General features: G+C 69.9%; 156 protein-coding genes, 2 tRNA genes, 1 pseudogene and 1 riboswitch. Of the genes and pseudogenes, 84 read left to right on the top strand and 75 right to left on the bottom strand.

Annotated elements, in window-relative coordinates:
* Positions 1–304: pseudogene (locus ACFHNC_RS14955) on the top strand (hypothetical protein); the annotation flags it as partial.
* Positions 305–568: 264 nt separating this feature from the next.
* On the opposite strand, the gene ACFHNC_RS14950 reads toward ACFHNC_RS14955, so the two are convergent.
* Positions 569–643, bottom strand: a tRNA-Gln gene (locus ACFHNC_RS14950).
* Between the two features lie 334 nt (positions 644–977).
* Here ACFHNC_RS14950 and ACFHNC_RS14945 point away from each other — a divergent pair.
* Positions 978–2,639 (top strand): M10 family metallopeptidase, encoded by a 1,662-nt coding sequence (locus ACFHNC_RS14945; protein WP_437170023.1) that lies wholly within the window; start codon positions 978–980, stop codon positions 2,637–2,639.
* A gap of 1 nt (position 2,640) precedes the next feature.
* On the opposite strand, the gene ACFHNC_RS14940 is transcribed toward ACFHNC_RS14945, so the two are convergent.
* The gene (locus tag ACFHNC_RS14940) at positions 2,641–3,411 is read right to left on the bottom strand and encodes a creatininase family protein (RefSeq protein WP_437170022.1); all 771 of its coding nucleotides are present in this window, start codon (positions 3,409–3,411) and stop codon (positions 2,641–2,643) included.
* Between the two features lie 69 nt (positions 3,412–3,480).
* Here ACFHNC_RS14940 and ACFHNC_RS14935 point away from each other — a divergent pair, with 69 nt between their 5' ends.
* Positions 3,481–4,737 carry a hypothetical protein gene (locus tag ACFHNC_RS14935; RefSeq protein WP_437170021.1) on the top strand — a complete coding sequence of 419 codons (1,257 nt, stop codon included), beginning with the start codon at positions 3,481–3,483 and terminating at the stop codon, positions 4,735–4,737.
* Here the strand turns inward: ACFHNC_RS14935 and ACFHNC_RS14930 are convergent, their stop codons facing one another.
* The 3 genes from ACFHNC_RS14930 to ubiA are packed head-to-tail and all read right to left on the bottom strand — an operon-like array spanning position 4,738 to position 6,736.
* On the bottom strand, positions 4,738–5,148 hold the full coding sequence (locus tag ACFHNC_RS14930; RefSeq protein ID WP_437170020.1) for a type IV secretion protein Rhs: 411 nt from the start codon (positions 5,146–5,148) through the stop codon (positions 4,738–4,740).
* A gap of 23 nt (positions 5,149–5,171) precedes the next feature.
* Positions 5,172–5,840 (bottom strand): class I SAM-dependent methyltransferase, encoded by a 669-nt coding sequence (locus tag ACFHNC_RS14925; protein WP_437170019.1) that lies wholly within the window; start codon positions 5,838–5,840, stop codon positions 5,172–5,174.
* A complete protein-coding gene (ubiA, locus tag ACFHNC_RS14920; protein ID WP_437170018.1) occupies positions 5,837–6,736 on the bottom strand; it encodes a 4-hydroxybenzoate octaprenyltransferase in 900 nt (299 codons plus the stop codon). Before ubiA ends, ACFHNC_RS14925 begins: the two co-directional genes overlap by 4 nt.
* A 29-nt stretch (positions 6,737–6,765) precedes the next feature.
* Here ubiA and ACFHNC_RS14915 point away from each other — a divergent pair, with 29 nt between their 5' ends.
* The 3 genes from ACFHNC_RS14915 to ACFHNC_RS14905 are packed head-to-tail and all read left to right on the top strand — an operon-like array spanning position 6,766 to position 10,140.
* Positions 6,766–7,485: a 16S rRNA (uracil(1498)-N(3))-methyltransferase gene (locus ACFHNC_RS14915; RefSeq protein WP_437170017.1), complete on the top strand. Its 720-nt coding sequence runs from the start codon at positions 6,766–6,768 to the stop codon at positions 7,483–7,485.
* Positions 7,486–7,534: 49 nt separating this feature from the next.
* Positions 7,535–8,878 (top strand): glutamate--cysteine ligase, encoded by a 1,344-nt coding sequence (locus tag ACFHNC_RS14910; RefSeq protein ID WP_437170016.1) that lies wholly within the window; start codon positions 7,535–7,537, stop codon positions 8,876–8,878.
* A 2-nt stretch (positions 8,879–8,880) separates the two neighbouring features.
* Positions 8,881–10,140: a 3-phosphoshikimate 1-carboxyvinyltransferase gene (locus ACFHNC_RS14905; protein WP_437170015.1), complete on the top strand. Its 1,260-nt coding sequence runs from the start codon at positions 8,881–8,883 to the stop codon at positions 10,138–10,140.
* Here ACFHNC_RS14905 and ACFHNC_RS14900 read toward each other — a convergent pair.
* The 4 genes from ACFHNC_RS14900 to ACFHNC_RS14885 form a co-directional block, all read right to left on the bottom strand.
* Positions 10,113–10,511, bottom strand: a complete 399-nt coding sequence (locus ACFHNC_RS14900) for a GNAT family N-acetyltransferase (RefSeq protein ID WP_437170014.1) — start codon at positions 10,509–10,511, stop codon at positions 10,113–10,115. The genes ACFHNC_RS14905 and ACFHNC_RS14900 overlap by 28 nt on opposite strands.
* A gap of 44 nt (positions 10,512–10,555) precedes the next feature.
* Entirely contained in the window at positions 10,556–11,734 is a 1,179-nt protein-coding gene (locus ACFHNC_RS14895) for a pyridoxal-phosphate-dependent aminotransferase family protein (protein ID WP_437170013.1), read from the bottom strand.
* Positions 11,735–11,803: 69 nt separating this feature from the next.
* Positions 11,804–12,469, bottom strand: a complete 666-nt coding sequence (locus tag ACFHNC_RS14890; protein ID WP_437170012.1) for a potassium channel family protein — start codon at positions 12,467–12,469, stop codon at positions 11,804–11,806.
* A complete protein-coding gene (locus ACFHNC_RS14885) occupies positions 12,462–13,760 on the bottom strand; it encodes a TrkH family potassium uptake protein (protein ID WP_437170011.1) in 1,299 nt (432 codons plus the stop codon). Before ACFHNC_RS14885 ends, ACFHNC_RS14890 begins: the two co-directional genes overlap by 8 nt.
* A gap of 169 nt (positions 13,761–13,929) precedes the next feature.
* Between ACFHNC_RS14885 and ACFHNC_RS14880 the strand changes: the two genes are divergently transcribed.
* Positions 13,930–14,103, top strand: coding sequence for a DUF1127 domain-containing protein (locus tag ACFHNC_RS14880; RefSeq protein ID WP_437170010.1), 174 nt, complete (start codon positions 13,930–13,932; stop codon positions 14,101–14,103).
* Between the two features lie 77 nt (positions 14,104–14,180).
* Positions 14,181–14,876 (top strand): ArsR/SmtB family transcription factor, encoded by a 696-nt coding sequence (locus tag ACFHNC_RS14875; RefSeq protein WP_437170009.1) that lies wholly within the window; start codon positions 14,181–14,183, stop codon positions 14,874–14,876.
* On the opposite strand, the gene tldD is transcribed toward ACFHNC_RS14875, so the two are convergent.
* The 3 genes from tldD to ACFHNC_RS14860 are packed head-to-tail and all read right to left on the bottom strand — an operon-like array spanning position 14,873 to position 19,710.
* The gene (gene tldD, locus ACFHNC_RS14870; RefSeq protein WP_437170008.1) at positions 14,873–16,330 is read right to left on the bottom strand and encodes a metalloprotease TldD; all 1,458 of its coding nucleotides are present in this window, start codon (positions 16,328–16,330) and stop codon (positions 14,873–14,875) included. The genes ACFHNC_RS14875 and tldD overlap by 4 nt on opposite strands.
* 36 nt (positions 16,331–16,366) lie before the next feature.
* The gene (locus tag ACFHNC_RS14865; RefSeq protein ID WP_437170007.1) at positions 16,367–18,616 is read right to left on the bottom strand and encodes a PAS-domain containing protein; all 2,250 of its coding nucleotides are present in this window, start codon (positions 18,614–18,616) and stop codon (positions 16,367–16,369) included.
* Positions 18,613–19,710 carry a COX15/CtaA family protein gene (locus tag ACFHNC_RS14860; protein WP_437170006.1) on the bottom strand — a complete coding sequence of 366 codons (1,098 nt, stop codon included), beginning with the start codon at positions 19,708–19,710 and terminating at the stop codon, positions 18,613–18,615. Before ACFHNC_RS14860 ends, ACFHNC_RS14865 begins: the two co-directional genes overlap by 4 nt.
* A 105-nt stretch (positions 19,711–19,815) precedes the next feature.
* Here ACFHNC_RS14860 and ACFHNC_RS14855 point away from each other — a divergent pair, with 105 nt between their 5' ends.
* From ACFHNC_RS14855 to ACFHNC_RS14840, 4 genes are all read left to right on the top strand, one after another.
* Positions 19,816–20,619 carry a glycosyltransferase family 2 protein gene (locus ACFHNC_RS14855; RefSeq protein WP_437170005.1) on the top strand — a complete coding sequence of 268 codons (804 nt, stop codon included), beginning with the start codon at positions 19,816–19,818 and terminating at the stop codon, positions 20,617–20,619.
* A 3-nt stretch (positions 20,620–20,622) separates the two neighbouring features.
* On the top strand, positions 20,623–21,300 hold the full coding sequence (locus ACFHNC_RS14850) for a TVP38/TMEM64 family protein (protein ID WP_437170004.1): 678 nt from the start codon (positions 20,623–20,625) through the stop codon (positions 21,298–21,300).
* Positions 21,301–21,357: 57 nt separating this feature from the next.
* Positions 21,358–22,545 (top strand): 5-demethoxyubiquinol-8 5-hydroxylase UbiM, encoded by a 1,188-nt coding sequence (gene ubiM, locus ACFHNC_RS14845; protein ID WP_437170003.1) that lies wholly within the window; start codon positions 21,358–21,360, stop codon positions 22,543–22,545.
* 64 nt (positions 22,546–22,609) lie between these two features.
* Complete coding sequence (locus ACFHNC_RS14840; RefSeq protein WP_437170002.1) at positions 22,610–23,146, top strand: hypothetical protein; 537 nt, start codon at positions 22,610–22,612, stop codon at positions 23,144–23,146.
* Here ACFHNC_RS14840 and ACFHNC_RS14835 read toward each other — a convergent pair.
* Positions 23,133–23,417 (bottom strand): usg protein, encoded by a 285-nt coding sequence (locus tag ACFHNC_RS14835; RefSeq protein ID WP_437170001.1) that lies wholly within the window; start codon positions 23,415–23,417, stop codon positions 23,133–23,135. The genes ACFHNC_RS14840 and ACFHNC_RS14835 overlap by 14 nt on opposite strands.
* 291 nt (positions 23,418–23,708) lie before the next feature.
* Between ACFHNC_RS14835 and groES the strand changes: the two genes are divergently transcribed.
* The 3 genes from groES to ACFHNC_RS14820 all read left to right on the top strand — a co-directional run bounded on the left by groES (position 23,709) and on the right by ACFHNC_RS14820 (position 26,280).
* The gene (groES, locus tag ACFHNC_RS14830) at positions 23,709–24,020 is read left to right on the top strand and encodes a co-chaperone GroES (RefSeq protein WP_304814245.1); all 312 of its coding nucleotides are present in this window, start codon (positions 23,709–23,711) and stop codon (positions 24,018–24,020) included.
* Positions 24,021–24,118: 98 nt separating this feature from the next.
* The gene (gene groL / locus ACFHNC_RS14825; protein ID WP_437170000.1) at positions 24,119–25,765 is read left to right on the top strand and encodes a chaperonin GroEL; all 1,647 of its coding nucleotides are present in this window, start codon (positions 24,119–24,121) and stop codon (positions 25,763–25,765) included.
* 311 nt (positions 25,766–26,076) lie between these two features.
* On the top strand, positions 26,077–26,280 hold the full coding sequence (locus ACFHNC_RS14820; protein WP_168050971.1) for a cold-shock protein: 204 nt from the start codon (positions 26,077–26,079) through the stop codon (positions 26,278–26,280).
* A 152-nt stretch (positions 26,281–26,432) separates the two neighbouring features.
* Here the strand turns inward: ACFHNC_RS14820 and ACFHNC_RS14815 are convergent, their stop codons facing one another.
* The gene (locus ACFHNC_RS14815) at positions 26,433–26,957 is read right to left on the bottom strand and encodes a hypothetical protein (protein ID WP_437169999.1); all 525 of its coding nucleotides are present in this window, start codon (positions 26,955–26,957) and stop codon (positions 26,433–26,435) included.
* Between the two features lie 77 nt (positions 26,958–27,034).
* Between ACFHNC_RS14815 and ACFHNC_RS14810 the strand changes: the two genes are divergently transcribed.
* Both ACFHNC_RS14810 and ACFHNC_RS14805 read left to right on the top strand, forming a co-directional pair.
* Positions 27,035–27,991: a threonine dehydratase gene (locus tag ACFHNC_RS14810; RefSeq protein ID WP_437169998.1), complete on the top strand. Its 957-nt coding sequence runs from the start codon at positions 27,035–27,037 to the stop codon at positions 27,989–27,991.
* On the top strand, positions 27,988–29,163 hold the full coding sequence (locus tag ACFHNC_RS14805; protein WP_437169997.1) for an amidohydrolase family protein: 1,176 nt from the start codon (positions 27,988–27,990) through the stop codon (positions 29,161–29,163). The genes ACFHNC_RS14810 and ACFHNC_RS14805 overlap by 4 nt, the downstream gene beginning before the upstream one ends.
* Positions 29,164–29,167: 4 nt before the next feature.
* Here ACFHNC_RS14805 and ACFHNC_RS14800 read toward each other — a convergent pair whose 3' ends face one another.
* The 5 genes from ACFHNC_RS14800 to ACFHNC_RS14780 all read right to left on the bottom strand — a co-directional run bounded on the left by ACFHNC_RS14800 (position 29,168) and on the right by ACFHNC_RS14780 (position 36,429).
* Complete coding sequence (locus ACFHNC_RS14800) at positions 29,168–29,611, bottom strand: tellurite resistance TerB family protein (protein ID WP_437169996.1); 444 nt, start codon at positions 29,609–29,611, stop codon at positions 29,168–29,170.
* 62 nt (positions 29,612–29,673) lie between these two features.
* Positions 29,674–31,725 (bottom strand): prolyl oligopeptidase family serine peptidase, encoded by a 2,052-nt coding sequence (locus ACFHNC_RS14795; RefSeq protein WP_437169995.1) that lies wholly within the window; start codon positions 31,723–31,725, stop codon positions 29,674–29,676.
* Between the two features lie 5 nt (positions 31,726–31,730).
* Positions 31,731–34,526: an ATP-dependent DNA helicase gene (locus tag ACFHNC_RS14790; RefSeq protein ID WP_437169994.1), complete on the bottom strand. Its 2,796-nt coding sequence runs from the start codon at positions 34,524–34,526 to the stop codon at positions 31,731–31,733.
* A gap of 78 nt (positions 34,527–34,604) precedes the next feature.
* Positions 34,605–35,615: an aspartate-semialdehyde dehydrogenase gene (locus ACFHNC_RS14785; protein ID WP_437169993.1), complete on the bottom strand. Its 1,011-nt coding sequence runs from the start codon at positions 35,613–35,615 to the stop codon at positions 34,605–34,607.
* A gap of 61 nt (positions 35,616–35,676) precedes the next feature.
* Positions 35,677–36,429, bottom strand: a complete 753-nt coding sequence (locus ACFHNC_RS14780) for a carbonic anhydrase (RefSeq protein WP_437169992.1) — start codon at positions 36,427–36,429, stop codon at positions 35,677–35,679.
* A 193-nt stretch (positions 36,430–36,622) separates the two neighbouring features.
* On the opposite strand from ACFHNC_RS14780, the gene ACFHNC_RS14775 reads away from it, so the two are divergent.
* Positions 36,623–38,257, top strand: coding sequence for a lysine--tRNA ligase (locus ACFHNC_RS14775; protein WP_437169991.1), 1,635 nt, complete (start codon positions 36,623–36,625; stop codon positions 38,255–38,257).
* Positions 38,254–40,191, top strand: coding sequence for a lysylphosphatidylglycerol synthase domain-containing protein (locus ACFHNC_RS14770; RefSeq protein WP_437169990.1), 1,938 nt, complete (start codon positions 38,254–38,256; stop codon positions 40,189–40,191). The genes ACFHNC_RS14775 and ACFHNC_RS14770 overlap by 4 nt, the downstream gene beginning before the upstream one ends.
* A 16-nt stretch (positions 40,192–40,207) precedes the next feature.
* Here ACFHNC_RS14770 and ACFHNC_RS14765 read toward each other — a convergent pair whose 3' ends face one another.
* Positions 40,208–40,855, bottom strand: a complete 648-nt coding sequence (locus tag ACFHNC_RS14765) for a S24 family peptidase (protein WP_437169989.1) — start codon at positions 40,853–40,855, stop codon at positions 40,208–40,210.
* A 180-nt stretch (positions 40,856–41,035) separates the two neighbouring features.
* Between ACFHNC_RS14765 and ACFHNC_RS14760 the strand changes: the two genes are divergently transcribed.
* The 12 genes from ACFHNC_RS14760 (at position 41,036) to terL (ending at position 52,493) form a co-directional block, all read left to right on the top strand.
* Positions 41,036–41,461: a hypothetical protein gene (locus ACFHNC_RS14760; protein ID WP_437169988.1), complete on the top strand. Its 426-nt coding sequence runs from the start codon at positions 41,036–41,038 to the stop codon at positions 41,459–41,461.
* The gene (locus ACFHNC_RS14755; RefSeq protein ID WP_437169987.1) at positions 41,458–41,910 is read left to right on the top strand and encodes a hypothetical protein; all 453 of its coding nucleotides are present in this window, start codon (positions 41,458–41,460) and stop codon (positions 41,908–41,910) included. The genes ACFHNC_RS14760 and ACFHNC_RS14755 overlap by 4 nt, the downstream gene beginning before the upstream one ends.
* Before the next feature lie 177 nt (positions 41,911–42,087).
* Entirely contained in the window at positions 42,088–42,333 is a 246-nt protein-coding gene (locus ACFHNC_RS14750; RefSeq protein ID WP_437169986.1) for a hypothetical protein, read from the top strand.
* Between the two features lie 5 nt (positions 42,334–42,338).
* Entirely contained in the window at positions 42,339–43,763 is a 1,425-nt protein-coding gene (locus ACFHNC_RS14745) for a portal protein (RefSeq protein ID WP_437169985.1), read from the top strand.
* Between the two features lie 8 nt (positions 43,764–43,771).
* On the top strand, positions 43,772–44,515 hold the full coding sequence (locus tag ACFHNC_RS14740; protein ID WP_437169984.1) for a capsid assembly protein: 744 nt from the start codon (positions 43,772–43,774) through the stop codon (positions 44,513–44,515).
* Positions 44,516–44,641: 126 nt separating this feature from the next.
* On the top strand, positions 44,642–45,481 hold the full coding sequence (locus ACFHNC_RS14735; protein WP_437169983.1) for a phage capsid protein: 840 nt from the start codon (positions 44,642–44,644) through the stop codon (positions 45,479–45,481).
* Between the two features lie 72 nt (positions 45,482–45,553).
* Positions 45,554–46,123: a hypothetical protein gene (locus ACFHNC_RS14730; protein WP_305668947.1), complete on the top strand. Its 570-nt coding sequence runs from the start codon at positions 45,554–45,556 to the stop codon at positions 46,121–46,123.
* A gap of 4 nt (positions 46,124–46,127) precedes the next feature.
* Positions 46,128–48,008, top strand: coding sequence for a hypothetical protein (locus tag ACFHNC_RS14725; RefSeq protein WP_437169982.1), 1,881 nt, complete (start codon positions 46,128–46,130; stop codon positions 48,006–48,008).
* Positions 48,008–48,448 carry a hypothetical protein gene (locus ACFHNC_RS14720; RefSeq protein ID WP_437169981.1) on the top strand — a complete coding sequence of 147 codons (441 nt, stop codon included), beginning with the start codon at positions 48,008–48,010 and terminating at the stop codon, positions 48,446–48,448. The genes ACFHNC_RS14725 and ACFHNC_RS14720 overlap by 1 nt, the downstream gene beginning before the upstream one ends.
* A 27-nt stretch (positions 48,449–48,475) precedes the next feature.
* Positions 48,476–50,758, top strand: coding sequence for a phage tail fiber protein (locus ACFHNC_RS14715; protein WP_437169980.1), 2,283 nt, complete (start codon positions 48,476–48,478; stop codon positions 50,756–50,758).
* Positions 50,755–51,060, top strand: coding sequence for a hypothetical protein (locus ACFHNC_RS14710; protein ID WP_437169979.1), 306 nt, complete (start codon positions 50,755–50,757; stop codon positions 51,058–51,060). The genes ACFHNC_RS14715 and ACFHNC_RS14710 overlap by 4 nt, the downstream gene beginning before the upstream one ends.
* Positions 51,057–52,493, top strand: a complete 1,437-nt coding sequence (gene terL, locus ACFHNC_RS14705) for a phage terminase large subunit (protein ID WP_437169978.1) — start codon at positions 51,057–51,059, stop codon at positions 52,491–52,493. Before ACFHNC_RS14710 ends, terL begins: the two co-directional genes overlap by 4 nt.
* Here the strand turns inward: terL and ACFHNC_RS14700 are convergent.
* Positions 52,459–52,704: a hypothetical protein gene (locus tag ACFHNC_RS14700; protein ID WP_437169977.1), complete on the bottom strand. Its 246-nt coding sequence runs from the start codon at positions 52,702–52,704 to the stop codon at positions 52,459–52,461. The genes terL and ACFHNC_RS14700 overlap by 35 nt on opposite strands.
* Positions 52,705–52,823: 119 nt before the next feature.
* Between ACFHNC_RS14700 and ACFHNC_RS14695 the strand changes: the two genes are divergently transcribed.
* From ACFHNC_RS14695 to ACFHNC_RS14685, 3 genes are read left to right on the top strand one after another with little or no spacing between them, the layout of a single operon-like run.
* The gene (locus tag ACFHNC_RS14695; protein WP_437169976.1) at positions 52,824–53,207 is read left to right on the top strand and encodes a hypothetical protein; all 384 of its coding nucleotides are present in this window, start codon (positions 52,824–52,826) and stop codon (positions 53,205–53,207) included.
* A complete protein-coding gene (locus tag ACFHNC_RS14690) occupies positions 53,204–53,650 on the top strand; it encodes a cell wall hydrolase (protein ID WP_437169975.1) in 447 nt (148 codons plus the stop codon). The genes ACFHNC_RS14695 and ACFHNC_RS14690 overlap by 4 nt, the downstream gene beginning before the upstream one ends.
* A gap of 28 nt (positions 53,651–53,678) precedes the next feature.
* Positions 53,679–54,035: a DUF952 domain-containing protein gene (locus tag ACFHNC_RS14685; protein WP_437169974.1), complete on the top strand. Its 357-nt coding sequence runs from the start codon at positions 53,679–53,681 to the stop codon at positions 54,033–54,035.
* Positions 54,036–54,042: 7 nt separating this feature from the next.
* On the opposite strand, the gene ACFHNC_RS14680 is transcribed toward ACFHNC_RS14685, so the two are convergent.
* Entirely contained in the window at positions 54,043–54,678 is a 636-nt protein-coding gene (locus ACFHNC_RS14680) for a DUF4189 domain-containing protein (protein ID WP_437169973.1), read from the bottom strand.
* Between the two features lie 72 nt (positions 54,679–54,750).
* Here ACFHNC_RS14680 and ACFHNC_RS14675 point away from each other — a divergent pair, with 72 nt between their 5' ends.
* Positions 54,751–55,788: a phosphotriesterase family protein gene (locus ACFHNC_RS14675; RefSeq protein WP_437169972.1), complete on the top strand. Its 1,038-nt coding sequence runs from the start codon at positions 54,751–54,753 to the stop codon at positions 55,786–55,788.
* Here the strand turns inward: ACFHNC_RS14675 and ACFHNC_RS14670 are convergent, their stop codons facing one another.
* The 3 genes from ACFHNC_RS14670 to ACFHNC_RS14660 are packed head-to-tail and all read right to left on the bottom strand — an operon-like array spanning position 55,789 to position 58,548.
* Positions 55,789–56,136 (bottom strand): TM2 domain-containing protein, encoded by a 348-nt coding sequence (locus ACFHNC_RS14670; RefSeq protein ID WP_437169971.1) that lies wholly within the window; start codon positions 56,134–56,136, stop codon positions 55,789–55,791.
* Between the two features lie 60 nt (positions 56,137–56,196).
* Positions 56,197–57,744, bottom strand: coding sequence for a UxaA family hydrolase (locus ACFHNC_RS14665; RefSeq protein ID WP_437169970.1), 1,548 nt, complete (start codon positions 57,742–57,744; stop codon positions 56,197–56,199).
* A gap of 57 nt (positions 57,745–57,801) precedes the next feature.
* On the bottom strand, positions 57,802–58,548 hold the full coding sequence (locus ACFHNC_RS14660) for an SDR family NAD(P)-dependent oxidoreductase (RefSeq protein WP_437169969.1): 747 nt from the start codon (positions 58,546–58,548) through the stop codon (positions 57,802–57,804).
* Between the two features lie 109 nt (positions 58,549–58,657).
* Between ACFHNC_RS14660 and ACFHNC_RS14655 the strand changes: the two genes are divergently transcribed.
* Genes ACFHNC_RS14655 through ACFHNC_RS14645 form a run of 3 tightly spaced genes read left to right on the top strand, consistent with a single transcriptional unit; the run spans position 58,658 to position 63,908 of the window.
* Positions 58,658–60,271, top strand: a complete 1,614-nt coding sequence (locus ACFHNC_RS14655) for a thiamine pyrophosphate-binding protein (protein ID WP_437169968.1) — start codon at positions 58,658–58,660, stop codon at positions 60,269–60,271.
* The gene (locus ACFHNC_RS14650) at positions 60,271–61,860 is read left to right on the top strand and encodes a hydantoinase B/oxoprolinase family protein (protein WP_437169967.1); all 1,590 of its coding nucleotides are present in this window, start codon (positions 60,271–60,273) and stop codon (positions 61,858–61,860) included. The genes ACFHNC_RS14655 and ACFHNC_RS14650 overlap by 1 nt, the downstream gene beginning before the upstream one ends.
* Positions 61,860–63,908, top strand: coding sequence for a hydantoinase/oxoprolinase family protein (locus ACFHNC_RS14645; RefSeq protein WP_437169966.1), 2,049 nt, complete (start codon positions 61,860–61,862; stop codon positions 63,906–63,908). Before ACFHNC_RS14650 ends, ACFHNC_RS14645 begins: the two co-directional genes overlap by 1 nt.
* Here the strand turns inward: ACFHNC_RS14645 and ilvE are convergent.
* The gene (gene ilvE / locus ACFHNC_RS14640) at positions 63,901–64,812 is read right to left on the bottom strand and encodes a branched-chain-amino-acid transaminase (protein ID WP_437169965.1); all 912 of its coding nucleotides are present in this window, start codon (positions 64,810–64,812) and stop codon (positions 63,901–63,903) included. The genes ACFHNC_RS14645 and ilvE overlap by 8 nt on opposite strands.
* 73 nt (positions 64,813–64,885) lie before the next feature.
* On the opposite strand from ilvE, the gene ACFHNC_RS14635 reads away from it, so the two are divergent.
* Positions 64,886–65,974 carry an alpha/beta fold hydrolase gene (locus tag ACFHNC_RS14635; RefSeq protein WP_437169964.1) on the top strand — a complete coding sequence of 363 codons (1,089 nt, stop codon included), beginning with the start codon at positions 64,886–64,888 and terminating at the stop codon, positions 65,972–65,974.
* Here ACFHNC_RS14635 and ACFHNC_RS14630 read toward each other — a convergent pair whose 3' ends face one another.
* The 3 genes from ACFHNC_RS14630 to ACFHNC_RS14620 form a co-directional block, all read right to left on the bottom strand.
* The gene (locus tag ACFHNC_RS14630) at positions 65,975–66,997 is read right to left on the bottom strand and encodes a hypothetical protein (RefSeq protein ID WP_437169963.1); all 1,023 of its coding nucleotides are present in this window, start codon (positions 66,995–66,997) and stop codon (positions 65,975–65,977) included.
* A gap of 176 nt (positions 66,998–67,173) precedes the next feature.
* Positions 67,174–68,049 (bottom strand): TauD/TfdA dioxygenase family protein, encoded by an 876-nt coding sequence (locus ACFHNC_RS14625; protein WP_437169962.1) that lies wholly within the window; start codon positions 68,047–68,049, stop codon positions 67,174–67,176.
* 60 nt (positions 68,050–68,109) lie between these two features.
* Positions 68,110–68,823: a GntR family transcriptional regulator gene (locus ACFHNC_RS14620; protein WP_437169961.1), complete on the bottom strand. Its 714-nt coding sequence runs from the start codon at positions 68,821–68,823 to the stop codon at positions 68,110–68,112.
* A 207-nt stretch (positions 68,824–69,030) separates the two neighbouring features.
* On the opposite strand from ACFHNC_RS14620, the gene ACFHNC_RS14615 reads away from it, so the two are divergent.
* The 4 genes from ACFHNC_RS14615 (at position 69,031) to ACFHNC_RS14600 (ending at position 84,598) form a co-directional block, all read left to right on the top strand.
* Positions 69,031–70,131 carry an OmpA family protein gene (locus tag ACFHNC_RS14615; RefSeq protein ID WP_437169960.1) on the top strand — a complete coding sequence of 367 codons (1,101 nt, stop codon included), beginning with the start codon at positions 69,031–69,033 and terminating at the stop codon, positions 70,129–70,131.
* A gap of 382 nt (positions 70,132–70,513) precedes the next feature.
* Positions 70,514–81,181: an SdrD B-like domain-containing protein gene (locus ACFHNC_RS14610; protein ID WP_437169959.1), complete on the top strand. Its 10,668-nt coding sequence runs from the start codon at positions 70,514–70,516 to the stop codon at positions 81,179–81,181.
* Between the two features lie 190 nt (positions 81,182–81,371).
* Positions 81,372–82,349 carry a Bug family tripartite tricarboxylate transporter substrate binding protein gene (locus ACFHNC_RS14605; protein ID WP_437169958.1) on the top strand — a complete coding sequence of 326 codons (978 nt, stop codon included), beginning with the start codon at positions 81,372–81,374 and terminating at the stop codon, positions 82,347–82,349.
* A 263-nt stretch (positions 82,350–82,612) separates the two neighbouring features.
* Positions 82,613–84,598: a hybrid sensor histidine kinase/response regulator gene (locus ACFHNC_RS14600; RefSeq protein ID WP_437169957.1), complete on the top strand. Its 1,986-nt coding sequence runs from the start codon at positions 82,613–82,615 to the stop codon at positions 84,596–84,598.
* 144 nt (positions 84,599–84,742) lie between these two features.
* Here the strand turns inward: ACFHNC_RS14600 and ACFHNC_RS14595 are convergent, their stop codons facing one another.
* The 3 genes from ACFHNC_RS14595 to ACFHNC_RS14585 all read right to left on the bottom strand — a co-directional run bounded on the left by ACFHNC_RS14595 (position 84,743) and on the right by ACFHNC_RS14585 (position 88,150).
* The gene (locus ACFHNC_RS14595) at positions 84,743–85,921 is read right to left on the bottom strand and encodes a M20 aminoacylase family protein (RefSeq protein ID WP_437169956.1); all 1,179 of its coding nucleotides are present in this window, start codon (positions 85,919–85,921) and stop codon (positions 84,743–84,745) included.
* 72 nt (positions 85,922–85,993) lie between these two features.
* Positions 85,994–87,709 carry a dihydroxy-acid dehydratase gene (locus tag ACFHNC_RS14590; RefSeq protein WP_437169955.1) on the bottom strand — a complete coding sequence of 572 codons (1,716 nt, stop codon included), beginning with the start codon at positions 87,707–87,709 and terminating at the stop codon, positions 85,994–85,996.
* 36 nt (positions 87,710–87,745) lie between these two features.
* Positions 87,746–88,150: a VOC family protein gene (locus ACFHNC_RS14585; RefSeq protein ID WP_437169954.1), complete on the bottom strand. Its 405-nt coding sequence runs from the start codon at positions 88,148–88,150 to the stop codon at positions 87,746–87,748.
* A gap of 177 nt (positions 88,151–88,327) precedes the next feature.
* Here ACFHNC_RS14585 and rplM point away from each other — a divergent pair, with 177 nt between their 5' ends.
* The 6 genes from rplM to ACFHNC_RS14555 all read left to right on the top strand — a co-directional run bounded on the left by rplM (position 88,328) and on the right by ACFHNC_RS14555 (position 92,301).
* The gene (gene rplM / locus ACFHNC_RS14580) at positions 88,328–88,831 is read left to right on the top strand and encodes a 50S ribosomal protein L13 (RefSeq protein ID WP_437169953.1); all 504 of its coding nucleotides are present in this window, start codon (positions 88,328–88,330) and stop codon (positions 88,829–88,831) included.
* Between the two features lie 2 nt (positions 88,832–88,833).
* Complete coding sequence (rpsI, locus tag ACFHNC_RS14575) at positions 88,834–89,340, top strand: 30S ribosomal protein S9 (RefSeq protein WP_437169952.1); 507 nt, start codon at positions 88,834–88,836, stop codon at positions 89,338–89,340.
* Positions 89,341–89,470: 130 nt separating this feature from the next.
* A complete protein-coding gene (gene argC / locus ACFHNC_RS14570; RefSeq protein ID WP_437169951.1) occupies positions 89,471–90,430 on the top strand; it encodes an N-acetyl-gamma-glutamyl-phosphate reductase in 960 nt (319 codons plus the stop codon).
* A gap of 70 nt (positions 90,431–90,500) precedes the next feature.
* On the top strand, positions 90,501–91,031 hold the full coding sequence (locus ACFHNC_RS14565) for a gamma carbonic anhydrase family protein (RefSeq protein WP_437169950.1): 531 nt from the start codon (positions 90,501–90,503) through the stop codon (positions 91,029–91,031).
* A 153-nt stretch (positions 91,032–91,184) separates the two neighbouring features.
* A complete protein-coding gene (locus ACFHNC_RS14560; RefSeq protein ID WP_437169949.1) occupies positions 91,185–91,763 on the top strand; it encodes a hypothetical protein in 579 nt (192 codons plus the stop codon).
* Positions 91,747–92,301: a hypothetical protein gene (locus ACFHNC_RS14555; protein WP_437169948.1), complete on the top strand. Its 555-nt coding sequence runs from the start codon at positions 91,747–91,749 to the stop codon at positions 92,299–92,301. Before ACFHNC_RS14560 ends, ACFHNC_RS14555 begins: the two co-directional genes overlap by 17 nt.
* Before the next feature lie 87 nt (positions 92,302–92,388).
* Here ACFHNC_RS14555 and ACFHNC_RS14550 read toward each other — a convergent pair whose 3' ends face one another.
* A complete protein-coding gene (locus ACFHNC_RS14550) occupies positions 92,389–92,595 on the bottom strand; it encodes a cold-shock protein (RefSeq protein ID WP_168051108.1) in 207 nt (68 codons plus the stop codon).
* Positions 92,596–92,920: 325 nt separating this feature from the next.
* Here ACFHNC_RS14550 and ACFHNC_RS14545 point away from each other — a divergent pair, with 325 nt between their 5' ends.
* From ACFHNC_RS14545 to ACFHNC_RS14520, 6 genes are read left to right on the top strand one after another with little or no spacing between them, the layout of a single operon-like run.
* Positions 92,921–93,844 carry a metal ABC transporter substrate-binding protein gene (locus ACFHNC_RS14545; RefSeq protein ID WP_437169947.1) on the top strand — a complete coding sequence of 308 codons (924 nt, stop codon included), beginning with the start codon at positions 92,921–92,923 and terminating at the stop codon, positions 93,842–93,844.
* Entirely contained in the window at positions 93,844–94,734 is an 891-nt protein-coding gene (locus ACFHNC_RS14540; protein ID WP_437169946.1) for a metal ABC transporter ATP-binding protein, read from the top strand. Before ACFHNC_RS14545 ends, ACFHNC_RS14540 begins: the two co-directional genes overlap by 1 nt.
* 13 nt (positions 94,735–94,747) lie before the next feature.
* Positions 94,748–95,608 carry a metal ABC transporter permease gene (locus tag ACFHNC_RS14535; RefSeq protein WP_437169945.1) on the top strand — a complete coding sequence of 287 codons (861 nt, stop codon included), beginning with the start codon at positions 94,748–94,750 and terminating at the stop codon, positions 95,606–95,608.
* Positions 95,605–96,447, top strand: coding sequence for a metal ABC transporter permease (locus ACFHNC_RS14530; protein WP_437169944.1), 843 nt, complete (start codon positions 95,605–95,607; stop codon positions 96,445–96,447). The genes ACFHNC_RS14535 and ACFHNC_RS14530 overlap by 4 nt, the downstream gene beginning before the upstream one ends.
* 55 nt (positions 96,448–96,502) lie before the next feature.
* A complete protein-coding gene (gene mntR, locus ACFHNC_RS14525) occupies positions 96,503–96,985 on the top strand; it encodes a manganese-binding transcriptional regulator MntR (protein ID WP_437169943.1) in 483 nt (160 codons plus the stop codon).
* Complete coding sequence (locus tag ACFHNC_RS14520) at positions 96,982–97,926, top strand: sterol desaturase family protein (protein WP_437169942.1); 945 nt, start codon at positions 96,982–96,984, stop codon at positions 97,924–97,926. The genes mntR and ACFHNC_RS14520 overlap by 4 nt, the downstream gene beginning before the upstream one ends.
* A gap of 7 nt (positions 97,927–97,933) precedes the next feature.
* Here the strand turns inward: ACFHNC_RS14520 and ACFHNC_RS14515 are convergent, their stop codons facing one another.
* From ACFHNC_RS14515 to ACFHNC_RS14485, 7 genes are all read right to left on the bottom strand, one after another.
* Positions 97,934–98,143, bottom strand: a complete 210-nt coding sequence (locus ACFHNC_RS14515) for a DUF4170 domain-containing protein (RefSeq protein WP_437169941.1) — start codon at positions 98,141–98,143, stop codon at positions 97,934–97,936.
* A gap of 133 nt (positions 98,144–98,276) precedes the next feature.
* Complete coding sequence (locus ACFHNC_RS14510) at positions 98,277–98,630, bottom strand: hypothetical protein (protein ID WP_437169940.1); 354 nt, start codon at positions 98,628–98,630, stop codon at positions 98,277–98,279.
* Positions 98,631–98,724: 94 nt separating this feature from the next.
* On the bottom strand, positions 98,725–99,672 hold the full coding sequence (locus tag ACFHNC_RS14505) for a LysR family transcriptional regulator (protein WP_437169939.1): 948 nt from the start codon (positions 99,670–99,672) through the stop codon (positions 98,725–98,727).
* A 39-nt stretch (positions 99,673–99,711) separates the two neighbouring features.
* Positions 99,712–100,185, bottom strand: a complete 474-nt coding sequence (locus tag ACFHNC_RS14500) for a M23 family metallopeptidase (RefSeq protein WP_437169938.1) — start codon at positions 100,183–100,185, stop codon at positions 99,712–99,714.
* A gap of 56 nt (positions 100,186–100,241) precedes the next feature.
* On the bottom strand, positions 100,242–100,529 hold the full coding sequence (locus ACFHNC_RS14495) for a hypothetical protein (protein WP_437169937.1): 288 nt from the start codon (positions 100,527–100,529) through the stop codon (positions 100,242–100,244).
* 17 nt (positions 100,530–100,546) lie between these two features.
* Complete coding sequence (locus ACFHNC_RS14490; RefSeq protein ID WP_437169936.1) at positions 100,547–100,993, bottom strand: Rap1a/Tai family immunity protein; 447 nt, start codon at positions 100,991–100,993, stop codon at positions 100,547–100,549.
* A 139-nt stretch (positions 100,994–101,132) separates the two neighbouring features.
* A complete protein-coding gene (locus tag ACFHNC_RS14485; protein ID WP_437169935.1) occupies positions 101,133–101,903 on the bottom strand; it encodes a DUF3750 domain-containing protein in 771 nt (256 codons plus the stop codon).
* A 107-nt stretch (positions 101,904–102,010) separates the two neighbouring features.
* Here ACFHNC_RS14485 and ACFHNC_RS14480 point away from each other — a divergent pair, with 107 nt between their 5' ends.
* Both ACFHNC_RS14480 and ACFHNC_RS14475 read left to right on the top strand, forming a co-directional pair.
* The gene (locus ACFHNC_RS14480) at positions 102,011–102,811 is read left to right on the top strand and encodes an SDR family NAD(P)-dependent oxidoreductase (protein ID WP_437169934.1); all 801 of its coding nucleotides are present in this window, start codon (positions 102,011–102,013) and stop codon (positions 102,809–102,811) included.
* An 11-nt stretch (positions 102,812–102,822) separates the two neighbouring features.
* On the top strand, positions 102,823–103,620 hold the full coding sequence (locus ACFHNC_RS14475) for an alpha/beta fold hydrolase (protein ID WP_437169933.1): 798 nt from the start codon (positions 102,823–102,825) through the stop codon (positions 103,618–103,620).
* Positions 103,621–103,624: 4 nt separating this feature from the next.
* On the opposite strand, the gene ACFHNC_RS14470 is transcribed toward ACFHNC_RS14475, so the two are convergent.
* The gene (locus tag ACFHNC_RS14470; RefSeq protein ID WP_437169932.1) at positions 103,625–104,296 is read right to left on the bottom strand and encodes a hypothetical protein; all 672 of its coding nucleotides are present in this window, start codon (positions 104,294–104,296) and stop codon (positions 103,625–103,627) included.
* Positions 104,297–104,405: 109 nt separating this feature from the next.
* Here ACFHNC_RS14470 and ACFHNC_RS14465 point away from each other — a divergent pair, with 109 nt between their 5' ends.
* Positions 104,406–105,122, top strand: a complete 717-nt coding sequence (locus ACFHNC_RS14465; protein WP_437169931.1) for a cytochrome b/b6 domain-containing protein — start codon at positions 104,406–104,408, stop codon at positions 105,120–105,122.
* Positions 105,123–105,196: 74 nt separating this feature from the next.
* On the opposite strand, the gene ACFHNC_RS14460 is transcribed toward ACFHNC_RS14465, so the two are convergent.
* The gene (locus tag ACFHNC_RS14460) at positions 105,197–105,649 is read right to left on the bottom strand and encodes a cytochrome c (protein WP_437169930.1); all 453 of its coding nucleotides are present in this window, start codon (positions 105,647–105,649) and stop codon (positions 105,197–105,199) included.
* Between the two features lie 166 nt (positions 105,650–105,815).
* Here ACFHNC_RS14460 and ACFHNC_RS14455 point away from each other — a divergent pair, with 166 nt between their 5' ends.
* The 3 genes from ACFHNC_RS14455 (at position 105,816) to ACFHNC_RS14445 (ending at position 109,218) form a co-directional block, all read left to right on the top strand.
* Positions 105,816–106,814: a Bug family tripartite tricarboxylate transporter substrate binding protein gene (locus ACFHNC_RS14455; protein WP_437169929.1), complete on the top strand. Its 999-nt coding sequence runs from the start codon at positions 105,816–105,818 to the stop codon at positions 106,812–106,814.
* Between the two features lie 64 nt (positions 106,815–106,878).
* Positions 106,879–108,471 (top strand): GMC family oxidoreductase, encoded by a 1,593-nt coding sequence (locus ACFHNC_RS14450; protein ID WP_437169928.1) that lies wholly within the window; start codon positions 106,879–106,881, stop codon positions 108,469–108,471.
* A 15-nt stretch (positions 108,472–108,486) separates the two neighbouring features.
* A complete protein-coding gene (locus ACFHNC_RS14445; RefSeq protein ID WP_437169927.1) occupies positions 108,487–109,218 on the top strand; it encodes an SDR family NAD(P)-dependent oxidoreductase in 732 nt (243 codons plus the stop codon).
* 42 nt (positions 109,219–109,260) lie between these two features.
* On the opposite strand, the gene ACFHNC_RS14440 is transcribed toward ACFHNC_RS14445, so the two are convergent.
* The 3 genes from ACFHNC_RS14440 to ACFHNC_RS14430 form a co-directional block, all read right to left on the bottom strand.
* Positions 109,261–110,238, bottom strand: coding sequence for a cyclase family protein (locus ACFHNC_RS14440; RefSeq protein WP_437169926.1), 978 nt, complete (start codon positions 110,236–110,238; stop codon positions 109,261–109,263).
* 108 nt (positions 110,239–110,346) lie between these two features.
* Positions 110,347–111,582: an aminopeptidase gene (locus ACFHNC_RS14435; protein WP_437169925.1), complete on the bottom strand. Its 1,236-nt coding sequence runs from the start codon at positions 111,580–111,582 to the stop codon at positions 110,347–110,349.
* 17 nt (positions 111,583–111,599) lie between these two features.
* Positions 111,600–112,187 (bottom strand): TlpA family protein disulfide reductase, encoded by a 588-nt coding sequence (locus ACFHNC_RS14430; RefSeq protein ID WP_437169924.1) that lies wholly within the window; start codon positions 112,185–112,187, stop codon positions 111,600–111,602.
* A gap of 17 nt (positions 112,188–112,204) precedes the next feature.
* On the opposite strand from ACFHNC_RS14430, the gene argH reads away from it, so the two are divergent.
* The 10 genes from argH to ACFHNC_RS14380 all read left to right on the top strand — a co-directional run bounded on the left by argH (position 112,205) and on the right by ACFHNC_RS14380 (position 123,469).
* The gene (argH, locus tag ACFHNC_RS14425; RefSeq protein ID WP_437169923.1) at positions 112,205–113,599 is read left to right on the top strand and encodes an argininosuccinate lyase; all 1,395 of its coding nucleotides are present in this window, start codon (positions 112,205–112,207) and stop codon (positions 113,597–113,599) included.
* Positions 113,596–113,721: an LPS translocon maturation chaperone LptM gene (locus ACFHNC_RS14420; protein WP_437169922.1), complete on the top strand. Its 126-nt coding sequence runs from the start codon at positions 113,596–113,598 to the stop codon at positions 113,719–113,721. Before argH ends, ACFHNC_RS14420 begins: the two co-directional genes overlap by 4 nt.
* Before the next feature lie 38 nt (positions 113,722–113,759).
* Positions 113,760–115,103 carry a diaminopimelate decarboxylase gene (gene lysA, locus ACFHNC_RS14415; protein WP_437169921.1) on the top strand — a complete coding sequence of 448 codons (1,344 nt, stop codon included), beginning with the start codon at positions 113,760–113,762 and terminating at the stop codon, positions 115,101–115,103.
* Positions 115,100–117,781 carry a DUF4175 domain-containing protein gene (locus ACFHNC_RS14410; RefSeq protein WP_437169920.1) on the top strand — a complete coding sequence of 894 codons (2,682 nt, stop codon included), beginning with the start codon at positions 115,100–115,102 and terminating at the stop codon, positions 117,779–117,781. Before lysA ends, ACFHNC_RS14410 begins: the two co-directional genes overlap by 4 nt.
* Before the next feature lie 71 nt (positions 117,782–117,852).
* Positions 117,853–118,701: an alpha/beta fold hydrolase gene (locus ACFHNC_RS14405; protein ID WP_437169919.1), complete on the top strand. Its 849-nt coding sequence runs from the start codon at positions 117,853–117,855 to the stop codon at positions 118,699–118,701.
* Between the two features lie 44 nt (positions 118,702–118,745).
* On the top strand, positions 118,746–120,149 hold the full coding sequence (thrC, locus tag ACFHNC_RS14400; protein WP_437169918.1) for a threonine synthase: 1,404 nt from the start codon (positions 118,746–118,748) through the stop codon (positions 120,147–120,149).
* A gap of 18 nt (positions 120,150–120,167) precedes the next feature.
* Positions 120,168–121,433, top strand: a complete 1,266-nt coding sequence (locus ACFHNC_RS14395) for a M16 family metallopeptidase (protein ID WP_437169917.1) — start codon at positions 120,168–120,170, stop codon at positions 121,431–121,433.
* Positions 121,430–122,761 (top strand): TldD/PmbA family protein, encoded by a 1,332-nt coding sequence (locus tag ACFHNC_RS14390; RefSeq protein ID WP_437169916.1) that lies wholly within the window; start codon positions 121,430–121,432, stop codon positions 122,759–122,761. Before ACFHNC_RS14395 ends, ACFHNC_RS14390 begins: the two co-directional genes overlap by 4 nt.
* A gap of 43 nt (positions 122,762–122,804) precedes the next feature.
* Positions 122,805–123,050, top strand: coding sequence for a type II toxin-antitoxin system Phd/YefM family antitoxin (locus ACFHNC_RS14385; protein ID WP_437169915.1), 246 nt, complete (start codon positions 122,805–122,807; stop codon positions 123,048–123,050).
* 29 nt (positions 123,051–123,079) lie between these two features.
* Positions 123,080–123,469, top strand: a complete 390-nt coding sequence (locus ACFHNC_RS14380) for a type II toxin-antitoxin system VapC family toxin (protein WP_437169914.1) — start codon at positions 123,080–123,082, stop codon at positions 123,467–123,469.
* Here ACFHNC_RS14380 and ACFHNC_RS14375 read toward each other — a convergent pair.
* The gene (locus ACFHNC_RS14375; RefSeq protein WP_437169913.1) at positions 123,466–125,067 is read right to left on the bottom strand and encodes an ABC transporter substrate-binding protein; all 1,602 of its coding nucleotides are present in this window, start codon (positions 125,065–125,067) and stop codon (positions 123,466–123,468) included. The two genes, ACFHNC_RS14380 and ACFHNC_RS14375, sit on opposite strands and share 4 nt — an antisense overlap.
* Before the next feature lie 153 nt (positions 125,068–125,220).
* Here ACFHNC_RS14375 and ACFHNC_RS14370 point away from each other — a divergent pair, with 153 nt between their 5' ends.
* The 6 genes from ACFHNC_RS14370 (at position 125,221) to ACFHNC_RS14345 (ending at position 130,474) form a co-directional block, all read left to right on the top strand.
* The gene (locus ACFHNC_RS14370; protein ID WP_437169912.1) at positions 125,221–126,198 is read left to right on the top strand and encodes a Tim44 domain-containing protein; all 978 of its coding nucleotides are present in this window, start codon (positions 125,221–125,223) and stop codon (positions 126,196–126,198) included.
* A gap of 177 nt (positions 126,199–126,375) precedes the next feature.
* Positions 126,376–127,074, top strand: coding sequence for a 50S ribosomal protein L25/general stress protein Ctc (locus ACFHNC_RS14365; protein WP_437169911.1), 699 nt, complete (start codon positions 126,376–126,378; stop codon positions 127,072–127,074).
* Positions 127,075–127,101: 27 nt separating this feature from the next.
* A complete protein-coding gene (pth, locus tag ACFHNC_RS14360; protein ID WP_437170025.1) occupies positions 127,102–127,671 on the top strand; it encodes an aminoacyl-tRNA hydrolase in 570 nt (189 codons plus the stop codon).
* Between the two features lie 2 nt (positions 127,672–127,673).
* Entirely contained in the window at positions 127,674–128,150 is a 477-nt protein-coding gene (locus tag ACFHNC_RS14355) for a hypothetical protein (RefSeq protein ID WP_437169910.1), read from the top strand.
* A 13-nt stretch (positions 128,151–128,163) separates the two neighbouring features.
* On the top strand, positions 128,164–129,258 hold the full coding sequence (gene ychF / locus ACFHNC_RS14350) for a redox-regulated ATPase YchF (protein WP_437169909.1): 1,095 nt from the start codon (positions 128,164–128,166) through the stop codon (positions 129,256–129,258).
* A 109-nt stretch (positions 129,259–129,367) separates the two neighbouring features.
* Positions 129,368–130,474 carry a THUMP domain-containing class I SAM-dependent RNA methyltransferase gene (locus ACFHNC_RS14345; protein WP_437169908.1) on the top strand — a complete coding sequence of 369 codons (1,107 nt, stop codon included), beginning with the start codon at positions 129,368–129,370 and terminating at the stop codon, positions 130,472–130,474.
* 50 nt (positions 130,475–130,524) lie between these two features.
* Here ACFHNC_RS14345 and ACFHNC_RS14340 read toward each other — a convergent pair whose 3' ends face one another.
* The 12 genes from ACFHNC_RS14340 to ACFHNC_RS14285 all read right to left on the bottom strand — a co-directional run bounded on the left by ACFHNC_RS14340 (position 130,525) and on the right by ACFHNC_RS14285 (position 138,150).
* Entirely contained in the window at positions 130,525–131,442 is a 918-nt protein-coding gene (locus ACFHNC_RS14340) for a lipid A biosynthesis lauroyl acyltransferase (RefSeq protein ID WP_437169907.1), read from the bottom strand.
* A gap of 1 nt (position 131,443) precedes the next feature.
* Positions 131,444–132,466 carry a zinc-binding dehydrogenase gene (locus tag ACFHNC_RS14335; RefSeq protein ID WP_437169906.1) on the bottom strand — a complete coding sequence of 341 codons (1,023 nt, stop codon included), beginning with the start codon at positions 132,464–132,466 and terminating at the stop codon, positions 131,444–131,446.
* Positions 132,466–133,749 carry a beta-ketoacyl-ACP synthase gene (locus tag ACFHNC_RS14330; RefSeq protein ID WP_437170024.1) on the bottom strand — a complete coding sequence of 428 codons (1,284 nt, stop codon included), beginning with the start codon at positions 133,747–133,749 and terminating at the stop codon, positions 132,466–132,468. Before ACFHNC_RS14330 ends, ACFHNC_RS14335 begins: the two co-directional genes overlap by 1 nt.
* A 38-nt stretch (positions 133,750–133,787) precedes the next feature.
* Positions 133,788–134,984, bottom strand: a complete 1,197-nt coding sequence (locus ACFHNC_RS14325) for a beta-ketoacyl-ACP synthase (protein ID WP_437169905.1) — start codon at positions 134,982–134,984, stop codon at positions 133,788–133,790.
* Positions 134,977–135,447, bottom strand: coding sequence for a 3-hydroxyacyl-ACP dehydratase FabZ family protein (locus tag ACFHNC_RS14320; protein WP_437169904.1), 471 nt, complete (start codon positions 135,445–135,447; stop codon positions 134,977–134,979). The genes ACFHNC_RS14325 and ACFHNC_RS14320 overlap by 8 nt, the downstream gene beginning before the upstream one ends.
* A gap of 24 nt (positions 135,448–135,471) precedes the next feature.
* Positions 135,472–135,762 carry an acyl carrier protein gene (locus ACFHNC_RS14315; RefSeq protein ID WP_437169903.1) on the bottom strand — a complete coding sequence of 97 codons (291 nt, stop codon included), beginning with the start codon at positions 135,760–135,762 and terminating at the stop codon, positions 135,472–135,474.
* Between the two features lie 116 nt (positions 135,763–135,878).
* Positions 135,879–136,556 (bottom strand): monofunctional biosynthetic peptidoglycan transglycosylase, encoded by a 678-nt coding sequence (gene mtgA / locus ACFHNC_RS14310; protein ID WP_437169902.1) that lies wholly within the window; start codon positions 136,554–136,556, stop codon positions 135,879–135,881.
* A gap of 60 nt (positions 136,557–136,616) precedes the next feature.
* Positions 136,617–137,030 carry a CBS domain-containing protein gene (locus ACFHNC_RS14305; protein WP_437169901.1) on the bottom strand — a complete coding sequence of 138 codons (414 nt, stop codon included), beginning with the start codon at positions 137,028–137,030 and terminating at the stop codon, positions 136,617–136,619.
* Between the two features lie 106 nt (positions 137,031–137,136).
* Positions 137,137–137,556 carry a CBS domain-containing protein gene (locus ACFHNC_RS14300; protein WP_437169900.1) on the bottom strand — a complete coding sequence of 140 codons (420 nt, stop codon included), beginning with the start codon at positions 137,554–137,556 and terminating at the stop codon, positions 137,137–137,139.
* 86 nt (positions 137,557–137,642) lie between these two features.
* Positions 137,643–137,727 (bottom strand) — tRNA-Leu (locus tag ACFHNC_RS14295).
* A gap of 28 nt (positions 137,728–137,755) precedes the next feature.
* Entirely contained in the window at positions 137,756–138,022 is a 267-nt protein-coding gene (locus ACFHNC_RS14290; RefSeq protein WP_437169899.1) for a cupin domain-containing protein, read from the bottom strand.
* On the bottom strand, positions 138,019–138,150 hold the full coding sequence (locus ACFHNC_RS14285) for a hypothetical protein (protein WP_437169898.1): 132 nt from the start codon (positions 138,148–138,150) through the stop codon (positions 138,019–138,021). The genes ACFHNC_RS14290 and ACFHNC_RS14285 overlap by 4 nt, the downstream gene beginning before the upstream one ends.
* 133 nt (positions 138,151–138,283) lie before the next feature.
* Here ACFHNC_RS14285 and otsB point away from each other — a divergent pair, with 133 nt between their 5' ends.
* Positions 138,284–139,012, top strand: a complete 729-nt coding sequence (otsB, locus tag ACFHNC_RS14280; protein WP_437169897.1) for a trehalose-phosphatase — start codon at positions 138,284–138,286, stop codon at positions 139,010–139,012.
* Entirely contained in the window at positions 139,009–140,421 is a 1,413-nt protein-coding gene (locus ACFHNC_RS14275; protein WP_437169896.1) for an alpha,alpha-trehalose-phosphate synthase (UDP-forming), read from the top strand. Before otsB ends, ACFHNC_RS14275 begins: the two co-directional genes overlap by 4 nt.
* Positions 140,422–140,692: 271 nt before the next feature.
* On the opposite strand, the gene ACFHNC_RS14270 is transcribed toward ACFHNC_RS14275, so the two are convergent.
* From ACFHNC_RS14270 to ACFHNC_RS14255, 4 genes are all read right to left on the bottom strand, one after another.
* Positions 140,693–142,660, bottom strand: a complete 1,968-nt coding sequence (locus ACFHNC_RS14270; protein WP_437169895.1) for a TonB-dependent receptor plug domain-containing protein — start codon at positions 142,658–142,660, stop codon at positions 140,693–140,695.
* A 159-nt stretch (positions 142,661–142,819) separates the two neighbouring features.
* Positions 142,820–143,049, bottom strand: a riboswitch (cobalamin riboswitch).
* Between the two features lie 33 nt (positions 143,050–143,082).
* The gene (locus ACFHNC_RS14265; RefSeq protein ID WP_437169894.1) at positions 143,083–143,688 is read right to left on the bottom strand and encodes an exopolysaccharide biosynthesis protein; all 606 of its coding nucleotides are present in this window, start codon (positions 143,686–143,688) and stop codon (positions 143,083–143,085) included.
* Positions 143,689–143,725: 37 nt separating this feature from the next.
* A complete protein-coding gene (locus ACFHNC_RS14260) occupies positions 143,726–144,367 on the bottom strand; it encodes an exopolysaccharide biosynthesis protein (protein ID WP_437169893.1) in 642 nt (213 codons plus the stop codon).
* A 368-nt stretch (positions 144,368–144,735) separates the two neighbouring features.
* Entirely contained in the window at positions 144,736–145,713 is a 978-nt protein-coding gene (locus tag ACFHNC_RS14255; RefSeq protein WP_437169892.1) for a Bug family tripartite tricarboxylate transporter substrate binding protein, read from the bottom strand.
* A gap of 88 nt (positions 145,714–145,801) precedes the next feature.
* Here ACFHNC_RS14255 and ACFHNC_RS14250 point away from each other — a divergent pair, with 88 nt between their 5' ends.
* Both ACFHNC_RS14250 and ACFHNC_RS14245 read left to right on the top strand, forming a co-directional pair.
* The gene (locus ACFHNC_RS14250; RefSeq protein WP_437169891.1) at positions 145,802–146,425 is read left to right on the top strand and encodes a DUF1194 domain-containing protein; all 624 of its coding nucleotides are present in this window, start codon (positions 145,802–145,804) and stop codon (positions 146,423–146,425) included.
* 29 nt (positions 146,426–146,454) lie between these two features.
* Positions 146,455–147,570: a 2-aminoethylphosphonate--pyruvate transaminase gene (locus ACFHNC_RS14245; RefSeq protein WP_437169890.1), complete on the top strand. Its 1,116-nt coding sequence runs from the start codon at positions 146,455–146,457 to the stop codon at positions 147,568–147,570.
* On the opposite strand, the gene ACFHNC_RS14240 is transcribed toward ACFHNC_RS14245, so the two are convergent.
* Together ACFHNC_RS14240 and ACFHNC_RS14235 are read right to left on the bottom strand one after the other, a co-directional pair.
* A complete protein-coding gene (locus ACFHNC_RS14240) occupies positions 147,567–147,779 on the bottom strand; it encodes a DUF1289 domain-containing protein (RefSeq protein ID WP_437169889.1) in 213 nt (70 codons plus the stop codon). The two genes, ACFHNC_RS14245 and ACFHNC_RS14240, sit on opposite strands and share 4 nt — an antisense overlap.
* A gap of 64 nt (positions 147,780–147,843) precedes the next feature.
* Entirely contained in the window at positions 147,844–148,482 is a 639-nt protein-coding gene (locus ACFHNC_RS14235; protein ID WP_437169888.1) for an OmpW/AlkL family protein, read from the bottom strand.
* Positions 148,483–148,715: 233 nt separating this feature from the next.
* Between ACFHNC_RS14235 and ACFHNC_RS14230 the strand changes: the two genes are divergently transcribed.
* Together ACFHNC_RS14230 and ACFHNC_RS14225 are read left to right on the top strand one after the other, a co-directional pair.
* A complete protein-coding gene (locus tag ACFHNC_RS14230; protein WP_437169887.1) occupies positions 148,716–150,038 on the top strand; it encodes a ferredoxin reductase family protein in 1,323 nt (440 codons plus the stop codon).
* A gap of 172 nt (positions 150,039–150,210) precedes the next feature.
* Positions 150,211–151,881, top strand: a complete 1,671-nt coding sequence (locus ACFHNC_RS14225) for a formate--tetrahydrofolate ligase (protein ID WP_437169886.1) — start codon at positions 150,211–150,213, stop codon at positions 151,879–151,881.
* 82 nt (positions 151,882–151,963) lie between these two features.
* On the opposite strand, the gene ACFHNC_RS14220 is transcribed toward ACFHNC_RS14225, so the two are convergent.
* From ACFHNC_RS14220 to ACFHNC_RS14210, 3 genes are read right to left on the bottom strand one after another with little or no spacing between them, the layout of a single operon-like run.
* A complete protein-coding gene (locus ACFHNC_RS14220; RefSeq protein ID WP_437169885.1) occupies positions 151,964–152,125 on the bottom strand; it encodes a hypothetical protein in 162 nt (53 codons plus the stop codon).
* Between the two features lie 43 nt (positions 152,126–152,168).
* Positions 152,169–152,945 (bottom strand): SGNH/GDSL hydrolase family protein, encoded by a 777-nt coding sequence (locus ACFHNC_RS14215; protein WP_437169884.1) that lies wholly within the window; start codon positions 152,943–152,945, stop codon positions 152,169–152,171.
* On the bottom strand, positions 152,942–154,111 hold the full coding sequence (locus tag ACFHNC_RS14210; protein WP_437169883.1) for an OpgC family protein: 1,170 nt from the start codon (positions 154,109–154,111) through the stop codon (positions 152,942–152,944). The genes ACFHNC_RS14215 and ACFHNC_RS14210 overlap by 4 nt, the downstream gene beginning before the upstream one ends.
* A gap of 29 nt (positions 154,112–154,140) precedes the next feature.
* On the opposite strand from ACFHNC_RS14210, the gene ACFHNC_RS14205 reads away from it, so the two are divergent.
* Complete coding sequence (locus ACFHNC_RS14205) at positions 154,141–155,346, top strand: tetratricopeptide repeat protein (protein WP_437169882.1); 1,206 nt, start codon at positions 154,141–154,143, stop codon at positions 155,344–155,346.
* Here ACFHNC_RS14205 and ACFHNC_RS14200 read toward each other — a convergent pair.
* From ACFHNC_RS14200 to fliF, 8 genes are read right to left on the bottom strand one after another with little or no spacing between them, the layout of a single operon-like run.
* Positions 155,332–156,069 carry a cellulose synthase operon protein YhjQ/BcsQ gene (locus ACFHNC_RS14200; RefSeq protein WP_437169881.1) on the bottom strand — a complete coding sequence of 246 codons (738 nt, stop codon included), beginning with the start codon at positions 156,067–156,069 and terminating at the stop codon, positions 155,332–155,334. The two genes, ACFHNC_RS14205 and ACFHNC_RS14200, sit on opposite strands and share 15 nt — an antisense overlap.
* Positions 156,066–156,962 (bottom strand): GTP-binding protein, encoded by an 897-nt coding sequence (locus tag ACFHNC_RS14195; protein WP_437169880.1) that lies wholly within the window; start codon positions 156,960–156,962, stop codon positions 156,066–156,068. The genes ACFHNC_RS14200 and ACFHNC_RS14195 overlap by 4 nt, the downstream gene beginning before the upstream one ends.
* Positions 156,959–159,022: a flagellar biosynthesis protein FlhA gene (flhA, locus tag ACFHNC_RS14190; protein ID WP_437169879.1), complete on the bottom strand. Its 2,064-nt coding sequence runs from the start codon at positions 159,020–159,022 to the stop codon at positions 156,959–156,961. The genes ACFHNC_RS14195 and flhA overlap by 4 nt, the downstream gene beginning before the upstream one ends.
* Before the next feature lie 4 nt (positions 159,023–159,026).
* The gene (locus ACFHNC_RS14185; RefSeq protein ID WP_437169878.1) at positions 159,027–160,412 is read right to left on the bottom strand and encodes a sigma-54-dependent transcriptional regulator; all 1,386 of its coding nucleotides are present in this window, start codon (positions 160,410–160,412) and stop codon (positions 159,027–159,029) included.
* A 4-nt stretch (positions 160,413–160,416) separates the two neighbouring features.
* Positions 160,417–160,737 (bottom strand): flagellar motor switch protein FliN, encoded by a 321-nt coding sequence (gene fliN, locus ACFHNC_RS14180; protein WP_437169877.1) that lies wholly within the window; start codon positions 160,735–160,737, stop codon positions 160,417–160,419.
* The gene (locus ACFHNC_RS14175; RefSeq protein ID WP_437169876.1) at positions 160,734–161,348 is read right to left on the bottom strand and encodes a hypothetical protein; all 615 of its coding nucleotides are present in this window, start codon (positions 161,346–161,348) and stop codon (positions 160,734–160,736) included. The genes fliN and ACFHNC_RS14175 overlap by 4 nt, the downstream gene beginning before the upstream one ends.
* A complete protein-coding gene (fliG, locus tag ACFHNC_RS14170) occupies positions 161,345–162,343 on the bottom strand; it encodes a flagellar motor switch protein FliG (protein WP_437169875.1) in 999 nt (332 codons plus the stop codon). Before fliG ends, ACFHNC_RS14175 begins: the two co-directional genes overlap by 4 nt.
* Positions 162,340–164,043: a flagellar basal-body MS-ring/collar protein FliF gene (gene fliF, locus ACFHNC_RS14165; RefSeq protein WP_437169874.1), complete on the bottom strand. Its 1,704-nt coding sequence runs from the start codon at positions 164,041–164,043 to the stop codon at positions 162,340–162,342. Before fliF ends, fliG begins: the two co-directional genes overlap by 4 nt.
* Positions 164,044–164,307: the final 264 nt, after the last annotated feature.

Genomic DNA, 164,307 nt, shown 5'->3' with positions numbered 1-164,307 from the left:
CCCGCCCAGCCAGCAGCTTGAATCAGAAAACTCGCCGCGCCGGAATCACCAACGCGATTCACTCAGACAGAATCACGCTCTAGTGTCGAGCACCGCCCAGAGCTTGACGGCCTTCGCGGCCGCACAAGGAATTTCCCAATCCTACGCAACGCGGTTGGTCCGTCTCGCCTCGCTGGCGCCGGACATAGTCGAGGCGATCCTCGATGGGCGCCAGCCGATCAATCTTAGAGCGTCCCGGCTGATGCGGGACACCCGCATCCCGACTGACTGGCAGGAACAGCGCCGGGCGCTCGGCTTCGTCTGAGCCGGGCTGCCGGCCGACCATCGCCCGCGCTGGTAGGTCAGCGGCTGGCTGCCTCACGGCAAGCACGAGCGCCGCTCCCGGACCCCCATCCGTACTGCCAAAATGCCCTTGGGAGACGTGGGCGCCCTTTGGCCGCAGGACACCGCCTGATCGGCGTCTCTCATGTACGACCGAGGGAAGTCCGCCGCGAATGAGGCCGGAAGCCCGGGGCTTTCGCGGCCATCGTCTCGAAAACCAAGAAATGGCTGTGACAGGCTAACTGGCTGGTTGGGGCGCCAGGATTCGAACCTGGGAATGGCGGTACCAAAAACCGCTGCCTTACCGCTTGGCGACGCCCCAATGCAGCGTGCCGCGCCGCGGCGCATCGGGTAGCGCAGCCGGCGCCCGGCTGCAACCGCCCCCCCGAATGACGACAATCATCGCGACAATGATCGCCGGATTCACCGCGGGTTCATCGCCCGCTGGCACCATGCCGGCAGGGGGTCTGCCGGCGCGGGCCCCCTTTACCAGCCCCGCAACAGGCGGAGGGCGGGCACCGGGCAACCCCTCGGCCGCAAAAGCGGCCCCGGGCGATGCCGCGGACCCAGGCGCCGGACGATCCGGATTCTTGGCCATGTGCTGGCTCTGCCGGTCTGCTGATGCGGCGCCCGTCTTCGGGGCCGCAAGCGCACCCTTGCGGGCCGACCAACCGCAGGACGCCTCGGCGCGTTTCCAGTTCACCAGCTCCGGCCATGCCGGGGTGGATGGGCTGCTCAGCGGCTATGCCTGGGACATGCGCGACCCGCTGACCTTCTCCTTCCCGGACAGCGGCAGCGACTACGAGGCCTGGTACGGCACCAGCGAGCCGACCCGCGGCTTTGCCCAGGTCAGCAGCATGATGCAGGACGCGATCCGCAAGATCCTGCTGGGTGAGGCCGCGGGCGGGCCGGGCAGCCCTGGCGTCTCGGTCACCGGCTTCACCAATCTGGTGATGCATGAGGCGCTGGAGGATTGGACCGCGGATATCCGCATCGCCCGGTCCTCCGTGCCCAGCACCGCCTGGGCGTATTACCCGAATGGGCGGGAGGGCGGCGATGTCTGGTTCGGCAGCCGCACCGCCTTCCTGACCCCGACGCTCGGCAGCTACGGCTTCATGGTGGCGGTGCATGAGCTGGGCCATGCGCTGGGCCTCAAGCACCCGCATGAAATGTCGAACGGCTTCGGCGCCATGCCGCGGGAATGGGATTCACTGGAATTCAGCGTGATGTCCTACCGTTCCCATACCGGCTCCACCACCACCACCGGCTACACCAACGGCGCAAATGACTATGCGCAGAGCTGGATGATGCTGGACATCGCGGCCTTGCAGCACTTGTACGGCGCCGATAACGGCGCCCATGCCGGCAACACCCGCTACAGCTGGAATCCCCTGACGGGGGAGACGCTGATCAACGGCATCGGCCAGGGCGCGCCCGGCGCCAACCGGGTGTTCCTGACCATCTGGGATGGTGGCGGCATCGATACCTATGATCTGTCGAACTATGCCACCGGCGCTTCGGTGGACCTCGCCCCCGGCGGATGGTCCGTCACCGCCAGCAACCAGCTCGCCCGGCTGGATACGCGGGTGGGGCAGGAGGTGCTGGCCCGCGGCAATGTCTTCAACGCCCTGCTGTTCGACGACAACCCTGCCTCCCTCATCGAGAACGCGATCGGCGGGGCGGGGAATGACACGCTCTCCGGCAACGGCACGATCAACCACCTGCAGGGCGGCGGCGGGGCGGATCTGCTGCTGGGGCTCGGCGGCGACGATATTCTCAACGGCGGTGCCGGGGCCGATACGATGATCGGCGGCACCGGGCATGACCTGTTCTACGTGGACCATCCGGGCGACGTGGTGGTGGAACGGCCGGGTGAGGGCACGGATACCATCCATGGCGCCAGCGCCACCGTGGCCCTGCCCGATGCGGTGGAGGCGCTGGTGCTCGGCGCCGGCGCCGTGACGGGAATCGGCAATGCGCTGGGCAACCTGATCTTCGGCAATGCGGCGGCCAACCGGCTGGAGGGCCGTGGCGGCGGCAACATCCTGGAGGGGCGGGGCGGCAACGACACGCTGGTGGGCGGCACCGGCGCCGATATCTTCGTGCTGCGTCCGGGCGACGGCATGGACCGGATCGAGCAATTCACCAGCGGCAAGGACCAGCTCGCCTTGCTCGGCTTCGGCCACAGCGCCGCCGCCACGCTGGCGCTGGCGGCGCAGGAGGCGGAGGGGCTGCGGATCGACCTCGGCGGTGGCGACGGGGTGCTGCTCGCTGGGCTGACCCGCATGCAGCTCTCCGCCGCCGATATCATCGTGTGAGTCAGCCCCACATTTCGGGCCGGGCGAGTTCCTCCGAAAGGCGCTTCGCCGCCGCCGCCAGCAGGCGTTCGCCCTTCTCCGCGCTGGCGCGGCGCGGGTCGCCGATCACGCCCGTATCGGTCATTTCGGCAAAGGGCCGGCTGCGCTTGAAGCCGGGCGGGGCGGGGAGCGCAAAGCGCTTCGGCACGGCGGCCTCGATACGGTCCATCCGCACGCAATCGGGGGCGAGCGCCATCATCATGGAGGTCTCGGCCTCACAGGCATGCATGACGTTGGGCTGGTCTTCCAGGATGGCCCCGAAGGTGTCCACATTGGCCAGCCAATAGGTCAGCCCCACCACCGGCACGCCTAGGCTGCGGGTGAGCTCGATGGCGGCGCTGCCGATCGCCTCCGTATTGCCGCCATGGCCGTTCACCAGCGCGATGCGCCGGAAGCCGTGCCGCGTCACGCTGCGGGCGATGCCGCCGACCAGGGCGGAGAAGGTGGCCAGATCCAGCGTCATGGTGCCGCCGAAGGCCATGTGGTGCTCGGCCAGGCCCGACCAGATGGTGGGCGTCACCAGCGCCGGCGTGCCGCCCGCCAGCAGCAGCCGCGCCGTGCGTTCCGCCACCGCGCCGGCCAGCACCGTATCGACACCGACGGCCAGATGCGGGCCGTGCTGCTCGGTGGAGGCGACGGGGATCAGCACCACCGTCTCCGGCGTCGCGCGCGCCTGAATCTCGGCGGCGGTCAGCCGCGCCCAGAACACGTCTTCGGCAATATCGCTCGTCATGCCCGCATTGTCCCGTCTGGTTGCGGGCACAGGCTAGACCAGTGGCGCGGAGGCGCCATCCTGTAGGGCATGCGCATTCTGCCAATCCTCCTCGCCTTGCTGCTTTCCGCCCCCGCCACCGGGCAGGAGGCGGTGCACGGCGGCCCGGTGCGGGCGCTTGCGGTGGCGCCGGATGGCGGGGTGGCCTCGGCCGGGTTCGACCAGGCGATCATCCTGTGGGCGCCTGGCGGGCAGCAGGCGCGGGCCGTGCTGCGCTGGCATCAGGGCGCGGTGAATGCGCTGGCCGCGCTGCCCGGCGGGATGCTGGCCAGCAGCGGAGAGGATGGCAAGGTGGCGCTGTGGCCACCGAATCCTGGGCCGGCGCCGCTGCGGGTGCTGACCGGGCATGGTGGGCCGGTGGCGGGGCTGGCGGCGGCGGGCGGGTTGCTGGCCTCGGCATCCTGGGACGGTACGGCGCGGGTCTGGGACCTTTCCGGCGGCGCGCCGGTGCGGGTGCTGGAGGGGCATCAGGGCCAGGTGAACGCCGTGGCCTTCCGCAGCGATGGGCTGGTGGCAACTGCCGGCTTCGACGGCACACTGCGGGCCTGGCCGGAGGGGGAGGCGCCGCTGACGCTCGCCGAATTCGGCCTGCCCCTGAACGCCCTGGTGGCGCTGCCCGGCGGCGTGCTGGCGGTGGGCGGGGCGGAGGGGGAGCTGCGCCTGGTCGGGCCGGATGGCGGAATGCGGGCGGTGCAGGCGGGCGCGCGGCCGATCGTGGCACTCGCCGCATCGCCGGACGGCGCGCAGATCGCGGCGGCTGGCCTCGGCGGCAGCGTGACGGTGTGGGAGGTGGCGTCGCTGCGGCTGCGCCATACCCTGGAAGGGCCGGGGCTGCCGGTGTGGTCCGTGGCTTGGTCCGCGGATGGGGCCAGCCTGTGGACCGGCGGCACGGATCGCCGGGTGCGGCGCTGGAATGCCGCGACGGGTCGGCCGATGGGGCCGGTGGAAGGTCCGGCGACCGACGACATTCCCGCCGGCCTGCACCCGCAGGGCGCCCGCGTCTTTCGTGCCTGCGCCGCCTGTCATGCGCTGGATGCGGCGGCGCCACCGATGGCCGGACCGCATCTGCACGGCATCTTCGGCCGCCGTATGGGCGCGCTGCCGGGCTACAGCTATTCCGAGCGCCTCGCGCGCGGCGACATCACCTGGACGCGGGAGACGGTGGGCGATCTGTTCACCCGCGGGCCGGATGTGGTGACGCCAGGCACCCGCATGCCGATCCAGACCGTGGGCAATGCGGAGGAGCTGGGCGCGCTGCTGGATTTCCTGGAAGCCGCGACGCGGTAGCTACTTCTGCACCCGTCCGGTGCTGCGGCCCTGGCTGTCGTAGAAGCGTGTGGTATCGCCGCGCTGTTCCGCGCGGCCCTGGCTGCGGCCGCTGGCGTCATAGTCCCGCCGCGTGGTGTCGCGGTATTCGCTGCGGCCGGTGGAGCGACCCTGGGAGTCATAATGCCGCTGCGTGCCGCCGCGATCCTCGCTGCGGCCGCTGGATCGGCCCTGGGCATCGTAGTGTCGCGTCACGCCGCCGCGCGTCTCGCTGCGGCCGAGGCTGCGGCCCTGGCTGTCGTAGAAGCGGGTGGTATCGCCGCGCATTTCCGCCCGGCCGGTGGAGCGGCCCTGGCTGTCATATTGGCGCTGCGTCTGCGCCGCCGCCGGCAGCGCGAGCAGAAGGGTCAGCAGGATCAGGATGGTGCGCATGAGGGCAGTATGACAGCGCAGACTTAAGGCGAGGTGAGGGCGACGACATCGGGCAGCAGGCGGTGGATAGTGACCTGGCGGGTGTCCCGGTCCTCCAGCTCCCGCGTCGTCGGCACCAGATGGGTGGAAAGCAGCGCCATGCCGGCCACCGGCAGATAGGCGCGGCCGGGATCGGCGATCCAGACCTCGGCGCCGGCGCCCGCCATGGCGCGCAGCCAGGGCAGGATGTGGGCGGTCATCGGCGCCTCGTAGCAGACATCGCCGGCCAGGATCAGGTCCCAGCGACAAGGGCTGCCGACCACATCACCCTCCGGCGTTTCCACCACCACGCCGTTCAGCACGGCGTTGAGACGGGTGGCAGCCAGCGCGAGCGGGTCGATCTCGGCGGCTTCTACCAGCGCGGCGCCGGCCAGCGCGGCGGCGATGGCGCCGATGCCGCAGCCGGCGGCGAAATCCAGCACGCGCTTGCCCGCCACCAGCGCCGGCTGGTCCAGCACGGTGCGCGCCAGAGCCTGGCCGCCGGGCCAGGCGAAGGCCCAGAAGGGCGGCTCGATGCCTTCCTGCGCCAGCCAGGTCTCGGTGGCCTGCCAGATCGGGGTGATCTCGGTCGCCAGGTACAGGCGTAGCTCCGGCACCAGGGAAGGGCGCTCGATCGCGGTGTGGGCGAGGATGAAATCCTCCGCCGCGCTCACAGCCGGCCGGCCAGGAAGGCCAGGGCGATGGCGAAGCCGACCTCGCGGTTCGACTTGAACAGCATCAGGCAGCGGGCCGGGTCGTCGATATCCAGGGTGCGGACCTGCCAGGCCAGCAGCGCCGCGGGCAGCAGCAGCGCGGGTAGGAAGGGCCAGGACAGGCCGGCCAGCAGCCCCGCCGCCACCAGCAGCACCAGCACCGCCGCGTAGCAGAAGGCCAGGAACCGCGCCGTACCGGCGCCCAGCCGCAACGCGGAGCTGCGGACACCAATCGCGGCATCATCCTCGCGGTCCTGATGCGCGTAGATCGTGTCGTAACCCAGAATCCAGAAAAATCCGGCAGCCCACAGCGCCAGCGCGGGCCAGCCCAGCCCGCCGGTCGCCGCCGCATAGCCGGTGGGCGCTGCCCAGGAGAACACCAGGCCGAGCACCGCCTGCGGCCAATCCGTCACCCTTTTGGCCAGCGGATACAGCGCGATCAGCACCAGCGAGCCGAGGCCGACATAAATCGCCGCCAGCGGCAACTGCACCAGCACCAGCAGCCCGACCAGGCACAGCGCCGCCAGGAAGACCAGCGCCTGCAACGGCGTGACGGTGCCAGCGGCCAGCGGCCGGTCCCGCGTGCGTTCCACCTGCCGGTCCAGGTCCCGGTCCCACAGATCATTCACCACGCAGCCCGCCGCCCGCATGGCGAAGGCGCCCAGCGTGAACAGCAGCGCCAGCCGCAGCCCTTCCGCCCAACCCGGCGCCGCGATCGCAAAAGCCCAGAAGCCCGGCAGCAGCAGCAGCCATGCGCCGATCGGCCGGTCGAACCGGCCGAGCAGCGCATAGGGCCGCCAGCCGGGCGGCAGGCGGGCCACCCAGCCGGTGGCACGGATATCGGTCCAGCCGGTCATGGCTCTATACCTGTCCGCGGAGGTTCCGGATGTCCATCCCCCGCCTGTATCTCGACGACACCCTGGCCGAAGGGCTGGTGGTGGAGGCCGCGCCCGGCCAGGCGCATCACATCGGCACGGTGCTGCGCCGCGGCCCGGGCGACCCCGTGCGCCTGTTCAACCCGCGCGACGGGGAATGGGAGGCGCGCATCGAGGTGATCCGCAAGGACCGCGCCCGATTCGTGGTGGCCGCCCAGGCCCGCCCCCCGGCGCTGGAGCCGGAATGCCGCCTGCTGGTCGCCGCCCTGAAGCGGGATGCGATGGATTGGGTGGTGGAGAAGGCGACGGAGCTGGGCGCCACGCTGGTCCAGCCCGTTCTGACCCGCCGCACCGTGGCGGAGCGCGCCAATGCCACCCGCCTGTCCGCCATCGCCCGCGGCGCCGCCGAGCAATGCGAGCGGCTTTCAGTGCCCGAGGTCGCGGAGGCCGCGCCGCTGCACCGCGTGCTGGACGCGTGGGATGGGGCACCGCTGGTGGTGGCGATGGAGCGCAGCGTGGCGGCCCCGGCCCGCGCCCTGGCGCTGCCGCCGGGTGCGCCCCTGGCCTTGCTGGTGGGCCCCGAGGGAGGCTTCATGGGGCCGGAGCTTGACGACCTGCGCCGGCGGCCCTTTGTAGTGCCCGCCGCGCTCGGGCCCCGGATCCTCCGGGCCGAGACCGCGGCCGTGGCCGGCCTCGCGGCGCTTCAGGCGCTGCTGGGCGATTGGGCCTGATCGGACGGGGCACCCGCCCCGGCTGGACGCCAGGAAGAGAACGCACCGCATGTCCAATCCCGGCGAGGCCGACCTGACGCCGATCACCTCCACGCGCCAGTTGGCCGAGTGGTTCGCGCAAGGCAGCAAGCCGAAGGCGGCCTGGCGGATCGGCACGGAGCACGAGAAGTTCGGCTTTGCCCGGGCTGGCTTCGCAGCACCGCCGTATGAGCCGGGCGGCATCAAGGCGATGCTGGAGGGGCTTCAGGGCAAAGGCTGGGAGCCAATCCTTGATGCGGGCAACGTCATCGGCCTGAAGCGGGATGGCGGCTCCGTCAGCCTGGAGCCGGGCGGGCAGTTCGAGCTCTCCGGCGCGCCGATGGAAGACCTGCACGCGACCCGGGTGGAACTCGGCGACCATTTGCGGGAGGTGCATGAGGTGGCCGGGCCGCTGGGCCTTGGCTTCGCCCCGCTCGGCTTCCACCCGCTGGCGACGCGGGAGGAGATGCCCTGGATGCCGAAGGGGCGCTACGCGATCATGCGGCGCTACATGCCGATGGTGGGCGGCATGGGCCTCGACATGATGCTGCGCACCTGCACGGTGCAGGTGAACCTAGATTTCGGCGACGAGGCCGACATGGTGGAGAAGCTGCGCGTCAGCCTGGCGCTGCAGCCGCTGGCCACCGCGCTGTTCGCCAATTCGCCCTTCATCGAGGGCCGGCCTTCCGGCCTGCTGACGCTGCGCGGGCGGGTCTGGACGGATACCGACCCGGACCGCACCGGCATCCCGGCCGTGGTGTTCGAGCAGGGCTTCGGCTTCGAGCGATTCGTCCAGTTCGTGCTGGACGTGCCGATGTATTTCATCATGCGCGATGGCCAGTACATCGACGCCGCCGGCGTGTCCTTCCGCGCCTTCCTGGAGGGACGGGCGGAGAAGCTGGCCGGGCATGAGCCGACGATGGGCGACTGGGCCGATCATGTGACCACCGTCTTCACCGATGTACGCCTCAAGCGGTTCCTGGAAATGCGCGGCGCCGATGCCGGCAGCCCGGCGATGCTGATGGCCAAGCCGGCCTTCTGGACCGGGCTGCTGTATGACGATGCGGCCCAGAAGGCAGCGGCCGGCCTGATCCGCGGCTGGACGGTGGAGGAGATGAAGCTGCTGCGGAACGCCGTGCCGAAGCAGGCGCTGGCGGCGACCATCCGCGGCCGCTCCTTGCAGGCCATCGCGCGGGACGCGGTGGCCATCTCCCGCGAAGGGCTGCGGGCGCGCGGGCTGGGGGAGGAGGTATATCTGGCGCCGCTCTCCGAGATCGCGGACTCCGGCCTGACGCAGGCGCAGCGCTGGTTGCAGCGCTACGACACCGCCTGGGGCGGCGACGTCTCCCGCATCTTCGCCGAGGCCGAGGCCTGAGCATGGCGGCGCTGACCATCACCCCGCCGGGCCATCCCTTGCGGGGGCGCGTCGCGCCGCCGGGATCGAAATCCATCACCAACCGGGCGCTGCTGCTGGCGGCGCTGGCGCGCGGCACCAGCCGGATCACGGGCGCGCTGAAAAGCGACGATACGCGGCACATGGCGAACGCCCTGCAGGCGATGGGGGTGGGGGTGGAGGAGCCGGACGCCACGAGCTTTGTGGTGACGGGCAGCGGGCGTCTGCGAGCACCGGAGGCGCCGCTGTTTCTCGGCAATGCCGGAACTGCCACCCGCTTCCTGACCGCGGCCGCGGCGCTGGCGGATGGGCCGGTGGTGCTGACCGGCGATGCCCATATGCAGAAGCGGCCGATCGCGCCGCTGGTGGCCGCGCTGGCTTCGCTGGGCGTGACGGCGGAAGCGCCCACGGGCTGCCCGCCGGTGACGGTGCAGGGCAGGGGGGGCTTCGACGGGGATTCGGTGACGGTGGATGCCGGGCTGTCCAGCCAATACGTCTCGGCCCTGCTGATGCTGGCGCCCTGCGGCGCGCGGGCGGTGCGGGTTTCGCTGGCGGGCGATGCGATCGGTGCGCGCGGCTATATCGACCTGACGGTCGCCGCCACGCGCCGCTTCGGCGCGGTGGTGGCGCAGGAGGGCGCGGCGGCCTGGGTGGTGCAGCCTGGCGGCTATCAGGCGGCCGATCTGCATGTGGAGCCGGATGCCTCCGCCGCGACCTATCTTTGGGCGGCGGAGGTGCTGACGGGGGGCGCCATCGACCTCGGCATCGCGGCGGCGGATTTCACCCAGCCGGATGCCAAGGCGCACGCGCTGATCCGCGCCTTTCCGCAGATGCCGGCGGAGATCGAAGGCTCCCAGATGCAGGATGCGGTGCCAACCCTGGCGGCGCTGGCCGCCTTCAACGCGACGCCCGTGCGTTTCACCGGCATTGCCAATCTGCGGGTGAAGGAATGCGACCGCGTGGCGGCGATGGCGGCCGAATTGTCGCGCCTCGCCCCCGGCCTGGCGGTGGAGGAGGGCGACGATCTGGTGGTGACACCGCAGCCGCGCGACGCATTCCGCCCGGCGCGAATCGAGACCTATGCCGACCACCGCATCGCCATGAGCCTGGCGCTGGTGGGGTTGCGGGTGCCGGGCGTCACCATCCTGGACCCGGGCTGCGTCGCCAAGACCTATCCGGATTACTGGCGTGACCTGGCGAGCCTGGGCGTGGCGCTTCAGCCGGAAAGCGGCTTCGCCATATAGACCCGGGCGCGGCCCTTCTCCTCCCGCCGCTCCGTCTCGGTGAAGCCGAGGCGGGTGTAGAGGGCGATGTTCGCCGCCATCCGCGCATTGGTCAGCAGCCGCAGTTCCGGCAGGGCGCGGCGCCGGGCTTCGGCCTCGGCGAAGTCCATCAGCATCCGGCCGAGGCCCTGGCCCTTCAGGGCCGGCTCCACCGCGACATTGTCGATCCAGAGATGGTCCGGGAAATCCATCAGCACGATCAGCCCGGCGATGGATTCGTCCTGGACCAGCACGAAGGCCTGGCCGGCCTCGCAGCGGGCGGCGTAGTCGTCATCCATCGGCAGCGGCCGGGCGCCGGTCACCGGCACCCAGGGCGCATAGGCGCGCTCCACCAGCGCGGCGAGGGCTTGCGCTTCCGCCGGGGTGGCCCGACGGATCAGGGCGCCGTCTCCGCCAGATAGGCGATCGCCGCCTCCACCCCGCCGCCCGCATGCGGCACGCCTTGCAGGCGCAGGCCGATTTCGGTGGAGGCCAGCGTGCCGAGCAGCATCGGCTCGTTCAGATCGCCCAGATGACCAACTCGGAAAACCTTGCCGTTCAGCCGCGACAGGCCGGTGCCCAGCGCCACGTTCAGCGTGCCGACGCGGCGCCGCAGCGCCTCCGCATCATGGCCGTCCGGCATCAGCACGGAGGTGACGGAATCCGAGACGCGTTCCGGCGACAGGCAGAAAAGCTGCGGCCCATTGTTGCCAGCCCAGTGCCGCACGCAGCGGCGCGTCGCTTCCGCCAGGCGCGCATGGCGGGCCAGGACGTTGTCGAGGCCTTCCTCCTGCTCGATCAGGCGCAGCGCCTCCCGCAGCCCGTAGATCAGCGCGATCGGCACGGTGCCGATGAAGCTGCGGTGGCGGCGCGTCAGCATCGTCGTCCAGTTGAAATAGTGCTTCGGGAAGGTGCTGGCCTTGTGGGCTGCCATCGCCTTGTCCGACACGCCGCTGAAGGAAAACCCCACCGGCAGCATCAGCCCCTTCTGGCTGCCGCCCACCGCGGCATCGATGCCCCAATCGTCGAAGCGGAACTCGATGGAGCCGAGGGAGGAAATGATGTCCGCCAGCAGCAGCGCCGGGTGCTTCGCCTCATCCAGCGTGGCGCGGATGCGCGGCAGGTCGAGCGTCATGCCGGTGGAGGTCTCGTTGTGCACGGCGCAGACGGCCTTGATGGCGTGGCCGGTATCGGCCGCGAGCGCGTCGGCGAGGTCCGCATAATCCACGCCGCGGCGCCAATCGGCGGCCAGCACCTGGACCTCGATGCCGAGATCGGACGCCATGCGGCCCCAGGCTTCGGAGAAATGCCCGGTCTCGATCACCAGGATGCGGTCGCCGGGCGAGAGCAGGTTGACTAGCGTGGCTTCCCACGCCGCATGGCCGGTGCCGGTGTACATGAACAGGTGCTGTTCCGTCCGCAGCACGCGCTTCAGCCCGGCGAGGCAGGCATCATAGACCTCGAGGAAATCCGGGCCGTTGAAATCCACCGTATGGTGGCTGACCGCCTGCAGGATGCTGTCCGGGATGTTGGTCGGGCCTGGATTGGCGAAGAAGTGGCGGCCGCGCGGTGTCATCTTGCCTGTCTCCCCGGGGGTGACCCCCGCATCCTTTGTTCCCGCAATCGGGCGAAAAGGGAAGCCGTGTCAGGTCATGCCGGCAAAGGCCTCGACCAGCCTGGTGGGGCCGGAGACAATCAGGATGTCGCCCTGCGCGATCGCGGTTTCCGGCCTTGCATAGGTGAAGTCGGTGCGCGGCCGCTTCACGCCGACGACGGTGACGCCGTATTTGCTCCGCAGCGCGCTTTCGGCCAGCGTCCGGCCCAACGCCTCCCGCGGTGCGCGGGTTTTCGCGATGGCGAAGCCGTCGTCGAACTCGATGAAGTCGATCATCCGGCCGGTCACCAGATGCGCCACGCGTTCCCCCATCGCCGCTTCGGGATAGACCACGTGATGCGCGCCGGTGCGTTCCAGGATGCGGCCATGCTTGGGGCCGAGCGCCTTGGCCCAGATATCGGGCAGGCCCAGCTCGCTCAGCGCCAGCACGGTCAGCACGCTGGCTTCCAGATCCGTGCCGATGCCGACCACCGCGCGGCCGAATTCGGCGACGCCGAGCCGGCGCAGCGTGTCGCTGTTGGTGGTGTCCGCCTGCACCACATGGGTCAGCCGGTCCGACCAGGACTGCACCAGCTCCGCATTCTCGTCGATCGCGAGCACGTCGTGCCCGAGCCGCACCAGCGATTCGGCGACAGCGCCGCCGAAACGGCCGAGGCCGATCACCACCACCCCGTTCTCATGTGCCTGGCTAGCCAACGATCGGGCGCTCCTCTGGATAGCGGTAGGGGTTCTGGCGGTGGCTCAAGGCCAGGGCGGTGGCAACCGTGATGGTGCCGACCCGGCCGACGAACATCAGGAACACCACCAGCGACTGCGCCGCCGGCGGCAGGTCCCGCGTCACGCCAGTGGATAGCCCCACCGTGGCGAAGGCGGATATGGTCTCGAACACCGCGTCGCGCAGCGGCATCTTGGTCAGCGTGACCATGGCCAACGTCGCGGTGCCGACCATGCCGACGGCGAGCAGCGCGATGGTCACGGCCTGGCGTTGCGCCGTGGGGCAGATGCGGCGGTTGAAGGCGATGGAATCGCGCTCGCCCCGCACCTCGGCCCAGACGATCAGGCCGAGGATCATGAAGGTGCCGACCTTGATGCCGCCGGCGGTGCCGGCGCTGCCGCCGCCGATCAGCATCAGCCCATAGGTGATGGCCAGCGTCTCCGTCTCCATCTGCCCGATATCGACGGCGTTGAAGCCGCCGGACCGCGCCATCACGGAATGGAAGGCCCCCCCTAGAAGCCGCCCGGCTGGCGGCAGCGCGCCGAGCGTGTCCGGATTGGACCATTCATAGGCCAGCGTCGCCAGCATCCCGGCCGGCAGCAGCAGCGCCGTGCCGAGCAGCGTCAATTTCGTGTGCAGCGACCACCGGCCAGGCACCCACGGCTCGCGCCGCAGATCATGCAGCACCGGCATGCCGATGCCACCCAGCACCACGCCGAGCATGATCGGCAGCAGGATCACCGGGTCCAGCGCGAAGCCCGTCAGGCTGTCGGAATAGGTGACGAAGCCGGCATTGTTGAAGGCGGAAACCGCCTGGAACACGCCGTGCCAGATGGCGTCAGGCCAGGGCTCGCCGTAGGTCACGTGCAGGCGCAGCGCCAGGATCGTGGCGATCGCCACTTCTACCACCACGGTCACCAGCAGCACCAGCCGCAGGATGGCGGTGATGTCGCCCAGCGCCAGCCCGCGGGTCTCGGCCTGCGCCACCAGCCGGGTGGCCAGCCGCAGCCGGCGGCTGACCAGCAGGCCGAGCAGGGTCGCGCCGCTCATGATGCCGAAGCCGCCGATCTGGAAAAGCACCAGGATCACCGCCTGGCCGAAGCCGGACCAGTAGGTGGCGGTGTCCACCACGATCAGCCCGGTGACGCAGACGGCGGAGGTGGCGGTGAACAGGGCGGTGAGGAAGGGCGCGCCACCCGGCCCGGCGCGCGAGATCGGCAGGGCCAGCAGCGCCGTGCCCAGCAGGATCGCCAGGAAGAACGCAATGGGCACCAGGCGGGCGGGATGCTTGAGCGGCTGCAGCAAAGCGGGCCTCGGTGCCGTACCGCTCCGCGATAGCCGGTGCCGCGCCGCAGCGGAAGGGCCGCGGGCTTCGGCCGGCACCGAAGCCGCGGTGCCGGCGGAGCGTCCAGGGTGGCGGCAGACGCAGGAGCCTCGCCGGATGCCCGCCATCTTCCGAACCGCGACCAGGTTTCGCGCGTGGCTGGCCGGCTGCGCCCATCGCCACCACACCCGCGCCGCCCTGCGCGATCTTTGCCCGCATCTGCTGCGCGACCTCGGCCTGACCGAGGGCCAGGCGCTGCGGGAGGCCCGGCAGCCTTTCTGGCAGTGGTGACGCCGACAGTTCGGCCGCCGCCGTAGCCGGCCCGCCCCCGCTGCGGCATGCTGGTCTGGCAAGGCCGGGAGGCATCGATGTCCAGCAACGCCGCCATGGCGGAAGCCGCGTCCCTGGTGGGCGACCCGGCCCGCGCCAGCATGTTGAACGCGCTGATGGATGGCCGCGCGCTGACCGCGACGGAACTGGCCGGCGTCGCCGGCATCACCGCGCAGACCGCCAGCGGGCATCTGGCGAAGCTGTCTGCGGCCGGGTTGCTGGCGGTGGAGCGCCAGGGGCGGCACCGCTACCACCGTTTGGCGACGCCAGCGGTGGCGCGGATGCTGGAGGCGATCATGCTGGTGGCCGGCAGCCTGCCACCCCCCGCGCAGCCACGCCGCATCGGTCCGGCCGATGCGGCGATGCGCAACGCGCGCACCTGCTACGACCACCTGGCCGGCCGGCTCGGTGTCGCGATCGCGGAGGCCATGGCGGCGCGTGGGCAGGTGGAACTGGCGCCGGATGGCGGCGCGGTGACGGCGGCGGGCGTGGCCTTCCTCGAAGGGTTCGGCATCGCGTCTCAGGCGGAAGGCTCCCGCCGCGCCTTCTGCCGGCCCTGCCTGGATTGGAGCGAGCGGCGCCATCACCTGGCCGGTGGGCTGGGTGCTGCCCTTTGCACCCGCTGCTTCGAGCTGGGCTGGGTGAAGCGCGTGCCGCAATCCCGCACCGTGCTTGTCACACGGGCAGGGGAGGCGGGGCTGCGGCAGGCCTTCGGGATTGAGTTCGGCGGTTAGACCGCCGTGCCGCCGATGGTCAGCCCGGTCATCTTCAGGGTGGGCTGGCCGACGCCGACCGGCACGCCCTGTCCCTGCTTGCCGCAGGTGCCGATGCCGGCATCAAGCGCCATGTCGTTGCCGACCATCGCCACCTTGGTCAGCGCATCCGGCCCGTTGCCGATCAGCGTCGCGCCCTTCACCGGCGCGCCGATCTTGCCGTCCTCGATAAGATAGGCCTCGGAGGCGGAGAAGACGAACTTGCCGTTGGTGATGTCCACCTGGCCGCCGCCGAAATTCACGGCGTAGATGCCGCGCTTGACGCTGGCCAGGATCTCGCCCGGGTCGCGGTCGCCGTTCAGCATCACGGTGTTGGTCATGCGCGGCATCGGGATGTGGGCATGGGATTGGCGGCGGCCATTGCCGGTCGGCTTCACGCCCATCAGCCGGGCGTTCTGCCGGTCCTGCAGGAAGCCCACCAGGATGCCGTCCTCGATCAGCGTGGTGCGGCCCGAAGGCGTACCCTCATCATCCACGGTCAGGCTGCCGCGGCGGTCCGGCATGGTGCCGTCATCCACCACGGTGACGCCGGGGGAGGCGATGCGCTGGCCGAGCAGGCCGGCGAAGGCGCTGGTCTTCTTGCGGTTGAAGTCGCCCTCCAGCCCATGGCCGATGGCCTCGTGCAGCAGGATGCCGGGCCAGCCCGGGCCGAGCACCACCTCCATCTCCCCGGCCGGGGCCGGGACGCTGTCGAGGTTCAGCAGCGCCTGGCGCAGCGCTTCCTCCACCGCCGCCTTCCAGGTGGCGGCGTTCAGCACACGTTCATAGGCGAAGCGACCGCCGGTGCCGGTGCTGCCCGTCTCCCGCCGCCCGTCGGATTCCACCACCACCGAGACATTCAGCCGCACCAGCGGGCGCAGGTCAGCGACGCGCGAGCCATCGGGACGCAGGATCTGCACCGCCTGCCATTCGCCGAAGATGGAGGCCATCACCTGCTTCACCCGCGGGTCGCGGGCGCGGGCATAGGCATCGATCTCCGCCAGCATCTCCGTCTTGGCGGCGAATTCCATGGCCGAGAGCGGGTTCAGCTCGGAATAGAGCTGGGTGTTGGTGGCCCGCGGGGCGACATCCAGCGTGCCGGAATGGCCGGCGGCCACCGCCTTCACCGTCTCCGCCGCGCGGCCCAAAGCGGCCTCGGTGATCTCGGCGGCATGGGCGTAGCCGGCGGCCTCGCCGGCCACGGAGCGCAGGCCAAAGCCGCTGGTCACGTCGAAGCTGGCAGAGCGGATGCGGCTGTCTTCCAGCGTGATCGCCTCGGATTCGCGGTGCTCCAGGAACAGCTCGCCATCCTCGGCGCCTGCGGTGGCGGCACGGGTCAGGCGTTCCGCGGCGGCGCGGTCCAGCTTGGCGAAGAACAGCGCATCGGTGGCGGCCAGGGCGTCGGTCACGGGTAATCCTTCATCGGCGGGCGGCATCTCTCGCCGCGACATATGGGTCTGTGCGGCCGGGCTTCACGGCGCATCGGGCTGATCGATCAAGGCGGAGGCCGGAAAGCGCAGCACGGCGACGGTCCCCGGGCCCTGCGGCGCCTCCAGCCCCACCGTGCCGCCCAGCGCCTCGGCCAGGGTTCGGGCCATGTACAGGCCGAGGCCGGAGCCGTGGAAGCGGCGGGACAGGGAATTATCCACCTGGGTGAAGGGCTCGAACACCCGTTCCCGGTCCTCCGCAGCGATGCCGATGCCGGTATCCGCGACGCGGATCGCCAGCCCCGCTTCCGTCACCTTGGCAGACAGGGTGATGCGGCCGCCGGCGGGGGTGAACTTGGCGGCGTTGGACAGCAGGTTCACCAGCAACTGGTGCAGCCGGCCGGCATCGCCCATCAGGCTCGGCAGGCCGTCCGGCACCTCCAGGGTCAGGGTCAGGCCGGCGCGCTCCGCCTCCTCCGCCACCGCCGCACCGGCCGTCTCCAGCAGCGGGCCGAGCGCGACCGGCGCCTGGGCAATCTCCAGCGCGCCGGTCTGGCTGCGCGCCACGTCCAGGATGTCGTCGATCAGCAACAGCAGATGGCGTCCGGCCTCGTTGATCGACCGGGCATAATCCGCCAGCCGCTGCTGGTCGCGTTCCCCGGCCAGGGCGTCGGAATAGCCGATCACGGCATTCAGCGGGGTCCGCAATTCATGGCTCATCGTCGCCAGGAAGCGGGATTTGGCCTCGGAGGCCGCCTCCGCCGCGACGCGGGCGGCCTCCAGCTCGGCGCGGATCTGGTATTCCTCCGTCACGTCGCTGAAGGTCATGACGAAGCCGCCATCGATCATCGGGTCGGAGGCGATTTCCAGCATCCGGCCATCGCGGGTGCTGCGATGGTAGCGGTAGGATTTGCGACGGTCGTTCAGGCGGGCGCGGGCCGCGGCCTCTGCCGAAATCTCGCCGTTACGCACCTGTTCGTCCAGCACCGCATCCACGTGCCGGCCCGGCTTCAGGAAACCGGGGGGCAGGCCGATCATCGCCTCGGTGCGGCTGTTGGTGATCAGCAGCCGTTGGTCCGGGCCATACATGCTGATGCCGTGGCGGATCGAGCCCTGCATCGCCTCCAGCATCTCGGCGCGGTGCACCGCCTCGCCCTCTGCCCGATGCAGCGCGGTGACATCGGTCACCACGGCGATATGGCCGCCATCGGGCAGGGGTGCGACGCGGCTTTCGACGGCGGTGCCGTTGGGGCGGATGTGCCGCAGCAGGCCGTCCCTGCCGCCCTCGCCCGGGTGGCGATCGTTGGGGCGGCGGCGGACCAGCGCGGCCTCGGCCTCGGTGAATTCGCCCTCCGCCACGCGGCGGGCCACCATATCCTCCAGCCGATCACCGATGGCGATGGGCGAGCCTGTCATGATGGCGGTGTAGGCCCGGTTGAACAGGCTCACCCGGCGGTCCGGCCCGAAGACGCAGACCCCGTGCGGCAGCGCGTCCAGCACGCCATCGAGCAGCGCGGCGCGGCGGCTGGCCTCATGTTCCGCGCGCTTCAGGGCGGTGACGTCATCCACCTCGATCATGAAGCCGCCGGTCGGCAGCGGTTGGCTGCCGACGCGCAGCACGTCCCCGTTCGGGCGAAGCCGCTGCCGGCTGCCCGGCCGGAAGCGGCCAAGGGCCATGCGTTCCGCCGTATCGGCCGCTTCCTCCCGGTCCATCTCGCCGCGGTCGGTCAGTAGCTGGAGGATGTCGCGATGCGTCATGCCGGGGCGGATGCCGCCGGTGGACAGGCCGATCAGCCCCTCATAGGCCGGATTGGAGAAGGCCAGCTGCATGCCGCCGTCGAACGCCGCGACGCCGGCCTGAAGCCGGGTCAGCACCATCTCCAGCAGCCGGGCGCGGGCGGCGGATTCGGCCTCCGCGCGGCTCAGCGCCGTGACGTCGGAGGTGCAGGTCAGGAAGCCGCCATCGGGCAGGGGGCGGTTCTCCACCAGTCCGACGCGACCGGACTTGCTGCGGACCAACCGGCTGTGCGGCCGCGTGCGGTCCATCGCCAGGATGGTGCGGGTGATCTGCTCCGGGTCCCCGGGGCCGTAGCAGCCATTCCAGGCCAGGATGCGGACCATCTCCGGCAGGTGGATGCCGGGCGGGGCAATGGAGGGCTCCAGCCCGTGCCAGTGGAAGCTGGCATCGCTCGCCAGCACAAGCCGATGGTCTCCATCATAGACCGCAATCGCGACAGGTAGCGCCGCGAACAGGGCGGGCAGCAGGTCCGACGTCTTGGCGGGAGAGTCGGTCACGCCGGTCCGGCCACGGGTTTGGGCGGCGGCCGCAGCGCGTGCAGCGCCACCAGCGCGGTGGCCAGCACCAGCACGGCCACCGCCTGGTGCAGCGTGCCGAGGGAGACCGGCACCACATAGACCAGCGTCGCCACGCCCAGCGCGTATTGCAGCGCCACCGCGGCGCCGAAGCCGAGCACGGCGCGGCGGGCGCCGCCATCCGGCAGGCGGCGCAGCGCGGCCCAGACCGCGCCGATGGCCATCAGCGCGGTCAAGGTGGCCAGCAGGCGATGATTGAACTGCACGGCGGCGACATTGGCGGTCAGGTTGGTCCAGGCGGGGGACAAAAGCCAATAGCCATCCGGCACCAACTGTCCATCCATCAGCGGGAAGGTGTTGAAGCTGAGCCCGGCACGGATGCCGGCGACGAAGCCGCCGGCCAGCATGGCGCCCACCAGGGACCAGGTCGCCACCTTCAGCATCCGCCGCACCGGCCGCGCCTCCGCCGGTGCCGAGCCCTGCGGCCGCAGCAAGCCCAGCGCGGTCCAGACCAGGGCGGCGAAGATCAGCAGCGCCAGGCCGAGATGGATGACCAGCCGGTAAGGGGAGACCTCCGTCCGGTCCGCCTGGAAGCCCGAGGCCACCATGTACCAGCCGATCGCGCCCTGCAGCCCGCCCAATGCAAGCAGGCCGAGCAGGCGCGGCTTGCTGCCGGCCGGGATCTGCCCGCGCAGCCAGAACCAGGCCAGGCCCGCGGCATAGGCCAGGCCGATCAGCCGGCCCCAGAAGCGGTGCAGCCATTCCAGCCAGAAGATCTGCTTGAAGCCCTCCATCCCGAAGCCCTGGTTCACCAGCGCATATTGCGGGATGGTCCGGTACAGATCGTAGAGGCGCTGCCATTCGGCTTCGCTCAGTGGCGGCAGCGTGCCGGATAGCGGCGCCCATTCCATGATCGACAGGCCGGAGCCGGTCAACCGCGTGGCGCCGCCGATCGCCACCATGATCCAGACCAGCCCGGCGACGCCGAGCAGCCAGAAGGCCACGGCGCGGGCATGGCTGTGACGAGTTCCGGCCTGGGCGGCAGGGTGCGGGGGCGGGGGAGGATCGAAGGGCATATCGCGTTATATAAGCCGATACGGCCGGCTGCAGCATCCGCGGTGCAGATTAGCCATCGCCGTCCGGCTTGCCGCTCACAGCGCCCCCTGCTACCCCGCCCGCCCATGGCCCCCGACCCGTCCCCGAGGCCGGACCGGCCCAGCTCAGCCGACCCGGCGCCCCGCACCCCGGCGATTTCCGTCGTCATCCCGATGCGGAATGAGGGCCCCAATGTGCTGCCGCTGATCGCGGAGATCGCGCAGGCGCTGGCCGGGCACCCGTATGAAATCGTCTGTGTCGATGACGGCTCCACCGACGACACGCGGGAAAGACTGCTGGAGGCGGCGTCCCGCTACCCGGTGGTGGTGCTGCGCCACGCATCTTCCTGCGGCCAGTCGGCCGGGGTGGTCAGCGGCGTGCTGGCGGCCCGCGCGGCCTGGATCGCCACGCTGGATGGCGACGGCCAGAACGACCCGGCCGACATCCCCGCTTTGTGGGCGCGCGCCCAGGCGGAGGGCGGCGGCGGTGACCTGCTGGTTGCCGGGCATCGCACGAAGCGCAAGGACAGTGGCGTCAAGCGGGTGACCAGCCGGATGGCCAATACCATCCGCGCCCGGCTGCTGGGCGATGCGACGCCGGATACCGGCTGCGGGCTGAAGGTGTTCCCGCGCGCCCTGTTCCTGGAACTGCCGCGCTTTGACCACATGCACCGCTATTTGCCCGCCCTGGTGCTGCGGGCCGGCGGGCGGGTGGTGAGCGAGGCGGTGAACCACCGGCCGCGGCTGCGTGGGCAATCGAATTACGGCACGCTGGACCGGCTGGTGGTCAGCATCTCGGACATGCTGGGCGTGATCTGGCTGCAGCGTCGCTGGAAGCGGCCGCTGGCCGAACGGGTCAGCCTGCCCCCCTGGGCCCCGCCGGAGGGCTGAGCCATGTCCGAACGCTGGAAGTCGCTGGCCAAGCTGCTGCTGCTGGCTGCCGGGCTTCTGGCCGCCGGCGCGCTGCTGCGGCAGATGGGCGGCGTGCCTGGCATGGGCTGGGTGGACCGCGACCTGCGCGGCGAGGGGCATTGGGGTGAGCTGGTCTTCGTGCTGGTCGGCGCCGCGCTGACCGCGGCCGGCGTGCCGCGGCAGAGCATCGCCTTCCTCGGCGGCTACGGCTTCGGCGCGCTGCTCGGCACGGGCCTCGCGCTGGCGGCGCAATTGCTCGGTTGCGCGGCATCTTATGCCTGGGCGCGGCTGCTCGGGCGGGGCTGGGCGGAACGCCGCATGGCGGGGCGCTTCGGCCACCGGCTGCGACCGCTGCGCGACGCGCTGCGCCAAAGCCCGTTCGAGGCGACGCTGGCGCTGCGGCTGCTGCCGGTCGGGAACAATCTGGCACTCAACCTGCTGGGGGGCATGGCCGGGCTGGCGGCCGGGCCGTTCCTGGCGGCCTCGGCGCTCGGCTACCTGCCGCAGACGGTGGTCTTCGCCCTGCTCGGCAAGGGCATACGGGTGGAGGGCGTCTGGCAATTGGCGCTGGGGGTCGGGCTGTTCGTCGTCTCGGCGGGCATCGGCCTGGTGCTGCTGCGGCGGCATCGGGCGGCACGCGCGCTGGACGGCGAAAACTGACGCGCGGCTTGCGCAGGGTCATGGACGCCCCGACATGGTCCGGGGGAAGGAGTGGCCATGGATACGGATGTCGCCATCATCGGAGCCGGGCCCGCGGGCCTCGCTTTGGCCTGTGCGCTCGCCGGCAGCGGGCTGCGGATCACCTTGCTGGAACGCGCGCCGGAAGCAGCCATCGCCGATCCGGCCTTCGATGGGCGGGAGATCGCGCTGACCCATCGCTCCCAGGCCATTCTGCGGGAACTGGGCGCATGGGCGCATATTCCCATGGCCGAGACGGCACCCTTGCGGGAGGCGAAGGTGCTGAACGGCGCCAACCCGCTGGCGCTGCGCTTCGCGCCGGGGCGGGCGGGGGAGCCGCTGGGGCGGCTGGTGCCGAATCAGCTGATCCGCCGCGCCCTGTTCCAGACCGCCGCCACCACCGAGGCACGGCTGGTCGCCGGCCGCGCCGTCACCGGCCTTTCACTGGCGCCTCAGCAGGCTGTGGTGACGCTGGAGGGGGGCGATACGGTTTCCGCGCGGGTCGTCGTCGCCGCCGATTCGCGCTTCTCCGAGGCTCGGCGCCTGGCCGGGATCGGCGCCGCGATGCTGGATTTCGGGCGCAGCATGATCGTGGCCCGCGTGGCGCATGAGGCGCCGCATGATGGCATCGCCACCGAATGGTTCGGCCATGGCCAGACCATCGCCATGCTGCCGCTGAACGGCGCCATGTCCTCTGCGGTGCTGACCCTTGCGCCGGCGGAGGCAGAGGCGGCGATGGCGATGACGCCGGAGGCCTTCGGGGCAGAGGTGACGCGGCGCTACCAGGGGCGGCTCGGCGCGATGAGGCTGGCGGGCACGCGGCATCTGTATCCGCTGGTCGCCGCCTATGCGCATCGCTTCGTCGGGCGGCGTTTCGCGCTGCTGGGGGATGCGGCGGTGGGGATGCATCCGGTGACGGCGCATGGCTTCAATTTCGGACTGTCGGGCGCCGAGATCCTGGCCGGCGCGATCCGCGGCGCCAGCGATCCGGGGGCGGTGGCGGGGCTGTTCCGCTATGCCGGCGCCCATCGGCGGGCGACGCTGCCGCTGTTCGTGGCGACCAATGCGGTGGCGCGGCTGTATTCGGATGACCGCGCCCCGGCCCGCCTGGCCCGCGCCGCACTCATCGGGGCAGGGGCCGTGCTGGCGCCGGTGCGGCGGGCGATCGTCGCCGGGCTGATGGATGCGGCACCGCGTCTGGGCCCCGCGGCGCGGCTGCGGAGCTGAAATGAAGTCTTGAATATTTTCCTATGATCGGCTATGTCGCCATCCCGTTGCAGGGAGGCGCGCCATGGCCGAGACCGTCTGGACACCCGGGCCTTTCACCGCACAGGTGATCGACCCGGCGCTGGTGGCGCTGGCGCTGGATCCGCCGGAGCGGCTGGCGGGGGTGCGGCAATTGCTGCTCGGCACCGCATTGCAGGAAAGCGGCCTGCGGCATCTGCGCCAATTGGCCAACCGGGACGGCACGCGCGGGCCGGCGCTGGGCTATTTCCAGATGGAGCCGGCAACGCATGACGATATCTGGGCGACCTTCCTGACCTTCCGCCCGGCGCTTGCGGCGCGCGTGCGGGCGGTTCCGGGCGCCGCGGTGGGCCGGCCGAAGGCGGAGCTTCTGGTGCACAACCACGTCTATGCCGCGGTGATGGCGCGGCTGCGGTTCCGTCGCGCGCCGGGCGCGCCGCCGGCGGCGGGCGATGTGCGGGCGATGGGCGCCTATTGGAAGGCGTATTACAACACCGTGCTCGGCAAGGGCCGGGCCAGCGAATTCGAGGCGAAGCTGGCCGCGGCCCTGCCGGCGTTGTCTCCGGAACTCAGTGCAGGATGAACTGCCCGCCGGCATAGCGCAGCTCCGCCGGCCTGATCAGGGCGGTGGAGGCGACGCGGACGGAATGCAGCGGCCCCTCGATCTCGCGCTGCCAGAAGGCCAGGAACTGGCCGAGCGCCGGGAAGCTCGGCGCCAAGTCGTGCTTCTGCCAGATGAAGGTCTGCAGCAGCCCGGGATGGTCCGGCATGTGGTACAGGATTTCCGCCGTGGTCAGGCGCCAATCGGGCGCCGCAGCGGGGTTTGCGAAGCGTTCGAGGCCAGCGAGTTCCATCGTGCTCCTTCCCGGCCCTGCCTGGGCCATTGCGCGTGTCCCGGGGGCAAAGGCACCTCCGAGGCAGGTCAGCATGGCATGGAGGGAGGCTGGCTTTGCAAGAAAAACCTTCGCAAACAATGTGTTAGCACTCGCACTCGGAGAGTGCTGCCGAGACTTGACGTTTCGCGGGTGCTGGCCTACATCGCTGGCACTCCTCTGGGGGGAGTGCTAGCGGCGCCGGATCGGGTTCGCTGGCCGCTGTTATCTCCGGAAGAGCTTGCCAATCACTGGAAGCGACAGGAGAAGTCCATGGGCTTTCGTCCACTGCATGACCGCGTTCTCGTCCGCCGCGTTACGGCCGAAGAGAAGAGCAAGGGCGGCATCATCATCCCCGACACCGCCAAGGAAAAGCCGCAGGAGGGAGAAGTCATCTCCGTCGGTTCCGGCACGCTGAACGACAAGGGCGAGCTCCGCGCGCTCGACGTGAAGGCCGGCGACCGCATCCTGTTCGGCAAGTGGTCGGGCACCGAAGTGAAGCTCGATGGCGAGGAGCTCCTCATCATGAAGGAGTCCGACATCATGGGCATCCTCGACACCCCTTCCGTGGCGAAGGCGGCCTGACGACGGCGGAAAGGGGCGCAGGACACCGCGCCCCGTCTCCTGCCGCTCGGCCAATACTTCGCTTGGTTTCCTCAACGGATTGATTGGGATTTATCACCATGGCAGCTAAAGACGTTAAGTTCGGCGCCTCCGCGCGCGAGAAGATGATTCGCGGCGTGGACATTCTGGCCGACGCCGTGAAGGTGACGCTGGGCCCCAAGGGCCGCAACGTCGTCATCGACAAGAGCTTCGGCGCGCCGCGCATCACCAAGGACGGCGTCACCGTCGCCAAGGAGATCGAGCTGGCCGACAAGTTCGAGAACATGGGCGCGCAGATGGTGCGCGAAGTGGCCTCGAAGACCAACGACACGGCCGGCGACGGCACGACCACCGCGACCGTCCTGGCGCAGGCGATCGTCCGTGAGGGTGCCAAGGCGGTTGCCGCCGGCATGAACCCGATGGACCTGAAGCGCGGCATCGACAAGGCGGTCATCCAGATCGTCGCCGAGCTGGAAGCCAAGACGAAGAAGATCACCACCTCCGCCGAAGTGGCGCAGGTCGGCACCCTCTCCGCCAACGGCGAGTCCGAGATTGGCGAGATGATCGCCAAGGCGATGGAGAAGGTTGGCAACGAGGGTGTCATCACCGTCGAGGAAGCCAAGTCCATCCAGACCGAGCTCGATGTCGTCGAGGGCATGCAGTTCGACCGCGGCTACGTCTCCCCGTACTTCATCACGAATGCGGAGAAGATGATCGCGGAGATGGAGAACCCCTACCTCCTCATCTTCGAGAAGAAGCTCTCCCAGCTCCAGCCGATGCTGCCGCTGCTCGAAGCCGTCGTGCAGTCCGGTCGCCCGCTGGTGATCGTGGCCGAGGACGTCGAGGGCGAGGCGCTCGCGACCCTGGTCGTGAACAAGCTGCGTGGTGGCCTGAAGATCGCCGCCGTCAAGGCGCCGGGCTTCGGTGATCGCCGCAAGGCGATGCTGGAAGACATCGCGATCCTGACCGGTGGCCAGGTGATTTCCGAGGATCTCGGCATCAAGCTCGAGAACGTGACCCTCGCCATGCTCGGCCGCGCCAAGCTGGTGAAGATCGAGAAGGAAAACACCACGATCGTCGACGGCGCCGGCGAGAAGACCGAGATCCAGGGCCGTTGCGAGCAGATCAAGGCGCAGATCGAGGAGACCACCTCGGACTACGACCGTGAGAAGCTGCAGGAGCGCCTGGCGAAGCTGGCTGGTGGCGTCGCCGTCATCCGCGTCGGCGGCTCGACCGAGGTCGAGGTGAAGGAGCGCAAGGATCGCGTTGACGACGCGCTGCATGCGACCCGCGCCGCGGTTCAGGAAGGCATCGTGCCGGGCGGTGGCACCGCGCTGCTGCGCGCCAGCACCAACCTGCACACCCTGAAGGGTGCGAACAGCGACGAGCAGGTCGGCATCGAGATCGTTCGCCGCGCCATCCAGGCGCCGCTGAAGCAGATCGCCGAGAACGCCGGCAAGGATGGCGCCGTGGTTGCGGGTGAAGTGCTGCGCAGCGACGAGTACACCTTCGGCTACGACGCCCAGAAGGACGAGTACAAGAACCTGGTGGACGCCGGCATCATCGACCCGACCAAGGTCGTGCGCACGGCGCTGCAGGATGCGGCCTCCGTCGCGTCCCTGCTGATCACCACCGAAGCCATGGTGGCCGAGCGTCCGGCGAAGTCGGCTCCGGCCGGCGGTGGCGGCGGCGGCATGGGCGGCATGGGCGGCGACATGGACTTCTGATCGCGACCGGCAGCCGGGCAACCGGCTGCCATTGCGAGCAGGATTTTGCCGAAGAAGGGAGGCGGGCCGCAGGGTCCGCCTCTTTTTTTTCGTCATGCAGACACAATTCTGACAACGCCGTGACCGCCAGCGGGTCACCTTTGACTCGCTGTTACACGAGCCAGCATGCTGTCGTTGTCATCGCGTACGGCTCGCCTCACCGTGCCTTCCGGACCATACCCCGGGGCCGCTCCACAGGTTCCGCCGCCGCATGGCGCCCCGCCCGGGCGATCGGCGTCTGGGTGAGCTTGTCTGGAAGGAGCCCGGTTCGCATGGCGACTGGCACTGTGAAGTGGTTCAACGCGACGAAGGGCTTCGGCTTCATTGTCCCGCAGGATGGCGGCAAGGATGTGTTTGTGCACATCACGGCCGTGCAGAAGGCCGGGCTGCAAGGCCTGAATGAGGGCCAGAAGGTCTCCTACGAAGTGGCAATGGAACGCGGCAAGGCCGCGGCCATCAACCTCCGCCCCCTGTAGGATCTGGCCTGCGGCGCAAGCGCGCCGCGCCGCCTCGGGCGGGGACACGCCCAGGATCGACCTGGCAGGGCGGGGGTTCCCGCCCTTCTTTTTTGCCCGGCGCGATCCGTATTCACACCCGGTTCGATGCGCGGCTTTTTCGACGCGGCGGTTCAGTCAGAATCCACCACCACCCGGATCGCGCCCAAATCACGCAGCGTCGATTCCGCGGCGTGCTGGGTGGCCTCGTCCGGCGCGCGTAGCCCGATCGCCGGCGCATCGCTCGGTGGCAGCCGCTGGGTCGGCTCCTCCGGCGTCTCGCTGACGGCGGATGCAACGGCTTCGCCGGCCACACCGGCCCCGGTTCCGGCCGCCGCGGCGGCGACAACCGCCGGCAGCAGGGCGCCGCCGCTGGCCACCACGAGCCCGGCAGCCCCCATCGCGCTTGCCGCCATGGCGACGCCGACGCCGAGCTGGCGGCGGTTGCGGAGGTCCGCGCCCTCCGGATCTTCATCCGGCTGATCCACGGGCGGGTTGGGGTCGGTCGTCGTGGCGCTGTGCCGCACGCCCTCGCCGCGCAACTGCGCGACCGCGGCATCACGGGATGCCTCATCGGCAAATTCGCCCCAGACCACCGGCATGGCCTTCACGCCGCCGGATTCGCCTGTCCACTGACTGCTGTCCACCTTGATGGCCATGGCGTCCTGCTTCCTTATGCTGCGTCAGCACGAGGAACGCAGGCCGCCGGCCAATGTTTCCAAAAGGAGGATATTGCGTGTTCGACCTGCCCGCGCTTGAGGCCGCCGCGAGACTGGTCCACGGGGTTTTCCCGCCAACGCCGCAATATGCCTGGCCGCTGCTGGCGCAGCGGGCGGGGGCGGAGGTCTGGGTGAAGCACGAAAACCATACGCCGACCGGCGCCTTCAAGGTGCGCGGCGGCCTGGTGTTCATGGAACGGCTGAAGCGGGAACGGCCGCTTGTGCCGGGCATCATCTCCGCAACCCGGGGCAATCACGGGCAGTCCCTGGCCTTTGCCGGGCAGCGGCTCGGGGTGCCGGTGACGATCGTGGTGCCGGAGGGCAATAGCCGCGAGAAGAACGCCGCGATGCGCGCCCAGGGCGCCCGGCTGGTGGAACATGGCGCGGATTTCGACGTGGCGCGGGAACACGCCATGGCCCTGGCGGCGGAACAGGGGCTGGAATTCGCACCCTCCTTCGCGCCGGACCTGGTGTGTGGGGTGGCCACCTATGCGCTGGAGCTGTTCCGCGCGGCACCGAAGCTGGATGCGCTGTATGTGCCGATCGGCCTTGGTTCCGGCATCTGCGGCTGCATCATGGCGCGCGACCTGCTGGGCCTGACCACCGAGATCATCGGCGTGCAGAGCACCGGCGCCGATTCCTACGCCCGCAGCTTTGCCGCCGGCCGGGTGGTGACGACGGCGCGGGCGGAGACGCTGGCGGATGGCATGGCAACGCGGGTGCCGGACCCGGCGGCGCTGGCCATCATCGCCAAGGGCGCCGCGCGCATCCTGACGGTGACCGATGCCGAGATTGCGGACGCGATCCGCGCCTATTGGCAGGACACGCACAATCTGGCGGAGGGCGCCGGCGCCGCGCCACTTGCCGCGCTGATGCAGGAGCGGGACCGGATGGCCGGCAAGCGCGTCGCCACCATCCTGTGCGGCGGCAATATCGATTTGGACCTGTTTCGTGATTGGGTGCTCGCCGCATGACCACGCTGCTTCGCAACTGCCGCCCAATGGGGCGCGAGGCCACCGACGTGCTGATCGAGGGCACAGCGATCACCGCGATGGGACTCGGGCTGGATGCGCCGCCGGGCGCCACGCTGCTGGACGGGCAGGGGATGCTGGCGCTGCCGGCCTTCGTCGAAGGCCACACCCATCTCGACAAATCGCGCTGGGGCATGGGCTGGTGGGTGAATGAGGTCGGACCCCGGCTGATTGACCGGATCGATACCGAACGCGCCACACGGCGGTCCGGCTTCGATCCGGCCACCCAATCCACCCGGCTGGCGCGCGAATTCCTGGCCCGCGGCACCACCCGCATACGCAGCTTCGCCGATGTGGATACGGAAATCGGCACGGCGCATAGCGATGCGCTGGTGGCGCTGCGCGAAAACCTGCGCGGGACGATGGACATTCAGGTGGTAGCCTTCCCGCAATCCGGCCTGCTGGTGCGGCCGGGCACGCTGGAATTGCTGGACCAGGCGATGCGGAATGGCGCGGATATCGTGGGCGGGCTTGATCCCTCCGGCATCGATCGCGATCCGAAGGGGCATCTGGATGCGGTGTTCGGCCTGGCCCAGAAGCATGGCAAGCCGCTGGATATCCATCTGCATGAGCCGGGGGAGCTGGGCGCCTTCGCACTGGAACTGACGGTGGAGCGCACGCTGGCTTTGGGCATGCAGGGGCAGGTGGTGTTGAGCCATGCCTTCTGCCTCGGCGATGTCCCGCGCGCGCCGGCGCTGTATGCGGCGCTCGCCGAAGCCGGCATCGCCATCGCCACCACCGCGCCACCCTCCCGCGCCGTGCCGTCCGTGCGCGCCATGCGGGCGGCCGGCGGGCAGATTTTCGCGGGCAATGACGGCATCCGCGACACCTGGACCCCCTACAACATGCCGGACATGTTGCAGCGAGCCATGCTGGTCGGGCTGAAGAATGAGTTCCGGCGCGACGACGAGATTGCCTGGGCGCTGTCCACCGTCACCGACTGGGCCGCCGAGGGCTGCGGTTTTGGCGACTACGGGCTCGCGGTCGGTGCGCGGGCCGATCTGGTGCTGGTGGAGGCCGAGACGGTGGCGGAGGCGGTGGTGGGCACCCCGCCGCGCCGCCTGGTCCTCAGCCATGGCCGAGTGGTGGCGCGGGACGGGGTGCTGGTTCCGTAGCGGTTCAGATGACCTGGAAGCGCGCCTTCGCCGCACGCTCGATGGCGCCGGCGATCAGCCGGTCCAGGTCCAGGCCGATGCGGAGGTCCTGGAGGAAGCGCAGTTCCTCCTGCGTCGCATCGCCGTCCGCCGCGCAGACTTCGCAGGCCAGCAGATAGGCCGTCTCCCGCAGCCGCATCGGCAGGGTGTCGCACAGCATGGCCATGGCGCGGTCCAGGCCATCGGTGCGGCCGAGCAGCTTGGCCACGGTGTCCGTCACCGTCTCGATATCGGTGGAGTGGAAATCGGCGAAGACGGGCAGGTCCTGCACCATGCGTGACATCATGGCGAGTTCCGGGTCCGACATCGGCCCATCGGCCACCGACATCAGCACCATGGCGCAGACCAAGGCCTCCTGCGCGGTGAAGCTCGAAACCTGGAGGTCAGAGGCGGCGGCGCGGCTGGGCATGATGGGTCTCCGGTCGTTGGCCGTTGGTCGCCCCGGAATCGCGGCGGGTCAAGGGCCGTTCGCTACGCATCCCAGCCGATGGCCCGCCGCAGGAAGGCAGCGCCGAGGGAGGCGAAGGCCGCAACCTCCGCATTGTCCTTGCCATAGCCATGGCCGCCGGCCTCGGGCTCCAGAAGCGAGGCATCGTAGCCGAGTGCCTGGAGCTTCGCCGCCATCTTGCGCGCGTGGCCGGGATGGACGCGGTCGTCGCGCCGGGTGGTGGCCAGCAGGATGGGCGGGTAGGGGCGGCCGGGCACCGCGGCGTGGTAGGCGGAGAAGTGGCGGATGAAGGCCCAGTCCTCGGGTTTGTTTGGGTCGCCGTATTCCGCCATCCAGGAGGCACCGGCCAGCAGCCTGGTGTAGCGGCGCATGTCGATCAGCGGGATGGTGCAGAACAGCGCGCCGAAACGCTCCGGGTAGCGGGTCAGCATATTGGCGATCAGAAGCCCGCCATTGGAGCCGCCTTCCGCCGCAATGCGGCCGGGGACCGTCACGCCGCGGGTCACCAGGTCGGCGGCGATGGCGGCAAAGTCGTCGTGGCTTTTCACCTTGTTGGCCAGCCGCCCGGCCTCGTGCCAGGCGGTGCCGAATTCGCCGCCGCCGCGGATCTGGCCGAGCACGGTGGTGCCGCCCTTCTGCAGCCAGAGCAGGCCGGAGGTGGCGGCGTAATAGGGCAGGCGGGAGATCTGGAAGCCGCCATAGGCCGAAAGGTGCACCGGCGCGCGGCCGGATTCGTCCCTTGGGCCGACCTGGACATAGGGAATGCGCTCGCCGTCGGAGGACACCGCCTCATGCCGCGTCACCACCAGCCCGGTGGCGTCGAAGCTGGGAGAGGAGGATTTCAGCAGCGCGGGCGTGGCCGGGGTGGTGGCGGTCAGTTTGAGCTGCGGCGGCGTCACCGGGTCCTGCGCCATGAGCAGCAGGGTGCCGTCCGATTCCTCGGCCTCGGTATCCAGTGCCCAGAGGTCCACCACGCCGATGCGCGGCAAACCGGGCACCTCGTGCCGCTGCCAGCCGGAGGTGCCGGGGGTCAGCAGGGCGAAGTGCGGTTCGAGATTGTCCAGTATGTGCAGCACCAGCGTGCCGTCGCACCAGAAGAAACCCTGCAGGGCGCGGCGCGGCTCCGGCGTGAACAGCACCTCCGGCACCGGCGCGCCGCCAAGCGCCGAGTCGAAGGACAGGCCGAGCAGCGTATCGGGCGGGTAGGTGGTGCCCGCCACGGTCCAGGGCGTGCGCGGCTTGGCGGCGAGGAAGCCGCGCTGCCAGCTATAGTGGGCATCGGTCGGCAGCGGGATTTCGCGCTGCGGGCCGCTGCGGTCGCCAAGATGGATGCGGGCGTCGTAGAAGCCGAGCTGTTCGTGGAAGACCACGACCTCCCGCCCGCCTTCGCGGTCCACCCCGGCGCCGGCGGCCATGCTGGTTTCCGGCACCTCGAAGATGGTGGGGGCGGAAAGCGGGTCCGTGCCGCGGCGCCACAGCCGCACGGTGCTGGCGTAGCCGGAGGTGGTGGCGCCGAGCAAAGCGGAGGACAGCAGCAGCGTGTCCCGGTCCAGCCAGGCGGCGCTGGATTTCGCCTCCGGCAGATGAAAGCCATCGGCCGGGAAGGCGCGGGTGGGCAGGTCGAATTCGCGCAGCACCACCGCATCGCCGCCGCCGCGCGACAGGCGCAGGATGGCGCGGTCATGGCTGCCGAACAGAGTGGTGGCGCCCTTCCAGATCCAGTCGGCACCCTCCGCCGCGGCCAGCGCGTCGAGATCGAGCAGCACGTCCCATTCCGGCGTCTCCAGCCGGAAGCTTTCCATGCGGGTGCGGCGCCACAGCCCGCGCGGGTTCGCGGCATCGGTCCAGTAATTGTACAGAAAGGCGCCACGGCGGGTGACGTGCGGCAGGCGGCCGGGGCGGTCGAGGGCCGCCTTCAGTGCCTCCCGGTCCGCCGTCACGCGGTCATCGGCGAAGCGGGCGCGGGTGCGGGCGTTCTGCTCGGCGACCCAGGCGAGGGCGCGTTCTCCCTCCACCTCCTCCAGCCACAGATACGGGTCGTCATCCGGCGCATCGAGGGTCGGTCGCAGATCCATTGGTCTCAGCTCTCCGCCAGGAATTCGCGGGTTTCCGCCACCGCGTCGCGCAGCCCGAGGCGGCGCACCACCACCCCGGGCGGCAGGCCGGCCAACAGGCGGGAGGGGCAGGATTTGTCCAGCAGGACGAAAACGCCCTTGTCGTCGCCGCGCCGGATCAGCCGCCCAAAGGCCTGGCGCAGCCGGTGGCGGGCGATGGCGTCGTCATAGGATTTCGGCTGGCCTTCCGAGAGATGGGTGCGGCGTTCCCGGTGCAGGATGGAAGGCCGCGGCCAGGGCACCCGGTCGAAGACCAGCAGGCGCAGGGAACGGCCGGGCACGTCCACGCCATCCCGCATCGCATCGGTGCCGAGCAGGCAGGCATGTTCCTCGGCGCGGAAGACATCGACCAGGGTCGCATTGTCCATCGCATCGACATGCTGGGCGTAAAGTGGAATGCCACGCTCGGCGAGCGGCTGGGCGATGCGGGACTGCACATCCCGCAGCCGGCGCACCGCCGTGAACAGGCCAAGTGCGCCGCCGCCCGATGCCGTGAACAACGCGCGATAGGCGGCCGCGACCTGGGCGGGGTCGCCCTTGCTGACATCCTCCACCACCAAGGCGCGGGTCCGGGTGGCGTAGTCGAAGGGGGATGCGACGGCGGCGCGGATGGCGGGGGTTGGCAGGTGGGCGGCGCCGGTGCGGGCCTCCGCGGCGCGCCAGGCGGATTCGCGATCCTCCTCGCCCTCTGTGGCGCCGGCATGGTCGCGGAGCGTGGCGGAGGTGATGAGCACGCCATGCGCCGGGGCGGCGACGGCCATCGCGAAGGGCTGTGTGGGGTCCAGGTGGTGGCGGTGCATGCCGCAATCGACCTCGCGGCCCTCGCGACGATCCAGCGCGAACCAGTCGACGTATTCGGGGCGGGTGCCGGGCGGCTTCGGCGGGCTGGCGAGGGTGCCGAGCATGGCGCACCAGGCGGTCAGCGGCATCAAAGCGCGGCGTTCCAGGCCGCGGCAGGCGGCCTCGATGCGGATGCGGTCGCCGACTTCCAGCTCCTCCGCCTCGTCCTCCAGCCGTGCGGCCAGGCGGTCATGCAAGGCCTGGAGGGGGTTTTTCAGGCGGGTCAGGCTCTCGGCCAAAGCGGCGCCGGCCTCGGCCACCGGCTCAGGCAGCGGATGCAGGTCGCATTCCACGCCGTAGCCGGCTTCCTCATCGCGGGCACGGGCCAGCACCTGGCGGCGGACGGATTGCAGGAAGGCTTCAGCCGTGCCGCGCGGTTCGTCGAGATCGGCCAGGCGGTTCGGCCAGCCGGGGGCGGGCAGGGCGCGGGCGGCCTGGAGGGCTTCCTCCAGCGGCAGCAGCAGCTCCGGGCGGTCGCCGATCAGATCCTCCAGCCGGCGGGACAGGCCGCGGGCGCGGGAGCGGCCGCCCTCGGCGCCCAGCAGCCAGCGGCGGAGCTCCGCGGCTTCGCCACCCGTCAGGTCGGCGGAGAAGGCGGCGTCGGCCGCGTCGAACAGGTGGTGGCCCTCATCGAAGATCAGGCGCTGCGGCTTGCCATCCTCGCCGCCGCCCAGAGCCGCCTGCACCATCACCAGCGCATGGTTGGCGATCACCAGCGTGGCGCCGCGGGCGCGGCGGATGGAGTGTTCGACAAAGCATTGCTTGTAGTGGCCGCAGGCGGAGTGGATGCACTCGCCGCGCCGGTCGGCCAGCGGCCAGATGTGATGCGGGCCGAACAGCTCCGCCAACCAGCCGGGAAAGTCGCCGCCTTGCAGATCGCCATCGCGCGTCGCCAGCGCCCAGCGGGAGACCAGGGATAGCGGCAGCAGGATGCCGGCCATGGAGGCGGCGGCGACCGTCTCCTCCATGTTCAGTAGGCACAGGTAGTTCTCCCGCCCCTTGCGGACGACGATGCGGCGGCGGCGCTCGGCAGGCTCGGGGTAGAGGCGGGCGGCTTCCTGGTCGATCTGGCGTTGCAGGTTGCGGGTGAAGGTGGAGATCCAGACCGGCGCGCCGTTGCGTTCCGCCCAGAGGCTGGCGGGCGCCACATAGCCGAGCGTCTTGCCGGTGCCGGTGCCGGCTTCCGCTAGCACCAGGTTCGGCGCGCCGCGCACCTCCCGCGCCTGGAAGGCGCCGGCGGCGGCGGAGGCGTAGTCGGCCTGCTGCGGGCGCTGCTCGGCGTCGTCGCCCAGGATCTCGGCCAGGCGGCGACGGGCATCGGTGGGGGTGACGGGGTGGTGCGCGGGGGGCGGGGGCGGGGCCACCTCCTCCCATTCCGGCAGGCGGCGCCAGACCTTCAGCGGATCGAGCGAGGGGCGGGCCTGCTGGCCCAGCGCGGCCAGCACCGAATCGGCCCAGGGCCAGCCGGTATCGGCGCCCAGCTTGGCGGCGAGTGCGGCGGCATCGCGATTCAGCGATGCGTTGCGGCCGGCGGCGAGGTGGCGGAGCATCGCGGTGGCGAGTTCCGGCAGCAGCGCGGCGAGGCCTTCCTCATCCTCCGGTGGGTCGCGGTCCAGCGCCAGCGCCAGGCCGCGCGGTGTCGGCGCGGCGGGGCGGGCGGGCAGGCAGAACGCAAAAAGCTCCAGCAAATCGCAGGCGGGAAAGCTGCCGAGGCCGAGGCGGCGTGCGGTGGCGGGCGCGTGCACCACCATGGGCGGCGGCATGTCGCGCAGGCGGCGGCCGATCTCGATGGCGGGGCCGGAGAACAGCTCGCCATCGGGGGTGAGGAGAGTGCCGCGCCCGAAACCGGCGATCAGCGCCGGGCTGTCCGGCAGCAGCAGGCGCGGCTGCCGGAGCTCGGCTGTGGGGCGAGGCGTGGTCATGCCGCCAATGTGGCGGCAGGACCCGACAGAACAAAGAGCGAAACCATCATATTCGTGCCGAAGGGCACGCGTTTTCGTTCAGGCTGGCACCCGCAGCGCCGGCAGACGCTCCGCGATCTGCACCGCGTTCAACGCCGCGCCCTTCAGCAACTGGTCGCCGCACAGGAAGAAATCGAGGCCGCAATCCCCGAACACCGGGTTGGCGCGGATGCGGCCGGCCTCGACATCGTCCTGGCCCGTCGCAGTCAGCGGCATCGGGTAGAGCAGCGCGGCCGGGTCATCCAGCACCTTCACGCCGGCGGCCTGGCGCAGCACGGCGCGGGCGGCCTCGGCGGTGACGGGGCGCTCGGTCTCGATCGTCACGCTCTCGCCATGCACGCGCATGGTCGGGATGCGGACGGCGGTGCAGGAGATCAGAAGATCGGGCAGGCCCATGATCTTCCGGGATTCCCAGGCCACCTTCATCTCCTCCCGCGTGTAGGCATTGGGCTGGAAGCTGTCGATATGCGGAATGACGTTGAAGGGCAGGGGGTGGGCGAAGACCTCGTTCTGGGCCTTGGCGCCGTCCACCAGCACGCGCCGCATCTCCCGCTCCAGCTCCACCATGCCCTCCGCCCCCGCGCCGGAGGCGGCCTGGTAGGTGGAGACGATGACGCGCTTGATGCCGAAGGCGGCGTGCAGCGGGGCGAGGGCCACCACCAGGATGGCGGTGGTGCAGTTCGGGTTGGCGATCAGCTTGGCATCGCCGATGGCCGCCGCATTCACCTCCGGCACCACCAGCGGCACGTCATCCTCCAGCCGGAAGGCGGAGGAATTATCCACCACGGTGACGCCGGCGGCGACCAGGCCGGGGGCGTGCTTCTTGGCGAAGTCGCCGGAGACGGCGAGCAGGGCGAGGTCCAGGTCGCGCGCGGCCTCCTGGCTGAATTCCTCGATCACCGTATCGCCGAAGGGCGTGGGTATAATCGTGCCGGCACTGCGACCCGAGGCGAAGAGGCGGAGTTTCGTCACCGGGAAGCGACGCCGCCCGAGGACCTCCACCAGCTCCCGCCCCACCGCTCCGGTGGCGCCGATCACACCCACACGCATCACACTCTGCTCCTGTTCCCAAAGGGGCAGATCGCATAGCGCAAAGCGCGCCGGTGGCCAATCACGCGATTGGCGTGACCTGCTGCGTGTCCAGGTCATAGTAGGCGCCGACCACCTTCAGCCGACCGGCCGCCGCGGCGGCAGAGAGCACGGGGCTTTCGGTCAGCAGGCGGGTGACGTTCAGCGTGACATTGGCGCGCACCGTGCCCTCCACCGCATCGCCGCCTGCGCGCAGCGCGGCCAGGGCGGCGGGCAGCATGGGCAGCAGCATGTCGCGCAGATGCGCGGGCAAGGCCAGGGGTTGCTGCGCCAGGGCCACCGCCGCGCCGGCGGCGCCGCAATGTTCGTGGCCGAGCACCATGATCAGCGGCACGCTGAGATTGGCCACGGCATACTCCAGGCTGCCGATGGCCCCGGTATCCGCCAAGTTGCCGGCGTTGCGGGCCACGAAGATGTCACCGAGCCCAGCCTGGAACAGCACCTCCGGCGCCGCGCGGCTGTCGGCGCAGCCGAGCACGGCGGCGAAGGGGGCCTGGCCGGTGGCAAGGATGGCGCGGCGTTCAACATTGCCGGGGCCGGGCTGCGCCGTCTTTGCGAGGAAGCGCTGGTTGCCCTGCATCAGCCGCTCCAGCGCCTGGTCCGGGCTGAGGGTGGTGGGGGGCAGGCCGCTGGCGGCACGGGCGGGCCGCGCCAGGGAGACACCGGCTGCGCCACCGGCCGCCAGCCCGGCAAGGGCCGCGACGAAGCCGCGGCGGCCCCCCGCGGGCGCTGCGCGGTGCGGAAAGGCGGCGGTGCAGCAGGGGCAGGGCGGCATGGCGCGGTTCCTTGGCGGCCGGACGCGGCGCGTCCGGATATTGAATAAAGGGGCTGCAAGCTGGACCCTGTTCAACCTAAGTGCAAATTGATGCCGGCAGATGAACGCCGTTCGGGTTGCGGACGGCCTCGCCTGCACTGCCCGCGCCACCTATAAGGCGGGCACCGAGACCTGCATGAGGTGCCGATCCGCCATGTCCGCCGAATACGCCGCCGCCAAGGCCTGGCCCTTCGAGGAAGCGCGCAAGGTCGAGGCGCGGGTGAAAGCCGCGGGCAAGGGCCAGGCGCTGTTCGAGACCGGCTACGGCCCCTCCGGCCTGCCGCATATCGGCACCTTCGGGGAAGTGGCCCGCACCACCTGGGTGCGCCGCGCCTTTGAGAAGCTGACCGGGCTGGACACCAAGCTCATCGCCTTCAGCGACGACATGGATGGGCTGCGGAAGGCGCCGGACAATGTGCCAAACCGGGAGATGCTGTTGCAGCACCTCGGCCGGCCGGTCACCGCCATCCCGGACCCCTTCGGCACGCATGAGAGCTTCGGGCACCACAACAACGCCCGGCTGCGCGCCTTCCTCGACCGTTTTGGATTCGAGTACGAATTCGCCTCATCCTCCGACTATTATCGCTCCGGGCGATTCGATGCGGCGCTGCTGCGGATGGCGGAACGGCATGAGGAGGTGCGGGCGGTGATCCTGCCGACCCTCGGCCCGGAACGCCGCGCCACCTATTCGCCCTTCCTGCCGCTGCACCCGAAGACCGGCGTGGTGATGCAGGTTCCGATGGAGGAAGTGCGACCCGACCAGGACCTGCTGGTCTGGGTCGATCCGGAAACCGGCGAACGCCACGGCACGCGCATCACCGGCGGCCATTGCAAGGCGCAGTGGAAGGCGGATTGGGCGCTGCGCTGGTACGCGCTGGGCGTGGATTACGAGATGTCGGGCAAGGATCTGATCGACAGCGTCAAGCTCTCCGGCGCCATCTGCAAGGTGCTGGGCGGCCAGCCGCCGATCGGCTTCACCTATGAGCTGTTCCTGGACGAGGCCGGCGGCAAGATCAGCAAATCGAAGGGCAATGGGCTGACCATCGATGAATGGCTGCACTACGCCCCGCCCGAAAGCCTGGCGCAGTTCATGTACAACCAGCCCGGCCGCGCCAAGCGGCTCCATTTCGACGTGATCCCGCGCGCCGTCGATGAATACGTCCAGAACCTGGATCGGCTGCGCACCGCGCCGGGGCCGGACAACCCCGCCTGGCACATCCTTGGCGGGCCGACCAATGACCCGGGCACGCCGGTGTCCTTTACCATGCTGATGAACCTGGCCAGCGTCATCAACGCCGATGCGCCGGAAATGCTGTGGGGCTTCCTGCGTCGCTACGCCCCGGATGCGAGCGGGGAGACCCACCCGCTGCTGGCCCGCCTGGTGGAACACGCCGTGTCCTACTACCGGGACCGCGTGGCGCCCAACAAGCAGCACCGCGCCGCGACCGAGGCCGAGCGCCCGGCCTTCGAGGCGCTGGCCGCCGCATTGCGCGCCGGGCAGCCGGAATTGGACCTGCTGCCGCCCGATGAACAGGCCCGCGCGATCCAGGATCTGGTCTATGATGCCGGGCGACGGGAGCCCTTCATCGAGATGACCAAGGATGGCCGCCCGGGCGTGTCCCGCGCCTGGTTCAACGCCCTGTACCAGGTGCTGCTCGGCCAGCCGGAGGGGCCGCGCTTTGGTGGCTTCGTCGCGCTGTATGGCATTGCCGGCACGATCGGGCTGATCGAGACGGCGCTGGCACGGCCCGCCGCCCCCCCTGCCACCAGCGGCGACGCGGCCGCGTGAAGAAGCTCGGCGGGCTGCTTCGCCGCCACGGTGTGGCGGCCTTCGGCGTGCTGCTGCTGATTGCCGCCATCTGGGTGGTGCAGAAGGAGTTCCGTAGCCTGTCGGTGGCGGATATCCGCGCCTCGCTGGCCGCGATCTCCCCCGTCACGCTGTGGATCGCCGCCGGATGGACCGTACTGGCCTATGCGATCCTGACCATCTACGACCGGTTGGGCAGCGTCTATGCCGGCTATCCGGTGAGCTATGCGCGCACCTCGCTGGCCTCCTTCTGCGCCTACACGCTGGCGCACAACCTGGGCTTCGCCGCGGTTTCCGGCGCGGCGGTGCGCTACCGCTTCTACGCCGCCTGGGGGCTGCCGCCGCTGGCGATTGCCAAGGTGGTGGCCTTCACCAGCCTGACCTTCGGCCTCGGCGGCTTTGCCCTTGGCGGGCTGGTGCTGCTGGTGGAGCCGGAGGTGGTGCCGGGCCTGGGTGACCACGTGCCGCATTGGGCCATGCGGATCGTGGGCTTGGCGATGTGGGCCGCGGTGATCGCCTATGTGACGCTGTCGCGCATTCGCAGCCATGTGACGATCTTCAAGCACAAGATCGACCTGCCCGGCTTCCGCATGGCGGTGGCGCAGACCGCGCTGGCCAGCGTCGATGTCGCGGTCACGGCGATGATCTTCTACAGCCTGCTGCCGCCGGCGGAGGGGCTGACCTTCCTGCGATTCCTCGGCATCTATGTGGCGGCCTATACCGCGGGCATCGCCGCCAGCCTGCCGGGCGGCATCGGCGTGTTCGACGGCGCCATCTTGATCGGGCTCGCGCCCTGGCTGCCGCCGGCGCAGGTGGTCGGCGCGCTGCTGCTGTTCCGGCTGTATTACTACATCGTGCCGCTGTTCCTGGCCGGCATCCTGTTCGCGGGCTTCGAGATCGCGCAGCGCCGCCACGCGCTGAAGCGCTTCGCCGTGGAACAGGGCGTAACTGACTCGCTGGAGGTGCCGGCGATTGCGGGCCTGGTCGGCCTCGGCGGCGCGCTGCTGATCTTCGTCGGCGCGCTGCCGGCGCGGGATACGGCGGTGGCGGCCTGGGCGGGGTATGAGGCGGCGGTGGCCTCGCATTTCGCGGCCTCGCTGATTGGGTCGCTGCTGCTGGTGATGGCCTACGGGCTGCTGCGGCGGCTGACACTGGCCTGGGGCACCGGCATTTTCCTGCTGCTGACCGGCGCGCTGATCTGCTGGCTGCGAGAGGATGGCTGGTGGCTATGGGGCGCCTTCCTGCTGGTGGCGGGATTGCTGGCAGCGCTGCGCAGCGCCTTTTACCGCACCGCGCGGCTGATGAAGGAACCGCTGGCCGGTGCCACGCTGCTGCCGCTGGTGGTGGTGGGGCTGTGTGCGCTGATGCTGGCGCTGGTCAGTTATGGCGGCAAGGTGGCGGGGGATAGCTGGTGGGGCGTGGTCGCATCCCCGCTGTCGCCGGACAGCCTGCGCTTTTCCGTGGGCCTGGCGGCCGTGCTGCTGCTGGTGGCCGCGGTGCGCCTGCTGCGGCCGGCCCGGATCAAGCCGGAACCCTGGGGGCCGGAGGTGCGGGCGCGGCTGAAGGCGCTGGGGGCGGAGGCACCGGAGATCGCCGATGGCGCGGTGTTCGGCGAGTCGGGCCGCGCCGGCTTTGCCTTCGTGCGGCGCGACGGCATCCTGATGGCGCTGGGCGATCCGGCGGGGGAGGAGCGGGACCGCATTTCCGCCATCTGGCGCTTCCGCGACATGTGCGAGCGTGCCGGTCTGGCTGCGGCCTTCTGGCGCGTGGGGCCGGGGCTGCTGCGTGTGTATGGCGATATCGGGCTGACCGCCTTCCCGATCGGCGCCCCGAAGCCGGGCGACGGCCCGCGCTATTTGGCCTGCCGGGCGGAGACGGATCTGGAGACGCTGGCGCCGCTGCTGCCTTCGCGCTGAACGCTACTGTGTTCCCCTATTGGGTCGCCCAAATGATGCGGTGCATCCAGGCCAGCTCCGCCAGGTCGAAGCTGTAGTTCGGATGTGCCGGGTTCAGGCTGGCGAGCTCCACCCGGCGGGCGGATTGGCGCAGCAGCTCCTTCGCCATCACCTCTCCTTGTCGGGTGCGGACCACCACGCGGTCGCCGCGGCGGACCGGCGCACCGGGGGAGACGATGACCACGTCGCCATCGCGGAACACCGGCTCCATGCTCTCGCCGCTGATCTCCAGCGCATAGGCGTTGGGGTCGGGCACGTCGGGCACCGAGATCTCGTCCCAGCCGCCGCCCACCGGGTAGCCGCCATCATCGAAGAAGCCGTCACCACCCGCCTGCGCCAGGCCGATCAGCGGGATCCGCCGGGCAATGGCGGCGCGGCCACCGCGGGACAGGGCCGGGGCGCCGGTGACGAGCGAGGCGAAGGCCTCGAACCCCGTGCCGGTGGCGCTGAGCACCTTGGCCACGCTCTCGGTGGAGGGCCAGCGCGCCCGGCCATCCACCCCGGTGCGCTTGGAGGGGTTGAAGGCGGTGGCATCCAGCCCGGCCCGGCGCGCAAGGCCGGAGGCGGAGAGGCCGTGTTCGGCGGCCAGGGCGTCGATCGCCCGCCAGATATCCTCATGCCGCATGACCAGGGCAATCCTCGACTCGGAAGATGGCGCGCAGGGCGCCGCATCCTGGGTTGGACATCCTAGGTTTCGAGTCGCGATGCAATAGGAACGATATCCTTGCAACCCGGGGTAGAACTTGTTAAGCCGTCGTTGTTCCTGTTTTGTTCAGGAATCGACATGCAGAGGACCCCCCGTTCCATGTCCATCGCCCCCTGCCGCGCCCCTGTCCTGGCCAGCCTGGACCGCGCGCAACCCTTCGCTTCCGCCGAGGATGCCTGGTTCTGGACCATGGCCGCGCTGACCGCCCGGCGCGACGGCGCGCGCCTCGGCGCCGGCCGTGGCCTGGTGGTGCGGCCCTGTGAGCCGGATGATGTGGTGAAGTGCCTGGACCGGCTGTACCGCCAGCGCCGCATCGATCTCGCCCATGCCCGCATCATGCGTATCTGGGGGGAGAGGCATGAATCCCCAAGCCCGCGCATCCCGCAGGAGGCGGGCGATCTGCGGCTATGGCGGGAGGCGATGGAAAGGCTGGATTTCCCATTGCGCGCCAAAGGCATCGTCAGCGGCCCGCCGCGCGGGTTGCAGGAAGCGGAAGTGGTGCCCTTCCGGGGTCGCGCGGCATGACCGGGGCCGTGGAATCGCTCTCCACCCGCCGCCTGGCGCATCGCCGGGCGGCCGAGGATGCCGGCCAGGCCATCTGGATCGCCTTCGGTGGCGTGGCCGATCAGCCCTGGCTGCACCTGCTGCGCCCTGGCTTCCGGCACTGCTTCGCCGCGATCGGCGATGAGTCCGGCTGGACGGTGCTGGAGCCGCTTTCGGGCCGGCTGCTGGTGGCGCGCCTGCCGGTGGAGGGCAGCTTCGACCTGCCGGGCTTCTACCGCCGTGCCGGTCTGCGCGTGCTCGGTCCCTTCACGCCCGGGGAGCCGCGGCCGCAGCGCCTGCCGAGCCTCGCGCCCTTCACCTGCGTGGCGCTCTGCCGTGCCCTGCTGGGCCAAGGTGCGCCGGTGGCGTGGACGCCGTTCCAACTGTTCCGGGCGCTTGGTGGGCTGCAAGAGGAAAATATTCAGGAATAATAGGAATAAATATTGACAGGCCGCATCGCCCGGTCTATCAACCCCCTGCCACGGGACGAATTGCGTCCCACGGCACCCTCCTCTCCCGGTCCCCCAAACTCAGACCCGTCCGGCCTCGCCGGGCGGGTCTTTTTTTGCCCGGGCCGCGGGAGCCAACCCGATCCGAAGGAAGCGCGCATGGGTGGCCTGTTCCAGGCGCCGAAGCCGGTCGTGACCGCGACGGACACCAACAACGCGGTCGAGGCCGCGACCGAGAAAGCCGCCGTCACCGAGGCCTCGGCCGAGGATGCCGCGCGCCAGGCCCGCCAGCGGGCGCTGGACCGCGCCCGCCGCGGCCTGGCCGGCACCATCGCCACCTCCGCCCGCGGCGTGCTGGCACCGGCGCCGGGCAATGCGGTGCGCAAAAGCCTGCTGGGCGAGTGAGGGACATGATGACACCCGAACAGATCCTCGCCCGCCACGCCCGCGCCGCCGCCCGGCGCCGGCCGCTGGAGGGGCGGTGGCAGGATTGCTACGACCACGCTTTGCCGGCCGCCAATGCCGCGCCGCTGTTCGATGCGACGGCGGCGGATGCGGCGGAACAGCTTGCGGCGTCCCTGCTGGCCGAACTGGCGCCGCCCTGGTCGCGCTGGTTCGGCCTGGCGCCGACGCGGAAGGTGGCGGAAGGCCCGGCGGCGCAGGCTGTGGCGCGGGTGCTGGAGGATGCGGCGGAGACGCTGCAAGGGCATCTCGACCGTTCCAACTTCGCGTTGGAACTGCATCAGGCTTTTCTCGAACTGGTGGTCACCGGCACCGCCGTGCTGCTGGTGGAGGAAGCGCCACCTGGCGAGACCTCCGCACTTCGCTTCACCGCGGTGCCGCTGCGGGAGACGGTGCTGGAGGAAGGTCCCTCCGGCCGGCTGGACACGGTGTTTCGCGCGGCGCGGCTGACGCCGGCCGAAATCCGGGCGCGCTGGCCGGCGGCGCAGGTCGCGCTGCCGCGGCAGGATGTCCACGCCGAGCCGCCGCTGCTGCGCGTGGTGGAAGCGGTGTGGCCGGATGCGCGTGCCGGCCACCGCTTCGCCGTGGTGCTGGATGGCGGGGAGGGGGCGCCGGAATTGCTGGCGGAGGGGCGCTTTGCGGAAAACCCCTTCATCGCCTTTCGCTGGCTGAAGGTGCCTGGCGAAACCTATGGCCGCGGCCCCGTCGCCAAGGCGCTGCCGGATATCCGCACCGCCAACAAGGTGGTGGAGCTGATCCTGAAGAACGCCTCCATCGCCGCCACGGGCATCTGGCAGGCGGAGGATGACGGCGTGCTGAACCCGGCCACGGTGCGGCTGGTGCCGGGCGCCATCATCCCGAAGGCGCAGGGCTCCGCTGGCCTGACGCCGCTGGCGGCGCCGGGCAATTTCGATGTCTCGCAGTTGATTCTGCAGGACCTGCGAACGCGTATTCGTGGCGCGCTGCTGGCCGACCGGATCGCTGCTTCCGACAAGGCCGGCATGACGGCGACGGAGGTGACGGAACGCAGCGCCATCTCCATCCGCCTGCTCGGCGCGATCTATGGCCGGTTGCAGGCGGAGCTGCTGTCGCCGCTGGTGGCGCGCTGCCTTGCCGTGCTGCGGCGGCGTGGCGAGGTGCCGGCGCTGCTGGCCGATGGGCAGGAGGCGCGGCTGGTCTACAGCTCGCCACTCGCCCGTGTGCAGGCGCGTGCCGATGCCTCCGACACGCTGCTGTTCCTGCAAGCCGCCGCGGGGTTGGGCAAGGACGCGGCGGCGGTGCTGGACGCGCCGGCTGCCGCCCGCTGGCTGGCCCGCACCCTCGGCGCGCCGCCGGAGATCATCCGGCCCGTAACCCCTCAGAACCAGGAGTGAGCATCGGCATGTCCGAAAACCTTCTCGACGCCGCGACCCAAATCGCCAGCACGGGGACCGCCAGCACCAGCGCCCGCCCTGCCGAGATCCCCGAGAAATTCTGGGACGAGGCGAAGGGCGCGCTGCGCGTGGATGCGCTGCTGAAATCCTACATCGAGCTGGAGCGCCGCCTGTCCCAGCGCTTCGCCCCGCCGGCGGATGACGCGCCGGAGGAGGACCGGATGCGCTGGCGCCGCGCACTCGGCATTCCGGACAGCGCGGATGAATACCAGGTGACGCCGCCGAATGAGCTGCTGACGCCGGATTCCGCGGTGAACCAGCGCCTGCATGAGGCCGGCTTCAACCCGCGCCAGGTGCAGCTTGTGTATGACCTGGCCGCCGAACGCCTGCTGCCGCTGATCGCCGAAGCCGCCGCCGAATTCGAGGCCGGGCGGCAGGTGGAGAAGCTGCGCGCGCATTTCGGTGGCGAGGATCGCTTCCGCCGCATCGCCGGCCAGCTTTCCGCCTGGGGCCGCGCGAACCTGCCGGAGGCGGTGTTCACCGCGCTGTCCTCCACTGCCGATGGCGTGGTCGCGCTGCACCGGATGATGGAGGGCAAGGAGCCGTCCCTGTCCCGCGACGCGCAGGCCGAGGCCGGGCCGGATGAGGCCGAGCTGCGCAAGATGATGCGCGACCCGCGCTACTGGCGCACGCGGGAGCCGGATTTCGTCAAGCGCGTGACGGAAGGCTTTCGCCGCCTCGTCGGCGAGTAGCGCCCCCCTTTCCCGCAGGCAACCCGCCTTTGGCGGGCTGCGGGCTTCAGCTGCGCCACCGGCCCATCCGGGGAACCGGCGCGCGCGGCCGCTTCGCAAAACCCCTTTTCCTGACAGGGAAATCGCATGTCCGCTTCCACCCAGATCGACGCCGTCTTCACCCGCCAGTTCCAGGCGGAGGTGCATGAGGCCTATCAGCGCCAGGGCAGCAAGCTGCGCTCCACCGTGCGGTCCAAGACCGGCGTGACCGGCACCAGCACCTTCTTCCCGAAGGTCGGCAAGGGCATTGCCGCGGCGAAGACGCGCCATGGCTCCGTACCCGTGATGAACCTGGAACACGCGCAGGTCGAATGCGTGCTGCAGGACTACTACGCCGGCGACTGGATCGACCGGCTGGATGAGCTGAAGACCAATGTGGATGAGCGCAACGTCGTGGCGAATGCTGGCGCCTACGCGCTGGGCCGCAAGACGGATGAGCTGATCATCGCCGCGCTCGATGCCTCGACCCGCGAGGCGATCGGCACCGCCGCCGGCACGACCGATGCCGATGGGCTGACCAAGGCGAAGGTGCTGCTCGCCTTCGAGATGATGGGCGCGGCGGAAGTGCCGGATGATGGCGGACGCTACGCCGTGGTCGGCTGGAAGCAGTGGTCGCAGCTTCTGGAGATCGATGAGTTCTCCTCCTCCGAATACATCGGCGAGGATGCGCTGCCGTGGAAGGGCAGCCAGGCGAAGCGCTGGCTCGGCGCGATGTGGATGCCGCATTCCGGCCTGACGCTCTCGGGCGGGCTGCGGCATTGCTACTTCTACCACCGCACCGCGATCGGCCATGCCTCGGCGTCGGAGGTCGAGACCGACATCACCTGGCATGGCGATCGCGCCGCGCATTTCGTCTCCAACATGATGAGCCAGGGCGCAGCGCTGGTGGACGACTTCGGTGTCGTGCGGATGCGCGCGGCCGAATAGTTCGACAAGCCCTCTCCCCCATCCGGGGGAGAGGGTGCCGCGACACCCAACATCCCGGATCGGAAGACCCACATGGCCTTGACCGCTGTCGCGCTCTGCTCGCGCGCTTTGCTGCGCCTTGGCGCGCAGCCCGTCGCCTCGCTCGATGAGGGCACCGCGGAAGCGGAGGTGGCGGCGAACCTGTATGCGCCGACGCGCGATGCGCTGCTGTCCGCGCATCCCTGGTCCTTCGCCACCGGCCAGACCAGCCTGCCGCGGCTTTCCGCGGCGCCGCCGGCGGATATGGCGCATGCCTTCCAGCTTCCCACCGGCTTCCTGCGGGCGCTGTCCGCCGGCAGCGGCGCGCGCGGCGGCGGCATGCCGTACCGGCTGCATGAGGACAAGCTGCAGGCCGATTCCATCAGCGTGACGCTGACCTACATCTTCCGCCCCGACGAAAGCGCCTTCCCGCCCTTCTTCGCCCAGGCGCTGGTCGCGCGCCTTGCGGCCGAATTCTGCCTGCCGCTGACCGAAAGCGCATCCCGCGCCGAGATGCTGTTCCGCCTGGCGGAGAACGAGATGCGCAGCGCAAGGCTGATCGACAGCCAGCAGGACACGCCTCGCGCGATCGAGCATTTCCCGCTGATCGATGTGAGGGGCTGAGCGCATGACCATCGCCACGCGCCGCATCAAGTCCTCCTTCACCGCGGGCGAGCTTGCGCCCGAGCTGTACGGTCGCGCCGATCTGCGCGCCTTCGAGAATGGCGCGCGGCAATTGCGGAATGTCGTGATCCAGCCGACCGGCGGCGTCGCCCGCCGGCCCGGCCTCGTGCATATCGCGACGCTGCCCGGCCAAGCCCGGCTGGTGCCTTTCGAGTTTAACACGGAACAGACCTACCTGCTGGTGCTGACCGATGGGCGGTTGCAGGTGTTCCTCGGCGATGCGGAGGTGGCGAGCCTGCCGGCGCCCTGGTCCACCGCCATGCTGCCGCAGCTTTCCTTTACGCAGAGCGCCGACACGCTGCTGCTGTTCCACCCGGAGATGCCGCCGCAACGCCTGACGCGCAGCAGCCACACCGCCTGGAGCATCACGCCCTTCGTCTTTGTGCGGGAGCCGTTTCACAATTTTGCGCGCAACGTGACCATGGCGGCCTCCGCCACCACGGGTACGGTGACGCTGACCGCCTCCGCGCCGGTGTTCAGCAGCCTCCACATCTCCCGCCGCTTTCGCCTGAAGGGCCAGCGCGTGGTGATCGCCTCCGTCGCGGGGCCACAGAGCGCGACCGCGGTGGTGGAGGACCCGCTGGAGGATACGCTGGCTACCGAGGATTGGCAGGAGGCCACGTTCAGCCCCGTCCGCGGCTGGCCAGTCTGTGCCTGCTTCCACCAGAACCGCCTGGTGCTCGGCGGATCGCGCGATGCGCCGAACCGGCTATGGTTGTCGCGCACCGGCGATCTTGGTGACTTCGATGGCGGCACCGGGCTGGATGACGAGGCGATCGAATTCGCGCTGGTCTCCGACCAGGTGAATGCGATTCGTGCCGTGTTTTCGGGGCGGCATCTGCAGGTCTTCACCTCCGGTACCGAATGGATGGTCACGGGCGATCCGCTGACGCCGTCCTCCATTCAGTTGAACCGCCAGACGCGCATCGGCACCGCGGTGGATCGCCAGGTGCCGCCGGTGGATGTGGATGGGGCGACGCTGTTCGTCGCGCGATCCGGCCGCGGAGTGCATGAATTCGCCTATACCGATGTGGCGGATGCCTATCAGGCGAATGACCTCGCGCTGGTCGCACGGCATCTGGTGCGTGATCCGGTTTCTATGGCCTATGACCAGACGGCGCGGCTGCTGCATGTGGTGATGGCGGATGGCAGCATTGCCACGCTGACGCTGTATCGCGCCGAGCAGGTCACCGCCTGGACGCGGCTGGAGACCGAAGGGGCGTTCCGCGCGGTGGCGGAGACCGAGGGTCGCGTCTTCGCGCTGGTTGAACGCTTCGGCAGTTTCCGGCTGGAGCGTTTCGACGCCACCATGGGCCTCGATGCCGCGCTGGCCGGTAGCAGCTTCGCCGCGCAGGATCGCTGGACCGGCCTGACGCATCTGGAAACGCGCGATGTTGGCGTGCTGGCCGATGGCGCGCCGCGCGCGGCGGAACGCGTGCAGGACGGCGCCATCACACTGGACCCGCCGGCGGCTACCGTGCAGGCGGGCCTGCCCTTCCAGCATGTGATCGAGCCGCTGCCACCCGCGCTCGGCAACGCGACCGCGTCTGCCGCCGCACCGCTGCGCCTGGTCTCCGCCACCTTCCGGGTTCTGGCGACGCCGGCGCTGGAGGTGGATCTCGGCCGCGGCGTGCAGCCGGTGCCGTTCCGCCGGCTGGATACGGCGCTGCTGGATGCGCCGCCTGCGCCCTTCACCGGGGACATCGCCCTGCGCGCACTCGGCTGGCGGCGCGATGCGATGGCGCCGCTGTGGCGGATCGAGGGCGCGACGCCGCTGCCGCTGACACTGCTTTCCGTCACCACCGATATGAGGATCTCGAACTGATGGCGCAACTCGCACCCATCGCGACCGCCATCGGCGCGGGCGTTTCCATATTCAACAGCGTGCAGCAGGGCCAGGCGCAATCCGCCAATGCGAAGGCGCAGGCCAATGCGGCGCGGGAACAGGAACGCGTGCGCGCCGAGCAGGTCACGCTACAGCAATCCTCCGATGCGCGGGCGCGGGAGGCGCGGTTGGCAGGCACGCTGGCCTCCACCCGTGCCAGGTTGGCCGCTGGCGGCATCTCCCCGGATGAAGGCTCTGCCGCCGCGCTGACCGCGGGGCTGGAACGTGATGCCGCCGCCGCGCAGGCGGATAGCGACCAGATCTTCGCGGCCCGGCTTTCCGCCGGGCGGCGCAGCCTTCTGAACACGGACGGGTCGCTCACCAGCTTCCTGCGCGCCGGCACCACCTTCGGCAGCACGCTTCGCAACCTGCTCGATTGACGCACGCATCCCACAGCATCGGAGCCCATGATGGCCGAGCATATCCGCATCGGCGACGTCGCGCCGCGCGTCCAGTATCTGGGCGACGGCAGCCGCGTTGCGTTCACCTATCCCTTCCCGATCTTCCATCCCTCCGACATGGAGCTGCGCGTCAATGGCGTGCCGTTGGCCGGTGGCTTTACCGTCACCGGCGCTGGCAACAGCGGTGGCGGCAGCGTCATCCTCGCCACGCCGCCGGCCAATGGCAGCACGGTCACGCTGCGCCGGCGCATCCGTGTGGAGCGCAGCACGGATTTCCAGGACAATGGCGTGCTGCGCGCGCGCACGCTGAACGATGAGCTGGACCGCATCGTTGCCATCCTGCAGGAACAGCAGGAGGAGCTGTCGGCGGCGCTGCGCCAGGACCCCGCCGAGGTCGGCGGCAGTTTCACCCTGCCGCTGCGCGCCGCTCGCGCGAACCGCATGCTGGGCTTCGACGGCACCGGCAACGTGGCGGTGCTGCCGCGCGATTCCGGCCTGATCAGCGCGCCCTTCCCCGGTGCGGTGCCCTATACGGTTGAAGACAAGTTGGCCGAGCAGCTCAGCGCGCGCGATTTTGGTGCCACCGGCGATGGTGCGACGGAAGATGGCCCGGCCCTGCAGGCGGCAATGAATGCGGCCGGTGCCTCCGGCAAGCGGCTGCTGATCGGGGAGGGCAACTACCGCACCACCCAGCCGCTGACGCTGCCGGGTGCAGCGGCCGGGCTGACCATGCGCGGCACCATTGTCTATGCCGGCCCGGCGGGGCCTGCGCTGACCCTCGGCGATGGCGGCACGGCGCGCAACGCCAGCAAGTGGCACACCGGCCTTTCTGTGCTGCGTGCGACGATCGGCGCCTGGGAGGATGAATCCGAGATCGGCATCCTGCTCCGCAACCATGATGCCTCCATCATCGAGGTGCGGCGCGTCGAGGGTTTCACCATCGGCGTGCGGACGCTTGGCGATGGCCGGGGCTTCGAAGATTCCACGCTGGAGCTCGGCCGCATCGTCAACAACAAGATCGGGTTGGATATCCACACCGCCACGGCCGCTGGGTGGAACACCTCCATCCGCTACCATGGCGGCCACTTCGCCGTGGGATCGACCGTGCATGTGGACAAGGACCGCTTCGGCATTCGCCTGTCGGCCGCACCAGGCGCCTATGTCGCGCACAACCGGCATCTGTTCAACGGCCAGAATTTCGAGCTGAACGCGGAAGGCCGGCTGATTTCCGGCATTCCGTTCCTGTGCGAGGTGAACAGCCGTTCCATCATCGCGCGCGGCCTGCGGATGGAAGGCTGCACCGGCTTCGTTGCCCGCCACACTGCTGCGGCGCAGGACCATGTGTATGAGGTGACCTGGGCCAGCCAGGGTTACATGGTGGAGATCGACCACGCGGATTCCTCCACCCGCCTTGGCGGCGTGGTGGAGGCGCTGCACCAGGCCGCGCCACATCGCGCGGCAACGCGGGAACTGGCGAGCGTGCCCTCGCTCCGTGCTGCCGCGATCCGCTGGAACGCCACGCAGACGGGCTTCGAGAAACTGGGCTGCCTGTCCTCCAACGTCTCCGGCAGTCCAGCCTTGCTGCAGGACTTCGTGTTTCCGGCGCTGGAGTCCTTGGTGCTGACCAATCGCGGCGTGATCCTGACCGGTGGGCGTGCGGTGGGGTTCGTGGTGGATGCGCGGAGCTGCCGCGACTTCGCGCTGAGCGTCGATGCCGATGCGCCACGGCTTTTCGTCATGGCGTTCGATGCCGCCAACAACCTGCTGACCGACAGCGCCGGCGCACTGGTGCGCGCCTCCGGCCAGTCCATGGTGTGGAACCCGACAGCACGCTGGTGGCAGGGTGCGGCGGACATGACGGATGCGGGGCTGTCGCGGCTTCAGGCTGTGCGGCTTTCGCCACTGGTGGCCACGGCGGTGATCGGCGTGGCGCGCATCGGCACGGATTATGAGCTGCGCGCGCTGCGGCTGAACTGCGACCCGCGCCACGCGCCGGCGGTGCTGTACGGGCTGCCGGATCTGCCGATCGGCGTGCGGGAACTGGCGGCGGAACTGGCATGGGACCCGCCCTCCATCGCCGCCGGGGCCAGCGCGCAGGTCAACGTGCCGGTCAGCGGCGCGAGGCCGGGGGATTTCGCGCAGGCGGCCTTCTCGCTCTCCACCTCCGGCGCGGTGTTCCTGGCGCAGATCGGCGCGCAGGATGTGGTGACCGTCACCGTCTGGAACCGCACGGGCGCGGCGTTGGACCTCAATGCCGGCACGGTGCGCGTGCGCGTGGTGAAGGCATGAAACGTCCCACACGGGGCAAGCCTACCACCTCGCCGTTGCCGCGGGAGACGTTGGCGGCGGCGATGCAACGTGTCGCCGGCGATTACGCCGAATTCGTCGCCTCCTGGCCGCGCGGCGACGTGCCACCGGACCCGAAGGCCTTCGCCGCGCACCAGGCTGCCGCCCGCGCGGCGCTGGCGCATATGGCGGAACTGGCGGCGATGACCTCCGGCGATGCCGCGAAGCGCGCCGATGCGGCACCGGATGAGGACCATCTGCTGGCGGCGATGCGGGCGCAGATGGCGAAGGAAGGGGATGCATGACCGAACGGCCTGCCGACCTGCTGGAATTCGCCTGGATCTGGAACCGCATTGCCGGGTTGGGTACGCCAGCCGTGCATCGCCACATGCTGCGCTGGCTCTCGGATCGCGGCGAGCAGGATGATCTTCGCCTGCTGCTGATGGCCTTCCGCGGCTGCGGCAAATCCACGCTGGTCGGACTGTATTGTGCCTGGCAGCTGTATCGTGCGCCGGATACGCGTATCCTGGTGGTCGCCGCCGATCATGCGCTGGCCACGCGCATGGTGGCCACCGTGCGCCGCATCCTGGGCCGGCATCCGCTGTGCGGTGCGCTGCTGCCGGACCATGGCGAGGGGTCCTGGGCGTCGGATCGCTTCACCGTGGCACGGGAGGCGGTGCTGCGCGATGCCTCGATGCTGGCGGCTGGCATCGGCGGCAACATCACCGGCGCGCGCGCCGACCTGATCGTCTGCGACGATGTGGAGGTCGCTGGCAATTGCGGCTCCGCCGGGCAACGCGCCGAACTGCGCGAACGCCTGACGGAGACGGAATTCGTGCTGGTGCCCGGCGGCCGCGTGTTGTTCGTCGGCACGCCGCATTGCGCGGAAAGCCTGTATGCGGAGGGGCCAGACGCCTTCCTGTCCGGCTACCGCCGCCTGGTGCTGCCGCTGCTGGACGAACACGGCGCCAGCGCCTGGCCGGAACGCTTCACGCCGGCCGGCATCGCCGCCTTGCGCCAGCGCGTCGGCCCGCTCGCCTTCCGCCGCCAGATGCTGCTGGAGGCGGTGGCGGAGGAGGCGGCGCGGCTCGATCCCGCGCTGATCCTGCGCTACGCGGAGGATACCGACTACCGCGAGGCACAGGGCCGCGGCGTGCTGACGCTGCTGGGCCGGCAGATGGTCTCCGGCGGCGGCTGGTGGGACCCGGCTTTTGGCCGGCCCGGCGTGGGCGATGCCAGCGTGCTGGCCTGCACCTATGCCGATGCCGAGGGCCGGCACTACCTGCACCGCCTGGCCTATCTGCTGCATGACCCCGACGGCGAGGATGACGCGGCAACACAGCAATGCCGCGCGGTGGCGGAGATCGCGCGCGACCTGCTGCTGCCGGTGCTGCGGGTGGAGACCAATGGCATCGGCAAGTTCCTGCCCGGCCTGCTGAAGCGGGAGATGACCCGCATCGGCATCCATTGCAGCGTGTTGGAAGCTACCAGCCGCCGCGCCAAGGCGGAGCGCATCCTGGCGGCGCTGGACCCGGTGCTCGCCGGCCGGCGCCTGCTGGCGCATGAGGATGTGTTCCGCACCCGCTTCGCGCGGGAGATGGCGGATTGGCGGCCGGACCGGCCAGGCCAGCATGATGATGCGCTGGATGCGGTGGCCGGCTGCCTGCTGGCCGAACCTGTGCGGCTGCCCGGCGCGCCGGCGCTCAGGCCGCAGACGCTGCCCTGGCGGGGCGTTTAGCGCGCGGCGCGATTTCCGTCGCGTGGCGATCGAGGCCCACTTCGGTGGCCTCGTACCGCCCATCTGGTCGCTGCCGCGCCAGGCCCATGCCGGCCAGGCGGTTCAGGCAGGGGCCGTCCTTCAGCCCATCCGGGCGGCCCGGGCTGCCCACCAGGGTCAGCCGGTGCAGCGCGGACCGGCAGCAGGTCTCGAGATAAGGCTGGTTCCACATCGTTCGCTGAGCGGTCGCTTCTTCCTGTCGGCCATGGCCGGGGTTGGGCGCCGCATTCCTGTAATCGCGGCGCCCCCAGGGTGGCCCCCCCGCCGCCCCCCTTCAAGGAGTTTCCCCCGATGATCCCTGAGATCCCGCCCCAACTGGCGGCCGCGCTGGCCGATGCGCCGCTGGCCGGGCTGATGCTTTGGATGATTTTCCTGCTGCGGCGGGAGCTGCAGGCGCGGCCGGAGGCACCGCCCAGCGCTGCGCCGCCGATGGCCCAGCCCGGCCCTTCGCGCGACGAACTGGTGGATTTCAAGCTGGAGGTGGCGCGCACCTATGTGCCGCTGTCACTGATCCGCGACCTCGATTCGCGCCTATCCCTGCAACTGCTGCGGATCGAGGAAAAGCTGGATGAGGTGAGCCGCGCCGCGACCACGGCCACGGCCATCGCCGGCCAGTCCATGCCGAACCGGAAGATGGGCTTCGGCGCCCGCGCCGAGACGGAGGTGGGCCAATGAGCGCCGCGCTGAACCGCCCGCCCCGGCCGAGCGCCGCCGGCGTGCTGGAGCTGACCCTGTGGGGGGAGGCCGGGCACCGCCCGGTGCGCGGGATGGAGGGTGTGGCGGCCGTGGTGATGAACCGCCTGCGCCTGGCCCGCGCCCCGGGCGGGCCGCAGCATCTGGGCGGCGACGTCGCCGCCATCTGCCGCGCGCCCTTCCAATTCGCCTGCTGGCACCCCCAGCACCCGCGCCGCGCCGCCATGCAGGCGCCCGGCGTGGTGGAGGACCCCGCCTTCGCCGTCTGCCGCCGCATCGCCGCCCGCGCCCTGGCCGGCGCGCTGCCGGATGCGACGCGGGGTGCGACGCACTACCACGCCGCGGATGCACTGCCGCGCTGGGCGATCGGCCAGGTGCCGACGGCGGAGGTCGGCGGCCTTGTATTCTACCGGCTGCTCGGCTGAAACGGCTGCGCAAGGGCAGGGGCGCCGCATGGAAGACCGCATCTACACCATGGTCCGGGAGGCCGATTGGCGCGCCGCGGAGCTGGCCGGCGCCTATGCCGGCAGCGCCGATGATGCGCGCGACGGCTACCTGCACTTCTCCACCGCAGGCCAGTTGCGCGCCAGCGCGGCCAAGCACCGCGCGGGCATTGCGGATCTGTGGCTGGTCGAGGCCGACGCCGCGCGGCTGGGCGAGGCGCTGCGCTGGGAGGCAGCCGCGGGTGGCAGCCGGCCCGGCCTTTTCCCGCATCTTTATGGGAAACTGCTGCTTTCCAACGTTCTCTCGGCCACCAGGCTGCCGCTGGGCCCCGATGGGCGGCATGGATTTCCGGCGGGGATCCCCTGAGCCGGCCTCAGCCGCAGCGGCTCATGGCCATCCGGCAGATGGTGCCTGGTTGCTGGCGCGCCGCGCAATCCCGCATCGCGACGCCTTGCGCCGTGGCCGTGTCCGGTCCGTCACCCACGCCGTAGCTCAGCACCTGATAGGTGTTCGGGTCATTGGTGATGACCAGGCCCAGCCCCCGGACGCTGCGCGCCACGGCGATGCAGCGCTGCTCCGTTTCCATCAGCAGGCGGCAGGCGCGCTGGCCGCTGCGGCGGTAGCAGTCCCACTGTGCGGTACGATGCGCGGTGGGCCGGTCCACCCGGCGCGATATGGCGAGGCCGGTGGCGGGCAACGGTCCCGCATAAGCCACCAGGCTGAGCGCGCCGCGCGCTGCCGTGTCGCGGCCTCCTGGTGCCGCACCCCGGCCGCTGGCCTCGGGCGTGCCGGCCCGTCTCTGGCGCGCCAGGAAATCCTCCGCCGCGCTGCAGCGGATCAGGCAGACCTGCATGTCCCGCGGCGCACTGCCTTGGATCTGCGCTTCGCATTGGCGGCGGCAGGCCTGGCTGGGCGGCTGGCCACCCTGCGCCAGCACGGTGCCGGGCATGGCCAGCAGGGGCAGGGCGAGCAGCGCAAGGCGCACCGCGCGGCGCCAGGGCGAGGTCACGGCCCCCTCGGCTTGCGCGGTCGCATTTGGCGCCGCAGGCTGGCAGCCGGCGGGATTTCGGGGGCAGGGCGGATGGCGGGTTTCGTGCAGACGGTGCTGGGCGCGGTGGCGCCCGAGAGCCTGGGTCCGACCCTGATGCATGAGCATGTGCTGTGCGACATCACCCCGCCCAGCCTGCGCCAGGCCATCGCCAGCCGGCCCGAGCTGGTGCAGCCCATCACCCTGCAAAGCCGCTACGACATCGACTACGGGCGCCACCCGCATGCCGGCAAGACGGTGATGCTGGACCGCGCCCTGGCGGTGGCGGAGCTGGAGATGTTCCGCGCCGAGGGCGGCGCCAGCATGGTGGAGATGACCATCGGTGGCCTGGCGCCGGACCCGGAGGGGCTGGTGGAGGTCTCCCGCCGCACCGGCGTGCAGATGGTCATGGGCTGCGGCCATTACGTCGAGGATTTCCAGGACCCCGCCAACCACGCCCGCAGCGTGGAGGATTTCGCCGCCGAGATGGTGGCCGCCCTCCGCCACGGCGCCTGGGGGACGGATGTGCGCGCCGGCATCATCGGCGAGATCGGCTGTTCCGCGCCCTGGACCGAGCTGGAGCGCCGGGTGATGGCCGGCGCCGTGCTGGCGCAGCAGGAAACCGGCGCGGCGCTGACCATCCATCCCGGCGTGCATCCGGACCAGCCGGCGGAGATCATCGCCTTCCTGCGCGCCCACGGCGGCGACATTCCCCGTACCATCATCGACCATGTGGACCGCACGATCTTCGACGACGACCGGCTGTTCGCGCTGGCCGATACCGGCTGCGTGCTGGAATTCGACCTGTTCGGCTACGAGCATGCCTACTGGTCCTTCGCACCGATCAACATGCCGAATGACGGCACGCGCATCGACATGATGCGCCGACTGGTGGACCGTGGCCATGGGGCGCAGCTGGTGATCAGCCAGGATATCTGCCGCCTGACCCGGCTACGCAGCTTCGGCGGGCATGGCTACGGCCACATCTTCCGCAACATCGTGCCCTTCATGCGCGAACGCGGCTTTTCGCAGGCGGAGCTGGACGCGATCCTGGTGGAGACGCCGCGGCGTCTGCTGACCCTGCAGGGGTGATCAGCGCTGCAATCGTGCGATCAGCGCCGCGTTGTGCTGCGCGACGATGCCCGGGATCAGCAAGGCATCGACCAGCCACCATATGAAGATCACCAGGAAGCCCAGCATCCCGATCAGCACATAGGCCAGCGGGAAGGACACCAAAAAGATCAACAGCATGGCGATGCCGGAGCCGATGCGGCCGAGATAGAAGCGGTGCGCGCCGAAATAGCCGAGGAAGAACCACAGCAGATAGGCCAGCAGCGCGGTCTTCTTGGCGGAGTCGTACTGCATCATCGCGACGGCGTCGCGTGAGGGGCCATTGACGGCGTCGCGGGACGGGCCGGAAGGTGGCAGGCTGCTGGACATCACGGGGCACTCCGGGGCGGGTGGACCTGCATCGGCCCGCCCGCCCGCCGGGTCAAGCGATCAGCCGGTGATGCCGATCTGCCACGGCGCGAATTCATGCTTGCCGAGGCCGAGCTGCTCGCTTTTCGTCGGCTCGCCGGAGGCCGTGCGCAGCAGCAGGTCCAGGATGCGCTCGCCCATCTCGGACAGGCTGGCGGTGCCGTCCAGGATCTCACCGCAATTGATGTCCATGTCCTCCTCCAGCCGGCGGAACATGGGCGTGTTGGTGGCGAGTTTCACGGAGGGCACGGGCTTCGCGCCATACATCGAGCCGCGGCCGGTGGTGAAGGCGATCATGTTCGCGCCGCCGGCGACCTGGCCGGTGGCAGAGACCGGGTCGAAGCCTGGCGTGTCCATGAAGACGAAGCCCTTGGTGGTGATGGGCTCGGCATAGCGGAACACGTCCATCAGCGGCCCGGTGCCGCCCTTCATCGAAGACCCCAGCGACTTCTCGAGAATGTTGGCAAGGCCGCCGGCCTGGTTGCCGGGGCTGACCACGCCATTGATCTGCGTGTCGCGGCCCGGGGTGTAGACATCCTTCCACCAGCGGATGCGCTCGATCAGCTTCTCACCGACCTCCTGGCTGACGGCGCGGCGCGTCAGCGTGTGCTCGACGCCGTAGATCTCGGGCGTTTCGGACAGGATGGCGGTGCCGCCGTGGCGCACCAGCAAATCCATTGCCGCCCCCAGCGCCGGATTTGCCGTGATGGAGGAAAAGCCATCCGAGCCACCGCATTGCAGGCCAACGGAAAGATGCGCAGCGGAGACGGTTTCGCGGGTCGCCTTGTTGGCCTCCGCCATCATCTCTTTCACCACGGCGACGCCGGCTTCGATGCTTTTGCGCGTGCCGCCGACTTCCTGCATCACCAGCGACCGCAGCAGCGGCCCCGGCGTCAGCCCCTGCTCGGCCAGCAGCCCGGCGATCTGGTTGCGCTCACACCCCAGGCCGATCACCACCACGCCGGCCACATTCGGGTGGCGCATGTAGCCGCCGAGGGTGCGGCGCAGCAGCTGCATCGGCTCTCCCGATAATTCCATGCCGCAGCCGGTGGAATGGGTGAAAGCAGCGACGCCATCCACATTCGGCCATTCCGCCATCCGCTCCGGCGTGAACCAATCCGCCACGGCGTGGGACACGGTGGCGGAACAATTCACGGATGAGACGACGGCGATGAAGTTGCGCGTGCCGACGCGGCCATCGGCGCGGACGTAGCCCTCAAACGTCTTGCGCTGATCCTCCGGGATCATCTCCACAGGGCGGTAGTCACGGCCGATCGCGTAGTCGCGGTCGAATTCGCGGAAATCGATGTTGTGGGCATGCACCATGGTGCCGGCGGGAATATCCTCCGCCGCGAAGCCGATGGTGACCTGGTACTTCAGCACCGGGTCACCCTTGCGAAGCTGCGTGGTGGCGATCTTGTAGCCTGCTGGCACCGCGTTGCGCGCCAGCATGTTCTCGCCGGGGATCGATGTGCCCGGCTCGATATCGATCCGCGCCACCACCACATTGTCGTCCGGGTGCAGGCGGATGACGGGGCCGTTCAGGCGCTTGGCTTTCAGGTCGATCATTGGGGGCGTCTCCGTTTTCCCCAATTCACCATGTTCCACCGCGCCTGTCAGCCCGCGCTACCCGAGCATCTGGCCGCCATCGACGATGATGGTCTGCCCCGTCACCCAGCGCGCCGCCGGGCTTGCCAGGAACAGCACCACCTCCGCCACTTCCTCCGGCGTGCCGAGGCGGCCGAAGGGGATCAGGCTCAGGATGCGGTTGTACAGCGCCGGATCGCTGCTGCGTCGCTGTTCCCAGGACCCGCCCGGAAATTCGATGGAACCAGGCGCCACCGCATTCACCCGCACCCCATCCGGCCCGAACGCGGCCGCCTGGCTGGACGTGTAGTTCACCAGCAACGCCTTCACCGCCGCATAGGCGGGCGTCCTCAGCGAGGGCCGGAAGCCGGAGATGGAGGAGACGTTGACGATGGACCCGCGACTGGCCTTCAGATGCGCCGTGGCGGCGCGACTGGCGCGCACCGTGGCCATCACGTCCACATTCAGCCCGCGCGCCCAATCCTCCTCGGTATCCTTCGCGCCGAAGCCGCTGGCGTTGTTCACCAGCACATCGACGCCCCCCAGCGCCTGCGCCGCCTGGTCCACCCAGCCCGTCACCTGATCCGCCACGCCGAGATCGGCGGAGGTGGCGTGCGCTGTGACGCCGAGCGCCGCAATCTCCGCCCGCGTCGCCTCCAGCGCCTTGGCGTCGCGGGCGCAGATGGAAACCGCGGCACCCGCCTGGGCGAAGCCCAGCGCGACGGAGCGCCCGATACCTCGCGACCCGCCTGCCACCAGCACGCGTTTGCCCGTGAAATCCGCCATGACCCCGTCTCCTTGATACGTTCGGCCCCCAGCAGAGGCCATCCGCGCATGGCTTGGCAAGCCGCCCCGGCCGGTGCAGATGATGGGCCAAGGTGGGAGTATCCAGATCATGCCCGAAGCCCAGGCGGAGACCCGGACGGTGGCGGAGGCGCTGCTGGCCGCGCTGGCCCAGCGCGGCACGAAGCGCATCTGGGGCGTGCCCGGCGGCGGGTCCTCGCTCGATGTGATCGCGGCGGCGCCGCGCTTTGGCATCGACTTCATCCTGGCGCGGCAGGAAGCCAATGCGGCGATGATGGCGCTGGCGGATGCGGAACTGACCGGCGCGCCGGGCGTGGTGATGACCACGAAGGGCCCGGGCGTTTCCAACGCCGCCAATGGCCTGGCCTGCGCCATGCTGGAACGCGCGCCGCTGCTGCTGCTGTCGGATGGCTTCACGCCCGCGCAACTCGCCTATGTCACGCATCAGGTCTTCGACCAGCAGGCTTCGACGGTGGCCATTGCCAAGGGCTATGCGCGTGCTGAGGGTGAGGCACCGGCCGAAGAAATCGGCGCGCTGCTGGACCTGACGCTCGCCGCCCCGCGCGGCGCCGTGCATCTGGACCTGACCGGCCAGGCCGCGCGCCGCACCGCGCTGCCCGCCCCGCCGCGCGCCGCGGAGCCTGCGCCCGCGCCGCCGATAGGTGATGCCGCGGCACTGCTGGCGCAGGCGCGGCGCCCGGTGATCCTGGTCGGGCTGGAAGCGGCGGAAGCCCAAGCCACCGCGGCACTGCGCCAACTGGCGGAGGCACTGGGCTGCCCCGTGCTGGTCACCTACAAGGCGAAGGGCGTGATGCCGGATGCGCATCCGCTCTATGCCGGGCTGTTCACCGGCGGATCGCTGGAAGCACCCTGCGTCGGCGCCGCGGACCTGATCATCCAGGTCGGGCTGGACCCGGTGGAGCTGATCCTGCAGCCCTGGCGCTATACCGCACCGATTCTCGACGTGGCGCTGCGACCGCATCCCGTGCGCTACGCCCAGCCGAAGGCGGCGCTGCATGGTGCGATTGCGGACAGCCTGGCCACGCTGCGGCCGAAGCCGTCGGACTGGACCGTGGCGGAGATCGCAAAGCTGCGCACCGATGCGCTGGCGGCGCTGGAATGGCGCGGGCAGGGCGGTGTCTCCCCGCCCGACATCGTGCGCCTGGCGCAGCAGGAAGCGCGTGCGGCGGGGCATGCGCCGCGCGTGGCGGTGGATGCGGGGGCGCATATGTTCTCCGCCACCGCCTTCTGGCAATGCGAGGCGCCGCGCGACCTGCTGATCTCGAACGGCCTGGCTTCCATGGGATTCGCGCTGCCGGCGGCGCTGGCCGCGGCGCTGCATGACCCGGCGCGGGGTGGCATCGCCTTCACCGGCGATGGTGGGCTGATGATGTGCGTCGGCGAATTGGCCACGGCGGCGCAGACCGGCGCGAAGCTGGTGACGGTGGTGTTCAATGACAGCGCGCTGTCGCTGATCGACATCAAGCAGCAGCAGCGCCAGCTTGCGCCCGCCGGCGTTGCCTTCACGCCGACGAACTTCGCCCAGGTGGCAGAAGGTTTTGGCGTGCGCGGCTTCCATGCCGACACGCCCGAGGGCTACCGCGAGGCGCTCCGTGCCGCCTTCGCCGTGGACGGGCCGAGCCTGATCGACGTGCAGGTCAACCCCGCCGGCTACCCCGCGCAGTTGCAGGCGATGCGCGGCTGATGTCGATCTCCGCGCTTCGCCTCGGCACCGCCTGGGCGCGCATCGCCGGCCTGATGGACGAGGCCGCCGAGGCCTTCGTCCGCACCAGCTTTTCGTCCGTGGTCCGCGATAATTGGGACATGGCCGTTGGGTTGATGGACAGCACCGGCCGGCAGTTTGCCCAATCCTCCCGCTCCGTGCCCAGCTTCGTCGGCACCATGCCGGTGACGCTGGCGGCGATGCTGCGGAAGATCCCGGCGGAACGCCTGGTGGATGGCGATGTGCTGATCTCGAATGACGGCTATCTCGGCACCGGCCATCTGAACGACATCACCATGGTCAAGCCGGTGTTCCACGCCGGCCGCATCATGGCCTGGATCGGCAGCACCTTCCACGCCACCGATATCGGCGGCGCCCCCAGCGTGGAGGCGCGCGATTCCTGGGAGGAGGGCCTCACCATCCCCGTCGCCCGCATCCTGCGCGGCGGTGTGGAGAATGAGGACGTCTTCGCCTTCCTCGAAGCCAATCTGCGCCTGCCGGAGGAAGTGATCGGCGATCTGCGCGCGCAATTCGCCATGTACGACCAGGCCGCACCACGTCTGCTGCGCATCCTGGCGGAGGAAGGCATCGCCGATGCGGATACGCTGTCCGCCGAAATCTTCGCCCGTTCCGAACGCGCGATGCGGGAGGCGATCGCCGCGGTGCCGGATGGCGAGGTGTTCGATGAGGTCACCGCCGATGGCTTCGAACACCCCGTCACCATCCGCCTGCGGCTTGAGGTGAAGGGCGACCAGCTCACGCTGGATTTCACCGGCACGGATGCGCAGATCGCGCGCCCGGTGAATTCGCCGATCAACTTCTCCCGTGCCTATTCCAACTACGCGGTGAAATGCGCCTTCGATCCGACGACGCCGAACAATGATGGCTGCTTCCGGCCGATCACGCTGATTGCGCCGGAGGGCTCCATCGTCAATCCGCGCCGCCCCGCGCCGGTCTGGGGGCGGCACCTGACGGGCCATTACCTGCCGATGCTGGTGCTGTCGGCCTTGGGCAAGCTGATCCCGGATCGCGTCGTCGCCGAATCCGGCAGCCCCTTGTGGAATGTGTACTTCACCGGCGAGCACGCCGATGGCCGCCGCTATGTCCGCATGTTCTTCATGAATGGCGGCCATGGCGCCGCAGCGTCGCATGACGGCGCCGCCTGCCTGTCCTTCCCCTCCAACGTCGCCACCCAGCCGGTGGAGCAGTTCGAGAATGCGGCGCCCATGCTGATCACCGAGAAATCGCTGATCCCCGGCAGCGGCGGCGATGGCGCGATGCGTGGCGGCTTGGGCCAGCGCCTTGGCTTCCGCGTGATGGGCGACAAGCCCGTCACCGCCACCTACCGCCACGAACGCGTGCAGCACCCGCCGCGCGGTTTGCTGGGCGGCGAGGCGGGTCGGGGCGGGCGCGACCTGCTGAACGGCACGCAGGTGGCCGCCAAAGCGCGGCTGGTCCTGCACCCCGGCGACACGCTGGTCTTCGAGACCCCCGGCGGTGGCGGCTTCGGCCCGCCCGCGGACCGCAGCGCCACAGCGCGAGACCACGACGCAGCCGAGGGCTACCTGTGATGCAGCCCTGGCAGATCGGCGTCGATATCGGCGGCACCTTCACCGATTTCGTGCTGCTCGACACGCGCGATGGCCGCCTGCTGAACGGCAAGGTTCTGACCACGCCGCATGCGCCGGAACAGGCCGTGCTCGCCGGCATCGCGGGCCTGCTGGCCCAGCATGGCGTGTCCCCCGCCGAGGTGCGCCACGTCATCCACGGCACCACCCTCGTCGCCAATGCGCTGATCGAACGCCGCGGCGTCCCGACCGGCTTCCTCACCACCGAAGGCTTTCGCGACGTGCCGGAAATCGGCACCGAACTGCGCCACGACACCTACGACCTGTTCATGCGCCGCCCCGATCCGCTGGTGCCCCGCCGCCTGCGCCTCGGCGTGCCGGAACGGCTGCGCGCCGATGGCACCGTTCTGACGGAACTGGATGAGGACGCCGCGCGCCAGGCCATCCGTGCGCTGCGCGATGGTGGCGCGCAGGCGCTGGCCATCTGCCTGCTGCACGCCTTCCTGAACCCCGTGCATGAACGCCGTCTGGCCGAGCTCGCGAAACAGGAGGCGCCGGAGCTGACACTGTGCCTGTCCTCCGATCTCGTGCCGGAAATCGGCGAGTACGAGCGCGGCACCACCACCATCTGCAACGCCTATGTGCAGCCGGTCTTCGAACGCTACCTGGCGCGCCTCGGTGACGGCCTGCGCGGCGCCGGCCTCACCGGCCCGCTGTTCCTGATGCTCTCGGATGGCGGCACGGTTCGTGAAAATGTGGCGGCGCGGCACCCGATCCGCCTGGTGCAATCCGGCCCCGCCGGTGGCGTGCAGGCCGCGCGCGTCATCGGTCAATCCGCCGGCGCCGCCGACATCCTCTGCTTCGACATGGGCGGCACCACGGCCAAGGCCGCGCTGATCGATGGTGGCGAACCGCAGCGCAGCCTGGATTTCGAAGTTTCCCGAGTAGACCGCTTCCGAAAAGGCAGCGGGTTTCCCCTGAAGGTACCGGTCATCGAGATGATCGAGATCGGCGCTGGCGGTGGCTCCATCGCCCGCGTCGATCGCCTCGGCCTGATCCGCGTTGGCCCCGACAGCGCCAGCAGCGATCCCGGGCCCGCCTGCTACGGGCTGGGCGGCACGCTGCCCACGGTGACGGATGCGGATTTGCTACTCGGCTACCTGGCACCCGACAGCTTCCTCGGCGGCGACATGACGCTGGATGTCGCGGCGGCGGAACGCGCCATTGCGCAGCATATCGGCACCCCGCTCGGCCTCTCCGCGCTGGAGGCGGCCTGGGCGGTGCATGAGACGGTGAACCAATCCATGGCGCAGGCCGCCGCCGTGCATGCGCTGGAAAAGGCGCGGCGGATCGAGGGCTATACCATGGTGCCGATCGGCGGCGCTGGCCCGGTGCATGCCTGTGCCATCGCCATGAAGCTTGGTCTGCCGAAGCTGATCTCGCCACCCGGCGCGGGCGTCGCCTCGGCCTTCGGGTTCCTCGCCGCGCCGATCTCCTTCGCGCATCTGCGCGCCATGGTCGCGCCATTGGCAACGCTGGATCTCGACCGGCTGCGCGCCATGCTTGCGGAGATGGAGGTGGAAGGCCGCGCCATGGTGGCGGAGGCCGGCGTCACGGAGATCACCATCCGCCGCATCGCCGCGATGCGCTATGCCGGCCAGGGCTACCAGGTGGAGGCGGAGGTCGCCTCGCTGGACCGCGATGCGCTGCGCACGGCCTTTGAGGCCGAGTACCGCCGCCTGTACGGCCGCACCGAACCCACCCTGCCGGTGGAGACGGTCGGCTGGCGCGTCATCGTCGCCGGCCCGACGCCGAAGCTGGAATTGGCGCGCCCGCGCGCAGGCGCCGCAAAATCCCTGAAAGGCACGCGCCCGGCCTGGTTCGGCACCGGCTTCGTGCAAGCTGCGGTGCATGACCGCACGGCGCTACGCCCGGGCGACACGCTGGCCGGCCCGGCCTTGGTTGAAGAGCGCGAGAGCACTCTGGTCCTGCCGCCCGGGTCCCGCGCCAGCGTCGATGCGGCGCTGAACCTCGTGGTCGAATTCAACTGACGGCGGCGCGCCATTCCGGATGCGCGTTGGTGGTGCCGCGCACCACCGCCTCATAGGCCGCCTGCAAACGCTGCGTCACCGCGCCCGGCTTGCCATCGCCCACCGGCAGCCGGTCCACGCTGGTCACCGCCACCAGCTCCTGCCCCGTGCCGCAGAGGAAGACCTCATCAGCCACATACAGCTCCGTCCGGTCCACGTCGCGCTGTTCCACCGGAATGCCGGCCTCCGCCGCCAGCACCAGCACCGTGTCACGCGTCACGCTTTCCAGGATGTCGCTGGACTTGCCCGGCGTCACCAGCACACCGTCGCGCAGCAGGAAGATGCAGGCGGCCGCGGCCTCCGAGAGCTTGCCGCGCTGCGTCAGCAGCAGCGCGCTGTCATAACCATCGGCCCGCGCCTGAAGATTGGCCAGCCGGCTGGCATGGTAGTTCGCCGAGGCCTTGATGCGCGGCGGCATGGCGTTGTCGGAGATCCGGGTCCAGGAGGACACGGTGGCGGCCAGCCCGCTGGCGAATTTCGCCGAACGTTCCCGCGGCAACGCTGCCACCACCCAGCCGACGGGGCCGGTGCTGGCCAGCGTGCCGATCGTCTCGATCTGCGCCTGCAGGCGGATGTAGGCATCCTCATCCGGCGCGTTCAGCCGCACCACCTCCAGCACGGCATCGCGCAGTGTCTGCGTGCTCGGCGGCGCATCGAAGCGCATCACCTTCATGCCCTGTTGCAGCCGCGCCAGATGCTCATCCAGCCGAAACACGCTGAAGCTGCCATCTTCCGGGTTGCGATAGGCGCGCAGCCCCTCGAACACCGCCACGCCATAGGCGACGCCGACGGCCAGCGGATGAATCCGCGCCTCCGCGAAGGGGATCGCCTGGCCGTTGTGGATGATGGTGTGGGCGTGCCACATGCGGCGTGTTCCCTCGCGACGTCCCGGCGAGTGTGCGCGGCCCGATCACCACCGGCAAGACAGTGAGAACCCGATGACGCCACTCGACCCGACGCTGCTGCCCGAGGGCCTGCGCGCCCGCATCATCCCCGGCTGCAACGGCCTGGCCGTGCATGTGCTGGAAGCCGGGCAGGCGGGGCAGCCGGCCATCCTGCTGCTGCACGGCTTTCCAGAACTCGCCTTTTCCTGGCGCAAGGTGATGCCGGCGCTGGCCGCCGCGGGCTATCACGTGATTGCGCCGGACCTGCGCGGCTATGGCCGCACCACCGGCTGGTCGGCGGAGTATGACGAGCCGCTGGCGCCCTTCCTGCTGACCAACATCGTGCGCGACCAGCTCGCTTTGCTGGAGGCGCTTGGCATCGCCGCCGTCCACGCCGTGGTCGGCCACGACTACGGATCACCGGTCGCCGCCTGGTGCGCGCTGATCCGCCCGGATGTCTTTACGCGCGTCGCGCTGATGAGCTCGCCCTTCGCCGGCCCGCCCGCCCGCGGGTCCTCGCCCGATGTGCACGCCGCCCTGGCGACGCTGGACCCGCCGCGCAAGCACTACCAATGGTACTACGCGGAACGCCGCGCCGCCGCCGACATGGACCACCCGCCGCAAGGCCTGCACGCCTTCCTGCGTGCCTATTACCACCACAAGAGCGCCGACTGGCCCGGCAACATGCCCTTTGCGCTGGCCGGCTGGACGGCGCAGGAACTGGCGAAGCTGCCCGATTACTACGTCATGCCGCTGCACGCGACGATGCCGGAAGCCGTCGCGCCCTTCATGCCGGAAGACGAGGCGCCCTGGCTGACCGATGCGGAACTCGCCGTCTATGCCGGGGAATACGGCCGCACCGGCTTCGCCGGCGGCCTGCAATCCTACCGCTGCGGCACCGGTGGCGCGAATGCGGCGGAGCTTGCGCTGTTCCGCGGCTGCCGCATCACGGTGCCGGCTACCTTCATCGCGGGCGCCAGCGATTGGGGCATCCACCAATTCCCCGGCGCAGTGGCAAAAATGCAGACCGAATCCTGCACGGATTTCCGCGGCCTGCACCTGATCCCGGGCGCCGGGCACTGGGTGCAGCAGGAACAGCCGGTGCATGTGGCGGCGCTGCTGCGGGATTTCGTCGCCGGCTGATCAGTCTTCCGCCGACAGCCAGACCTCCAGCGTGCCGGGGCTGGGCTGCGGGCTGAAGCGCGTCAGGTCATGCAGCCGCCAGCCCGGGCCAAGCGCCGCCACCAGGCGCTGTGCCAACGCAGCGTCGGAGGACCGGAAGTAGCGCACCTGGCGGCCCGGCGGTGCGAAGGGCACCGGGCGCACTTCCACGCTGCCGCCGAGGCGCGCCGCGCGGTCCGCCACCGCGGAAGCCGGGCCGATGCTGTCGGGGACGTGGTGCACGAAAATGCGTGGCACGACACCGCCCTCCGGCGGCGGCGTCGCCACCGGCGGTGCCGCGGGGGGCGGCAGGGGCAGCGCTGGCTCGACCGGGCCTGGCGCGGATGCCACAGGCCCGGCGGGCCGCGCCACGGCAGGGCCCGGCGGGGGCGTTGGCAGGCTGGGTGCCGCCACTTGAACTGGCCTGGCGGGCTCCGGCGATGGCACGGATGGTGGCGCGCCGAGCCATTGCAGCACGCCGATGGTCAGCACCGCGCAAGCCGCCACGGCGCCCCAGAACAGCAGCAGCGGATGGGCCTGCCGCGCCGCGGCTTCCGATCGTCGTGCCGGTCGCGATGCCGGTCGCGCCGCATAGCTCGGCCGTGGTGGCGCCACCGGCAGCAGCGCCGCCTGCACCTGCGGGATCCAGTCCGGGCTGGGCGCATCAATCGGCGGTGCCTCCGCGAAGGCCTGGTCGAGGATGCCGGTCAGCCGCCATCGATCGCCGGGCCCCAGGACGCGGTGGATGATGGGCAGGCTCTCCGCCTCCACCCCCGCCGCGTGCAGACGCTGGCGCAGCGCGGCGGGCGCGTGGTCATGGCTGTCAGGCGCCAGGTCCAGCAGGGCCACCCCATGCGCCCGATGCGCCAGGATCAGCGGCCCTTCCACCGAGGGTTGGTCAGGCGCGGGCGCATGGCGCAGCGTCTCCCAGCCGAGGTCATGCAGGCTCTGGATCAGGTCCTGCCGATTCGGGTCGGGCAGGGTCTCGGCCGGGGCAATTCGCAAGGCGTCCCATTCGTAGTGTCACATGGCGGGGCGGGGTCTCGGTCCTTGCCCTTGGGCGAAATCGCGCGAGGCGGCCAGATGCTTGCGGCACGCTCCGCCATCTGTGACCGGCGGGCTTGCGGCAGGGTTTGCGCGGCTGCTCCAGGCGCAACAAGACTTCCTGGAATGCAGCCGTTTCAGGCGGCCTGCTCCAGCGTCGGCGCCGAATCCATCAGCGTCACGCGCCGCATGTCGCGCTTGAAGCGAGTATCCTCGAAGGGACGCGCGCGGTGCAGGGTGCAGCGATTGTCCCACAGCACCAGGTCATGCGTGCGCCATTCATGCGCGTGGACGAAGTGGCGCTGCGTTGCATGCTCCGTCAGGTCGCGCAGCAGGGCCATCGCCTCCGGCACCTCCATCCCGTGGATGCGGCCGATATGGGAGGACAGGTATAGCGACAGGCGGCCGGAGCCGGGGTGCCGGCGCACCAGGCGCTGCGGCACCGGGGCGAATTTAAGACGCTCCTCCGCCGTGAACTCGCCGAAGCCGAGCATGGCACGGGAGAAGATCAGCGAATGATCGGCCACCAGATCCCGCAGCCGGTCCTGCTCGGCCGTCGGCAGCGCATCCCAGGCGGCGCGCATATCGGCGAATTCGGTGTTGCCGCCGGCGGGGGGCACGCTGCGGGCGTGCAGCATGGAGTATTTGGCGGGCACGCGCTTGAAGCTGCTGTCGCTGTGCCACAGCCGGTTGCCCAGGTTGAACATGCGGCGGCGGTCATCGGCGGCCAGCAGGCGGCCCTGTTCGTCCAGGTTCGAGATGTCGTTCATCTGCGCGTGGCGCAGGCGGCGCTTATGGGCATCGACCGTCGCGGTTTCCTGCTCCAGCGGGCCGAGCGCGGCGCCGAATTCCATCTGCTGGTCGTCATCCAGGTCCTGGTCGCGGAACACCAGCACCGCGTAGCGATCCGCCGCCGCCTCCACCGCCGCCAGCTGCGCGGGGGTGAGGGGCTGGCGCAGGTCGAGGCCCGAGACCTCGGCCACGAAATCCGCGCCGATCGGTTGCACCTGCATGGCCGTTCTCCCCAATCCTGCCAGCCTTTCTGGCTGGCATGCCAGGTATGTTCCAGTAGATTACGCCACCGGCCCCTCATCCGGGTCAAGCGTGGGCACGGTGCGGCGGGCGAAGTGGATCATCTGGGCCATCAACCGGTCAGAGGCGTCGGCCGCGGCCTGTTCCCGGCCCTCGGCGACGGCGTTGGCGACGTTGGCATGCAGCACGGCGGTCTCCATCAGCTCATCCTCCGCACGGTGGTGATAGAACCAGAAGCGCCGGGCCACGGCATGCAGGCTGGCGACGGATGCCGCGGCGACCGGGTTGCGGGCCGCCTGCGCCAGGGACTGGTTGAGCTGGCCATCCAGCCGCAAAAAGCCGCGCAGATCCGCGGCGCGGGCGGCCTCCGTCATGTCCGTGGCCAGCCGGGCCAGGGCGGCGCGTTCGGGCGGGCGGGCGCGGCGGGCGGCGGCGCGGGCGATCAGCCGGTCCAGCTCCCGCCGGGTTTCCAGGACATGCAACTGTTGGTGCAGATCCACCCCCGTGACCACAACCCCGCGCCGCGGCAGGACCTGGACCAGATGTTCCCGCGCCAGGCGCTGCAGCGCTTCCCGCACCGGGGTGGTGCCGATGCCGAGAAGCCGACTGAGAATCGCCTCCGACACCACGCTGCCGGGGGCGAGGTCCAGGGTGACGATCATCTCCTCGAGTCGGGCATAGGCGGCCTCGGTCAGGGTGGGGGCGGCCCAGGGGCCGCCAGGCGGGGTGGGGAAGGGCGATTCGACGTGGTTCATGCGGGACGTACCGTATCACGGCGTGGCGGAAACCACTTTCGCGGTAATGAGTGTTGCTCTCTGGCAACATCCATCAGCCGCTTTCGGCCGAGCCGCTTCTGCCACTCGCTCGCGCTGCGGTTGCGGAGTAGATCGGCACTCGACAAGGCGCCCGGTTCTTCCGGCCAGCCACTTCCCCGGAAGCCCGGGGACCAAGGAGCTACATTGATGCGAGTTCGGAACGCCCTCCTGGCCGCAACCTTCCTGGCGGTGCCTCTCGCCGCCCAGGCGCAGCCGATCAGCGGCTTTTATGTCGGCGCCGGCGCCGGCGTGAACCTGCTTCAGGAATCGGACATCTCGGTGACCGGTCCGGCCGCAGCCGGCGCGACCCGCGCCCAGCGCAGTGGAATGGTTGATTTCAACTACGGCTATGCCGGCGTGATCAGCCTGGGCTACGGCTACGGCAACGGCGTCCGCGTGGAGCTCGAGGGCTCCTACCGCGAGAACGAGGTCGACAGCATCTCCGGCTTCGCGACCCGCCCGATCCGCGCGGATGGCAAGGCACGCTCCTACGGCGTGATGGCAAATGCGCTGTATGACTTCGACCTCGGCCCGGGCAGCTTCCTGACCCCGTATGTCGGCGTCGGCGCCGGCTACCAGTGGCATGAGTATGACAGCGTCCGCGCCCGCGCCGCCAACGGCACCACGCTGGCGACGGTCGACGGTGACGATGGCCAGTTCGCCTACCAGGCGATCGTCGGCGCCGCCTTCCCGGTCTCCGCCGTTCCCGGCCTGGCCGTTACCGCCGAATACCGCTTCATGGGCACGCTGCAGCCGAACCTCGACGTTCGCGGTGGCGCTTCCGGGACGGCGCGCGGTTCGACGGATGTGGACAACTACAACCACAGCCTGATGGTCGGCCTGCGCTATGCCTTCGGCGTGACGCCGCCGCCGCCGGTCGTGGCCCCGGCCCCGGCCCCGGCCGCCGCCCCGGCCGTTGCCCGCACCTACCTGGTGTTCTTTGACTTCGACCGCGCCGACCTGACGGACCGTGCCCGCCAGATCATCGGTGAGGCCGCGACGAACAGCCAGAGCGTCGGCTCCACCCGCATCGAGGTCTCCGGCCACGCCGACCGTTCGGGCACGCCGCAGTACAACCAGCGCCTGTCCGAGCGCCGCGCCGCCGCCGTGGCCGCCGAGCTCGAGCGCCGTGGCGTGCCGCGCGCCGCGATGGCCATCCAGGCCTTCGGCGAGAGCCGCCCGCTGGTTCCGACCGCCGATGGCGTGCGCGAGCCGCAGAACCGCCGCGTCGAGATCGTCCTGCGCTAATCGCAGACGTATCTACAAAGCAACCGGAACGGGGGGCGCCGCAAGGCGCCCCCCTTTTTCGTTGCGTGCCAGCCTGGTCCAGGGGATCGGCAGCGGCCTATTGTCCGCTTCAAAAATGATACAGAGTGCCATTGGCGAGGCTGTCCGGCTGGGGCAGTGCCGCTGGCGCGCCGTCTGTGCGCGGCAAGCGCGCAAGTATCCGACGGAAAAACAAACGCTTATGATGGAGCAGCCGCCGCGGTTCAACGGAGACGTCTCATTAATCATCTTTTAAGACTAAATTGGTAAATTTTTCGTTGTCCTTTCCCTAACAAATGGTATCTGTTCGCGTAACGGGTTGTTGCCGGCGTGCTGCCGGACCTCCGTGCCGGAGATCAGGTCCATGTCCGCCCAGCCAATCGTCAGCTTCCTCAACGGTGCCGCCCTCAACGCTCCGATCGGTGGATTGCAGACAATAACTGTCCGCTTCGACAATGTGCCGGACGCCACGCCCGGCTCGGATGTCGGCTATGCGCCCTATCTCGACCTGATCATTCCGACCAACGGCGCGGATGGGGCGGGGCCGGGCAGCGCCGGCGCCACCAGCAATGATGGCCTGGCCTATCTGGGGGCCATCTATCTTGGCGTGGCGCTGGAACAGTGGGTGCTGGAATTCCCCCTCTCCGGCCAGGTCACCCACCCTTACGCCACCACTGCAACTGGCGCGCCGCTGACGGTAACCGGCACGCCGGGTGAGACGCTGGTCGTACTGCGGCTGCCCTTCGGCAGCTTCACCGCCGGGCAGACACCGTCCGACATCGAGGTGAAGCTGCAGGTTTCCGGCAATGCCGACCTTGCCGTGCCGCTGACCATCCAGGCCTCCGCAGGCTTCGCCTATGGCCGCGACCCGCTGGTGAACCCGGTGGCGGATAACCCCGTCACCGGCCCCGCCGCCAGCCTGTCCGTCACGCCCACCGTGCTGGAACTGGACAAGGTCTATGTCGGGCCGGAGCAGGAGACGGCGACCGGCCCTTCCTACCCCCGCGAATGGCTGATCAAGGCGCTGATCGCCGATGGCCAGACCATCACCAACCTGGTCCTGACGGATCACATGCCGGACGGCACCTTCATCACCGGTGCCAGCATCCTGAATGGCACCGGCACGGTCAGCTTCGACAACGTCACCGGGCTGGTCGTTGCCACGCTGACCGGCGGCTATACCGGCGGAGATCCCGCACCGACCTTGAAGATCGACTTCTACGTGCCGGAATTCCTGCGCGATGGCGTGACGCCGGTGCTGGACCCGGACACCGGCACCTTCCGCACACTGGAAAACAATGCCCGCCTCGATGCGGTGTGGGACCCCAATGATGCGCGCGACCCCGTGGTGGTCTTCGCCATCGATCCGGTGGGGCCGGAGGATGTCATCACCGCCAAATCCATCGCGGTGCAGAAGTCGGTTGCGGTGGTGGATGCGCTGAAGGCCGGCGGCACGCTGGCCTGGACGCTGGATGGCCAGGTCTCCAACTACTTCAACATGGACGACCTGAAGCTGGTGGACACGCTGTCCGACGGCCAGGTCTATGACCCGGGCTTCGCGCCCACCATCACCATGCGCGAAGGCGGCGCGGTGCTGTTCACCGGCACCATCGACCCGGCGAATGTGAGCGTGGTGCGGGATGCGCTGACCGGCATCTCCACCGTCACCTTCGATATCTCGCAGGAAATGCGCGACCGCGGCATCGATGATGTGCTGAACGGCCAGCCTGGCGGCGTCGAGAACCAGGCGACGGTGCTGGTGACGTTCCACAGCACCATCCAGGAAAGCTATATCTCCACCAATCCGCCGCCGTCCAACGAGCCGCTGGTCGACCAGGGCGACCCGCTCGACAATGGCGTGGTCTTCGCCGGCGTGGTGGATGAGACCGGTGGGCCCAAGGGCGATGACAGCGGCGCCGGCGTGGTGCTGCCGGTCAGCGAGGTCGGCAAGTCCATCTACGCCATCAACGGCAACACCGCCTTCGCGCCGGGCCCCGTCTCCGCCGGCGACGAGATCACCTTCCGCCTGACGCTGGATATGCCGCTGACCGGCGCGCATGACGTGAAGCTGACGGATTTCCTGCCGCTGCCGGTGCTGAAGGCGCTGGGCGGCATGGGCTTCACCGATCTGGTCAGCGGCGCCGTGCCGGCCGCCAACCAGGCGAAATGGGGGCCGGGCGCGACGTTCCAGGCCTCCGGCGACCCGGACACGGCGCCGCATATCAGCTTCGACCCGGAGAGCAACTTCCTCCGCTTCGACTTCGGCGATGCGGTGGCGCCCGGCAACCCGGCCAGCCGGATCGACCTGCTGTTCACCGTGGTGGTGCTGGATGAGGAATTCGGCGACGGCCTGCTGCTGACCAACCAGGTCACCTCGACCGAGACCAACAGCTTCGGCGATGTCTCGGAAGACAACTCCATCGTGCAGTTCGTGCTCGGCGAGCCGGAACTGAACATCACCAAGGGCGTGATCGCCGACAGCAACCCGAACGCGACGCTGACGGCCGCGGCCGGCCCCGTCGCCTTCTCCGCGCCGGGCTCCGCGGGCAACCGCTTCACCGGCACCATCAACAGCAGCAACCTCGGCACCACGCCGATCGATGCGAACCTGGCCGGCGCCGATGCCGGGGACCGGGTTTCCTTCGCCATCGTGGTGGAGAACACCGGCAGCAGCCTGAAGGGCGCCTTCGACGTCCTGATCCACGACACCATCCCGACCGGCTTCGTGCTGCCGCCGGGCGGGCTGAACCTGCGCGTGACCGATGGCGCGGGCAACGCCATTCCCTTTACGCTGGAGGGCGCCGGGCTGTTCGATGCCGCCGGTGGCATCCGGCTTGGCGATGCGGTGAACAGCGGCAGCATCGGCGCCTATAGCGCCACCAGCGGCGACAACATCGTCATCATCACCTACGACCTGGATCTGGTGGACCAGGTGCCGGTCTTCGGCGCGGATCTGATCAACACCGCGACGATCGAGCATTTCGCCGCGATGGAAAGCGGCATCGACCGCACCGACTACGCCCCCGCCGGCACCCTGACGGATACCGCCATCGTCCGCACCCAGGCGCCGACGATCACGAAGACGGTGTTCACAACCAGCGAGGCGCATACCGGCACGCTGGCCGGCAATGACAGCCGCGTGGATGCGACGATCGGCGAGGTGGTGACCTACCGCATCACTGTCGCCGTGCCGGAAGGCGCGCTCACCGATTTCCGCATCGAGGACTACCTGCCGACCGGTGACGCCGCGGGTGGCGGCGTGATGCAGGTGTTGGCGGCGCGCGTCGTCACCATCGATGCCGGCCTTGTGCTGAGCCAGGCGCCGACCATCACGCTGTCCGATACCGATGGCCAGAACGGCCACGACAAGGTCACGTTCGGCTTCGGCGATGTGGTGAACACCGCCAGCACCATCGGCACTGTCGGTTCGACCGTGACGGTCGAGGTCGATGCCGTGGTGCGGAACCTGCCGGCCAATGCGCGCGGCGACGTGCTGACCAACACGGCGGTCGCCAGCGCGGTGAACCCGAACGCACCGGGCGGCCGCAGCACCATCAACGCCACCGCGCAGATCGATGTGGTGGCGCCGAACCTGGATGTGGACAAGACGGCGGACCGTACGACGGGCGATGCCTTCGACACCATCAAATACACCATCGTGGTGGAAAACAAGGGCGTTCCCACCGCCGGCAATGACAGCAACTTCACCGCCCGCGCCTGGGATGTGAACCTGAAGGACCTGCTGACGGACGTGCAGCTCGATGCCGTCTATCAGGGCGCGACGCTGAGCGTGACGGGCATCGCCGCCGGCCGCATCAGCTACGGCGCGACACCGGTCGACATCACGCTGGACTATCTGGACCCCGGCGAGAAGATCACCGTGAAGTTTGACGTGGTCATCAATCACGATGTCGATGCGGGCGAGGTTCTCCGCAACGAGGCGACGGTCGCCGGCAGTTCCATGGACGGGGAGACGAGCGCGGATGACCGCATCGTCACCGACAAGGACGATCACACCGTCACCGTCGCCAGGCCTGCGATCACCAAGACCATCGTCGAGACCTCCGACCCCAACACCTCCGCTGACCGCCACGGCACGAGCCGGACGGATCTGCGGATCGGCGAGGAAGTAACCTATGAGATTCGCGTGCGCCTGCCGGAAGGCGACAGCACCAATCTGCGGATCACCGACCTGTTGGAGGATGCGACCAGCGCCGGCAACGGCACGCTGAGCTATGTTCCGGGTTCGCTGCAGCTGGTCTCGGTCGGCTCAGCGCTGAAGACCTTCGGCGGCGCCGCCGTGCCGGTCCCGGTGCTGACCACGGCAGCGCTGGGCAACACGGCGGGCGATGACAGCTTCACGCTGAACTTCGGCGATGTCCGCAATACCGCGGTCAACACGAATCTTGACGATGAGGTCATCGTCATCCGCATCAAGGCGGTGGTGAACGACCTGCCACACAACAATGATGCGGACAATCTCCGCAACTCCGCCACCGTGCAGACGGATGGCACGCCGACCACCAGCACCACCGCCAATGTCGACATCGATGTGGTGGAGCCGGCACTCAGCATCGACAAGACCTCCTCCACTGGCGGCCAGGCGCTGGATGCGGGTGCGGTCGTTTCCTATTCCATCACCATCCGCCACGCGCCCGGCAGCGATGCGCCGGCCTATGACCTGGCGCTGTCCGATTTGATCCCGGTGGGGATGGAACTGGTAGCCGGCACGCTGACCGCCAGCACCGGCAGCATCAGCGCCACGGGCAATGCCATTTCCTGGTCCTCCGACCAGCATCTGCTGGGCGCGGCCAACATCACCATCACCTACCAGGCCAGGCTGCTGGACAGCGTGACTCCGGCGCAGGTGCTGTCGAACACCGCGACGCTGGTCTACGACACCAACCCCGCCGATCCGGTGGACCCGCTGAACCCGACCACGGCCGAAGACCTCGCCAGCCGCAGCTACGGCACGCAGGACACCGAAACGCGCACTGTCGTGCTGGCGCCGACCATCGACAAGGCGGTGATCGCGACGGGCGATGCCAATACGGGCAACAGCTTCGTCAATGCGGCCAACCCGGATGTGGCACCGGGCGAGACCGTCACCTACCGTCTGACCGTGACGGTGGGGGAGGGCACGCAGCGCTTCGTCGTCTCCGATACGCTGCCCACCGGCCTGGTCTTTGAATCGGCCAGCGTCGAGAGCATCGGCGCCACCATCAGCGGATCCTCGCTGAGCGTCGGTGCGGCGCAGACCGCGCTGACCGGTGGTGCCTACAGCTTCGATTTCGGCACCATCACCAATGCCGGTGACAATGACCGCGATGCGGGCGATACCGTCACCATCCTGGTCACTGGCCGCGTTGCCCCGACTGCCGTCGCGGGCGGCACGCTGACCAACACGGCGAAGGCCGAGACCTTCGCGCCCGGTGGCGGCAAGCCGGGCCTGGCCGTTGCGATCGACGATGCGAAGATCGATGTGGTGCGACCGGACCTCGTCATCGTGAAGGATGCGGCGCCGGGCACCGGCGATGCCGGCAACCTCGTCACCTACACCATCACGCTGAGCCACGCGGCGGGCTCCACTTCGCCCGCCTACCTGGTGAACCTGTCGGACATCCTGCCCGCCGGCGTGACGCTGGTGGCCGGCAGCGCCAGCGCCTCGGCCGGCATCATCACGGAAACCGGCGACACCATCGGCTTTAGCCTGAACCAGTATCTGCTGGGCTCCGCCCCGGTCACCATCACCTACCAGGCGCGCTACGCGGGTAACGTGGTGGATGGGCAGGTCATCAACAACACGGCGCAGGTCACCTACAGCTCCGCCCCCGTGCTCGGCGTCTCCGTCACCGAAAGCGATCCGGCTTCGGTCGCGGTGGATATCGTCAACACCGTGGTGAAGACGCTGGAGACCACCAGCTACGACACCACCTTCGGCGCCTCCCTCGGAATCGGCGAGGTCGTGACCTTCCTCGTCACCGCGACGCTGGGTGAGGGCGCGCAGCGCATCACGCTGCGGGACGTGCTGCCGGCCGGCCTGGACTATCTGGACAGCGAGATGCTGTCGCTGGGCAACATCACCGGCACCGCGCTCACCGTCGGCGCGGAAGGCAGCTACGATGCTGCCAGCCGCACGCTGAGCTATGCGCTGGGCGATGTCCTCAACCCCTGGGACAACCTCTCCACCCCGGGCGACCAGATCGTGTTCCGCGTCACCGCGCAGGTGGCGGACATCACCGGCAACACCGCGGGCAAGGTGCTGACCAATGTCGGCCAGGTGGTCTCCGCGGCACCGAACAATCCCTATGGCGTGACACCGGGGTCCTCCTCCACCATCGTGTCGGAGAGCGAGGCTGTCAGCATCGTCCGCGCCTCCCTCGGCGGCATCGCCTGGCGCGACACGGATGGCGACGGCGTCCGCGAGGCGGGCGAGACGGCGGTGCTGGCCGGCATTCCTGTCACGCTGCTGAATGCCGATGGCACGCCCACCGGCTTCACCACGGTCACCGCGGCCGATGGGTCCTACCTGTTCGACGATCTCGTGCCCGGTAGCTACCGCGTGCGCTTCGATGAAGTGGCCGATGAGAAGCGGACGCTGACCAATATCGGCAGCGACCTGACGGATAGCGACGCGCATCAGGGCAACGGCATCACCGTTCCCTACACGCTGGCGAATGGCGAGGATCGCCGCGATGTGGATGCGGGCTTCTACCAGCTTGCCAGCATCGGCGATCGTGTCTGGGAAGACACCAACGGCAATGGCCGGCAGGATGATGGCGCCACCGGCATCGTCGGCGCCACCGTCACGCTGCTGGACAGCCTCGGCAATGTCGTCGGCACCACTGTCACCGGCGCGAACGGCTTCTACCAGTTCACCGGACTGGTGCCGGGTGACTATTCCATCCAGGTCCTGCCCGCAGGCTTTACCGCCACGCTGCAGAATGCCGCGGCGAATGAGGCCGGCGACAGCGACGTGAACGCCACCGGGCGCAGCGACGTGTTCAATCTGGAATCCGGCGAAGATGAGCCGCGCCTTGATGCCGGCTTCTACCGCGGCGCCAAGCTGGGCGGCACGGTGTTCGAGGATGTGGATGGCGACGGCCTGCAGGATGCGGGGGAGGGTGGCATTTCCGGCCGCCTGGTCACGCTGCTGGATGCCAATGGCAACCCCACCGGCCGCACCGTTCTCACGGATGCGGATGGCAACTACATCTTCGACAACCTGGCTCCCGGCACTTACAGCGTGACCTTCGCGCCCAACGGCGTGCAGCCCTTCACCAAGGCGAATATCGGTCCGGACAATGAGAAGGACAGCGACGCGGATCTGCTGACCGGCCGGACGGAGCAGGTGACTCTCATCTCCGGCGGCGATGACCGCTCGCTGGATGCTGGCGTCTACAATCCGGCGGCCCTCGGCAATTATGTCTGGGAGGATCTGGACGGCGACGGCCAGCAGGAAACCGGAGAGCCGGCGATTGCCGGCGCCACGGTGAAGCTGCTGGATGCGGCTGGCACCGTGCTCGGCACCACCACCACGGATGGCAGCGGTTTCTACAGCTTCACCGGCCTGGCCCCCGCCGATTACCGGGTGGAGATCACCAAGCCGGGTTATGTGCCAACAGTGAGGGATGCCGGTGCCGATGCCACCGACAGCGACATCGCCAGCAATGGCCGCACCGGCCTGGTGAACCTGCAATCCGGCGAGACCGACAACAGCATCGATGCTGGCCTGGTGCGGTTGGTTTCGCTCGGCGACAAGGTGTTCGACGACCTCGACAATGACGGCATCCAGGATGGCGGCGAGCCCGGCGTCGCCGGTATCACGGTACGGCTGCTGTCCGCCGATGGTGCGACGGTGCTGGACAGCACGACAACCGATGCGGATGGCCTGTACAGCTTCGATGGGCTGAAGCCCGGCGACTACCGCGTCGAGTTCGTGGCGCCGGCGGACCGCGCCTTCGCGCAGCAGGACCAGGGCAGCGATGCGCTGGACAGCGATGCGGACCGCAGCACCGGCCGCACCGATGTCATCTCCCTGGTCTCCGGCCAGGACCGCACCGATGTCGATGCCGGGCTTCTGTTCCTGGGCGACCTCGCCGGCCGCGTCTGGGTGGACCGCGACGGCGATGGCATCGAGGAAGTGGGGGAGGCAGCGCGCGCCGGCGTCACCGTCATCCTGCTCGATGGCTTCGGCAACCCGACCGGCCGCACCACCACCACGGATGCGAATGGCGAATACCTGTTCGAAGATCTGATCACCGGCCTCTACAGCGTGCAGTTCGTCACCCCGGCCGGTGAGCGCCTGACCCTTCGCGACGTCGGCAGCGACGACACGGTGGACAGCGACGCCAACCCGCTGAACGGCAAGACCGCCGCGGTTCTGGTGCTGCCCGGCGAGGTGACGCGCGACCTGGATGCGGGCCTCTACATCCCCGCCTCCCTCGGCGACCGCATCTTCCACGATCTGGATGCGGATGGCGTGCAGGACGGCAATGAGCCAGGCCTGGCCAATGTCACGGTCAAGCTGCTGGATGGCGGCGGCAATGTCATCGGCACGACGCAGACCGGCGCAGATGGCCTCTACAGCTTCGATGGTCTGGCGCCGGGCCAGTATGGCGTGAAGGTGGATGCGCTGGCGGGCTATGAATTCTCGCCGCGGGATGCCGGCGGCGACGATGCGCTGGACAGCGACGCGTTGGCCGATGGCAGCATCGACCCTGTCATGCTGTTCTCCGGCGATGACCGCACGGATCTCGATGCCGGCCTGTTCCAGCGGGTCGAGATCGGCGATCGCGTCTGGCGCGACCTGAACGGCAATGGCGTGCAGGACCAGGGCGAGCCGGGGGCGCGCGGCATCACCGTGCGGCTGCTGGATGCGGGTGGCAGCGTCATCGCCACCACCACCACGGCGATCAATGGCGCCTATGCCTTCAAGGATCTGCTGCCCGGCACCTATTCCGTGCAGTTCGTCCCGCTCGGCGGCTCGGTCTTCACCGTGAAGGATCAGGGCAACGACAACCGCGACAGCGATGCGGATCTCGTCACCGGCCAGACGCAGCAGGTCACGCTGACCTCCGGCCAGGTGAACAAGTCGCTGGATGCGGGGTTGTTGTTCGCCGCTTCCCTCGGCGATCGCGTCTGGGCGGATCGCAACGGCAATGGCCAGCAGGATGCGGAGGAGCCGGGCATTGGCGGCGTCATCGTCCGGCTGCTTAGCCCCACCGGCACGGTGCTCGCCACCACCACCACGGATGCTTCCGGCTTCTACCTGTTCGACGGGCTGCGGCCGGGCGACTACGTCGTCCGCTTCAACACGCCGTCCGGCTACAGCGCCACGCTGCGCGATGTCGGCAATGATGCCAGCGACAGCGATGCGGCGGCGAATGGCCGCACCGGCATCATCTCGGTTGGGCAGGGCGCGGTGGTGCTGACCGTCGATGCCGGCTTCATCCCGGATGTTGTGGGCACCTGCGACCTGCCGGCCACGTTGCTGACCAACGGCAACGACGCCTTCCCCGGCACCGAGCAGGGCGACCATATCGATGGCCTGGGCGGCAACGACAACATCAACGGTCTGCGTGGGGATGACTGCCTGCGCGGCAATGACGGCGATGACGTCATCAACGGCCATGAAGGCAACGACAAGATCCAGGGCGACGGCGGCAACGACAATTTGCACGGCAATGCCGGCGACGATGTGATCTTCGGCGGCGACGGCAACGACACGATCGAGGCCGGTGAGGGCAATGACTGGGCCGAGGGCGGCAATGGCGATGACCGCATGCAGGGCGAGGGCGGCGACGATGTGCTGTTCGGCGGCGCCGGCAACGACATCGTCGAGGGCAATGGCGGCAACGACACCATCCAGGGCGGCACCGGCAATGACCGCGTCGCCGGCCATGATGGCAACGATGTGGTGGTCGGCGGCAAGGATGATGGCCGCGCCAAGTTGCTGGGCGGCGCCATCACCGGTGTGGTGATCGGTGATACCGTCTCCGGCGATGGCGGCGCGGACCGCTTCATCTGGCAGAAGGGCGATGGCGTGGACCTGCTGCTCGACTTCAAGCCGAGCGAGGGCGATACGCTGACCATCTACGGCTATGGTGGCGCCGCCGCGGTGCAGCGGGTGGATGGGCGGACGGTGATCTACCTCGACACCAACAGCGCCATCGTGATGAACGACTTCTACCCCACCGATGGCTCCATGCCCGGCATCACCTTCGTCCCCGGCGTGAATGTCGCCCCCGGCCTGCCGGTGGAACGCGCGCCGATCACCGGCACCATGGGTAACGACACGCTGATCGGCACCGGCGGTGCGGATGTGATCGAGGGGCTCCAGGGCAATGACGTGCTCAATGGCGGCGGCGGCGCGGATACGCTGATCGGCGGCGCGGGTGACGACATCCTGAACGGCGGGGCTGGGGCGGATGTGCTGAATGGTGGTGCCGGCGTGGATACGGCGACCTATGCCGCATCCCCCATCGGCCTCACCGTCTCGCTCGCCAACCCTACGCTCAACACCGGCATCGCGGCGGGGGATACCTTCGTCCAGGTGGAGAACCTGGTCGGCTCCGCCCATGCGGACCGGCTGTTCGGCGACAATGGCGCCAACCGCCTGGCCGGCGGCGCGGGTAACGACACGCTTTCGGGCGGCGGCGGCAATGACGTGCTGATCGGCGGCGCCGGGCAGGATGTGATGACCGGCGGCGCGGGCGCCGACCGCTTCATCTTCACCAGTTTGGCGGATAGCAGCGTGGCGGCGCCGGACTTCATTCTCGACCTGTCCTGGTTCGAGGGTGACCGCATCGATCTCAGCCCGATCGATGCGCATCTGGGGCTGGCCGGCAACCAGGTCTTCGCCTTCGTCGGCACGGGTGCCTTCGTCGGCGGCGGCCAGGGCTCCGTCCGTTACGAGCATGATGGCGGGGATACGTTGGTGCTGGTCGATGCCGGCGATGGCGGGGCAGCCGAGATGGCGATCCGGGTGGCCGGCCTGCACACCCTGTTCAATTCCGACTTCGTGCTCTGAACGCAGCCGTGGTGGCGCATTTTCCGAGTCGTCAGGCGAAGTCGCCCGACTTGAAAATGCTTCCGGCGCCCGGACCCGTTCCGGGCGCCGCTTGACCCTCCGCGTTCTTCTGTCACATGCTTAGGCATTGAAGTATTGTCGGCCGCGCCAGCATGGGCGCGGTGAAGACGATCGGTCGGGAGAACGTCGGATGGTTGACGCTGCGGGTTTGACGCGCCGTGCCTCGCTTGGCCTTGCCCTGGCTTCGCCGCTGGTCGGCCGGGCTGCCTTCGGCCAGGGCGCGCGGGCGTCCCGACTCGTCGTGCCCTATCCGCCCGGCGGCACCACCGATCTCACCGCTCGGCTGATCGCACCACGCGCGGCGGAGGCACTCGGCGGTTCCTGGGTCATCGAGAACCGCTCCGGCGCCAACGGCGTGGTGGGGGCGGAGATGGTGGCGCGCAGCGCGCCGGATGGCACGACCCTGCTGTATTCGAACGAGGTGCTGACCGTGTTGCCCTTCGTGCAGCGCAACGTCCCCTTCGACCTGCAGGCGGATTTCACCCCCGTCGCGCGCACCGTTTCCATCCCCTATGTGCTGGTTGGCGGCGTCGGACTGGCACCGCAGGACATGGCCGCGCTGCTGGCCGGGCTGCGCGCCACGCCACAGCAGTTTTCCTTCGCCGGCTCCTCGCTCGGCTCGGTCGGTCAGCTTGCGACGGCGGCGCTGTGGCAGAAGCTGGGGGTGGAGAGCACCTTCGTCTCCTACCGTGGCACCGGGCCGGCGATGAACGACCTGATCTCGGGTTCGGTCAGCCTGTTCTTCGCGCCGCTCGGCCCGGCGATTCCGCTGGTGCGGGATGGGCGGCTGCGCGCCTATTGCGTCACATCGGCGACCCGCCAGCGCGTGCTGCCGGATGTGCCGACCCTGGTGGAATCCGGCTTCGCCGACATGGTGTATGAAGGCTGGACCGGGGTCTGGGGTCCGAAGGGGCTGGATGCGGCCTTCGTCACCCGCGCCAATGCAGCGGTGAACCAGGCGGCGGCGGAACCGGCCGTGGCCGCCCGCATGGCCGATCTCGGCCTCACCACACTGTCCGAAAGCGCCACGCGCTTCGCCGAGGTCATCGCCGCCGAGATCGCGCGCAACCAGGCGCTGGTCGCCGCGGCGCGCATCCAGCCGCAATAGCCGGGCGTCCGCGCCGGGCGGCCAGTTGCGGGCGGCTTGAAGGGTGCAGCCCAGGGTCGCGGCCATGGGTGACAATGCGCTTGTGGATGGTAGGATCAGGCCATGGCGGTCTGCAAAGCCGCTGATCCGTTCACAAAGGCGGCCGCGCGCAATTGTTTCCTTCCGCAGCGTCTCCGGACCCGCCTGACCACGGGGATCATCCGTCCGGTGCCGGCTGGCGCCGGCTGGGTCGGCTGGCACCCCTTCTCGCGCTGCTGCCCCTGGTGGCCTTTGGCCTGTTGCTGCTGGTCAGCCTCCAGGCGGAACGCCGGTCAGACCGCCAGGATGACGTGCTGCGCACCACGACCACGCTGGTCGCGGGCCTCGATTCCGAAATGCGCGCCGGTCTTCGCGCGCTGGATGCGCTGGCCGGATCCCAGCATCTGAAGACCGGCGACCTGGGCGGCTTCCGGCAGGAAGCGCAGCGCCTGCTGGCGCGGGAACCACAGTGGTACACCATTGCCCTGACCGACGGCGAAAGGCAGCTGCTGAACCTGCGCTACCCCGAAGGCGCCGCCCTGCCACGTGTCGAGGATCTGGCGGCGGTCGGCAGCGTGCTCCGCACCGGCCACCCGGCGCCGGGCGGGCTGATCCAGGGGCGGGTTTCCTTCCGCGTGCCGGTGCGGGTGGATGGCGCCGTGCGCTTCGCCCTGGTCGCGACGCAGGAGGCGACAACCTTCGCCCAGTTGATGGACCGCGCCGGCCTGCCTGCCGGCTGGTCTGCCCTGCTGCTGGATGGCGATGGCCGGCTGATCGCCCGCGCCGCCACCGGCCGGGCGGAGCCGGAGGCGCTGCGGCCGGCCCTGGCCCAACTTCCTGACCCTGTCGAGGTGAGCGGCATGCTGGCGCTGGCGCGGCCGGTCGGTGACAGCCGCTGGTTCCTGGTCGTCGCAGCGCCGCCGAGTGGCCTGGCCGCGGTGGCGATGTTCTGGCTGCTCGCCGCCCTTGGCGCTACGGCGGCGCTGGCCAGCCTCGGCCTCGCCACCCGCATCGCCCTGCGCGATCGGGGCCAGGACGCGCAGCGCGAGCGCCGGCAAAGCGAGGCGCTGGCTCGTGCCGCCGAACAGGACCGCCGGCGCAATGAGCTGATGCTGGCGGTCAGCCAGGAACTGCACGCGCCACTAACCGGCCTGCTCGGCTACTGCGACCAGCTGGCGCAGGCCGATCTGCCAGCACCAGCCCGCCTGCTGGTCGAACGGCAGCGCCAGGCGGGGCAGGCGCTGCTGGCCCTGGTGGGCGATGTGCTGGATTTCGCGCTGCTCGAGGATGGCAGCATCGCGCTCGAGGACGCCGATATCGAGATCGCGGCCCTGCTGGAGGAATGTGCCGCACTGATGCGGCGCCCGGCGGAGAACAAGGGCCTGGTGCTGCGGGTGGCGATCGACCCCGGCCTGCCGCGCTGGATTCGCGGCGATCCGCTGCGCGTGCGGGAGGTGACGACCAAGCTTCTGGACAACGCCATCCGGGCCGCCGCCACCGGCCAGGTGGTGCTCTCCGCCCGCCTGACGCCGCGACCGGAACGGGTGGAGATCGCGGTGGCGGATGCGGCACCGGCCATTGCCTTATCCGACATGTCGCGGCTGTTCGATCCAACGCGGGACCAGGGGTCGGAAGGCCCATCCCCAGCCTCATCCCAAGCTTCATCCCCTGGCGCGATCCCGGGCAGCGGGCTTGGCCTGGCAATCTGCCGTCGGCTGGTGGAGGCGATGGGCGGCGCGATCGGCGCGGAACGCCGCGAGGGGCAGGGACGGCGCTTCGTCTTCTGGGTACCCTTCCGCCCCGGTGCCTCCCCCACGCTGACCCGCGCCGGCACGCCGCTGCGGATTTTGGTGGCGGAGGATGTGGCGGCCAGCCGGCTGCTGCTGACCACGGTGCTGGAACGCGCCGGCCATACGGTGACCGCTGCCGCCGACGGCCCCGCCGCCCTGGCCGCGCTGCATGGCGCGAACTTCGACCTGGCGGTACTCGACCTGCACATGCCGAGCCTTGGCGGGCTGGGTGTGGCCCGGGCGATGCGGGCGCTGCCCGGCGAAAAATCCCGCCTGCCGCTGATCGCACTGACCGCCGACCCGGCCGAGCAGATGGAGGAAAGCTGCCGCGCGGCGGGCTTCGACGCCGTGCTTCGCAAGCCCTTCGAGACGCGCCGTCTGCTCGGCCTGATCGATGGGCTGCGCGCCCGCGCCGCGGCGCCGATCGGCGGGGCGCCCTGACGCCTTGAACCAGATCCCATTGATCGGAACCTGCGGCCGGCGGAGCCGGCCGAGGCCGCGAATGCGGCCCGCCGCCTATGCGGCGAGCCAAGCAGAGCGCCGGCGCTTGAGGCGCGGATCGGTCACGATCCGCGGGATTTGGTATTACTTCCGCGGCAGGACCTGCTCCGCCAGCGTGGCGAACCAGCTGGCGCCCACCGGCAGGATCTCGTCGTTGAAGTCGTATTTCGGGTGGTGGACCATCGCCTCGCCCTCACCCTTGCCGCCGCCGAGGAACAGATAGGCGCCGGGCTTCTCGTTCAGCATGAAGCTGAAATCCTCGCCGCCCATGGTCGGCTGCGGCAGCTTGCGGGACCGGGCCTCACCCACCACGGTGGCGGCGGCGCGGGCGGCGATTTCCGTGCTCTCCGGCTCATTCACCGTGGCGGGATAGGCGCGCGTGAAGCTGGCCTCGGCATGGGCGCCGAAGCTGGCGGCGACGCCGGTGACGATTCGCAGGAAATTCGCCTCCAGCAGATCGCCGACCTCGGGCTGGAACCAGCGCGCCGTGCCCTGCATCTGCACGCTTTCCGGGATGACGTTGAAGGTGAAGCCGCCCTTGATGTGGCCGATGGTGATGACGCCGGCCTCCAGCGGATTCACGTTGCGCGCCACCACGCTCTGCAGCGCCGTCACGATGTGGGAGGCGATGAGAATGGGGTCGATGCCGTTATGCGGCATGGCGCCATGCGCGCCGCGGCCGGTGATGGTGACTTCCAGATTGGCCACCGCGGCCATCACCGGGCCGGGGGCGTGCAGGAAGATGCCGGCGGGCGCGCCGGGCCAATTGTGCAGGCCGAAGATGCGGTCCATCGGGAAGCGGTCGAATAGCCCTTCCTTCACCATCACCTCGCCGCCTGCCAGATTCTCCTCCGCCGGCTGGAACACCAGGTAGACGGTGCCGGAGAAGTTGCGCGTCTCCGCCAGGTAGCGCGCGGCGCCGAGCAGCATGGTGGTGTGCCCGTCATGGCCGCAGGCATGCATGATGCCCGGGGTGCGGGAGGCATAGGGCTTGCCGGTGGCTTCCTCGATCGGCAGCGCATCCATATCCGCGCGGAAGCCGATGGCGCGGCCATTCGGGCCGCCCTGGCCATGAATCACGCCGACCACGCCAGTGGTGGCGATGCCGGTGATGACCTCGTCGCAGCCGAATTCGCGGAGCTTCGCGGCGACCACGCCGCTGGTGCGGGTTTCCTGGAATCCCAGCTCCGGATGCTGGTGGAAATCGTGCCGCCACGCCGTCATGTCGGGGTGGAATTCAGCGATGCGGTTGATGATGGGCATGCAGCGGCCTCCGGCTTGATCGTCCCTGTTTGGGACGGGTCCGGAGGCCGCGCAAGGCTCACACCACGGGGTTCAGGCGGTGGGCGGCAACATGAAGGCGAGGTCCGCACCCTGCGGTGCCTGGGTCACCTGTTCATGCACCAGCCGGTCCCAACCACGGGCGGGGGCCGGGGCCGGGGACCACAGCGCGCGGCGGCGTGCCATCTCATCCTCCGCCACCAGCAGCTCGATCCGGCGGTCCTTCACGGAAAGCCGGATGCGGTCCCCGGTCTCGGCCAAGGCGAGCGGGCCGCCGACCGAGGCCTCGGGCGCCACATGCAGCACGATGGTGCCGAAGGCGGTGCCGGACATGCGGCAGTCGGAAATCCGCACCATGTCCTTCACGCCCTGGCGGGCGAGCTTCTTCGGAATCGGCAGGTAGCCGGCTTCCGGCATGCCGGCCGGGGAGCGTGGGCCGACATTCTTCAGTACCAGGATGTCGGTTGCCAGCACGTCGAGCTCCGGGTCGTCGATCCGGTTCGCCAGATCCTCCAGCCCATCGAACACCAGGCAGCGCGCCTCCGTCTCGAACAGGGCAGGGGTGGCGGCGCTGCGCTTGAGGATGGCGCCGTCCGGCGCCAGCGACCCATACAGCGTGACGAGGCCGCCCACCGGGCTCACCGGCGTTTCGCGGGCGCGGATGATCTTGCGGTCGACGAAGTGGCTTCCATCGCCGATGCGGTCGCGCAGCGTCACGCCATCCAGGTCCAGCGTGTCGAGGTCCAGCAGGTCGCGGATCTCCCACAGCAGCGCCTGCATGCCGCCGGCGCTGTGGAAATCCTCCATGTAGCCCTCGCCGGTCGGCTTCAGGTCGACCAGCACGGGGGTGGTCTCACTGAGCTCGTCGAGGCGCTTGAGGTCCAGCTTCAGCCCGGCGCGGCCGGCGATGGCGGCCAGATGCACCACGGCATTGGTGGACCCGCCGATGGACAGCAGCACCCGCACGGCATTGTCCAGATTGCCCTGCGTCATCAGCGACAGCGGCGTGACGGGCTTGTTGATCAGCCGCACCGCCTGCGCGCCCGCTTCCTCCGCCATCCGCAGCCGGTCCGCATGCACCGCGGGGGCGGAGGCGGCATCCAGCGGCATGAAGCCGAGCACGCTGGCGATGCAGGCCATGGTGCTGGCCGTGCCCATCACGCCGCAGGTGCCGGCGGTGGTGGCGAGCTTGCCCTCCAGCGTCTTGATGCGCTCGCCGGTCACCTCGCCCGCCCGGTAGCGCGCCCAGTAGCGGCGGCAGTCGGTGCAGGCGGAAAGGCGTTCGCCGGCAAAGGACTGCGCCAGCATCGGCCCCACCACCAGCATGACGCTGGGCGTGCCGGAGGAGATGGCAGCCATGAGCTGAGCAGGCACCGTCTTGTCGCAGCCGCCCACCAGCACCGCCGCATCCATCGGCTGGTTCGCCAGCATCGCTTCCGTGTCGAGCGCCATCAGGTTGCGGTAGTGCATGGAGCACGGGGAGAGCGAAGGCTCGCAGATGCTGATGGTCGGGAAGGCCAGCGGCAGGCCGCCGGCGGCCAGCACGCCGCGCTTCACCGCATCGATCAGTTCCGGCGCCGTGCGGTGGCAATTATTGTAGTCGGACCCCGTATCGGCGATGCCGACCACGGGCTTGTCCAGCATGGCCTGGGAATAGCCCATGGATTTGGCGAAGGACCGGCGCAGATACAGCGCGAAATCGCGATCGCCGTAGTTGGAGGCATTCCTGCCCAGGCCGTGCGGTTTCGGCGCGTCCGGCTTGTCGGTCATTCTGGTGTCTCTCCCACGCTCCGGCGCCGCCCACCTTCAGTCCGGGTGGCTTTCCGGGCGGTGACAGACGACGCAGAGCTTGTTGCCATCGAGGTCGCGCAGATACGCCCCGTAGTAATCCGCATGATAATGCGGCCGCAGCCCAGGGCTACCCTCCTCAGCCCCGCCCTGCGTCAGGCCGGCGGCATGGACGGCGCGGACGGTGGCGCGGTCGCGCGCCTCGAAGGCCAGGGTGCCGCCATTGCCGGGACTGGCCGGGCGGCCATCGATCGGGCGCAGCAGCCAGAATTGCGGGCTGGAGTCCGGGTTGGCGGCGTAGCCGGCATGGCCTTGTGCCGCATCCGTGTGGAAGCGCGCCAGGCCGAGCGGGGCGAGCAGCGCATCGTAGAAGCTCATGGCGCGGGAGAAGTCATTGGTGCCGAGGGTGACGTGGCTGAACATGGCGGGGTCTCCGGTTGCTCGCACGGGTTCTGCCATGGCCGCGCCTGATGCGTCTTGCGGGCTAGCGTGGGTTGGCGGTATCCCGCTACCGCCATCGGAAAACCCCGGTTTCGCTTGACTTTCCGGCCCTGTCCCCCGATACAGCGCGCCAGACCGATACTCGGAATTACGAAGCAGATGCTTACTCGGCAAACCACCTCCATCAAGCCGGCGGAGGTCACCAAGAACTGGGTGCTGATCGACGCGGAGGGCCTCGTGCTCGGCCGCCTCGCCAGCATCATCGCCAACCGCCTGCGCGGCAAGCACAAGCCCACCTTCACCCCGCATGTGGATTGCGGCGACCATGTCGTCGTGATCAACGCGAAGAAGGTCCGGGTGACCGGCCAGAAGGCCGAGCAGTCCGTGTTCTACTGGCACACCGGCTATGCCGGCGGCATCAAGGGTCGCACCCTGGCCGAGCGCCTGGCCAGCCCGCATCCCGAGCGGGTGCTGGAGAAGGCGGTGGAGCGCATGATCACGCGTGGCCCGCTCGGCCGCGCCCAGATGCGGAACCTGCATGTCTATTCCGGGCCGGAACACCCGCATGCCGGCAACACCCCGGCCGCGCTGGATGTCGGCGCGATGAACCGCAAGAACGTCTTCGGCGCCCCCGCGAAGGCCGCCGCTGGTAAGGCTGCCTGAGCATGAGCGAGACCGAATCCACCCGCACCGGCGGGTCCCTGGCCGAACTGAAGGACCTGGTTGCGGCCGCCGGTGGCCCCGCCGCCGAGCCGGCAGCGATCGTCGCCCCGAAGCGTGACGCGCAGGGCCGTTCCTACGCCACCGGCCGCCGCAAGAACGCGATCGCCCGCGTCTGGGTGAAGCCCGGCAAGGGCAACATCGTGGTCAACGGCAAGCCCTCCACCACCTATTTCGCGCGCCCCGTGCTGCGGATGGTGATCGGCCAGCCCTTCCTGGTGGCCGACCGCGACCAGCAGTTCGACGTCTTCGCGACGGTGGTCGGCGGTGGCCTCTCCGGCCAGGCCGGCGCGCTGCGCCACGGCATCACCCGCGCCCTGACCTACTACGAGCCGGGCCTGCGCGGCATTCTGAAGAAGGCCGGCTTCCTGACGCGCGACAGCCGCGTGGTCGAGCGCAAGAAGTACGGCAAGGCGAAGGCCCGCCGATCCTTCCAGTTCTCCAAGCGCTGACGCCTCGCGGACGGGCGTCACGCCCGGCCGCATGGCTGGATATACAGGGGGGCAGGTCCGCAAGGGCCTGCCCCTCTTGCTTTTTCGGCCGCCGGAGGGCGGCATGCGTGCGATCCGAGGGAACACGACCATGGCCAAGGGCCCCATCCCCAGCGTCTTCATCGACGGCGAAGCCGGCACCACCGGCCTGCAGATCCGCGACCGTCTGGCGCATTTCCCCGGCATCGCGCTACGCTCCATCCCCGATGAGCAGCGCAAGGACCCAGCCGCCAAGCGCGCGCTGATGGCGGAGGTGGACCTCGTTGTCCTGTGCCTTCCGGATGTCGCCGCCAAGGAAAGCGCCGCCATGGCCGCTGGCCTGGGCGCCGAGGCGCCGAAGCTGGTCGATGCTTCCACCGCGCATCGGGTGGACCCGGACTGGGTCTATGGCTTCCCCGAATTGAACGCGGCGCAGGCGCAAGCGGTGGCCGGCGCGATGCGTGTCTCCAACCCCGGCTGCTACCCGACCGGTGGCATCGCGCTGATCCGCCCGCTGGTCGAAGCCGGCCTTCTGCCCGCCGACTATCCCATCACGGTCAACGCGGTCTCCGGCTATTCCGGCGGCGGCAAGCAGATGATCGCGGAGTTCGAGCCGACCCGCACCGCGGCGCCCTTCTTCCTGTATGGGCTGAATTTGGACCACAAGCATGTGCCGGAAATGCAGCGCTATGGCGCGCTGACGCGGCGGCCGATCTTCGTGCCCTCCGTCGGCGATTTCGCGCAGGGGATGCTGGTTTCCGTGCCGCTGCACCTCGACCTGCTGAAGGGCAAGCCGACGCCGGCCGACCTCGAAGCCTGCCTGCGCGCGGCCTATGCCGGCAGCGGCTGGGTGCGGGTGGCGGCGGCGGACCCGAAGGCGCGGCTGGCGCCGGAGGAGCTCAACGGCAGCAATTTCCTGGAACTGCGCGTGTTCGGGAATGTGACGCAGGGACAGGCGGTGCTGGTGGCCAAGCTGGATAATCTGGGCAAGGGTGCATCCGGCGCCGCGGTGCAGAATATCGGCCTGATGCTGGGCGTGGACGTCTCCGCCGCCCTGCCGCTGGCGGCCTGAAGCATTTTCAAGTCAGGCGGAATCGTCTGACGACTCGGAAAATGCGCATGAACTGGGAGAGAAGAACGACATGACCGGTCCCATCATCCCCTTCGAGGATAAGGTTCCAAAGATTCATCCGGAGGCCTGGGTGGCGCCGACTGCGATCGTCATCGGCGATGTCGAGATCGGGGAAGACAGCAGCGTCTGGTATCACTGCGTCCTGCGCGGCGACACCAACATCATGCGCATCGGCGCCCGCACCAACATCCAGGATGGCAGCGTGCTGCACCTGAATGCAGGGGCGGAGCCGCTGATCATCGGCGATGATGTCACCATCGGCCATGCCTGCATCATCCATGCCTGCACGCTGAAGAACCGCGCCTTCGTCGGCATGGGCGCCACCGTGCTGGACCGCGCGGTGATCGAGGAGGGCGGGATGCTCGGTGCCGGCGGCATGCTGCCGCCCGGCAAGGTGATCGGCCCGAATGAGTTGTGGATGGGCAGCCCGGCCAAGCTGGTGCGGGTGATGTCGGCCGAGGAACGCGGCAAGTTCGACCGCACGGCGCCGAATTATGTCGCGCTGGCCAAGCGGCATCGCGCCAGCCTGGCGCGGGGGTAAATGCGCGCCAGCCTGGCGCGGGGGTAAATGCGCGCCTCATTGGCGCGTGGGTAGCCGAACCCTACCTCGCCCCGCCGAGGCGTGACTTGGCGGGGCGTCCCGGGCGCCCCATTTCGCGGGAGTCTCGCACCCCGCCAGAAAGGGCCGCCCGCCATGCGATTTTCCCTTGCCGCCCTGGCCACCGGCCTGCTGCTGACCGCCGGCTGTGCGCCGATGCCGCCGCCGGAATCGGTGACCCTGCCGCCCTCCGCGGACTCGCCCGGCGTGGGGGACCCGACGCGTGGCGCCATCCTCGCCTCCTCCTACGCCTTCGGCAGGCCCTCCAGCCTGGCCGGCGACCCGGCCGCTGCGGCGGTGGCCTTGGCGCAGCTTGAATACCTCACCGTGGAGCTGGGTTTCGGCGGGGCCTGGCGGGACATGCATCCGCTGGTCTCGACCGAGCTGCGCCAGGCCAGGGCGGAGGCGCGGGCGGCGCTGGGCTTCCGGCAGGAGGCCTCGCCCCAGGTCGCGGTGGATTCGCTCCATGGCGCCGCCGCCGCGCTGCGGCAGGGCGATCGCGCCACGGCCGGCGCACGGCTGGCCGCGCTGACCGGGCCGGGTGGCGCCGATGCGGCGCTGGCCCGGCTGGCGGACCTGCCTCCGCTGCCCCGCGCCGCCGCGGCCACCGCCCGGGCGCGGGATGCCTTGAACCGGCGTGACAGCAATCGGAACCGGCTTGAGCTTCGCTTCTAAGGCGATCCCGGCGCTTCTGCTGCTCGCCGCCTGCGCAGCGCAGCCGCCGCCCATCCAGCAGGATGTGCCGCTGGCGATGCCGGAAGGTGCCGGAGACCCGATACGCGCCGCGGTGCTCGCGGCCGCTCCGGCCTTCGCCGATACGGCGGGTCTGGCCAATCGGCCGGCCGAGGCGGCGCGGCAGGCGGCGCGGTTGGAATGGCTGGCGGCTATGCTGGTGCAGCAACCGGATTGGCGGCGCGCTTCACCGCTGCTCGGGCCTTCGCTGCGCGCGGGACGCGCGGAGTTGCGGGCGGCGCTGGGCGTGCCGGAAACCATCGCGCCGGCCGCGGCTGCCGCTGCCATGCTCGGCGCGGCCCGTGCGCTTGAGACGGGTCAACCCTTGCGGGCGGAGGCGGCTCTGGACCCGGTCTCGGGCGGGCAGGGTGGGGCTGTGCTGCGGCGCCTGGCCGCGCTGCCGCCGTTTCCGCACGCCGCGGAGGCGACCGGCCTGGCGCAATCCGAGTTGCTGAATGACGGACGCTGGGATCTCGACTGACCCCGGACAGCACAACGGCCCCGTCGCGCGAGGCGACGGGGCCGTTGGAAGGCGCGAAACGCGGGCCGGATCAACCGGCCCGGCGCATCAGACGCGCTTCAGGTTGCCGGCAGATTCCTTGCCCTGCTGGCCGCGCTGAATCTCGTACTCGATCTTGTCGCCCTCGCGCGGGTCCTGAAGACCGGCGCGCTGCACATCGGAGATGTGCAGGAAGACGTCCTTGGAGCCGTCTTCCGGCTGGATGAAGCCGTAGCCCTTGGTTGCGTTGAACCACTTAACAGTGCCGATAGCCATGATGGAGGTGTTCCGTTCATGAGAGGGGCCGCATCGCGACATCGCGGTGCGGATCACGCTGAGGGGAAACGGACACCAGGCTCGGCACTCAATGGATGAGCAGGAGGGGCAGGCCGGACCAAACGACGATGACCCGGCTGATATGACGGCTGCACGCCGGGATTGCAACCCGTCATGGGGATTTCGGATGGGACCTCGCGCGTCTGCGATCCGCGGGGGGTCTTGCGGCGTCTGTAGCCTTGGCTACATACTGACGGTAAGGCAAGATCATCAACCCGAGACGACACCCATCCGCAACCAACCTGCGACACAGCAAGGGACAGACATGACCGGTTCCGCCTCTCGCCGCCGCCTGCTGGCTGCCACGCTCGGTGTTGCCACACTCGTTGCCACCGCCGATACCGCTGCCGCACAGGCACCGAAGCGCATCGTCGCCACCTTCACCGTGCTGGCCGATATGGCACAGAACGTGGCCGGGGAGGCGGCGCTGGTTGAAAGCCTCACGCGCCCGGGCGCCGAGATCCATGACTATGAGCCAACGCCGCTCGATGTGGTCCGCGCCCGCTCGGCCGACCTCGTGCTGTGGAACGGCATGGGGCTGGAGCGCTGGTTCGAGCGTTTCTTCAGCCGCGCCGGCACCACCCGCCAGGCCGTGCTGACGGAGGGGATCACGCCGATCGGCATCGGCCAGGGCCCGTACGAGAACCAGCCCAACCCGCATGCCTGGATGTCGCCCACGCTGGCGCTGATCTATGTCGAGAACATCCGCAAGGCGCTGGCCGATCTCGACCCCGCCAATGCCGCCACCTTCGCCGCCAATGCCGAGCGCTATGCCGGGCAGATCCGCGCGGTGGACGCCCGGCTGCGCGCAAGCCTGGCCCGCCTGCCGGCGGATCGCCGCGTGCTCGCCACCTGCGAGGGCGCCTTCAGCTACCTGACCCGCGACTACGGGTTGCAGGAGGCCTATCTCTGGCCGATCAATTCGGAAGATGAGGGCACGCCGCGCCAGGTCCGCGCGATGATCGACACGGTACGCCGCACCCGTGTGCCCGCGGTGTTCTGCGAAAGCACGGTGAATGACCGCCCGATGCGCCAGGTGGCGCGGGAGGCCGGTGCCCGTTACGGCGGCGCGCTGTTCGTGGACAGCCTGACGGCCGAGGACGGCCCCGCGCCCACCTACCTCAAGCTGCTGGAGGCCAATGCGGATATCATCCTGCGCGGCTTTTTCGGCAACCAGGCGAACCGCTGATGGACGGCGCGCTGGCGCGTCCGATCGGCACCCGGGCCGGCCTGTCCGTCGAGGGCGTCTCCGTGGCCTACCCGAACGGGCACCTGGCGCTGCGCGATGCCAGCTTCACCCTGGCCCCCGGCACGGTCTGCGGCCTGGTTGGGGTGAATGGCAGCGGCAAATCCACGCTGTTCAAGGCCATCATGGGCCTGGTGCGGCCCTCCGCCGGGCAGGTGCGGATCGGCGGGGAAAAGGTGCAGGCGGCGCTGAAGCGCAACCTCGTCGCCTATGTGCCGCAGGCGGAGGAGGTGGACTGGTCCTTCCCCGTCGGCGTGCGCGACGTGGTGATGATGGGCCGCTACGGCCACATGAACATCCTCCGCTTCCCGCGCGCGGTGGACCATCAGGCGGTGGATGCCGCGCTGGCGCGTGTCGGCATGTCCGATCTCGCGGAGCGCCAGATCGGCGAGCTTTCGGGCGGCCAGCGCAAGCGCGTCTTCCTGGCCCGCGCTTTGGCGCAGGGCGGCGAATTGCTGCTGCTGGACGAGCCCTTCACCGGGGTGGATGTGACGACGGAGGACGCGATTGTTGATCTGCTGAAGCAGTTGCGGGAGGAAGGGCGGATCATCCTGGTCTCCACCCACAACCTCGGCTCCGTGCCCACGTTCTGCGACCATGTGGTGCTGGTGAACCGCACCGTGCTGGCCGCGGGCCCGACGCCAGAGGTCTTCACCGGCCCCAACCTGCTGCGCGCCTTCGGCGGCGCGCTGCGCCAGCACAGCCTGCCCGAACAGGCCAAGGCGCATGCGCCGCTGGAGGCCGGGCACGTGGTGGTGCTGTCGGATGATGAGCGGCCGCTGGTGATGGCGCCGGATGGCCGGGTGCTCGGCCGGCTGACGCAGGATCTGTGAGGGTAGTGCGCGCGTGCTGAGCGAACTGCTGATCCCCTTCGAATACGACTACATGCTGCGCGCCATGGGGATCTCGGCCCTGGTCGGCGCCGTCGCCGGGCTGCTGTCCTGCTATGTGGTGCTGAAGGGCTGGTCGCTGATGGGCGATGCGCTGAGCCATGCCATCGTGCCCGGCGTGGTGCTCGCCTGGCTCGGCGGCATTCCCTTCGCCATCGGCGCCTTCGCCTCCGGCATGCTGGCCGCACTTGCCATGGCCGGGCTGCGCGGCCGCACCCCGATCCGGGAGGATGCGGTGATCGGCGTGGTCTTCACCGGCTTCTTCGGCCTCGGCCTGTTCCTGCTGTCGCTGTTCCCCTCTGATGTCCGGCTGCGGACCATCATCTTCGGCAATGTGCTGGGCATCGCGGATGCGGATATCGTCCAGATGGCGATCATCGCCGGCGTGGTGGCGCTCGTGCTGGGCATCTGGGGGCGCGACCTGATGCTGTCGCTGTTCGACCCGGTGCAGCTTGTCGCGGCCGGCGGCAATCCTTCGCATATGCGCATCCTGCTGCTGATGCTGCTGGCGGCCACCGCGGTGGCCGGGTTGCAGGCGGTGGGCGCGATCCTGGTGATCGGCATGCTGGTGACGCCGGGCGCCACCGCCTACCTGCTGGCGGATCGCTTCGGGCGGATGGCGGCGATCGCCACCTTCATCGGCGCCACCACCGGGCTGATCGGCGCCTATGCCAGCTACTTCCTGGATGGCTCCACCGGCGGCAGCATCGTGGCGTTGCAGGCGGCGATCTTCGTCATCGTGCTGGTCTTCGCGCCGAAGCATGGCATCCGTGCCAGCCGCCGCGCCGCCGCCAAGGCCGTGGAGAAAGCTGCATGATCGAGGCGCTGCTCCAGCCTTGGCAATACGGCTTCATGTACCAGGCACTGGCCGTCGGGCTGATGGTGGCGGGGCTGTCCGCCATCCTGTCCTGCTTCGTGGTGCTGAAGGGCTGGTCGCTGATGGGCGATGCGGTCAGCCATGCCATCCTGCCCGGCGTGGTGATCGCCTGGCTGATCGGCCTGCCGCTGGTGATCGGCGCCTTCGTCGCGGGCCTCACCTGCGCCATCGCCTCCGGCGCCATCCGCGCCACCTCCCGCGTCAAGGAGGATGCGGCGATGGGGGTGGTGTTCAGCGGCATGTTCGCGGTTGGGCTTATCCTGCTGACGCAGGTGCAGACCAATGTTCACCTCTCCCATGTCCTGTTCGGCAGCATCCTGGGGATCGAGGCCGAGGATTTCTGGACCACGCTGGGCATCGCCACCGCCGCCCTGCTGATCCTGGCCGTCCGCGGGCGGGACCTGGTGCTGTTCTGCTTCGATCCGGGCCAGGCGCGCATCGTCGGCCTGCATGTCGGGCGGCTGCGCCTGCTGCTGCTGACGGTGCTGGCGGCCAGCATCGTGGCAGGCGTCCAGGCGGTGGGCGTCATCCTGGTGGTGGCCCTGCTGATCACGCCCGGCGCCATCGGCGTCCTGATGACGGACCGCTTCGGCCGCATGGTCTGGGTGGCGGTGGCGAGTGCCTGCACCGCGACGGTTGTCGGCATCCAGGTGAGCTTCATGCTGGATGCCTCCACCGCCGGTTCCATCGTGCTGGCGCTGACCGCCATTTTCCTGGTGGCGCTGGCGGCGTCCCCACGCCACGGCTTGTTGCGGCGGCGCCGCGTCGCTGCGACATAATGTGAAGCCCGTGCCACAAATTGGCACCGGGCTGCCGCGGTGCTAGCTTCAGGCGATGACCACGGCCGATACCAGCGCGGAGCCTGATCCGCCCGACCTGCCCGATCACGGGCTGGAGGGGGCGGATGAGGCCGCGCGTCACGCCTCTGCCCGCACCGCCCGCGCCGCCGCGCTGGCGGAGGATTACGTCGAGATCATCGCTGATCTGCTGGAGCGCGACGCGGAGGCGCGGCCGACCGACATTGCCCGCCGCCTCGGCGTCACCCACGCCACCGCCATCAAGACCATCGGCCGTCTGAAGCGCGACGGCCTGGCCCATTCGAAGCCTTATCGCGGCGTTTTCCTGACCGATGCCGGTCACGAACTGGCCCGCCGCGTCCGCGCCCGGCATCAGACCGTGGTCGCCTTCCTCGCAGCCCTCGGTGTGCCGGCCGATATTGCGGAGTCGGATGCCGAGGGCATCGAGCATCATGTCAGCGACGCCACGCTCGCCGCCTTCGAGCGTTTCCTGGCCGAAGGAGGCAAGGCGCCCGAATGATCGACCTGCTCGATGCCATCCGCGCCAGCGTCCATGAGGCCTGGCTGATCCCGGCGCTGTATAATCTGGGCCTGATGACGTGGGAGGAGGAGGCCTTCGACTGGCTCGGCTTCGCCCTGCTCGGTCTGGTGCAGATCGCCGTTTGCATCGCCCTGTGCGGCACGCTGGAGAAGTGGCGGCCGGTGGAACGCTGGGATGACCAGGGCCCGGTGCACACGGATATTCTCTACACGCTGCTGATCCGCCTCGGCATCCTGCCGCTGGCGGTGTTCGTGCTGTTCCGGCCGATCCAGGTCTGGCTGCACGGCACCATCGTGGATTTCGGCGCGGTGCCGCCGACGCTGGAATCGCTGTTCCCGGCGCTGCGGGAGGCGCCGCTGGTGGCGCTCGCGGTCTATGTCGTGGTGCTGGATTTCGGCGAGTATTGGCGCCACCGGCTGCAGCACGCCATTCCCTGGTGGTGGGAACTGCACGCCGTGCACCACGCCCAGAAGCAGATGACCTTCTGGACCGATGACCGGAACCACCTGCTGGATGACGTGATCGCCGCCGTCTGGCTCGGCCTGCTGGCGCTCGCCATAGGCGTGCCGCCGGCCCAGTTCCCGGTGATCGTGCTGGTCACCCGCATCGTCGAATCGCTGTCCCATGCCAATGCGCGGCTCAGCTTCGGGCGGGTGGGGGAACGCCTGCTGGTCTCGCCGCGCTTTCACCGCGCGCATCACGGCGTGCAATCCACGGACGTGCAGGGGGTGAATTACGGCGTGCTGCTGCCGGTCTGGGACTGGATGTTCGGCACCGCCGACTGGAACCGCCGCCATTTCCCCGCCACCGGGGTTCCGGGGGCGGATGAGGCGATTGTCTCCGGCGGTTTCCTGGCGCAGCAGGTGGCCGGGCTGCGTGCCGCCTTCGGGCGGCGCCGGCGGATGCCGGAGCAGCCGTAGGGCAGGCTCAGGCCACCTTGGTCGGTTGCGCCAGCATCACGAACAGCCGGTGCGTCGCGATATCCACCTTGCGGCGCATATGGTCCTGCCAGGCGCGGGTTGCGGTGGCTTCGTCATGGTAGGGGCCGTGCAACTCCTCCGTCCCGGGCTCCAGGATGGTGAAGTTGGTGTCGGTGAAGACGCCACCCCAGACCACCCAGATCTGTCGCTCGTTCATCGCTGGTCCCTTGTTCATGCGGCAGTGCAGCAATACCGCGTTTCCCCGGTGGCCGGAAATGCCCGGTCCGGGAAACCCGTTTGAGCCTGCGCATGCGGGCCTTCACAACCGATGAAAAGGTGGCAGACCCGTTCTAGCGTTGGGTGCCGCGGGCGCGTCGCAGCATCTCCACCATCGCCGCAGGGACGTAAACCGTCTCCTGCGACTCGCCCGAGCCGATGGTCATCGCCACATAGCCTTCGCGTGGAGTCTTCGCGAAAAGGGCGTCCAGGTGCACCACCTGCACATCCATGCCACTGACCTCCGTGACCATCACGCGGCCGCCGCCGGCCAGGTTGCCCTGGCCCATTGGACCGTACTCGACCATCATGTTCTCCCCAGTGCCGGTGACGCGCGGGTAGCCCTGCGCGAGGGCGTCGGTGGCGGCAATCGGCGCGGCCAGCAGGAGGGCGGCGGCGGACAGAAGCATCGTGCGGATCGGAGTCATGTCGGTGTCTCTCCCGTTGCGTAGGCGGCAGAGTGCCGCGCTGGCGGCAGTTTTTCGGAAGCTGGGCCGGCCGTGCAGCCCTGATACGCCGGCGCTATCGGAACAATGCACGCGGCGCATGTGGCTGGTCATTCGCCACCGGCGCGGCGAAGCGCGTGCGGCGCAGAACCTCCACGAAACGTGCCAAAGGACCGGACCAGCGGCGGCCCACCACCGTCACCAGGCAGACCTGTCGCGCCAGCGGCGCATCGTCCACCGGCCGAAGCACCAGGCCGGACTGCACGGCGCTGAATTCCGGCAGGAAGCAGACGCCCATGCCGGCGGCGACCAGGCACTGAATCCAATCCTCCCGCTCACTGCGGCAGGCGCTGATCAGCCTGGCCCCGGCCGCGGACAGATGCTCCCGCAGCACGTCCCGATGCTCGCAATTGATCCGGGACAGATACGCCTGGCCATCCATGTCCTGCATGGTGATGGACCGGCGTTCGGCAAAGGGGTGGCTGGGCGCGCAGGCGACCAGGAAGCGCTCGGCATAAAGTGGCTCCGGCTTCAGGCGCTCGTGGTAGTCCGCCGGCTGTACCATTAGCGCGGCGTCGAGTTCTCCCTGCAGCAGCAGCTCCGCGAGGCGGTCAGGCGTTGCATCCGCCAGGCTGATATCGACACCCGGCTCCGCCACGCGGAAGCGCCCAAGCAGTGCGCCGAAGCGCTGTGGCCCGAGCGAGCACATCACGCCAAGCCGCAGGTCCGACCCCTGGAGGCGCAAATGCAGCGAAGCCTGTTTTTGTACCGAGCGGCTACGGGCAACGATATCCTCGATGCGCGGCTGCACGAGGCGACCCAGCGCGGTCAGGTGCGTCGTGCCGCCCTCGCGCGCAAACAGCGGCGCGCCAAGTTCCTTCTCCAGCTTCTGGATGCCGCGGGTGAGCGTGGGCTGCGTTACGCCGCAGAGTGCTGCCGCGCGCGTGAAGTGCAGCGTCCGACTTGCCGCAAGGAAGTAGCCCATCTCGCGCAATTCCATTGGCGTGCCCACCCCATGCTGCACGTGCTTCGCCCGGACGCGGCAAACGGTTCCACCACGGTATCACCCGCAGCGCGGTAGTGCCAGGAACGCGGCCGGGTCCACCGGCTCACCGCCCACCACCACCTCGAAATGCAGATGCGTGCCATAGGTGACGCCGCTGCGCCCGATCCGGCCGAGCCTTTCCCCCCGCGCCACCCGGCGCCGACCGGAGGCCAGGGCGGGGGCTATGGTGCCGAGATGCGCGTAGCGGGTGGCGAAGCCGCCTTCATGGCGCAGCTCCATCTCCAGCCCCGCCGCGCCCCGCCGCCGCACCGCGACCACCTGGCCCGCTGCGGCGGCCACCACCCAGGCGCCGGCCGGGGCAGGGATATCGATGCCGCGATGGTGGCGTGAGGCGCGCGGGCCGGCCACGTCGCGCTCGCCGAAGGGGGAGGAGATGCAGGCGGGGCGGAGCGGCGCTTGCAATACGCCGGGCGCCGGCTGGGCCAAGGCGGGTGCAGCCAGAACGAACAATCCGAACGCCAAGGCCCGCATGCAGAAATCCACCATCCCGGGCGGCGGTAGCGCCCCTCCCGGGATGGTGGCAAGGCTCAGCGCCAGTAGCGCCGGTCGTCGTCGCGGCGGTAATCGCGTTGCGGGGCGCGGCGATCGTCGTAGCGGGGCTGCGACTGGTCGTACAGGAAGCCACCGGCCGTGCCGGCGCCAGCACCCAGCAGCGCGCCGAGGCCGGCATTGCCGCTGAAGGAGCCGATGACGCCGCCAAGGGCGCCGCCACCCAGGGCGCCGGTCGCGACGCGCTGCTGGGTTGGGTTCATGTCGGCGCAGGCCGAAAGGCCAAAGGCGGCGACCAGGGGGAGAACGAGGCGCAAGGCGCGCATGATGGGTTTCCTTTCGCTCAGCGGGTCGGGCGGGTCGGGCGCGCCCGGTTGGACGCCGGCGTCGCACAGGGGAATTCCGCCTGGGCGTAGCGCAAGAAGCCATCCAGCGCCGGCTCATTGCCGAAGCGCGGATTGGCCCGCGCCCAGGCCGCGAAGCCGAGGCCGGTCTCCGCGATGGAGGGGCCGGGGCTTTGCACGCAGAACAGCGGCCGCGCCGGGCCACCCGCCGGGTAGAGCAGCGCATGGTACTGTGCCGCGCCGGTCAGGAAGCCCTGGCAATAGGCGATCGCCTCGAACCGGCGCATGCCCCGCACGCCGGGGTCGCAGACGGCGGCCAGGTCGCGTACGGTTTGCACATGGTCGGTGACGCTGGGCTCCTGGTCCGGTCCGCGCTGCCCCTGGGCCAGGGCGGCCGGGGCCGCCAGCAGGCCAAGTATGGCGGCTGTTGCCACTAGGCGCATCATCGTTTCCTTCCTTGGGAAGTGGAGTCGAAGTTCCTGCCCGGCAGCCGGCATCATGCGCCGGCTACGCAAGCATCCTGGTGACAACGCAACCCCTCGCGGTTCGTTCACCGCCCTTTCAAATTTCCTGGAACGATCGCCTTTACGGCTGCGCCGCGGCGACGCCCGGCACCGGGTCCAGCCCCAGCCTTCCGAGCCCGGGCAGCTTCAATGCCGGGCGGCGCAGATCCAGCCCGGCGACGGCGCCGAGGATGTTCACCTCCACCCCCTCCACCCAGCCCAGCGTCAGCCCGGCATAGCCGCCCAGCGTCAGCCGGACGCCGGTGCCGGAGCCGGTCCAGCGCAGCCAGCTTCCGTCATGCGGGAAATCCTTGCCGATGGCATTCGGTGGCAGCGTCGCCTGCACCCCCGGCACCGCATCCAGCACCGCGGCGACGAAGGTGTTGGAGTTGGGGCCGGGCCAGACGCGGTAGTCGCCGCGGTTCCGCCAGGCATATTCGGCGATGGCGGCCTGCATGCGGGGAATCATGGCTGCGGCATCCGGCCCATCCGCCGCGAAGACCAGTTGCGGCGCCCGGCCGAACCAGCGGCCATCGGCCTCGAATCCGTTGACGCGGATCGGGTCGCCCCAGGCGGTGTAGTCGTAGCGGGTATAGGCATCGGCCCCCTCGGGCTTGATGACCACCCAGCTATGCACGGCGAAAATACCGCGCCAGCGCACGGTGGGGGCGGCAAATACCCGCACCACTGCCTCAGGCTGTTGCGCCGCCGGCGGCAGCAGCCCGGCGCTGCTGCGGTCGGCCAGCCGCCAGGATGGGCCGATGCCGTCCCATTGGTAGATCGCCGCGGAAACGCCGAGCGGCAGCAGGAAGAACAGGGCGAACAGGATCAGGGCGGTTTTCAGGATCTGCATGTCCCGGCGGATTTGTGGTGCACCGCCGCGCCGCGCAAGCGTCCCCCTGGTTGACACCGGCGCCCGGGCGCGGCCTGTGCTGGCTGGAAACGGGGAAGGGCAGGGCCATGGAACTCGGCTTGAAGGGCAGGACGGCGCTGGTCACCGGCGCCTCCATGGGCATCGGCCGCGCCATCGCCCGAGAATTGGCCGCTGAGGGCGTGGCCGTGGCGATGCTGGCGCGCGGCGCCGACCGCCTGGCCGAGGCCGCCGCCGCCATCACCGCCGAGACCGGCAGCCGCACCGTGCCGATCGCCGTGGATCTTGTGGATGACGCGGCGCTGGAGGCCGCGCTGGCGCAGGCGCAGGCGGCGCTGGGGGCCATCGACATCCTGGTGAACAATGCCGGCGCCACGCCGATGGGCCGCATCGCCGACAGCGATGATTCCACCTGGCGCAAATCCATCGACCTGAAGCTGATGGGCTACATGCGCTGCGCGCGGCTGCTGGTGCCGCCGATGCGGGCGCGGCGCTGGGGGCGGGTGATCAACATCATCGGCCGCTCCGGCCACCAGCCGCGCGCGACTTATATCGTCGGGTCGAGCGTGAATGCCTCGCTGCTCAGCTTCACCCATGCGCTGGCGCAGGATTGCGCGGCGGATAATGTGCTGGTGGTCGGCGTCAACCCCGGCCCGATCGCGACCCCGCGCTGGGATGCGCTGATCAGCCAGGGCGCGGCCCTGGGTGGACCGGGCAGCGGGCGGGATCCGGCGGCGGAAAATGCGGCCGCCATCGCCTCCGTCGCCATGGGGCGGCTCGGCACGGCGGAGGAGGTTTCGGGCCTGGTGGCCTTCCTCTGTTCCGACCGCGCCGGCTTCATCACCGGCACCAATATCGACATCGATGGCGGCGGCACCCGCTGCATCTGAGGACGCCCACCATGCCCCATTTCGAGGTCTCGCCCGGCGTCACGTTGGCCTACACGGTGGACGATTTCACCGACCCCTGGGCGCCCGCCCCCACCGTGCTGCTGCTGCACGGCCTGGCCGAGAGCGGGGAGGCGTTTCGCGCCTTCGTGCCCGCCCTGTCGCGCCAGGCGCGCGTGGTGCGGCTGGATCTGCGCGGCTATGGCGGATCGACGCCGATGCCGGCCGACCACCCCTGGCGCTTCGACCGGCTTGTCGCGGATGTGGTGGCGCTGATTGGCCATCTGGGCGTGGCGCGCGTGCATCTGGTGGGCGGCAAGATCGGCGGCACCATCGCGCTGGCCGTGGCGGCGCGGCATCCTGAATTGGTGGCGAAGCTGGCGGTGCTCGGCGGCCCGGCATCCCTGACCAACATGGCCGGGCGCACACCCGGCTGGCGGGCGCAGATCGCGGCGGAGGGCGTGCCCGCCTGGGTCGCGGCCTCCAATGCCGGCCGCATGGGCACGCTGATGAGTGCGGCGGCGCTGGCCTGGTGGACGGAGATGATGGGCCGCACCGCCGCCTCCACGCTGGAGGGTTTCCTTCAGATGGTGCCGAGCGTGGATGTGACGGCGGAGGTGGGCGCCATCCGCGCGCCGACGCTGGTGGTGACCACCACCGGCAGCGGCCTCGGTTCGGTGGAGGAAGTGCGGGCGTGGCAGCAACGCATCGCCGGCTCCCGCCTCGTGGTGGTGGAGAATGACAGCTACCACGTCGCGGCCTCGGACCCGGATGCCTCGGCGGCGCTGGTGCGGGATTTCCTGTTCGGCTGAACACTCAGCGGCGGCGCGGCCAGGGCAGCAGGGCGGCCAGCGGCAGCAGGGCCATACCCCAATCCAGCGGCGTGCCGCGCGCCAGCACCGGCAGGGCCGCCAGCGCCGCCAGCCCCGCGGCGAAGGGCAGGGCGGCCAGGATCGGAGCCCCCGGCCCGGCCATCGCCCCAAGGCTGGCGCCCAGCAGCACCAGGGCCAGCGGCAGCGCCGGCCCCGGCAGCCCGGCCAGCGCCAGCCCACCCGCCATCAACGCCGCCGCCAGCACCGCGCGCCACCGGGCCAGCCGCAGCGCCAGCAGCGCGTAAAGGGCAACGCCAGCCAGCACCGGCGCCGCCTGCATCAGGTCGGGCAGGTTGCGCGGTGCGCCCGCCATCCACCAACCGGCGCCCAGCACGCCCAGCCCCGGCAACAGCCACGCTGGCGCCCGCCGCCACGCCAGCCCAAGCGCCACCAGGCCCAGCATCGCCAGCGCCAGCAGCGGCAGCCTCTCCGGCAATTGACGTGGCGAGGCCGGCAGCGCCCCGAACAGCCACCACCACCCCGCCAGCACCCCCGCGCCCAGCGCGATGGTGCCAGCCGCGCGCCACTTTCGGCTGAACAGGGCCAGGACCAGGGTGAGGGCCAGCGCCAGCGCGCCGGGAATCAGCCAGACAGGGATCGATGCGGGCAGGGACATGCGCGCAAAAGGCCGCGCCGTGGCGCCGCGCGCAAGCGTCACCTTCTGAAACTTGCCGCCCGCGCCGCGCCGCGCCACACCGGTTTCGTTGCAGCGACGAGGAGGCCCGATGGACCGCGAGACGAACGCCTTGCCGGGCACCCGCCGCCTGAAGGTCTGGGACCCCTGGATTCGAATGGTGCATTGGCTGATCGTGCTGCTGATCCCGTTCTCCTGGTGGACGGCGGAGACGCATCGCTTCGACCTGCATCTTTGGTCCGGCTACACCCTGCTGACGCTGCTGGTGTTCCGCATCGCCTGGGGTTTCGTCGGCAGCCACACCGCGCGGTTCCGCAGTTTCCTCGCCTCACCCCTGGAGGGGCTGCGCCATCTCGGACATTTCCGGCGGCGCCAGGCGGCGATCGAGATCGGCCACAATGCCGCCGGCGGCTGGATGGTGCTGGTGATGCTGGGGCTGCTGCTGGCGCAGGCGGGCAGTGGGCTATTCGCGGATGATGAGATCTTCACCCGCGGCCCGTTGGCGCGCGCGGTCGATACCTCGACCAGCGCGCTGGCCACCTCGATCCATCTGCGAGTGTTCTGGGTGATCGTCGGCGTGGCGGTGCTGCATATTCTCGCGATCCTGGCCTATCGCCTGGTGCGGAAGCAGAATCTGGTCGGGCCTATGATCACCGGCGCGCTGCGCCTGCCGGTGGCATATCGCGGCCCGGTGCCGCGCATGGGCAGCAATTGGCTGGCTGCCGTGTTGCTGGCGCTGGCGGCGGTGGCCGTCTGGGCGCTGGTGCAGTGGGGACAGGCGCAGGGCAGCGCCAGCGCCTTCGGGTGAGGGGCGGGCGCGCGTGATGCCCCCCTCACCCAACCCTCTCCCCCTGTTGGGGGGAGAGGGCCTTCAAGTTGTGGCTAGCGGGCGCGGAACTGCTGGTGGCAGGCGCCGCAGGTGCCGCCGGTGCTGCGCAGCAGGTCGGGCGAGATGCTACCCGATTCGGCGGCGGTCTTCAGCGAGGCCAGCGCCGTCAGCATGGTGTCCGTCCGGGTCTGGAAGCCGGCGCGGTCGGAATCGATCGCGGCCAGCGCGCGGGTCTGGCCCGGCTGGGTGCCCTGCGGCTGCGGCGGGGTGAGGCTGGCGGTCGGCACCAAATTGGGCAGGGTCTGCACGAAGGCGGACATCGCCTCGATCCGCGGCACCAGGGCGCGGGTATCGCCGCGCGATTGCACGGTGGCCGCCACCGCTTCCATCGTCTGGCCCATACCGCGCAGCCCGGCGCGGCGTTCCGCTACCACATCCTGCGCCACCGCCGCGCCAGCCATGCCGAGCACCGCTACCGCGCCGGCCGCCATCATCCACCCACGCATGCCTTGATCCTCTCCGATCGGGTCGCATCGAAGGTGCCAGCAAGCCGCCGGGGCCGCAACGATGCTGTCGTCCGCGTTGCATTTGGACATGTTCGGCCAGCCCCCTTGCCCTGGCGCGCGGCTGGGGCAAGGCTCCCGGGTCAAGAAAAATCCAAGGAGGAACAAGATGCTTCTGCGACGCAGCGCGCTCGGGATGGGCGCGGCCCTGCTGGCCGCCGGCCTGGCCACGCCGGCCTGGGCCTTCCCGGACCGGACCATCAACCTGGCCGTCGGCTTCTCCCCCGGAGGGTCCACGGACATCACCTCCCGCCTGCTGGCGGACCGGCTGGGGCCGGCGCTCGGCACCAATGGCCGGGTGATCGTGGAAAACCGGCCGGGTGCCGCCGGCATCATTGCCGCCGATTGGCTGCGTCGCCAGGCGCCGGATGGCCATGTGCTGATGCTGGTGGAGGCATCCTCCCACGCGCTGGCGCCGGCTGCCATCGTCGGCGGCACGCGCTACGATCCGGTGGCGGACTACACGCATATCGCCATGGTCGGCACCGGCCCGATGATCGTGGTGGCGCAGCCCAACCTGCCCGTCACCTCGCCGCAGGAGATGGTGGCGCGGATGCGGCAGGGGGTGCCGGAGGAACTGCCCTTCGCCTCCTCCGGCGTCGCCTCCATGCCGCATCTCTCGGCCGAGATGTTCGTCAATGTCCTGGGGCAGGGCGGGCGCTTTCCGCACATCGCCTACCGCTCCGGCGGGCAGATGGTGGAGAGCATCGCCAAGGCGGAGACGCAGTGGGGGGTGGCCGTGCTCGCCTCCGCCGCCGGCCAGGTGCGGGATGGGCGCGTGCGCGGCGTCGCGGTGACGGGGATGGAGCGCTTCCCCTCCTTCCCCGATATCCCGACCCTGAACGAGACGGCGCTGCCCGGCTTCGATCTGGAGAACTGGTTCGCCGTGATCGGGCCAAAGGACATGCCCGCGCCGGTGGTGGCCCAGCTCAACGCCGCGATCCGGGAGGCCTTGGGCCAGGCGCAGCTGCGCGAACGCCTGCTGGTCGCGGGCGTCGCCCCCTGGACCCGGCCGAACAGCCCGGCGGATGTCACCGCCTTCTTCCGGGCGGAGGTGGTAAAGTTCAGGGGTGTGGTGGCGCGCACCGGGGTGAAGCTGGAACCGTGACGGCTTGCGGCCTCGCCCGCTTGCGGCGAGGCTGCGACACAAGGGAAACGGGGGCGTCCGGCCGATGCAGGCGGGGGAAGTGGCGGATATCATCGTCATCGGCGGCGGCTCGGCCGGCTGCGTCGTTGCCGCCAGGCTGTCGGAGGACCCGTCCTGCCGCGTGCTGCTGCTGGAGGCCGGGCCGCCGGATCGTGACCCCTGGATCCGCCTGCCGATCGGCTACGCCAAGCTGTTCGGCACCGGCCGCTACGATCCGCGCTTCATGACGGAGCCAGAGCCGGCGCTGGCCGACCGCGCCATCCATTGGCCGCGGGGGCGCGTGCTGGGCGGGTCGGGCTCGGTCAACGGCCTGGTGTTTCTGCGCGGCAGCCCGAATGACTACGACCGCTGGGCGCAATCCGGCGCGCGCGGCTGGTCGCATGCGGATGTGCAGCCCTTCTTCCGGCGGCTCGAAACGTGGGAGGGACCGCCTTCCGAGACGCGCGGCACGGAAGGCCCGATCCGCGTCCGCGAACCGAAGCGCCTGGCGCCGGCGGCGAAGGCCTTTGTGGATGCCTGCGTCGCCACCGGCCTGCCGCGCTTCGGCGATGTGAATGGCGGCGGGCCGATCGAGGGCGCCGGGCCGATCCAGCTCAATGTCGGCAACGGGCTTCGTTCATCTTCCGCCCGCACCTATCTGCACCCGGCCATGCGGCGGCCGAATCTGCGGGTGGAGACCGGCATCACCGTGCAGCGCATCCTGTTCGAGGAAGGGCGCGCGGTGGGCGTGCAGACCGGGCAGGGGGTGTTCCGGGCAACGCGCGAAATCGTGCTGAGCGCGGGGGCGATTGAATCACCGAAGCTGCTGATGCTGTCGGGCATCGGCGATGCGGCGGCGCTGGCGGAATTCGGCATCGGGAGCGTGGCGCACAGCCCCGATGTTGGCCGCAATCTGCAGGACCACCTGATATCCAAATTCATCTTCCGCACGAAACCCTGCGGCACGCTGAACGAGATCCTGGGCAGCAATTTCCGCAAGGGCGCCATGGGGCTGGACTGGCTGCTGCGCCGCGCCGGGCCGCTGGCGATCGGCGCCGGGGAGGCGACGGCCTTCGCTCGCATCACGCCGGGGGCGGAGGAGGCGGAGGCGCAGATCCTCTTCGTCAATTTCTCGACGTTTGACTACAGCAAGGGGCTGCATCCCTTCCCGGGGGTGATGTGGAATTACGGCCCCTGCCGGCCGGATAGCCGCGGCTGGCTGACATTGGCCTCGCCCGATCCGGCGGACCGGCCGGTGATCAGGCCCAATTACCTGGACCATCCGAATGATTTGCGGGTGATGCTCGGCGCCGCCCGCCTGTCCCAACGCATCGCCGCCAGCGCGCCTTTTGCCGGGTTGATCGAGGAAGAACTCCGCCCCGGCCCTGCCGGCAGCAGCGACGCGGCGCTGGAAGCAAACATCCGCGCCACCGCCGGCACCGTCTTCCACCCCTGCGGCACCGCGCGCATGGGTACGGATAGCCGCGCCGTGCTCGACCCGGAATTGCGGGTGCGCGGCGTGGCCGGGCTGCGTGTGGCCGATGCCAGCGTCTTCCCGCTGATCCCATCCCCCAATATTCAGCCCGCCGCCTTGATGGTGGGCGAACGCTGCGCCGATTTCATCCGGCGGGCCGCTTAAGGAGAGTTCTGTCGCATGAAGACCGCTTTGATCACCGGCGCCGGCCGCAATATCGGCCGCGCCGTCGCCCTCGCCTTGGCCGGGGATGGCTTCAACGTCGTCATCAACGGATCGTCCGACCGCGCGGCTGCCGAATCCGTGGCGGCGGAGGCAAAGGCGCTGGGCGTGAAATCCCTGGTCGCCATGGGCGATGTCGGCGACCCCGCCGCCTGCGGCCGTATCGCCGCCGCGGCACTCGGTGAATTCGGCGCGGTCGATGTGCTGGTGAACAACGCCGCGCTCCGCCCCGCCAAGGCCTTCCTGGAGACCACCGCCGAGGATTGGCGCCGGGTTATGTCGGTGGACCTGGAAGCCGCGATCTGGCTGTCCCAGGCCTGCCTGCCCGGGATGTTGGAGCGCGGCTGGGGCCGTATCGTCAACTTCACCGGCATGAACGCCATCCACGGCTATGCCGGCCGCGCGCCGGTGTCGGTCGCCAAGCACGGGCTGTGGGGCCTGACCAAGTCGATGGGCAAGGAATTCGGGCCAAAGGGCATCACGGTGAACGCCATCTCGCCCGGCCCGATCGCGGCGGATGACGAGGATGAGAACCCCACCGAGTACCGCCAGAAGATGGTCGCCCGCGTGCCGGTCGGCCGCATGGGGCAGCCGCGGGAAGTGGCGGCGATGGTGCGGCTGCTGGTCTCGGCGGATGGGGGGTTCATCAACGGCCAGATGCTGCAGGTGAATGGCGGCACGGAGACCTGACCCGCAAGGCCCGCCGCCAACCCGGCGGCGGGCCTGCTGTTTTCAGAAGATTGCAGTCGGCGCCACGGTGCTGCCGGAGCCGCCTTGCACCTTCAGCGGCTGCATCATGAAGGCGAATTGCCGTTCCGGCCGGCGCGCCAGCTCATCCAGCTTCAGATTTTCCAACAGATGCACGCCATGCACCACCAGGGCCAGCTGGTGCACGGGCAGGGAGGCATCGGGCATGGTCTTGGACGGCGCGCATTCCACCGGCCAATTGTCGGCACCCATCAGGATCGGATTGCGCGCGATCAGCCATTCCGCCGCCGCCACCCCGAGGCCCGGGCAGCTCCGCACGTAGCGCGCATTCTCGCGACCCCACAGCGTGCCCCAGCCGGTGTGGATCAGCACGGCGTCGCCTTCCGCCAACTGCGTGTTCTGGCGGCGCAGCGCCTCCTCCAGATCCGCCACGGTGATCTCATAGTCATCGCCCAGGATCGGCACGCCCTTGGCGCCGGCGACATCGATCAACACGCCGCGGGTGAAGACGGTGCCGATGGTGTGCACCCCCATCTCGGTGAAGCCGGACCGGCCGGTGATGCCGGGCAGGTCCACGCAGTTATAGACCTGGTCGCCGATGGTTTGGTGCGGGAAGGCGTCGAGCTGGGTGCCGACCTGGCCGATCTCGGTGATGACGATCTCCTCATTGGAGCCGCGGCGATTGCCCTCCGGGTTCATGAAGGTGCGCTTGGTGTGCAGGTCGAAGCGCCTGGTGCCGAAGAAGGGCATGCTGGGCGCCAGCACATGGCCGAGCTCCACCATCTCCCCCGTGCGGATCAGGCTGGAGGCGGATTGCGCGCGGGCCGGCGTCATCAGGTTCATCGAGCCGCGGCGGTCATTCGGGCCCCAGCGGCTGGGGCAGCGCTGCGCGGCGGCGGGTGGCGACCAGCCTTGCGCCTGGACCGGCGTTGCGGCCAGGTGGCCGGTGCCGCAGGCCAGGCAGGCGGCACCGAACAGGCCGCGGCGCGATATCTGTCTCATGATGTTTCATCCCGGTTATTGGGCCGGCGGCTGTGACCGCCGCCGGCACCGGGACGCTAAGGCAGAATCCGCGCGCAGAACGCTCGTCGCGCGGATTTGCTGGGAAGCTCAGACCGCCAAGAATTCCCCGCTGCGCATCAGCGGCTCCACCGCGCCATCCTTGGTCACGCCATCCACATCCAGCGCGCCGCTGCCGATCATCCAGTCGATGTGGATCAGGGACGCATTGGCGCCACGCGCCGAAAGCCGGTCCATCGGCACGCCCACCGAATCCCGCAGGCAGGTGGTGTAGGCCTGGCCGAGGGCGATGTGGCTCGCCGCATTCTCGTCGAACAGCGTGTTGCGGAACAGCAGCCCGCTGGCCGAGATCGGGGAGGAATGCGGCACCAGCGCCACCTCGCCCAGCCGTGCCGCGCCCTCATCCGTCTCCAGCACCTTGCGCAGCACTTCCTCGCCCTTGGAGGCATGGGCCTCCACGATGCGGCCTTCCTCGAAGCGCACCACGATGTCCTCGATCAGCGTGCCGGCATAGGCCAGCGGCTTGGTGGAGCGGACGGTGCCGTGTACGCGCAGGCGGTGCGGGGTGGTGAATACCTCCTCGGTCGGGATGTTCGGGTTGCAGGTGATGCCGTTCTTCGCCGGCTCCGCGCCGCCCGCCCAGAGATGCCCATCCGCCAGGCCGAGCGTCAGATCCGTGCCCGGCCCGCGGTAGCGCAGTTCCAAAAAGTCCTTTTCGTTGAGGTACTTCGTCCGCGCATGCAGCCGCGCATTATGCGCCGCCCATTCGGCCACCGGGTCCGCCACATCGACGCGGCAGGCGGCGAAGATTGCGTCCCACAGCTTGGCCACCGCCTCGTCCTCGGGAATGCCCGGGAAGACTTCGCGCGCCCAGCCGGGGGTGGAGGCGGGGACCAGGTTCCAGTTGATGGCGAAGCTGGTGATCAGCTCCAGCGCCGGGCGATAGGCGATCGACCGCGCGCGATTGGACCGCGCCACCTTCTCCGGGTCCTGCCCCGCCAGCAGGGTCGGGCTCTCGCCCACCACGGCCAGACGCGCCGCATTACCCCGAAACGCCTGGGCCATGCCCTCGAACAGCCAGCCGGGGGCGACGTCGAAGGCCTCCGGCGCGGCGTGGCGGTAGCGGGCCAGCGCCACCTCGTCATCGCCGATCAGCGGCGTCACCAGCGTGGCGCCAGCCTGGTAGGCATGCACGGCGATACGGCGCACCAGCGGCAGCGCCTCCACCGGGCTGGTCATCACCAGTTCCTGCCCGGGTTGCAGATTCAGCCCCACCTTCACGGCAAGCGCCGCCAGCCTGTCGAGCCGCGTGGCGAAATCGGTCATGGCAGAGACGTCCTAAATCAGGTGCGGGTGCTGGTTTCAGCGCTGGCCGGGGTGCGGGTCAACCGGCGGATGGCGGCGACGAGCTCAGGCTGGTCCCACTCGGCCTCCCCCATCAGGCGGGCAACTTCCAGGCCGCGCCGGTCGATCAGGATGGTGGTGGGCAGCACGCGCACGGCCAGCGCGCGGCCGGTCGCACCGCGCGGGTCCAGCCAGATGGCCATGTGGCGTAGGTTGGTGCGCTGGTAGAAGGGCTCCACCTGGGCGCGGCCGCCGCGGTCATTGGACAGGGCCAGCACCTCGATCCCGTCACGGGCGACCATGGCGTGCAGCCGGTCCAGCGCCGGCATCTCGGCAACGCAAGGTGGGCACCAGGTCGCCCAGAAATTCACCACCAGCGCCTTGCCGCGGAATGCTTCGAACATGAAGGGCCGGCCCTCGGCATCGGTGAAGGACAGACCCTCGGGCAGGGGCCGCGGCTCCGGGTGTTCGACCATGCGTTGCAGGCCATTTGACGCCGCCGCTTGGCGTGCCCCCGTCGTGGCGAGTAGGGTCGCGCCGGTCGCGGCCCCCAACAGGGCGCGGCGGCTGCCGGATTTCCAAGACACCTCGAAAGACCTCCTCCGTGACCGAACAGCGTGCGAGCCATGACCTCTGGGGTGGGCGTTATGCCGAAGGCCCCTCCGCCATCATGCGGGAGATCAATGCCAGCATCGGCTTCGACCGCAAGATGTGGCGCCAGGACATTTCCGGGAGCCTCGCCCATGCGGCGATGCTGAAGCATGTAGGGATCATCAGCGCCGAGGACGAGGCTTCGATCCGCCATGGCCTCGCGGATATCGCCGAGGAGATTGATTCGGGAAGATTTGTCTTCAGCGACGCGCTGGAGGACATCCACATGAACATCGAGGCGCGGCTGACGGAACGGATCGGTGAGGCCGGCAAGCGCCTGCACACCGCGCGCAGCCGCAACGACCAGGTGGCGCTGGATGTGCGGCTGTGGACGCGGGATGCGATCGATGGGCTGGACCGGCAGATCGCGGACGTCATGCGCGCCCTGGTGGCCCGCGCCGCGGAACATGCCGGCACGGTGATGCCGGGCTTCACCCACCTGCAGCCCGCCCAGCCCACCACCTTCGGCCACCACCTGCTGGCCTATGTCGAGATGCTGTCCCGCGACCGCGGCCGGCTGGCCGATTGCCGCAAGCGGTTGAATGAAAGCCCGCTGGGGTCCGCCGCGCTGTGCGGCACCGGCTTCCCGATCGACCGGCACATGACGGCCGCCGCGCTGGGCTTCGACGGGCCGATGCGTAACAGCCTGGATGCCGTGGCGTCGCGCGATTTCGCTGCCGAATTCCTGTTCGCCTGCGCCATGTGCGTCACCCACCTCTCGCGCCTAGCGGAGGAGGTGGTGATCTGGACCAACCCCTATTTCGGCTTCGTGAAGCTGTCTGATGCGTTCACCACGGGCAGCTCCATCATGCCCCAAAAACGCAATCCGGATGCGGCGGAGCTGGTGCGCGGCAAGACCGGCCGCGTGTTCGGCGCGCTGGTGGGCATGCTGACCGTGCTGAAGGGCCTGGCGCTGACCTATGGCAAGGACATGCAGGAGGACAAGGAAGGCATCTTCGATGCCGCCGAGACCCTGGCCCTGTGCCTTGCCGCCACGGGTGGCATGGTGCGCGACATGGTGCCGCAGCTGGAGCGGCTGAAGGTGGCCGCCGGCGCCGGCTTCTCCACCGCCACCGACCTGGCCGATTGGCTGGTGCGGGAGCTGAAATTCCCCTTCCGCGACGCCCACCACGTGACCGGAAAACTGGTGGCGATGGCGGAGGCGGCGGGGGTGGACCTCGCCGGGCTGAGCCTTGCCCAGATGCAGCAGGTGGAACCGCGCATTAGCCAGGGCGTCTTCGACGTGCTGACGGTGGATGCCTCCGTCCGGTCCCGCACCTCCTTCGGCGGTACGGCGCCGGCGAATGTGGTGCGGATGGCAGCCGAATGGCAGGAGAAGCTCGCATGAGGCTGTTCATCGCCCTGCTCCTGGTGGCCGGCACGCTGGCCGCCTGCGGCCGTGCCGGCGGCATCCGCCCGCCCGGCCCGGCGGAGGCGGTCACCTATCCACGGACCTATCCGAGCCGGTAGCGCTTGGCGTGTGCGGGCCGTGCCCCCAGAATAGGGACATGGCCGCACCCGCTCCCCAGCTCCACCCGGATTCCGACCCCAGCTTCGCCGAGCTGCTCGCCCTCCGCCCGCATCTCCGCATGGACCCGCTGGCCGGGCTGATGATGGAGGAGGTGCCGCTGGCGCGCATCGCCGCCGCGGTCGGCAGCCCCACCTGGGTCTACTCCGCCAACACGCTGCGCCGCCGCCTGGCCATGCTGCAATCCGCGCTGGACGATGCCCGCCTCGGCGCGCAGGTGCATTTCGCGGTGAAGGCCAACCCGAACCTCGCCGTGCTGCGGACGCTGGGGCAGGCCGGGGCCGGTGCCGATGTCGTCTCCGAAGGTGAGCTTCGCGCCGCCCGCGCCGTCGGCATCCCGGCCAGCCACATCGTCTTCTCCGGCGTCGGCAAGACGCTGGCGGAAATCCGCCTGGCGCTGACCGAGGACATCCAGCAGATCAACGCCGAAAGCGCGGAGGAGGTCGAGATGATCTCCGCCATTGCCGCTGGCATGGGCCGCACCGCCCGCGTGGCGCTGCGGGTGAACCCGGATGTGGATGCCAAGACCCACGCCAAGATCACCACCGGCAAGTCGGAGAACAAGTTCGGCATCGCCATCGGCGACGCCCCGGCACTGTATGCCCGCATGGCGAGCCTGCCCGGCATCCAGCCGATCGGCGTGGCCGTGCATATCGGCAGCCAGATCACCGCCGGCGTCTCCGCCTACCGCATCGCCTATGGCCATCTGGCCGACCTGGTCCGCACGCTGCGCGCCCAGGGGCTGCCGGTGGAGCGCGTCGATTGCGGCGGCGGCCTCGGCATCCCGTACCGGGACGAGCCGGCGCCGCACCCGGCGGCCCTGGCGGGTGCCATCCAGGCCACCCTCGGCAATCTGGGCGTGGAGCTGATGGTGGAACCGGGGCGCTGGATCGCAGGGCCGGCCGGCGTGTTGCTGGCCTCCGTCATCCTGCAGAAGCAGGGCGCCGAGCGCCGCTTCGTGGTGCTGGATGCGGCGATGAACGATCTGGTGCGCCCGGCGATGTACGATGCCTGGCATGGCATCGTCCCGGTCGCGCCCGCCGATTACACCGCCGCCGTGGCGCCGGCCGATGTGGTCGGACCGATCTGCGAATCGGGCGACACCTTTGCGCGAAATCGTGGCCTTCCACGTCTGGAACCGGGTAGCCTCGTGGCCTTCCTGGATGCGGGAGCCTACGGCGCGGCGATGAGCAGCACCTACAACAACCGGCTCCTGGCCGCCGAAGTGCTGGTGGATGGCGACCGCTTCGCCACGGTGCGCGAGCGCCAGACCCAGGACGCCCTGCTGGCCGGCCAACGACTGCCGGAGTGGTTCGCCGCATGAGCGGCCGGCGCGAGGCCTACCCGCTTCGCGTTTTGCCGCGGCGCCGGATTCTGGCGCGGTTGGCGCTGGGCTGGGAACGGCTCTGGCCCGCCTTGTGGCCGCCGCTCGGCGTGGTCGGGCTGTTCCTGCTGGTCGCGCTGCTCGGCCTGCCGCTGCTGCTGCCGTCCTGGCTGCGGCCCTTTCTGACCTTCTTCTTCGCGCTGGCCGCCATCTATGCCGGCATCCGCGGCTTCCGCGGCGTGGCCGTGCCGAAGCCGTCGGAGGCTGATCGGCGGCTGGAGGCGGCCTCCGGCCTCGCCCACCGGCCGCTCGCCGCGCTGGCGGACCGGCCGGCGGGGAATGACCCCGTGGCCCTGGCGGTGTGGGAGGCGCATCGGCGCCGCACCACCGCCTCCATCGACAAGCTGCGCGTTGGCCTGCCACGGCCGGGACTGGCGAGGCGGGACCCGATCGCGCTGCGCGCCGGGCTGGGCCTCGCGCTGGGCGCCGCGCTGGTGATGGCGGGGGCGGAGGCGCCGGAACGGCTGCGCCGCGCCCTGCTGCCGGAATTCGGCCTGGCGGTGGCCGCGCCGGCGCTGCGGCTGGAAGCCTGGGTGACGCCGCCCGCCTATACCAATGCCGCGCCCATCTTCCTGGACACGGCCGGCGGCGAGGTAACGGTGCCGCAGGGCAGCCGCTTGCAGGTGGCGCTCTCGGGCGGCAGCGGCGGTGCGCCGGAACTGCAGCTTGGCGGGGAGGCGATGCCCTTCCGCGCCCTCGATGCCCAATCCTGGGCGGCGGAGGCGCGGCTCGACCAGGGCGCGCGGCTGGTGATCCGCCGCAACGGGTCGGAGGTCGCGGGTTGGTCCCTGACCGTGCAGGCCGACCAGCCGCCGACCGCCGGTTTCAGCGAACCGCCCGCCCGCGCCCAGCGCGGCCTGGCGCTGCGCCTGCCCTGGCAGGCGGAGGATGATTGGGGCCTGGCCGGGCTGGTGGCGGAATTCCGCCTGGTGGCGCGGCCGCAGGCGCCGGCCCACGCGATCGACATCAACCTACCCAGCGTGCAGCCGCGCGAGGCCCATGGCATCGCCGGTCCCGATTTGTCCGCCCATCCCTGGGCCGGGCTGGAGGTGGAGGTGCAGCTTCTGGCGCGGGACGGGGCGGGGCAGGAGGGTCGCTCCAACCCTGCCCGCGTGACCCTGCCGGAACGAGCCTTCACCCATCCGGTCGCGGTGGCGTTGATCACGCTCCGCAAGGCGCTGTCGCTGGACCCCACGGCGCGGCGGGAGGTGCGGGCCGAGCTGGACCGGCTTTCCGGCGCGCCGGAGGCCTTCGAACACGACACCACGACCTTCCTGGCGCTGCGCTCCGCGCGCCACCGCCTGCTGCGCGACCAGCGCCCGGCGGCGGTGGAGGAGGCGCAGGATCTGATGTGGGAAACCGCCCTGGCGCTGGAGGAAGGCCGCGCCGACCGCACCGCCCGCGCCCTGGAACAGGCCCGCGCCGAGCTGCGGGAGGCGCTGGAACAGCAGCTTCGCGAACAGGCGGAGCGCGAGCAGGCCGAGCAACAGGAACGGACGCCGGAGCAGGCCCAGGAACAGGACCAGCAGGCTCAGGAACAGCGGGCGGAGACGGATCGCCGCATCCAGGAACTGCGCGACGCCATCCGCCAGCATCTGGAAGCGCTGGCCGAGCGGCTGCAGCAGGAAAACGCGGAGTCGATGACCACCGACCCGCAGAACCGCCTGATGGACCGCCGCGACCTGGAACGCCGCACCGACCGGATGCGAGAAGCCAACCGCGACCAGCGCCCGCAGGATGCCGAGCGCGAGCTGGCGGAGCTGGAGGAGATGCTGCGCGCGCTGGAGGAAGGCCGCACCCCGCAGAACGAGGCGGCGGAGCGCAACCGCCAGCAGCGCCAGCGCGGCCAGCAGCAGATGGGCGTGGTGCAGGACATGGTGCGCCGCCAGACCCAGATGCTGGATAGCGGCCACCGCCGTGCCGAGGTCGAGACACAGCGCCAGGAGGCCGAGCGCCGCGCCCGCCAACTGCAGAACCGCGCCCCCTGGTCCCGCCAGCCCCAGCAGCCGGAGCCCCCGCCTGGCCAGCCGAACCCGGCAGAGGCCGAAGGCCGCACCGATGCGGCGCGCGAGTCCCTGACCCAGCGTGCGCTGCGCCGCGCCCTGGGCGAGGTGATGCAGCAATTCGGTGACCTGACCGGCGAAATCCCCGCCCCCCTCGGCCGCGCCGACCAGGCGATGCGAGAGGCGCAGGAGGCGCTGGCCCAGGGCGGTGATGCCCGCACCCCGCAGCAGACCGCGATCCGCGAATTGCAGGAAGGGGGCCGCCAGATGGCGCAGCAGATGCAGCGCCAATTCGGCCGGGGCGAGCCGGGCGAGGGTGAGGGCGAAGGCGAAGGCGAAGGCGAGGGCGAGATGTTCGGCCAGGGCCAGGGCCAGAACGGGCAGGAAGGCGGGCAGGAGAACGCCCAGGGTCAAGGCCCGGGCCGCGACCCGCTCGGCCGCCGGTCGCGCGAGGCCCCTGGTGCCCAGGACAATGGCAGCGACACCCGCGTGCCGGATGAGGCGGAACTGCTCCGCACCCGCCGGATCCAGGAGGAGTTGCGCAAGCGCGGCGCCGAGCGGACCCGGCCACAGGAGGAACTGGATTACATCGATCGGCTGCTGCGGCGGTTCTGACGTTTCCTCTGGGGGCTTTTCGGGCCGGCCTCACCCTGTAGGCTGCGCGTCCATTCCAGGAGGCCGCGCCCTTGTCCTTCACCGCACCCGCCCGCCGTCTCGGCACGCTGGATCGCCCGGGCTGCACCATCACCTATGAGGTGACGGGCAGCGGCCCGCCGATCGTCTTCGCGCATGGGCTCGGCGGTTGCTACCTGTCCTGGTTCCAGCAGGTGGCGCATTTCGCACCGCGCCATACCTGCATCAGCTTCTCCCACCGCGGCTTCTTTCCCTCCACCGCGCCGGAAGGCGGGCCGGATCCGCGCGAATATGCGGGGGATCTGGCGGCGCTGGTGGGCCATCTTGGGCTCGGCGACATCGCGCTGGTGTGTCAGTCCATGGGTGGCTGGACCGGGGTGGAGTATGCGCTGGCCCGCCCCGGGCGGCTGCGCGCCTTGGTGCTGGCGGCGACCACCGGCTCGCTGGACCCGCGACAGATGCGGGAGCCGGCGCGGGGGCGGCTGGAGGGCTGGATGACGGACTCCGCCGAGGCGCGTGCCGCGATGGCGGCCCAGGGCATCCACCCCGCTGCCGGCCCGGCCATGGCGGAACGCCAGCCGGCGCTGCATCATCTGTACGGCCAGTTGGACAGGCTGAGTGCCGGACTGGACAAGGAAGCGCTGCGTGCCCGGATGGGCGAGATGCGCCGCCGTCCGCCCGCGGATCTGGCCGGCGGCAACTGCCCGGTGCTGTTCATCCCCGGCGGCCAGGACTTGGTGATCGCGCCCTTCTCGCTGCACGCCATGGCGCCGGAGATTCCCGGCGCGCGGGTCGCGCCGGTGCCGGATGCCGGCCATTCCACCTATTTCGAGCACCCCGCCGCCTTCAACGCGTTGGTGGAGGCCTTTCTGATCGAGGTCGGGCACGCACAGGGCGATTAGGCCACCCCCTCGCGGTGCGCGGCGCGGCGGGCTATTCAGGACGCATGCGCTACATCTCCACCCGCGGCGAGGCCCCGTCGCGCGATTTCGAAGGCGTCCTGCTGGCCGGGCTGGCCGAGGATGGCGGCTTGTTCGTGCCCGAGACCTGGCCGGTGCTGACCAGCGCCGAATGGCGCGGCCTGCGCGGCCTGCCCTATCCGGATCTCGCCGCCCGCATCCTGTCGCTGTTCACCGGCGGCCAGCCGGACCACGCGACGCTGCTGCCGATGCTGCGCCAGGCCTATGCCGGCTTCGGCCACCCGGCGGTCGCGCCGCTGGTGCAGCTCGACACCCGGGTTTTCGCGCTGGAGCTGTTCCACGGCCCAACGCTGGCCTTCAAGGACATGGCGATGCAGGCCCTCGGGCCGCTGTTCGAGCATGTGCTGGCGCGGCGCGGCGAACGCCTGACCATCGTCGGCGCCACATCGGGCGACACCGGCTCCGCCGCCATCGAGGCCATCCGCGACCGCGCTGCGATCGACATCGTCATCCTGCACCCGGAGGGCCGCACCAGCCTGGTGCAGCGCCGGCAGATGACCACGGTGCTGGCGCCGAATGTGGCGAACCTGGCCATCGAAGGGTCCTTCGACGATTGCCAGGATCTGGTGAAGGCGATGTTCGCCGATACGCCGTTCCGGACGGAGATGCGGCTTTCGGCGGTGAACTCCATCAACTGGGCGCGGATTGCGCTGCAGATCCCCTACTACGTCGCCTCCGCGCTGGCGCTCGGCGCGCCGGACCGGGAGGTGGCGTTCTCCGTGCCGACCGGCAATTTCGGCAATGTGCTGGCGGCCTGGGCGGCGCGGCGCATGGGGCTCCCGATTGCGCAATTGCTGATCGGCTCCAACCGCAACGACATCCTGACCCGCTTCCTGTCGGACAACGACATGACGATGCGGAGCGTCGAGCCCTCCTTCTCCCCGTCCATGGACATCCAGGTTTCCTCCAACTTCGAGCGTTTGCTGTTCGAGTTGATGGGCCGCGATGCCGCGGCGACCGCGAACACCATGCTCCGCTTCCGGGCGGAGGGCCGCATGCCGGTGCCCGACGCCGCCTGGCACAGCGCCACCCGGGTGTTCCGTGGCTTCGCGCTGGATGATGCCGGCACGCTGGAGGAAATCCGGCGGCTGCATGGGCAGGGCTACCTGGCGGATCCGCACACCGCCATCGGCACCGCCGCCGCCATGGCCAGCCCGCCCTCCGACCCCGCCATCCCCATCGTGGTGGCCGCCACCGCGCATCCGGCGAAATTCCCGGATGCGGTGCGGCAGGCCACCGGCATGGAGGCCCCCCTGCCTTCGCGGCTGGCCGACCTATATGAGCGTCCCGAGCGTTTCTCCCGCCTGCCGGCCGATCTCGGCCAGATCGAGGCCTTCGTGCGACGCCACACCCTCCGCAACGTCGCCTGACCGCGGCGAAGGACACATATGAACGACGCCATTCGCCTGACCCGGCTGCCGAGCGGCCTGACGGTCGTGTCCGAGAAGATGCCGCGGGTCGAGACCGTCTCGATCGGTGCCTATGTCGATGCCGGCACGCGGCATGAGGCGGCGCCGGAAAACGGCGTCTCCCACTTCCTGGAACACATGGCCTTCAAGGGCACCGAGCGCCGGGATGCCGCCGCCATCGCGCGCGAGATCGAGAATGTCGGCGGCCATCTGAACGCCTATACCTCCCGCGAGAACACCGCCTTCTACGCCAAGATCCTGAAGGAGGATGTGGGCCTCGCTGCCGATATCCTGGGCGACATCCTGTCCCACAGCACCTTCGTGCCGGAGGAGCTGGAGCGTGAGCGCGGCGTGATCCTGCAGGAGATCGGCCAAGCGAACGACACGCCGGACGATATCGTCTTCGACCATTTCCAGGCCACCGCCTACGGGTCCCAGGCCATGGGCCGCCCGGTGCTAGGCACCGAGGACACGATCAAGGCGATGAGCCGGGAGGCGCTGACCGGCTATATGCGCCGCCATTACGGCCCGTCCCGCATGGTGGTGGCGGCCGCCGGCGCGCTGGAGCATGAGGATTTGCTCGACCTCGCCCAGCGGCATTTTTCCGAGCTGCCGGCGGCGATCGCCGCGGTGCCGGAGCCAGCGCGCTATACCGGCGGGGAGTTCCGCGAGGAGCGGGACCTGGACCAGGTGCATCTGTGCCTCGGCTTCCCCTCCGTCGCCGCCAACCACAAGCTGCATATGGCGACCCAGCTTCTTTCGACCCTGCTCGGCGGTGGCATGTCCTCTCGCCTGTTCCAGGAGATCCGGGAGAAGCGCGGGCTGGTCTATTCCATCTATTCCTTCGCCTCCCCCTTCGCCGATGGCGGGCTGTTCGCCGTGTATGCGGGCACGGGTGAGGACCAGGCGGAAGAACTGGTGCCGGTCGCGTTGGAGGAGCTGCGCCGCGTGCAGCACGACGTCTCCGAGGATGAACTGGCCCGCGCCAAGGCGCAGCTTCGCGCCAGCCTGCTGATGAGCCTGGAGTCCACCGGCAGCCGCTGCGAGCAATTGGCCCGCCAGCTCCAGGTGCATGGCCGCATCATCCCGACCGAGGAAACAAAGGCGCGCATCGCCGCGGTGACGGTGGCGGAAGTCCAGGAAGCCGCCGCGATGGCGTTCCGCGGCGCGCCGACGCTGGCGGCCCTCGGCCCGGCCGGCAAGGTGCCGGGGCTGCCCGCCATCATCGAGAGGCTGGCGGCGTGAGCGAACTGGACCTGCTTTCGGACCTCGTCGCCGCCGCCCGCCGTGCCGGGGCGGACAGCGCCGATGCGCTGCATGTCCAGAACGCCTCGCTCAGCGTCTCCCGCCGCCTCGGGCGGATCGAGCAATTGGAGCGGTCCGAGGGCTTCGATATCGGGCTGCGGGTGTTCCTCGGCCAGCGCCAGGCCATCGTCTCCACCACCGTCGCCGACCCTGCGGGCTTTGCCGCGCTGGCGGAACGCGCTGTGGCGATGGCGAAGGTGGTGCCGGAGGACCCCTTCGGGGGCCTGGCCGACCAGTTCGACGCGCCGCGCGATGCCGGGCCGCTGGACCTGGCGGATGCCACCGAACCCACGGCGGAAGACCTGATCGCCCGCGCCGCGGCGGCCGAGGATTCGGCGCTGGCAGTGAAGGGCGTGACCAACAGCGAGGGCGCGGATGCAAGCTGGGGCCGCATCCGCATCGCGCTTGCCACCTCTGCCGGCTTTGCCGGGCATTACGTGCGGACCTCCCACAGCCTGTCCTGCACGGCGCTGGCCGGGCAGGGGACGGGGATGGAGCGGGATTATGAATGGTCCTCCGTCGTCCATCTGGCCGACCTGGAAGACCCGGCGACGATCGGGCGGCGAGCGGCGGAGAAGGCGATCGGGCGGCTGAACCCGGTGCGGGCGAAGACGGCGCGAATTCCGGTGGTGTTCGACCCGCGTGTCTCCTCCTCCCTGCTCGGGCATCTGCTGGGGGCGATCAACGGCGCCTCCGTCGCGCGCGGCACATCCTTCCTGGCGGACCGGATCGGCACGCAGGTGCTGGCGAAGGGCCTCACGGTGCGGGATGATCCGACCCGCCCGCGCGGCCTGCGGTCCCGCCCCTTCGATGGCGAGGGCATGGCTGGCCAGCCGCGCGCCATCGTGGAGGATGGCGTGCTGACAAGCTGGATCCTGGATTGGCGCAGCGCCCGCCAGCTTGGCCTGGCCAGCACCGGCCATGCCAGCCGCGGCACCGGCGGGCCGCCCGGCCCGGCTGCCTCGAACCTGTGGCTGGAGCCGGGGACGCTGACGCCCACGGAACTGATGTCGGACATCAAGGAAGGCCTCTACGTCGTCGATCTGATCGGCATGGGCGTGAATGGCGTGACCGGCGACTACAGCCGCGGCGCCGCCGGCTTCATGATCCGCAATGGCGCGCTGGCCGAGGCGGTCAGCGAGATCACCATCGCCGGCAACCTGCGCGACATCTTCCTGAACCTGACGGCGGCGAACGACCTGGTCTTCCGCCGCGGCATGGACGCGCCGACCATCCGGATCGAGGGGCTGACCCTGGCGGGTGCTTGAAGCGGGCGCGCGTCGGGCGCGCGTCAGGGCCTAGTGTTCCAGCATGGACGGCACAATTGAAGCGCGGCCTGAACTTTCCGACCTGCTGCACCGCGTCCGGCGGGGGGAAACGCTGACCATCACGGAAGGCGGGCGGCCGGTGGCGACGCTGGCGCCGGCGGAAAGCCTCCCGCCGAAGCGGTCCGAGGCTGAGATTGCGCGCATCATGGATGAGATGCGCGACTTCCGCGTGCGGCACAGCCTGGTCGGCATCGCGTGGCACGAATTGCGGGACGAGGGTCGGCGCTGATCAGTGGCTGCCTTTGTCATTGATGCGTCGTGCATCCCGCCCATCTTTTTCAAGATGAGGCCAGCCCGGCGGCCGACTCCCTGTTCGTGGCCGCAATTCGCAATGGTGTCGTGGTTCCCGCCATCTGGCCGCTGGAGGTCGCGAATATTCTGCGCCAGGGCGAAAGGCGAGGCCGCATTGCGGTCGGCGACTTGTCCGAAGCCTGCCGGAGGGTATTGCTGCTTCCGGTGGAGGTGGAGCCGATGACCCCGGCCGGGGCGCTTGGCCCCGTGCTGGCCCTGGCAGCCCGCCACGGCCTGACGGCCTATGACGCTGCCTATCTTGAACTCGCCCAGCGACGCGGCCTGCCGCTCGCAACCCGCGACGCCGCGCTGATCCGCGCGGCGCCGCTTGAAGGTGTGGCCGTCCTGCCGGCCTAATCCACCCGGATTTCCCGCACCTGCACCTGGTTGTCCGCCCGGTGCGTCACCGCGACCCCGGCCCGATGCGCCCAGGGGATCATCATGTGGTACATCGGAATGTGCCCCAGATCGGCATTGTGCAGCGCATGCGCCTGGCGGATCAGCCCGCGCCGCGCTTCCGGGTCCTGTTCGCTGTCGATGCGCGGGATCAGCGCGTCGAAAGCCGGGTTCGACCACCCGCCGGCATTCCAGGTCGCCGCCCCACCCACGGCGCGGGAGGCCATGACGGCGCGGATCGTGTAGCTGGCATCGAAGGTCGGCACGCCCCAGGACAGCGCATACATCATTGGCTCCTGCCGGCGGATGCGCTGGGAGAACTGGGCGTTGGGCAGGATGTTGAGCTGCGCGCGGATACCGGCGCGGGCCAGCATGCCGGCCACCGCCTGGCAGGCCTCGTCATAGGTGCCGGTCGGGCATTCGAAGGGCACGGAGAAGCCGTTCGGGTAGCCGGCCTCCGTCAGCAGGGCGCGTGCCTTGGCCGGGTCATGCGGCAGGCGGCGGTCCAAATCCTCCGACCAGCCATTGACGAATTGGGTCCACATGCTGGCCGTGGGCACGCCCTGGCCACGAAGGGTGGTGCGGCGCATCGCCTCCACATCCAGCGCATGGGCAATGGCTTGGCGCACGCGCAGGTCCTTGAACGGGTTGCGGCCGCGCACGTCGGAGCCGGCAAGCTCCTCGACATCCTGGCGCAGGCCGAGCCAGACGGTGCGGTTTTCCTGCCCCTGGATGATCCGCAGCCGCGGGTCGCGCTGGATGCGCGCCACATCCTGCACCGGCACCACATGCACCATGTCCACCTCGCCGGACAGCAGGGCGGCGACGCGGGTGGCATCCGAGGTGAGGGTGATGTGGTGGTATTCCGTGACATTGCCGGCCATCTGGCCGCTGCCCCACCAGTTGGGGTTCCGCACCATCACCGTGCGCTGGTCCGTCTCCCGCGTCCGGATGACGTAGGGGCCGGTGCCGCTGGCGTTGCGGACGGTGAAGGTCTCCTCCCGCTGCGCGAAGTTCTGCGGCACGGTGGCGCGGTTCGCCTCGGACCAGCCGCGGTCCATCATCAGCACGCGGGTCATCTTGTCCGGCACCACCGGGTCCGGCACGCGGGTCACCACATCCACGGTCAATGCGTCCCGCGCTTCGACCGAGGCCACCGTGTCCACGAAGATGCCGTAGTTGGAGGTGGGCGCCAGCGCCCGGGTGATGCTGAACACCACATCGTCGGAATCGAAGGCCTCGCCGCCGGCGAACTTCACACCCGGGCGCAGGTGGAAGCGCCAGCGGGTCGGCTCCACCTGTTCCCAGCGCAGCGCCAGGCCGGGCTGCACCTTCAGGTCATCGGCGCGGTGCGTCAGCGTCTCATAGACCTGGCTGACCACGAGATAGGTGAACAGGGCGTTGGTGGCGTGCGGGTCGAGCGTCGCCGCATCCACGCTGGTGGCCATGCGAAACAGCCGCGGCTGCGGCGCCTGGGCGGCGGCGGCACCTGCCACGAGCAGGCCAAGGGCGCCCGTGCCCCAGAGAACGGTACTCCAGAGGCGGTTCTTGCGTGTCATCGGCTTTGTGTCTCGCGCTGCAATGCGGCAGCGTGGCGCAGCTTATGGCCCCTCCGCAATGGATTCGGGCGCCTGCAAGGTGGCAGTCGCATTTCCGCCCAGACCTCCCTATATTACGTCCAGGAAACCCAGATCGGAGTCACCCAACCCACCATGCGCCGCAAAGCAACCTTCATGGCCGCCATCGCCGTCGTGGCGCTGGCGCTCGCCCCAGCTTTCGCCGAAGCGCGCCGCGGCGGGGGCGCCTCCTCCGGCAGCCGTGGTGCCCGCACCTACCAGGCGCCGCCTCCGACCAGCACCGCCCCGGGCGGGGCGACGCAGATGCAGCGCACGCAAAGTGCGCCGACCGCTGCGACCGCGGGCGCCGCAACCGCGGGCACGGCCGCGGCCGGCAGCGCCGCGGCGCGGGGCGGCATGCGTTCCGGCCTGATGGGCGGCCTGCTCGGCGCCGGCCTGTTCGGCATGTTCCTTGGTGCCGGCCTGTTCGGTGGCCTGGGCGGCTTCGCCTCCATCCTCGGCCTGCTGCTGCAGGTGGCGTTGATCGGCGGCGTGATCTGGCTGGTCATGCGCATGATCCGCAGCCGCCGCGAGGCGACTGCCGGTGGCCCGCCGAACGCCTATGCGCGTGACATGCAGCAGGGTGCCAACCCGCGCCCGATGGCCGGTGGCATGGCCGCCGCCCGCGGCCCGATGGCTGCTCCGGCCGAGCCGGAAGTGGCTACCACGCCGCTGGAGATCGTCGAATCCGACTACCAGGAATTCGAGCAGAACCTGCATGCGGTGAACGATGCCTGGTCCCGCCAGGACCTGGAGGCGCTGCGCCGTCTCTCCACCTCGGAGATGACGAACTACTTCGCCCAGGACCTGAAGGACCTGCGCGCCCGCGGCTGGACCAACACCACCAGCGACACCAAGCTGGAGGGTGGCGATCTGTCCGAGGCCTGGCAGGAGAATGGCCAGCATTACGCGACGGTGGCGATGCGCTATTCTATCGTGGACGTGACCAAGGACGCGTCCGGCCAGGTGGTAGAAGGCCACCCGACCGAGCCGCAGACGGTGACCGAGATCATCACCTACACCCGCTTCCCGGGTGAGGCCTGGCGCCTCTCGGCGATCCAGCAGACCGGCTGAGTGCCACGGGCGAAGGGGGCCAGATCCCCCTTCGCCCTTGCCTCCGCTCCCCGCATCGGCTAGGCGTCCCCGCTGCGTCGGCACCCCTGGAGGCCGGCGCATTTTCTTTGCGCCCAGCCCGGCCCCATCCTGTGGGGTTGAGGCAGCGGGCGCATCATTTTTGAAGGAGCCTGGCAAATGGTCCAGACAGTGCGGATCGAAGCCGTGGCGCGCGCAGATGCAGGTAAGGGGGCAGCGCGCGCGACCCGGCGGGAGGGGCTGGTCCCCGGTGTGGTGTATGGTGCGAAGCAGGCGGCGACGCTGGTGGCCTTCGACCCGCGCGACATCATGAAGGAACTCACCAAGGGCGGCTGGCAGTCGCATCTGTATGAGGTCGTCGTGAAGGACGGCCCGACCGAGCGCACCATCATGCGCGAGGTGCAGTTCCACCCGGTGACGGATCGCCCCATCCACATCGATTTCCAGCGCGTCGCCGCCGGCGCGCGTATCCGCGTCCGCGTGCCGGTGGTGTTCCTGAACGAGGAAACCTCGGTCGGCCTGAAGGCCGGCGGCGTGCTGAACGTGGTCCGCCGTGAGGTCGAGGTTCTGGCCGAGACCGACAAGGTTCCGGACCACTTCGAGATCGACCTGGCCGAAGCCAAGATCGGCGACGGCCTGCGCTGGTCCGCGATCAAGGACCATCAGGGCGCGCGCCCCGGCATCGCCGGCCGCGACTTCATGATCGCCTCCGTCGCCGCGCCGACCATCGACGAGAGCCTGGCCCCCGTGGTCGTGGCTGCGCCGGAGCCGGTGAAGGGCAAGGGCAAGGCGCCGGCCAAGGCCGCTGCCAAGCCGGCTGCCGCCGCCGCGCCGGCCGCACCCGCCAAGAAGAAGTAATCCGCGCAGGGAGACGATGGCGTGGCGCTGCTTTGGGTCGGCCTCGGCAATCCGGGGCAGGAACATGCGCGGCAGCGCCACAACATCGGCTTCATGGCGATGGACGCCATCGCCCGGCGCCACGGCTTCACGGCCTGGCGCAAGCGGTTCAAGGGCCTGGTCGCGGAGGGCAACCTCGGCGGCCAGAAGGTCCTGGCGCTCAAGCCCGAGACCTACATGAATGCCAGCGGCGATGCCGTGCAGCAGGCCGCCGCCTTCCTGAAGCTCGGCACGCCCGATATCTGGGCCTTCCACGACGAGCTGGACCTGGCGCCCGGCAAGCTGCGCGTGAAGAAGGGTGGCGGCACCGCCGGCCATAACGGGCTGCGGGACATGCACCGCGCCTTCGGCAATGCGGATTTCTGGCGCATCCGCCTCGGCATTGGCCATCCTGGTCACAAGGACCGCGTCACCGGCCATGTGCTCGGCAATTTCGCCAAGGTCGAGACCTGGGTGGAGCCGCTGCTGGACGCGGTGGCGGACGCCGCGCCGCTGCTGGCGGAGGGCCAGCACGAGGCCTTCATGACCCGCGTGGCGCTGCTGACCCAGGAGAGTTGATCGTGAGCGGCATGGAAGAAGACAGCGTGTTCGATGGCGGTTTCGGCGGTCCGGGTCCCGAGGATTTCGCCAATGGCGCCGCCGCGCTCGCCGCCGGGCTGATCCGGGAGGCGCAGGGCCTGGCGAACGCCGCGGCCTCCCTCCGCAGCGTCGCTGCGCCGAACCCGCCCGGGGTTCCGGGCGGCGAGCCCGTCTCCGACATCCGCCGCCAGCGCATGGTGCTGCATACGGCCGGCGAGGCCGCCCTGCGCGCCGCGCTGGCCCTTGATGCCGCTGCCCTGCTGGCCGAATCGCGCCCCCCGGCGGAACAGGCCGCGCGCATCGCGGAGGCGGCGAAGAAGGTCGGCCTGCCGCCTGCGACCCTTTCGCCCTTCCTGCGCAGCGCGGCGCTGGATTTCCGTACCGATGACGCGGCCGCGCGCATTGCCGCCTCCACCCTCGCCGCCGATCTCTGCGCGCTGCTCGCCGCCTCCTCCTGAACGGATATCTCCCATGGGTTTCAACTGCGGCATCGTCGGCCTGCCCAATGTCGGCAAGTCCACGCTTTTCAACGCGCTGACGCAGACCGCGGCGGCGCAGGCGGCGAATTACCCGTTCTGCACGATCGAGCCGAATGTGGGCCGCGTCGGCGTGCCGGATCCGCGCCTTGGCGTGCTGGCCAAGATCGGCAAGTCCCAGAAAATCATCCCGACCAGCCTGGAATTCGTCGACATCGCCGGCCTGGTGCGCGGCGCCTCGAAGGGGGAGGGGCTGGGCAACCAGTTCCTGGCGAACATCCGGGAGGTGGACGCCATCGTCCATGTGCTGCGCTGCTTCGAGGATGACGACGTCACCCATGTCGAGGGCAATGTGGACCCAGTGCGGGATGCCGAGACGGTCGAGACCGAACTGATGCTCGCCGACCTCGACAGCCTGGAAAAGCGTGCCTACGGCCTGAACAAGCGCGCCCGCGGCGGCGACAAGGAAGCCAGCGCGCAGCTCGCCCTGATCGAGCCGATCCTGGCCGCGTTGACCGAAGGCCGCGCCGCCCGCACCGCCATCCCGAAGGGGGAGGATGAGGCGGTGCGCCGGCTGCAGCTCATGACCAGCAAGCCCGTGCTGTACGTCTGCAATGTGGAGGAAGCCTCCGCTGGCACGGGTAACGCGCATTCGGCAAAAGTCTTCGAGATGGCGAAGGCGCAGGGCGCCAAGGCCGTGATCGTCTCCGCCGCCATCGAGGCCGAGATCAGCCAGATGCCGGAAGCAGACCGGGCAGATTTCCTGGAGAGCCTGGGGCTGCCCGATAGCGGATTGGACCGGATCATTCGCGCGGGCCATGAATTGCTCGGCCTGATCACCTATTTCACGGTAGGGCCTAAGGAAACGCGCGCCTGGACCATTACCCGCGGCACCAAGGCGCCAGGTGCTGCCGGCGTGATCCACGGCGATTTCGAGCGCGGCTTCATTGCCAGCGAGACCACGGCCTTCGACGATTACGTCTCGCTCGGCGGTGAGCAGGGCGCCAAGGAAGCCGGCAAGATGCGGGTCGAGGGCAAGGAATATGTGGTGAAGGACGGCGACGTCCTGCTGTTCCGGTTCAACGTCTGAGACGAGTTCTCGCGGATCGTCGCCGATCCGCCGCTACGCGCCGGCACATGCCGGTGCGCGCTCGGCGCGGCGCCCCTCCGGGCGCGGGTCGCGACCCCTGGGATTTGGCATGACCGACGCCTTCGAGATCTTCCTGGCCACCGCACCCGACCTGGAGCCCCTGCTGTTCGAGGAGGTGCGAACCAAGGGTTTCAAGCGGCCCAAGGCGGTGCCGGGCGGCGTGACCATCCAGGGCGGCTGGCCCGAGGTCTGGCGCGCCAACCTCTGGCTGCGCGGTGCCGGGCGGGTGCTGGCGCGGATCGACAGTTTCCGCGCGGTGCACCTGGCGCAGTTGGACGCCAAGGCGCGGCGCGTGGATTGGGCCAGCGTGCTGCGCGCCGATGTGCCGTTCCGGGTGGAGGCAAGCTGCGCCGGGTCCCGCATCTACCACTCGGGCGCCGCGGCGCAGCGGATCGAGACCGCGATCCGTGAGACGCTCGGGGCGAAGCAGGCCGAGGATGGCGTGCTGGTGATGGTGCGGCTTGAGAACGACCAATGCACCATCAGCGTCGACACATCGGGGGAGCCGCTGCACAAGCGGGGCTACAAGCAGGCCCTGAACCCGGCCCCGTTGCGGGAGACGATGGCCGCGCTGTTCCTGCGCCAATGCGGCTATGAGGGGACGGAGCCGCTGGTGGACCCGATGTGCGGCGCCGGCACCTTCGTCATCGAGGCGGCCGAGATCGCCGCCCGGCTGAACCCCGGACGGTCCCGCGCCTTCGCCTTCGAACAGCTTGCCAGCTTCGATGCGGAAGCCTGGGCGGCGATGCGCGCCGTGAAAAGCGCGCGCGTGCCGGTGGCGCGCTGCCATGGCCGGGACCGTGATGCTGGGGCCATCGCGATGAGCCGCGCCAATGCGGAACGCGCCGGGGTTGCCGAATTCACCGATTTCGCCCAGGCGCCGATCAGCGAGTTGACCCCACCCGAAGGCCCGCCCGGCTTGGTCATCGTCAACCCGCCCTATGGCAGCCGGATGGGGGAGGGGACGGACCTCGCCCCGCTTTACGCCGCCTTCGGTCAGGTGATGCTGCGCCGCTTCGCTGGCTGGCGGGTGGGGATGGTGACCAGCGAGCCGAAGCTGGCGCACGCCACCCGGCTGCCCTTCCTGCCCAACACCGCGCCGGTGCCGCATGGCGGGCTGCGCGTGGCGCTGTACCGGACGCTGCCGCTGGCCTGAGCGGGCTTAAGCCCCCACCCAGCCCCCCCCAGCGGTGGGGAGGGCTTTGGCTACATCCGCCAGCGGCGGTGCTGCCACAGCCATTGGCCGGGGTGTTCGCGGATCCAGCCCTCGACGATGTCGTTCACCTGCTGCGTCGCCGCCTGGATATCCACCAGGCCCTTCGCGTCCCGCGCGAGGTCCACCGCCTCCGTCAGCTCCAGCCGGAAACGGCCGCCGGGCAGGCGGATGGCGCGGGCACCGTGGATCGGGCAGTCGAAGCGGCGGGCGAGGCGGGCCAGGATCGGGATCGCCGTCGCCTCCCGCCCGAAGAAGCGGATCTTCGGGCCGCGGCCGAAGCGCTGGTCCACCAGCATGCCGAGATGCAGCCCTTCATCCAGCGCCTCCATCATGCGGATCGGCGCGGCGGGGCCGGCCGGGATCAGCGCGCCCATGACGCCACGGCGCAGCGCCAGGATGTCGCGCGCGACCGCGGCGTTGTTCGGCGTGCGGTACAGGGCGGCGGCCGGCAGACCGTGGCGCAGCGCGGCGACGGCGGGCAATTCCCAATTCGCCAGATGCGCGGCGAAAAGGATGGCCGGTTTGCCGTCATCCCGCAGCCGCGCGAAGCGCGCCATGCTGTCGGCATCCAGCTCAATACGTCCGGTGTTGGGGTTGTCCGGGTCGAAATCCCAGAGGTCGCCGAGATGGACGTATTCGCTGGCGGTGCGGCCGAGATTCTCCCAGCTCTCCCGCAGGATCGCCGCACGTTCCTCGGCGGTCTTCTCCGGGAACGCCGCGTCGATATTCTCCCGTGCGATGCGGTTCGCGGAGGTCAGCGGGCCGAGGCTGCGCGCCACGGCGGCGCCAATCCGCCCCGCCCGGTCCGGTCCCAGCGCGCGCACCATCGCAAAACCGCCGCGGATCAGGGCGGCCAGCGTTTCATCCGCGGCGCGTTTCAGGGCCGCCTTTATCGAAGGGGTCGGCAACTCAGAACTTTACGACGATCTTGCCGAAGACGCGGCGCGATTCCAGGCGCTCCAGCCCTTCGGTGAAGCGCTCCAGCGGCACCACGGTGTCCAGCACTGGCAGAACACCCCCGGCCATCTTGCCGAGCGCATCCCCCACATTGCGGATCGCACAGCCGAAACTCCCAAAAATGCGGAGCTGGCGCTGGAAGATCATCATCAGGTTCGTCTCCGCCGAGACGCCGGAGGTACTGCCGCAGGTCACCAGCCGCCCGCCCATGCGCAGCGACAGCAGCGACCCCGCCCAGGTGGTCGCGCCCACATGTTCGAACACCACATCGACGCCGCGCTTGCCGGTGATGCGGCGGGCAATGGTCGAGAAGTTCTTCTCGGAATAATTCACCACATGATCGGCGCCGAGCGCCTGCGCCTTGGCGCATTTCTCGTCATCGCCCGCGGTTGCGATCACCGTGCAGCCCAGCGCCTTGGCGACACGGATGGCGACGGAGCCGATGCCCGATCCGGCGGCCTGGATCAGGATGGTCTCGCCCGGCTTGAGCTGGGCGTTGTCGAACAGCATGTGCTCGACGGTGCCGAAGGTGACGGTGGCGCAGGCGGCTTCCTCGAAGGGAACACCATCCGGCACGCGCACCAGCAGGCGTGCGGGCACATTGGCCAGTTCCCGTGCGAAGCCATCCACATGGAAACCGGCGACGCCGGAGACGTTCTCGCAGAAATTGTCGCGGCCTTCGCGGCAGGCGGCGCAATGGCCGCAGGTGCGTGCGCCATAGGGCACGGCGCGGTCGCCGGCCTTCCAGCCGGTGACGCCGGCGCCAACCGCGACCACTTCGCCGGAGGCCTCCGCGCCCACCGCCAGCGGCAGGGTGCGCTGCGCGAAGGCCATGCCGCGCCAGCCCCACACATCGATGTGGTTCAGCGAGATCGCGCGGATGCGAAGCTGCACCTCGCCCTCACCGGGCGGCGGCGGCGGGTCGATGTCTTCCAGCCGCAGATCGCGGTCGCCATGCAGGCGCAGCGCGCGCATCAGGTGGGTGCTCCACTCAGGACAAGACAGACATTCTGGCCGCCGAAGCCGAAGCTGTTCGACAACACATTCCCGACCTTCGCGGCGCGGGCGACGTTTGGCACCACATCCAACGTGATCGCCGGGTCCGGCTCCACATGGTTGATGGTAGGCGGCAGCATCTGGTCGCGGATCGCCAGCAGGCTGAAGGCGGCCTCAATAGCGCCGGAGGCCGAGAGCGTGTGGCCGATCATCGACTTGTTGGAGGAGATCGGCGGCGCCGCCTCGCCGAACACGGCGCGCATGGCCAAATTCTCCATCTTGTCGTTCTCCGGCGTGCCGGTGCCATGGGCGTTGACGTAGGAGATATCGGCCGGCGTCAGCCCGGCATCCTCGATGGCGTTGCGCATGGCGCGGATCACCGCGCTGCCATCGGGGTTGGAGCGGGTGCGGTGGAAACTGTCCGACTTCTCCCCACAGCCACGCACAAGGCCGAGGATGCGGGCGCCGCGGGCGCGGGCATGGGCCAGGCTTTCCAGAACCAGGCAGGCCGCGCCCTCGCTCATCACGAAGCCGCCGCGATTCTTCTCGAAGGGGCGGGAGGCGCCAGTGGGGTCGTCGTTGCGGGTGGACAGCGCCGAGAGCAGGGAGAAGCGGATCAGCGCCTCCGGCTGCACCGTGCCATCGGCGCCGATGGCGAGTGCCGCTTCCGTCTCGCCGCGCTGGATCGCCTCGACGCCGAGCTGGATGGCGGAGGCGCCGGTGGCGCAGGCGGTGGTGACGGCGACTGGGGATCCGCGCGTGCCGAAGCGGGCGGCGAGCTGCTCCCCCACCGTCTGGAAGGCGGCGGTTTCATACAGGGTGGGCCAGCCGGTCGCGGCCAGGGTCAGTGCCTGGTAGGTGGCGGGCGCCGGTGCCACGCGGCGGGCAAGTTCGAAGCGGTGCGGCCATTCCACCTCGACCGGCGGCATGCCCAGCATTAGCGGGCCGGGGAAGTCCTGGCCGTCGAGGCCGGATTCGGCCAGCGCCTCCTCCGCCGCCATCGCGGCCATGCGGGTAACGCGGGGGGTGGCGGTCAGAACTTGGCCCTCGGCCTCCTCGGGCAGGTCCACGGTACCGGCGATGGTGGTGCGCAGGTCATTGGTCGGGAAGCGGGTGATGCGGCGGATGCCGGAGGTGCCGGCCAGCAGCGCCGCCCAGTTCGCCGCCACGCCGAAGCCGAGCGGGGTCACCAGGCCGATACCCGTGACGGCGACAACAGGACGGCCGCGCGAATCGACGTCCGTTGGCCTCGGCCGATTCAGCTCTCCGGGGCCTTCGCCCCTCCGACCATCGGACGTGGTCACGGCTGATCTCCCGCCGGAATGGCCTGCAGATGGGCCAGCGCCTCGCCGCGCCAGGCGCCGAAGCCGGTCACCAGCAGATCGGTCGGCGGAGCGGCCAGCGGGGTCTCGGTCTCTTCCAGCGAAGGCGGCAACACGCCTTCCACCAGCATCAGCGCGCCAAGCGCCAGGCTGGCCGGAAAGCTCGCCTCCACCCCCCAGCCGAGGCGGCTGCCGGCGGCGCGCAGCGTGATGTCGCGGCCGAGGCCCGCGAGGAAATCCCGTTCCGCCGTCAACGGCCCGGCGACGCCTGTGGCACCCGACAGCACGGTCAGCGGCCCGTCCGGCAGCGCCAGCCGGGCAAGGGCGCGGGCGGCGGCGGCGGCGCTGCCATCCGTGCCATCGCGCCGCGCCTGTTCGCAGGCGACGCCCATGATGCGCGCCAGGCCACGCGCGCCGCGCGCTCGGGCGCTGTCCGCATTCTCCAACACCAGAAAAGCGCCGAGCGTGCCGGGGATGGCACCGGGCGCGTCCTCGCGAGCAAAAACGGGCGCGAAGCCGCCCTGCCGCAGCAGCCCGGCCGAGTGGTAGAGCACCATCAGGTCCCAGCGCGCCGCGACGAAGGCGCCGCCGACCAGCGCCGCCTGGCCACGGCCTTCCGCCAGCCGTGCCGCCGCGATGCGCACCGCATCGGCGCCGGCCTGTTCCTCCCCCATGAAGGTGCGGGAGGCGCCGGTGACGCCGTGGACGATGGAGATGTTGCCGGCCAGCAGGTTCGAAAGCTGCGCCAGGAACAGGGTTGGTCGCAGCCCGCCGGCCAGCAGCGCGTTCAACTGGGTCGCGGCTTCGGCCGGTGGCAGCCCGGCCAGCGCCGCCAGCACGCTTTCATCCAGCGGCAGGTCACGCTCACCGCCGCCGGCGGCCACGATCAGGTCCATGTCCCCAACCAGGGCGCGCGCCCCGGCATCGTCCAGCGCCAGCCCGGCGGCATAGGTGCCGAGGCGCTGCCACGGCTCCATCTGCCGCTGGTCGCCCTTCTTCGGGATCTGCCGGTCCAGCTCCAGCGCGGGGGCGGGGTGCAGCGGGAAGGGGGCGTGGCTGTCCGTATCCACTGGCGCCGGGGTGGCGCCGGCCAGCGCCGCCAGATGCGCGGCGCGACCCTCGCCGGCGGCGGAGACCAGGCCGATCCCGGTGATCCAGATCTCCATCTCAGGCATGGACTGCCACGGAATAACCAGGCAGGCCGATGCGCTGGGCCGTCGCGGTCATCGCTTCGCGCAGCGCATCGGCGGGGAAGGGCATGATGCGGAAGGTGATCTCGGCATCGGCGATGCGCTTGCCCTCCACCAGGATGCGCGCCTCGGCCACCGCATAGCCGGAGCCGTCATGGGTGCGCTTGGCTTCGACCACCAGCCTGGTACCGGGGCCGACGAAGCCGCGGAAATTGGCGCCATTGACCTTCAGCAGGAAGGGCATGCGCTGCATCCCTTCCAGGGCCAGCAGCAGCCAGCCGGCGGTCTGCGCCATCGTCTCCACGAGCAGCACGCCGGGGACGATGGGGTAGCCCGGAAAATGGCCTTCGAAGACCGGGCTGGCCTCCGGCACCCGACTTTCGACCGTGATGTGGTCCGCGCCCAGCGTCACCACGTGATCGACCATCTGGAAATATTCCAGCCGCATGGCGCGCGCCCCGTAGCCCTGGGTTCAGCCCTTGGCCTGCTTGGCGGCCACGAGTTCCTCGATCCGCTGGGCGAGGTTGTCCATGACGAAATACTGCTCGGCCGGGGCGGTGCCGGCATTCACTTCCTGCGTCCAGGTCTCGACCGGCACCTTGATGCCGAAGGCCTTGTCGATGGCGAAGACGATGTCGAGGAAGTCCAGGCTGTCGATGCCCAGGTCGTTGATGACATGCGCGCCCGGCGTGATGGACTCACGCGCCACTTCGCTGTTCTCTGCGATGATGTCGGCGATACGGTCGAAAACCGGGGACGTCATGGGGAACAGGCTCCGGGCGGAGGTGGGGAGATCACGCAAGCGCGCGTCTTCGCGCGAACCGGGCGCCTTGTCCAGCGCGGCGGTCGCGGCGGGGGCGTGAGTGTTGCGAGCGATTCTTAACCATTCGCGGCACAATCGAGCAGCGGGCCAAGCTGCCCGACGCGCCGTTCGATGATGGCCGCACGCTGGCGCAGGTTCGGCGTTGGTGCGGCGGCGGACCAGGTGAGCGGGCTGGGCAGCACGGCGGCGAGCAGCGCGGCCTCGCGAGCGGTCAGCCGGGCGGCCGGCTTGTTGAAGAAGGACTGCGCGGCGGCTTCGGCGCCATACACACCCGGGCCGAATTCGACGATGTTCAGATAGACCTCCAGCACTCGCTGCTTCGGCCACAGCAGCGCGACCTGGGGCGTCAGCCAGGCCTCCATCGCCTTGCGCAGCGGGTCACGCCCCGGCCACAGCAGCAGGTTCTTCGCCGTCTGCATGGTGATGGTGCTGGCGCCCCGCGGCCGGTCACCTTCCCGCCACGCCTCGAATTGTTCCCGTAGCGCGCCGAAATCGAAGCCCAGCGCCTGGCGGCAGAACAGATTGTCCTCGGAGGCGATGACAGATCGCGCCAGCGCCGGCGCGATCGACCCATAGGGCACCCAGTCCCGCTGCAGGCCATGGCCCTGCGCGGCGCGGATCAGCATCAGCGGCGTGACCGGAGGCGGAATGAAGCGGTAGGCCAGGATCAGCAGCGGCGGCGCCAGCAGCGCCACCAGCACCACAAGGCGCAGAAACCGGCCGAGGCGCCTCACGCGCTGCGGGGGCCGGGCAGTCGGCGGGCGGGTTGGGCGGGCCGGATCATGCAGCCAAGGCTAGGGCAGTTTCGGCTCCGGCGGAAAGGTCGGGCGGGTGCCGGCGCCGCGCCGCAGCACGCCACGCGGGCGGCCATCGACGCAGACCGGCAAATGGCGGACGCCCGCTGCCTCGAAGACCTGCAGAGCGTCCTGCATCGGCAGGTCGGGTGGGATGGTGACGGGGCTGCGGGTCATTTCCCACTCCACCCGCGTTTCCTGTGGGTCGCAGCCAACGGCCAGGCAGCGCACTGCGTCGCTGCCGGTGAAGATGCCGAGCAGCCGCTGCTCGACACCGACGATCAGGACCGCGGTTGTGCCGTAGCGCTGCATGACGCGACAGGCCTCCGCCACGCTGTCATCGGGCCCGAGGGTGACCGGTTCGGCCTGTTGGATGGGTGGCGGGGTGGGCAAGGGTGGTGCGAACTGGGCCATGGCGCGTTCCCATTCTTGCATCTGACGTCATGCATCTGGGCATCTTTGAACTGGCGTGCGGCCCCAAAGTTTGATCTGGCGCAATGAGTGACGGGGTCGTGATGGCTCAGCGCAAATTCTCGAAGAAGTCGTTCTCCGTATCCTGTCGCGCATGTTCCACCGCGCGGAAATCGTAGCGGGAAAGGATACCGCGCACGCGCCCTTGCTCGCAGACCGGCAGATGGCGGAAGCCGCCATCATTCAGCAGGCGCAGCGCGTCGCTGGCATGGTGCTCCGGCGTCACCGTCTCCGGCTGCCGGGTCATCACCTCGGCCAGCCTGGTCTTCGGGTCACGGCCCTCGGCCAGGCAGCGCACCGCGTCCCGGCCGGTGAAGATGCCCTGGAGCAGGTCAGGACCCCGCACCACCATCACGGCGCCTACGCGGCGCTGGTGCATCGCCTGGCAGGCGGCAGCGAGCGTGGCATCGGGTGGCAGGGTCAGGGGGTTTTGGCCCTGGATGATCTCGGCGATCAGGCGGTCCCGCATGCTTTTATCCTCCCTCGACAGGCTCATGATGGGCGGGGGAGCGATGCGGCGCCTTGCGGCAGGTCAAGCTGTGGGTCGGGGTAAGGTGGTGCGGGCGGTCGGAATCGAACCGACACTCCTCTCGGAACCGGATTTTGAGTCCGGCGCGTCTACCAGTTCCACCACGCCCGCGCGGCACGCAGGATAGCGCAGAACCGCTTCAGGGGGAACCGGGTGGATCGACGGTTCGGGTGGGGAAGTCGGCGGGGCTGGCGATTTCCAGCAGTTCCAGGTCCTCGGAATGCGCCACCTCCACATGGCGAACCAGAGGCGGCTGCAGCACGCTGTCGCCGGGGCGGAAGGTGACCTCCCCGATATCCTCATAGGTGAAGGTCACCCAGCCGCGCAGCACATAGACCAGCTGGAAGCCAAGTTCATGCGTGTGCCATTGCGGCGCCGCACCCGTGCCGGGGACGGCGCGGATCACATGCGCACCGAAGGCTCCGCACGTGGCCGCCCGCACCCGAGGTCGCGATAGGCGAAGAAGCTTCGCAGCCCGGTCTCGAAATGGGCGTCCTCGGCCCGGCTGATGGTGGTGCGCGGCCCCTCCGGCATGGGGTTGTTCTCCCTTTGCGAATTTCTGCACCCACCATAACATGGCGCAAGGATGACAGCGGCCCGCATCATGCGGCTCACGATCACGTGAGGGCATGGTAACCGGATCGCTGTCGTCGTGTTAGGTTGCAGTATGCAGGATTTACCTCACCCGCCCGAACGCGCGGCGCTGTTCCTCGACTTCGACGGTACCCTCGTGGAGATCGCCGAACGACCGGACGCCGTCATCGTCCCCCCCGACCTGCCCGGATTGCTGGAGCGTCTGTCGACGCATCTCGATGGCGCGCTCGCCATCATCTCCGGCCGCCCGCTGGCGGAACTCGACCATTTCCTCCCGGTGCCGATCGCCAAGGTCGGCAGCCATGGCGCGGTGCTGCGGCCGGTGCCGCATGGCCCGCTGGAGGAGCCCGCGCTGCCCTCGCCGCCCGCCGCCTGGCGGGTGCGCCTGGCCACCTTGGCCGAGAGCTTCCCCGGCGCATTCATCGAGGACAAGGCGCATGGCTTCGTCCTGCATTTCCGCCAAGCTCCGGAAGCCGGCCCGGTTTCCCGCACCCTGCTGGAATCCCTGGTGGCGGAGGCGCCGGATGCCTTCGCGCTGATGCCCGCCCGCATGGCGTGGGAGGTGACGCCGCGCGCCGTCTCCAAGGGCACCGCGGTCACCAGCCTGATGGCGCGCAGCCCCTTTGCCGGGCGCCTGCCGGTGTTCGTTGGCGACGATGTGACGGATGAGGCGGGCATGGCGGTGGCGCGCGCTGCCGGCGGCCAGGGGCTGCGGCTCCAGGATGTGTTCGGCACGCCGCCCGTGTTCCGCGACTGGCTCGCCGGGTTGGATCGGCATTATAGGCGCGGAGCGGCGGCATGAGCCGGCTCGTCATCGTCGCCAATCGGGTGCCGGACCCGAAGGAAGGCGGCGCCACCGCGGGCGGACTGGCGGTAGCCATGAAGGATGCGCTGGCCAATCGTGAGGCGGTCTGGTTCGGCTGGTCCGGCAAGACGGCGGCCGAGACCGGCACGAAAGCCGCGATCAGCCAGCATGGCCGGACGACCTATGCCACGATCGACCTCGGGCATGACGACTACAAGCATTACTACCAGGGCTTTTCCAACGCGGCGCTGTGGCCGGTGCTGCATTACCGCCTCGGCATCGCGCGCTTCGACCGGCGCGACTTCGCCGGCTACCAGCGCACCAACCTGGCCTTCGCCCAGGCCCTGGCGCCGCTGTTGCAGCCGGATGACACGGTCTGGATTCACGATTTCCACCTGTTCCTGATGCCGGCGGAGCTGCGAGCGCTGGGCTGCAGGCAGCGCATCGGCTTCTTCCTGCATGTGCCCTTCCCGCCGCGCTCCGTCTTCAACGGCCTGCCCCATGCCGAGAAGCTGCTGGAGGCGCTGGAGGCGGTGGACACCATCGGCACCCAAACCGAGGACGATGCCGAAAACCTGCGCGCCGCTCTGATCGCCATCGGCAAGGGCGATGTGGCGATGCGCGTCGGCGCCTTCGCCATCGGCATCGACGGCACCGGCTTCGCCAAGCTGGCCGCGCAGCGTGCCAATGCCAAGGAAGTGGTGCGGCTGCGCGAGTCGCTGGGCGGCCGCTCGCTGGCCATCGGCGTGGACCGGCTCGACTACACCAAGGGCCTGCCGCAGCGCATCGCCGGCTTCGGCGCGATGCTGGAGCGGTTTCCGCGCCACCGCGGCAAGATCACCTTCCTCCAGGTGGCGCCGGTCAGTCGCGGCGATGTGGCCATGTACCGCGCGCTGCGGCGCGAACTGGATGAGGGTGTCGGCCGCATCAATGGCCAGATGGCGGAACCGGACTGGGCGCCGATCCGCTACATCACCCGCGCCGTGCCAAGACCGACCCTGGCGGGCTTCATGCGCATGGCGCGTATCGGCGTGGTGACACCGCTGCGCGACGGCATGAACCTGGTGGCCAAGGAATTCGTCGCGGCGCAGGACCCGGAGGATCCCGGCGTGCTGGTGCTGTCGCGCTTCGCCGGCGCGGCGGTGGAGCTGGATGGTGCGCTGATCGTCAACCCGCTCGACCCCGACGACATCGCCGAGGCGCTGGATGCGGCGATGGACATGCCGAAGGATGAGCGGATGGATCGCTGGACGCGCAACTGGGCCACCGTGAAGGCCGGCTCCGCCAGCATCTGGTGCCGGCGCTTCCTTTCGGCGCTGGAGGGGACCAAGGATGTCGCCGATGCCGGCGAGGCGGAAGCCCAGCCGGCCCCGGTCCGCAAGCCGCGCGGCAAGCGCGCGGCTTGATTCTGCGGGTACTGCGGACCGGTCACTTATACCAAATCCCACGGATCGTGACCGATCCGTGCCTCAGGCGCCGGCGCTCCGCTTGGCTCGCCGCACCTGCGGCGGCGGCCATTCGGCCGCTCGGCCGGAGTCGAGCACGCCTGCGCGGTGACGCCGGCCGCAGGTTCCCGTCAGTGGGACTTGGTATTACCGGTCCCGAGGCCGCGAAGGCGGCCCGCCGCTTGTGCGGCGAAGCCAAGGAAACCGGAGGTTTCCGCCCGGCATATGAGGGTCAGAAAGTAAAGCGCGTGCCCACCAGCAGGCTGCGGCCGGGCGTGACGAAGCCGTTCGCCGGTTCCCACCGGCTATTGCCCAGGTTGCGCCCTTCGACATAGCCGGTGATGGCGCTGGTGATGCGGTAGGATGCCGTCAGGTTCAGCACCGTGGCGGATTTGTTGTAGTTCACGCCGGAGACGAAGCGGCCGGCATCGGTGTAGGAGGCGCTGTCCGGCGAGGGGCCGGTGAACAGCACCTCCGGACTGATCGTGATGCGATCCGTCGGCGAAATGCGGGCGCCGGCGCTGACCACGTTGCGCGGGCGGCGGGCCAGCGGGGCATCCGCCACCCGGTCCCGCGCCTGCGTGATGGTCCAGCCCAGCCGCGCATCCAGCCAGCGCGCCGGCCGCGCCACCAGGGCCAGCTCGACACCCTGGCTGCTCGCCTTCTCGATGTTTTCGAGGCTGGAGAAGCTGCGGTTGAAGTTGATCAGGTTGTTGGTGCGCGTGTTGAAATAGGTGGCACTCGCTGTCACGCCGTCCGTGCGGCCGAACAGGGGCAGGTCGGTCTCGGAGCCAATTTCCCAGGCGAAGCTGTCCTCCGCTTCCAGATTGGGATTGCCCTGGAAGAAGCTGCCGATGCGACCGAAGCGCTGGTACAGCGACGGCGCCTTGAAGGCGGTGCCCGCCGAGGTGCGAAGGCGGGAGGACACTTCCGGCAACGCCAGCACGGCGCCAACGCGCCACGACAGGAAGCCGTCATAGTCATCCGCCAGATCCTGCCGCAGCCCGGCCGAAAGATCGAGGCGCGGGCCAAGCTGCGCCTGGATGCCCGCATGCAGCGCCGTGTTGCTGGCGGAGGCATCCGTGGTGGTGCGGAAGCTGGGGGAGCCGGAATTGGCTTCCACACTCTCCTGCTCATGGGTCACGCCGAAGGCCAGGCCCGCGGCGGTGAACGGCCCGAGATCGCCGAGCCGCACGCGATTGCCCCAATCCAGGACCTGGCGCGTGCCACGATACAGATCGTCGGTGGAGGCGCTGCTGCGGGAATCCGGCAGGTTCAGGTAGCGGCGCCGATCCTCGGTGATGGCGGCGCGCAGGCCGGTGGTCCACGCACCGTCGAACAGGCCGGTCTCGGCCCGCAGCTGGCCGAACCAGCGGCGGTCATTGCCGGTATAGTTCGGGTCGTCATTCGGGATGTTGTCCAGCTCCAGCTGGTTTTCTCGCCAGCGCAGCAGGCCCTCGATGCTGGTGGTGCCGCCGGTCCAGCCGAAGCGGGCGGTGCCGGCGGCGGCGCGGAGCGATTCGGTTTCCCGCGTGTCGTTGGTGAAGCGGCGCGGGGTGGCGTCGCTGCCCTGGGTGGTCAGGCCCTGGCCCATCACCAGGTAGTTCCAGCCGCCCAGGCTGCCGGCCGCGCCGAGCGCGCCACGGGCGGTGCCCTGGCTACCGCCGGCGAGGTCGCCGAAGATCTGCACGGGCACCCCGGCCGGCGCGCGGCGCGTCACCAGGTTGATGACGCCGCCGATGGCACCCGAGCCGTAGAGCGATGACCCCGGCCCGCGCACCACCTCGATCCGCTCGATATCGGCCAGCAATTCATTGCCGAAGTTGAAGGCGCCATTGGGCTCGGAGGCATCGTTCACCGGTACGCCATCCAGCAGCACCAGCACATGGCGGGATGCGGTGCCGCGGATGAAGACGCTGGCCTGCTGGCCGAGGCCGCCGCCCTGCACCATGTTCATCCCCGGCACGGTGGCCAGGGCTTCGGCGAGGGACTGGTAGCCGCGTTCCTCGATATCGGCGCGGGTCAGCACGGTAACGGCGGCGGGCACGCGCTCCGCATCGGTCGGGATGCGGGTGGCGGTGACGATGGTCTCGGCCAAAGGGTGCTGGGCCAAAGGCTGCTGGGCCAGGGCGGTGGTGGCCAACAGCAGGGGCAGGGCGAGCGCGATGGGCGCGGCCCCAATCGTGGACAATAGTCGCATGGGAATCCTCCGTGCGATCAGACGACAAGCCACGCCACCCTTGCGGGCAGCGCAGCGGCTGGCGTCGTCGCCGCCGGCGGAGACGAGCGGACGCCGAGGGGCAATGCCCGCCGGTGGCCTGTCGTTCCGTTGCGCCGGTGCACCCCGCCCGGCACGCGCGTGACGTCTCTGCGCCGGCCGGTCTCCTGGCTCGCGGAGGCTCGGGAGGGATCCTCCCGAAGGACTGTCCCCGCCTTCTCGGGCCCGAGGGACCCAATGGCGTCAGGGAGACAGTCTCTCCGCCTACAGTTGCGGGGGCAGCCGCGGACGGGGCCCGGCAGCTTGCGCCACAAGGCCTTCGCGCGTTCCCGTTTCAGCCCTTGCGGGCCACCGGCGCATGCGGATGTGTTACCACTACGGCGCAGCACCGCACAATCGGGGGGTCAGAAGATCCAGCCCAGCGCCTGAAGCCCGAGCCAGCCGAGGAAGCCGAGCATGACGGTGGCGAAGACGCAGCCGGCGATGGTCAGCCCCACGCCCCAGCCCGTGACGATGCTGTCATGCTCGATCAGGCCCAGCGCCATGACGATGTTGCCGAAGGCGGGTGGGCCATTGGTGCCGGGGCCGGGCAGGATCAGCATGATGGCCACATAGGCGGTCAGCCAGCCGATGACGCGCTCGCCCAGGGGTGAGGTGAAGAAGCCCGGCCGTGGCCTGACGTATTTCTCGACCCGCCCCAACCCCTTGGAGGAGACGGAGGCGAGGCGCAGCAGGTCGGACCGCTTGATGGTCTGCCGCGCCAGGATGCCGGGCAGCTTCGGCACGCGCAGCCCCAGCCCCATCTGCACGCCTAGAATCAGCAGCGGCGTGCCGAAGACGGTGGCCATGCCGGGCAGCAGGCCGGGCAGCAGCAACAGCAGCAGCAGCAGGCCGAAGCCGCGGTCGCCAAAGGCCTGCGCCAATTCGCCGAGGCTGATGCGCTCGCCCGGAAAGGCGGCCGCCACCTCCGCCACGATGCGGGAGATCGGCGCGGTATCCGCGTCCGGCATCCGATCCGGGCTCATGCTGTGCGCGTGGGGCAGGTGGTCAGCTCAGCCCGAACAGCCAGGCGAAACCCGCGGCCAGCATCCAGCCGACGCTGCCGATGATGGACAGGCCGACGAACATGCTGAACACGCCGAACAGTGCGCCGGCGAGGATGGTCCGTGTATCCTCCTCCATCAGTCCGATCGCCATGATCATGCAGGCGAGCGACGGCGGACCGTTGGTGAAGGGCAGCGGGATGCAGACGATGGCGGCAAGCACCACGCCATAGGCCCCCATCATCCGTTCCCCGGTTCGGCTGGTGAGCCAGGAGGGGCGCGGCTTCACGAAGCGTTCGACACGCTGCAACCAGGGCAGCGACTTCGCCGCGATCAACCGCAGATCGGACCGGCGCATCGAACGCCGCGTCAGCATCGTGGGCAGTTTCGGGGAGGGCAGCCCATAGGCGAGCTGCGCGCAGATGATAAGCAGCGGCACGCCGAAGATCGGGCTGAGGCCGGGGATGTAGATCGGCAGAAGGTTGGGCAGCGCGAACAGCACGATCAGCACGCCATATCCGCGTGCCCCCAGGGCTTGCATGAGATCCCCGAGGGTCAGGCGATCCGACGGCCAATCGCGAGCAATGCCGGTGACCAATTCTGAAACAGGCACCGGATGCGCGGCGGGCGCATCGGCGTGCGACATGTCCTGAAGCCCGTCGATGACGCGCCCACTCCTTCCCCAGCCCGGCGCTTTCGGCCGGGGAGCCATTTCCCGGTGCAATCGGTAGCACGCGTCCCGCACGGTTCACAGGGGCATATCACACGAGCGTGAGGCATAATGCGCTGTTACGAGAGGCAGTCGGGTCTTCATGCGGACCAGTACACGCCCGTGCTGCCAAACGGCCAGGGGGCGAAGCGGGGCGCGCGATGAACCGTGCCCTTGTCGTGCTTCGTCACGTCCATGCGACATGTCTCCGACGCCCCGGGCCGCCATGGCCCGATCAGCGGTGGAGTTAAGCATGGCGACGGCCGGATGCCAGCGACCGGACCGTGACAGCGTGGCAGCGGCGGCTATTGCGGCTCGAAATTCGCAATCCGCAGCAGTTCGGCATTGCGGGCGACGTCGGCGGCGATGAAGGCCTCGGTCTCGGCCACGCTTTCGGCCACGGCCTCGAAGCCAAGGCTGGTCAGGCGCTGGGCGACGGCTGGCTCGCGCATCCCCTCGACCAGCGCGGCGTTGCAGCGCGCCACGATCTCGGCCGGCACGCCGCGCGGGGCCCAGACGCCATACCAGGAGTAGAATTCAAAGCCCGGCAGCCCGGCCTCCGCCATGGTCGGCAGGTCGGGTGCGAGCGGCGTGCGCGCGGGGGTGGCGATGCCCAGGCCGCGAAGTTGGCCGCCCCGCACCAGGGGCAGCGTGGCCAACACCGGGTCGAACATCAGATGGGCATTGCCGGCGGCCACATCCGTCAGCGCCGGCGAGGTGCCGCGGTAGCCGACGATTTCGATATTCGCGCCGGTCAGGCGGTTGAACTCAATGGTCCCGAGGTGTCCGGCGGACCCCAGAGAGGAGGTCGCGAAGGACCAGCGTGCAGGTTCGGCCCTTGCCGCCGCGACGATCTCGGGGATGGTGCGCTGCGGGCGCTGCGGGCTCATCACCATCACCAGCGGGCCGCGCGCCGTGCGGGCCAGCGGCACGAAATCCGTCACCGGGTCATAGGGCACGTTCCGCATCACGCTGCGCGCCATGACGTGGATCGAGGCCGAGCCGAGGATGGTGTAGCCATCGGCGCCGGCCTGGAGCACGGCATTGCTGCCGACCTGGCCATTGGCGCCGGAGCGGTTTTCCACCACCACCGTGGCGCCCAGCTTTTCCTGGAGTTTTTGCGCGGCCAGGCGGGACATCGCATCGGTGGCGCCACCGGGCGGGTAGGGGACGACCATGCGGATCGTCCGCGCCGGCCAGGCCTGCCCAAGCACCGCGGGAGATGCGAGGGGTACGGCCAGAACGCCGCCACCTGCCGCCAGAATGCCACGCCTGCTGATCATCCTGCGCTCCTTCCGCATATCCGACGGGAATGCTGGCATCGGCCCGGATGGGATGCAAACGAATCGATGGATCGGAAGGATCAAGCCCATGGAGGCCGTGGATATCGCGCTGTGCCTGGCCATGGATGTCTCCGCCAGCGTGGATTTCACCGAATTCGGCCTGATGGCGGGCGGCACCGCGACGGCGTTCCGGGACCCGGCCATCCTGGCCGCCGCCACCGCCGGCCCGCGCGGCGCGGCGGCGGTGGCGCTGCTGCTGTGGTCCGGCCCTGGCGCGCAGGATCTGGCGGTGGGCTGGATGCGGATTGCGGATGCTGCCTCGGCCAATGCGCTGGCTGACGCCATCGAGAACACGCCCCGCATGCCGCAGCCCGGCGCGACCGCGCTGGGGGAGGGGATGGCGGCGGGCCTCGCCGTGCTGGCCCGCGCACCGGGGGACCCGACGCGGCTGGTGCTCGATGTTTCGGGCGATGGGCGGCACAATGCGGGGCGCCCGCCCGGGCCGGTGCGGGACCTGGCGGTGGCGGCGGGGCTGACGGTGAACGGCCTGGCCCTGCTGAATGAGGAGCCGGATCTGCTGGAGCACTATGTGACCGAGGTGGTGGGCGGCCCCGGGTCCTTCGCCATGCCCTGCGCCGACTATATCGATTTCGCCGATGCCATCCTGCGGAAGCTGCGGCGGGAATTGCTGGGCGACACGCTGGTGGTATAGCCAGGGGTGCAACCCTGACGGTGAACCCCATGCTGCTGCTGATTCCCGGCCCCGTGCAGACCCGCCCCGAGGTCCGCGCCTGCATGGCCGAGGATATCGCCCCCTGGGACGAGGATTTCCGCGACGAATACGCCGCCATGCGGCCGCGCATCGTGAAGATCGCCGGCGGGGTGGAGGGCCAGCATGTGTCGCTGCCACTGCCCGGCTGCGGCCACATGATCATCGAGGCCGCGATCCGCACCTTCGTCCCCGCCGGCGCCAAGCTGCTGGTGGTGCGCAATGGCGGCTATGCGGACCGTCTGGCGCGGCTGGCGGAAAGCGCGGGCCGGGTGGTGGTGGCGCTCGACGGGCCGGATGATGCGCCGATGCCGCCGGAGCGTCTGGCCCAGGCGCTGGCCGAGAACCCCGATTGCGGCCATGTCGCGCTGGTGGTCAGCGAGACGGGCACAGGCATCGTCAATGATCCGAATATCCTGGGTCCGGTCATCGCCGCGGCGGGGCGGCGGATGATCTGCGATGCCGTCTCCGGCTTCGGCGCGCTGCCCTTCAGCCTGGCGGCGCATCCGGAATGCGATGTTGTGGTCTTCACCTCCAACAAATGCCTCGAAGGCCTGCCGGGCTTCGGCTTCGCGGTGGCGCCGATCGCAAGGCTGGAAGCCTGCCGCGGTCAGGCCGGGTCCTGGGTGATGGATTTGGCGGATGTGTATGACCACGCGCTGAAGAATGGCTGGGGCAGCTTTCGCTTCACCCCGGCGGTGCAGGCGCTGCGGGCCTTTGGCAAGGCGATGGAGATCTATGAGGCGGAAGGTGGGCAGCCGGCTCGCTTCGCGCGCTACAGCCGCAACCGGGATGTGATGTATGCGGGCCTCAAGGCGTTGGGCTTCACGCCCTATGTCGCGCCGGAACACCAGGGGCCGATCATCGTCAATGTGTATCAGCCGGTGGACCCGAACTGGAACCTCGATATCTTCCAGCGGAAGATGAAGGCGCGCGGCGTGATCCTGTCCGACTTCTCCTCCACCAAAAAGCCGTCCATGCGATTCGGCTGCATCGGCGCGATCGGGGAGGAGGATATCCGCTTCGCGCTGAAACAGGCGGAGGCGGTGCTGCGGGAGATGGGCGTCGGCACGCGCGCCGCAGCCTAGGCTTTCTTCTTTTTCTTCGCCGCCGCCGTGCCGGTCCTGTGGCCGGCGGTGGCGAGGTCCGCAAGACGCTGGGGCAGCGCGGCGCGAATCGCCGGGCGTTCCTCCTTCTCCTTCTTCCAGAGCTTTTTCTCGGGCTTCAGCATGCCGCAGCCGAAGCACCAGCCGGTGTCTTCGTCATAGCGGCAGATATCGATGCAGGGACTGGCCATGGCGCGCAGATGGGGCGCGCCGGCGCCAGGGGGAAGGGCATGGCTGCCCCGCCCCCTCATCACATCAGAAGCGGTAGCGGATGCTGGTGCCGATGATCCATGGGTCGAGTTCAGCCCCGGCCCGCACGGCACCCTGGTTCACGCTGACATCCGGGCGCAGCCACAGGCGCTTCACGTCGAAATTCGCCAGCAGGTTTGGCGAGATCTCGTAGTCCACACCGGCATTCACCGCGACGCCCCAGGCATTCTCCACATCGACGCTGTTGATGCCGGCGCTGCGGCCGCCGCCTTCGCCGTAGAACACCGTGTAGTTCAGCCCGACGCCGAGATAGGGGCTGAAACGGCTGGCCGGCAGCGGGTGGTATTGCAGCGTCACGGTCGGCGGTAGCGCCCAGACGCGGCCGAGATCGATGTTGCCGCCCGCCAGGTTGCGCACGGAGACATCATGGCGCGAGGTCGCGGCAATCACGTTCACCGCGAAATTCGGCGTCATGAAATAGGTGAGGTCGAGCTGCGGGGTTGCCGTCGCGCTCGCATGCGGCTCGCCGCCGATGGTGGTGTTGCCGCCATTGGAGGGCAGCACGCCGATGAGGCCGACACCGAGGACGATATCGCCCGCCAGCTTGCCGCGCACATCCTGCGCCACCGCCGGCATCGCCGCGACCACACCCACCAGGGCCGCTGCGCAGATCTTCCGAATCATAGCCAATAGCCTTTCTCTGCGGCGCGCCCTGTGCGCGGCCGCGGGGACGTTCTGGTCCCGGCCTTCTCACCGATCCTTGATGCAGGTCATGCGGTTTGCATCATTCCGCGCGGATGTCGGCGCGGCACCACCAAACAATTTCTGACTGTTGGAAGCTGCGCCTGGCCGCTGACCAGAACGACGAACGCATGCAGCCGGGCTGCGTTCGGAACGGATACGGCAGGGAGGAAGGCATGGCGCTGCGCCAGGCAGGCTGGATCACGCTCTATCTGATATTGGTGCTGACTCCCCAGGCGTTGCTGTTCCTGGGCGAGGTGCCGCCGGGGCGGGATTTCTGGTGGAACTTCTCCATGGCGCTCGGCTTCGCCGGCATGGCGATGATGGGCGTGCAGTTTGCCCTGACCGCGCGCATCCGCCCGATGACCGCGCCCTTCGGCGTCGACATCATCTACCTGTTCCATCGCTATCTGGCCTGGTTCGCGCTGCTCATCGTCGCCGCGCATTTCGGCATCCTGTGGCTGTGGTACGAGGAAAGCCTCGGCCCAACCATCAACCCCTTCGAGGCGGATTGGGAACTGACGGCGGGGCGCGCGGCGCTGGTACTGTTCGGCCTGGCTGTCGTCACCTCCGAATGGCGGAAGCTGCTGCGGCTGGAATACGGGCTGTGGCGCTACCTGCATGTGGTGCTGGCGACGCTGGGCTTCGGCGCCGCGGTCGCGCATATCATCGGCATCGGCTACTTCACCGCGTCACCGATGAACCGGACGCTGTGGCTGGTGGCGACGCTGTCCTGGCTGCTGCTGCTGGTCTGGCTGCGGCTGGTGAAGCCGATGAACCAGAAGCGGCAGCCCTGGCGGGTGGTGGAGGTGCGGCCCGGCCGCAACGATGTCTGGACCATCGCCATCGAGCCCGATGGCCATGCCGGCCTGGACCGCTTCCTGCCCGGGCAATTCGCCTGGTTGACGCTGCGCAATTCGCCCTTCGGCCTGCGCGAGCATCCGTTCACCATCGCCTCGGCGCCCGAATCCCTGCCGCGGCTGGAATTCGGCATCAAGGAACTGGGCGACTTCACCGGCCGGATCGGCGAGGTCCGCCCCGGCGACCCGGCCTGGATCGACGCGCCCTTCGGCATCTTCTCCATCGACCGGCAACCGGATGCGGAGGGCATCGTCGGAGTTGTCGGCGGCATCGGCATCACGCCGATGCTGAGCATGCTGCGCAGCCTGGCCGCGCGCGGCGACCGGCGACCGATCTGGCTGTTCTACGGCAATAAGGGCTGGGACGACGTGGCGTTCCGGGAGGAGCTGGAGGCGCTGTCCGCACGGCTCGACCTGCATCTGGTCCACATCCTGGAGGACCCGCCGGAAGGCTGGCAGGGCGAGGCGGGCTTCGTGACGCGGGAGGTTCTGGAGCGGCACCTGCCACCCGAGCCGCGCCCGCACCTGCACTGCTTCCTGTGCGGCCCGACGCCGATGACCGCGGCGGCGGAACAGGCGCTGCTGGGCCTGGGCGTGCCACCAGTGCGAATCCAGACCGAAATCTTCGACTTCGCTTGAGAAGGATGACCGATGCGCCGCAGCCTTGCCCTCCGCCTCGCCCTGCTGACCGGCCTGCTCGTGCTGCTGATGGCGCTCGGCTTCGCGTTGCTGCGCTGAAACGCAGGGCGTGGCTTGCCCCCACCGGAATGTCCCGATAAGCGCGGAGGGATCGCAGGGAGCAAGCACAAGCATGGCCACCGACCTCGACATCGCCCGCGCGGCGACTTTGCAGCCGATCGCGGAAATCGCGACGCGGGCCGGCATCCCCGATGCGGCGCTGGAGCCCTACGGCAAGTACAAGGCGAAGATCGGTACGGCCTTCGTGGCGGAAGCTTCGGCTCGCCCCCCCGGCGCGCTGGTGCTGGTCACCGGCATCAGCCCGACCCCGGCCGGGGAGGGCAAGACCACCACCACCATCGGCCTGGGCGATGCGCTGAACGCGCTTGGCACCAAGACCATGATCTGCCTGCGCGAACCCTCACTCGGCCCGTGCTTTGGTGTCAAAGGCGGGGCAACGGGTGGCGGCTATGCCCAGGTGCTGCCGATGGAGGACATCAACCTCCATTTCACCGGCGATTTCCACGCCATCACCAGCGCCAACAACCTGCTGTCGGCCATGGTGGACAACCACCTGTACTGGGGGAACGAACTGGGGCTGGACCCCCGCCGCATCTCCTGGCGCCGCGCCATGGACATGAACGACCGCAACCTGCGCGACTGCGTCGTCGGCATGGGCGGGGCCAGCCAGGGCGTGGTGCGAGAGGATGGGTTCGACATCACCGTGGCCTCCGAAGTCATGGCCGTGTTCTGCCTGGCGAAGGACCTGGCCGATTTGCAGGACCGGCTGGGCCGCATGATCGTCGGCCGCCGGCGGGACGGCACGGCGGTGACGGCACGCGACATCAAGGCGGATGGCGCCATGGCGGCGCTGCTGCGGGACGCGCTGTCGCCCAACCTGGTGCAGTCCATCGCGGGCAGCCCCGCGCTGGTGCATGGCGGGCCGTTCGCCAACATCGCGCATGGCTGCAACAGCGTGGTCGCGACCCGGCTCGGCCTCGGGCTGGCCGATGTGGTGGTGACGGAGGCTGGCTTCGGCGCGGATCTGGGCGCCGAGAAATTCCTCGACATCAAGTGCCGCCTGGCCGGGCTGAACCCAGCCGCCTGCGTCATCGTCGCCACCGTGCGCGCACTGAAGATGCATGGCGGCGTGGCGAAATCCGATCTGGGGCGGGAGGATGTGGTGGCGGTGGAACGCGGCGTCGCCAACCTCGCGCGCCATGTCGAGAACATGCACAAATTCGGCTTGCCCGTGGTGGTGGCGCTGAACCGCTTCAACAGCGACACCCCGGCCGAGATTGCCGCCGTGCAGCAGGCCATGGCGCGGCTGGATACGCGGGCGATTCTCTGCACCCATTGGTCGGATGGCGCGGCAGGGGCCGAGGAACTGGCCAAGGCGGTCCAGGCCCGCATCGCGGCCGGTGCCGCGCGGTTCCAGCCGCTGTACCCGGATGCGATGAAGCTGACGGACAAGCTGCGGACCATCGCGCAGCAGATCTATCGGGCGAAGGACGTGGCAATTCCGGCCACCGCCGCCCAGAAGCTGGCGCGGTGGGAGGCGGAGGGCTTTGGCCACCTGCCGGTCTGTGTCGCCAAAACCCAGTATTCCTTCAGCGCCGACCCCACCGCGCTCGGCGCGCCGGTGGACCATACGCTGCCGGTGCGCGACGTGCGGCTTTCAGCCGGCGCCGGCTTCGTCGTGGCGGTGTGCGGGGAGATCATGACCATGCCCGGCCTGCCGCGGCGCCCGGCGGCGGAGACCATCGGGCTGGATGCCGAGGGCCGGATCGAGGGGCTGTTCTGATCTTACGGCCCGGTCGCGCCGCGGCGCGCGGCCGGGCCGGCGCGGTCGACCTTCCGTGCGGCCGGAAGGATGGCGCTCTGCGTCAGTGGGTCTCGCGCACCAGGCGCAGCAGGGCCTCGGGCACCGGCTCCGCCAGGGCGCTGTCATAGCGGCGGGCGAGTTCATCCTGAAGCCACCGATCGAAGGCGGCACCGCCGGGCGGCGGAAGCTGGGGCCGGGCAGGGGGGTGCTGGTACAGGTGCATGCAGTGCAAGCGCAGCCGGGGCCCTGGGGTTCCGCGCTGCCGGTCAGGGGGGCGATCGCCGCCCGCGCTGCGCGCCATCCAGGATGAACTCCGCCATCGCCTTTGCCAAGCAGTCATGCAGGCGATCCGCCAGCGCCACCCGTTGCGCGGCCGGCGCGCGTTCCAGGTCCAGCTTCTCCGTTTCCACCCAGTGCCGCATGATCGCCCAGCGGCTGAATAGCTGGGCGCCGCTGGCGGTGGCGGAAACCTGCAGCCAGTTGCGGTAGCTTTCCACATCCGCATTGGCGCGCAGGAAGCGGGAGAATTGCGGGTCCATCAGCACCACATCCGTGCGCTCACCGCGCACCGCGCGTAGCCGGGCCACGGCATTCTGCACCGTCTCCGCCATCTCCTCCACCGGAAGGCCGCGTGCGGCCTCCACCGTGCCGAGTTGCCAGATGACGAGGTGCGGCCGCAGTCGCGGGCCCTGTTCGGCGAGGATGCGGGCATGGTCGGCGGCGGTGGTGCCGCGCCGGCCGAACACCTCCACCGTCACGGCCACCGGCGCGACCCGGTCGGCCAGCACGGCACCCAACCGCTCCGGCCAGGTTGCCGCGCGGCCGGATGTGCCGCCTGCCTGGGTGGAGGCGCTGCCCACCACCAGGATGCGGAGGTCGGTATGCGACAGGGCGGCGAAGACGCCGGCCATCGGCGCGGCTTCCATCGCCTCCGCCGGTGCGCCGCAGGCCACCTCCGCGGCCCGTGCCGGGACCCAGGCGAGCGCACCGGCCAGGGCGAGCAGGGGCAGCAATGCTTGGGGCATGCGGGACATGGTGCTCATGGCGTAACGATACCCGGCGCGGCGGGCAAGGGGGGCTTGCGCGCCCGCTTGCCCTCACCGCCATACCAGGCGGAGACCACGGCGACTGCGATCAGCGCCGCGAGGCCCATCAGGTTCACCAACACATGCCCGGCGAGGCCCGAGGCCATTTCCAGTGCCAGCCGGCCGAGGAAGGACAGGAAGATGCCGGCGCAGAACACCGCCAGGCCCTGCTGCCCCATCAGCACGAACATTGCCGGCACCGGCCGCGAAAACCAGGGCGCCTGCCGCGGGATCAGATGCGCCACCAGCCAGCCGAGCAGCAGGACGGAGGCCAGTCGCGCCGGGTGCAGCCCGGCCTTGTCCACGGTCGCGATGGCCGATGCCAGCCATTCCGGTGCGTACAGCCCGAAGCCCGGCCCGTGCCAGGCCAGGTTCAGCGCCACGGCGCAGGCCAGCAGCAGCAAACCCGCCAGCACCGCCAGCCCCCGGTTCCAGGGCAGCCGCCGCGCCAGCGCCGCCGGATCGGCGCGACCCAGCACCACGCCGATGGCGAACAGAAGCTGCCAGGCGAAGGGGTTGAAGAACCAGCCGCCGCCGGTCCAGCTCGGCAGGTTGAAGCCACTGACGCGGATGGCGGCATACAGCGCAACCGACAGGCCCAGCAGCCAGGCCGGGTGCCGGATCAGCGGCAGGGTCAGCGCGAACAATCCGAGCACCACGATGTACAGCGGCAGGATATCGAGGAAGGCGGGCTGGTAGTGCAGCAGCAGTGCCTGCAGCAGCGCGCGATAGGGCTCCTGGCCGAAGGGGTCGAGATGCAGCTCGTCCAGATAGGCCGCCTGGTCTAGCGCGGCGGCGGAGAAGCCGACCTGGGCCGCGAAGACCACGAACAGGAAGATGTGCGCCACATACAGCGTGCCCATGCGGCCGACGATGCGGGCCGCGGCGGTCGGCCAGCCATCGCGTTCCAGCATGCGGCCATAGGCGATGCCGGCGGCATAGCCCGCCAGCAGCACGAAGACCTCCGTCGCATCGCAGAAGGCCACGTTGCGCAGGGTGCCGTGAGCCAGCAGATTGCCCGGCGTGTGGGTGATGAAGATGAACCACAGCGCCAGGCCACGCAGGAAATCCACCCGGATGTCACGCGAGGAAGGGGCGGGGGTGGAGGCGGAGGGGGAAGACATGCGCAGACAGCATCGCGGAAGGGCAGGGCTTGGCGCAAGCATCGGCTGACGACCTGCTGCAGGAAGGGGCGGCACGGCACCAGCGCGGCGATCTGGCGCTGGCGGAGCGGCTGTACCGCCGCGTGCTGAAGCTGCGCCCGGGGGACGGCAATGCGCTGAACCTGCTGGGTGTTGCCGCCCGCCAGCGCGGTGACCTTGCATTCGCATTGGCGCTGTCCGCCCAGGCCCTGGCGGTGCAGCCGGACAGCCCGGTGTTCCTGGCCAATCGCGGCGCCACCCTGGCCGAGGCCGGACAGCTCGAGGCCGCCGTCGAGGCCCTGCGCGCGGCGCTGGCCCGCCGCCCGGCGGATGCGACGGCGTTGCGGAACCTCGGCCAGGCGCTGTGCGCGCTGGGCCAGGCCGCGGCGGCCATCGCCCCGCTGCAACAGGCCGTGCAGATGGCGCCACAGGCGCCGGAACCCTGGCTCGCCCTGGCCCATGCGTTGCGGGAGGCCGGGCAGGATGGCGCGGAGGATGCGGCGCGGCGTGTGCTGGCGCTGCCCGGCCTGCCACCGGCACTCGCCGCGCAGGCGCGTTTCCTGCTGGCGGCGCTGGGGGCGGAGGCGGCGCCGGACCGTGCGCCAGCGGCCTATGTGCGCGACCTGTTCGACCAATACGCGCCGCGCTTCGACGCCGATCTGCAGGACCGGCTGCACTACCGCACGCCCGAATTGCTGGCGGCGCTGCTGGCGCAGGCAGGGATTCCGGCGGATGGCGGGCACCGGGTGCTGGACCTGGGCTGCGGCACCGGGCTTTCGGGACTGGCGCTGAAGCCCTGGGCGCGGCGGCTGGAGGGTCTGGACCTGTCGCCCCGCATGCTGGCGGAAGCCCGCCGCCGCGGGCTGTACGATGCGCTGCACGAGGCCGATCTGGTCGATTTCCTCGCCGCGCGGCGGGCCGGGTTCGATCTGGTCGCGGCGGTGGATGTGCTGAACTACCTGGGCGACCTCGCCCCTGCCCTGGCCGGCATCGCCGGCGCGCTGGCGCCGGGCGGCGTGGCGGCTTTCAGCATCGAGGCCGGGCAGGGCGCCCCCTTCGCGCTGGGGGAGGGGCTGCGCTACCGGCACGACCCCGCCCATGTCCTGGGGTTGGCCACCGCCGCGGGGCTTGTACTGGCGGCGCGGCAGGATGCGCCGCTGCGGGAGGAGAAGGGCACGCCGGTGGCCGGCGTGCTGCTGGTGCTACGCCGCCTGTAGCCCGCGCGCGAGCGCCCGCAAATCCAGCGCGGCGGTGCAGCCGGGGTGGCGGGTCAGCAACGGGGTCTGGTGGCGGATGGACTCCGGCACCTTCGCATCCCGCCGCACAACGCCCGCCAGCGGCAGGTCGCGCGCCAGGAAGCGGCGCACCGCGGCAGCAAGTGTCGCATGGGTGCGCTGGCCGCTGGCCACCGTGCCGGCCAGGTTCACCACCAGCCGCGCATCGCCCTGCGGCGCATCCTGCGCATGCAGCTTCAACACGGCATAGGCATCGGTGAGGCTGGTCGGTTCCTCCGTCGCCACCACCAGCAGCACATCGGCCAGCGCGGCCAGGCGGCGCTGCGGCGCCTCCACCCCCGCGCCGAGATCGACCACCACATCCTCGAACCGCGCGGCCAGGCGCCGTGGCAAGGCCAGCGCCGCATCCAGCTCCGCCCCCGCCAGCCCGGCCAGCGCCCCGCTGCCGGACCGCCCGGCCAACAGATGAAACCCTGCCGGCAGCGCCTGCGTCGCCTCCGCCACCGCCACGCCGCCCAGCACCGCGCCGAGGTCCCGCCTGGGGTTCAGGCCGAGCTGCACATCCGCATTGGCCAGCCCGAGATCCGCATCCATCAGCACCACCCGGCGGCCCTGTTCGGCCAGCGCATGCGCCAGAGTGATGGACAGCCAGGTCTTGCCGACGCCGCCCTTGCCGGAGGCGACGGCGATGATCCGTCCTGTCATGTTCTCTCCTGCCTCACGGGGGTCGCGAGGCGGTGCGCCAGCCCCTCCGGCGTCAAGGGTTCCAGCCCGCCCGAGGCATCCGGCCCGGTGCCGGCCTCGGTCAGCGGCAGGCCCACCGCGGCGGCGGCCAGCACGCTGCCGAGCCTGCGTGCACTGTCGAGGCGCGTCGGCAGCAGATGCCGGCAGCCGAGCAGGCGGAAGGCGCCCGCGGTTTCCGCCGCCTCATCCGGGTCCAGCCCGGCGGGTAGCACCAGCACGCAGGCGCCCTTCGCCACCTCCAGCATCGCCGCCAGGAAACGGGCGCTGGCGGGGTCGAAGGGGTCGCAGCCGGGCAAATCCACCAGCACCGGCTGCCCGGTGCTGCGCCGCGCCAGCGCCTTGCCCAGCGCGGCGGGGCCATTGGCGATGGCCAGCGGCAGGTCCAGCACGCGGGCGAAGGCGGCAAGCTGTTCGGCAGCGCCGGCCTTGCGGCCATCGGCGGAGACCAGCAGCGGCGGCGTGCCGGCCAGCACCAGGCGGGTGGCGAGCTTGGCCGTGGTCAGCGTCTTGCCCGCGCCCGGCGGGCCGGCCAGCAGCAGTGGCGCCGGGCCGAGCGGCAGGCGGGCGAAGCCGAGCACGCTCTCCAGCGCCGCCGCCAGCCGCCCCTCCGCCAGCCGATGCGCCAGCGCCGGCGGCACGTTGTGGCGCGCAAGGTCGGGCGGGATGGCCCGATGACTGGGCACCGCACCCGGTGCGATCATCAGTGGCTCATCATCCTGGTCCTGCGCCGCCGTCACCTCCACCCCGCCGGCGATGCGGCGGGTGGAAAGCAGTACGGCATCCTCGCCCAACTCGGCACGCAACTGTGCCATGGCGTCGGACATGCGCGCCGCGCGGATGACCCGTAGTTTCACTGAACCGTGCCGATCGTGCGGATGCGGGCCCGCGCATGAATCTCGTTATGCGCCAGCACGCTGGTGGCCGGGCGGAAACGCTCGACCACGGCGCGGACATGGGCGCGGATGCTGCCGGAGCAGACCAGCACCGCAGGTTCGCCCTGGCTGCTCGCCGCATCGAAGGCGCCGCGCAGCGCCGTCATGAAGGAGGACAGCTTCGAGGGTGCCATGGCGAGCTGTTTTTCCTCGCCCGGGCCGACCAGCGCCTCGGCGAAGGCCTGTTCCCATTCGCCCGAGAGGGCGATGATCGGCACATAGCCCTGCGGCCCGCGCGCCGCATCGCTGATCTGCCGCGCGAGGCGCATCCGCACCATGGCCAGGATCGGGCTGAGCGTGCGTGCGCCGCTGGCCGCGGCTTCCTGCATGCCTTCCAGGATGGTCGGCAGGTCACGAATGGAAACCCGCTCCGCCAGCAGCGCCTGCAACAGCCGCTGCACCGTGCCGATGCTGGCCTGCGCCGGCACGAGGTCTGCCACCAGGCGCTTATGCTCCGGCGGCATCTCGTCCAGCAGCTTCTGGGTTTCCGCGAAGGACAGCATCTCGGGCATGTTTTCGCGGGTGACTTCCGTCAGATGCGTCGCCAGCACGCCGGCGGCATCCACCACGGTGCAGCCAAGGGCTAGCGCTTCCTCGCGCCGGAATTCCTCGATCCAGGCGGCGGGCAGGCCGAAGGTGGGCTCCTGCACACGCTCCCCGGGCAAGGCGGGCGGGTTGCCGGAGGGGTCGATCGCGAGGTGCAGCGGCGGCTTCAGCGAACCGCGCCCGGCCTCGATCTCCTTCACCCGGATGACGTAGGTGTCCGCTGGCAGTTGCAGATTGTCCTGGATGCGGACGCTGGGCAGCACGAAGCCCAGCTCCTGCGCCGTGGTCTTGCGCAGCGTGCGGATCTGTTCGGACAGGCGCGGCGCATCGCCGGCGGCGAGGCTCAGCAGGCCGTAACCCAGCTCCAGCCGCAGCAGGTCCATCTTCAGCGCATCACTGGCCGGCGGTTCGCCCGGCGGTGGCGGCGGGGCCTCCGCCACGGCGCGCCGGGCGCGCGCGGCGAGGTCCTGGAGATGCGCGCCGTAAAGGGCGGCACCTGCCAAGGCGAGGAACGGGATTAGCGGCATGCCAGGCAGCAGCCCCATCACCACCGCGGCCCCGCCTGCCAGCCGCAGCGGCTTGGCCCCGCCGAGTTGCAGCAACAGCGCCTGGTCCGCACGGCCCTCGACGCCGCCCTTGGTCACGACGATGCCGGCGGCCAGCGAAACCAGCAGCGCCGGAATCTGGCCCACCAGCCCATCGCCCACCGTCAGCATGGAATAGGTGGTGACCGCCTCGCCGAAGGGCAGGCCCTGGCGCATGGTGCCAATGGCGATGCCGGCCAGCAGGTTGATCAGCGTGGTGACGAGGCCGGCGATGGCATCGCCGCGGACGAATTTCGCCGCACCATCCATGGCGCCGTAGAAGCTGCTTTCTTCCTCCAGCTCGCGCCGCCGCAGCCGCGCCTGGTCCTCCGTCAGCAACCCGGCGGACAGATCCGCATCGATCGCCATCTGCTTGCCCGGCATCGCATCCAGGCTGAACCGCGCCGCGACTTCCGCAATGCGGCCCGAACCCTTGGAGACGACCACGAAATTCACCAGCAGCAGGATGGCGAAGACGATGATTCCGACAAGCACATCGCCGCCCATCAGGAATCCGCCAAAGGCGGAGATCACATGCCCCGCGGCGTTCGGCCCCTCATGCCCATTGGTCAGGATGGCGCGGGTGGTGGCGACGTTCAGTGCCAGGCGCAGCAGCGTGGTCAGCAGCAGCACGGTGGGGAAGCTGGTGAAGTCCAGCGGCCGCGTCATGAACAGCGACACCATCAGCACCAGTACGGAGGCGGTGATGGATAGCGCCAGCCCCGTATCCATCAGCCAGGCCGGTAGCGGCACCACCAGCACGGCCACCAGCATGACAACGCCGAGGCCGAGCGCCACGTCACCCGTTGGCCGGGCGCGCAGCAGCCAGGCGGGAATTACCAGGCTTCCCATGCGATCAGACGGCGATCTGCAAAGGCGTCGGCGGCTGGCCCGGAGCCGGCGTCACGGCGATGCCGGCGGTGCGGTACTCACCCAGCTTGTTGCGCAGCGTGCGGATCGAGATACCGAGAATCTCCGCCGCCCGCGTGCGATTGCCGAGACAATGGGAAAGTGTTTCCAGGATCAGCTCCCGCTCCACCTCCTCCACCTTGCGGCCGACCAGGGATGCGACCTGGCCGGGTGGCGCGGCGGTGGGCGTGGCGTTGGCGGTGGCGGGGGTGGCGGCGTGATGCGCCGCGGGCTGTGACAGCTCGATCGCCTCCGGCCCGATCTCATGGCCCTCGGCCAGCAGCACGGCGCGGTGGATGGCGTTCTCCAGCTCGCGCACATTGCCGGGCCAGGAATGCGCCATCAGCCGGTGGCGTGCGAGCGGCGCCAGCATGCGTTCCGGCAGGCCGTTCACCTGCGCGTAGCGGGCGGCGAAATGGTCGGCCAGCGGCAGGATGTCGGAGGGGCGTTCGCGCAGCGGCGGAATCCGCAGCGCCACCACGTTGAGGCGGAAAAACAGATCCTCCCGGAACCGTCCGGCCGCGACTTCGCTGAGCAGGTCCCGATGCGTCGCGGCGATGATCCGCACATCCACCTTGCAGGGCGCGCCACCACCCAGCCGATCGACCTCCCGTTCCTGCAACACGCGCAGAATCTTGGCTTGCAACCGCGGGTCCATCTCGCCGATCTCATCCAGCAGCAGCGTGCCGCCCTCGGCCTGTTCGAACTTGCCCTTGCGCGCGGCCACGGCGCCGCTGAAGGCGCCCTTTTCATGGCCGAACAATTCGGATTCAAGCAGCGTCTCCGGCAGCGCCGCGCAGTTCAGCGCGACGAAGGGGCCGCGTGCGCGCTTGGACAGCGCGTGCAGGTGCCGCGCCATCACTTCCTTGCCGGTGCCGCTTTCGCCGGTGAGCAGGACGGAGGCCTCGGCGCGCGCCACCTGCGCCACGCGCCCCAGCAGCGTCGCCATCGCCGGGTCGCGCGCCAGCGGCGCATCTTGCCGCGGTGCCGCGCCGGCGGCTTCGAGCATGGCGATGATGAGGTCCGCATCCGGCGGCAGCGGCAGGAAATCCCGCGCCCCACCCTCGATCGCGCGCACCGCCGCATCCGCATCCTCGGCGCGGCCGCAGGCAACCACGGGGCAGGCGATGCGCTCGGCGGCCAGCGCCTGCACCAGCCACACCACATCATGCCGCAGATCGACCAGTGCGAGATCGGCGCCTTCCACCCGCAGCCGTTCCAGCCCGGCGCCGACGCCTTCCGCATGGCCCAGCTTCGCCCCGCGCGCGATGGCAACCCGCGCGGCGGCGCCAAGCTCGCCTTCGAGGGAGCCGATGATCAGCAGGCGTGCCATCGCTTCAGCCGCCCCGGTCCGACTTGACAATTTCGGTCATGGTCACGCCGAGCCGGTTGTCATCCACCATCACCACCTCGCCACGCGCGACGAGGCGGTTGTTGACGTAGATGTCCACCGCCTCCCCCAGCTTGCGATCCAGCTCCACCACCGCGCCGCGGCCGAGCTTGAGAAGCTGCGAGACCTGCATGGTGGCGCGGCCGAGCACGGCGCTGACCTGCACCGGAATGTCATAGACCGCATCCAGGTCGCGCGGGCCGCTGCTGCTTGTGCCCTGCTGCGCCTCCGTCGCCGGGACCGCCTCGAAGCCGTCCTGCCCGCTCATGGCGTGTTCTCCCTTTTCGTCGCAAGCCCAGCATTCCGCAGCACTTCGGCCATCGCCTGGCGGCGTGCATCCAGCGAGATCACCAGCGCGCCGTCGCGCCACGCCAGCCGTGCATCGCCGGGCGCGACCGCGGCATCGCCGCGCACTTCCGGCCCGCCGGGCGGCATCCGCGCCGCCGTTGCGGCGGCAAGATCAGGCGCCACATGCAGCACCGCCTCCGGCCGGTCGGCGATGGCGGGCAGCAGCGGCACGACCAGGCGGGGCACGAGATCCGCCCCAAGCCTTTCGGCCGCACCAGGCAGGCCGAAATCCACCGCCTCCATCACGAGTTCCGCCAGCGCCTGCGCGGATTCCGTGGCCACCGCGCGGCCCGCCTCGGCGGCATCGGCCAGCAGCGCGGTCATGCGTTCCAGGGCGCCCTGGATTGCCGCTTCCTGCGCCTTTGCCTGTTCGGCGCGGCCGTCCTTCAACCCCGCCGCATGGCCCGCCTCGCGGCCCTCGGCGAAGCCGGCGGCGCGGGCCTCGGCCAGCAGCACCTCCGGGTCCGGTGGCGGCGGTGGCGGGGGCGGCGGTGGTGCGCCGAGGTCCGGCAGTTGCAACGCGTGCCTCATGCCAGCATCTCGTCGTCGCGCCCATCGGCGATCTGGATCTGGCCCTGCGCCGCCAGATCCTTGGCGATGCCGACGATCTGTGCCTGCGCGTCATCCACCTCACGCAGCTTGACGGGACCCATGCCCGCAAGATCGTCCTTCAGCAGCTTGGAGGCGCGCTCGGACAGGTTGCGGAAGAACATGTCGCGCAGCGTTTCCGACGCGCCCTTCAAGGCGAGGGTCAGCTTGTCCTTCGGCACGGCGCGCAGCAGCACCTGGATGCCCTGCTGGTCCAGCCGCTGCAGGTCGTCGAAGGTGAACATCAGCGCGCGGATCTTCTCCGCACTTTCGCGGGAACGTTCCTCGAGCGCGGACAGGATGCGGCCTTCCGCGGCGCGGTCCAGGTTGTTGAAGATCTCGGCCATGACCTCATGCGCATCGCGGCGCGAACCGCGGGCGAGGTTGGACATGAACTCCATGCGCAGCGTGCGTTCCACGCCCTCCAGCGCTTCCTTCTGCACCGTCTCCATCCGCAACATCCGCATCACCACTTCCATGGCGAAGCCTTCCGGCAGCAGTGCCAGCACGCGCGCCGCATGGTCCGGCCGGACCTTGGACAGCACCACGGACACGGTCTGCGGGTATTCGTTCTTCAGGTAGTTCGCCAGCACCGCCTCATTCACATTGCCCAGCTTGTCCCACATGGTGCGGCCGGCGGGGCCGCGGATTTCCTCCATGATCTGGGCGACGCGCTCCTTCGGCAGCGTCTTCAGCAGCATCCGCTCCGTGCTTTCGTAGGAGCCGACGAGGTGGCCGGCCTGGCCGATTTGGCTGGCGAATTCCGCCACCACCGTTTCCACCGTGCCGGCGCTGACGGAGCCGAGCGCGGCCATCGCCAGCGACAGGTCGCGGATCTCGTCCTCATGCAGGCGGGTGAAGATCTTCGCCGCATGATCCTCGCCGAGTGCAAGCATCAGCGTGGCGGCCTTCTGCGGGCCAGTCAGGGTGCTGCTCATAACGGGTCCGCCGGGGCCAGCCAGCGGCGGATCACGGTCACCGCGGCATCGGGGTTGTTGTCCACCATCTCCGCCAGCGCCGCGAGGGCGGAGGCGCGCATCTGGCCCTCGACACGGGACAGTTTCACCATTGCGTCCTCCTCCTCGGCCGCCGCTTCGCTTTGCTGGATTTGCGGCGTGCCGTTTGGCCCGGCCACCTGGGCGGCACTGGTGATGGTGCCGTTCGCCTGTGCCAGCGCCGCTTCCGCCGCGCTGGTGAAGGTCACGGTGGTGCCGTCCGGCCCGATGCCCACCAGCACCGGCTGTGGTGCCATGGCGAGCAGCAGGCGGTTGGTCACCGGCTTGCCGATCAGCAGGATCGCGGCCAGCGCCACCAGCGCCAGGATGCTGCTTTCGATCAGCCGCCCGATCAGCGAGGGCGGCACCGCCTGGCCCAGAATGCTGAAGCCGTCCGACGCCGTATCCACCAGCGGCGGCTCGGCGAAGCGCAGGCTCACCACCTCCACCTTGTCGCCGCGTTCCTCGTTGAAGCCGACGGCGGAGCGGGCGAGGGACATGATGCGGCCGATCTCATCCGCATTGCGTTCGCGGAAGCGTGGCGGCGCGCCATCCGGCTGCGGTTCCCAGATGCCATCCACCAGCACGGCCAGCGACAGGCGCCTCAGCGCCGGCTGTTCGCGCACCACATTCCGCGTGGTGCGGCCGATCTCGAAATTGGTGGTCTCCTCCTGCCGCTGCTGCTCCGTCCGGCTGCCGCCGGCGGCGGCTTCGGCGCCCGGAAGCTGGTTGGCGACAGTGACGTTGCCGGCCTCCCCGCTGCGGTTGCTCTCGGTGGCGGATTGGGTGCTGCGCGGGACCTGGTTTTCCGGGTCGAAGCGTTCCTCCGTGGTCTGCACACGGTCGAAATCCATCTCGACCGAGGCCTCCGCGCGCACCCGCCCCGGGCCGAGGGTGCGTTCCAGCAATTCCTCCACCGCACGCGCCAGCCGCAGCTCCGTTGCACGGCGCAGCTCCTCCGCCGTCTGCGCGGCGGCGGGGCCGGACAGCGCCTGGCCGCCGCGGGCCATCAGCTCACCGCGGCTGTCGACGATGGAGACCTGCTGCGGGCGCAGGCCGGGCACGGCAGCGGCCACCAGATGCAGCACGGCCTGCACGCCTTCGCGGTCCAGCCGCTGCGATCCCTGCATGGTCAGCACCACGCTGGCCTGCGCCTCCCCACGCTCGCGGGAGAAGGGTTCGCGCCGCGGCAGCACCAGGTGCACGCGGGCCTGACGCACGCCGGACAGGCCGCGAATGGTGCGGGAGAGTTCACCCTCCAGCGCGCGCAGCCGGTTCACATCCTGCTGAAAGGGCGTGGTGGTGAGGCTTTCGCCGCGGTCGAAGATCTCGTAGCCGACGGACCCGCCGCTCGGCAGCCCATCCCGCGCCAGCAGCAGCCGCACGCGGGGCACATCGGCCTCCGGCACCATGATCTGCGCGCCACCGGCGGCCAGGCGATGCGGGATGCGGGCGCGTTCCAGTGCGGCCACCATCTGCCCGGCATCGCGCGGGTCGAGGTCGCCGTACAGCAGGGCCATCGGTGGGTCGGAGGCGCGCATCGCCAGCATCGCCACCAGCCCGAGCACCGCAAGGCCGACACCGACCAGCGCTGCCAGCCGCAGCGGCCCGAGCGCGCGAAGCTGCGCGGTCAGCGCCCCCATGCGCCGCCTCCGCACATTCCTGCCGCGCCCCTCGCGCCATGCCCCGCCGATCGCATCCTGCCATCCCCAGGCCGGATCATGCCGGCTCGGCAGGTTCTGCCGGGTGCGGGGTAACGGCGCGGTTAATGCCGGGAAGATTTGTCGCGAGGGTGGGCTGTGCCTGCGGCGACGTTCAGTCGCCGCAGTTCAGCCTGCGCCCGCCGCGCCCGATGGCGCGTAGCCAGGAGGCCGGAGGCCTCGCCGGCGCTTGAGGCAATGATTTGG

The organism is Falsiroseomonas sp. E2-1-a4, assembly GCF_051433165.1.
GTDB lineage: Bacteria > Pseudomonadota > Alphaproteobacteria > Acetobacterales > Acetobacteraceae > Falsiroseomonas.
The sequence above is the reverse complement of the archived record's forward strand: the minus strand, read 5'-3'. Positions and strand labels throughout refer to the sequence as shown.

Bases quoted from the DNA above. Each gene is read 5' to 3' on its own strand.
- ACFHNC_RS14940 (WP_437170022.1), bottom strand. From the start codon at position 3,411: ATGACGAGCGATATTGCCGAAGACGTGTTCTGGGCGCGGCTGACCGCC.
- ACFHNC_RS14935 (WP_437170021.1), top strand. From the start codon at position 3,481: ATGCGCATTCTGCCAATCCTCCTCGCCTTGCTGCTTTCCGCCCCCGCC.
- ACFHNC_RS14930 (WP_437170020.1), bottom strand. From the start codon at position 5,148: ATGCGCACCATCCTGATCCTGCTGACCCTTCTGCTCGCGCTGCCGGCG.
- ubiA (WP_437170018.1), bottom strand. From the start codon at position 6,736: ATGACCGGCTGGACCGATATCCGTGCCACCGGCTGGGTGGCCCGCCTG.
- ACFHNC_RS14915 (WP_437170017.1), top strand. From the start codon at position 6,766: ATGTCCATCCCCCGCCTGTATCTCGACGACACCCTGGCCGAAGGGCTG.
- ACFHNC_RS14910 (WP_437170016.1), top strand. From the start codon at position 7,535: ATGTCCAATCCCGGCGAGGCCGACCTGACGCCGATCACCTCCACGCGC.
- ACFHNC_RS14905 (WP_437170015.1), top strand. From the start codon at position 8,881: ATGGCGGCGCTGACCATCACCCCGCCGGGCCATCCCTTGCGGGGGCGC.
- ACFHNC_RS14895 (WP_437170013.1), bottom strand. From the start codon at position 11,734: ATGACACCGCGCGGCCGCCACTTCTTCGCCAATCCAGGCCCGACCAAC.
- ACFHNC_RS14880 (WP_437170010.1), top strand. From the start codon at position 13,930: ATGCCCGCCATCTTCCGAACCGCGACCAGGTTTCGCGCGTGGCTGGCC.
- ACFHNC_RS14875 (WP_437170009.1), top strand. From the start codon at position 14,181: ATGTCCAGCAACGCCGCCATGGCGGAAGCCGCGTCCCTGGTGGGCGAC.
- tldD (WP_437170008.1), bottom strand. From the start codon at position 16,330: ATGCCGCCCGCCGATGAAGGATTACCCGTGACCGACGCCCTGGCCGCC.
- ACFHNC_RS14860 (WP_437170006.1), bottom strand. From the start codon at position 19,710: ATGCCCTTCGATCCTCCCCCGCCCCCGCACCCTGCCGCCCAGGCCGGA.
- ACFHNC_RS14855 (WP_437170005.1), top strand. From the start codon at position 19,816: ATGGCCCCCGACCCGTCCCCGAGGCCGGACCGGCCCAGCTCAGCCGAC.
- ACFHNC_RS14850 (WP_437170004.1), top strand. From the start codon at position 20,623: ATGTCCGAACGCTGGAAGTCGCTGGCCAAGCTGCTGCTGCTGGCTGCC.
- ubiM (WP_437170003.1), top strand. From the start codon at position 21,358: ATGGATACGGATGTCGCCATCATCGGAGCCGGGCCCGCGGGCCTCGCT.
- ACFHNC_RS14840 (WP_437170002.1), top strand. From the start codon at position 22,610: ATGGCCGAGACCGTCTGGACACCCGGGCCTTTCACCGCACAGGTGATC.
- ACFHNC_RS14835 (WP_437170001.1), bottom strand. From the start codon at position 23,417: ATGGAACTCGCTGGCCTCGAACGCTTCGCAAACCCCGCTGCGGCGCCC.
- groES (WP_304814245.1), top strand. From the start codon at position 23,709: ATGGGCTTTCGTCCACTGCATGACCGCGTTCTCGTCCGCCGCGTTACG.
- groL (WP_437170000.1), top strand. From the start codon at position 24,119: ATGGCAGCTAAAGACGTTAAGTTCGGCGCCTCCGCGCGCGAGAAGATG.
- ACFHNC_RS14820 (WP_168050971.1), top strand. From the start codon at position 26,077: ATGGCGACTGGCACTGTGAAGTGGTTCAACGCGACGAAGGGCTTCGGC.
- ACFHNC_RS14815 (WP_437169999.1), bottom strand. From the start codon at position 26,957: ATGGCCATCAAGGTGGACAGCAGTCAGTGGACAGGCGAATCCGGCGGC.
- ACFHNC_RS14805 (WP_437169997.1), top strand. From the start codon at position 27,988: ATGACCACGCTGCTTCGCAACTGCCGCCCAATGGGGCGCGAGGCCACC.
- ACFHNC_RS14800 (WP_437169996.1), bottom strand. From the start codon at position 29,611: ATGCCCAGCCGCGCCGCCGCCTCTGACCTCCAGGTTTCGAGCTTCACC.
- ACFHNC_RS14795 (WP_437169995.1), bottom strand. From the start codon at position 31,725: ATGGATCTGCGACCGACCCTCGATGCGCCGGATGACGACCCGTATCTG.
- ACFHNC_RS14790 (WP_437169994.1), bottom strand. From the start codon at position 34,526: ATGACCACGCCTCGCCCCACAGCCGAGCTCCGGCAGCCGCGCCTGCTG.
- ACFHNC_RS14785 (WP_437169993.1), bottom strand. From the start codon at position 35,615: ATGCGTGTGGGTGTGATCGGCGCCACCGGAGCGGTGGGGCGGGAGCTG.
- ACFHNC_RS14780 (WP_437169992.1), bottom strand. From the start codon at position 36,429: ATGCCGCCCTGCCCCTGCTGCACCGCCGCCTTTCCGCACCGCGCAGCG.
- ACFHNC_RS14775 (WP_437169991.1), top strand. From the start codon at position 36,623: ATGTCCGCCGAATACGCCGCCGCCAAGGCCTGGCCCTTCGAGGAAGCG.
- ACFHNC_RS14765 (WP_437169989.1), bottom strand. From the start codon at position 40,855: ATGCGGCATGAGGATATCTGGCGGGCGATCGACGCCCTGGCCGCCGAA.
- ACFHNC_RS14760 (WP_437169988.1), top strand. From the start codon at position 41,036: ATGTCCATCGCCCCCTGCCGCGCCCCTGTCCTGGCCAGCCTGGACCGC.
- ACFHNC_RS14755 (WP_437169987.1), top strand. From the start codon at position 41,458: ATGACCGGGGCCGTGGAATCGCTCTCCACCCGCCGCCTGGCGCATCGC.
- ACFHNC_RS14750 (WP_437169986.1), top strand. From the start codon at position 42,088: ATGGGTGGCCTGTTCCAGGCGCCGAAGCCGGTCGTGACCGCGACGGAC.
- ACFHNC_RS14745 (WP_437169985.1), top strand. From the start codon at position 42,339: ATGATGACACCCGAACAGATCCTCGCCCGCCACGCCCGCGCCGCCGCC.
- ACFHNC_RS14740 (WP_437169984.1), top strand. From the start codon at position 43,772: ATGTCCGAAAACCTTCTCGACGCCGCGACCCAAATCGCCAGCACGGGG.
- ACFHNC_RS14735 (WP_437169983.1), top strand. From the start codon at position 44,642: ATGTCCGCTTCCACCCAGATCGACGCCGTCTTCACCCGCCAGTTCCAG.
- ACFHNC_RS14730 (WP_305668947.1), top strand. From the start codon at position 45,554: ATGGCCTTGACCGCTGTCGCGCTCTGCTCGCGCGCTTTGCTGCGCCTT.
- ACFHNC_RS14725 (WP_437169982.1), top strand. From the start codon at position 46,128: ATGACCATCGCCACGCGCCGCATCAAGTCCTCCTTCACCGCGGGCGAG.
- ACFHNC_RS14720 (WP_437169981.1), top strand. From the start codon at position 48,008: ATGGCGCAACTCGCACCCATCGCGACCGCCATCGGCGCGGGCGTTTCC.
- ACFHNC_RS14715 (WP_437169980.1), top strand. From the start codon at position 48,476: ATGATGGCCGAGCATATCCGCATCGGCGACGTCGCGCCGCGCGTCCAG.
- ACFHNC_RS14710 (WP_437169979.1), top strand. From the start codon at position 50,755: ATGAAACGTCCCACACGGGGCAAGCCTACCACCTCGCCGTTGCCGCGG.
- terL (WP_437169978.1), top strand. From the start codon at position 51,057: ATGACCGAACGGCCTGCCGACCTGCTGGAATTCGCCTGGATCTGGAAC.
- ACFHNC_RS14700 (WP_437169977.1), bottom strand. From the start codon at position 52,704: ATGTGGAACCAGCCTTATCTCGAGACCTGCTGCCGGTCCGCGCTGCAC.
- ACFHNC_RS14695 (WP_437169976.1), top strand. From the start codon at position 52,824: ATGATCCCTGAGATCCCGCCCCAACTGGCGGCCGCGCTGGCCGATGCG.
- ACFHNC_RS14690 (WP_437169975.1), top strand. From the start codon at position 53,204: ATGAGCGCCGCGCTGAACCGCCCGCCCCGGCCGAGCGCCGCCGGCGTG.
- ACFHNC_RS14685 (WP_437169974.1), top strand. From the start codon at position 53,679: ATGGAAGACCGCATCTACACCATGGTCCGGGAGGCCGATTGGCGCGCC.
- ACFHNC_RS14675 (WP_437169972.1), top strand. From the start codon at position 54,751: ATGGCGGGTTTCGTGCAGACGGTGCTGGGCGCGGTGGCGCCCGAGAGC.
- ACFHNC_RS14670 (WP_437169971.1), bottom strand. From the start codon at position 56,136: ATGTCCAGCAGCCTGCCACCTTCCGGCCCGTCCCGCGACGCCGTCAAT.
- ACFHNC_RS14665 (WP_437169970.1), bottom strand. From the start codon at position 57,744: ATGATCGACCTGAAAGCCAAGCGCCTGAACGGCCCCGTCATCCGCCTG.
- ACFHNC_RS14660 (WP_437169969.1), bottom strand. From the start codon at position 58,548: ATGGCGGATTTCACGGGCAAACGCGTGCTGGTGGCAGGCGGGTCGCGA.
- ACFHNC_RS14655 (WP_437169968.1), top strand. From the start codon at position 58,658: ATGCCCGAAGCCCAGGCGGAGACCCGGACGGTGGCGGAGGCGCTGCTG.
- ACFHNC_RS14650 (WP_437169967.1), top strand. From the start codon at position 60,271: ATGTCGATCTCCGCGCTTCGCCTCGGCACCGCCTGGGCGCGCATCGCC.
- ACFHNC_RS14645 (WP_437169966.1), top strand. From the start codon at position 61,860: ATGCAGCCCTGGCAGATCGGCGTCGATATCGGCGGCACCTTCACCGAT.
- ilvE (WP_437169965.1), bottom strand. From the start codon at position 64,812: ATGTGGCACGCCCACACCATCATCCACAACGGCCAGGCGATCCCCTTC.
- ACFHNC_RS14635 (WP_437169964.1), top strand. From the start codon at position 64,886: ATGACGCCACTCGACCCGACGCTGCTGCCCGAGGGCCTGCGCGCCCGC.
- ACFHNC_RS14625 (WP_437169962.1), bottom strand. From the start codon at position 68,049: ATGCAGGTGCAACCGATCGGCGCGGATTTCGTGGCCGAGGTCTCGGGC.
- ACFHNC_RS14620 (WP_437169961.1), bottom strand. From the start codon at position 68,823: ATGAACCACGTCGAATCGCCCTTCCCCACCCCGCCTGGCGGCCCCTGG.
- ACFHNC_RS14615 (WP_437169960.1), top strand. From the start codon at position 69,031: ATGCGAGTTCGGAACGCCCTCCTGGCCGCAACCTTCCTGGCGGTGCCT.
- ACFHNC_RS14610 (WP_437169959.1), top strand. From the start codon at position 70,514: ATGTCCGCCCAGCCAATCGTCAGCTTCCTCAACGGTGCCGCCCTCAAC.
- ACFHNC_RS14605 (WP_437169958.1), top strand. From the start codon at position 81,372: ATGGTTGACGCTGCGGGTTTGACGCGCCGTGCCTCGCTTGGCCTTGCC.
- ACFHNC_RS14595 (WP_437169956.1), bottom strand. From the start codon at position 85,921: ATGCCCATCATCAACCGCATCGCTGAATTCCACCCCGACATGACGGCG.
- ACFHNC_RS14590 (WP_437169955.1), bottom strand. From the start codon at position 87,709: ATGACCGACAAGCCGGACGCGCCGAAACCGCACGGCCTGGGCAGGAAT.
- ACFHNC_RS14585 (WP_437169954.1), bottom strand. From the start codon at position 88,150: ATGTTCAGCCACGTCACCCTCGGCACCAATGACTTCTCCCGCGCCATG.
- rplM (WP_437169953.1), top strand. From the start codon at position 88,328: ATGCTTACTCGGCAAACCACCTCCATCAAGCCGGCGGAGGTCACCAAG.
- rpsI (WP_437169952.1), top strand. From the start codon at position 88,834: ATGAGCGAGACCGAATCCACCCGCACCGGCGGGTCCCTGGCCGAACTG.
- argC (WP_437169951.1), top strand. From the start codon at position 89,471: ATGGCCAAGGGCCCCATCCCCAGCGTCTTCATCGACGGCGAAGCCGGC.
- ACFHNC_RS14565 (WP_437169950.1), top strand. From the start codon at position 90,501: ATGACCGGTCCCATCATCCCCTTCGAGGATAAGGTTCCAAAGATTCAT.
- ACFHNC_RS14560 (WP_437169949.1), top strand. From the start codon at position 91,185: ATGCGATTTTCCCTTGCCGCCCTGGCCACCGGCCTGCTGCTGACCGCC.
- ACFHNC_RS14550 (WP_168051108.1), bottom strand. From the start codon at position 92,595: ATGGCTATCGGCACTGTTAAGTGGTTCAACGCAACCAAGGGCTACGGC.
- ACFHNC_RS14545 (WP_437169947.1), top strand. From the start codon at position 92,921: ATGACCGGTTCCGCCTCTCGCCGCCGCCTGCTGGCTGCCACGCTCGGT.
- ACFHNC_RS14540 (WP_437169946.1), top strand. From the start codon at position 93,844: ATGGACGGCGCGCTGGCGCGTCCGATCGGCACCCGGGCCGGCCTGTCC.
- ACFHNC_RS14530 (WP_437169944.1), top strand. From the start codon at position 95,605: ATGATCGAGGCGCTGCTCCAGCCTTGGCAATACGGCTTCATGTACCAG.
- mntR (WP_437169943.1), top strand. From the start codon at position 96,503: ATGACCACGGCCGATACCAGCGCGGAGCCTGATCCGCCCGACCTGCCC.
- ACFHNC_RS14520 (WP_437169942.1), top strand. From the start codon at position 96,982: ATGATCGACCTGCTCGATGCCATCCGCGCCAGCGTCCATGAGGCCTGG.
- ACFHNC_RS14515 (WP_437169941.1), bottom strand. From the start codon at position 98,143: ATGAACGAGCGACAGATCTGGGTGGTCTGGGGTGGCGTCTTCACCGAC.
- ACFHNC_RS14510 (WP_437169940.1), bottom strand. From the start codon at position 98,630: ATGACTCCGATCCGCACGATGCTTCTGTCCGCCGCCGCCCTCCTGCTG.
- ACFHNC_RS14500 (WP_437169938.1), bottom strand. From the start codon at position 100,185: ATGCGGGCCTTGGCGTTCGGATTGTTCGTTCTGGCTGCACCCGCCTTG.
- ACFHNC_RS14495 (WP_437169937.1), bottom strand. From the start codon at position 100,529: ATGCGCGCCTTGCGCCTCGTTCTCCCCCTGGTCGCCGCCTTTGGCCTT.
- ACFHNC_RS14490 (WP_437169936.1), bottom strand. From the start codon at position 100,993: ATGATGCGCCTAGTGGCAACAGCCGCCATACTTGGCCTGCTGGCGGCC.
- ACFHNC_RS14485 (WP_437169935.1), bottom strand. From the start codon at position 101,903: ATGCAGATCCTGAAAACCGCCCTGATCCTGTTCGCCCTGTTCTTCCTG.
- ACFHNC_RS14480 (WP_437169934.1), top strand. From the start codon at position 102,011: ATGGAACTCGGCTTGAAGGGCAGGACGGCGCTGGTCACCGGCGCCTCC.
- ACFHNC_RS14475 (WP_437169933.1), top strand. From the start codon at position 102,823: ATGCCCCATTTCGAGGTCTCGCCCGGCGTCACGTTGGCCTACACGGTG.
- ACFHNC_RS14470 (WP_437169932.1), bottom strand. From the start codon at position 104,296: ATGTCCCTGCCCGCATCGATCCCTGTCTGGCTGATTCCCGGCGCGCTG.
- ACFHNC_RS14465 (WP_437169931.1), top strand. From the start codon at position 104,406: ATGGACCGCGAGACGAACGCCTTGCCGGGCACCCGCCGCCTGAAGGTC.
- ACFHNC_RS14460 (WP_437169930.1), bottom strand. From the start codon at position 105,649: ATGCGTGGGTGGATGATGGCGGCCGGCGCGGTAGCGGTGCTCGGCATG.
- ACFHNC_RS14455 (WP_437169929.1), top strand. From the start codon at position 105,816: ATGCTTCTGCGACGCAGCGCGCTCGGGATGGGCGCGGCCCTGCTGGCC.
- ACFHNC_RS14450 (WP_437169928.1), top strand. From the start codon at position 106,879: ATGCAGGCGGGGGAAGTGGCGGATATCATCGTCATCGGCGGCGGCTCG.
- ACFHNC_RS14445 (WP_437169927.1), top strand. From the start codon at position 108,487: ATGAAGACCGCTTTGATCACCGGCGCCGGCCGCAATATCGGCCGCGCC.
- ACFHNC_RS14440 (WP_437169926.1), bottom strand. From the start codon at position 110,238: ATGAGACAGATATCGCGCCGCGGCCTGTTCGGTGCCGCCTGCCTGGCC.
- ACFHNC_RS14435 (WP_437169925.1), bottom strand. From the start codon at position 111,582: ATGACCGATTTCGCCACGCGGCTCGACAGGCTGGCGGCGCTTGCCGTG.
- ACFHNC_RS14420 (WP_437169922.1), top strand. From the start codon at position 113,596: ATGAGGCTGTTCATCGCCCTGCTCCTGGTGGCCGGCACGCTGGCCGCC.
- lysA (WP_437169921.1), top strand. From the start codon at position 113,760: ATGGCCGCACCCGCTCCCCAGCTCCACCCGGATTCCGACCCCAGCTTC.
- ACFHNC_RS14410 (WP_437169920.1), top strand. From the start codon at position 115,100: ATGAGCGGCCGGCGCGAGGCCTACCCGCTTCGCGTTTTGCCGCGGCGC.
- thrC (WP_437169918.1), top strand. From the start codon at position 118,746: ATGCGCTACATCTCCACCCGCGGCGAGGCCCCGTCGCGCGATTTCGAA.
- ACFHNC_RS14395 (WP_437169917.1), top strand. From the start codon at position 120,168: ATGAACGACGCCATTCGCCTGACCCGGCTGCCGAGCGGCCTGACGGTC.
- ACFHNC_RS14385 (WP_437169915.1), top strand. From the start codon at position 122,805: ATGGACGGCACAATTGAAGCGCGGCCTGAACTTTCCGACCTGCTGCAC.
- ACFHNC_RS14375 (WP_437169913.1), bottom strand. From the start codon at position 125,067: ATGACACGCAAGAACCGCCTCTGGAGTACCGTTCTCTGGGGCACGGGC.
- ACFHNC_RS14370 (WP_437169912.1), top strand. From the start codon at position 125,221: ATGCGCCGCAAAGCAACCTTCATGGCCGCCATCGCCGTCGTGGCGCTG.
- ACFHNC_RS14365 (WP_437169911.1), top strand. From the start codon at position 126,376: ATGGTCCAGACAGTGCGGATCGAAGCCGTGGCGCGCGCAGATGCAGGT.
- ychF (WP_437169909.1), top strand. From the start codon at position 128,164: ATGGGTTTCAACTGCGGCATCGTCGGCCTGCCCAATGTCGGCAAGTCC.
- ACFHNC_RS14345 (WP_437169908.1), top strand. From the start codon at position 129,368: ATGACCGACGCCTTCGAGATCTTCCTGGCCACCGCACCCGACCTGGAG.
- ACFHNC_RS14335 (WP_437169906.1), bottom strand. From the start codon at position 132,466: ATGCGCGCGCTGCGCCTGCATGGCGACCGCGATCTGCGGCTGGAAGAC.
- ACFHNC_RS14325 (WP_437169905.1), bottom strand. From the start codon at position 134,984: ATGCCTGAGATGGAGATCTGGATCACCGGGATCGGCCTGGTCTCCGCC.
- ACFHNC_RS14320 (WP_437169904.1), bottom strand. From the start codon at position 135,447: ATGCGGCTGGAATATTTCCAGATGGTCGATCACGTGGTGACGCTGGGC.
- ACFHNC_RS14315 (WP_437169903.1), bottom strand. From the start codon at position 135,762: ATGACGTCCCCGGTTTTCGACCGTATCGCCGACATCATCGCAGAGAAC.
- ACFHNC_RS14305 (WP_437169901.1), bottom strand. From the start codon at position 137,030: ATGGCCCAGTTCGCACCACCCTTGCCCACCCCGCCACCCATCCAACAG.
- ACFHNC_RS14300 (WP_437169900.1), bottom strand. From the start codon at position 137,556: ATGCGGGACCGCCTGATCGCCGAGATCATCCAGGGCCAAAACCCCCTG.
- ACFHNC_RS14285 (WP_437169898.1), bottom strand. From the start codon at position 138,150: ATGCCGGAGGGGCCGCGCACCACCATCAGCCGGGCCGAGGACGCCCAT.
- otsB (WP_437169897.1), top strand. From the start codon at position 138,284: ATGCAGGATTTACCTCACCCGCCCGAACGCGCGGCGCTGTTCCTCGAC.
- ACFHNC_RS14275 (WP_437169896.1), top strand. From the start codon at position 139,009: ATGAGCCGGCTCGTCATCGTCGCCAATCGGGTGCCGGACCCGAAGGAA.
- ACFHNC_RS14270 (WP_437169895.1), bottom strand. From the start codon at position 142,660: ATGCGACTATTGTCCACGATTGGGGCCGCGCCCATCGCGCTCGCCCTG.
- ACFHNC_RS14265 (WP_437169894.1), bottom strand. From the start codon at position 143,688: ATGCCGGACGCGGATACCGCGCCGATCTCCCGCATCGTGGCGGAGGTG.
- ACFHNC_RS14260 (WP_437169893.1), bottom strand. From the start codon at position 144,367: ATGTCGCACGCCGATGCGCCCGCCGCGCATCCGGTGCCTGTTTCAGAA.
- ACFHNC_RS14255 (WP_437169892.1), bottom strand. From the start codon at position 145,713: ATGATCAGCAGGCGTGGCATTCTGGCGGCAGGTGGCGGCGTTCTGGCC.
- ACFHNC_RS14250 (WP_437169891.1), top strand. From the start codon at position 145,802: ATGGAGGCCGTGGATATCGCGCTGTGCCTGGCCATGGATGTCTCCGCC.
- ACFHNC_RS14245 (WP_437169890.1), top strand. From the start codon at position 146,455: ATGCTGCTGCTGATTCCCGGCCCCGTGCAGACCCGCCCCGAGGTCCGC.
- ACFHNC_RS14240 (WP_437169889.1), bottom strand. From the start codon at position 147,779: ATGGCCAGTCCCTGCATCGATATCTGCCGCTATGACGAAGACACCGGC.
- ACFHNC_RS14235 (WP_437169888.1), bottom strand. From the start codon at position 148,482: ATGATTCGGAAGATCTGCGCAGCGGCCCTGGTGGGTGTGGTCGCGGCG.
- ACFHNC_RS14230 (WP_437169887.1), top strand. From the start codon at position 148,716: ATGGCGCTGCGCCAGGCAGGCTGGATCACGCTCTATCTGATATTGGTG.
- ACFHNC_RS14225 (WP_437169886.1), top strand. From the start codon at position 150,211: ATGGCCACCGACCTCGACATCGCCCGCGCGGCGACTTTGCAGCCGATC.
- ACFHNC_RS14220 (WP_437169885.1), bottom strand. From the start codon at position 152,125: ATGCACCTGTACCAGCACCCCCCTGCCCGGCCCCAGCTTCCGCCGCCC.
- ACFHNC_RS14215 (WP_437169884.1), bottom strand. From the start codon at position 152,945: ATGAGCACCATGTCCCGCATGCCCCAAGCATTGCTGCCCCTGCTCGCC.
- ACFHNC_RS14210 (WP_437169883.1), bottom strand. From the start codon at position 154,111: ATGTCTTCCCCCTCCGCCTCCACCCCCGCCCCTTCCTCGCGTGACATC.
- ACFHNC_RS14200 (WP_437169881.1), bottom strand. From the start codon at position 156,069: ATGACAGGACGGATCATCGCCGTCGCCTCCGGCAAGGGCGGCGTCGGC.
- flhA (WP_437169879.1), bottom strand. From the start codon at position 159,022: ATGGGAAGCCTGGTAATTCCCGCCTGGCTGCTGCGCGCCCGGCCAACG.
- ACFHNC_RS14185 (WP_437169878.1), bottom strand. From the start codon at position 160,412: ATGGCACGCCTGCTGATCATCGGCTCCCTCGAAGGCGAGCTTGGCGCC.
- fliN (WP_437169877.1), bottom strand. From the start codon at position 160,737: ATGAGCGGGCAGGACGGCTTCGAGGCGGTCCCGGCGACGGAGGCGCAG.
- ACFHNC_RS14175 (WP_437169876.1), bottom strand. From the start codon at position 161,348: ATGAGGCACGCGTTGCAACTGCCGGACCTCGGCGCACCACCGCCGCCC.
- fliG (WP_437169875.1), bottom strand. From the start codon at position 162,343: ATGAGCAGCACCCTGACTGGCCCGCAGAAGGCCGCCACGCTGATGCTT.
- fliF (WP_437169874.1), bottom strand. From the start codon at position 164,043: ATGGGGGCGCTGACCGCGCAGCTTCGCGCGCTCGGGCCGCTGCGGCTG.